198 protein-coding genes and 16 pseudogenes (2 of these 214 only partly in view) are annotated in these 227,383 nt (G+C 72.4%); 125 read left to right on the top strand and 89 right to left on the bottom strand.

From position 1 onward, the window contains the following. From L6E17_RS31395 to L6E17_RS09430, 13 genes and pseudogenes are all read left to right on the top strand, one after another. Window positions 1-852, top strand: a pseudogene (locus L6E17_RS31395) (cytidylyltransferase domain-containing protein); it begins 713 nt to the left of the window's first position. 79 nt (window positions 853-931) lie between these two features. Then, window positions 932-1,822 (top strand): N-acetylneuraminate synthase family protein, encoded by an 891-nt coding sequence (locus L6E17_RS09480; protein ID WP_236240293.1) that lies wholly within the window; start codon window positions 932-934, stop codon window positions 1,820-1,822. Next, window positions 1,819-2,943, top strand: coding sequence for a hypothetical protein (locus L6E17_RS09475; protein WP_236240292.1), 1,125 nt, complete (start codon window positions 1,819-1,821; stop codon window positions 2,941-2,943). The genes L6E17_RS09480 and L6E17_RS09475 overlap by 4 nt, the downstream gene beginning before the upstream one ends. Before the next feature lie 193 nt (window positions 2,944-3,136). Continuing rightward, window positions 3,137-4,360 (top strand): M20 family metallopeptidase, encoded by a 1,224-nt coding sequence (locus tag L6E17_RS09470; RefSeq protein ID WP_236240423.1) that lies wholly within the window; start codon window positions 3,137-3,139, stop codon window positions 4,358-4,360. A gap of 638 nt (window positions 4,361-4,998) precedes the next feature. Then, window positions 4,999-5,412, top strand: a complete 414-nt coding sequence (locus L6E17_RS09465; RefSeq protein WP_236240291.1) for a cytidine deaminase — start codon at window positions 4,999-5,001, stop codon at window positions 5,410-5,412. 725 nt (window positions 5,413-6,137) lie between these two features. Further along, on the top strand, window positions 6,138-7,187 hold the full coding sequence (locus L6E17_RS09460) for a BMP family protein (protein WP_236240290.1): 1,050 nt from the start codon (window positions 6,138-6,140) through the stop codon (window positions 7,185-7,187). 273 nt (window positions 7,188-7,460) lie between these two features. Then, window positions 7,461-9,005 (top strand): ABC transporter ATP-binding protein, encoded by a 1,545-nt coding sequence (locus L6E17_RS09455; protein ID WP_236240422.1) that lies wholly within the window; start codon window positions 7,461-7,463, stop codon window positions 9,003-9,005. Beyond that, a complete protein-coding gene (locus tag L6E17_RS09450; RefSeq protein ID WP_236240289.1) occupies window positions 9,002-10,111 on the top strand; it encodes an ABC transporter permease in 1,110 nt (369 codons plus the stop codon). The genes L6E17_RS09455 and L6E17_RS09450 overlap by 4 nt, the downstream gene beginning before the upstream one ends. Window positions 10,112-10,116: 5 nt before the next feature. Beyond that, a complete protein-coding gene (locus L6E17_RS09445; RefSeq protein WP_374109028.1) occupies window positions 10,117-11,388 on the top strand; it encodes an ABC transporter permease in 1,272 nt (423 codons plus the stop codon). After that, complete coding sequence (locus tag L6E17_RS09440) at window positions 11,385-11,792, top strand: cytidine deaminase (RefSeq protein WP_308315850.1); 408 nt, start codon at window positions 11,385-11,387, stop codon at window positions 11,790-11,792. Before L6E17_RS09445 ends, L6E17_RS09440 begins: the two co-directional genes overlap by 4 nt. Before the next feature lie 105 nt (window positions 11,793-11,897). Continuing rightward, window positions 11,898-13,175, top strand: a complete 1,278-nt coding sequence (locus L6E17_RS09435) for a thymidine phosphorylase (protein ID WP_236240287.1) — start codon at window positions 11,898-11,900, stop codon at window positions 13,173-13,175. Window positions 13,176-13,277: 102 nt separating this feature from the next. Further along, the gene (locus tag L6E17_RS30435) at window positions 13,278-13,409 is read left to right on the top strand and encodes a hypothetical protein (RefSeq protein WP_268984902.1); all 132 of its coding nucleotides are present in this window, start codon (window positions 13,278-13,280) and stop codon (window positions 13,407-13,409) included. Between the two features lie 30 nt (window positions 13,410-13,439). Continuing rightward, entirely contained in the window at window positions 13,440-13,811 is a 372-nt protein-coding gene (locus tag L6E17_RS09430; protein WP_236240286.1) for an STAS domain-containing protein, read from the top strand. On the opposite strand, the gene L6E17_RS09425 is transcribed toward L6E17_RS09430, so the two are convergent. The 3 genes from L6E17_RS09425 to L6E17_RS09415 form a co-directional block, all read right to left on the bottom strand. Further along, window positions 13,735-14,721, bottom strand: coding sequence for a sigma-70 family RNA polymerase sigma factor (locus tag L6E17_RS09425; protein WP_236240285.1), 987 nt, complete (start codon window positions 14,719-14,721; stop codon window positions 13,735-13,737). The two genes, L6E17_RS09430 and L6E17_RS09425, sit on opposite strands and share 77 nt — an antisense overlap. A gap of 111 nt (window positions 14,722-14,832) precedes the next feature. Continuing rightward, window positions 14,833-15,549 (bottom strand): L,D-transpeptidase family protein, encoded by a 717-nt coding sequence (locus L6E17_RS09420; protein WP_236240284.1) that lies wholly within the window; start codon window positions 15,547-15,549, stop codon window positions 14,833-14,835. Between the two features lie 100 nt (window positions 15,550-15,649). Further along, entirely contained in the window at window positions 15,650-16,942 is a 1,293-nt protein-coding gene (locus L6E17_RS09415) for an MFS transporter (protein ID WP_236240283.1), read from the bottom strand. 63 nt (window positions 16,943-17,005) lie between these two features. Between L6E17_RS09415 and L6E17_RS09410 the strand changes: the two are divergent. Next, window positions 17,006-17,967, top strand: a pseudogene (locus tag L6E17_RS09410) (LysR family transcriptional regulator). Window positions 17,968-18,219: 252 nt separating this feature from the next. On the opposite strand, the gene L6E17_RS09405 reads toward L6E17_RS09410, so the two are convergent. Continuing rightward, on the bottom strand, window positions 18,220-19,002 hold the full coding sequence (locus tag L6E17_RS09405) for an alpha/beta hydrolase (RefSeq protein ID WP_236240282.1): 783 nt from the start codon (window positions 19,000-19,002) through the stop codon (window positions 18,220-18,222). A 163-nt stretch (window positions 19,003-19,165) separates the two neighbouring features. On the opposite strand from L6E17_RS09405, the gene L6E17_RS09400 reads away from it, so the two are divergent. Both L6E17_RS09400 and L6E17_RS09395 read left to right on the top strand, forming a co-directional pair. After that, window positions 19,166-20,305, top strand: coding sequence for an adenosine deaminase (locus tag L6E17_RS09400; RefSeq protein WP_236240281.1), 1,140 nt, complete (start codon window positions 19,166-19,168; stop codon window positions 20,303-20,305). A 179-nt stretch (window positions 20,306-20,484) separates the two neighbouring features. After that, window positions 20,485-20,808 (top strand): ATP-binding protein, encoded by a 324-nt coding sequence (locus L6E17_RS09395; protein ID WP_236240280.1) that lies wholly within the window; start codon window positions 20,485-20,487, stop codon window positions 20,806-20,808. Between the two features lie 87 nt (window positions 20,809-20,895). Here the strand turns inward: L6E17_RS09395 and L6E17_RS09390 are convergent, their stop codons facing one another. The 4 genes and pseudogenes from L6E17_RS09390 to afsQ1 form a co-directional block, all read right to left on the bottom strand. Next, window positions 20,896-21,096: a PspC domain-containing protein gene (locus tag L6E17_RS09390; RefSeq protein WP_236240279.1), complete on the bottom strand. Its 201-nt coding sequence runs from the start codon at window positions 21,094-21,096 to the stop codon at window positions 20,896-20,898. Window positions 21,097-21,188: 92 nt separating this feature from the next. Beyond that, window positions 21,189-21,844, bottom strand: a pseudogene (locus L6E17_RS09385) (VanZ family protein). A gap of 839 nt (window positions 21,845-22,683) precedes the next feature. Then, entirely contained in the window at window positions 22,684-24,282 is a 1,599-nt protein-coding gene (locus L6E17_RS09375) for a HAMP domain-containing sensor histidine kinase (protein ID WP_236240278.1), read from the bottom strand. Between the two features lie 23 nt (window positions 24,283-24,305). Continuing rightward, window positions 24,306-24,983 carry a two-component system response regulator AfsQ1 gene (gene afsQ1 / locus L6E17_RS09370; protein WP_236240277.1) on the bottom strand — a complete coding sequence of 226 codons (678 nt, stop codon included), beginning with the start codon at window positions 24,981-24,983 and terminating at the stop codon, window positions 24,306-24,308. A 224-nt stretch (window positions 24,984-25,207) separates the two neighbouring features. Between afsQ1 and L6E17_RS09365 the strand changes: the two genes are divergently transcribed. Next, on the top strand, window positions 25,208-25,951 hold the full coding sequence (locus L6E17_RS09365; RefSeq protein ID WP_236240276.1) for a SigE family RNA polymerase sigma factor: 744 nt from the start codon (window positions 25,208-25,210) through the stop codon (window positions 25,949-25,951). Window positions 25,952-26,188: 237 nt separating this feature from the next. Here the strand turns inward: L6E17_RS09365 and L6E17_RS09360 are convergent. Beyond that, window positions 26,189-26,890 (bottom strand): annotated as a pseudogene (locus L6E17_RS09360) (uridine kinase); the annotation flags it as partial. Window positions 26,891-26,946: 56 nt separating this feature from the next. Between L6E17_RS09360 and L6E17_RS09355 the strand changes: the two are divergent. Then, entirely contained in the window at window positions 26,947-27,285 is a 339-nt protein-coding gene (locus L6E17_RS09355) for a hypothetical protein (RefSeq protein WP_236240275.1), read from the top strand. A gap of 80 nt (window positions 27,286-27,365) precedes the next feature. Here the strand turns inward: L6E17_RS09355 and L6E17_RS09350 are convergent, their stop codons facing one another. From L6E17_RS09350 to deoC, 3 genes are read right to left on the bottom strand one after another with little or no spacing between them, the layout of a single operon-like run. Continuing rightward, on the bottom strand, window positions 27,366-28,298 hold the full coding sequence (locus tag L6E17_RS09350) for an aldehyde dehydrogenase (protein WP_236240274.1): 933 nt from the start codon (window positions 28,296-28,298) through the stop codon (window positions 27,366-27,368). Beyond that, window positions 28,291-29,727, bottom strand: a complete 1,437-nt coding sequence (locus L6E17_RS09345; RefSeq protein WP_236240273.1) for an aldehyde dehydrogenase family protein — start codon at window positions 29,725-29,727, stop codon at window positions 28,291-28,293. The genes L6E17_RS09350 and L6E17_RS09345 overlap by 8 nt, the downstream gene beginning before the upstream one ends. Before the next feature lie 6 nt (window positions 29,728-29,733). Next, the gene (gene deoC, locus L6E17_RS09340) at window positions 29,734-30,684 is read right to left on the bottom strand and encodes a deoxyribose-phosphate aldolase (protein WP_236240272.1); all 951 of its coding nucleotides are present in this window, start codon (window positions 30,682-30,684) and stop codon (window positions 29,734-29,736) included. 224 nt (window positions 30,685-30,908) lie between these two features. On the opposite strand from deoC, the gene L6E17_RS09335 reads away from it, so the two are divergent. Continuing rightward, window positions 30,909-31,505, top strand: a complete 597-nt coding sequence (locus L6E17_RS09335) for a PH domain-containing protein (RefSeq protein ID WP_236240271.1) — start codon at window positions 30,909-30,911, stop codon at window positions 31,503-31,505. A gap of 390 nt (window positions 31,506-31,895) precedes the next feature. On the opposite strand, the gene L6E17_RS09330 is transcribed toward L6E17_RS09335, so the two are convergent. From L6E17_RS09330 to L6E17_RS09310, 5 genes are all read right to left on the bottom strand, one after another. Beyond that, on the bottom strand, window positions 31,896-33,113 hold the full coding sequence (locus L6E17_RS09330; protein ID WP_236238829.1) for an IS110 family transposase: 1,218 nt from the start codon (window positions 33,111-33,113) through the stop codon (window positions 31,896-31,898). 801 nt (window positions 33,114-33,914) lie between these two features. Beyond that, window positions 33,915-35,564, bottom strand: a complete 1,650-nt coding sequence (locus tag L6E17_RS09325) for a phospho-sugar mutase (RefSeq protein ID WP_236240270.1) — start codon at window positions 35,562-35,564, stop codon at window positions 33,915-33,917. A 71-nt stretch (window positions 35,565-35,635) separates the two neighbouring features. Further along, entirely contained in the window at window positions 35,636-36,460 is an 825-nt protein-coding gene (locus L6E17_RS09320; protein ID WP_236240269.1) for a purine-nucleoside phosphorylase, read from the bottom strand. Window positions 36,461-36,593: 133 nt separating this feature from the next. Further along, window positions 36,594-36,875, bottom strand: a complete 282-nt coding sequence (locus L6E17_RS09315; protein ID WP_236240268.1) for a type II toxin-antitoxin system RelE/ParE family toxin — start codon at window positions 36,873-36,875, stop codon at window positions 36,594-36,596. Window positions 36,876-36,924: 49 nt separating this feature from the next. Continuing rightward, window positions 36,925-37,362: a gamma-glutamylcyclotransferase gene (locus tag L6E17_RS09310; RefSeq protein ID WP_236240267.1), complete on the bottom strand. Its 438-nt coding sequence runs from the start codon at window positions 37,360-37,362 to the stop codon at window positions 36,925-36,927. A 158-nt stretch (window positions 37,363-37,520) separates the two neighbouring features. On the opposite strand from L6E17_RS09310, the gene L6E17_RS09305 reads away from it, so the two are divergent. Both L6E17_RS09305 and L6E17_RS09300 read left to right on the top strand, forming a co-directional pair. Beyond that, window positions 37,521-39,029: an NAD(P)H-quinone dehydrogenase gene (locus L6E17_RS09305; RefSeq protein WP_374109027.1), complete on the top strand. Its 1,509-nt coding sequence runs from the start codon at window positions 37,521-37,523 to the stop codon at window positions 39,027-39,029. Window positions 39,030-39,320: 291 nt separating this feature from the next. Further along, entirely contained in the window at window positions 39,321-40,214 is an 894-nt protein-coding gene (locus tag L6E17_RS09300; RefSeq protein ID WP_268985028.1) for a DeoR/GlpR family DNA-binding transcription regulator, read from the top strand. Between the two features lie 727 nt (window positions 40,215-40,941). On the opposite strand, the gene L6E17_RS09295 is transcribed toward L6E17_RS09300, so the two are convergent. Continuing rightward, a complete protein-coding gene (locus tag L6E17_RS09295; protein WP_236240265.1) occupies window positions 40,942-41,505 on the bottom strand; it encodes a TetR/AcrR family transcriptional regulator in 564 nt (187 codons plus the stop codon). Window positions 41,506-41,612: 107 nt separating this feature from the next. Then, a complete protein-coding gene (locus L6E17_RS09290; RefSeq protein WP_236240419.1) occupies window positions 41,613-43,373 on the bottom strand; it encodes a biotin carboxylase N-terminal domain-containing protein in 1,761 nt (586 codons plus the stop codon). Window positions 43,374-43,731: 358 nt separating this feature from the next. Between L6E17_RS09290 and L6E17_RS09285 the strand changes: the two genes are divergently transcribed. Then, a complete protein-coding gene (locus L6E17_RS09285; RefSeq protein ID WP_236240264.1) occupies window positions 43,732-44,163 on the top strand; it encodes a hypothetical protein in 432 nt (143 codons plus the stop codon). A gap of 170 nt (window positions 44,164-44,333) precedes the next feature. On the opposite strand, the gene L6E17_RS09280 is transcribed toward L6E17_RS09285, so the two are convergent. Together L6E17_RS09280 and mmpB are read right to left on the bottom strand one after the other, a co-directional pair. Continuing rightward, the gene (locus L6E17_RS09280) at window positions 44,334-44,936 is read right to left on the bottom strand and encodes a nucleoside triphosphate pyrophosphatase (RefSeq protein ID WP_236240263.1); all 603 of its coding nucleotides are present in this window, start codon (window positions 44,934-44,936) and stop codon (window positions 44,334-44,336) included. Window positions 44,937-44,988: 52 nt separating this feature from the next. Beyond that, window positions 44,989-45,117 carry a morphogenic membrane protein MmpB gene (gene mmpB, locus L6E17_RS30430; protein WP_268984898.1) on the bottom strand — a complete coding sequence of 43 codons (129 nt, stop codon included), beginning with the start codon at window positions 45,115-45,117 and terminating at the stop codon, window positions 44,989-44,991. Between the two features lie 94 nt (window positions 45,118-45,211). On the opposite strand from mmpB, the gene L6E17_RS09275 reads away from it, so the two are divergent. After that, window positions 45,212-45,610: a hypothetical protein gene (locus tag L6E17_RS09275; RefSeq protein ID WP_236240262.1), complete on the top strand. Its 399-nt coding sequence runs from the start codon at window positions 45,212-45,214 to the stop codon at window positions 45,608-45,610. A 404-nt stretch (window positions 45,611-46,014) separates the two neighbouring features. Here the strand turns inward: L6E17_RS09275 and L6E17_RS09270 are convergent, their stop codons facing one another. Next, window positions 46,015-46,227, bottom strand: a complete 213-nt coding sequence (locus L6E17_RS09270) for an acyl-CoA carboxylase epsilon subunit (RefSeq protein ID WP_236240261.1) — start codon at window positions 46,225-46,227, stop codon at window positions 46,015-46,017. A 10-nt stretch (window positions 46,228-46,237) separates the two neighbouring features. Continuing rightward, on the bottom strand, window positions 46,238-47,827 hold the full coding sequence (locus L6E17_RS09265; RefSeq protein WP_236240260.1) for an acyl-CoA carboxylase subunit beta: 1,590 nt from the start codon (window positions 47,825-47,827) through the stop codon (window positions 46,238-46,240). A gap of 121 nt (window positions 47,828-47,948) precedes the next feature. On the opposite strand from L6E17_RS09265, the gene L6E17_RS09260 reads away from it, so the two are divergent. From L6E17_RS09260 to hutH, 5 genes and pseudogenes are all read left to right on the top strand, one after another. Continuing rightward, on the top strand, window positions 47,949-48,857 hold the full coding sequence (locus L6E17_RS09260) for a biotin--[acetyl-CoA-carboxylase] ligase (RefSeq protein WP_236240259.1): 909 nt from the start codon (window positions 47,949-47,951) through the stop codon (window positions 48,855-48,857). A 157-nt stretch (window positions 48,858-49,014) separates the two neighbouring features. Continuing rightward, window positions 49,015-50,154 carry an adenylate/guanylate cyclase domain-containing protein gene (locus L6E17_RS09255; protein WP_236240258.1) on the top strand — a complete coding sequence of 380 codons (1,140 nt, stop codon included), beginning with the start codon at window positions 49,015-49,017 and terminating at the stop codon, window positions 50,152-50,154. A gap of 36 nt (window positions 50,155-50,190) precedes the next feature. Continuing rightward, complete coding sequence (locus tag L6E17_RS09250; RefSeq protein WP_236240257.1) at window positions 50,191-51,003, top strand: enoyl-CoA hydratase/isomerase family protein; 813 nt, start codon at window positions 50,191-50,193, stop codon at window positions 51,001-51,003. A 97-nt stretch (window positions 51,004-51,100) separates the two neighbouring features. Next, a pseudogene (locus L6E17_RS09245) lies at window positions 51,101-52,280 on the top strand (diguanylate cyclase domain-containing protein); the annotation flags it as partial. A 530-nt stretch (window positions 52,281-52,810) separates the two neighbouring features. Beyond that, the gene (gene hutH, locus L6E17_RS09240; RefSeq protein ID WP_236240256.1) at window positions 52,811-54,358 is read left to right on the top strand and encodes a histidine ammonia-lyase; all 1,548 of its coding nucleotides are present in this window, start codon (window positions 52,811-52,813) and stop codon (window positions 54,356-54,358) included. Between the two features lie 39 nt (window positions 54,359-54,397). Here hutH and L6E17_RS09235 read toward each other — a convergent pair whose 3' ends face one another. Next, window positions 54,398-54,694 (bottom strand): LAETG motif-containing sortase-dependent surface protein, encoded by a 297-nt coding sequence (locus L6E17_RS09235; RefSeq protein WP_236240255.1) that lies wholly within the window; start codon window positions 54,692-54,694, stop codon window positions 54,398-54,400. 104 nt (window positions 54,695-54,798) lie between these two features. Between L6E17_RS09235 and L6E17_RS09230 the strand changes: the two genes are divergently transcribed. Together L6E17_RS09230 and L6E17_RS09225 are read left to right on the top strand one after the other, a co-directional pair. Beyond that, window positions 54,799-55,167, top strand: a complete 369-nt coding sequence (locus L6E17_RS09230; RefSeq protein WP_236240254.1) for a hypothetical protein — start codon at window positions 54,799-54,801, stop codon at window positions 55,165-55,167. A 233-nt stretch (window positions 55,168-55,400) separates the two neighbouring features. After that, window positions 55,401-56,687, top strand: coding sequence for an Ig-like domain-containing protein (locus tag L6E17_RS09225; RefSeq protein ID WP_236240253.1), 1,287 nt, complete (start codon window positions 55,401-55,403; stop codon window positions 56,685-56,687). 300 nt (window positions 56,688-56,987) lie between these two features. Here L6E17_RS09225 and msrA read toward each other — a convergent pair whose 3' ends face one another. From msrA to L6E17_RS09200, 5 genes are all read right to left on the bottom strand, one after another. Beyond that, window positions 56,988-57,653 carry a peptide-methionine (S)-S-oxide reductase MsrA gene (gene msrA / locus L6E17_RS09220; RefSeq protein ID WP_236240252.1) on the bottom strand — a complete coding sequence of 222 codons (666 nt, stop codon included), beginning with the start codon at window positions 57,651-57,653 and terminating at the stop codon, window positions 56,988-56,990. Window positions 57,654-57,715: 62 nt separating this feature from the next. Next, on the bottom strand, window positions 57,716-58,792 hold the full coding sequence (locus tag L6E17_RS09215; protein WP_236240251.1) for a hypothetical protein: 1,077 nt from the start codon (window positions 58,790-58,792) through the stop codon (window positions 57,716-57,718). Between the two features lie 2 nt (window positions 58,793-58,794). Continuing rightward, complete coding sequence (locus L6E17_RS09210) at window positions 58,795-59,952, bottom strand: hypothetical protein (RefSeq protein WP_236240250.1); 1,158 nt, start codon at window positions 59,950-59,952, stop codon at window positions 58,795-58,797. Between the two features lie 314 nt (window positions 59,953-60,266). After that, window positions 60,267-61,865, bottom strand: coding sequence for a M48 family metalloprotease (locus L6E17_RS09205; RefSeq protein WP_236240249.1), 1,599 nt, complete (start codon window positions 61,863-61,865; stop codon window positions 60,267-60,269). Between the two features lie 278 nt (window positions 61,866-62,143). Continuing rightward, a complete protein-coding gene (locus tag L6E17_RS09200; protein WP_236240435.1) occupies window positions 62,144-62,341 on the bottom strand; it encodes a hypothetical protein in 198 nt (65 codons plus the stop codon). Between the two features lie 204 nt (window positions 62,342-62,545). Here L6E17_RS09200 and L6E17_RS09195 point away from each other — a divergent pair, with 204 nt between their 5' ends. Beyond that, entirely contained in the window at window positions 62,546-62,899 is a 354-nt protein-coding gene (locus L6E17_RS09195) for a cupin domain-containing protein (protein ID WP_236240248.1), read from the top strand. A gap of 257 nt (window positions 62,900-63,156) precedes the next feature. Here the strand turns inward: L6E17_RS09195 and L6E17_RS09190 are convergent, their stop codons facing one another. Further along, window positions 63,157-64,263 (bottom strand): hypothetical protein, encoded by a 1,107-nt coding sequence (locus L6E17_RS09190; RefSeq protein ID WP_236240418.1) that lies wholly within the window; start codon window positions 64,261-64,263, stop codon window positions 63,157-63,159. A gap of 331 nt (window positions 64,264-64,594) precedes the next feature. Between L6E17_RS09190 and L6E17_RS09185 the strand changes: the two genes are divergently transcribed. After that, window positions 64,595-65,752 carry a cystathionine gamma-synthase gene (locus tag L6E17_RS09185; RefSeq protein ID WP_236240247.1) on the top strand — a complete coding sequence of 386 codons (1,158 nt, stop codon included), beginning with the start codon at window positions 64,595-64,597 and terminating at the stop codon, window positions 65,750-65,752. 219 nt (window positions 65,753-65,971) lie between these two features. Here the strand turns inward: L6E17_RS09185 and L6E17_RS09180 are convergent, their stop codons facing one another. Continuing rightward, window positions 65,972-66,511 carry a MarR family winged helix-turn-helix transcriptional regulator gene (locus tag L6E17_RS09180; RefSeq protein ID WP_374109020.1) on the bottom strand — a complete coding sequence of 180 codons (540 nt, stop codon included), beginning with the start codon at window positions 66,509-66,511 and terminating at the stop codon, window positions 65,972-65,974. A gap of 323 nt (window positions 66,512-66,834) precedes the next feature. On the opposite strand from L6E17_RS09180, the gene ilvA reads away from it, so the two are divergent. The 3 genes from ilvA (at window position 66,835) to L6E17_RS09165 (ending at window position 70,432) form a co-directional block, all read left to right on the top strand. Then, complete coding sequence (gene ilvA, locus L6E17_RS09175; protein ID WP_236240246.1) at window positions 66,835-68,076, top strand: threonine ammonia-lyase; 1,242 nt, start codon at window positions 66,835-66,837, stop codon at window positions 68,074-68,076. 422 nt (window positions 68,077-68,498) lie between these two features. Then, the gene (locus tag L6E17_RS09170; RefSeq protein WP_236240245.1) at window positions 68,499-69,572 is read left to right on the top strand and encodes an ATP-binding cassette domain-containing protein; all 1,074 of its coding nucleotides are present in this window, start codon (window positions 68,499-68,501) and stop codon (window positions 69,570-69,572) included. Next, window positions 69,569-70,432: an ABC transporter permease gene (locus L6E17_RS09165; RefSeq protein WP_236240244.1), complete on the top strand. Its 864-nt coding sequence runs from the start codon at window positions 69,569-69,571 to the stop codon at window positions 70,430-70,432. Before L6E17_RS09170 ends, L6E17_RS09165 begins: the two co-directional genes overlap by 4 nt. A gap of 99 nt (window positions 70,433-70,531) precedes the next feature. On the opposite strand, the gene greA is transcribed toward L6E17_RS09165, so the two are convergent. Both greA and L6E17_RS09155 read right to left on the bottom strand, forming a co-directional pair. After that, window positions 70,532-71,029 carry a transcription elongation factor GreA gene (gene greA / locus L6E17_RS09160; protein WP_236240243.1) on the bottom strand — a complete coding sequence of 166 codons (498 nt, stop codon included), beginning with the start codon at window positions 71,027-71,029 and terminating at the stop codon, window positions 70,532-70,534. Between the two features lie 212 nt (window positions 71,030-71,241). After that, window positions 71,242-71,643 carry a DUF4307 domain-containing protein gene (locus L6E17_RS09155; RefSeq protein ID WP_236240242.1) on the bottom strand — a complete coding sequence of 134 codons (402 nt, stop codon included), beginning with the start codon at window positions 71,641-71,643 and terminating at the stop codon, window positions 71,242-71,244. Between the two features lie 136 nt (window positions 71,644-71,779). Between L6E17_RS09155 and mca the strand changes: the two genes are divergently transcribed. From mca to L6E17_RS09130, 5 genes and pseudogenes are all read left to right on the top strand, one after another. Beyond that, a complete protein-coding gene (gene mca, locus L6E17_RS09150; RefSeq protein ID WP_071268004.1) occupies window positions 71,780-72,661 on the top strand; it encodes a mycothiol conjugate amidase Mca in 882 nt (293 codons plus the stop codon). After that, window positions 72,654-72,899, top strand: a complete 246-nt coding sequence (locus tag L6E17_RS09145) for a hypothetical protein (protein WP_374109019.1) — start codon at window positions 72,654-72,656, stop codon at window positions 72,897-72,899. Before mca ends, L6E17_RS09145 begins: the two co-directional genes overlap by 8 nt. A gap of 261 nt (window positions 72,900-73,160) precedes the next feature. Further along, entirely contained in the window at window positions 73,161-73,454 is a 294-nt protein-coding gene (locus L6E17_RS09140; RefSeq protein ID WP_236240240.1) for a hypothetical protein, read from the top strand. Window positions 73,455-73,687: 233 nt separating this feature from the next. Then, window positions 73,688-73,855, top strand: a pseudogene (locus tag L6E17_RS09135) (DUF255 domain-containing protein); the annotation flags it as partial. 48 nt (window positions 73,856-73,903) lie between these two features. Continuing rightward, a complete protein-coding gene (locus L6E17_RS09130; protein ID WP_236240239.1) occupies window positions 73,904-74,053 on the top strand; it encodes a hypothetical protein in 150 nt (49 codons plus the stop codon). Between the two features lie 559 nt (window positions 74,054-74,612). Here L6E17_RS09130 and L6E17_RS09125 read toward each other — a convergent pair. From L6E17_RS09125 to L6E17_RS09095, 7 genes and pseudogenes are all read right to left on the bottom strand, one after another. Beyond that, window positions 74,613-75,035, bottom strand: coding sequence for a hypothetical protein (locus L6E17_RS09125; RefSeq protein ID WP_236240238.1), 423 nt, complete (start codon window positions 75,033-75,035; stop codon window positions 74,613-74,615). Window positions 75,036-75,071: 36 nt separating this feature from the next. Next, window positions 75,072-75,506 carry a hypothetical protein gene (locus L6E17_RS09120; RefSeq protein ID WP_236240237.1) on the bottom strand — a complete coding sequence of 145 codons (435 nt, stop codon included), beginning with the start codon at window positions 75,504-75,506 and terminating at the stop codon, window positions 75,072-75,074. An 83-nt stretch (window positions 75,507-75,589) separates the two neighbouring features. Continuing rightward, a complete protein-coding gene (locus L6E17_RS09115) occupies window positions 75,590-75,832 on the bottom strand; it encodes a hypothetical protein (RefSeq protein WP_236240236.1) in 243 nt (80 codons plus the stop codon). 181 nt (window positions 75,833-76,013) lie between these two features. Continuing rightward, on the bottom strand, window positions 76,014-76,394 hold the full coding sequence (locus L6E17_RS09110; protein WP_236240235.1) for a hypothetical protein: 381 nt from the start codon (window positions 76,392-76,394) through the stop codon (window positions 76,014-76,016). 288 nt (window positions 76,395-76,682) lie between these two features. Then, window positions 76,683-77,063: pseudogene (locus tag L6E17_RS09105) on the bottom strand (NAD(P)-binding domain-containing protein); the annotation flags it as partial. Window positions 77,064-77,130: 67 nt separating this feature from the next. Next, a complete protein-coding gene (locus L6E17_RS09100) occupies window positions 77,131-77,865 on the bottom strand; it encodes an aquaporin (protein ID WP_374109026.1) in 735 nt (244 codons plus the stop codon). A 96-nt stretch (window positions 77,866-77,961) separates the two neighbouring features. Continuing rightward, window positions 77,962-78,267 (bottom strand): metalloregulator ArsR/SmtB family transcription factor, encoded by a 306-nt coding sequence (locus tag L6E17_RS09095; RefSeq protein WP_236240234.1) that lies wholly within the window; start codon window positions 78,265-78,267, stop codon window positions 77,962-77,964. A 118-nt stretch (window positions 78,268-78,385) separates the two neighbouring features. Between L6E17_RS09095 and L6E17_RS09090 the strand changes: the two genes are divergently transcribed. The 5 genes from L6E17_RS09090 to chrA all read left to right on the top strand — a co-directional run bounded on the left by L6E17_RS09090 (window position 78,386) and on the right by chrA (window position 82,076). Then, window positions 78,386-79,027, top strand: coding sequence for a low molecular weight phosphatase family protein (locus L6E17_RS09090; RefSeq protein WP_236240233.1), 642 nt, complete (start codon window positions 78,386-78,388; stop codon window positions 79,025-79,027). Between the two features lie 60 nt (window positions 79,028-79,087). Beyond that, window positions 79,088-79,519, top strand: coding sequence for an arsenate reductase ArsC (locus tag L6E17_RS09085; RefSeq protein WP_236240232.1), 432 nt, complete (start codon window positions 79,088-79,090; stop codon window positions 79,517-79,519). 8 nt (window positions 79,520-79,527) lie between these two features. After that, a complete protein-coding gene (gene trxB, locus L6E17_RS09080; protein WP_236240231.1) occupies window positions 79,528-80,529 on the top strand; it encodes a thioredoxin-disulfide reductase in 1,002 nt (333 codons plus the stop codon). Window positions 80,530-80,605: 76 nt separating this feature from the next. Continuing rightward, window positions 80,606-80,935 carry a thioredoxin gene (gene trxA / locus L6E17_RS09075; protein WP_236240230.1) on the top strand — a complete coding sequence of 110 codons (330 nt, stop codon included), beginning with the start codon at window positions 80,606-80,608 and terminating at the stop codon, window positions 80,933-80,935. Between the two features lie 82 nt (window positions 80,936-81,017). Continuing rightward, a complete protein-coding gene (chrA, locus tag L6E17_RS09070; RefSeq protein ID WP_236240229.1) occupies window positions 81,018-82,076 on the top strand; it encodes a chromate efflux transporter in 1,059 nt (352 codons plus the stop codon). A gap of 252 nt (window positions 82,077-82,328) precedes the next feature. Here the strand turns inward: chrA and L6E17_RS09065 are convergent, their stop codons facing one another. Then, a complete protein-coding gene (locus tag L6E17_RS09065; protein ID WP_236240228.1) occupies window positions 82,329-82,736 on the bottom strand; it encodes a MerR family DNA-binding protein in 408 nt (135 codons plus the stop codon). Between the two features lie 80 nt (window positions 82,737-82,816). Here L6E17_RS09065 and L6E17_RS09060 point away from each other — a divergent pair, with 80 nt between their 5' ends. After that, window positions 82,817-82,984: a hypothetical protein gene (locus L6E17_RS09060; RefSeq protein WP_236240227.1), complete on the top strand. Its 168-nt coding sequence runs from the start codon at window positions 82,817-82,819 to the stop codon at window positions 82,982-82,984. Window positions 82,985-83,090: 106 nt separating this feature from the next. Here the strand turns inward: L6E17_RS09060 and L6E17_RS09055 are convergent, their stop codons facing one another. From L6E17_RS09055 to L6E17_RS09035, 5 genes are all read right to left on the bottom strand, one after another. Continuing rightward, on the bottom strand, window positions 83,091-83,801 hold the full coding sequence (locus L6E17_RS09055) for a Crp/Fnr family transcriptional regulator (RefSeq protein ID WP_236240226.1): 711 nt from the start codon (window positions 83,799-83,801) through the stop codon (window positions 83,091-83,093). Between the two features lie 188 nt (window positions 83,802-83,989). After that, window positions 83,990-84,478: a hypothetical protein gene (locus L6E17_RS09050; RefSeq protein ID WP_236240225.1), complete on the bottom strand. Its 489-nt coding sequence runs from the start codon at window positions 84,476-84,478 to the stop codon at window positions 83,990-83,992. A gap of 111 nt (window positions 84,479-84,589) precedes the next feature. After that, the gene (locus tag L6E17_RS09045) at window positions 84,590-85,399 is read right to left on the bottom strand and encodes a class I SAM-dependent methyltransferase (RefSeq protein WP_236240224.1); all 810 of its coding nucleotides are present in this window, start codon (window positions 85,397-85,399) and stop codon (window positions 84,590-84,592) included. After that, window positions 85,396-86,964, bottom strand: coding sequence for a radical SAM protein (locus tag L6E17_RS09040; RefSeq protein ID WP_236240223.1), 1,569 nt, complete (start codon window positions 86,962-86,964; stop codon window positions 85,396-85,398). Before L6E17_RS09040 ends, L6E17_RS09045 begins: the two co-directional genes overlap by 4 nt. Window positions 86,965-87,063: 99 nt before the next feature. Then, entirely contained in the window at window positions 87,064-87,582 is a 519-nt protein-coding gene (locus L6E17_RS09035; RefSeq protein WP_236240222.1) for a MauE/DoxX family redox-associated membrane protein, read from the bottom strand. Between the two features lie 200 nt (window positions 87,583-87,782). On the opposite strand from L6E17_RS09035, the gene L6E17_RS09030 reads away from it, so the two are divergent. After that, window positions 87,783-88,760 (top strand): DUF3179 domain-containing protein, encoded by a 978-nt coding sequence (locus L6E17_RS09030; RefSeq protein WP_236240221.1) that lies wholly within the window; start codon window positions 87,783-87,785, stop codon window positions 88,758-88,760. After that, window positions 88,757-89,425 carry a hypothetical protein gene (locus L6E17_RS09025; protein WP_236240220.1) on the top strand — a complete coding sequence of 223 codons (669 nt, stop codon included), beginning with the start codon at window positions 88,757-88,759 and terminating at the stop codon, window positions 89,423-89,425. Before L6E17_RS09030 ends, L6E17_RS09025 begins: the two co-directional genes overlap by 4 nt. 65 nt (window positions 89,426-89,490) lie before the next feature. Here the strand turns inward: L6E17_RS09025 and L6E17_RS09020 are convergent, their stop codons facing one another. Further along, window positions 89,491-90,060, bottom strand: coding sequence for an SRPBCC family protein (locus L6E17_RS09020; RefSeq protein ID WP_236240219.1), 570 nt, complete (start codon window positions 90,058-90,060; stop codon window positions 89,491-89,493). A gap of 157 nt (window positions 90,061-90,217) precedes the next feature. Here L6E17_RS09020 and L6E17_RS09015 point away from each other — a divergent pair, with 157 nt between their 5' ends. Continuing rightward, complete coding sequence (locus tag L6E17_RS09015; RefSeq protein WP_236240218.1) at window positions 90,218-90,886, top strand: CDP-alcohol phosphatidyltransferase family protein; 669 nt, start codon at window positions 90,218-90,220, stop codon at window positions 90,884-90,886. Here the strand turns inward: L6E17_RS09015 and L6E17_RS09010 are convergent. Then, window positions 90,868-91,230, bottom strand: coding sequence for a DUF427 domain-containing protein (locus L6E17_RS09010; RefSeq protein WP_236240217.1), 363 nt, complete (start codon window positions 91,228-91,230; stop codon window positions 90,868-90,870). The two genes, L6E17_RS09015 and L6E17_RS09010, sit on opposite strands and share 19 nt — an antisense overlap. Before the next feature lie 242 nt (window positions 91,231-91,472). Here L6E17_RS09010 and L6E17_RS09005 point away from each other — a divergent pair, with 242 nt between their 5' ends. After that, window positions 91,473-91,892, top strand: a complete 420-nt coding sequence (locus L6E17_RS09005) for a DoxX family protein (RefSeq protein WP_236240216.1) — start codon at window positions 91,473-91,475, stop codon at window positions 91,890-91,892. Between the two features lie 32 nt (window positions 91,893-91,924). Here the strand turns inward: L6E17_RS09005 and L6E17_RS09000 are convergent, their stop codons facing one another. Continuing rightward, window positions 91,925-92,338 (bottom strand): MerR family transcriptional regulator, encoded by a 414-nt coding sequence (locus L6E17_RS09000; protein WP_236240215.1) that lies wholly within the window; start codon window positions 92,336-92,338, stop codon window positions 91,925-91,927. Window positions 92,339-92,745: 407 nt separating this feature from the next. On the opposite strand from L6E17_RS09000, the gene L6E17_RS08995 reads away from it, so the two are divergent. Beyond that, window positions 92,746-94,248, top strand: a complete 1,503-nt coding sequence (locus L6E17_RS08995; protein ID WP_236240214.1) for a SulP family inorganic anion transporter — start codon at window positions 92,746-92,748, stop codon at window positions 94,246-94,248. A gap of 277 nt (window positions 94,249-94,525) precedes the next feature. On the opposite strand, the gene merA is transcribed toward L6E17_RS08995, so the two are convergent. After that, window positions 94,526-95,947 (bottom strand): mercury(II) reductase, encoded by a 1,422-nt coding sequence (merA, locus tag L6E17_RS08990; RefSeq protein WP_236240213.1) that lies wholly within the window; start codon window positions 95,945-95,947, stop codon window positions 94,526-94,528. A gap of 130 nt (window positions 95,948-96,077) precedes the next feature. Between merA and L6E17_RS08985 the strand changes: the two genes are divergently transcribed. From L6E17_RS08985 to L6E17_RS08955, 7 genes and pseudogenes are all read left to right on the top strand, one after another. Continuing rightward, entirely contained in the window at window positions 96,078-96,449 is a 372-nt protein-coding gene (locus L6E17_RS08985; protein WP_236240212.1) for a helix-turn-helix transcriptional regulator, read from the top strand. A 17-nt stretch (window positions 96,450-96,466) separates the two neighbouring features. Beyond that, window positions 96,467-96,805 (top strand): phage holin family protein, encoded by a 339-nt coding sequence (locus L6E17_RS08980; protein WP_236240211.1) that lies wholly within the window; start codon window positions 96,467-96,469, stop codon window positions 96,803-96,805. Window positions 96,806-96,943: 138 nt separating this feature from the next. Further along, on the top strand, window positions 96,944-97,159 hold the full coding sequence (locus tag L6E17_RS08975) for a hypothetical protein (protein ID WP_236240210.1): 216 nt from the start codon (window positions 96,944-96,946) through the stop codon (window positions 97,157-97,159). Between the two features lie 69 nt (window positions 97,160-97,228). Then, window positions 97,229-99,294, top strand: a pseudogene (locus L6E17_RS08970) (thioredoxin domain-containing protein). Between the two features lie 350 nt (window positions 99,295-99,644). Further along, entirely contained in the window at window positions 99,645-100,853 is a 1,209-nt protein-coding gene (locus tag L6E17_RS08965; RefSeq protein ID WP_268985021.1) for a glycosyltransferase, read from the top strand. Beyond that, the gene (locus tag L6E17_RS08960; protein ID WP_236240208.1) at window positions 100,850-102,493 is read left to right on the top strand and encodes a glycosyltransferase family 39 protein; all 1,644 of its coding nucleotides are present in this window, start codon (window positions 100,850-100,852) and stop codon (window positions 102,491-102,493) included. The genes L6E17_RS08965 and L6E17_RS08960 overlap by 4 nt, the downstream gene beginning before the upstream one ends. A gap of 173 nt (window positions 102,494-102,666) precedes the next feature. Continuing rightward, window positions 102,667-105,099, top strand: coding sequence for a galactose oxidase-like domain-containing protein (locus tag L6E17_RS08955; RefSeq protein ID WP_236240207.1), 2,433 nt, complete (start codon window positions 102,667-102,669; stop codon window positions 105,097-105,099). A 165-nt stretch (window positions 105,100-105,264) separates the two neighbouring features. Here the strand turns inward: L6E17_RS08955 and L6E17_RS08950 are convergent, their stop codons facing one another. Further along, complete coding sequence (locus L6E17_RS08950) at window positions 105,265-106,005, bottom strand: hemolysin III family protein (protein WP_236240206.1); 741 nt, start codon at window positions 106,003-106,005, stop codon at window positions 105,265-105,267. 207 nt (window positions 106,006-106,212) lie between these two features. Here L6E17_RS08950 and L6E17_RS08945 point away from each other — a divergent pair, with 207 nt between their 5' ends. Beyond that, window positions 106,213-108,030: a phosphoenolpyruvate carboxykinase (GTP) gene (locus L6E17_RS08945; RefSeq protein WP_236240205.1), complete on the top strand. Its 1,818-nt coding sequence runs from the start codon at window positions 106,213-106,215 to the stop codon at window positions 108,028-108,030. A 261-nt stretch (window positions 108,031-108,291) separates the two neighbouring features. Here the strand turns inward: L6E17_RS08945 and L6E17_RS08940 are convergent. Both L6E17_RS08940 and L6E17_RS08935 read right to left on the bottom strand, forming a co-directional pair. After that, window positions 108,292-108,682 (bottom strand): annotated as a pseudogene (locus L6E17_RS08940) (hypothetical protein). A gap of 84 nt (window positions 108,683-108,766) precedes the next feature. Continuing rightward, window positions 108,767-109,978: a pyridoxal phosphate-dependent aminotransferase gene (locus tag L6E17_RS08935; protein WP_236240204.1), complete on the bottom strand. Its 1,212-nt coding sequence runs from the start codon at window positions 109,976-109,978 to the stop codon at window positions 108,767-108,769. Window positions 109,979-110,084: 106 nt separating this feature from the next. On the opposite strand from L6E17_RS08935, the gene mptB reads away from it, so the two are divergent. Then, window positions 110,085-111,578 (top strand): polyprenol phosphomannose-dependent alpha 1,6 mannosyltransferase MptB, encoded by a 1,494-nt coding sequence (gene mptB, locus L6E17_RS08930; RefSeq protein WP_236240203.1) that lies wholly within the window; start codon window positions 110,085-110,087, stop codon window positions 111,576-111,578. 19 nt (window positions 111,579-111,597) lie between these two features. On the opposite strand, the gene L6E17_RS08925 is transcribed toward mptB, so the two are convergent. Together L6E17_RS08925 and L6E17_RS08920 are read right to left on the bottom strand one after the other, a co-directional pair. Next, window positions 111,598-113,199: an amidohydrolase family protein gene (locus L6E17_RS08925; protein WP_236240202.1), complete on the bottom strand. Its 1,602-nt coding sequence runs from the start codon at window positions 113,197-113,199 to the stop codon at window positions 111,598-111,600. A gap of 31 nt (window positions 113,200-113,230) precedes the next feature. Then, window positions 113,231-114,499 (bottom strand): alanine racemase, encoded by a 1,269-nt coding sequence (locus tag L6E17_RS08920; RefSeq protein ID WP_236240201.1) that lies wholly within the window; start codon window positions 114,497-114,499, stop codon window positions 113,231-113,233. 148 nt (window positions 114,500-114,647) lie between these two features. Between L6E17_RS08920 and L6E17_RS08915 the strand changes: the two are divergent. From L6E17_RS08915 to L6E17_RS08905, 3 genes and pseudogenes are all read left to right on the top strand, one after another. Beyond that, window positions 114,648-115,639: pseudogene (locus L6E17_RS08915) on the top strand (sugar kinase); the annotation flags it as partial. 223 nt (window positions 115,640-115,862) lie between these two features. Further along, window positions 115,863-116,609, top strand: a complete 747-nt coding sequence (locus L6E17_RS08910; protein ID WP_236240200.1) for an IclR family transcriptional regulator — start codon at window positions 115,863-115,865, stop codon at window positions 116,607-116,609. Window positions 116,610-116,619: 10 nt separating this feature from the next. Next, on the top strand, window positions 116,620-117,024 hold the full coding sequence (locus L6E17_RS08905; RefSeq protein ID WP_236240199.1) for a RidA family protein: 405 nt from the start codon (window positions 116,620-116,622) through the stop codon (window positions 117,022-117,024). Here L6E17_RS08905 and L6E17_RS08900 read toward each other — a convergent pair. Both L6E17_RS08900 and L6E17_RS08895 read right to left on the bottom strand, forming a co-directional pair. Further along, the gene (locus L6E17_RS08900; RefSeq protein ID WP_236240198.1) at window positions 116,964-118,328 is read right to left on the bottom strand and encodes a serine/threonine-protein kinase; all 1,365 of its coding nucleotides are present in this window, start codon (window positions 118,326-118,328) and stop codon (window positions 116,964-116,966) included. The genes L6E17_RS08905 and L6E17_RS08900 overlap by 61 nt on opposite strands. Window positions 118,329-118,466: 138 nt before the next feature. Then, window positions 118,467-119,822 carry a M14 family metallopeptidase gene (locus tag L6E17_RS08895; protein WP_236240197.1) on the bottom strand — a complete coding sequence of 452 codons (1,356 nt, stop codon included), beginning with the start codon at window positions 119,820-119,822 and terminating at the stop codon, window positions 118,467-118,469. A 207-nt stretch (window positions 119,823-120,029) separates the two neighbouring features. Here L6E17_RS08895 and L6E17_RS08890 point away from each other — a divergent pair, with 207 nt between their 5' ends. Further along, on the top strand, window positions 120,030-121,409 hold the full coding sequence (locus L6E17_RS08890) for an Nramp family divalent metal transporter (RefSeq protein WP_236240196.1): 1,380 nt from the start codon (window positions 120,030-120,032) through the stop codon (window positions 121,407-121,409). A gap of 15 nt (window positions 121,410-121,424) precedes the next feature. Here the strand turns inward: L6E17_RS08890 and L6E17_RS08885 are convergent, their stop codons facing one another. After that, complete coding sequence (locus L6E17_RS08885; RefSeq protein ID WP_374109018.1) at window positions 121,425-123,152, bottom strand: chitinase; 1,728 nt, start codon at window positions 123,150-123,152, stop codon at window positions 121,425-121,427. 246 nt (window positions 123,153-123,398) lie between these two features. Here L6E17_RS08885 and L6E17_RS08880 point away from each other — a divergent pair, with 246 nt between their 5' ends. The 18 genes from L6E17_RS08880 to L6E17_RS08795 all read left to right on the top strand — a co-directional run bounded on the left by L6E17_RS08880 (window position 123,399) and on the right by L6E17_RS08795 (window position 139,165). Beyond that, window positions 123,399-123,860 (top strand): hypothetical protein, encoded by a 462-nt coding sequence (locus tag L6E17_RS08880; protein WP_236240195.1) that lies wholly within the window; start codon window positions 123,399-123,401, stop codon window positions 123,858-123,860. Beyond that, a complete protein-coding gene (locus tag L6E17_RS08875; protein WP_236240194.1) occupies window positions 123,857-125,440 on the top strand; it encodes a hypothetical protein in 1,584 nt (527 codons plus the stop codon). Before L6E17_RS08880 ends, L6E17_RS08875 begins: the two co-directional genes overlap by 4 nt. 82 nt (window positions 125,441-125,522) lie before the next feature. Next, window positions 125,523-126,119, top strand: coding sequence for a hypothetical protein (locus L6E17_RS08870; protein WP_236240193.1), 597 nt, complete (start codon window positions 125,523-125,525; stop codon window positions 126,117-126,119). Window positions 126,120-126,127: 8 nt separating this feature from the next. Next, window positions 126,128-126,550 carry a DUF3592 domain-containing protein gene (locus L6E17_RS08865; protein WP_236240192.1) on the top strand — a complete coding sequence of 141 codons (423 nt, stop codon included), beginning with the start codon at window positions 126,128-126,130 and terminating at the stop codon, window positions 126,548-126,550. 332 nt (window positions 126,551-126,882) lie between these two features. Next, entirely contained in the window at window positions 126,883-127,734 is an 852-nt protein-coding gene (locus tag L6E17_RS08860; RefSeq protein ID WP_236240414.1) for a hypothetical protein, read from the top strand. Between the two features lie 77 nt (window positions 127,735-127,811). Further along, window positions 127,812-128,510, top strand: coding sequence for a Flp pilus assembly protein CpaB (gene cpaB, locus L6E17_RS08855; RefSeq protein ID WP_236240191.1), 699 nt, complete (start codon window positions 127,812-127,814; stop codon window positions 128,508-128,510). A 6-nt stretch (window positions 128,511-128,516) separates the two neighbouring features. Then, window positions 128,517-129,803, top strand: a complete 1,287-nt coding sequence (locus L6E17_RS08850) for an AAA family ATPase (protein WP_236240190.1) — start codon at window positions 128,517-128,519, stop codon at window positions 129,801-129,803. A 91-nt stretch (window positions 129,804-129,894) separates the two neighbouring features. Next, window positions 129,895-130,359 (top strand): TadE/TadG family type IV pilus assembly protein, encoded by a 465-nt coding sequence (locus L6E17_RS08845; protein ID WP_236240189.1) that lies wholly within the window; start codon window positions 129,895-129,897, stop codon window positions 130,357-130,359. A gap of 3 nt (window positions 130,360-130,362) precedes the next feature. Beyond that, entirely contained in the window at window positions 130,363-130,755 is a 393-nt protein-coding gene (locus L6E17_RS08840) for a TadE/TadG family type IV pilus assembly protein (protein WP_236240188.1), read from the top strand. A gap of 93 nt (window positions 130,756-130,848) precedes the next feature. Then, a complete protein-coding gene (locus L6E17_RS08835; protein WP_236240187.1) occupies window positions 130,849-132,192 on the top strand; it encodes a CpaF family protein in 1,344 nt (447 codons plus the stop codon). A gap of 67 nt (window positions 132,193-132,259) precedes the next feature. Then, on the top strand, window positions 132,260-133,198 hold the full coding sequence (locus L6E17_RS08830) for a type II secretion system F family protein (RefSeq protein WP_236240186.1): 939 nt from the start codon (window positions 132,260-132,262) through the stop codon (window positions 133,196-133,198). Window positions 133,199-133,233: 35 nt separating this feature from the next. Next, a complete protein-coding gene (locus L6E17_RS08825; RefSeq protein ID WP_236240185.1) occupies window positions 133,234-134,121 on the top strand; it encodes a DUF5936 domain-containing protein in 888 nt (295 codons plus the stop codon). A gap of 61 nt (window positions 134,122-134,182) precedes the next feature. After that, the gene (locus L6E17_RS08820) at window positions 134,183-135,586 is read left to right on the top strand and encodes a sensor histidine kinase (protein WP_236240184.1); all 1,404 of its coding nucleotides are present in this window, start codon (window positions 134,183-134,185) and stop codon (window positions 135,584-135,586) included. 39 nt (window positions 135,587-135,625) lie between these two features. Further along, on the top strand, window positions 135,626-136,774 hold the full coding sequence (locus L6E17_RS08815) for a response regulator transcription factor (RefSeq protein ID WP_236240183.1): 1,149 nt from the start codon (window positions 135,626-135,628) through the stop codon (window positions 136,772-136,774). A gap of 236 nt (window positions 136,775-137,010) precedes the next feature. After that, window positions 137,011-137,247 (top strand): hypothetical protein, encoded by a 237-nt coding sequence (locus tag L6E17_RS08810; RefSeq protein WP_308315849.1) that lies wholly within the window; start codon window positions 137,011-137,013, stop codon window positions 137,245-137,247. Continuing rightward, entirely contained in the window at window positions 137,244-137,900 is a 657-nt protein-coding gene (locus tag L6E17_RS08805; RefSeq protein ID WP_236240182.1) for a pilus assembly protein TadG-related protein, read from the top strand. Before L6E17_RS08810 ends, L6E17_RS08805 begins: the two co-directional genes overlap by 4 nt. A gap of 30 nt (window positions 137,901-137,930) precedes the next feature. Further along, complete coding sequence (locus L6E17_RS08800; RefSeq protein WP_236240181.1) at window positions 137,931-138,530, top strand: hypothetical protein; 600 nt, start codon at window positions 137,931-137,933, stop codon at window positions 138,528-138,530. Next, window positions 138,530-139,165: an OmpA family protein gene (locus L6E17_RS08795; protein ID WP_374109017.1), complete on the top strand. Its 636-nt coding sequence runs from the start codon at window positions 138,530-138,532 to the stop codon at window positions 139,163-139,165. The genes L6E17_RS08800 and L6E17_RS08795 overlap by 1 nt, the downstream gene beginning before the upstream one ends. A gap of 81 nt (window positions 139,166-139,246) precedes the next feature. On the opposite strand, the gene L6E17_RS08790 is transcribed toward L6E17_RS08795, so the two are convergent. Then, window positions 139,247-139,438: a hypothetical protein gene (locus L6E17_RS08790; RefSeq protein ID WP_236240179.1), complete on the bottom strand. Its 192-nt coding sequence runs from the start codon at window positions 139,436-139,438 to the stop codon at window positions 139,247-139,249. Window positions 139,439-139,450: 12 nt separating this feature from the next. After that, entirely contained in the window at window positions 139,451-140,302 is an 852-nt protein-coding gene (locus L6E17_RS08785; protein ID WP_236240178.1) for a helix-turn-helix transcriptional regulator, read from the bottom strand. Window positions 140,303-140,514: 212 nt separating this feature from the next. On the opposite strand from L6E17_RS08785, the gene L6E17_RS08780 reads away from it, so the two are divergent. Then, window positions 140,515-141,027, top strand: a complete 513-nt coding sequence (locus L6E17_RS08780) for an ATP-binding protein (RefSeq protein ID WP_236240177.1) — start codon at window positions 140,515-140,517, stop codon at window positions 141,025-141,027. A gap of 841 nt (window positions 141,028-141,868) precedes the next feature. Here L6E17_RS08780 and L6E17_RS08775 read toward each other — a convergent pair. Next, window positions 141,869-142,096 carry a hypothetical protein gene (locus tag L6E17_RS08775; RefSeq protein WP_236240176.1) on the bottom strand — a complete coding sequence of 76 codons (228 nt, stop codon included), beginning with the start codon at window positions 142,094-142,096 and terminating at the stop codon, window positions 141,869-141,871. Between the two features lie 846 nt (window positions 142,097-142,942). On the opposite strand from L6E17_RS08775, the gene L6E17_RS08770 reads away from it, so the two are divergent. Beyond that, entirely contained in the window at window positions 142,943-144,193 is a 1,251-nt protein-coding gene (locus L6E17_RS08770) for a Tox-REase-5 domain-containing protein (protein ID WP_308315848.1), read from the top strand. Window positions 144,194-144,247: 54 nt separating this feature from the next. After that, window positions 144,248-144,973, top strand: coding sequence for a hypothetical protein (locus L6E17_RS08765; RefSeq protein ID WP_236240175.1), 726 nt, complete (start codon window positions 144,248-144,250; stop codon window positions 144,971-144,973). 16 nt (window positions 144,974-144,989) lie between these two features. Here the strand turns inward: L6E17_RS08765 and L6E17_RS08760 are convergent, their stop codons facing one another. Then, a complete protein-coding gene (locus tag L6E17_RS08760) occupies window positions 144,990-145,166 on the bottom strand; it encodes a hypothetical protein (protein WP_236240174.1) in 177 nt (58 codons plus the stop codon). Between the two features lie 248 nt (window positions 145,167-145,414). Here L6E17_RS08760 and L6E17_RS08755 point away from each other — a divergent pair, with 248 nt between their 5' ends. After that, a complete protein-coding gene (locus L6E17_RS08755; RefSeq protein WP_236240173.1) occupies window positions 145,415-145,945 on the top strand; it encodes a hypothetical protein in 531 nt (176 codons plus the stop codon). A 435-nt stretch (window positions 145,946-146,380) separates the two neighbouring features. After that, entirely contained in the window at window positions 146,381-146,911 is a 531-nt protein-coding gene (locus L6E17_RS08750; RefSeq protein WP_236240172.1) for a hypothetical protein, read from the top strand. Between the two features lie 19 nt (window positions 146,912-146,930). Here L6E17_RS08750 and L6E17_RS08745 read toward each other — a convergent pair whose 3' ends face one another. Further along, window positions 146,931-147,299 (bottom strand): DUF192 domain-containing protein, encoded by a 369-nt coding sequence (locus L6E17_RS08745; RefSeq protein WP_236240171.1) that lies wholly within the window; start codon window positions 147,297-147,299, stop codon window positions 146,931-146,933. Window positions 147,300-147,404: 105 nt separating this feature from the next. On the opposite strand from L6E17_RS08745, the gene L6E17_RS08740 reads away from it, so the two are divergent. Beyond that, window positions 147,405-148,208 (top strand): A24 family peptidase, encoded by an 804-nt coding sequence (locus tag L6E17_RS08740; protein ID WP_268984893.1) that lies wholly within the window; start codon window positions 147,405-147,407, stop codon window positions 148,206-148,208. Window positions 148,209-148,342: 134 nt separating this feature from the next. Then, window positions 148,343-148,705 (top strand): hypothetical protein, encoded by a 363-nt coding sequence (locus tag L6E17_RS08735; RefSeq protein ID WP_236240170.1) that lies wholly within the window; start codon window positions 148,343-148,345, stop codon window positions 148,703-148,705. Window positions 148,706-148,841: 136 nt separating this feature from the next. Here L6E17_RS08735 and L6E17_RS08730 read toward each other — a convergent pair whose 3' ends face one another. Continuing rightward, the gene (locus L6E17_RS08730; protein ID WP_236240169.1) at window positions 148,842-149,336 is read right to left on the bottom strand and encodes a GNAT family N-acetyltransferase; all 495 of its coding nucleotides are present in this window, start codon (window positions 149,334-149,336) and stop codon (window positions 148,842-148,844) included. Between the two features lie 312 nt (window positions 149,337-149,648). Between L6E17_RS08730 and L6E17_RS08725 the strand changes: the two genes are divergently transcribed. Beyond that, window positions 149,649-150,911, top strand: a complete 1,263-nt coding sequence (locus L6E17_RS08725) for a GDSL-type esterase/lipase family protein (protein ID WP_236240168.1) — start codon at window positions 149,649-149,651, stop codon at window positions 150,909-150,911. A gap of 275 nt (window positions 150,912-151,186) precedes the next feature. Here the strand turns inward: L6E17_RS08725 and mgrA are convergent, their stop codons facing one another. Further along, window positions 151,187-152,233 (bottom strand): L-glyceraldehyde 3-phosphate reductase, encoded by a 1,047-nt coding sequence (mgrA, locus tag L6E17_RS08720; protein ID WP_236240167.1) that lies wholly within the window; start codon window positions 152,231-152,233, stop codon window positions 151,187-151,189. Between the two features lie 151 nt (window positions 152,234-152,384). Here mgrA and L6E17_RS08715 point away from each other — a divergent pair, with 151 nt between their 5' ends. From L6E17_RS08715 to L6E17_RS08695, 5 genes are all read left to right on the top strand, one after another. Beyond that, window positions 152,385-153,146 carry an isoprenyl transferase gene (locus L6E17_RS08715; RefSeq protein ID WP_236240166.1) on the top strand — a complete coding sequence of 254 codons (762 nt, stop codon included), beginning with the start codon at window positions 152,385-152,387 and terminating at the stop codon, window positions 153,144-153,146. Window positions 153,147-153,781: 635 nt separating this feature from the next. Beyond that, the gene (locus L6E17_RS08710; protein WP_236240165.1) at window positions 153,782-155,104 is read left to right on the top strand and encodes a PhoH family protein; all 1,323 of its coding nucleotides are present in this window, start codon (window positions 153,782-153,784) and stop codon (window positions 155,102-155,104) included. Between the two features lie 371 nt (window positions 155,105-155,475). Further along, on the top strand, window positions 155,476-156,204 hold the full coding sequence (locus tag L6E17_RS08705; protein ID WP_236240164.1) for a transglycosylase SLT domain-containing protein: 729 nt from the start codon (window positions 155,476-155,478) through the stop codon (window positions 156,202-156,204). A gap of 123 nt (window positions 156,205-156,327) precedes the next feature. After that, window positions 156,328-157,740 (top strand): AI-2E family transporter, encoded by a 1,413-nt coding sequence (locus L6E17_RS08700; RefSeq protein WP_236240163.1) that lies wholly within the window; start codon window positions 156,328-156,330, stop codon window positions 157,738-157,740. Next, on the top strand, window positions 157,737-158,438 hold the full coding sequence (locus tag L6E17_RS08695) for a hypothetical protein (RefSeq protein ID WP_236240162.1): 702 nt from the start codon (window positions 157,737-157,739) through the stop codon (window positions 158,436-158,438). The genes L6E17_RS08700 and L6E17_RS08695 overlap by 4 nt, the downstream gene beginning before the upstream one ends. A gap of 91 nt (window positions 158,439-158,529) precedes the next feature. Here the strand turns inward: L6E17_RS08695 and L6E17_RS08690 are convergent, their stop codons facing one another. After that, on the bottom strand, window positions 158,530-159,063 hold the full coding sequence (locus tag L6E17_RS08690) for an alkyl hydroperoxide reductase (RefSeq protein WP_071263736.1): 534 nt from the start codon (window positions 159,061-159,063) through the stop codon (window positions 158,530-158,532). Window positions 159,064-159,109: 46 nt separating this feature from the next. Further along, a complete protein-coding gene (locus tag L6E17_RS08685; protein WP_236240161.1) occupies window positions 159,110-159,664 on the bottom strand; it encodes a peroxiredoxin in 555 nt (184 codons plus the stop codon). Between the two features lie 140 nt (window positions 159,665-159,804). Here L6E17_RS08685 and L6E17_RS08680 point away from each other — a divergent pair, with 140 nt between their 5' ends. Then, the gene (locus tag L6E17_RS08680) at window positions 159,805-160,764 is read left to right on the top strand and encodes a hydrogen peroxide-inducible genes activator (RefSeq protein WP_236240411.1); all 960 of its coding nucleotides are present in this window, start codon (window positions 159,805-159,807) and stop codon (window positions 160,762-160,764) included. A 201-nt stretch (window positions 160,765-160,965) separates the two neighbouring features. On the opposite strand, the gene L6E17_RS08675 is transcribed toward L6E17_RS08680, so the two are convergent. From L6E17_RS08675 to L6E17_RS08665, 3 genes and pseudogenes are all read right to left on the bottom strand, one after another. Next, window positions 160,966-161,877, bottom strand: a complete 912-nt coding sequence (locus L6E17_RS08675) for an endonuclease/exonuclease/phosphatase family protein (protein WP_236240160.1) — start codon at window positions 161,875-161,877, stop codon at window positions 160,966-160,968. 232 nt (window positions 161,878-162,109) lie between these two features. Next, window positions 162,110-162,370 (bottom strand): annotated as a pseudogene (locus L6E17_RS30900) (hypothetical protein); the annotation flags it as partial. Further along, window positions 162,316-163,329 (bottom strand): SPFH domain-containing protein, encoded by a 1,014-nt coding sequence (locus L6E17_RS08665; RefSeq protein WP_236240159.1) that lies wholly within the window; start codon window positions 163,327-163,329, stop codon window positions 162,316-162,318. The pseudogene L6E17_RS30900 and the gene L6E17_RS08665, both read right to left, overlap by 55 nt. A 276-nt stretch (window positions 163,330-163,605) precedes the next feature. Here L6E17_RS08665 and L6E17_RS08660 point away from each other — a divergent pair, with 276 nt between their 5' ends. After that, complete coding sequence (locus tag L6E17_RS08660) at window positions 163,606-165,894, top strand: transglycosylase domain-containing protein (RefSeq protein ID WP_236240158.1); 2,289 nt, start codon at window positions 163,606-163,608, stop codon at window positions 165,892-165,894. Between the two features lie 182 nt (window positions 165,895-166,076). Here L6E17_RS08660 and L6E17_RS08655 read toward each other — a convergent pair whose 3' ends face one another. From L6E17_RS08655 to L6E17_RS08645, 3 genes are all read right to left on the bottom strand, one after another. After that, window positions 166,077-168,080 carry a SpoIIE family protein phosphatase gene (locus L6E17_RS08655; protein WP_308315847.1) on the bottom strand — a complete coding sequence of 668 codons (2,004 nt, stop codon included), beginning with the start codon at window positions 168,078-168,080 and terminating at the stop codon, window positions 166,077-166,079. 806 nt (window positions 168,081-168,886) lie between these two features. After that, window positions 168,887-169,507, bottom strand: a complete 621-nt coding sequence (locus L6E17_RS08650; protein WP_236240410.1) for a DUF402 domain-containing protein — start codon at window positions 169,505-169,507, stop codon at window positions 168,887-168,889. Between the two features lie 683 nt (window positions 169,508-170,190). Beyond that, window positions 170,191-171,597 carry an aspartate ammonia-lyase gene (locus L6E17_RS08645; RefSeq protein WP_236240156.1) on the bottom strand — a complete coding sequence of 469 codons (1,407 nt, stop codon included), beginning with the start codon at window positions 171,595-171,597 and terminating at the stop codon, window positions 170,191-170,193. A gap of 104 nt (window positions 171,598-171,701) precedes the next feature. On the opposite strand from L6E17_RS08645, the gene L6E17_RS08640 reads away from it, so the two are divergent. Next, window positions 171,702-173,222 (top strand): ricin-type beta-trefoil lectin domain protein, encoded by a 1,521-nt coding sequence (locus tag L6E17_RS08640; RefSeq protein WP_236240155.1) that lies wholly within the window; start codon window positions 171,702-171,704, stop codon window positions 173,220-173,222. A gap of 310 nt (window positions 173,223-173,532) precedes the next feature. On the opposite strand, the gene L6E17_RS08635 is transcribed toward L6E17_RS08640, so the two are convergent. Next, window positions 173,533-175,236 (bottom strand): fumarate hydratase, encoded by a 1,704-nt coding sequence (locus L6E17_RS08635; protein WP_236240154.1) that lies wholly within the window; start codon window positions 175,234-175,236, stop codon window positions 173,533-173,535. A 147-nt stretch (window positions 175,237-175,383) separates the two neighbouring features. Between L6E17_RS08635 and L6E17_RS08630 the strand changes: the two genes are divergently transcribed. Both L6E17_RS08630 and L6E17_RS08625 read left to right on the top strand, forming a co-directional pair. Further along, window positions 175,384-176,076, top strand: a complete 693-nt coding sequence (locus L6E17_RS08630; protein WP_236240153.1) for a DUF1707 domain-containing protein — start codon at window positions 175,384-175,386, stop codon at window positions 176,074-176,076. 163 nt (window positions 176,077-176,239) lie between these two features. Beyond that, on the top strand, window positions 176,240-176,617 hold the full coding sequence (locus L6E17_RS08625) for a WhiB family transcriptional regulator (protein WP_371258706.1): 378 nt from the start codon (window positions 176,240-176,242) through the stop codon (window positions 176,615-176,617). A 162-nt stretch (window positions 176,618-176,779) separates the two neighbouring features. On the opposite strand, the gene glpX is transcribed toward L6E17_RS08625, so the two are convergent. Then, on the bottom strand, window positions 176,780-177,811 hold the full coding sequence (glpX, locus tag L6E17_RS08620; RefSeq protein ID WP_236240152.1) for a class II fructose-bisphosphatase: 1,032 nt from the start codon (window positions 177,809-177,811) through the stop codon (window positions 176,780-176,782). A gap of 135 nt (window positions 177,812-177,946) precedes the next feature. Here glpX and L6E17_RS08615 point away from each other — a divergent pair, with 135 nt between their 5' ends. Further along, window positions 177,947-178,567: a DUF4245 domain-containing protein gene (locus L6E17_RS08615; RefSeq protein WP_268985011.1), complete on the top strand. Its 621-nt coding sequence runs from the start codon at window positions 177,947-177,949 to the stop codon at window positions 178,565-178,567. A gap of 580 nt (window positions 178,568-179,147) precedes the next feature. Here L6E17_RS08615 and L6E17_RS08610 read toward each other — a convergent pair. The 3 genes from L6E17_RS08610 to xseA all read right to left on the bottom strand — a co-directional run bounded on the left by L6E17_RS08610 (window position 179,148) and on the right by xseA (window position 181,872). Continuing rightward, window positions 179,148-179,738, bottom strand: a complete 591-nt coding sequence (locus L6E17_RS08610; protein WP_236240151.1) for a malonic semialdehyde reductase — start codon at window positions 179,736-179,738, stop codon at window positions 179,148-179,150. Window positions 179,739-179,947: 209 nt separating this feature from the next. Continuing rightward, window positions 179,948-180,220 carry an exodeoxyribonuclease VII small subunit gene (locus tag L6E17_RS08605; protein WP_236240150.1) on the bottom strand — a complete coding sequence of 91 codons (273 nt, stop codon included), beginning with the start codon at window positions 180,218-180,220 and terminating at the stop codon, window positions 179,948-179,950. A 281-nt stretch (window positions 180,221-180,501) separates the two neighbouring features. Further along, complete coding sequence (gene xseA / locus L6E17_RS08600; protein WP_236240149.1) at window positions 180,502-181,872, bottom strand: exodeoxyribonuclease VII large subunit; 1,371 nt, start codon at window positions 181,870-181,872, stop codon at window positions 180,502-180,504. Window positions 181,873-182,213: 341 nt separating this feature from the next. On the opposite strand from xseA, the gene L6E17_RS08595 reads away from it, so the two are divergent. Together L6E17_RS08595 and ppgK are read left to right on the top strand one after the other, a co-directional pair. Next, entirely contained in the window at window positions 182,214-183,209 is a 996-nt protein-coding gene (locus L6E17_RS08595; RefSeq protein ID WP_236240148.1) for a 4-hydroxy-3-methylbut-2-enyl diphosphate reductase, read from the top strand. 36 nt (window positions 183,210-183,245) lie between these two features. Continuing rightward, window positions 183,246-183,992 carry a polyphosphate--glucose phosphotransferase gene (gene ppgK / locus L6E17_RS08590; RefSeq protein WP_236240147.1) on the top strand — a complete coding sequence of 249 codons (747 nt, stop codon included), beginning with the start codon at window positions 183,246-183,248 and terminating at the stop codon, window positions 183,990-183,992. A 202-nt stretch (window positions 183,993-184,194) separates the two neighbouring features. Here the strand turns inward: ppgK and L6E17_RS08585 are convergent, their stop codons facing one another. Further along, entirely contained in the window at window positions 184,195-184,599 is a 405-nt protein-coding gene (locus tag L6E17_RS08585) for a DUF6542 domain-containing protein (RefSeq protein ID WP_374109016.1), read from the bottom strand. Window positions 184,600-185,016: 417 nt separating this feature from the next. Here L6E17_RS08585 and ychF point away from each other — a divergent pair, with 417 nt between their 5' ends. From ychF to L6E17_RS08565, 4 genes are all read left to right on the top strand, one after another. After that, entirely contained in the window at window positions 185,017-186,105 is a 1,089-nt protein-coding gene (gene ychF / locus L6E17_RS08580) for a redox-regulated ATPase YchF (protein ID WP_236240146.1), read from the top strand. Window positions 186,106-186,470: 365 nt separating this feature from the next. Then, a complete protein-coding gene (locus L6E17_RS08575; RefSeq protein WP_236240145.1) occupies window positions 186,471-186,677 on the top strand; it encodes a hypothetical protein in 207 nt (68 codons plus the stop codon). Next, entirely contained in the window at window positions 186,664-187,179 is a 516-nt protein-coding gene (locus L6E17_RS08570; RefSeq protein WP_236240144.1) for a DUF6879 family protein, read from the top strand. Before L6E17_RS08575 ends, L6E17_RS08570 begins: the two co-directional genes overlap by 14 nt. After that, the gene (locus tag L6E17_RS08565; protein WP_308315846.1) at window positions 187,176-187,937 is read left to right on the top strand and encodes a helix-turn-helix transcriptional regulator; all 762 of its coding nucleotides are present in this window, start codon (window positions 187,176-187,178) and stop codon (window positions 187,935-187,937) included. The genes L6E17_RS08570 and L6E17_RS08565 overlap by 4 nt, the downstream gene beginning before the upstream one ends. Before the next feature lie 98 nt (window positions 187,938-188,035). Here L6E17_RS08565 and L6E17_RS08560 read toward each other — a convergent pair whose 3' ends face one another. After that, window positions 188,036-189,037: an IS630 family transposase gene (locus L6E17_RS08560; protein ID WP_236240391.1), complete on the bottom strand. Its 1,002-nt coding sequence runs from the start codon at window positions 189,035-189,037 to the stop codon at window positions 188,036-188,038. 593 nt (window positions 189,038-189,630) lie between these two features. Between L6E17_RS08560 and L6E17_RS08550 the strand changes: the two genes are divergently transcribed. Continuing rightward, window positions 189,631-189,852 (top strand): hypothetical protein, encoded by a 222-nt coding sequence (locus tag L6E17_RS08550; protein ID WP_236240142.1) that lies wholly within the window; start codon window positions 189,631-189,633, stop codon window positions 189,850-189,852. A gap of 100 nt (window positions 189,853-189,952) precedes the next feature. Here the strand turns inward: L6E17_RS08550 and L6E17_RS08545 are convergent, their stop codons facing one another. Next, a complete protein-coding gene (locus tag L6E17_RS08545; RefSeq protein ID WP_236240141.1) occupies window positions 189,953-190,471 on the bottom strand; it encodes a hypothetical protein in 519 nt (172 codons plus the stop codon). A gap of 354 nt (window positions 190,472-190,825) precedes the next feature. Between L6E17_RS08545 and L6E17_RS08540 the strand changes: the two genes are divergently transcribed. Further along, complete coding sequence (locus L6E17_RS08540; RefSeq protein ID WP_236240140.1) at window positions 190,826-195,598, top strand: type ISP restriction/modification enzyme; 4,773 nt, start codon at window positions 190,826-190,828, stop codon at window positions 195,596-195,598. A gap of 73 nt (window positions 195,599-195,671) precedes the next feature. On the opposite strand, the pseudogene L6E17_RS08535 reads toward L6E17_RS08540, so the two are convergent. Further along, window positions 195,672-196,739 (bottom strand): annotated as a pseudogene (locus tag L6E17_RS08535) (IS3 family transposase); the annotation flags it as partial. A 7-nt stretch (window positions 196,740-196,746) separates the two neighbouring features. Then, window positions 196,747-196,878 (bottom strand): annotated as a pseudogene (locus L6E17_RS08530) (IS5/IS1182 family transposase); the annotation flags it as partial. 687 nt (window positions 196,879-197,565) lie between these two features. Here L6E17_RS08530 and L6E17_RS08525 point away from each other — a divergent pair. Together L6E17_RS08525 and L6E17_RS08520 are read left to right on the top strand one after the other, a co-directional pair. After that, window positions 197,566-198,045: an SRPBCC family protein gene (locus tag L6E17_RS08525; RefSeq protein ID WP_236240139.1), complete on the top strand. Its 480-nt coding sequence runs from the start codon at window positions 197,566-197,568 to the stop codon at window positions 198,043-198,045. 410 nt (window positions 198,046-198,455) lie between these two features. Further along, window positions 198,456-200,822 (top strand): DEAD/DEAH box helicase, encoded by a 2,367-nt coding sequence (locus tag L6E17_RS08520; RefSeq protein ID WP_236240138.1) that lies wholly within the window; start codon window positions 198,456-198,458, stop codon window positions 200,820-200,822. Window positions 200,823-201,302: 480 nt separating this feature from the next. On the opposite strand, the pseudogene L6E17_RS31390 reads toward L6E17_RS08520, so the two are convergent. Beyond that, a pseudogene (locus tag L6E17_RS31390) lies at window positions 201,303-201,905 on the bottom strand (pyridoxal-phosphate dependent enzyme); the annotation flags it as partial. Window positions 201,906-202,265: 360 nt separating this feature from the next. On the opposite strand from L6E17_RS31390, the gene L6E17_RS08510 reads away from it, so the two are divergent. From L6E17_RS08510 to L6E17_RS08480, 7 genes are all read left to right on the top strand, one after another. After that, window positions 202,266-203,852, top strand: coding sequence for a S8 family peptidase (locus L6E17_RS08510; RefSeq protein WP_236240137.1), 1,587 nt, complete (start codon window positions 202,266-202,268; stop codon window positions 203,850-203,852). A gap of 319 nt (window positions 203,853-204,171) precedes the next feature. Continuing rightward, complete coding sequence (locus L6E17_RS08505) at window positions 204,172-205,257, top strand: DUF4190 domain-containing protein (protein WP_236240136.1); 1,086 nt, start codon at window positions 204,172-204,174, stop codon at window positions 205,255-205,257. Between the two features lie 141 nt (window positions 205,258-205,398). Next, window positions 205,399-206,154, top strand: a complete 756-nt coding sequence (locus tag L6E17_RS08500) for a GntR family transcriptional regulator (protein WP_236240135.1) — start codon at window positions 205,399-205,401, stop codon at window positions 206,152-206,154. 353 nt (window positions 206,155-206,507) lie between these two features. Beyond that, complete coding sequence (locus L6E17_RS08495; protein WP_071283184.1) at window positions 206,508-206,687, top strand: hypothetical protein; 180 nt, start codon at window positions 206,508-206,510, stop codon at window positions 206,685-206,687. Window positions 206,688-206,720: 33 nt separating this feature from the next. Continuing rightward, window positions 206,721-207,194 (top strand): (deoxy)nucleoside triphosphate pyrophosphohydrolase, encoded by a 474-nt coding sequence (locus L6E17_RS08490; RefSeq protein ID WP_236240134.1) that lies wholly within the window; start codon window positions 206,721-206,723, stop codon window positions 207,192-207,194. Window positions 207,195-207,694: 500 nt separating this feature from the next. Continuing rightward, window positions 207,695-208,132 (top strand): ATP-binding protein, encoded by a 438-nt coding sequence (locus tag L6E17_RS08485; RefSeq protein WP_236240133.1) that lies wholly within the window; start codon window positions 207,695-207,697, stop codon window positions 208,130-208,132. A 180-nt stretch (window positions 208,133-208,312) separates the two neighbouring features. Further along, a complete protein-coding gene (locus L6E17_RS08480) occupies window positions 208,313-210,925 on the top strand; it encodes a SpoIIE family protein phosphatase (protein WP_236240407.1) in 2,613 nt (870 codons plus the stop codon). A 685-nt stretch (window positions 210,926-211,610) separates the two neighbouring features. Here the strand turns inward: L6E17_RS08480 and L6E17_RS08475 are convergent. The 5 genes and pseudogenes from L6E17_RS08475 to L6E17_RS08455 form a co-directional block, all read right to left on the bottom strand. After that, the gene (locus L6E17_RS08475; RefSeq protein WP_236240132.1) at window positions 211,611-212,600 is read right to left on the bottom strand and encodes a hypothetical protein; all 990 of its coding nucleotides are present in this window, start codon (window positions 212,598-212,600) and stop codon (window positions 211,611-211,613) included. A 145-nt stretch (window positions 212,601-212,745) separates the two neighbouring features. Continuing rightward, on the bottom strand, window positions 212,746-213,513 hold the full coding sequence (locus tag L6E17_RS08470) for a succinate dehydrogenase/fumarate reductase iron-sulfur subunit (protein WP_236240131.1): 768 nt from the start codon (window positions 213,511-213,513) through the stop codon (window positions 212,746-212,748). Next, entirely contained in the window at window positions 213,510-215,417 is a 1,908-nt protein-coding gene (locus L6E17_RS08465; protein ID WP_236240130.1) for a fumarate reductase/succinate dehydrogenase flavoprotein subunit, read from the bottom strand. Before L6E17_RS08465 ends, L6E17_RS08470 begins: the two co-directional genes overlap by 4 nt. Window positions 215,418-215,489: 72 nt before the next feature. Further along, a pseudogene (locus L6E17_RS08460) lies at window positions 215,490-216,334 on the bottom strand (hypothetical protein). A 75-nt stretch (window positions 216,335-216,409) separates the two neighbouring features. Beyond that, window positions 216,410-216,649: a hypothetical protein gene (locus L6E17_RS08455; protein ID WP_236240128.1), complete on the bottom strand. Its 240-nt coding sequence runs from the start codon at window positions 216,647-216,649 to the stop codon at window positions 216,410-216,412. Between the two features lie 307 nt (window positions 216,650-216,956). Between L6E17_RS08455 and L6E17_RS08450 the strand changes: the two are divergent. The 7 genes and pseudogenes from L6E17_RS08450 to L6E17_RS08420 all read left to right on the top strand — a co-directional run. Next, a pseudogene (locus L6E17_RS08450) lies at window positions 216,957-219,348 on the top strand (ABC transporter family substrate-binding protein); the annotation flags it as partial. 440 nt (window positions 219,349-219,788) lie between these two features. Next, the gene (typA, locus tag L6E17_RS08445) at window positions 219,789-221,696 is read left to right on the top strand and encodes a translational GTPase TypA (protein ID WP_236240126.1); all 1,908 of its coding nucleotides are present in this window, start codon (window positions 219,789-219,791) and stop codon (window positions 221,694-221,696) included. A 785-nt stretch (window positions 221,697-222,481) separates the two neighbouring features. Then, window positions 222,482-224,143, top strand: coding sequence for an ABC transporter substrate-binding protein (locus tag L6E17_RS08440; protein WP_236240125.1), 1,662 nt, complete (start codon window positions 222,482-222,484; stop codon window positions 224,141-224,143). Between the two features lie 205 nt (window positions 224,144-224,348). Next, window positions 224,349-225,275, top strand: a complete 927-nt coding sequence (locus L6E17_RS08435; RefSeq protein ID WP_236240124.1) for an ABC transporter permease — start codon at window positions 224,349-224,351, stop codon at window positions 225,273-225,275. A 28-nt stretch (window positions 225,276-225,303) separates the two neighbouring features. Beyond that, window positions 225,304-226,230, top strand: coding sequence for an ABC transporter permease (locus L6E17_RS08430; RefSeq protein WP_236240123.1), 927 nt, complete (start codon window positions 225,304-225,306; stop codon window positions 226,228-226,230). 51 nt (window positions 226,231-226,281) lie between these two features. After that, on the top strand, window positions 226,282-227,337 hold the full coding sequence (locus L6E17_RS08425; protein ID WP_236240122.1) for an ABC transporter ATP-binding protein: 1,056 nt from the start codon (window positions 226,282-226,284) through the stop codon (window positions 227,335-227,337). Next, window positions 227,330-227,383: the 5' end (the start) of an ABC transporter ATP-binding protein gene (locus L6E17_RS08420; RefSeq protein ID WP_236240121.1), read on the top strand. 1,020 nt of this gene lie beyond the right edge of the window; 54 of the gene's 1,074 nt are visible here — the first part of the coding sequence; its start codon is at window positions 227,330-227,332; its stop codon lies off the right edge, out of view. Before L6E17_RS08425 ends, L6E17_RS08420 begins: the two co-directional genes overlap by 8 nt.

Below are 227,383 nucleotides of genomic sequence, written 5' to 3'. Positions count from 1 at the left end.
GGCGCCAATGCCCCGTGCGGCACCAAGGACCCGTACCCGGCCGAGGGCGCGCACAGCGCCGGAAACACGCACAGCGTCAAGGACCCGTACAACGCGAAGGACCCGTACCCCGCCGCGGGCGCCCAAGGCGTCAACCACGACAAGGCGCACCGGCCGCGCCGCCAGGACCGCCCCGTCGAGCTGCTGGAGACGGGCGCCGCGTACGCCATGGACGCGGCGGGCTTCCGCCGGCACCGCCACCGCTTCTTCGGCCGCACCGCGCTGGTGGCCACCGACCCCGCACGGGTGCTGGAGATCGACGACCCGCACGACCTGGCGCGCGCCCGGGCGCTGGCCCCGCTGCTGGACGCCGCACCGACCCCGACCCGGGCGGACGTCGACGCGGTGGTCCTCGACTTCGACGGCACCCAGACCGACGACCGCGTGTGGATCGACTCCGAGGGCCGCGAGACGGTCGCGGTCCACCGCGGCGACGGCCTCGGCATCGCCGCGCTCCGCCGCGCCGGGCTGCACCTGCTGATCCTCTCCACGGAGCGGAACCCGGTCGTCGCGGCCCGCGCACGCAAGCTGCACGTGCCCGTGCTGCACGGCATCGACCGCAAGGACCTCGCGCTGAAGCACTGGTGCGAGGAGTACGGGGTCGACCCGCAGCGGGTGCTCTACGCCGGCAACGACGTCAACGACCTGCCGTGCTTCGGCCTCGTCGGCTGGCCGGTCGCCGTGGCCGACGCCCACGCACCCGTCCGCGCCGCCGCGCGGGCCGTCACGACCACCCCGGGCGGTGAGGGGGCCGTCCGCGAGATCGCGGGCTGGCTCCTCGGACCCGAGCTCACCGCCCACCCCACCGCGTGACCCGGTCACTGACACCCCACCGCGTGGCCGGGTCACGCACGCCTTGTCCGCCAGCGTCCCACGACCAAGAGAGTTGATCATGAGCGACCCCCGTCTGCGCACCCTCGGCACCCGCACCGTCGGCCCCGGCCGGCCCGTCTACGTCACCGGCGAGATCGGCATCAACCACAACGGCGACCTCGACAACGCCTTCAAGCTGATCGACGCCGCCGCCGAGGCGGGATGCGACGCCGTCAAGTTCCAGAAGCGCACCCCCGAGATCTGCACCCCCCGCGACCAGTGGGACGTCGAGCGCGACACCCCGTGGGGCCGGATGACCTACATCGACTACCGCCACCGCGTCGAGTTCGGCGAGGAGGAGTACCGCAGGATCGACGCGTACTGCAAGGAGAAGGGCATCGCCTGGTTCGCGTCCCCCTGGGACACGGAGGCGGTCGCCTTCCTGGAGAAGTTCGACGTCCCCGCCCACAAGGTGGCCTCCGCCTCCCTGACGGACGACGAGCTGCTGCGGGAGCTGCGCGCGACCGGCCGCACCGTCATCCTCTCCACCGGCATGTCGACGCCGCGGCAGATCCGCCACGCGGTCGAGGTCCTGGGCAGCGGCACCATCCTGCTGTGCCACGCCACCTCCACCTACCCGGCGAAGGCCGAGGAGCTCAACCTGCGCGTGATCGAGACGCTGAGGCAGGAGTACCCGAACGTCCCGATCGGCTACTCCGGCCACGAGACCGGCCTGCAGACCACCCTCGCCGCCGTCGCCCTCGGCGCCGTGTTCGTCGAGCGGCACATCACCCTCGACCGCGCGATGTGGGGCTCCGACCAGGCCGCGTCCGTGGAGCCCGGCGGCCTCAGCCGCCTCGTCCGCGACATCCGCACCATCGAGACCGCCCTCGGGGACGGCGTGAAGCGCGTGTACGAGTCGGAGCTCGCCCCCATGAAGAAGCTGCGCCGCGTGATGGCCCCGGCATGACCCCGCCGACCGAGCACCTTGCGTTCGTCGAGAGCCCGGTCCAGCTCCTGAACGTCCTGGAGTGGACGTACGCACGTCTCGCCGAGCCGGCCGCCGGCGCGGCGGGAGGAGCACGGCGGCCGGGCGCGGGCGCGGCGGGAGAAGCAGGGCGGCCGGTCGCGGGCGGCACGCCCCTGACGCTGGTCGTCCTCCCGCCCACCGACCCGATGTCGCGGGGCCAGCTGCGCCGCATGGCGGGGCTGGCCCGCGACGAGGGCCTCGCCGTCCACTGGCAGGAGGCGCGGGGCCGCGAGGGCTCCCTGCCGCACACCCTGCGGGCGCTCGCCCCGCTGCTGCGCCGCGCGGAGCACGTCCTGATCGGGGACCCGTTCTCCCGGTACGTGCAGCTGCTGCTGTCACTCTTCCCGCCGCGCCGCCTGACGGTCGTGGACGACGGCACGGCCACCATGGAGTACGCGGAGCGGCTCAGCACGGGGGAGCGGCTCGTGCGCTGGCACCGCAGGGAGAGCCGCAGCCCCCGCGAGCTGGCCCTGGCCCCGCTGACGGCACTCGCCCGCCGCCGGCTGGCGCCGGGTCGGGGCCGCACGGTCGAGATCTTCACGTCGCTGCCGCTGGCGGCGGCGCCGCCCGGCACCGAGGTCGCCTGCAACGCCTTCGCGTGGACGCGGGCGCGCTTCGGGCCGCCGCGTGTCACCCCGGGGGCGGACCTGGTCGGCACGTCGCTGGTGGAGACGGGCGTGGTGGACGCGGACCGCTACGTCGACGCGGTGGCGGCCCTGGCGGCGGCGCACGGCGTCACCCGCTACTACGCGCACCGCCGGGAGAGCACCCCGAAGCTGCACCGCATCGCGACGGAGACCGGGCTGGAGGTGGTCCGCCCGGAGCTGCCTCTGGAACTGGTCGCCCGCCGCGGCCCCACCAGCCGCACGGTGCTCAGCTTCCCGTCCACGGTCGTGCACACCCTGCCGGCCGCCCTGGCCGGGACCGGTGTGTCGATCACCGTGTGCGACGTGGCGCCGGAATGGCTGAAAGCGAGCGCTCCGCCCCGGGCGCGCGGGTTCCTGCGTACGGTGGCGGAGACGGCCCGGGCGGCCCACGGGCTGTCGCTGACCGGGCCGTAAACGACTGTTAACTCCGCTGCGTGCGAGGGCTGAACGAAGATCGACTCAAGGCCCAAAAGACGTGAGCTTACCCACTCGGGGCCCGACTCAAGCGCCCTCAGCTCACCTTCTTTCCCCTATCGGGCTGAAGTTTTGTAGATCACAGGTAAGTTGAGGGGTAAAGACGCCTACCCTTTGATGGGTGAACAAGTTGATGTCCCGCGAGCCCGAAGCAGACGTTCCCGGCGAAACGCCCCTGCCCGGTACGCTGCCGGAACCCCTGCGTGCCGAGCTGATCGCCTTCCGCCGGGATTTGCACATGCACCCCGAGCTGGGCAACCAGGAGTTCCGCACCACCGCCGCGATCAAGTCCCGGCTGGAGGCCGCGGGCCTCCGCCCCCGGGTGCTTCCTGGCGGCACGGGGCTCACCTGCGACATCGGCACCTGGGACGGCCACCGCCCCATGCTGGCGATCCGCGCGGACATCGACGCCCTGCCCATTCCGGACACGAAGGCGGACTGCCCGTACCGCTCGACCGTCCCGGACCGCGCCCACGCCTGCGGTCACGACGTCCACACCACCACGGTCCTCGGGACCGGTCTGGTCCTGGCCGAACTGCACCGCCAGGGCCTGCTGGCCCGCCCGGTGCGACTCGTGTTCCAGCCGGCCGAGGAGGTCCTCCCGGGCGGCGCGGTCAACGCGGTGGAGGCCGGGGTCCTCGACGGTGTCGGCAAGATCATCGCGGTCCACTGCGACCCGCGCGTCGACGCCGGCAAGATCGGTCTGCGCGTGGGCCCCATCACCTCCGCCTGCGACCGCCTGGAGGTCACCCTCGACGGCCCCGGCGGCCACACCGCCCGCCCGCACCTGACGACGGACCTGGTCACCGCGGTGGCCCGGGTCGCCACGGACGTCCCGGCGCTCCTCTCCCGCCGGATCGACGCCCGCTCCGGGCTGGTGCTGACCTGGGGGCGCATCGAGGCGGGTCACGCCCCGAACGTCATCCCGCAACACGCCGAGCTGGGCGGTACCGTCCGCTGCCTGGACCTGGCCGCGTGGCGGGACGCCCCCGACCAGGTGTACGCCGCGATCGACGAGGTCGCGACCCTGCACGGCGCGAAGTCCACGATCAACTACGTCCGCGGGGTGCCGCCGGTCGTGAACGACCCGGTGATCGCGGAGCTCCTCCGCGAGGCGATGACCCGCCGCTGCGGGCCGTACGCGATCGAGGACACCGAGCAGTCGCTGGGCGGCGAGGACTTCTCCTGGTACCTGGAGCACGTTCCCGGCGCCATGGCCCGCCTCGGCGTCCGCCGCCCCGGCGACCCCAACCACCTCGACCTCCACCGCGGCAACTTCGACGTGGACGAGAGCGCGATCAAGGTCGGCGTCGAGCTCTTCACCGCCGCCGCCCTCATCGACGCGGGCACGGTCTGATCCTCCCCGCGCCCGCCGGTGCCCCGCAGCCCACCCGGGCCGCGGGGCACCGCCGTATCCGGCCCCACGGGCCCCTGCCCCTTCCATCCCGGATGCATCCGGGATGCGCCACGCCCAGGCGCTGCCGCTGCGGTGTGCGCGGCGACAGGACCGGCGGCCCCTCCCGGCGCGGGCCCGCAGGTGGCGTCACCGCTGCGGCCCCCGAGACGTGCCTACGTGCTGCCGCTGCGGCGCCCTGTGGACGCCAGCCGACGCCCCGCTGCCGCCGCGGCCCCCAGGGCGTGCCTACGTGCCGCCGCTGCGGCACCCGGGACGCGGCCACGCGCTGCGGCGCCGGGGCGCGCCTACGTGCTGCCGCTGCGACCGCCTCGGGGCGGCCCGACCGCCTGCTTCCCCGCCCGGTCTCCTGAGGCCGCCACCCGCCCGCTCCGCCGCCGCCCGCACCCGAGGCCACCCGACTACGCAGGCCACAGGCGGGGTGCGGCACGATCCTCCGCCGAAGCGCCGAAGCGCCGAAGCGCCGAAGCGCCGAAGCGCCGAGGCCATCAGAGGCAGGCCGGCACACCCCCAGGTATTCGCTTGCGCGGCTCCGCCACTCGACGCCAGGCTCCCGTGACACCTTCACGAGGGCGGAGAGAATGACCACGCAGCCCCACCCCGTCGACCGCGCACTCATCCAGGCCGCGGCGCACGTCGCCCGCACCCGCTGCCGGGGCGACGAGCACACCATGGCGGCCGCGGCCCGCGCCGGGGACGGCCGCATCATCACCGCGGTGAACGCCTACCACTTCACGGGAGGCCCCTGCGCCGAGCTGGTCGTCATCGGTGCGGCAGCCGCGCAGGGCGCCTACGACCTGCACACGATCGTCGCGGTGGGCGACCGCGGCCGCGGTGTGGTCCCGCCCTGCGGGCGGTGCCGCCAGGTCCTCCTCGACTACTTCCCGTCCCTCAAGGTCATCGTCGGTGAGGGCGACCGCGCCCGCGCCGTGCCCGTCGCCGACCTGCTGCCCGAGTCCTACGTGTGGGCGGACCACCAGCTCGACGCCGGGTGACCCGCCCCGGCGACGCGGTCAGGCCCCGCGCCGTACGCGGGAGACGCGCCAGCGCCCCCGAGACGCCCGCAAAGCCCAGGCACCCGCAGGCGCCCCGACCCGCCCCACGCCGCAAGGCACCACCCGCCCCGCCCCGTACCCGCAGGCGCCCCCGACCCGCCCCACGCCGCAAGGCACCACCCGCCCCCGCCCCGTACCCGCAGGAGGGCCTCCACCCAGCCCACACCGCAACGCACCCCCCACACCCCAACGCACCCCCGCAGCCCAGCCCCGACCCCGCAGCCCCCACCCCCCATCCCCCCATCCCCCCATCCCTCGTCCCCCATCCCCCCGCCCCGCGGCGAAAGCGAGACGGAAGCCGACCCCCGCACCCGTGGGTTCCGCGCCCCGCCGGGGTCGCCCGGATCGCGGGTGATGCGTCCCACACCGGACCCTCGGCGCGCCCCTGTCGGTGGCTCGATATCGTCGCTGCCGCCGCCGGTCGGCCCGCGCTGCGCCATCCGGTGCAGCCCCCGGCGCGGCGGTCGACCGCAGGCCAGAGCGGCTGCCACGCTGGCCCGGCCACTACCCGGCGGGGCCAACCGGGAGGTGGCCGGGCCGCGGCCTGTTCGCGACGAATCGATAACGGCTTCCGTACGGGGCTTTATCTGACATCTACGCGCGTTACGATCGCCGCGAAACCAGCGCCGAGAAGAGGCGCTTCGGTCAGGTCGAAGGAGCCCCCCTTGCGCCGGATCACCAGGATTGCCACCGCGGGCATCGCGTCCGCGGCGCTCGCGCTCAGTGTCACCGCCTGTGGCGGTGGCGACTCGTCGGACGCCGGGTCCGACTCGAACGGCGGCAAGGCCGCCATCGCGTACGACATCGGCGGTCGCGGCGACCAGTCGTTCAACGACGCCGCCTACGCCGGTCTCGCCAAGGCCGAGAAGGACTTCGGCATCGAGGGCACCGAGGCGGAGCCCAGCGAAGGCGAGGGCGACCCGGACAAGGTCCAGCGCCTCACCTCGCTCGCCCGTGCCGGCAACAACCCGGTGATCGGCGTCGGCTTCGCGTACGCGCCGGCCATCGCCGAGGTCGCGCCGAAGTTCCCGGACACCACGTTCGGTCTCATCGACGACACGTCGAAGACCGGCAAGAACATCGCCAACCTGGTCTTCAACGAGGAGCAGGGCTCCTACCTGGCCGGCGTCGCCGCCGCCAAGGTGACCAAGTCGAACACCGTCGGCTTCATCGGCGGTGTGGAGACCCCGCTGATCAAGAAGTTCGAGGCGGGCTTCGTCCAGGGCGTCAAGGACACCAACAAGGACGTCGACGTCAAGGTCCAGTACCTGACGCAGCCGCCGGACTTCGGCGGCTTCTCGAAGCCGGACCTCGGCAAGGCCGCCGCCCAGGGCCAGATCGACGCGGGCGCCGACGTGATCTACGCCGCCGCCGGCCTCGCCGGCTCGGGCTCCATCGAGGCCGCCGCCAAGGCGGACAAGTGGGCCATCGGCGTCGACTCGGACCAGTACAACCAGTCCGGTCTGGCCGCCTACAAGGAGCGCATCCTCACCTCGGTCACCAAGAACGTCTCCGGTGCCGTCTACAACCTGGTCAAGTCCGTCGAGGACGGCAAGCCGCAGAGCGGTGAGATCCGCTACGGCCTGGAGGACGACGGTGTGGGCCTGGCCATGTCCAACCCCGCCTTCACGGAGATGAAGGACGTCATCACCGCGGTCGACCAGGCCAAGGCCGACATCATCGCCGGCAAGATCAAGGTCAAGACCGCCCCGTAACCCACGCGTCACGGGGCCAGGGCCCTCGGTCCTCGGGGTCCGGACGGACAGGAGCGCGACAGCGCGCCTGTCCTCCGGACCCCGCCGTCAGGTCCTGGCCGCGGGTGTTTGGCATTCGGGATCGCTACGCGCGTAGAACCCTCTCCGGCGCGATAACTTCGGCCACACCGAGCCCACCGTGCCCAGCGTGCCCGTCCTCCCCCCTTGCTTCTCCCGCTCCTTTCTCGCCAAGGAGAGTGCGTCATCAACGCGTCCAGCCCCCCCGCCGTCGAACTGCGCGGCATCACCAAGCGCTTCCCCGGCGTCGTCGCCAACCACGACATCCACCTCACCGTCCGCAAGGGCACGGTCCACGCCCTCTGCGGTGAGAACGGTGCAGGGAAGTCGACCCTGATGAAGATCCTCTACGGCATGCAGAAGCCGGACGAGGGCACGATCGTCGTGGACGGCCAGGAGGTCTCGTTCCACAGCCCGGCCGACGCCATCGCCGCCGGCATCGGCATGGTCCACCAGCACTTCATGCTGGCCGACAACCTCACCGTCCTGGAGAACGTCGTCCTCGGCAGCGAGAAGCTGTACGGGATCGGCGGCCGGGCCCGCGACAAGATCAAGGAGATCTCCGACGCGTACGGGCTGAACATCCGCCCGGACGTGCTCGTCGAGCACCTCGGTGTCGCCGACCGCCAGCGCGTCGAGATCCTCAAGGTCCTCTACCGCGGCGCCCGCACCCTCATCCTCGACGAGCCGACCGCCGTGCTCGTGCCGCAGGAGGTCGACGCGCTCTTCGCCAACCTGCGGGAGCTCAAGGCCGAGGGCCTCACCGTCATCTTCATCTCCCACAAGCTGGGCGAGGTGCTGTCCGTCGCCGACGACATCACCGTCATCCGGCGCGGTACGACCGTGGGCACCGCCGACCCGGCCACGACGACCACCAAGCAGCTCGCCGAGCTGATGGTGGGCGCCGAGCTGCCCTCGCCGGAGACCCGGGAGTCCACCGTCACCGACACCGCCATGCTCCGGGTCGACGACCTCCGCCTGGCGGTGACCGACCCCGACGGCATCGTCCGCGAGGTCCTCGGCGGGATCAGCTTCACCATCCACAAGGGCGAGGTCATGGGCATCGCCGGCGTGGAGGGCAACGGCCAGACCGAGCTGATCGAGGCCCTGATGGGCATGCGCGACCCGGACAGCGGCGTCATCACGCTCGACGGCGCCGACATCTCCCACGCCCCGACGCGCAGGCGCCGCGAGCGCGGCATCGGCTACATCCCCGAGGACCGCCACCGGCACGGCCTGCTGCTGGAGTCGCCGCTGTGGGAGAACCGCATCCTCGGCCACGTCACCGAGGCCCCCAACAGCAAGCACGGCATCCTCGACCCCCGCGGCGCCCGCCGCGACACCGAGCGGATCGTGCGCGAGTACGACGTGCGCACCCCCGGCATCGAGGTCACCGCGGCCTCCCTCTCCGGCGGCAACCAGCAGAAGCTGATCGTCGGCCGCGAGATGAGCCACGCGCCGAAGCTGCTCATCGCCGCCCACCCCACCCGCGGTGTGGACGTCGGCGCACAGGCGCAGATCTGGGACCAGATCCGCGAGGCCCGGCGGGAGGGCCTCGCGGTGCTGCTGATCTCCGCCGACCTGGACGAGCTGATCGGGCTCTCCGACACCCTGCGGGTCATGTACCGCGGCCGCCTGGTCGCGGACGCCGACCCCGCCACGATCACCCCCGAGCAGCTCGGCTCGGCCATGACCGGTGCCGCCACCGGCCACCTTGAGCACGACGCGCACGGTCACGACACGGACGGTGAAGGCCGATGAAGAAGTTCGACAAGGACAAGGTGCTGCTGGGCCTGGCCGGCCCGGCCCTCGCGCTGGCCGTGGCCTTCGTCCTCACCTCGATCGTGCTGCTGGCCTCCGGGCGCGACCCGATCAGGCCGTACACCCTGATGATGGAGACGGCTGAGTTCCCGGACGTCCAGGTCCTGATCATCAACCAGACCGGCACCTACTACCTGGCAGCCCTCGCCGTCGCCGTGGGCTTCCGGATGAACCTCTTCAACATCGGCGTCGACGGCCAGTACCGCCTCGCCGCGATGCTCGCCGCCGTCGTCGGTGCCAGCGTCGAGCTGCCCGGTCCGCTGCACCTGCTGCTGATCGTGGTCGTCGCCGTCCTCGTGGGCGCCTTCTGGGCCGGCATCGCCGGTTTCCTGAAGACCACCCGCGGCGTCAGCGAAGTCGTGTCGACGATCATGCTGAACGCCATCGCGACCAGCCTGATCGCCTGGATGATCCTGCCGTCCAACCTCGGTGTGCAGCCGCCCGGCTCCAACGACCTCACGACCGGTGAGATCGCCGAGTCCGGCTGGATGACCGGCCTGTCGGTCGAGGGCGGCAACATCTACGGCTTCACCTTCGTCGCCTTCGCCCTCGGCGTCGTCTACTGGTTCGTCCTCAACCGCACCCGCTTCGGCTTCGACCTGCGCGCCACCGGCGCCAGCTCGACCGCCGCCCAGGCGAGCGGCGTCGACGCCAAGAAGATGGTGCTCACCGCCATGCTGATCTCCGGCGGTGTCGCCGGTCTGACCGGTATGCCGCTGCTGCTCGGCCAGACCCACACGTACAGCCTGAGCTTCCCCGCGGGCGTCGGCTTCGTGGGCATCACCGTCGCCCTGCTCGGCCGCAACAGCCCCGTCGGCATCTTCTTCGCCGCCCTGCTCATCTCCTTCCTGGAGAAGGCGTCCGGATCCGTGATCGACCCGGAGTTCGAGAAGGAGATCGCCACGATCATGCAGGGCCTGATCGTGATCTCGGTGGTCGTGTCGTACGAGGTCGTCCGCCAGTACGGCCTGCGCCGGCAGCAGCAGAAGGTCGGCGAGGAACTTGCCGCCCAGGCCCGCAAGAACAAGGAGGACGTGGCGGCATGAGCGAGATGGAATCCACGAGCACGGTGACCACCGCGGGCGCCAACGCTCCCGCGAAGGGCGGGGGCCGCCGCAGGCTGTCCCTGCCGGTCGTCCTGCTGATCGTCGCCGCCGGCCTGCTGCTGTTCTCGCTGGTCCGCCTCATCAGCGGCGCCGAGGACCTGACCTCCGTCGGCCAGGTGGCCGGCGCCCTCCAGCTCGCCGTGCCGATCGGCCTCGCCGGACTCGGCGGCCTGTGGGCCGAGCGCGCGGGCGTGGTCAACATCGGCCTCGAAGGCATGATGATCCTGGGCACCTGGTTCGGTGCCTGGGCCGGCTACCAGTGGGGCCCGTGGACCGGCGTGCTGGTGGGCATCATCGGCGGTGCGCTGGGCGGCCTCATCCACGCCGTCATGACCGTCACGTTCAACGTGAACCACATCGTCTCCGGTGTGGCCATCACGATCCTCGCGACGGGCGCGACCCGCTACCTCTCGAACTTCACGTTCGCCGAGGTCGCGGGCGGCTCCTCCAAGCAGTCCCCGCGCATCGACCCCATCGAGCGCATCACCGTCCCCGGGCTGTCGGACTGGCTGAGCGACCTCCAGGAGAAGCACTGGTTCTTCGTCTCCGACCTCGCCGGCGTCCTGGGCGGTCTGGTCACCAACCTGTCGCTGCTGACGGTCATCGCCCTGCTGCTGGTCCCCGGCACGTGGTGGGTGCTGTGGCGCACCGGCTTCGGCCTGCGGCTGCGCTCCTGCGGTGAGAACCCGGTCGCCGCGGAGTCCCTCGGCGTCAACGTCTACAAGTACAAGTACATCGCGGTGCTCGTCTCCGGCGCCCTCGCCGGCCTCGGCGGCGCGTTCCTCGCGATCGTCTCCACCGGCATCTACCAGGAGGGCCAGACCGGCGGCCGCGGCTACATCGGCCTCGCCGCGATGATCTTCGGCAACTGGATGCCGGGCGGTCTCGCCCTGGGCGCGGGCCTCTTCGGCTTCACCGACAGCCTCAAGCTGCGCGGCGGCGCCGAGAACGTCCACGCGATGCTGCTCCTGCTGGCGATCCTGCTCGTCATCGCCGCGGGCTGGACGCTGTACAAGAAGAAGTACCCGGCCGCCGTGCTCTCCGTCGTGGTGGCGGCGGGCCTGTTCACCTGGTACGCGCTCACCGACGCGCTGCCCAGCCAGTTCGTCGACGCAGCGCCGTACGTCACGACGCTGCTGGTGCTGGCCCTGTCCGCACAGCGGCTGCGGCCGCCCAAGGCGAACGGCCTGCCGTACAAGAAGGGCCAGGGCAAGTGACGACGCCCGCGCAGGAACCCCCCTTCGACTGGGAGGCCCTGCACGCCGCCGCCCGGGAGGCCATGGCGCACGCCTACGCGCCGTACTCCGGCTTCTCGGTCGGCGCGGCCGCGACGGCCGACGACGGACGGGTGGTCTCCGGCTGCAACGTGGAGAACGCCTCCTACGGCATCGGCCTGTGCGCCGAGTGCGGGCTCGTCTCGCAGCTCCAGGCCACCGGCGGCGGCCGGCTGACCCACTTCGTGTGCGTCGACGGCCGCGGCGAGACCCTGGTGCCGTGCGGCCGCTGCCGCCAGCTGCTCTACGAGTTCGGCGGCGGCGAGCTGCTGCTGGACACCCCCGACGGCATCCGCACGCTCGACGAGATGCTGCCGCAGGCCTTCGGCCCGGAGCACCTGACCTGATCTGCGCGGCCCTTCTGCTTCCCCTTGGCAGAAGGGCCGCGCCACTTGCCCCTCTCTATGCGCGTAGATGCCTCGGCGCGCACCGCTGGAAGGAACACTGAGCCCATGGACGCGATTTCCGTCATCCGTACGAAGCGGGACCGTGGTGAGCTGACCCCCGAGCAGATCGACTGGGTCATCGACGCGTACACCCGCGGCGAGGTCGCCGACGAGCAGATGTCCGCCCTGGCGATGGCGATCCTGCTCAACGGTATGAACCGCTCCGAGATCGCCCGCTGGACCGCCGCGATGATCGCCTCGGGCGAGCGCATGGACTTCTCGTCCCTGTCCCGCCCCACCGCCGACAAGCACTCCACCGGCGGCGTCGGTGACAAGATCACCCTGCCGCTGGCCCCGCTGGTCGCGGCGTGCGGCGCCGCCGTCCCGCAGCTCAGCGGCCGGGGCCTCGGCCACACCGGCGGCACCCTCGACAAGCTGGAGTCGATCCCCGGCTGGCGCGCGCTGCTGTCCAACGAGGAGATGCTGCACGTCCTCGACACCACCGGCGCGGTCATCTGCGCGGCCGGCGACGGTCTCGCCCCGGCCGACAAGAAGCTGTACGCGCTGCGCGACGTCACCGGCACCGTCGAGGCCATCCCGCTGATCGCCTCCTCGATCATGTCCAAGAAGATCGCGGAGGGCACCGGCTCGCTGGTCCTCGACGTGAAGGTCGGCTCCGGCGCCTTCATGAAGAACATCGAGGACGCCCGCGAGCTGGCCTCCACCATGGTCGGCCTCGGAACCGACCACGGCGTGAAGACCGTCGCGCTCCTCACGGACATGTCCACCCCGCTCGGCCTCACCGCGGGCAACGCCCTGGAGGTCCGCGAGTCCGTCGAGGTCCTCGCGGGCGGCGGCCCGGCGGATGTCGTCGAGCTGACCGTCGCCCTGGCCCGCGAGATGCTGGAAGCCGCCGGGATCACGGACGCCGACCCGGCGAAGGCCCTCGCGGACGGCTCCGCCATGGACGTCTGGCGCCGCATGATCGCCGCGCAGGGCGGCGACCCGGACGCGCAGCTGCCGGTGGCCCGCGAGCAGCACGTGGTCACCGCGCCGTCCTCCGGTGTCCTCACGCGGCTGGACGCGTACGGCGTCGGCGTCGCCGCCTGGCGCCTCGGCGCGGGCCGGGCCCGCAAGGAGGACCCGGTGCAGGCCGGTGCGGGCGTCGAGCTGCACGCCAAGCCCGGCGACACCGTCACGGCCGGCCAGCCGCTGATGACCCTGCACACGGACACCCCGGAGAAGTTCGACTACGCCCTGGCGTCCCTGGACGGCGCCTGGGACATCGCCGGCGAAGGCGCGGCGTTCACCCCGCAGCCGATCGTCCTGGACCGCATCGCCTGACCCTGCCAAGGCATATGCCCCCTGCGGGCGAACGGGACCGGTGGCTCGCCACCGGTCCCGTTCGGCATGCCGGACTGCCTGACGTCCGAAGAGGAGCACCCCGTGAGCGCACTCGCCGTCGAGTCCGGACCGGGGAGCGGTTCCGGCTGGGACGGCATCGTCCGCGTCCGGGAGGACGTGAACGCGCCCGAGGGCTGCAAGGTGGGCCGGTTCTCCGTCCCCCCGCTCCGATGAGTTCCGGGCCCTGACCGGGTCCCTGTTCATGTGAAGAACAGGGACCCCCTCGTGCTGAAGCTCACCGGCCCCCTCGAACCCCCCGACGTCCCCGGCCTCTGCGCCGCCCTCGCCGAGCAGCTCGGCGCCCGCGCCTCCCCGCAGGACGGCGACGTCGTCGTGGACGTCACCGGCCTGGGCCACCCCACGCTCGCCGCCGTCGACGCCCTGGCCCGCATGCAGCTCACCGCCCGCCGCCTCGGCCACCGCCTCACCGTCCAGGGCGCGGGTCCCGAACTGCGCGCGCTGCTCGACCTGGCCGGGCTGGCCGGCGGGGTCATCCCCCTCAGCCCTCCGCCGGCTCCAGCCGCTCGGGCAGACCGAACAGCGGGAACCAGCGCTGCACGTCCAGGAACGACGTGATCCCGCTGACCTTGCCGTCCGCTATCTCGATCACCATCAGGGCCCAGGGGCTGTACCCGCCCTGGGGATCGGGGTGGTAGTGGGCGAACGCGGGCGTGCCGTTGGCGACCGTCGGCACGAGGCGCGAGCCGCGGCACACCGAGCCGACGCCCAGCATCCAGCCCACGATGTCGTCGTGGCCCCGCAGCCACAGGTCGTACGGCGGCATGGACAGCGTGGCGTCCTCGTGCAGCAGGGCGGTGAGCGCCGCCATGTCGTACGCCTCGAACGCGGCCACGTACCGGTCGAGCAGGTCGCGCTGCCCGGCGTCCAGCGGGTCCGCCGGCTGGGTGCGCGCCGGATCGTGCGCGGCCAGGGTCGCGCGGGCCCGCTGGAGCGCGCTGTTCACGGAGGCGACCGAGGTGCCGAGCAGTTCGGCCACCTCGCTCGCCTTCCACGCCAGCACCTCCCGCAGGATCAGCACCGCCCGCTGCTTGGCCGGCAGGTGCTGGAGCGCCGCCACGAACGCCAGCCGCACGGACTCCCGGGCCAGCGCGGTCTCCGCCGGATCGGACGCCTGCGGCAGCACGCGCCCGTCCGGCACCGGCTCCAGCCAGGTCGCCTCGGGGCGGGAGTGGAGCTGCGCCCGCGACACCGGCACGGGCTCCGTCAGGTCCATGGGACGGGCCCGGCGGTTGCCCGCGTTCAGCGCGTCCAGGCACACGTTGGTGGCGATCCGGTACAGCCATGAGCGGAGCGACGAGCGGCCCTCGAACTTCTCCAGGGACCGCCAGGCGCGGATCATCGTCTCCTGCACCGCGTCCTCCGCCTCGAACGCGGAGCCCAGCATGCGGTAGCAGTAACCGGTCAGCTCCGTCCGGTACTCCTCAAGCCGGGTCTCCGTGTCCTCGGGCGCAGCCGCCTCGGCCATCCCGACCACCCCTGTCGCGCTCGCTCGTGCCTGCCTGCATGGGTTGTGCGTACCTCTCGGACGCTACAGGAAGGCACTGACAGCGGCCCCTCAACAGGGGTCCGCCGCAGGTCAGGTGCCGGGCTTGCGGCCGTAGACGTACACGTCGTCGCCCTTCTTGAGCAGCTTCCAGTACGCCTGCGCGTCCTTGGGCCGCATGTTCACGCAGCCGCCCGAACCCGGCGGGTTCCACATCGACTTCTCCGTCGAGTGGAAGGCCTGGCCGCCGTCGAAGAACTGCGAGTACGGCATCCACACCTTGTAGATCGTCGACCAGTGCTTGACGTTGCGGTGGTAGATCCGCTTGAGGCCGGTGCGGGTCTCGGCGCCGTCGCGGCCCGTGCGCACCGGCACCGGCCCGTACACCAGCTTCGACCCGTCCTGGACCCAGCTGAGCTGCCGGGTCAGGTCCACGCACGCGATCCGGCCCTTGTTCACCGGGCACTTGCCGGCCTTGTTCGGGGTCTTCCCGGCCGCCCGCTGCTGCAGCATCGTGTCCATCGTCCGCCAGGTGAGCGGCCCGGCGTACCCCATGTCCGGGGTGATGCCGTGCTTCCGCTGGAACGACTGGATGGCCCGGCAGTCCGCCGGCGACTGCCTGCCGTCCACCGGCCGCCCGAGGAACCTCTCCACCTGCTTCTGGTGCGGCCCCGCCTTGGTCGTGCAGGCCGTGGCGGCCTGCGCCGTCCCGGCCCCCACCGCCGCCGTCAGCGGTACGACGAGTCCTGTGACGGCGAGCGCGACCCCGCCGCGCCACCGCCGCGCCCCGCCCGGACCACTCCTGCGCATACGCCCGCCCCCTCGCGTCCGTTGTGCTTGTCGTACCTGTAGGACGTGCGGGGGCGGCGCATGGTTACGGTCGGAAGCCCGCCTTTTCCGCGGCCCCGGGTCAGCGGCCCGCCATCGCGGGGTGCGCGCGCCGGGCGCGGGCGCGACCGGCGAGGCGGCGCTCCTCGACGCGGGCGCTGTGGGTGCCGTACAGGGTGATCGAGACGACGCCGAGGACCGCGACCAGGCCCAGCAGGACCGTGCCCGACCAGCCGCCGGAGTGGAACGCGACCGCGCCCAGCGTGCCGCCCGCGCTGCTGCCGAGGTAGTACGCCGACTGGTACAGCGCCGACGCCTGCGCCCGGCCCTCCGTCGCGGTGCGGCTCACCGCCGCGGAGGCGACCGCGTGCCCGGCGAAGAAGCCCGCCGTGATCAGCACCAGGCCCGCGAGGACCGCGGCCAGCGAGGCGGACAGGGACAGCAGCAGCCCCGCCGCGGTCGTCGCCACCGCCAGGTACAGGGCACCGCGCCGGCCCATCCGGCCCACGAGCGTGCCGGCGGCCGCGGACGACGCCGTCCCCACCAGGTACACCAGGAACACCGAGCCCACCACGCCCTGCGGCAGCGAGAAGGGAGCCTCAGCGAGCCGGTAGCCGATCACCGTGTAGACCGCGCCGAACACCGTCATGAACAGGGCGCCGATCGCGTACAGCCGCAGCAGCAGCGGGTCCGACAGGTGCGTGCGCACGGTGCGGGCCACCGCCCGCGGGTCGAGCGGCGCCGGCGCGAAGTGGCGGGCCTTCGGCAGCAGCAGCCGGTACGCCACCGCGCACACCGCCGCCAGCAGGCCGACCGCCGCCAGCCCGGCCCGCCAGCCCCACAGCTGGGCCGCCCAGCCGGTCACGATCCGGCCGCTCATCCCGCCGATGCTGTTGCCCGCGACGAACAGCCCGATCGCCGCGACCAGCGCCTTCGGGCGCACCTCCTCCGCCAGGTACGCCATCGCCGACGCCGGCACGCCCGCCAGGGCGGCGCCCTGCACGGCCCGCAGCACGACGAGCCACTCCAGGCTCGGCGCGAACGGCACCAGCAGCCCGACCGCCACGGCGACGACGAGCGACGTGGTCATCAGGGCCCGCCGGCCGAACCGCTCGGACAGGGCGCTCAGCGGCAGCACGCACAGGGCCAGCGCGCCGGTCGCGGCGGAGACCGTCCAGCTCGCCGCGGAGGCGCTCACCGCGAAGTCCGCGGAGACGGCCGGCAGCAGGGCCTGGGTCGAGTAGAGGAGGGCGAAGGCGGCGAGTCCGGCGGCGAAGAGCGCGAAGCTCATGCGGCGGTAGCCGGGCCGTCCGGGGGCAAGGCGCGTGTCGGCGTCCACGGCTGCCGTGGACGCCTTGGTACTGGCGGGAGACATGTCTCGAACGTACGGACGCGGCCGTTCATGCGTCCAATGCATGAAACGGCTTTAATCATTCCCATGGTGCATGACTACAGGTCACAGCCATGGCTGTCACTGAACAGTAACGAAGAAGAAATGGGTCTGCTGCTCGCCCCTCGCCTCGCGTACTTCGCGGCGGTGGCCAGGCACGAGCACGTGACCCGGGCGTCCCTCGACACGGGCGTACCGCAGTCGACCCTGTCGCGGGCCGTCGCGAAGCTGGAGGAGGACCTCGGCGTGACGCTCTTCGCCCGCACCGGCCGTACCGTCTCCCTGACGCCGGCGGGCCGCACGTTCCTGCTGGCCGCGGAGCGGGCCCTCGGCGAGGTGGAGCGGGCCGCCGAGGCCGTACGGGCCGACGTCGACCCCAGCGCGGGGCGGGTCGCGTTCGGGTTCCTGCACACGATGGGCTCGGAGACGGTGCCGGGGCTGCTGCGGGCGTTCCGCGTCGACCACCCGAAGGTCCGCTTCACCCTGGTCCAGAACTACGGCGAGGCCATGATCGAGCGGCTGCGCGCCGGGGAGCTCGACCTGTGCCTCACCTCACCGGTGCCCGACGCGCCCGACCTGGTCGCCCGCCGCCTCGACGAGCAGCGGCTGCGGCTCGTCGTGCCGGACGACCACCGGCTGGCCGCCCGCAAGCGGGTCCGGCTCGCCGAGGCCGCCGACGAGGCGTTCGTGACGCTGGAACCCGGCTACGGGCTGCGCCGCATCACCGACCACCTGTGCGCGGAGGCGGGCTTCCGGCCCCGTATCGCCTTCGAGGGCGAGGAGGCCGAGACGCTGCGCGGCCTGGTCGCCGCGGGCCTCGGCGTCGCCCTGCTGCCGCCGCCCGCCGTGCCCCGCCCCGGGGTCGTGGAGCTGACGGTGACGGCGCCGCGGGCAGTGCGCGAGATCGGTGTCGCCTGGCAGGCCGGCCGCCCGACACCCCGCCGGTGGCCGCCTTCAAGAAGTTCCTGCTGTCCCGCCGCGGCAAGCTGCTGAGCGAGGCGATCCACTGACCCGGCGCCCGGGTCCGACCCGCCGCCCCCGCCCCGCCGCACCCCGCGGCCGGGGCGTACGGCTGCGCGGCGCTGCCGACCCGCCCGCCCGGCTCAGCCGGACCCGGCCCGCCGCCCGCACCTCGCCGCGCCCGGACCCCGCCCGTACGGTCGTCGCACCCCGCAGACCGCGCGGTCACCGGCGGCCCGCCGCGCCCGGCCGCACGCACCCCGGCACGCGCCCCGCGGACCGCACGGTCGCGCCGCGTACGGTCACGGGCGCAGCGACCTCCCGAACCCCGCGGCCAGCGGCATCCGCAGCCCCAGCGGCGGCGGCGCCGCGAACGCGTCCGCGACCGGCCGGGAGAACGGCCGGCCGAAGAGCGACCCCAGCACGAAGTCCGCCGCGAGCGCCAGCACTTCACCGTGGTGCTGGCGCAGCGCGTGGCCGTCCGAGTGCACCTCGAACCGGCACGTGGACCGGTTCGCCTTCTTCGCGCGGATCGCCAGCCGGTACGACAGCTCCGGGTGCGCGGTCTCGTCCGTCGTGCCGTGCACCACCATCACCTGACGGCCCAGCAGCTGCCGTACGGGCTCCGGCTCGGCCGCCACGTCCTCCCCGGGCAGCCACGGCGCCAGCGCCAGCACGGACACGACGGCCGCGTGGTCCGCCGCCCGCAGCGCGGCGCGCCCGCCCATGCCGTGCCCCACGAGGCAGACCGGCACGTCCCCGTGGCGCCGCGCCACCTCCCCGACCGCCCAGCGGGCGTCCGCCGCGAGCCGGGCGTCCGCGCCGTTCCAGCCGCGCCCCCGGTAGCGCACCACGTGCGCCACCAGTCCGTGGTCCCGGCCCGCCGCCCGCACCAGGCTGCGCCCCAGCGGCCGCAGCGCGGCGTGCGCCAGGAGCGAGGGCCCGCGCCCCGACTCGGGTACGCCGTCGGGGAGCAGCAGCACCACCCCGTCCACCACCCCCGATGCTCCCGGGTCCCTCACCGGCCGTCCCAGCCGGGGCGCCCGGACATCCCCTGAGCCCGGGCCTACGAGTGCGTGTGCCATGGCAGAACAGTCTCAGAAGGATGGGTGTACGCCACTCGTCCAACCGGTCACTGTTGCGTATCGGGCGGCGGATCGGCCGGTCCTCGCCCCTCGTCCGCCGCCACCCGGCCCGCCCCCGCGTCGCACCCGTGCCCTCTACGCGCGTAGGGGCTACAGTGCGGAAATGACGAGCCAGAGCCCCTCCACGGCCGCCTCGCCGGCCACCGCGACGCCCACCGCGGACCAGATCCGCCGCGCCCCCAAGGTGCTGCTGCACGACCACCTCGACGGCGGGCTCCGCCCCGGCACGGTCATCGAACTCGCCCGGGACAGCGGCTACACGGCCCTGCCGGAGACCGAACCCGACAAGCTCGGCCTGTGGTTCCGCGAGGCCGCCGACTCCGGGTCGCTCGAACGCTACCTGGAGACCTTCGCGCACACCTGCGCCGTCATGCAGACCCGCGACGCCCTGTTCCGCGTGGCCGCGGAGTGCGCCGAGGACCTCGCCGAGGACGGGGTCGTGTACGCGGAGGTGCGCTACGCCCCCGAGCAGCATCTCGAAGGCGGGCTCACCCTGGACGAGGTCGTCGCCGCCGTCAACGACGGCTTCCGCGAAGGGGAGCGGCGGGCCCGCGAGAGCGGCCGCCGCATCCGCGTCGGCGCGCTCCTGACGGCCATGCGGCACGCCGCCCGCTCCCTGGAGATCGCCGAACTCGCCAACGCACACCGCGACACCGGTGTGGTGGGCTTCGACATCGCGGGCGCCGAGGCCGGCTTCCCGCCCACCCGCCACCTGGACGCCTTCGAGTACCTGAAGCGGGAGAACAACCACTTCACCATCCACGCCGGCGAGGCGTTCGGCCTGCCGTCGATCTGGCAGGCCCTCCAGTGGTGCGGCGCCGACCGCCTGGGCCACGGGGTGCGGATCATCGACGACATCGAGGTCGCCGCCGACGGCGCGGTCACCCTCGGCCGGCTCGCCGCGTACGTCCGCGACAAGCGCGTCCCGCTGGAGATGTGCCCGACCTCCAACCTGCAGACGGGCGCGGTCTCCTCGTACGCCGAGCACCCCATCGGCCTGCTGCGGCGGCTGCACTTCCGGGTCACGGTGAACACCGACAATCGTCTGATGTCAGGAACGAGCATGAGCCGGGAATTCGAGCTGCTGACCGAGGCCTTCGGCTACACGCTCGACGACCTCCAGTGGTTCACGGTCAATGCGATGAAATCAGCATTCATTCCTTTCGACGAAAGGCTGGCGATGATCAACGACGTGATCAAGCCCGGATACGCCGAGCTGAAGTCCGAGTGGCTGTTCGGCTAGGCGGCGCTGACCAGCGCATCCACAGCCGGGATGCGGGGGAGGGGCCCGCGTCCCGCCGGCTTCGGGGGCCTCGGAATTCCGTTGACCCCCAGGTTTCAGGTGATTGCGGAGGGTGTTGCGCGGTGGCTAAGTTGCAGAGCCGCTCATCTCCCCCGAGTTTCCCCCAAGGACGATTTTCGATGAAGCAGTCCGCTGCCAAGTCCCTCGGTGTCGCCGCGCTCGGTGCCGCTTTCGCCGCCGCCTCCGCGGGCAGCGCCGCCGCGCTGACCTCCGTCCCCACCGGCCCCGCCCTGGAGACCGTCACGCAGGCCGTTCCGGTCGGCGAGGTCGCCGGCCACCTCCCCGGTGGTGCGGGCGAGGCCGTCGGCCTCACCCAGGGCGCCGTGGAGATGGCCACCCAGGCCGCGCCGGACGTCCCGGTCGACACCCCCGCCGACCCGGTCCTGGGGCTGCTCGGCGGCCTGCCCGTCGGCGGCGCCCTCGGCCAGGCCGGCCTCGGCTGACCCGCACGCGCACACGAAGACGGCGGTGGGCGCCCCTCCAGGGGGCGTGCCCACCGCCGTCTTGCCGTACGGGGACGACCGGTCCGGCTACCAGGCCGCGTTCGCGGGCTTGTCCTGCGGCAGCAGCAGCCACAGCGCCAGATAGAGCAGGAACTGCGGGCCCGGAAGCAGGCACGACACCACGAAGATCACACGCATCGTCGTCGCCGAGGTGCCGAAGCGCCGCGCCAGGCCCGCGCACACTCCGCCGATCATGCGTCCGTCACGGGGGCGGGTCAGTGCGGCCATGGTGGGCTCCTAACTGAAGCGTCGAGGAAGCCTCCGTAGCGGGCCTCCGACTGACTCCATCGTGCCCCCGACCTGCCGGACAAACCATCGGACTACGGGGCGATCCCTACCCTGGGAATCGTCGGGGTCGGCCCCTGAGGACCGTCCTCCCTCAGGAGGGCACCGCCCCGACCGCCCCTCCCGCCCAGGGCGGAGACCCGCTCACCTGCCGAACGCACCGCCGCCGCGACCGTGTGCCGCGCCCCCGGCCGGCCCCCGCGCCCGTCCCCGTACGGTTCCGGCCGCCGGCGCAGCCGCGCCCGCCAGGCGGGCACCACCGCGAGGTGCGCCAGCACCACCCCCGCGGTGTTCAGCAGCAGCTGGTCCACGTCCACGACCCGTCCCGGCACGGCGGTCTGCAGCAGCTCGATCCCCAGGGACACCAGCGCGCCCCCGCAGCGGTGCGCAGCAGCGACGCCCACAGCGCCACGTCCAGCCGCGCGTCCGCCAGCGGCAGCAGCACCCCCAGCGGCGCCAGCAGCAGCAGGCCCCCGGCGATCCGCCGCGCCGCCTCCACCGGCCCCTGCGCCAGGTCCGCCCTGATCCCCGCGAGGGGCTCCCAGTTGGCGGCCGTCACCCACATCACGTCCAGGGGGCGCAGCGTCAGCCACCCCACGATCGCGAGATGGACGAAGAGGAGGACCAGCCCCGCCACGCGGTAGCGGATGGCGGCACTGCCGCCCGAACCATGACGCTGCACGCCCCCCAAGACGCGAGGAGCGGCGGCATCGGTTCCGCCCGGCCCCACTCCGCCGGGCGGCGGGGCGCCCGGGACGCGCAGCCGCCCCGAGGACCGGGGCAGGCCCCGCGTCCCGTCCGCGGCGCGCCCCACCGGAACGTGCACCGCGGTCAGGCCGGCCGCGTCGGCACGGCCGACTCGGGGCGCTCCTTGACGGCCTGGTCGCACACATAGCGGCGCACCGGGTAGTCACCGGGGCCGCCCAGCGGCACCGCACCCCCACGGCCACCGCGCCGGCGCCCGCGTAGGTGCACACGATCTGCGACAGCGCCGCGGGCGGCAGGTCCTCGGGCTGCCGGCTCAGCCGCAGCGCGCCCTCGGGGTCGCCGTCCCGGCCCTCCGACACGGTCAGCGGGCCCTGCACGTACGTGGCGAACCCGGCCTGCCGCTCCGCCTCCGACGGCTGCTGCGCCAGCGCGTCCAGCAGCGCCTGCGCCGTCGCCACCCGGGCCGCCCCGCCGCCGTCCGCCGGCAGCCGCACGGTCCTGTCCACCGCCGTCAGGCCCGACGCGCACACCAGGTACACGGCCCGGGTGCGCGGCCCGGCCGACGCCCGCGCCGGCTCCGACGCGGCGCCCGGGCCGGGCTCCTGTGCGGCCGCAGGCGGCGGGTCGCACGACATCCTGGACGGTGCGCCGCCCGCGTCGACCGGCACCGACGTCGTCCGGATCCCGCAGCCCGCGCACACCGCGGCCAGCACCGCGGCGCCCGCGAGCACCAGCCCCGGGCGGCGGCGCCCCGCTGCGCCCCTGCCCGTACCGCCTGCTGCGCGGGAACCGGGTCCGGTGGCCGATGCCGCCCCGGACGGCTCAGGCGCCTGCTTGCCTGTCACTCCGCTGTTCCTCATCCCCTGGACCGTCGCTGTCCCCTCGGCCGCCCTGCCGTGCGCCCTCGCCGCCGTCCCGGCCGGCCACCCCCGAGCCGTCCCTCGGCAGCCGCAGGGTGAAGACGGCTCCGTCGCCGTCGGGCGAGTTCGCCGCCGTGATGCTCCCGCCGTGGATGAGGGCGTTCTCCATGGCGATCGACAGGCCGAGCCCGCTGCCCTCCGAGCGCGGCCGCGACGCGCTCGCCTTGTAGAAGCGGTCGAACACGTGCGGCAGCACCTCCTCAGGAATGCCCGGACCGTGGTCCCGTACCCGTACGACGAGGTCGTCGCCGTCCGTCCGCACCGCGACCCGCACCGGCGACCCCCCGTGCTTGAGGGCGTTGCCGATCAGGTTCGCGAGGATGACGTCCAGCCGCCGCGGGTCCAGCCGGGCCACGAGGCCGCGCTCCGCGTCGAGTTCCACCGCGTCCAGCCACGCCCGCGCGTCGATGCAGGCCGTCACCTGGTCGGCCACGTCCACGTCGTCGAGCACCAGCCGGGCCGTGCCCGCGTCGAAGCGGGTCACCTCCATCAGGTTCTCGACCAGCGTGTTCAGCCGCCGTGTCTCGCTGACGACCAGCGCCACCGCCGGGGCGATCATCGGGTCCAGGCCGTCCTGCTCCTCCTCCAGGACCTCGGTCACCGCCGTCAGCGCCGTCATCGGCGTGCGCAGCTCGTGCGACATGTCCGCCACGAACCGCCGGCTCGACTCCTCCCGGGCGCTCATGTCCGCGACCTTCTTCTGGAGGTTCTCCGCCGCGTCGTTGAACGTCCGGGCCAGCTCGGCCAGTTCGTCCGTGCCCGAGACGCGCAACCGGGTGTCGAGCCGGCCCTCGCCGAGCCGCCGGGCCGCCTCGCCCAGCCGGTGCACCGGCCGCAGCACCGTCGTCGCCGCGAACTGCGCCAGCAGCGCCGACCCCAGCAGCGCCACCAGCGTCGCCACGCCCAGCGACCAGGCCAGCGAGTTCAGGTCCTGCCGCTCCGGCTCCAGCGACTTGTACATGTAGCCGGTCGGCCCGCCGCCGATGATCCGCGTCCCGCCCACCAGGTACGGTGTCCCGCCGCGCTCCGTACGCAGCCAGAACAGGTGGTACGGGTACTCGTTGCCGGAGCCGACCTCCTGCTCCTCGGCCACCGCGGCCCGCAGCGGCTTCGGCACGTCCTTCCACGTGAAGCGGTCCGGGTCGGACGCCCCGACGATGGGCTTGCCCTCCTCGCGCTCGCCCAGCAGCAGCACGCTGTACCCGCCGCCGCTCGCCGCCATCTGCCCGGCGGCGCGCCGCAGTTCCTCCTCGGTCGGCCGCAGCGGCAGCACCGCGGCCCGGTTCTGCATCTCCTGCTTGAAGTCGCGCAGCGCCGTGTCCTGCGTACGCGTCAGCACCGCCTCGCGGTTCAGCCAGTACGCGATACCCGACGCGGACACCGCGGCGGCCAGCGCGACCAGCCCGAACACGGCGATGAGGCGCACCCTCAGACTCGTCCACCGCCGGCCGGGGGGCAGCGCCGCCCCGCCGTTCCTGGTGCTCTTCGCGGCACCGCTCACTGTGCTGTTCCCGTCCTACGATCCTACGAAGGGGTGTCCAGGCGGTAGCCGACACCGCGCACCGTACGGATCAGGGTCGGCGAGGACGGCACGTCCTCCACCTTCGCCCGCAGGCGCTGCACACACGCGTCCACCAGCCGCGAGTCGCCGAGGTAGTCGTGCTCCCACACCAGCCGCAGCAGCTGCTGCCGGGACAGCGCCTGCCCGGGGCGGCGGCTCAGCTCCAGCAGCAGCCGCAGCTCGGTCGGCGTGAGCTGCAGTTCCTGCCCGTGCTTCGTCACCGTCATCGCGGACCGGTCGATGACCAGCGCCCCGAAGGTCGCCGAGTCCGTCGTCTCCCGCTCGCCGCGCCGCAGCACCGCCCGGATCCGGGCGTCCAGCACCCGGCCCTGCACCGGCTTGACGACGTAGTCGTCCGCCCCCGACTCCAGGCCGACGACCACGTCGATGTCGTCGCTGCGCGCGGTCAGCAGGATGATCGGCAGCTGGTCGGTGCGGCGGATCCGCCGGCACACCTCGAAGCCGTCGATGCCGGGCAGCATCACGTCCAGCACGATCAGGTCCGGCCGCTGCTCCCGCAGCAACTTCAGACCCTCTTCGCCGGACGCGGCAGTGGCCACCCGGTGGCCCTGTCGCGAAAGCGAGAGTTCGAGGGCCGTGCGGATGGAGTCGTCGTCCTCGATCAGCAACAGGAAAGGCACGCCGTCATTCTGTCCCATGGGGTGCGGCGAGTTCGACACCCGGAGCGCTCCCACGGCCCCACCGGTACCGGACCGGTATGTCACCGCACGGTCCGCGGGCGGTCCGCACCGCGTCACACGCCCCTGTTGCAGGCCTGTGACAGTCGGCGGACAGCGCCATGAAGTGGCCCAGGCAGTCTTTTGGTCACACGGACGAGCCGACTCCAGGACGACAGGGGGGCGTGATGAACGCAGTGCCGCACAGCACCACTCCGAGCGCGAGCGCAGTGGTCACGCGCCTCCACGACGTCGTCCGGAGCGGGGAGAAGTCCGGTGCCGTGAACGGGCGGGGGTGCGTTCGCGGCGCCGGGCGTCAGCACAAGGCGCCGTACATGGTGGCCGTGGCTGACGGGGGAAGGGCGTACGGGGAGAGCTCGGGGGAGCGCGCGGAGCGGACGGGGGCGAGCGCCGAAGCGGCGTTCACCGCCTACGTCCAGGAGCGCCGCGCCTCCCTGTACGCCACCGCCTACCACCTCACCGGCGACCGCCACGAGGCGGAGGACCTGCTGCAGAGCGCGCTGTTCTCCACGTACCGAGCCTGGGACCGCATCAGCGACAAGGCGGCGGTCGGCGGCTATCTGCGGCGGACGATGACGAACCTGCACATCAGCGCCTGGCGGCGGCGCAAGCTCAACGAGTACCCGACGGAGGAGCTGCCGGAGACGGTGGGCGACTCCGACGCGATGCGCGGCACCGAGCTGCGCACGGTGCTCTGGCAGGCGCTGGCCCGGCTGCCCGAGCAGCAGCGCACGATGCTGGTGCTGCGCTACTACGAGGGCCGCACCGATCCGGAGATCGCGGACATCCTCGACATCAGCGTCGGCACGGTGAAGTCGAGCATCTGGCGGTCGCTGCGCCGACTGCGCGAGGACGAGGTCCTCAGCTTCGGGCGCGACCAGGAGGAGTCCTTCGGCCAGCTCGTGGCCTGAGGGTACGGGGGGAGGCGGCGGCGGTCTCGGGGGAGGCCGGCGGTCGCCTCGGGGGAAACGGGGGGATCCACGGGGGCACGGGGGAAACACCTGCGCCGGACAAGCTGGGGGCTTGTCCGGCGCATTTCCCTTTTCCGGGCGCGGTACGGCGCCGCGGCTCCCGGCCGGGGAGGTGCCGCCGTCGGCCCGCCGCGGGTGCGGTGACGGCGGCGCCCCGGCGGGGTCAGCCGCCCTGCGGTGCGGGGGCCGCGGCGGCGAGGGGCGGCGGCGTCCCGCGGCGGCGGCCTCCAGGCGGCCGAGCGCCTCCTTCTTGCCGCACGCGTATGCGTTCAGCGCGGTCTGCCGCGCCACGATGGACCGCTCGGCCCGCATGAGCCGCCAGCCCCGGCGCAGCAGGAACGGCACGGACTTGCGACCCTCGCGCAGGTCGCGCAGCAGCCGGCGGCGGAACGTGGTCGACGGCCGCCCGCGCAGGCACAGCGCGTCCGCGAGCAGGCCCAGCTCCTGGCAGCGCCGCGCGATGTCGGCCGCGAAGATGCCCTCCGCCACGAACAGCGGGGTGCGCTCGATGCCGAAGGAGTCCCAGGCCACGCGGGAGCTGGTGGCGATGTCGTACACGGGGACGGTGGTGCGCCCGGTGGCGCAGAGCTCGGCGATCGCCGCGACCGCGGCGTCCGCGTCCCAGGACCGGGGCGAGTCCCAGTCGATGTCCGTGCTGCCCGGCACGAGGGGGAGGGTCGGGTCGTCGCCCTCCTTGTAGAAGTCGTCGAGCCGGAGCACGGGCAGGCCGGTGCGGGCGGCGAGGGACGATTTTCCGGAGCCGGAGGGGCCCGCGAGCAGGACGACGCGGGTCGGGATCGGTTGCGAACTCACGGGACACCAGTGTGAACCATTGGGCCGGTAGGGGGACCCCGCCGGGCACCCGTTGGTATCGAGCATCACACCTCCCTTACGCTGCGTCCTCGATCGAGCACCCTCAGGTGAGGACCAGTGTGATGAACCGTTTGCTGAAGGCCGGGCTGACCGTGTCGGCGGTGGGTGCCGCGCTCGGAGCGGCCGGGGGAGCGGCGCAGGCGGCGCCGCAGCTGCCCGACGTCGACCCGGCGGCCTCCGTGCAGGCGCTGACGGGCGCGGTCCCGCACGTGGCGGGCCCGGTCAAGCACCTCAAGATCAACCCGCTGGCGGAGACCGGGGTGGACCCGCTGGACAACGGGGTCGGCACGCAGGTGGCCGACTTCCAGCCGGTCGACACGACCTCGGTGACCGGCTCGCTCACCAACGTCCCCAGCCTGCCGGTCGCGGGCCCGCTGCTGGGCGGGGTCGTCCCGGGCTGAGGCGGCCGGGCGCGGACGGCGCGGCCCCGCCTCCCCCGGACGGAGGGGAGGCGGGGCCGCGGTACGGCGGGGCGTGCGGCTCAGTACGAGGAGCCGGAGGCGCCCAGGGAGCCGGTCGGGTGCCAGACCGTCTTCGTCTCCAGGAAGGCGGTCAGCCGGCCGGTGCCGGGGTCGGCGAACCAGTCGGCCTTGTCCACAGGCTGGGGACGCAGGATCCGCTTGAGGTTGTCCGCCGCCGCGACCTGAAGGTCCCGGGCCAGCTCGGCGTCGCCCGCCGCACCGGTCAGGTCGATGGCGTTCACGTCCTGGTGCGCGGCCAGCGGCGCGGCGATCTCCGCGGTGCGGCCGGACAGGATGTTCACGACACCGCCGGGCAGGTCGGAGGTGGCCAGCACCTCGGCCAGCGACAGGGCGGGCAGCGGGGCCTTCTCGGCGGCGGCGACCACGGCGGTGTTGCCGGTGGCGATCACCGGGGCGATCACGGACACCAGGCCCAGCAGCGGCGACTCCTGCGGCGCCAGCACCGCCACGACACCGGTCGGCTCCGGCGTCGACAGGTTGAAGTACGGCCCGGCGACCGGGTTGGCGCCGCCGACCACCTGGCTGATCTTGTCGGTCCAGCCCGCGTACCACACCCAGCGGTCGATGGCCGCCTCGACGGTCTCGGCCGCCCTGGACTTCGACAGGCCCTCGGCGTCGGCCACCTCCCGCACGAACTGGTGCCGGCGGCCCTCCATCATCTCCGCGACCCGGTACAGGATCTGGCCGCGCAGGTAGGCGGTCGCGCCGGACCAGCCGCCGAACGCCTTGCGGGCGGCGACCACCGCGTCGCGGGCGTCCTTGCGGGAGGCGAGCGGCGCGTTCGCCAGCCACGTGCCCTGGCCCGCCCCGTCGGAAGCTGAGGTCGCTGTGGTCACTTCGTACACCCGGCCGCTCTCGGAACGAGGGAACTTGCCGCCCACGTACAGCTTGTAGGTCTTGAAGACGCTCAGCCGCGTCGCCGACTCAGACATCGAGGTACGCCTCCAGACCGTGGCGGCCGCCCTCGCGGCCGAAGCCCGACTCCTTGTAGCCGCCGAACGGCGAGGTCGGGTCGAACTTGTTGAACGTGTTGGACCAGACGACACCCGCGCGGAGCTTGCCCGCGACCGCCAGGATGCGGGAGCCCTTCTCGGTCCAGATGCCCGCCGACAGGCCGTACTGGCTGTTGTTGGCCTTCGCGACGGCCTCGTCCGGGGTGCGGAAGGTCAGCACCGACAGGACGGGGCCGAAGATCTCGTCACGGGCCACGGTGTGCGCCTGGGTGACGTTCGTGAACAGCGTCGGCGCGAACCAGTAGCCGTGCTCGGGCAGCTCGCAGGCGGGCGACCAGCGTTCGGCGCCCTCCGCCTCGCCGGTCTCGGCGAGAGCCGTAATGCGGGCCAGCTGCTCGGCGGAGTTGATGGCGCCGATGTCGGTGTTCTTGTCCAGCGGGTCGCCCAGGCGCAGCGTGGTCAGCCGCCGCTTGAGGGACTCCAGCAGCTCCTCCTGGATCGACTCCTGGACGAGAAGGCGCGAGCCGGCGCAGCAGACCTGGCCCTGGTTGAAGAAGATGCCGTTGACGATGCCCTCGACGGCCTGGTCGACGGGGGCGTCGTCGAAGACGATGTTGGCCCCCTTGCCGCCGAGCTCCAGCGTGAGCTTCTTGGAGGTGCCGGCGACCGTGCGGGCGATCTCCTTGCCGACGGCGGTGGAGCCGGTGAAGGCCACCTTGTCGACGCCCGGGTGGGCGACCAGGGCGGCCCCGGCGTCCCCGTACCCGGGGAGGATGTTGACGACGCCCTTGGGCAGCCCGGCCTGGCGGCAGATGTCCGCGAAGAACAGGGCGGACAGCGGGGTCGTCTCGGCGGGCTTCAGGACGACCGTGTTGCCCGCGGCGAGCGCCGGGGCGATCTTCCACGCCAGCATCAGCAGCGGGAAGTTCCACGGGATGACCTGGCCGGCGACGCCCAGCGGCTTCGGGTCCGGGCCGTAACCGGCGTGGCCGAGCTTGTCGGCCCAGCCGGCGTAGTAGAAGAAGTGCGCGGCGACCAGCGGCAGGTCCGCGTCACGCGTCTCCCTGATCGGCTTGCCGTTGTCGAGGGTCTCCAGGACGGCCAGCTCGCGGGAACGCTCCTGGATGATGCGCGCGATGCGGAAGAGGTACTTGGCGCGCTCGCGGCCGGGCAGCGCCGACCACGTGCCGAACGCCTTGCGGGCCGCCTTCACCGCCCGGTCGACGTCCTCGGGGCCGGCCTGGGCCACCTCGGACAGCACCTCCTCGGTGGAGGGGCTGACGGTCTTGAACACCTTGCCGTCGGCGGCGTCGGTGAACTCGCCGTCGACGAAGAGCCCGTACGAGGGGGCGAGGTCGACGACGGAGCGCGACTCCGGAGCCGGTGCGTACTCGAATGCGGATGCCATGGTGTATCAGTCCACCGTCACGTAGTCGGGGCCGGAGTAGCGGCCAGTGGCGAGCTTCTGGCGCTGCATCAGCAGGTCGTTGAGCAGGCTCGACGCGCCGAACCTGAACCAGTGCGGGTCCAGCCAGTCCCCGCCCGCGGTCTCGTTGACCAGGACCAGGAACTTGATCGCGTCCTTGGTGCTGCGGATGCCGCCCGCCGGCTTCACACCCACCTGGACACCGGTCTGCGCGCGGAAGTCGCGGACCGCCTCCAGCATGAGCAGGGTGTTGGCGGGGGTGGCGTTGACCGCGACCTTGCCGGTCGACGTCTTGATGAAGTCCGCGCCCGCGAGCATGCCGAGCCAGGAGGCGCGGCGGATGTTGTCGTACGTGGACAGCTCGCCCGTCTCGAAGATCACCTTCAGCCGGGCGGCCCCGCAGGCCTCCTTCACCGCGCGGATCTCGTCGTGGACCTTCAGGTAGTCGCCCGCGAGGAACGCGCCGCGGTCGATCACCATGTCGATCTCGTCCGCCCCGGCGGCGACGGCGTCGCGGGTGTCCGCGAGCTTCACGCCGAGCGCGGCGCGGCCGGCCGGGAAGGCGGTGGCCACGGAGGCCACCTTCACGTCCGTACCGGCGAGGGCGGCCTTGGCCGTCTCCACCATGTCGGGATAGACGCAGACCGCGGCGGTACGGGGCGCGGTGCGGTCGGTCGGGTCGGGGTGGACGGCCTTGGCGGCGAGCGCCCGGACCTTGCCCGGGGTGTCCGCGCCTTCCAGCGTCGTCAGGTCGATCATCGAGATGGCCAGGTCGATGGCGTACGCCTTGGCCGTCGTCTTGATCGAACGGGTACCGAGGGACGCGGCGCGCGCCTCAAGACCGACGGGGTCCACGCCGGGCAGCCCGTGGAGGAAGCGGCGCAGCGTGCTGTCGGACGCGGTCACGTCAGCGAAGGGTGCAGTGTCGGGCATGGTCACCAGGTGAGCATATCTACGCGCGTAGCGGCCTGTACAGAGCAGGACGTCCGCGGGAGGTCACGACTGCGCATCCGTGACCCGGAACGCGCAGGCGAGCGCGGCGCGGCCCGGCGCCGGGGTGCAGTACGTCACACCGGCGGAACGCGCGGGGGACGCGCCGCGCCCCGCGGGCGGGTGCAGTACCTCACACCGGCGTCCCGGCGGCCTGAGGCACAATCGCCCCCATGACGACCCCTGAGCAGCAGCCCGGCACCCCCGACCCCTCCGCGGAGCCCGCGTACGCGGACCGGGTCTACCGGTCCCCGATGGCCATGGCCGGCGGCGTGCTGCTCCTCGCGGTCGGCCTCTGGATGGGCGTCGACGCGATGCTGCGGGGCGACGGCCGGGTGCCGTGGACGGCCGCCGCGCTGCTGCTGCTCGGCGTGCCGCTGGTGGTGGCGTTCACCTTCCGCCCCGCCGTGTACGCGAACGCGGACCGCGTCAGGATCCGCAACCCCTTCCGCACCATCGAGCTGCCGTGGGGCACGGTCGCCGCGGTACGCGCCTCCTACTCGACCGAGGCCGTGACCCGCGACGGCGCCAAGTACCAGGTGTGGGCGGTCCCCGTGTCCCTCAGGGCCCGGAAGAAGGCCCTGCGCAGCGGAGGCGGCGCCTCCGAGGGCGGCAACGACCGCCCGCTGGACGTACTCAAGGAGCTCGCGGAGAAGGGCGAGCAGCGCCCCACCGCCCAGGGTGAGCCCCGGGTCCGGTGGTGCTACGAACTCCTCGCCCCGATGGCGGTCGGCCTGGTGGTGCTGGTGGGCCTGCTGGTCACGGCGTGACGCCGACGGCGCCGGTGGGCGGGGCAGGGCGGTCGACCGTCCAGGACGCCCGGGCCGGGCGGTAGGGCGACCGGGGGCTTCCCGGAGCGGGGCCCCGGGGACAGCGACTGGCCGGATCCGGGCCCCAGGGCCCGGCGGCAGGCCGGGGCGGCGGTGTGCGGGTGTGCCCGGGCGGCTCCTACGGGCCAGCCGGGGCGGCGGCTTGTGCGTGTGCCCGGGCGGGCTCCTGCGGGTCAGGGCCGGGGCTGGGGCGGTGGCTTGCGCGTGTGCCCGGGTGGCTCCTGCGGGCCGGGGACCGGGCGGGTGGCTTGTGGATGTATCTGGGGGGTGCCTCTATGTCTTTCGTCAAGGCACCTCTGTCGGGTTTCGGGTGGTTCGGGCTTGCTGAAGCTATGCGGCGAGTTCGACGTCCGTCGGTGTCCGGGGTTCGTAGAAGGTGCCGTCGCGGAGCATGGCGAACAGGACGCTGATGCGTTGGCGGGCGAGGCGGAGGAGTGCCTGGGTGTGGGTTTTGCCGCGGGCTCGTTGCTTGTCGTAGTAGGTGCGGGAGGCCGGGTCGGCGTTCATGCAGGCGAAGGCCGAGAGGAACATCGCCCGTTTGAGCTGCCGGTTTCCGCCTCGGGGTGCGTGTTCGCCGTGGATCGAGGTCCCGGACTGCTTCGTGGTGGGTGCGAGGCCGGCGTAGGAGGCGAGGTGGGCTGCGGTGGGGAAGCTGGTGCCGTCGCCGACGGTAACCAGCAGGACGGCGGCGGTCCTGACGCCGACGCCGGGCATCGACGTCAGGACCGGGGAAAGAGGGTGAGCCTCCAGCAGAGCGTTGATCTGGGCTTCCATCGCCCGGCGCTGGGTGTGAACAGCGGTGAGCGAGGCGGCCAGGGAGGGGATCACGATGTCGAGGGTGCCGGTGCCCGGGACCACGACGGTCTGTTCGTCGAGCGCGTCGAAGACGTCGTCGATCAGCCGGGTGGCCATGCGCGGGGCCTTCGGGCGGATCAGCTCCACGAGTCTGCGGCGGCCTGCCTTGCGCAGGGCGGCCGGGGATCCGTAGCGCTCCAGCAACCAGGTCACGGCCTGGTGGTCCAGGCGCGGGCCCAGGACGCGCTCCAGCGAGGGGTGGAACTGGGTGAGCAGACCGCGTATCCGGTTGGAGGTGCGGGTGGCCTCGGCGGCGAGGTCCTGGTCGAAGCCGACGAGCACGGTGAGCTCGGCAGTGATCTCGTCGGTCAGTTCCAGCGAGCGCAGGGTGTGCGGCATAGTCCGTGCGGCGTCCGCGATGACGGCGGCGTCTTTGGCGTCGGTCTTGGCCTCGCCCGGGTAGAGGTCGGCGATCCGGCGCATCGCGAGTCCGGGCAGGTAGGCGACCTGGCAGCCGGCGTCGCGGGCGACGGTCAGCGGCAGGGCGCCGATGGAGGCGGGCTGGTCCACGATCACCAGGACGGTGCCGAACTTGTCGCGCAGCTTGTCGAAGACGGCCCGCAGCCTGGGCTCGCTGTTGGGCAGCGGTTTGTCGAAGACCTTCTTCCCGCCCGGGGTGAGCCCATGACCGTGGTGGGCACTCTTGCCGACGTCCAGGCCCAGGAACACGCCCACGTCTTCGATCTCGAACATCGTGCCCCTTCCCAGGGGGTGTTGGCGGTGCCGGCCTCGGCTCGGGTGTCGTGCTCGCGCATCCACGTTATGCAGACCTGCCGCCCGCGAACTGTCCGGCATTGCGCCGGACCGGACGGTGGCCGGACCTCTGATCAGCGTCTCCGACGAACACCCCCGGACCCGGTGACACCACCCCCCAGGTCATGCCTTCGACAGGGGGCAACAGTCATGCCGGGCCCGGAGGCCAGCGGCCCCGTTGCGGAGCCGCAGAAAACATAACGGGGCCTGCGGGCCGGGGCGGGGCGCAGGCTTGTGGATGTACCTGGGGGCGGCTCCTGCGGGCCGGGGCGGCTCGCGGTGGCGGAGCCATGCGCGTGGTGCTTCCGCGCCGGGCGGTCGGCCGCGGTACTCCTCGCGTGGCGGGCGAGCGGCCCGGGCGGCGCGCCCGGCCGGGCCCGGTGGGCAGCAGCCGGCCGACCTTGCTTCGCACGCCGCAGCCGTACGGGAGTGCCGGCGTGCCGGGGCGGGCCGGCTCCCGGGGCGCGGGCCCACTCGGACACCCCGGACACCCCGGACACCGGGGCTTCGGGGCCGCAGGGGCCGGGCGCGGGGGAGGGGCCCCTATCGCGGCCCGCTCTGCGCGTACGGCGGAGGGGCCGGGCTCCGGGGGTGCGGTGTGCGGGTGCGGCGGGTCTGAGGGGTGTGGTGTGCGGGTGCGGCGGAGGGGCGGGTCGGCGGGGTGTGGTGTGCGGGTACGGCGGAGGGGCCGGCCCGGGTGGCTCCGGGCCGGCCCCTCCGGCAGGTGTGCCGCGGGTCCCGTCAGATGCCCGCCGCGGCCGACAGGTCGCGCTTGACGGCTTCCAGGACCCCGGCCGCGCGGCTGCGGGCCTCCGCCAGGCCGGTGGCGTCGCCGACGGGGACGACGACCTCCAGGTAGCACTTCAGCTTCGGCTCCGTACCGCTCGGGCGGACGATGACGCGGGCCTTGTAGTCGCCCTCCAGGTAGTACCGGAGGCCGTCGGTCGGGGGCAGCGCCTCCGAACCCTTCGTCAGGTCCTCGGCCGACACCACCGTCAGCCCGCCCAGCTTCACCGGAGGCGCCTCGCGCAGGCGGCGCATCGCGTCCGAGATGACCGACAGGTCCTGCACGCGGACCGACAACTGGTCCGTGGCGTGCAGGCCGTGCGCCACCGCCAGGTCGTCCAGCAGGTCCGACAGGGTCCGGCCCTGCTCCTTCAGTTCGGAGGCCAGCTCCGCCACCAGCAGGGCCGCCGTGACGCCGTCCTTGTCGCGGACGCCGTCCGGGTCCACGCAGTAGCCGAGGGCCTCCTCGTAGCCGTAGCGCAGGCCCTCCACGCGGGCGATCCACTTGAAGCCGGTGAGGGTCTCCGCGTGGCCCACCCCGCCCGCCTCCGCGATACGGCGCAGCAGCGAGGACGACACGATCGACTCCGCGAAGACGCCCTGCGCCCCCTTGTGGACCAGGTGCTCCGCCAGCAGCGCGCCCACCTCGTCGCCGCGCAGCATCCGCCAGCCGCCCTCGGCCGCGTCGTCCGGCACGGCCACCGCGCAGCGGTCGGCGTCCGGGTCGTTCGCGATCACGAGGTCCGGCCGGGCCTCACGCGCCGTCGCGAACGCCAGGTCCATGGCGCCCGGCTCCTCCGGGTTCGGGAACGCCACGGTGGGGAACGCCGGGTCGGGCTCCGCCTGCTCGGCGACCAGCACCGGCGCCGGGAAGCCCGCCCGGGCGAAGGCCGCGAGCACCACGTCCTTGCCGACGCCGTGCATCGCGGTGTAGACGACGCGGGCGGAGCGCGGGCCGCCGGGGGTGAGGACGGCGTCCGTCCGCGCCAGGTAGGCGTCCAGGACCTCGTCGCCCAGGGTGTCCCAGCCCTCCTCGGCGCGCGGCACGTCCGCCAGCGACCGCACGGCCGCGATCTGCGCCGCGATCTCCGCGTCCGCGGGCGGCACGATCTGGGAGCCGTCGCCCAGGTACACCTTGTAGCCGTTGTCCCGGGGCGGGTTGTGGCTCGCCGTGACCTCCACGCCCGCGACCGCGCCGAGGTGCCTTATCGCGTACGCCAGGACGGGCGTCGGCAGCGGCCTGGGCAGGAGCGCCGCCCGCAGGCCCGCGGCCACCATCACGGCGGCCGTGTCGCGGGCGAAGTCCGCCGACTTGTAGCGGGCGTCGTAGCCGACGACGACCAGCCCGCCGCCGCGGCCCTTCTCCTTCAGGTACGCGGCCAGGCCCGCCGCCGCGCGGATGACCACGGAGCGGTTCATCCGCATCGGTCCGGCGCCCAGCTCACCGCGCAGCCCGGCCGTGCCGAACTGCAGCGTGCCGCCGAAGCGGGCGGCCAGCTCGTCGAGGTCCCGGTCGGCGAGGAGGGCGGCGAGCTCCTCGCGGGTCTCGCCGTCCGGGTCCTCCGCGAGCCACGCCTCCGCCTGCGCGATCAGGTCCTGATGCACGGTCTCCCTCTCTGGGTGAATGTCGTACGCGTACGGGATGGTCCTGCCGTGTGCCGATACCCGGCGGTGCCTCAGATGCGCTCCAGCACCCGGGTGAGGAGCTGGCCCATGCGGGCCGCGGAGTCGCGACCGGCCTGCAGGACCTCCTCGTGGTTCAGCGGCTCACCCGAAAGGCCCGCGGCCAGATTGGTGACCAGCGAGATGCCGAGGACCTCTGCGCCGGCCTCGCGGGCTGCGATGGCCTCCAGGACGGTCGACATGCCGACGAGGTCGCCGCCGAGGACGCGGACCATGCCGATCTCGGCCGGGGTCTCGTAGTGCGGCCCGGGGAACTGGACGTACACGCCCTCTTCGAGGCTCGGGTCCACCTCCTTGCAGAGCGCGCGCAGCCGCGGCGAGTACAGGTCCGTCAGGTCGACGAAGTTGGCGCCGACGATCGGGGAGGCGGCGGTCAGGTTCAGGTGGTCGCTGATCAGCACCGGCTGGCCGGGGCGCATGCCCTCGCGCAGGCCGCCGCAGCCGTTGGTGAGGACGATGGTCTTGCAGCCGGCGGCGACGGCGGTGCGCACGCCGTGGGCGACGGCGGCGACCCCGCGGCCCTCGTAGAAGTGCGTCCGTCCCAGGAAGACCAGGGCCCGCTTGTCGCCGATGCGGTACGAGCGCAGCTTGCCGCCGTGGCCCTCGACCGCGGGCGGCGGGAAGCCGGGCAGCTCGGTGACGGGGAACTCGTGCTCGGGGCTGCCGAGCGCGTCGGCGGCCGGGGCCCAGCCGGAGCCCATCACGAGGGCGACGTCGTGGTTCTCGGCGCCGGTCAGCTCACGCAGGCGGGAAGCGGCCTGGTCGGCGGCGGCGTAGGGGTCGCCCTGGGGGCGTTCCGGAGTAGCAGATGCGTTCACGCGACGAGGGTAACCCGAACGGGCCTACGCGCGTAGATGACGGGGCCTACGGTGTTCGGATCGTTGCGTTGTGGTTTCCGCCGAATCGGCCGGGCGGCCCCTGGAGGGCCTTCCGGCCCTCCGGACGGGCGGGTCAGGCGTCGGCGTCGGTGACGAGGACGTCCTTGTTGTTGAAGACCTCGACGACGAAGATCAGCAGGCGCCCCAGGCTGACGGTGTACTCGACCAGGATGTTCTGCGTGAGGAGGACGGTGCGGTCGTCTCCGGTGGCGCTTATGGGGCGGGAGAGGTCGAGGAACGGATCGCGGGCGATGAGGGCGATGCCCTTGTCGAACGCGGACCGCTGCTGGTCGTCCAGCCGGTCGCGGGCCGAAGCGGCCTGCTCGGTGAAGTACACCTGGTAGGTGCGAGACATGATGATCCCTCCGCCTGTCCTGGCGCGAGTCTAGCGCCGCAGGCCGCCCTCAGCAGGGCCGTTTGCGCAGCTCCATCACGTAGTCGTGGGGGGCGCCCGCCGACTCCGCCGCGTCGGCGACCTCGCCCAGGTAGCGGGCCGACGGCAGCCCGCCCTCGTAGCCGTTGAGCACGTACGTCCAGGCGGACTCCTCACCGTCCAGGGTGTGCACCCGCACGCGCAGCCGCCGGTAGATGTCCAGCCCGACGCCCTCCCAGCGGTCCATCGAGTCCTCGTCCAGCGGGGCGATGTCGTACAGCGCGACGAAGACCTGCGAGCAGGGGTCCTCCACGATCGTGGCGAGGGCCCCCTCCCAGCCCATCTGCTCGCCGCCGAAGGTCAGGCGCCAGCCGTTCATCCAGCCGGTGCCGCGCAGCGGGGAGTGCGGGGCGCGGCGGGACATCAGCCGCGCGTCGAGATTGCCGGCGTACGCGGCGTAGAGCGACATGGGTCGAGGGTACGTGAGGGGTGGGGCTGCGCGCTGGCCGCGGGCGAAGGGAGGCGGCTGCGACGGCGCGGCCGGAAGCGGCCGAACGAGGACCCGGGGCTGAGCGGACTCGAACAGTGCGGGACAATGAAGTACGTACTCCCCTCCTTCCGAGGACCATTCCCGACCCCCGGGCCCGCACAGTCCGCGGGGTTGCCGTGACGAGAGCGCGAGGCGTGACCCCTGTGACCCGGATCGTGATCATCGGTGGCGGACCCGGCGGATACGAGGCGGCCCTGGTGGGCGCCCAGCTCGGCGCGGAGGTGACCGTCGTGGACTGCGACGGCCTCGGCGGAGCCTCCGTCCTGACCGACTGCGTACCCTCCAAGACCCTCATCGCGACCGCCGAGGTCATGACGACCTTCGACTCCTCGTACGAGGAGCTGGGCATCATCGTCGCCGACGACACGCCGCACGTGGACACCCCCGCCCGGGTGGTCGGGGTCGACCTGGGCAAGGTGAACCGCCGGGTGAAGCGGCTCGCGCTCGCCCAGTCGCACGACATCACCGCGTCCGTCACCCGGGCCGGCGCCCGGGTGATGCGCGGCCGGGGCCGGCTCGACGGCCCGCAGGCGCTCGACGGCTCCCGGAAGGTGGTGGTCACCGCCGCCGACGGCTCCGAGGAGACCCTGACCGCCGACGCCGTCCTCATCGCGACCGGCGGCCACCCGCGCGAGATCCCCGACGCCAAGCCGGACGGCGAGCGCATCCTCAACTGGACGCAGGTGTACGACCTGGAGGAGCTCCCCGAGGAGCTCATCGTGGTGGGTTCCGGTGTGACCGGCGCCGAGTTCGCCGGCGCGTACCAGGCCCTCGGCTCCCGCGTCACGCTCGTCTCGTCGCGCGACCGCGTGCTGCCGGGCGAGGACCCGGACGCGGCGGCCGTGCTGGAGGACGTGTTCCGGCGCCGCGGCATGAACGTCATGGCCCGCTCGCGCGCCCAGTCCGCCAAACGGGTGGGCGACCGCGTCGAGGTCACCCTGTCGGACGGCCGGGTCATCTCCGGCACCCACTGCCTCATGGCGGTCGGCGCCGTCCCGAACACCGCGGGCATGGGGCTGGAGGAGGCCGGCGTGCGGCTGAAGGACTCCGGCCACATCCGGACCGACAAGGTGTCCCGCACCTCGGCGCCCGGCGTGTACGCGGCGGGCGACGTGACGGGCGTCTTCGCGCTGGCGTCGGTGGCCGCCCAGCAGGGCCGGATCGCGATGTACCACTTCCTGGGTGAGACGGTGGCGCCGCTCAACCTGAAGACGGTGTCGTCGAACGTCTTCACCGACCCCGAGATCGCCACGGTCGGGTACACCCAGGCCGACGTGGACGCGGGCAAGATCGACGCCCGGGTCGTCAAGCTGCCGCTGCTGCGCAACCCGCGCGCCAAGATGCAGGGGGTGCGGGACGGCTTCGTCAAGATGTTCTGCCGGCCGGGCACCGGCATCGTCGTCGGCGGCTGCGTCGTCGCCCCGCGCGCCAGTGAGCTGATCCACCCCATCTCGATCGCGGTCGACAACAATCTGACCGTCGAGCAGATCGCGAACGCCTTCACTGTGTACCCGTCCCTGTCGGGATCGATCGCCGAGGTGGCACGGCAGTTGCACACCCGGAAGTCGGCGGGCGCGGAGGCGTGAGCCCGCGGTAGCGCGGCGCAGGTCACGGGCCCGGCGAGGCGGACGGGGTGGCGTAAGGACGCCAAAGCGGTCAAACGAACACCCTTGGCCAGGGGGCAACCCCCGGCAACCCCCGGCAAGTCGGGACATACCGCGGTCGAAGACCGTTCACGGACGGGGCTGCCCATACCACTTGGCGGCCCCGTCTGTTCGCAACTTCTCGTATTCGGCGCATACGGCTGCAAACCCTCGACCGCTGGGGTTACTGTCAGTTTCGTGTTCGCTGCAGAACGTCGCCAGTTGATCCTTGAAATGGTGCGGGCCAATGGGGCGGTATCGCTCCGGGAGCTCGCCCGCGTCGTCCAGACCTCCGAAGTGACCGTACGGCGGGACGTGCGCGCGCTGGAGGCAGAAGGACTCCTCGACCGCCGGCACGGCGGTGCGGTACTGCCGGGCGGTTTCACGCGAGAGTCCGGCTTCCCGCAGAAATCCCATCTCGCGACCGCCGAGAAGACCGCCATCGCGGACGTCGCGGCGGGCCTCGTCGAGGAAGGCGAGGCCATCGTGGTCGGGGCGGGGACGACCACGCAGGAGCTGGCCCGCCGGCTGGCCCGCGTGCCCGGCCTCACCGTCGTCACCAACTCCCTGCTCGTCGCCCAGGCCCTCGCCCACGCCAACCGCGTGGAGGTGGTCATGACCGGCGGCACCCTGCGCGGTTCCAACTACGCGCTCGTCGGCAGCGGCGCGGAGCAGTCCCTGCACGGGCTGCGGGTGTCCCGCGCCTTCCTGTCCGGCGCGGGCCTGACCGCGGAACGCGGCCTGTCCACCTCCAACATGCTGTCCGCGAGCGTCGACCGGGCGCTGGTCCAGGCGGCGGCGGAGGTCGTGGTCCTGGCCGACCACACCAAGCTCGGTACGGACACGATGTTCCAGACCGTCCCGACCGACCTCATCACCCGCCTCGTGACGGACGAGCCACCCGGCCACGACGAGCGCGCCGCGATGGAGCTCCAGGCCCTGGCCGACCAGGGCGTCCAGATCACGGTCGCCTCGTCCTCCGGTACGGGAGCGGGCGGCGGCTCCGCCACGGGGCCCGGCCCCCGCACCGCTGAGGGGGCGCCGCCGGGCCGCCAGCACCGCAGGGACGTGCCGCTTCCGGGCCAGCGAGGGCGCCACCCGGGCGCCCCCTCCGCGCCGCGTCCCTGACCGCGGCCGCGGACTCCGCTCCGGCGGACCGCCAGGCCCGCGTGGCCGACCTGCGCCGCCGCTGAACCCCCGCTGCGAAGGCGCTGCCTCACCGCCGTTGCCCGCCGCCCCCGCTCGTGCGAGCACGGCGGCCACCGGCCGGGCGCACGTCCCAGGGGCACGCCCCCGGTCCTCGGGGCCGGTGGTTCCCGGCGGTGTCCGGGCGGCGTGGGGGCCCTGCCCACCGAGGGCCGGGCGAGGTACCGGCGGCGGGCCGGACGGCCCGGGGGCTCTCCGGAGTCGGATGCCCCGCGATCCTGGAAGGCCCCGGGGGGACCGGCGGCCGGGGTGAGCCCCGTGCCGCAGGGGCCTCAGGGAGCCCGGCGTCCCGGGGGCCGTAGGGGCGGAGCAGTACGTGCTGGGTGGCTGCTCGCCCGGGGGCGTACCGGCCAGTGGCCCCGGCCGCCCCGGGCCGTACGGGCGGAGCGGCCGTGGTCGGCCGCCTGGCGGTCAGCGGCCCTGCGGCCCCCAGCCCGTACGGGCGGGAGCGGCCACATGCGCCCGGGGGCGGCCGTCCCGGCTCGGTGGCCCGGGCCGTCTCCGGGGCCGTACGGGCGGAGCAACCCAGGCCGTCTGGGCCGTACGGGCGGAGCGGCCCGACCGCCCCCCGGGGCCGTACCTGCGCAGTGGCGCCGACCGCCCGGGCCGTCCCGGCTCGGTGGCCCGGCCGTTCGGGGCCGTTCGGGGCTCAGGCCTTGAGGCCGCGGAGGGTCAGGGTCAGCAGGCGGTCGGCCAGTTCGGGGTCGCCGGCGTCCTGCTCCGCCGCCAGGGCTATCGCGTTGGTGAGCTGCATCAGGTCGCCGATCGACACGTCCGCCCGTACCGCGCCCGCCTCCTGCGCGCGGACCAGCAGGCGCTCACCCGCCGCGCGCAGCGGCTCGCTGCACTGGGACAGCGCCGAACCGGGTTCGTACGGCGCCGACATCAGCGCCCGCGCCAGCCCCCGGTACTCGCCGGCGTGGGTGACGATGGCCCGCAGCCACTCCACCAGCGCCGTGCACGGCTCCTCGGTGTCCGCCAGCTCGCGGGAGCGCGCCAGCAGGGCCGCCAGGGCGTCCTGGAAGACGGCGTTCAGCAGGGCGTGGCGGTTCGGGAAGTGCCGGTAGAGGGTGCCGATCCCGACGCCGGCGCGCCGCGCGACCTCCTCCAGCGCGGCGTCCGCGCCCTGCTCCGCGAAGGCCGCGCGCGCCACGCGCAGCAGCCGCTCGTGGTTGCGCCGGGCATCGGCCCGCATGGGCCGGGTCGTCGTCATCGCCGCACCCTCCTCGTCCTCCAGGATGCCATCCGGCCGGTACGGGCGAGGGGCCCTCCGCAACGATCCGGAGGGCCCCTCGCGCCGGGCTGCGCTGTGCGCGGCCGTCAGTCCTTGATCTCGCAGATCGCCGCGCCGGACGTCACCGAGCCGCCGACCTCGGCGGTGAGGCCCTTGACGGTGCCGGCCTTGTGGGCGTTCAGCGGCTGCTCCATCTTCATGGCCTCCAGGACCACGATGAGGTCGCCCTCGTTGACCTCCTGGCCCTCCTCGACGGCCACCTTGACGATGGTGCCCTGCATCGGGGAGGCGAGGGTGTCGCCGGAGGCCGCCGCGGCGGCCTTCTTCTTGGCGCGCCGCTTGGGCTTGGCTCCGGCGGCGAGGCCGGTGCGGGCCAGGGACATGCCGAGCGAGGTGGGGAGGGAGACCTCCAGGCGCTTGCCGCCGACCTCGACGACGACCGTCTCGCGACCGGGCTCCTCGTCCGCCTCCGCGTCGGTGGGCGCGGCGAAGGGCTTGATGTCGTTGACGAACTCGGTCTCGATCCAGCGGGTGTGGATCGTGAACGGGCCCTCGGCGGGGGCGAACGCCGGGTCGGCGACGACGGCGCGGTGGAACGGGATGGCGGTCGCCATGCCCTCGACCTGGAACTCGGCGAGCGCGCGCCGGGACCGCTCCAGGGCCTGCTGCCGGGTGGCGCCGGTGATGACCAGCTTGGCCAGGAGGGAGTCCCAGGCGGGGCCGATCACCGAGCCGGACTCGACACCGGCGTCGAGGCGGACACCCGGGCCGGTCGGCGGGGAGAACAGGGTCACCGTGCCCGGGGCGGGCAGGAAGCCGCGGCCCGGGTCCTCGCCGTTGATGCGGAACTCGAAGGAGTGGCCGCGGATGGCGGGGTCGCCGTAGCCGAGCTCCTCGCCGTCGGCGATGCGGAACATCTCCCGCACGAGGTCGATGCCGGTGACCTCCTCGGTGACCGGGTGCTCGACCTGGAGGCGGGTGTTGACCTCCAGGAAGGAGATCGTGCCGTCGGCGCCGACCAGGAACTCCACGGTGCCCGCGCCGACGTAGCCGGCCTCCTTCAGGATGGCCTTCGACGCGCGGTACAGCTCGGCGTTCTGCTCGTCGGTCAGGAACGGCGCGGGCGCCTCCTCGACGAGCTTCTGGTGGCGGCGCTGCAGGGAGCAGTCACGCGTGGAGACCACGACTACGTTGCCGTGCTTGTCCGCCAGGCACTGGGTCTCGACGTGGCGGGGCTTGTCCAGGTAGCGCTCGACGAAGCACTCACCGCGGCCGAACGCCGCGACGGCCTCGCGGACCGCCGAGTCGTACAGCTCGGGGACCTCTTCCAGGGTGCGGGCCACCTTCAGCCCGCGCCCGCCGCCGCCGAAGGCGGCCTTGATCGCGATCGGCAGCCCGTGCTCGCGGGCGAACGCGACGACCTCGTCCGCTCCCGACACGGGGTCCGGCGTACCGGCCACCAGCGGCGCGCCGGCGCGCTGGGCGATGTGCCGGGCGGCGACCTTGTCGCCGAGGTCGCGGATCGCCTGCGGCGGGGGGCCGATCCAGACGAGCCCGGCGTCGATGACGGCCTGGGCGAACTCCGCGTTCTCCGACAGGAAGCCGTAGCCCGGGTGGACCGCGTCGGCCCCCGAGTCCTTGGCCGCCTGGAGCACCTTGGCCATGTCCAGATAACTGGCGGCCGGGGTGTCACCGCCCAGGGCGAATGCCTCGTCGGCCGCACGGACGTGCAGGGCGTCCCGGTCGGGGTCGGCGTAGACGGCTACGCTGGCGATCCCGGCGTCCCGGCAGGCACGGGCGACACGGACAGCGATTTCGCCACGGTTGGCGATGAGCACCTTGCGCACGATGGCTCCCTCCATTCCCAAAACACGCTGAGTTTAGGGACTGCCGACACGACGTTTCGACTGTTCCCCAGTCGTGAGGTTGCCCACACGGAGCGTGAAACGGGGTCTCTCGGGCCTCTGGACCCCTTGTCCTGCCTCGGTAAGCAGGGCTTCTCCACTGCACAGTAGCCCCGCGGTGTGGCCAAGGTCTCTGTCCTCTGGGCCAGCGGGGCGGGTTGTTTCTTTGTGGAGTCCCTACGAATGGGCGAATGATTCTTTGCTGTTGCGTCAGGACCCTTGCCCAGGGGTTTACCGGTGAGTAGCCTGCGCGTTGTTTCTCCGTACTGCCGGTAACCGACCGAGCGCGCAGGGGGTACCCGTGGCGACCCGCAGACCGATAGCGCTGACGGCGGCCACCGTGCTGCTGCTGGAGGCGGTGGGCGTGCTCGTGCTGCACGCGGTGCTCGCGAAGGTCCAGGGCGACCAGCGGATGTCGCTGGCGGACCTGGACCCCGACGCGATGGTCGCCGGCACCTGGGCGATGGGCGCCGTCTTCGGCGCGTACCTGGCGCTGTGCGGGGCGGTGCTCCTCCGCCTCGGCGTACGCGACCGGGCGCCCGCCCGCTGGACGAGGATCCTGCTGGTCTCCTGCGCGATCACGCACGGCGTGCTGGGCGCGGTGGCCGTGGCCGTGGTCGGCTGGGCCGCCTTCGCGGTGCTGATGCTGGTGCTGGGCCTGCTGGTGCTGGCCCTCGTCGCGTACGGGGACGAGCCGGCGCCCCGGCAGGACGGCGCGGCGGCGGCGCCGTAGCCGCGCGGGGCACGTGCCGCACGCCGGAGCGGCGCCCGGCGGGGGCGCATACGCCGTGGTGCGCGCCCCCGCGGGCCCGCGCCCGCGGCCCGGTGCGGCAGTGCGGCGCAAGGGCGCCGCGGAGCCGATGGGGCGTCAAGCGGGGTGCAGTGCCGCGGCGGTGGGGGCGGTCACGTCCACAGGTCCGTCATCGCCACGCCCAACTGGCCCAGCAGGCGCCGGAAGAGCGGCAGGGACAGGCCGATGACGTTGCCGGGGTCGCCGTCGATACCCTCGATGAACGGGGCCGAGCGGCCGTCCAGCGTGAACGCGCCCGCCACGTTGAGGGGTTCGCCCGTCGCCACGTACGCGGCGATCTCCTCGTCCGTCGGGTCACCGAAGCGGACCAGCGTGGACGCCGTCCCGGAGGCGTACCGCTTGGCCGCCGTGTCGTGCACGCAGTGGCCCGTCTGCAGGACGCCGACGCGGCCGCGCATGGACTTCCAGCGGGCGACGGCCTCCTCGGCGTCCGCCGGCTTGCCGAGGGCCCGGCCGTCCAGTTCCAGGACGGAGTCGCAGCCGACGACCAGCGCGCCCTGGACCTCCGGCTTCGCGGCCACCAGGGACGCCTTGGCCTCCGCCAGGGCCAGGGCCAGTTCGGCAGGGGTGGGGGCGGTGATGCGGTCCTCGTCGAAACCGCTGACGATGACCTCGGGGGCGAGGCCCGCCTGCCGCAGCAGTCCGAGGCGGGCGGGGGAGGCTGAGGCGAGGACGAGGCGGCGCTGTGGGCTCATGGCGCCATCGTACGGAAACGGGCGCGGCGGCCCGCGTCCCTGCACCCGCCGGTCAGCGCAGGCCCGTCGCGAGCATCAGGAACAGCATCGCGACGGCCAGGAGGACCCCTGCCCGGCGCAGCATGGCCTGTGTGGCCCGCATGTCCTCGGGCGGCTCGTCATCGGGGTCGGACCACAGCATCCTTCGATGGTGCGCCCGCGCCGCGCGGGGCGCCTGAGTACGCGTACTCATCCACGCCGCCGGCGATGTCAGCGCCGGGTGCGACGCTGGCCGCATGACTCCATGGAACCTGCTCGACCTGGACCGGGCGCTGCGGGCCTGCTGGGCGGCGGACACCGCGTCGCCGGACGACCGAGACGTGTGGCTGCCGGACAACCCCTCCTGGGGGCACTGCGACATCACGGCCCTGGTGGTCCACGACCTGTTCGGCGGCGACCTGGTCGTCGGCGAGGTGCACGCCGACGGTGTGCAGCGCGGGTACCACTGGTGGAACCGGCTGGCGAGCGGCGTCGAGCTGGATCTGACGCGGGAGCAGTTCAGGCGCGGCGAGGTGGTATCCGCTGCCCGGGCCGTGCAGCGGCCGCCCGGCCCGCTGCCGCGCCGGTGGGACGCGTACCTGCTGCTGAGGGAACGGCTGCACGCGCACCTCGGGGACCTCCCCGAACCCTACTGACGCCCGGAGGGGGCACGGCACCGCCGGTGCGGCGGGGCTGCCCGTGGCTGCCGGTACGGCCGGGGAGCGGTGGCGCGTGCCGCGGCGCACGCCGGTGCGGGGCGGCCCGTGTCCGCCGGGTCCGGTGGGCTACCGGGCGGGGTGCCCCGGTCCCGCACGCGTCCGCCGCCGCGCGGTGCGGCCTGTGCCGTCCGGCCGCAGGCCCAGGTCCCGCACGCGTCCACGTGGTGCGGCGGGCCCGGGCGTGCGCCGGTCCGCGGTGGCGTGCGCCGCGGCGCAGCCGCACGGCGCACCGCAGGCGGCACGCCCCGCCGCCCTGCACGCCTTGAAGCGTCCGCGGCTGCGCGTCCGCGTCCGCGCGCCCCGGCTCGTGCAGCGGGGCGCGGGCGCGGGACGCGCCGGGATCAGCCGGGCCAGTACGTGCGCGACCAGGACGCCGGCCCCGGGCGACGGGTGCGGACGCGGGCGACGCGCGACGGGTCGGACCACGCGTCCGGCGTCGCGGGAGCCCCGTCCGCGGCGGGCGCCGCGGACGCCGCCGCGGCGCGGGCCCGGACCACTGCCAGTGCGGCGGCCAGTTCCTCCGGGGTCGGGTTGCCCCGTACGACTCTGATCATCTGGGGCTCCTCACAGGGGGATGTTGCCGTGCTTCTTCGGAGGCAGGTCTTCCCGCTTGGTGCGGAGCTGACGCAGGCCCTTGACGATGTGCGCGCGGGTCTCCGACGGCATGATCACCGCGTCGATGTAGCCGCGCTCCGCCGCCGTGTACGGGTTCAGCAGGGTGTCCTCGTACTCCTGGATCAGGCGCGCCCGGAGCTCCTCGCGCTCCTCGTCGGACGCGGCCGCCAGGGTGCGGCGGTGCAGGATGTTCACCGCGCCCTGCGCGCCCATGACGGCGATCTGCGCCGTGGGCCAGGCGAGGTTGAGGTCGGCGCCCAGGTGCTTGCTGCCCATCACGTCGTACGCGCCGCCGAACGCCTTGCGGGTGATCACGGTGATGAGCGGCACCGTGGCCTCCGCGTACGCGTAGATCAGCTTCGCGCCGCGCCGGATGATGCCCTCGTGCTCCTGGCCCACGCCCGGCAGGAAGCCGGGCACGTCGACGAAGGTCAGGACCGGGATGTTGAAGGCGTCGCAGGTGCGGACGAAGCGCGCGGCCTTCTCGCTCGCGTCGATGTCCAGGCAGCCGGCGAACTGCATCGGCTGGTTCGCCACCACGCCCACCGGGTGGCCCTCCACCCGGCCGAAGCCCGTGACGATGTTCGGCGCGAACAGCGCCTGCGTCTCCAGGAACTCACCGTCGTCGAGGACGTGCTCGATCACGGTGTGGATGTCGTACGGCTGGTTCGCCGAGTCCGGGACCAGCGTGTCCAGCTCGCGGTCCTCGTCCGTGACGGTGAGGTCCGCCTCCTCCGGGTACACCGGGGGCTCGGAGAGGTTGTTCGACGGCAGGTACGACAGCAGCGACTTGACGTGCTCGATCGCGTCCTTCTCGTCCGCGGCCATGTGGTGGGCGACGCCGGACGTGGCGTTGTGGGTGCGGGCGCCGCCCAGCTCCTCGAAGCCGACGTCCTCGCCCGTCACGGTCTTGATGACGTCCGGGCCGGTGATGAACATGTGCGAGGTCTGGTCGACCATCACGGTGAAGTCGGTGATCGCGGGGGAGTAGACCGCGCCGCCCGCGCACGGGCCGACGACGAGGGAGATCTGCGGGATCACCCCGGACGCGTGTGTGTTGCGGCGGAAGATCTCGCCGTACAGGCCGAGCGCGCTCACGCCCTCCTGGATGCGGGCGCCGCCGGAGTCGTTGATGCCGATCACCGGGCAGCCCGTCTTCAGGGCGAAGTCCATCACCTTGACGATCTTCTGGCCGAAGGTCTCGCCCAGGGCGCCGCCGAAGACGGTGAAGTCCTGGGAGAAGACCGCCACCGGGCGGCCGTCGACCGTGCCGTACCCCGTGACCACGCCGTCGCCGTAAGGGCGGTTCTTCTCCAGGCCGAAGTTGGAGGAGCGGTGCCGCGCGAACTCGTCCAGCTCGACGAAGGAGCCCTCGTCCATGAGCAGGTCGATGCGCTCGCGCGCGGTCAGCTTGCCCTTGGCATGCTGCTTCTCGACGGCGCGCTCGGAACCCGCATGCGTCGCCTCCTCGATTCGGCGCTGCAGGTCCGCGAGCTTCCCCGCGGTCGTGTGGATGTCGATCTCTGGACGCTCGGACATCGGGATGCGGCTCCCTGCCTGGTACACGTGTGGTCACGGGCTGCGTTGGCTACTGGCCCGTAGCGTATCGGCGGGGGTGGCCTTCGGCAGTGCGGTGTTTGCCACACCTACGCTGGGTTGCATGACGCCCTCACTTGGTCCAGCGAAGCGTGCAGGCAGCGGCTCCGGAAGCCCCGCTTCCGGCGCCGGCGGACGCTGGAGCGACCTCGAACGGCCCCCGCTCGATCCCGCGGCGCTGCGCCGGGCCCTCCTGCGGCCGGGGTCGCTGTGGACCTCCCTCGACGTCGTGCCCTCCGTCGACTCCACCAACTCCGATCTTGCGCGCCGCGCCCCCGACCTCCCCGAGGGTGCCGTCCTGGTCGCCGAGGAGCAGACGGCGGGACGCGGGCGGCTCGACCGGACCTGGTCGGCGCCCGCCCGGTCGGGGCTCTTCGTCTCCGTGCTGCTCAAGCCCGCGGTGCCGGTACGGCGGCTCGCCTGGCTGCCGCTGCTCACGGGGGTCGCCGCCGCCACCGCGCTCGCCCGCGCCGCCGGCGTCGACACGGCCCTCAAGTGGCCCAACGACCTGCTGGTGCACGTCGGCAAGGGCGCGGAGAAGGAGGAGCGGAAGGCAGGCGGGATCCTCGCCGAACGCGCCGCCGAGCACGGCGTCGTCGTCGGGCTCGGCCTCAACGTCACCCTGCGCGCCGACGAGCTCCCGGTGCCCACCGCGGGCTCGCTGGCCCTCGCCGACGCCGTCTGCACCGACCGCGACCCGCTGCTGCGGGCCGTCCTGCGCTCCCTGGAGGAGTGGTACCGGCGGTGGACCGCCGCCGACGGCGACCCGGCCGCCTCGGGGCTCCAGGAGGCGTACGCCGCCGGGTGCGCCACCCTGGGCCGCACCGTGCGGGCGGAGCTGCCCGGCGACCGGACGCTGACCGGCGAGGCCGTGGCCGTGGACGGCGACGGGCGCCTGGTCCTGGCCACCGCCGACGGCGGCCGCGAGGCCGTGGGGGCGGGCGACATCGTCCATCTGCGCCCCGCGGGCTGAACGCGCAGGGACGCCGGGACGTGAGCTACGGCACACCTGACGTATCGTTGAGGCGGCCCGCCCGGGGGTGCCCAGCAGCACCCCCTCGTGCACGCCACGGGGCAGGGCGGCGACAGAACGGCGGAGCAGTGCGTACGGAACGGGCAGGAGGCGGCCGGTGACCGTCGACGACGCGAACGCTGGCGGAACGGCACACCCCACCCCCCACCATGTCGTCGACCACACGGCGGAGCCGACCGACGACCCCCTGGCCATCCGCCTGGAGCAGCTGATCCTCGGCGCCGAGCGGCGCTACACCCCCTTCCAGGCCGCCCGCACCGCGGGCGTCTCCATGGACCTCGCGTCCCGGTTCTGGCGGGCCATGGGCTTCGCCGACATCGGGCAGGCCAAGGCCCTGACGGAGGCCGACGTGCTGGCCCTGCGGCGGCTCGCCGGCCTCGTGGAGGCCGGGCTGCTGAGCGAGCCGATGGCCGTGCAGGTGGCGCGGTCCACCGGGCAGACCACGGCCCGCCTCGCGGAGTGGCAGATCGACTCGTTCCTGGAGGGGCTGACCGAGCCGCCCGAGCCCGGCATGACCCGCACCGAGGTCACGTACCCGCTGGTGGAGCTGCTGCTGCCGGAGCTCCAGGAGTTCCTCGTGTACGTGTGGCGGCGCCAGCTCGCCGCCGCGACCGGCCGGGTCGTGCAGGCGGCCGACGACGACGAGATGGTGGACCGCCGGCTCGCCGTCGGCTTCGCCGACCTGGTGGGCTTCACCCGGCTGACCCGGCGGCTGGAGGAGGAGGAGCTCGGGGAGCTCGTGGAGGCCTTCGAGACCACCTGCGCCGACCTCGTCGCCGCCCACGGCGGGCGGCTCATCAAGACGCTCGGCGACGAGGTGCTGTTCGCCGCGGACGACGCGGGGACCGCCGCGGAGATAGCGCTCCGGCTCATCGAGACCCTCAGGAACGACGAGACCATGCCCGCGCTGCGGGTCGGCATCGCCTTCGGCACGGTCACCACGCGCATGGGCGACGTCTTCGGCACCACCGTGAACCTCGCCAGCCGCCTCACCTCGATAGCGCCGAAGGACGCCGTCCTCGTGGACGGGGCGTTCGCGGAGGAGCTGGCCCGCACCCGGGAGGCGCCGGAGTCGGAGGCGCAGCTCGCGGAGGAGGCCGCGCGCGCGGAGAAGGAGGGCGGGACGCCACCCGCGTACCGGTTCGCGCTCCAGCCGATGTGGCAGCGGCCGGTGCGCGGCCTCGGCGTGATCGAGCCCTGGCTGCTGTCGCGGCGGGAGCCTAAGATCCCCGGGTAACCAAATGAACGGTCGTTAACCGGGAGGCCCGCCGCCGTGTCCGCTTCGTCGTCCGCTGCCACCGACCTGCGCTTCGGGGAGTTCGTCGCCGTGCGCCGGCACGGCCATGTCGCCGAGCTGCTGCTCGACCGCCCCAAGGCCATGAACGCCGTCTCGTCCGAGATGGCCCGCTGCATCGCCGCGGCCTGCGACGCCCTGGCCGCCGACCCGTCCGTGCGGGTCACCGTCCTGACCTCCTCCCATGACCGGGCGTTCTGCGTGGGCGCCGACCTCAAGGAGCGCAACTCCTTCACGGACGACGAACTGCGCCGCCAGCGGCCGACCGCCCGCGCCTGCTACACCGGCGTGCTGGAGCTGCCCATGCCGGCGATCGCCGCCGTGCACGGCTTCGCCCTGGGCGGCGGCTTCGAGCTGGCCCTGGCCTGCGACCTGATCGTGGCCGACGCGACCGCGGTCGTCGGGCTGCCGGAGGTGTCGGTCGGCGTCATCCCCGGCGGCGGCGGTACGCAGCTGCTGCCGCGCCGCGTGGGGGCGGCCCGCGCCGCCGAGCTGGTCTTCACGGCCCGCCGGGTGCCCGCGGCCGAGGCGGCCGGACTCGGCCTGGTGGACGAGCTGGTGGAGGAGGACGCCCGGGGCGCCGCCCTGGAGCTGGCCGGGCGGATCGCCGCCAACTCGCCGGTCGGACTGCGCGCCGCCAAGAAGGCGATGCGGCTCGGCCACGGCCTCGACCTCCGGGCGGGCCTGGAGGTCGAGGACGCGGCCTGGCGGACCGTGGCCTTCTCCGGCGACCGGCGGGAAGGCGTCGCCGCCTTCAACGAGAAGCGCTCCCCGGAGTGGCCCGGCGTCTGACGTGCAGCCCGCCCCGGGTGCGGGGGATGGCGTCACCTGGCGTAACCGGAGTGGCGATCTCGGGTAAAACGTACGAAATCCTCCCTAAGCTTGAGGAATGGGTGAGGATGTCCGGCTGAGGGCCGTGGTGGCGCTGGCGCAGGCCATGGCGGCCGCGCACACGCCGCGTGAGTGCTGGCGCGCCGCGGCGCTCGGCGCGCGCGACGCGCTCGGTGGTACGTTCGCGGCCCTCTCGACCTGGCAGCGGGACCTCGGCAGGCTCAAGGTCCTGGTGAACGCCGGTCAGCGGACCCCGGACGAGGAGGAGTTCCCGGAGGACGAGACGTACCCCGTGTACCAGTTCTCCGAGATCACCGAGTTCCTGCACGAACGCTGGGCGGGCGGCGGAGAGCCCAACGCCTGGGTGGAGACGGCCGACGGCCTCGGCCCCGGCGGGGCGGGCCGCGGCCCGGCCACCGCCGCCCGGGGCGCCGCCCGGCCCGGCGCGGTCCAGGCCCTGGGGGCGGGCGGCCGCCCTCCGGCGGCGGGGCCGCGGCTGCTGCGTCGTCGCCCCGATCGTCCTGCACGGGCGGGCCTGGGGCGAGCTGTACGTGGCCCGGCCGGTCGGCGCGCCCGTCTTCGACCGGGGCGACGCGGACTTCGCGACGGTGCTGGCGGCGGTCGTCGCCGCGGGGATCGCGCAGACCGAACGGCTGGAGGAGGTCCGCAAGCTGGCCTTCACCGATCCGCTCACCGGACTGGCCAACCGCAGGGCCGTGGACACCCGCCTGGAGGAGGCCATCGAGCGGCACCTCGCGGACGGCTCCGCGGTCGGCCTCGTCGTCTGCGACCTGAACGGGCTGAAGCGGGTCAACGACACCCAGGGCCACGCGGTGGGCGACCGGCTGCTGGAACGGTTCGGCTCCCTGCTGTCGTACTGCGGGGCACGCCTGCCGGGTGCGCTCGCGGCACGCCTGGGCGGCGACGAGTTCTGCCTCGTGACGGTGGGGCCGAGCGCCGACGAGCTGGTCGCGGTGGCGGACGAGCTGTGCGTACGGGCCGGAGAGCTGGAGCTCGGCGAGGGCGTCGCCTGCGGGGTGGCCTCCACGGGCGACCCGATCGGGCCCGTGCGGTCCGCCCGGCGGCTGTTCCGGCTGGCGGACGCCGCCCAGTACCGGGCCAAGGCGGCGCTGTCGCCCAAGCCGGTGGTCGCCGGGCGCGACGGGGCGGTGGTCCGCCTCGCCGACGCACCGCCCGCGGCGGCCCGGGACCGGCGCCGGTTCCGCGACGCCCGCCCGGACCCGCAGCCGCAGGAACCGGCCCCGAGGCCGGCACCGGAGAGGGGCGCGGCGTTAGAGGAGGCGCCGGTGCGGGACCCGGGAGCTGACGGGTGACCGGCGCAGTACCCGCCCTTGGGCGCCGCAGCCGCTGCGGAAGGGTGACCCGGAACCTGAGGGGTGACCGGCGTGGCACCCGCCCATGGGCGCCGCAGCCGCCGCAGGAGGGCGGCCCGGACCTGAGGGGTGGCCGGCGTGGCACCCTGGCCGGGCTGCCGCGGCCGCTGCGGGAGGGGTGACCGGCGCCGGTCACCGGCCGGGGCTGCGGCAGTGCCCGCGGGCGGGGCCACCCGCTCCGGGCCTGTGCCCGGTGCCGTGCCGGTCAGGATGCCGCAGCGCGGGCGGGCCGGGCCGTCCGGCGTCGGGCCGCACACCGGCTTCCGTGGCCGAGGCCGTGCCGAGGGGACGGGCGGAGGGTGGGGACGGGCGGTAAGGGGCGATGCTGCGGCAGGGTAGTGACATGCAGCGATTCAATCCGTAGGCTGCTGAATATGGATATGCACACTGTCGTGGTGGGGACGTCCGGTACCACCGCCGCCGACGTCATCGCCGTCGCCCGCGGCAACGCCCGCGTCGAGCTCTCCCAGGAGGCCGTCGACGCGCTCGCGCACGCCCGGGAGATCGTGGACGCCCTCGCCGCCAAGCCCGAGCCGGTGTACGGCGTGTCGACCGGGTTCGGGGCGCTCGCCACGCGGCACATCGGCCATGACCTGCGGGGCCGGCTCCAGCGCAACATCGTCCGCTCGCACGCCGCCGGCCTCGGGCCGCGCGTCGAGCGCGAGGTCGTCCGCGCGCTGATGTTCCTGCGCCTCAAGACCGTCGCCTCCGGCCACACCGGGGTCCGCCCCGAGGTCGCCCGGACCATGGCCGCCGTCCTGAACGCCGGCATCACGCCCGTCGTCCACGAGTACGGCTCCCTCGGCTGCTCCGGCGACCTCGCACCGCTGTCCCACTGCGCGCTCGCCCTCATGGGGGAGGGCGACGCCGAGGGCCCCGACGGCACCGTGCGCCCCGCCGCCGAACTGCTCGCCGCCCACGGCATCACCCCCGTCGAGCTGCGCGAGAAGGAGGGCCTGGCCCTCCTCAACGGCACCGACGGCATGCTCGGCATGCTGGTCATGGCCCTCGCCGACCTGGAGCAGCTCTACAAGACGGCCGACATCACCGCCGCCCTCAGCCTCGAAGCGCTGCTCGGCACGGACAAGGTCCTCCGCCCGGAGCTGCACGCCATCCGCCCCCACCCGGGCCAGGCCGCGGCCGCCGCCAACATGCTGGCCGTGCTGAAGGGCTCCGGGCTGGTCGGCCACTTCCAGGCCGACGAGGCCCCCCGCGTCCAGGACGCCTACTCCGTGCGCTGCGCCCCCCAGGTCGCGGGCGCCGGGCGCGACACCCTCGCCCACGCCCGGCTGGTGGCCGAGCGCGAGCTGGCCGCCGCCGTCGACAACCCCGTCGTCCTCTCCGACGGCCGCGTCGAGTCCAACGGCAACTTCCACGGCGCGCCCGTGGCGTACGTCCTGGACTTCCTGGCCGTCGCCGCCGCCGACCTCGCCTCCATCGCCGAGCGCCGCACCGACCGGCTGCTCGACAAGAACCGCAGCCACGGGCTGCCGCCCTTCCTCGCCGACGACGCGGGCGTGGACTCGGGCCTCATGATCGCCCAGTACACCCAGGCCGCCCTGGTCAGCGAGCTGAAGAGGCTGGCCGTGCCGGCCTCCGCCGACTCCATCCCGTCCTCCGCCATGCAGGAGGACCACGTCTCCATGGGTTGGTCGGCCGCCCGCAAGCTGCGCACCGCCATCGGCAACCTCAACCGCGTCCTCGCGATCGAGCTGTACGCGGCGACCCGGGCCGTCGAGCTGCGCGACACGCTCACCCCCGCCCCCGCCTCCCGTGCCGCCATCGACGCGCTGCGTGCCGCCGGGGTGCAGGGGCCCGGCCCGGACCGGTTCCTCGCGCCCGACCTGGAGGCCGCCGACGCCTTCGTACGGGAAGGGAAGCTGGTCGCGGCCGTCGAGCGGGTCACCGGCCCGCTGGCGTAGCACCGGGTACGGCTCCCCGCGGGGCGTGCACCGCCGCTTTCAGCGCGCGGTGTGCGCCCCGCGGCGCATCGCGAAGGCCACCAGTCCGGCGCCCGCCGTCAGCAGGCCGGTGCCGCCGACGAGGTACGGCGTGGTGTCCGGGCTGCCCGTTTCGGCCAGTCGCAGCTCCTGCGCGTCCTGCCCCGCAGGCTCCCGCGGGGCCGCCGGGGACCCTGCGCGGCCCGTGCCGGAGGCCGGCCGGTCGTCGGTGGCGTTCGCCGAGGGAACGAACCACAGCGCGCCGAGCAGCGTCCCGGCGGCGGTGGCGGTCAGCAGGGGTCGGCGTGCAGCGGACACGGCTTCAGATCCTTTTGCGGAACCGAGAATTGGTGGCGTTCCGATGCTAGTGAACGCAGCGGGTCGCGGGAAAGTCCCGGATCCGGGAGCTTACGCTCCGTCATATGAGCCCTGTTGAGACATCACGGTATGTGCGTCTTCGCGTCGACCTGGTGCTGGAGGTCACCGAGCGGAGCGAGCTCACCGATGCCGCTCTGCAACGGATCGAGGACGACGAGTTCATGCCCGAGGAGGAGCGCGCACACGCCAGGACGGCCGTCCGCGGCGACGAAGCGGAAGCTCTCGCGTACCTCGTCGAGCCCTTCCAGATGCTCGGCGAGATGCCGGGCGTGGAGCTCGTCCAGGCGTCCTGGAGCAGCGAGCAGGCGGACTACGACCCGGACGTGGAGGCGTGGGACCTGGACGACGAGACCGCCGAGGAGGAGGACGAGGAAGAGGAGGAGGGAGCGCGGGGGGAGACGCGAGGGAGGTAGGCCCGCCGGCCGCCGGGCGGGTGCGGGGTGACGGCACCTCCGCCCTTGCCCGTACGCTGGAACGACCCCGGACCGCACGCCCGCTGGGCGCGTGTCCGGGGTCACGCCTATACCGGGGAACCGGGCCCCGGACCGGAGCGTCGATCAGTGGTGTTCCCCACATCGCGGTCCCGGACGGAACCGGAACGGGTGTCATGGGTGTTGTGGGAAGAGTTGGCAGGGAAGCCGCGACCATGGAGAAGCGTGTGATGACGGACAGCAAGCGGCGCAGGGGCCTGATGGCGGCGTCCGCACTGCTCAGCGGTGTGCTCGTGCTCACCGCCTGCAACGACGGCGACGCCCCGGTGGACGGCGCGGGCGGCGACACCAGCAGCAGCCAGAGTCCGGGCACCTCCCAGCAGCAGGTCGACGAGGCGGCCGCGCAGAAGACGTCGCAGGCCCGAATAGAGATCGCTCCCAAGAACGGCGCCGACAACGTCAGCATCAACAACGGCACCAAGGTGACCGTCGCCGACGGCAAGCTCACCGAGGTCACCATGACCTCGGCCGACGGCACCGCCGTCGAGGGCAAGATCAGCGCCGACGGCGCCAGCTGGGAGCCGACCGGGCAGCTCAAGCGCTCCACCACGTACAAGATCACGGCGACGGCGGCGGACGCCGAGGGCCGCGAGGCCCACGAGAACACCTCCTTCTCCACCGTCTCCGAGGCCAACAGCTTCATCGGCTACTTCACGCCGGAGGACGGCTCCAAGGTCGGCGTCGGCATGCCGGTGTCGCTCAACTTCAACAAGCCGATCACCGACAAGAAGGCCGTCCAGGCCGCCATCGAGGTGTCCTCCACCAGCGGCCAGGAGGTCGTCGGCCACTGGTTCAACTCCCAGCGCCTCGACTTCCGCCCCGACCAGTACTGGAAGGCCGGCTCCACCGTCACGCTGAAGCTGAAGCTGGACGGCGTGCAGGGCGCCCCGGGCGTCTACGGCGTCCAGGAGAAGACCGTCACCTTCACCGTCGGCCGCAGCCAGGTGTCGACCGTCGACGTCGCGAAGAAGACGATGACCGTCGTCCGCGACGGTAAGACGATCAAGACCATCCCGATCTCCGCCGGCTCCCCGGAGACCCCGACCTACAACGGCCAGATGGTGATCTCCGAGAAGTTCAAGGAGACCCGGATGAACGGTGCCACGGTCGGCTTCACCGACGACGACGGCAAGGGCGAGTACGACATCAAGGACGTCCCGCACGCCATGCGGCTGTCCACGTCCGGCACCTTCATCCACGGCAACTACTGGGGCGCCGACTCCGTCTTCGGCAACGCCAACACCAGCCACGGCTGCGTGGGCCTCAACGACGTGAAGGGCGCGAACGACCCGAACCAGCCCGGGGCGTGGTTCTACGACAACTCGCTCATCGGCGACGTGGTCATCGTCAAGAACTCCAAGGACAAGACCATCCAGCCGAGCAACGGCCTCAACGGCTGGAACATGAACTGGTCCGACTGGAAGGCCGGCTCGGCGCTGTAAGGCGTCCCGCAGGGTACGGGCGAGGGCGGCGGTGCACCCGGGGCACCGCCGCCCTCGCGCGTTCCGCACCGCCCTCGCGCGTCCGGTACCGCCTTCGCGCGTCCGGTACCGTCCGCCCGCGCGCGTCCCGTACCGGCCGGGCACGGCACCGGTCGGCCCGGCACGCGCCCGGCCCGCCTCCTGCGGCGCCCGGCGGCAGGGCCGTGCTCCACCGGGGCGGGCCATCGGCCCGCCCCGTCCGGGACGTCAGCGGAACCGGCTCGCCGGCGGTCGCTGCCGTCGGGCACGCACCGTGAGCGCTCAGCCCTCCGCCGTCGCCACCCCCACCGGGCAGGACACCCCCGTGCCGCCGATGCCGCAGTAGCCGGCCGGGTTCTTGTCGAGGTACTGCTGGTGGTACGGCTCCGCCGGGTAGAAGGGGCGGCCCTCCGCCGGGAGGATCTCCGTGGTGATCGTGCCGTAGCCGGAACCCGTCAGGACCTTCTGGTAGGCCTCGCGGCTCGCCTCCGCCGCCTGCGCCTGGGCCCCGGTGTGGGTGTAGACCGCCGAGCGGTACTGCGTGCCCACGTCGTTGCCCTGGCGGAAGCCCTGCGTCGGGTCGTGGGACTCCCAGAAGACCTTCAGCAGCGTCTCGTACGACACCTTCCGCGGGTCGTAGACCACGCGGACGGCCTCCGTGTGGCCGGTGAGGCCCGAGCAGACCTCCTCGTACACCGGGTTCTCGGTGAAGCCGCCCTGGTAGCCGACCAGCGTCGTCCAGACGCCCGGCGTCTGCCAGAACCTGCGCTCCGCGCCCCAGAAGCAGCCCAGCCCGAAGTCGGCCACCTCCAGGCCCTCCGGATACGGGCCCTGCAGGGGGTTGCCGAGGACCGTGTGCTGCTCGGGCACGCCGAACTCAGGCTCCGCGCGGCCTTTCAGCGCCTGTTCCGGAGTCGGCAGCTCAGGGGTACGGCGGTACAGGAACATGGAGGCTTCTCCTTCGGGCGGTCCTTGTCTGTACGGAACGTGCGGGCCGCCCGCAGGATTCCTCAGCGCCGGCCGGCGTGCCGTACCGCCTGGTCGCGCCACTGGCAGTAGGCCACCGCGGGGAAGTCGTACTGACTCCACGGGGCCGCCCCCACGTGGCCGTCCACCAGGCGGAACAGCTCCAGCGCCGCCTCCCACCTGCCCTGGCGGGCCAGGAAGTACGCCAGCATGTGGCGGGCCCTCGGCAGGTCCGGGTGGTCCGGCGGCGCGGCCGCCGCGTCCACCAGGGCCGCGTCGACCATCGCGACCAGCTCCGGCGTGCGGAAGTCCGCCTCCTTCGCGCCGTCGTCCCGGTGGTCCCACCAGACGATCAGCGGCAGCATCCGCAGCAGCGTCCCCGCCGGCGCCTGCTCGGCGGCCTCCCGCGCGAACGACGCGGCCAGCTCGTCGGAGCCGTGCCACCGGGGGTACCAGTAGCGCAGGGCCGAGACGTGCGCCGGGTAGTGGTACGGGTCGAGGCGGGTGATCGTCTTCCAGATGCGGCGCATGTCGCCGTGGGAGTAGTTCAGGCCGCAGGCGACGGCTGCCTCGCTGACGTACGGGGTCGGGTCGCCGGGGTTCAGCTCCGCCGCCCGCTCGATCCGCTCCACGGCCTGGGGCAGGACCTGGAAGAAGCCGGCGAACTGCTCGCCCGTCGTGTTCTTCGCCCAGTCCGAGCCGCGCAGCGCCCACGCCAGCTGGATCGTGAACTCGACGCGCACCACCGCCACGTCCGGGTCGTCGGGGCCCGCCGCGGCCTCCCAGGCGTCGAGCCAGCCGCCGGCGCCCTCGACGGCCGCCTCGGCCAGGCACGCCGCGTACCGGGAGCGGCGCTGCCAGTCGCGGCGCTCCCGCGTGGCGGCCATGAGCCGCGCCGCCGGCCCGCCGTCTCCCCGCGCCGCGGCCGCCAGAGCCCCCTGGAGGGCAGGGTCGGGGCCGGGCAGCAGCGTGTTCTGCCGGGACGCCGGGAGCAGGCCCAGCGCCGCCGCCTCCCGGGCCGCCCGGGCCCCGGCGTCCCCCGCACCTCCCGCGACACGGCGGTACACCAGCACGCCGACCCCGACGCAGCCCGCGATGACCGCACCCTGGATGAAGTCCACCGTCAGGCCCCTTCCCCGCCGGAAGCCGCCTGCGCGGCCTCCGCCGCCTTGGCCACGCTCTCGTCCCGCACACGGCAGTACTCGCCCGCCGGGTCGCCGCGGTAGTTCCACGGCAGGGTGCCCACATAGCCGTCGACCAGGCGGAACTGCTCGGCCGACGCCTCCCAGCGGCCCTGGAGGTTCAGGTAGTAGCCCAGCAGGTGCCGGACCTCCGGCAGCCGCGGGTGGTCCGGGTCGGCGGCGGCCGCGTCCGCGAGGGCGGCGTCCACCGCCGCGTACATCTCCGGGGTGCGGTCCACGTCGGTCGTGTCCGAGGAGTCGTGCTCGAAGTGCGCGATCAGCGGGAACACCCGCATCAGCGTGCCGAGGGGCGCCTGCGCCGCCTCCTTGACCGCGAACGCCCTCGCCAGCTCCTCCGAGCCGCGCCACTTGCCGCACCAGTACTGGAGGGCCGAGTAGTGCGCCTCGTAGTGGTACGGGGCGCGGCTGGTGATCTCCTGCCAGATGCGGTGCATCTCCTCGTGCGGCAGCCCGAGGCCGATGGCCGTCCAGATCGCGCCCACGTACGGGCACGGGTCGCCGGGCACCGCCACCTCGGCCGCTCGGGCGTGCTCCTGCCGGGTGCGGGCCAGGGTGCGGTGGAAGCCCTCGAACTGCTCACGCGACGTGTGCTGGGCGCGCTGCGCACCCCGGATGTTCCACGCCAGCCGCACCGAACTGCGGGCCCGGAGCAGCGCCGCGCCCGGGTCGTCGGGGCGCGCCTCCTCCCAGGCCGCCAGCCAGGCGTCGTCGTCGGCGGCGACCTCGCTCAGCCGCTCCGCGTGGCGGGAGCGGAGCTCCCAGTCGCGGGACGCCGCCGTCTCGTCGAACAGCTCGGCCGCGGGCTTCCAGTCGCCCGCCCGGGCTGCGGCCATGGCCACCGTCACGGCGGGGGCGTCGGGGAAGCCCAGCTCCGTGTGCTGCCGCTCCGGCGGCAGCAGGCCCATCGCGGCGGACCGCTCGGCGGCCTCCCGCGCCTCGCGCTCGGCCTCCGGGTCGGAGGCGGAGCCTTCGCGCCAGCCCTCGATGAGGCCGCTGATGATGGCCCACAGGAAATACAGGCCGACCGCGAGGACCAGCAGGACGACGGGGGTCACGACGACCCAGAGCAGGATTTTCACAGGGACCTCGGGGGTGGGGGTGGGACGTGGGGGCTGGGGCTGCGCCGTGCACCGCACGGGGCCGTGCGGGCCCGCGGGGCGGTTGGTGCCGCGGGGCGGTTCGTGCCGTGGGGCGGCGCGAGCCTCGGCGCACGGGGTGGTGCGTGTTCTCGTGTACGTGGCGGTGCGGGCCCCTGGTGTACGGAGTGGTGCGTGCGGCACGCGGTGGTGCGTGGCCGCGTGCACGGGTGGTGCGTGCGCACGCGGTGGTGCGTGCGGGCGCGTGGTGGTGCGTGTCGGCACGGGGTGGCTCGCGAGTGCGGCCACCCCGTGGTTCAGGCGGCTGCGGGGGAGAGGAGCGCGCGGAGCGGGGCCGTGTCCGGACGGTCGTCGACCGCGGCCTCCAGCGCCGCGTCCAGCCCGTCGTCGTACCCGGCGGCGAGGCGCAGCTCCGCCGGGCCCGACCAGGACAGCTCGAAGCGGGCGTCGCCGCGGGCGATCAGCTCGCAGACGACCAGCCCCCGCAGGCCGCGGTACAGCACCGGGCGGGCGAACTCGCGGGCCGCCCGGCCCGTCGCCGCTTCGGCCTCCTCCGACTTGGGCAGCCGGTCCGCGATCTCCCAGCCGACGCCCAGGTCGACGGCGTTCAGCAGCGAGTCCAGCGAAGGCTTCGCACCCGTCACCTCGGCGGTGGCCTTCCGGACGGGCTCCGCGCCCTGCGCCACGTACACGGTCATCGAACGGTGGACCAGCTCCGGCCAGTCCACGCGCTCCATCCGCCGCGCCTCCGGCGTGAGCACGGCCTTCTCGACGGCCTCCATCGCGGCCCGCGCGTCCGCGAGCAGGTCCAGAGCCGGGCCGGTCCCCTCCAGGCCGCGGCCGTCGTCGGGCAGTGCCTCCAGGCGGGCGACGCGCTCGGCGATCGGCGGGTGCGAGTCGTAGGGGGACGCGGGCTCGGTGGGCAGGTCGCGGCGCAGCTCCTCCAGCTCGTCGGCGCGGGCCGCCAGTAGATGGCGGACACCGCCGAACACCTCGCCCGGCGGCGGCAGCAGACCGGCGCCGACACCGAGGGTGGCGTAGGCGTTCATGTAGAAGTCGAACGCGGAGGAGAGGGCCGGGAGCTCACGGAGCGCGGAGGCGGTGGCGTCCCGGCCCGCGATACGGGCCGCCGCCAGGTCGGCGGCCAGCTCCTGGCGGCGCGAGGACGCGAGGGTGGCCCGCAGGTAGAAGTGGCCGTACACCCGGTAGACCTTGGCCATCGTCCGGTAGGTGACGCCGGCCCCGGCGGTGTCGACCTCCTTGGCCGCCTTGCCCTTGGCGAGGCGCTTCTCGTTCTTCTTCTCCTGCTGGACGCGTTCCTTGTCGGCCCTCTTGCCGGCCCGCTCCTCGAAGTGCGCGATGGTACGGGCGACCTGCACGCGGCCGCGGACGGTCAGCGCGGACAGACGGGTGTCGGAGTTGGCGTAGTGCCCCATCTCGTGGGCGAGGACGGAGCGCAGCTGCGCCTCGGTCAGGCCCGCCACGAGGGGGAGGCCGAGGTACAGGCGGCGGGTCCCGCCGAGCAGGCCGAGGAGGCGGGCGTCCTCGCTGACCGAGGCGTTCATGTCGGCGGTCAGCCGGATCTCGTCGGGGGCGCGGGTGCCGACCTCGTCGGCCAGCTCCCGCACGGTCCGCCAGAGGCGGGGCTCCTGCTGCTCGCTGACGAGGACGCCGGGGGCGGGCTCGCCCTTGGGCGTCCGGAGCATGAACATGCCGCGCACGATCGGCACGGCCAGGACGGCGCTGACCACGTACAGCTTGAGCGCGAGGCTCGACGGGGCCCAGACCGAGGCGGCCCAGTCCATCCCGGCGAGGGCGGCGAGCATGGCGAGGCCGAGCAGGTAGAAACCGGCAAGCAGCAGGAAGGCGCGCGCGGCGCGCAGCGTGGCGCCCATTGGGCAGAGTCCCCCCACGGAACGCGGACAGGGGCTCCCTGCGGACGTCGGCGTGTGACGGCGTCCGCGCGGCGGCGTCGCGGGACGGCGTACGCGGCGGTGCCGGCAGGGCGCCCGGGGACGGTGCCGTCACCTGACGCCTGCCGTGCGATGTCCGCGGAACGGCGCCCGGGAACCCGTGTCCGGAAATGGACATGGCAAAGCTGTGGGGGGAAGCGGAGTATCACCTACCGGCGGGTTCACTCGCAAGTGTGTTTCCCCCCGCGGTCGCCCTCCCGCTACGGCCCGGTGAGCGGGGAGGGGGTGTGCTGTACGGCTCGGTGGTGGCGGAGGGGGAGTGTGGGGCTGTACGGCTCGGTGGTGGGGAGGGCGGTGTGCTGCATGGCCTGAAGGTTGCGGGGTGTGCTGCATGGCCTGGTGGTGGCGGAGGGCGGAGCGGTACGCGGCCCGGTGGTGGCGAGGGCGGTGCGGTGCACGGTCCGGTGGTGGGGGAGGGCCGGGCGGCCGTGGTCCGGGCCGACCGTGGCCGCAGCGTGCGAGGTCGGTGCGGACCGGTCACCGGGTGGGCGCCCCAGGGGCCGTGCCGCGGCGGCCGGGTCGGCGGATCGTCCGGCGGGACCGCCCCGCACGCGACACCCTGTCCGGGGCGCCGCGGCCTCCCGCACGGCTACGGTCGGGCCATGGAGCATAGCTTTGCCGTACACGTCCCCGGCGCCGACCTGTCCGCCGAACCCCTCGATCCCGCACAGGTCGTCTCCGGGCGGCCCGAGGTCTCCGGACGGGTGGTCGGGGAGTCGGCCGACGGCCGGACCGTCCGGGGCATCTGGCAGATGACACCCGGCGTCGTCACCGACACGGCGGCTGACGAGGTGTTCGTCGTCGTCAGCGGGTCGGCCACCATCGAGGTGGCCGACGGTCCCACCCTCCGTGTCGGCCCCGGCGACCTGGTCGTCCTGCGGGAGGGCGACCGCACCACGTGGACCGTGCACGAGACCCTGCGCAAGGTGTACGTGAGCCACCACGCCGCCGTGTAGCCGCCGCCCGGCGGCGCAACCCCGCCTCGGCGTGCAGCCGCCGCCCGGCGGCGCGACTCCACTCCGCGGTGCAGCCATCGTCCCGCGGTGCAGGCACCGCCCCGTGCAGCCGCCGCCCCGCGGTGCAGCCATCGTCCCGCGGTGCAGGCACCGCCCCGTGCAGCCGCCGCCCCGCGGTGCAGCCGCCAGGCCGTCTCAGCCGCCCGACCCGCCGCCCGCCGTTGCGCGGTCGCGGCCCGGTCGGCCCGCGGTCGGCTTCAGCGCAGGAGCGTCGCCGGGCTGCCGCCGTTGGCCTCGTATCCGGCCACCGCCAGCGCGCGGTACACCGCGTACTCCGCGGCCGGGTCCTCGCTCACCGTCCAGGGCAGCGCGCCCACGTAGCCGTCCACCTGCACGATCTGCTCCATCGCCTCCGACCACCGCTCGGCCCGCACCAGGAAGTGCAGCAGCAGATGGCGCACGTGGGCCAGCATCGGGTCGTCCGGGGCCGCCGAGTGCACCGCGTACAGCGCGCCGTCCATCGCCTTCGACACCACCTCCGTGCCGAAGAAGTCCCGCACCATGGCCAGGTCCGGCAGGTGCTCCCACACCGCGAAGAGCGGCAGCGCGGCCAGCAGGGAGCCCTGCGGCGCGCGGGCCGCCGCCGCCGTGGCGAACCGGTCCGCGTCCTGCCGCGACCCGTGCCACTTCTCGCACCAGTAGTGCAGCGCCGCCAGGTGCGCGCCCATGTGCTGCGGGCTCCGGTCGATGATCTTCGCCCAGAGCTGGTCGAACTGCTCCGGCGAGTATCCGAGGCCGCGGGCGACCGCGAGCTCCGCGATGTACGGGACCGGGTCGCCGGGCGCCAGCAGGGCCGCTTCCCCGCAGACCTTCCTGGCCTCCTCCAGGATGATGCGGAACTCGTCCGTGCCGGACGCGGAGGTGCGCCACGCCTGCTGGACCAGGAACTCCGCGTGCACGGCGGCGCCCCCCGCGTCCTTCGGCGCCTCCGCGCGCCACGTCCGCAGCCACGCGCCGCCCGCACCCGGCTGCTGCGCGAGCTCCAGCGACGCGGCGCCCGCGAACGCCTGCACCCGCTGCCAGCGCACCTCGCCCTCCTTGGGCGTGCCCGCCAGCAGCTGGGACGCGGCCCGCCAGTCCTGGGTGCGCTGCACGACGTCCAGCACGTCCATCAGGTCCTGGTCGGGGCCGGGGGTGCGGACGTCCAGGAGCTCCTGGCGCACGAAGCCGTAGGCGAGCGGGTCCGCCGCGTCGGGCGCGCCCGGCTCGGTCAGGCGAATGCCGCCGGAGCGGCGGCGCAGCAGCCACGGCGCGACGACCGCGCCGATCAGGCCGACCGCGAACAAGAACCAGAGAAACTCCACCATGCGCCCATTGTCCCGGACGGCTCCGCGGACACCGGAGCGGCTGTGGACAACGGCCCCGCTGGGGAAAACCCGGCCACCCGGCCGAGCCCGCCCACGTGCTCCCGATCAGGCCCGGCCACGTACTCCCGGGCGAGCCCGGCCACGTACTCCCGGGCGGGCCGGGGCCGACCGCGCCAGGCCCTGCGTACCAAGCAGCCCGGGGCCCCCACCCGTCCCGGATGACCGCCCCCGACCCGCACCACCCCCGGCAGGGCGGGACCACCCGGGCTCCGCCACGGGTCAAGGCAACCGCGGGCCGCGGGCGCCCCCGCCGGATTACTCTCGTGGCATGAGCGACGACGCGTACACCCACCAGAACTTCGAGACCCGCGCCATCCATGCGGGCAACACCGCCGACCCGCTGACCGGCGCGGTCGTCCCGCCCATCTACCAGGTGTCCACCTACAAGCAGGACGGTGTGGGCGGGCTGCGCGGCGGTTACGAGTACAGCCGCAGCGCCAACCCGACCCGTACGGCGCTGGAGGAGAACCTGGCGGCGCTGGAGGGCGGCCGCCGCGGCCTCGCCTTCGCCTCCGGCCTGGCCGCCGAGGACACCCTGCTGCGCACCCTGCTCGTGCCGGGCGACCACCTCGTCATCCCGAACGACGCCTACGGCGGCTCCTTCCGCCTCTTCGCGAAGGTGCTCCAGCGCTGGGGCGTCGAGTTCTCCGTCGCCGACACCACCGACCCCGCGTCGGTGCGGGCCGCCCTCACCGACCGCACGAAGATCGTCTGGGTGGAGACGCCCTCCAACCCGCTGCTCGGCATCAGCGACATCGCGGCGCTCGCCGACGTGGCCCGCACGGCCGGCGCGCGCCTCGTCGTCGACAACACCTTCGCCTCCCCGTACCTCCAGCAGCCCCTGTCGCTGGGCGCGGACGTCGTCGTGCACTCGCTCACCAAGTACATGGGCGGGCACTCCGACGTGGTCGGCGGCGCGCTCGTCACCGCCGACGAGGCGCTGGGCGAGGAGCTCGCCTACCACCAGAACGCGATGGGCGGCGTGGCCGGCCCGTTCGACTCGTGGATCGTGCTGCGCGGGATCAAGACCCTCGCGGTGCGCATGGACCGGCACAGCCAGAACGCCGCCCGCATCGCCGAGATGCTGACCAGTCACCCGAAGGTGGCGCAGGTGCTGTACCCGGGCCTGCCCGAGCACCCGGGCCACGAGATCGCCGCGAAGCAGATGCGCGACTTCGGCGGCATGGTCTCCTTCCGTGTCACCGGCGGCGAGCAGGCGGCCGTGGAGGTCTGCAACCGCGCCCGGCTCTTCACCCTGGGCGAGTCGCTGGGCGGTGTCGAGTCGCTCATCGAGCACCCGCACCTGATGACCCACGCCAGCGCCGCCGGCTCCCCGCTGGAGGTGCCCGGCGACCTCGTCCGGCTGTCCGTCGGTATCGAGAACGTCGACGACCTGCTGGAGGACCTGCGTCAGGCGCTCGGATAGCCGACTCCGTGCGGGAGCCTCTGTGTCAGGTGCTCGGATGACCGGTACCTGCCGGAGCCCCTGCGTCACGCGCAGAGCCGGGCGCCGTGCGGGAGACCCGCGTCGGGCACTCGGACAGCCGGCAGCGCAGGCCGCGCACGCGGCGAGTGGCGCCGCACCCGCCGGGGGTGCGGCGCCACTCCCGTGTCAAGGGCCGCCCTCCCGGTCGCGCGGGCGGAGTCAGGACGGCGGCTGGTCCGCTGCCGGAAGGCCCGTCTGACGTGCCGAGAGGGCCGAGTTGAAGCGGGTCAGCAGCGTGCAGAAGGCCTCCCGCTCGTCCGGCGTCCAGCCCTCCGTGACCTGCGCCATCAGATCGCGCCGGGACAGCCGCACCTCCTCCAGCCGGGCCTGCCCGCGCGGCGAGAGCTGCAGCACCACGGCGCGCCCGTCCTCCGGGTGCGAGGTGCGCTTCACCAGGCCCGTGTCCACCAGCGGCGCCACCTGGCGGGTCACCGTCGAGGAGTCGATGCCCATGCCGGCCGCCAGGGCCTTCACGCCCATGGGGCCTTCCTGGTCGAGCCGGTTGAGCAGCAGGTAGGCGGCCCGGTCCATCGAGTTGCGGAGCTGGCCTGTCCCGGCGAGGCGGGTCTGCTCGGCCCGCCGGGCGAAGACGGCCACCTGGTGCTGGAGGGCATCGAGAAGAGCGGTGTCACCCGGGGGCTCAGGGCTCGCCCCCTGGGAGAACAGCGCAGTAGTCGTCATGTCCTGGGAAGTGGGCATGGCTGCAGGGCTCTCTCGTGCGGCGGTCGGTTTTGGTGGGGGACAGAGTACGCGCCAAGTCGCCGCTGCGTACCTGCCCTGTCGAATCCGAGACCGAGCTCTTCCCTGAGCGTTCCCGAAGCCGTTCCCGCGGTGCCCCCGGGGCTTGACGTGGACGTGCTGCGGTGCCCCCGGGGCTTGACGTGGACGTGCTGCGGTGCCCCCGGGGCTTGACGTGGACGTGCTGCGGTGCCCCCGGGGCTTGACGTGCACGTGCTGCGGTGCCCCCGGGTGCTTGACGTGGACGTGCTGCGGGGTCCCGGCGAGCTGCGAGACTGGCTGCCATGAGCTTCCGCACCCCCCGCCCCTTGCACTTCTCCCCGCCCGCCGTCCTGCTGGACGACGTGATGGGGGCCCAGAAGATGCTGGCGGGGGTCGCCCGGACGACCCCGCTGGAGGGCAGCCGCCACCTGTCCGGGCTGGTCGGCGGACCGGTGCACCTGAAGTGCGAGAACCTCCAGCGCACCGGCTCCTTCAAGCTGCGGGGCGCGTACGTGCGGATCTCCGGGCTGCGCCCCGAGGAGCGGGCGGCGGGCGTGGTCGCCGCATCGGCGGGCAACCACGCCCAGGGCGTCGCCCTCGCCTCCTCCCTGCTGGGCGTCCGCTCCACCGTCTTCATGCCGGTCGGCGCCCCGCTGCCCAAGGTCGCCGCGACCCGCGAGTACGGTGCCGAAGTGCGGCTCACCGGTCAGGTGGTGGACGAGACGCTGGCCGCGGCGCAGGACTACGCCAGGGACACCGGCGCGGTGTTCATCCACCCCTTCGACCACCCCGACGTCATCGCCGGGCAGGGCACGGTGGGTCTGGAGATCCTGGAGCAGTGCCCCGAGGTCCGGACGGTCGTCGTCGGCATGGGAGGCGGCGGCCTCGCGGCAGGCATCGGCGTCGCCGTCAAGGCGCTGCGGCCCGACGTGCGGATCGTCGGCGTGCAGGCGCAGGCCGCGGCCGCGTACCCGCCGTCGCTGGCGAAGGGGCGGCCGGTGTCGGTCCGGTGCGGGTCGACGATGGCCGACGGCATCATGGTGGGCCGCCCCGGCGACGTGCCGTTCCGCCTGGTCCGCGAGGTGGTCGACGAAGTACGGACCGTGTCGGAGGACGCCCTGTCGTCGGCGCTGCTGCTGTGCCTGGAGCGGGCCAAGCTGGTCGTCGAACCCGCCGGGGCCAGCCCCGTCGCGGCTCTGCTGAGCGAACCGGAGGCGTTCGAGGGCCCCGTCGTGGCGGTGCTGTCGGGCGGCAACGTCGACCCGCTCGTGCTCCAGCGGATCCTGCGCCACGGCATGGCGGCGGCCGGCCGCTACCTCACCCTGCGGCTGCGCCTGCCGGACCGGCCGGGGGCGCTGGCCAACCTCCTGGGCGTACTGACCGTGGTGGACGCGAACGTACTGGACGTGGGCCACGTCCGGACCGATCCGCGGCTGGGACTGACCGAGGTCGAGGTGGAACTGCACCTGGAGACCAAGGGACCGGACCACTGCGTGGACGTCCAGGCGGCCCTGCACGAGGCGGGCTACACGGTCATCGGCTGACCCCGTGCGTACGGCACCGCGCATACGCCGCAGCAGGCACGCCACCGTCCGCCGCACCGCGCATACGCGCACCCACCGCCGTACCGCCTGCCGCACCGCGTGGACGCCGCACCACCACACCGCCGCCTGCCGCGCCGCCCATACGCCACACAAACCGCCCCACCGCCCACCGTCCACGCGGCCCACCGCCCGCCCTGCCGCCTTCCGCTCACCGTCGCCGCGCGCCCGTACCGGAACGGCCCCACCGGCACTCGCCCCCGCCGCTGCCAAGTGCCGGGGGCGCCCTCGCGGCCACCGCTTCCGCGTCCCGGTCGGCCCCGCCGAGCCGTTCGCCGGGTCGCCGCCCCGCGCTCGCCCTAAGCTTCGCTTAGCGAATCACCCCAAAACGACCCATCACGGGAGAGGTAAGGGGGAGTGCGTAGATGCCTGGTGCCATTCACGCCGAGGGTCTGGTGAAGACCTTCGGCGACGTACGAGCACTGGACGGCGTGGACCTCGACGTGCCGGAGGGCACCGTCCTCGGGCTTCTCGGGCCGAACGGCGCCGGGAAGACGACCGCCGTCCGCGTCCTCACCACGCTGCTCAGGCCGGACAGCGGCCGGGCCGTCGTCGCGGGAATCGACGTCCTCAAGCACCCCGACGAGGTGCGCCGTTCCATCGGGCTCTCCGGCCAGTTCGCCGCCGTCGACGAGTACCTCACCGGCCGCGAGAACCTGCACATGGTCGGGCAGCTCTACCAACTGCCCGGGAAGACCGCCAAGGCGCGCGCCGCCGAGCTCCTGGAGCGGTTCCGTCTCACCGGCGCCGCCGACCGGCCCGCGAAGACCTACTCCGGCGGTATGCGCCGCCGCCTCGACCTGGCGGCCGCCCTCGTCGTCTCCCCGCCCGTCATGTTCATGGACGAACCCACCACCGGACTCGACCCGCGCAACCGGCAGGCGCTGTGGGAGGTGATCCAGGAACTGGTCGCCGGCGGGACGACGCTGCTGCTGACCACCCAGTACCTGGAGGAGGCAGACCACCTCGCCCACGAGATCTGCGTGATCGACCACGGCCGGGTCATCGCCCGCGGCACGTCCGACCAGCTCAAGGCCCGCACCGGCGGGGAACGCGTCGAGGTGGTCGTCCACACGCCCGGGCAGATCCCCACCGGCCGGGAGGTCCTCGCCCGCTTCGGCCAGGCCACCGCCACCGTGACCGTCGAGGAGCACACCCGCAGGCTGACCGTGCCCGTCACCGGCGGCGCCAGGCTGCTCGCCGAGGTGATCCGCGAGCTCGACGCGCGCGGCGTCGAGATCGACGACATCGGGCTGCGCCGCCCCACCCTCGACGACGTGTTCATCTCCCTCACCGGCCACGCGGCCGAGGCCGCCGCCGGCGACGGCAGCGAGGACGCCGGCGACACGGAGGACGCCGACGGCACTGGGGGCGCGGCGGCCGCGTCGGACGCGGCGGCCCGTACGGACGGCGGAGAGCGGAAGGAGACCGTGCGATGACCGCCCTCACCGGCAACGGCTCCCCGACCGGCCTGCCCGCCCCGCGCCGCACGCGCGGCCCCGTCGCCCGGTCCGTCGCCGACTCCCTCGTCGTCGCCCACCGGAACCTGATCAGGATGGTCAGGATCCCCGAGGTGGTGGTCTTCGGGCTCATCCAGCCGATCATGTTCGTGGTGCTCTTCAGCTACGTCTTCGGCGGCTCCATGACCATCGGCGGCACCACCGACCCGTCCGTCTACCGCAACTTCCTGATGGCCGGCATCTTCGCCCAGACCGTCACCTTCGCCACCGCCGGCGCGGGCGCCGGCATCGCGGACGACATGCACAAGGGCCTCGTCGACCGCTTCAGGTCCCTGCCCATGGCCCGCGGCGCCGTCCTCACCGGGCGCACCCTCGCCGACCTGGTCCAGACGGCCCTGACCGTCGTCGTCCTGACCGTCGTCGCCCTGCTGGTCGGCTGGCGCATCGAGGAGGGCGTCCCCAAGGCGCTCGGCGCCTACGCCCTGCTGCTCCTGCTCGGGTACGCGTTCTCCTGGATCGGCGCCCTCATCGGCCTGTCCGTGCGCACCCCGGAGGCCGCCACGTCCGGCGGGCTGATCTGGCTGTTCCCCGTCACCTTCGTGTCCATCGCGTTCGTGGACTCCGCCCAGATGACGCCGTGGCTGCGGCACGTCGCGGAGTGGAACCCGTTCAGCGCCACCGTCCAGGCCGCCCGGGAGCTCTTCGGCAACCCCGGGGTGTCCCAGTCCGACGCCTGGCCCATGCAGCACCCCGTCTGGGCGTCCCTCGCCTGGTCGCTGCTGATCATCGTGGTGTTCCGGACGCTGGCGGTGCGGAAGTACCGCTCGGCAGCCTCCTGACCAGGGCGGCGGCCTCCTGAGCCGGGCGGCGGCCGCGCCGACGACCAAGGGCCGGCCCCGTCACGCACGGGACCGGCCCTCAGGGCGTCAAGCAGGGCGTCAGCCCTGGTACGGCTTCGCGTCCAGGACCCGCACGGAGGCCATCTTGCCGTTCGGCAGCTCGTAGCGGGCGTCCTCGCCGACCTTCTTGCCGTTCACGCCGCTGCCCAGCGGCGACTGCGGGGAGTACGTCTCCACGTCCGCGCTGGCGTACTCGCGCGAGGCCAGGAGGAACGTCAGGGTGTCGTCCTCGTCGCCGTCGAACGCGATCGTCACGACCATGCCGGGGGCCACCACACCCGCGTCGGTCGGAGCCTCGCCGACCTTCGCGTGCTCGAGGAGCTGGGTGAGCTGGCGCACGCGGAGCTCCATCTTGCCCTGCTCTTCCTTGGCCGCGTGGTACCCGCCGTTCTCCCGCAGGTCGCCCTCCTCACGCGCCGCTGCGATCTTGGCAGCGATCTCGGTTCGCGCGGGACCAGACAGGTACTCCAGCTCGGCCTTGAGCTGGTTGTACGCCTCCTGGGTGAGCCAGGTGACGTTCTCGCTGGTCTGGGTCACAGGTGCTCCTCGTCGGTACTGGGAATACAAAGCAACGCCCTACCAGTAAGGATGCGGCCTTCCCGGGAGGGCGAAACCACGAGCGTAACAACGACGCGGACAAAGAGGGAGGACGTATCTCACGGAATCTACGACTCCGCAGGTCAGAGCCGGTGCTGGGGGGCTTTCCCGCCCCCGGCGGGTGTGTCGCCGCCGTACTGGACCAGGAGGCCTCAGTCGGCCGTGCAGCCCAGCAGCTCCGCCGAGGTCGCCCGCTCCGTGGTGCGGACGCTCACGACCCGGTCGACGCGGTTCGACGGCTCGTCGAAGCGGAACTCCTTGCGGCCCACCTCGGCGCCGTCCACCGCCAGCGCCCGCACCGTGCAGTACCCGCGGGCACCGTCCTGCTTGCGCACCTCCAGGTGCACGTCGACCCGGTCGGCCGCCGCCAGGTCGAACTTGATCAGCTCCCCGCTGATCGCCTGCCCGCCGACGTGGTGGTAGCCGAACCAGCCGAGCAGCGCGAGCAGGCCGACGCCCAGCACCGAACCCACGATCTTCAGCCTGCGGTCCGTCCGCTCGTCCGCGGAGCGGCCGTAACGGCCCTCGGGGAGCTTCTCGCCCGCCACACCCATGATCGTTCCTCTCGGTCCGCGCCCGGCGCGTCCGCGCACCCCGTCCGTGTCCCGTTCGCCGGACGGCGGAATAGCCACTGCGCCGATTCCGTCACTATAGAAGCCGAGCCACATGACCAATCACTGAGGATCAGCCTTGACTGAGCAGCTGCGCCTGATGGCAGTGCACGCCCACCCCGACGACGAGTCCAGCAAGGGTGCGGCCACGATGGCCAAGTACGTGTCCGAGGGGGTGGACGTGCTCGTCGTGACGTGCACGGGCGGCGAGCGCGGCTCCATCCTCAACCCGAAGCTCCAGGGCGACCCGTACATCGAGGAGAACATCCACGAGGTGCGCCGCAAGGAGATGGACGAGGCGCGCGAGATCCTGGGCGTCAAGCAGGAGTGGCTGGGCTTCGTGGACTCCGGGCTCCCGGAGGGCGACCCGCTGCCGCCCCTGCCGCAGGGCTGCTTCGCCCTGGAGGACGTCGACAAGGCGGCCGGCCGCCTCGTGAAGTCGATCCGCGCGTTCCGCCCGCAAGTGATCACCACGTACGACGAGAACGGCGGCTACCCCCACCCCGACCACATCATGACCCACAAGATCACGATGGTGGCGTTCGAAGGGGCGACCGACGCCGAGAAGTACCCCGAGCAGGAGTTCGGCCCGGTCTGGCAGCCCCTGAAGGTCTACTACAACCAGGGCTTCAACCGGCCCCGCACCGAGGCCCTGCACCAGGCACTCCTCGACCGGGGCCTGGAGTCGCCGTACGGGGAGTGGCTGAAGCGCTGGGACGAGTTCGAGCGCGCCGAGCGCACCCTCACCACCTTCGTGCCGTGCGCCGACTTCTTCGAGACCCGGGACCGGGCGCTGATCGCGCACCGCACCCAGATCGACCCCGACGGCGGCTGGTTCCGCGTGCCGATGGAGATCCAGAAGGAGGTCTGGCCCACCGAGGAGTACGAGCTCGCCACGTCCCTCGTCGGCACGTCCCTCCCCGAGGACGACCTCTTCGCGGGTATCCGCGACAATGCATGACATGAGCGCACACCAGGCCCTGACCCAGCTCGCCCCGCTGGCCGCCGACAGCTTCGACCCGAACAAGGTCACGCCCGGCGTGCTCGGCTTCATCGTCTTCGCCGTCATGGCCCTCGCCGTGTGGGCGCTGATGAAGTCGATGAACCGGCACATGAACCGCGTCGACTTCGAGGAGCGCACGGCGGCCGCCCCCGCGGACCAGCCCGCCGCCCCGACGAAGCCAGCCCCCCAGCAGTAGCTCCACCGTCCGGCGGCAGGCCCCCGCTCACCCCGCAGGGCCCGCCGCCGCACCACCCCGCGCGGCGGGCGCCGCTTCGGCCTGCCCCGGTCGCCGGCGGCTCCCGCGTGACCACATGCCGGGGCCGCGCCGTGCCGTGCCGCCTACCGGTCCCCTGACTCCCCGTGCCGTGTCCCACGACACCACGGGTCGCCACCCCCATGCCGGGGGAGAATCCCTGTGATGACGAGCCCGCAGGGGCGCGACGGGGGGAGAGTCACGATGAAGCGCATCGCCGCATGCCTTGCGGCAGTCCTGGTCACGCTGCCCATGCTCATGGGGTGCACCGTGGCCGACGATGTCGACGTAGGCGACTGCATGGCCAACGAGGGCGGCGCCGGCCACATCGACCCCGTCCCCGTCGACTGCGACTCCGACAGGGCCTCCCTCCGCGTGGTCGACGTGGTCGACGGCGAAAGCGACTGCCTCGGCCTGTACCTCGCCTACCAGGAGACGAACGTCTTCGGCAGCACCACGACGCTCTGCCTCAGCTTCCGGCTCTTCTCGTGGCAGTAGGGCATAGGGCACCACCCCCCCGTCGCGGCGCGTTCCCCCTTCCCTGCGCCGACTGCCGGTGAGGCGGCCTGCGTTCGGCCCCGCGACGGGTCACCCCTGAGGCCGGGCCGCGGGCGCCGGCCGACGCCCTCCGCCCCGTCGGCATGCTGCTTCCACGGCCGGCCCGCCCACTGTTCGTGCGCTGCCCCTGTGGCGCATGGGCGGGGCGAGGACGGGTGCGCAAGGATGGGGGTATGCCCAACCGACTCGCGCAGGCCACGTCCCCGTACCTCCTCCAGCACGCGGACAACCCCGTGGACTGGTGGCCATGGGAGACGGACGCGTTCGACGAAGCGCGCCGGCGCAACGTACCCGTCCTCCTGAGCGTCGGCTACAGCGCCTGCCACTGGTGCCAGTGCATGTGAACAACCGGGTAGTCACGACCTGGGGTGTTGTCAGAGGGTAGCCGTATGGATACGTACGACGAGGAACTGGACGCAAGCATCGACGCCTGGGTGGAGGCTGAGCCGGCCGCTTCGCCCGAGTGGGGGCCCGAGAAGATCGCCGGCATCCGCGAGCGCTTGGAGGGCGGCGCACCCGCTGTCGCCGCTGAGAAGTAGTGGGGTGGAGCCGCAGGCGCGGTTCACAGGGTGGCGCTGTGCGTGTGAGCGAATGCTCCGAAGCTACGGCGAAGTGGGGGGTTCGGGGAAGCGCTCGTGGATCTGCGCCTGCGGAGTGTCCAGGTGCGGTCGGGTGTCATCGCGGCGGCCATGTCAGCAGGGCTGCGTTGAGCAGCCGCGCCGACAAGGAGGGGTTCGCGCGAGTCGCCGTCGGCGGCGCCGCTCTCCAGAAGGGCCGCGACATCGGCGGTTGCCGGTGCGGTCGGCGATGCCGCCTGGTTGCGCAACACCCGTAAGCCGCCGATCAGATCCAGCACCCTGCGCTGGTCTTCCCGGAGAGCCTCCCGGTGTGCTTCGGCACGCGCGTCACGGTGCGGGTCCGGGGCGCCTCCCTGACAAGTTGCGGCCAGGGCCTTCTCCGGTGTCTGTCCACGACGGGTCAGTCCGGGGCGAGGCGGCCCTGGCCGCTACGGACACCCCCGCCGTCCGGTCGACCGGAACGGCCGAGGGGCAATGCGTGACCTCGTAGGGCCTTTGTGGGCGTCCTGGGCGGATTACCTCAGTCCGCGTGCGGATTGAGGTAATCCGCCTTCTCGCAGGTGTCCGCGCCCCAGTCGTCGCGGCAGATCCAAAAACGGAGCGAGTGGATCGGGATCGTCCGTTCCAGATGGATCCCGGTCCAGGAGTTCTCGGTGCCGCACCCTTCTTCGGCCCAGCGCGCCTTGTTGGACCACTCGCTTGTCCAGCCCATGTCGACGGTCAGGTACCAGTAGACGGACTTGTCGTCACAGACCGTGTCGCGCAGGGTCATTCGCGGCAGCTCGAAGCGGTAACCGTTGACCCACTTGAGGTTTCCGGAAAGGTTCGCGAAGCTGCCCGTGACGGTGAAGTCCCCGGCTGCGGCGTGCGCGGGTGCGGCGAGCAGCGGGGGGAGGACGGCGGCCGACATGGCGGCCGCGGCGAGGACGGAACGAAGGCGCATGGAGTCTTCCGGACGTGAGCGGCGGGGTGCGGTCGGTCAGCGGGCGTAGGGGTTCTCGGCGACGACTCCGGGATGGGAGCAGACGTCGACGCCGGTGCGGTCCTCGCACAGTGCGAACCCGACTTCCAGCAGGGGCAGACTTCCTGAGAAGCGGATGCCGTCGTACGTGCGCGTGGTGCCGGAGCCGTTGGTGTTCCAGTACAGCTTGTCGCTGACCAGCGGCTGCCAGCCGGAGTTGCCCTTGCGGCCCCGCAGCTGTACGTAGACGCTGCGGCCGTCGGTGTCACCGTCGTGGACCTTGAGGACACCGCTGTCGAAGCTGAACTCGCCGGTCCAGCGGAAGTGGAAGTCGGCCCAGTTCCCGTCCCCGTCCGTGTGGCCGACAGCTCCCGGCTCCGCCGCGTGTGCCCCCACGGGGGCGAGCAGAGCCAGAGCGGACAGCGCCGCTGTCGCGGTAAGTCGTCGAAGCATGAGCCAGACCCTCTGGTGAACGACCTCCGGAGGCACCCCGGTTGCGCCTGCTCGGAACCGCCCACAGGCAATGGCTTCCGTGGTCACAGCCGGGTGGTGAACTGGACGTTGGGCTGTTTACGCAGCCAGCCGCGATCGGTCAGGCTGAGTAGCTTCCCGCGCAGCAGCTCCAGCTTGCTCTTCGCGCTGATGTCCATTCCCGGCATCTCGCCGACCTGCCGGGCCATGGCGGGCCTGGTGGCCTGCCGCACGGCGGTGAGGATGCGCTGGTAGTCCGGCGGGAGCGTCGTCTCCTCCACGCCCGGTTCGCGGTGCGGGATCAGCATCACCGCCCAGCCGCAGCAGGTGCGAACCAGCGAGCCGGCCGGTCCCCGGGTGGGTCACCGGTTCACGTAGCGGTTCAGGTCACCGCCGAACCGAACCACCGTCCGTGGACGTGCTCGGCTGGGACACCCAGCCGAGCACGTCCACCGGTTGCTCAGATCCCCACGCGAGGGGGCACCGGGGTCAAGAGCTGACGGGCGTGGTCAGGGTGGGGGTGCTGACGACCCTCGCGCAGATGGCGAAGACCTTCAGCTTCCCGGGGTTGGTGGTGTCGGTGTTCGTGGCGAACGCCCACCATGCCTCTCCGCTGATCGGCTGGGTCGAGTGCAGCAGGTACCGCTCGGCATGGGAGTTGCCCGCGATGACGCTGGCGCCCCCGCCCGTCCGGGTCTCACCGGGCGGACAGACGGCCTGGGCCGCAGCCCGGCCGGGGAAGCCGCCGGAGGCGACCGGGATGGTCACCTCGTTCTCCACGACGCGCACGATGTCGTCGGCCTGGGCCACAGCGGCCGGCCCCATCACCATCGCCGCGGCCGCGGCGGCTACGAGACACTTCTTCAGCACGAGATGCCCTGCTTTCGCTCGGATACAGGAAAGACGTCACACCGGGTGTGAGCCGCCCCAGGTGTATCGCCGTACCTGACCAAACCTTCGGACGACATTTCGAAACACGCTCACGTGGCGCACGTGATCCACTCCGACAGCCGACCTCGAACTGATGGGTGACGTATCCCGTCAAGCCAGCTGCTGACGGACGATCTTCCCCGCAGACCGCCGTCCGCGACCAGCGTGAGTACCCCGACAAGCCGACATACCAGCTCTTTGACCTGCGGCTTCAAGTTGGCGGAGGCTCAGTGCTCGGGTGTGCCAGGTGCCGGAGTCGGTGCGGGCCAGCAGCCGTCCGTCGGCGGTGCTCTCGATCGCGTGGACGGTGACGGGGCGGTGGACGGCCAGCTCGTACCGCTTCTCGTAGTCGGCCAGGTACGCGGTGACGTGCTCGGCGTCCGGGTAGGTCTGACCGGTCTGCTGTGGCATGGCCCGGCCGGGCAGCGAGGAGTAGGCGGCCGGGGAGAACAGGCGCAGGCTGTCCCAGTAGTGCTGCCAGGCGCCGCCCGGCGCGGTGGAGGCGTCGAGGATGGCGAAGTCGAGCTTCGCGCGGCGCAGGTAGTAGCCGGCCGCGAGCCCGGCCTGGCCACCGCCGACGACCAGGACCTGCGTGTGGTGCTCACTCAACGCTGCCTCCGGGGACACGGTCGAAGGCCGCCGCCACCGCTGGCGCGGGGTGTGGCGGCCGGGGCGGCTACTTGCGGCCGGTGCGATGGGTGAAGATCAGTGCGACCAGGGCCAGGCCGACCACGCCGCCGACCAGCTGCATGCCGATGAAGCCGGGCAGCGAGGCGGGGGCGATGCCGGCGAAGGTGTCGGTGAACGCTCGGCCGATCGACACCGCGGGGTTGGCGAAGGAGGTGGAGGAGGTGAACCAGTAGGCGGCGCCGATGTAGGAGGCGACCGCGACGGGGGCGAACCGCAGGAGGTCGCTCTTGCCCAGGCCGAAGATCAGCAGGATCAGTCCGGCAGTGGCGACGACCTCGCCCAGCAGCAGGTGCCCGGCCGAACGGTCGTGCGTGGACCACTCCACGAGGGCTTTACCGAATATCGCGTCGGCGAGCACCGCGCCGCCGATCGCCCCGGCGATCTGCGCCGGGATGTAGGCGGCGACCTCCCGTACGGTCAGGCCCTGGGGGTCGTTGCGGCCGGACCACCACTCGGCGAGGGTGACGACTGGGTTGAAGTGCGCGCCGGAGACCGGGCCGAGCAGCAGGATCAGGACGCCGAGGCCGAACACTGTGGCCAGGGAGTTGGCGAGCAGCTGCAAGCCCACGTCCTTGGTCAGCTCGGTGGCCTGGATGCCGGAGCCGACCACGACCGCGACGAGCGCGGCGGTGCCGACCAGCTCGGCCGCGACCCGGTTCAGCAGCGGCACCGCGGGCGGCTCGACCGCCAGCGGCTCCTCGGTCTGGCTGGCGAGGTTCACGGGGACAGTCTCGGATCTCGCCTCGTCTATGGCGCTCAAGGACACTCCTGGTGCAGGGCGGGGCAGGGCCGCCAGTGGGGGCTGTGGTGGTGGGGGTCAGCAGGAGCGTTTGCGGCCTGCTGCCGCGCGGGCGGTGGCGGCCAGCCCGGCAAGGTCCGCGGCCAAGGCATCGATGGCCTCGGGGCGGAGCGAGTAGTAGGTGAAGCGCCCGCAGGGCTCGGCGTCCACGAGGCCGGCGTCCCTCAAGGTCTTGAGGTGGTTCGACAGGTTGGTCTGTCTGGCGCCGGTCTCCTCCACGAGGTGGGTCGTGCACAGCGCCTCGCGGGCGAGAAGCTGGACGATCTGCATCCGCAGCGGGTCGGCCAAGACCTTCAATACATCACTGTCGACTGACGTCACCATGGGGTGATACGTTACCCGGTGTGAGGCCTCCTGGCGAGCCCCTTGCCCGGCCGCGACCGGGGTTCACCTGCGATTCCCCGCATCCACATCCTGCTGCCTCGATGGGCTGGACCCTGCGATGACCGACTCCACGCCGCCCGTGCCGGACGACCGGCTCCTGGCTGGCGCCGCGCACCTGGCCAGCCGCTACGACGGGACCTTCGCACCGGAGACCGTCCTCAAGCTGCTCGCCGACTCCTACCGGCTCCTCGCCGAGCAGGCCACCGTCCGATCGCACCTGATCGTGCTGGCCGAACGCCTTGCGGACGAGCGCCTCGCCGCGCTCGCCCACACCCATGCCGAGGCGGCCGTGGCGGTGCCGCGGGTGCTGTTCGTGTGCTCAGGCAACGCCGGACGCTCCCAGCTCGCCGCCGCCATCCTCAGCCATCTCGCCCAGGGAACCGTCCAGGTCTCCTCGGCCGGCACCCAGCCGGCCGCCGACCTGGACGCTCACATCGCCGAGGTGCTCGCCGAGGCCGGTGTGCCGCTCGCCGACGACGTGTTCCCCAAGCCGCTGACCGAGGAGGTGGTGGCCGCCGCCGACGTGGTGGTCACCATGGGCTGCGGCGACGCCTGCCCGATCCCGGCCGGGCGCCGCTACCTGGACTGGCCCGTCCCTGACCCGGACGGCGCCCCGATCGAGCGCGTGCGCGCGATCCGCGACCAGATCGGCTCTCGCGTCCAGGCCCTCCTCGCCGACCTCACTGAAGCCCCGAAGTAGACCCCTGGGCCCACCCCGCACCGCGCCCGCACCACCGCACAACGAAGGACACCCCTACCGATGACCACCGCGCCGCTCGCCTCCGTGCTGTTCGTCTGCATCCACAACGCCGGCCGCTCCCAGATGGCCGCCGGGTTCCTGACCCACCTCGCGGGCGACCGCGTCGAGGTCCGCTCGGCCGGTTCCATGCCGGGTGACCAGGTCAACCCCTCCGCGGTCGCCGCGATGGCCGAGCTCGGTATCGACATCTCCGACCAGAAGCCGAAGATCCTCACCACCGAGGCCGTCCAGGCGTCCGACTACGTGATCACGATGGGCTGCGGCGACGCCTGCCCGTACTTCCCCGGCAAGAAGTACCTCGACTGGAAGTTGGACGACCCGGCCGGCCAGGGCGTCGAGGCCGTCCGCCCGATCCGTGACGAGATCAAGGGCCTCATTGAGGGCCTCATCGCCGAGATCGACACCAAGGCCGCCCAGAGCCAGGAGAGCTGAGCATCTTCATGAGCGACAACAGAAGTGCCGACGGGGTGCGCGAGGTCGTCATCATAGGCTCCGGCCCCGCCGGCTACACCGCCGCCCTCTACACCGCCCGCGCCCAGCTCAAGCCCCTGCTGTTCGGCAGCTCCATCTTCGTCGGCGGCTCACTGACCACCACCACCGAGGTCGAGAACTTCCCCGGCTTCCCGAACGGCATCGACGGCCCGGACCTGATGACGAACATGCGGGCCCAGGCCGAGAAGTTCGGTGCCGAGATGGTCGACGACGACATTGTCTCCGTCGACCTCACCGGCGAGATCAAGCTGCTGACCGACTCCGAGGGCACCGTCCACCGCGCCAAGACCGTGATCGTGGCGACCGGCTCCGGCTACCGCAAGCTCGGCATCCCGCGAGAGGACGAACTCTCCGGCCGCGGCGTGTCCTGGTGCGCCACCTGCGACGGCTTCTTCTTCCGCGGCAAGGACGTGATCGTGGTCGGCGGGGGCGACACCGCCCTCGAGGAGGCCACCTTCCTCACCCGGTTCGCGAACTCCGTGACCGTCGTTCACCGCCGCGACACCCTGCGCGCGTCGAAGGCGATGCAGAACCGGGCGTTCGCCGACCCGAAGATCACCTTCGCCTGGAACAGCGAGATCGCCGCCATCCACGGCGACAAGCTCGTCTCCGGCGTCACCCTGCGCGACACCGCCACCGGCGAGGAGCGCGAACTGGCCGCCTCTGGTGTGTTCATCGCGATCGGCCACGACCCGCGCACCGAACTGTTCACGGGCCAGCTCGACCTCGATCACGAGGGCTACCTCAAGGTCGACTCGCCCTCCACCCGCACCAACCTGCCGGGCGTCTTCGGCGCGGGCGACGTCGTCGACCACACCTACCGCCAGGCCATCACCGCTGCTGGCTCCGGCTGCCAGGCCGCGCTCGACGCCGAGCGATTTCTCGCCGCCCTCGCCGACGAGGCCGCCGGTCTCGGCGAGGACACCCCCGAGCTCGAACCCGTCGCCTGACGCGACACCCCTATCCGCTTCCCCGTCGTCCCCGGGCGCATCCGTGCCCGGGGACGCCTCGACACCGGAGCCACTTATGGCCGGCACCACCATCACCGTCACCGACGAGACCTTTGCCCAAACCGTCCTCGCCAGCGACAAGCCCGTCCTGGTCGACTTCTGGGCCGCCTGGTGCGGACCCTGCCGCCAGATCGCCCCCGTCCTCGACCAGATCGCCACCGAGAACGCCGACAAGATCACCATCGCGAAGCTCGACGCCGACGCCAACCCGGAGACCACCCTCAAGTACGGGGTGCTGTCCCTGCCCACCCTGCACCTCTTCAAGAGCGGACAGATTGTCCACACCATCACCGGCGCCAAGCCCAAGGCCGCGCTCTGGGCCGACCTCGCCGAGCACCTGCCGTAGGCGGCCCCGGCCACGCCGGGTCCGCCTCGGGTGGGTAGGGTCGCGGCGCGAACCGGCAGACCGACACATGAATGGAGCCCCGGTGGGCGGAACGGACGAGCCCGCTGGGCAGCGGGTCGGGCTGGGGACGATCGTCCGGGAGTGGGGCCGGATCGGCTCGATCGGGTTCGGTGGTCCACCCACCCACATCGCTCTGCTACGGCAGTTGTGCGTGGAGCGGCGGGGGTGGATCACGGCAGCGGAGTTCGAGGACGGCATCGCGGCCACGAACCTTCTGCCCGGACCGGCCTCGACCCAGTTGGCGATCTTCACCGCCTGGCGGCTGCGCGGCATCCCCGGAGCGCTGCTCGGCGGAGCCGCGTTCATCGTGCCCGGCCTGGTCATGATCCTCGCCCTGGCCGCGCTGTTCCTGGCCGGCAGCCCACCCTTGTGGGTGCTCGGCGCCGCAGCGGGTGCCGGGGCCGCGGTCGCGGCGGTCGCCGTCCAAGCGGCGACGGCGCTGATACCCGCGAGCTGGAAACGCGCCGGCACCACCCGGGCCGCACGAGCCCGTTGGGCCGGCTACTTCCTGGCAGGAGGCACGGCGGCAGTGCTCGTCGGTCCGTGGATGGTCCTGATCCTCATCGCCTGTGGGCTCCTGGAGGTCGCCATCCGCACCCGCGAGAGCGCCAAGGTCCCCAGGCGCCACTCGATGTGGCCGCTGCCGCTCGCGACGGCCGCGCCCGCAGCCACCGGCCTGCTGGCACTGGCGTGGGTGGCATTCAAGGTCGGTGCGCTGTCGTACAGCGGCGGGTTCGTCATCATCCCACTGATGCAGGCCGACGCCGTCCACACATACCACTGGATGGCCGACAGCCAGTTCCTCAACGCGGTCGCACTCGGCCAGATCACCCCCGGCCCCGTCGTCCAGACCGTCGCCGTCGTCGGCTACGCCGCGGCCGGAATCCCCGGCGGACTGCTCGCCGCCGCCGTCGCGTTCGCCCCCTCGTTCCTGTTCGTCATCCTCGGAGGCCCCCGCTTCGACGCCCTGCGCGCCAACGCCGGGGTGCAGGCGTTCCTCACCGGAGCCGGACCGGCCGTCATCGGCGCGATCACCGGTTTCGCCATCCCCCTCGCACTCGCCCTGCAACACTCCTGCTGATGGCAGTACGCGGTTCTCGCCGCAGCCGCCCTCTGGCACCTCGCCGCCCGCCGGGGCGTCGTCAGCGCACTCCTTGCCGCCGGAGCAGCGGGCATCGGCGCCGCGGTACTCGGCTGGCCGGTTGCCTGACACTCGGCGCCCTGCGCCTGGCCGCAGCCTCGTCAGGCACAGTCGGCGTGGGTTCCCGTGCACCTCGCACCGACCGACCCACCGCCCCCGCGGCAGGGCACCCGTGACGTAGCGAAGCCGGGGCTACGCGTCCTCGATGATCCCGCAGACGCCGGTGGATTCGTCGCCGGTGCGGTCGTCGGCTCGTTGCCGGGTTTCGATGAGCGTCTGGCGCAGAGCGAGCAGCTCGGCGACGGTGGTGTCGAGCTCGGCGATCCGGTCGTCGAGCAGACTGCGCACGGCGGCGCACGGTGAGGTGCCGCCGTCGCGGGCGGCGAGGATGTCGCGGATGTCGTCCAGGCGCAGGCCCAGGGCGCGGGCTCTGCGGATGAAGGTCAGCAGTTCGACGTGGCGCTGGTCGTAGAGCCGGTAGCCGGCCGTGGTCCGCTCGGCGGCGGGCAGCAGGCTCCTGGCCTCGTACACCCGCACCGCCTTGCGCGTGACCCCGGCGGCCTTCGCGGCTTGCCCGATCGTGAATCCTGGTAGCGCCATGCTCGTGCCTCCTCGCCTCCATTCTTGACCTTCACCCCGGGGCCGGGTTCTAGCGTCGGGGGTGTACGGATGAGGGCGCTGTGAGAGAGGTGATCACCATGCCGTTCCGTGAGGGCGAGGTCTACCGCTGCCCGGATGCGGCCTGCGGGTGCGAGCTGACCGTGACCAAGGCGGCTCCAGCCACGTGCACTGGCCAGCAGAGCCCGACGTGCTGCTGCGGCAAGACCATGGTGAAGAAGCCGGAGTAGAACCGACCCGTTGGCGTCGTGGTTCTGCGATGCCGGTGTTGTCCGTCCCGGTGGTACTCGCCGTGCCACCGGGACGGCCTGCCCCGGCTGACTGGGCGTGGCTTGGCTATCCGGCTTCGTCTTCCAGACGGGCCGCGTCCAGGACGGTGATGCGTCCGCGTGCGAGGCGGATCAGGCCGCGGTCGGCCAGGGCGCGCAGGACCTTGGTGCAGGTCTCGCGGGAGGTGCCGGCGAGGGCGGCGAGCTGTTCGTGGGTGAGGGCGATCTGTGGGTGGCGGGCGACGGGCCGCAGCGGTCCGGCCGGGGGTTGGGCGGTGGTCAGAGTGAGCAGTGTCGTGGCGATGCGCTGGGCGACGGACTTGAAGACGCTGTCGGAGAGCCGTTGTTCGAGGTCGGCGAGGCGTCGGCCGAGGATCGCGGTGATGCGGGCGGAGATACGGGCGTCGGCCAGCAGGAAGCGGTGCACGTCGGTGCGGCTCATGACGCACACCGTCGCGTCGTCGAGGGCTTCGGCGTAGTTGTCGTACATGCGCTGCCCGAGGAGCACCATCTCGCCGAAGATGGTGCCTGGGGTGATGATCGCGGTGGTCAGGGCGCGGCCGTCGGCGGAGACGCGGAAGATCCGCACCCGTCCCTTCTTGAGGATGAACAGCACCTCGCAGGGCTGAGTCGGGGCGTACAGCATTTCCCCGGCCGAGTAGGTCTTCATCGGCGCGGCGGCGGCGATGGCCTCCATTTCCTGTGCGGACAGGTCGCGGAAGATGTCGACCTCGGCCAGGCACCAGGTCCGTTCGGTGTCCGGACCGGTGTCGGTCATGTGGTGTGTCTCCTCGCGTCGTCCGGGTGCCCAGGGTGGGGGCGCGGCGCCCCATGCCGGGCTGGCCAGCGCGTCGGCGCCTTCGGCCAGACAGTAGGACATCACAGCGCCGGTCGGGACGTTGCCGCGCAGGGCAGTGCCCTGCGGCGGCGTATCGGGGCCGCCGGTCTGTTCGGGCGGTCGTGGCGTCATCGCCTGTTCGGGCCCGTTCGCTTGCCCATCGCCTGCGCGATGGAGGCGAAGGCCAGGCCGGCGAGCAGCCCGAAGACGAGGTGGGCGCCGAGGCTGGAGCTGGTGACGTCGTTCCATTCGAAGACCGGCATGCCCATGTTGGCGGGCATGATCCACAGGGCGCCGACCGTCCACCACACCGCGCCGTAGGCGAGGCCGAGGGCGACGGCGGGCGCGGTGCGCTGGGCGTAGGGCCCCAGCACCACGCCGAAGCCGGTGCCGGCGAAGGTGGCGATGGCCAGGTGGATCAGCCAGCCCGCGAAGGCATTGGTGGAGCCGAGGAGGCCGGCGACCATGGTGATCATCGACGTGTCCGGCATCGGCGTGGACACGGACATCCATATACCCATCCCGACGCCGCCGACCAGGCCGGCCGCCGCACCCCACACCGCGTGGTGGAGGGGGATGACGGCGGTTCTCTCCGAGATCTGCTTGGTGATTGTCATGAGGGGAGCCCTCTCCTGCTGAGGGATCTTGTTTTCGTTCTGACGCTAGGACCAATGACCCGGGCGGGTATGTGAGGGCGCTTACGTACGGGCCGGTAGGGCCGAAGGCGATCAGGGGGATTTCTCGGCGATCAGCAGGGCGTAGCCGAGGGTGCCGTCCGCGACGGCTGCGCGAGCCGCTTCCAGGACGGCCGGGGCGGCGTCGAGGTCCACGCCGGCGTCGGTCAGCCGGGGTGCGGCGGTGACGCGTAGCAGGTTCAGTCTCGCCTCGATCTGGTCGATCATCCGGGTCATGGCCGCGTCGTGGCGTTCGGTTCGGACGGTGCGCAGCCCCGCTGAGGCCAGGAGTCGGGCGTACTCGTCGAGGGGTCGGGCGTCGGCGATGCAGGCGATCCGGGCGGCGAGGGATGTCAGCTGCGGTGGGAGGCGGTCGGGGACGGCGGTGACATCGGTGATGCCCAGTCGGCCGCCGGGTTTGAGCACGCGGGCGAACTCGGCTGCGGCTCGTTCCTTGTCGGGGAAGGTGCACAGGGCGCACTCGCACACCACCGCGTCGAAGAGACCGTCCGGGTAGGGGAGTTGCTCGGCGTCGCCGGTGGCGAAGGCTGTGCGGTCGGCGAGTCCGGCGGCCTGGGCCGCGCCTTGGGCGAGGGCGGTGTTGGCCCGGGAGTAGTCCACCGCGTCCACCCGCACGTGGTAGGCGTCGGCGAGGAGCAGGGCGGTGGTGCCGCGCCCGGAGGCCACATCGAGGACACGGCCGTCCTGCGGCAGGGCGAGGCCGTCGGCAAGGCGTCTGGTGAGGGCGGTGCCGCCGGGGTGGTAGGAGTCGCCGAGGAGCAGGGTGACGATGTCGGAGGAGTACGCGGCGGCGCAGCACGCCTTCAGCTCGTCGCCGGACGGATCGGCATCTGGCTGCGTCATCGCGGGTCCTCCTGCGCGGTGGCGCGGGCGGTTTTGGAACCGTACGGCGTGGTCGTGAGCCGGTCGGCGAGCGGCAGGGCGTTGGGCACGACGTCGGCGACGGGGACGCTGGACATCTGGGCGCGGACCTGTTCGCGGTAGCCGACGGAGTTGTACGCGCAGAACGGGATGAGCCGCCCGTCGGGGGTGATCTCCTCGACGCAGCACTTCATGAGCTGCTTGACGTTGAGGGTGTAGGGGTCCTGGAAGTCCTGGACGACGATCATGAACGCCTTGTCGTTCAACCCCTTGATCGCCTCCGGCAGGTCGATGCCGCAGGCGTCGGCGCAGTCCAGCGCCTCGGCGGTGGCGCGGAGTTGCTCCTCGGTGGTGGCGGTGCCCATGAACGCCGAGGCGGACCAGAGTTTCTCCAGTGCCTCGCGGATGGCGGTGTCGGGCATGACGCGGTTGGTGACGTAGTCGAGGTAGTCCTCGACCTGGAGGAGCCGCGGGATGGGGACTACGGTGCGGTTGCCGGGCTCGCCGTCGACGAGGAGGTAGGTGATGGAGCGGCAGGTGGGGAAGCAGCAGGGGACGGGGAAGAAGTCGCCCTTCTGGAACCAGTTCGGCCGCTGTTCGTTGATCAGCCTGATGACGTCGGGGTTGGTGAGGCGGTTCAGCGGGTCGAAGGCGACGTGGCGGCCGGAGTGGGTGACCGGCTGGAAGACGACCGAGCGGACGGCGGGGTGGTCGATGCCGTACTCGATGATCGCCCCGAGCTCGTGCTCGTTCAGGCGGCGTTCGACGGCGGCGACCAGGGTGACGGTGAGCCCGGCCTCGGCGCAGTTGTCCAGCGCCCGCTGCTTGAACGTCCGCAGGTCGCGGCCGCGGATCTCCAGGTGGGTGCGCTCCTCGAAGCCGTCGAACTGGAGGTAGATGTTGACCGACCTGCCGGGGACCTGGTTGCGCTTGCCGAGTTCGGCGACGAAGGTCTTGTCGGTGGCGAGGCGGATGCCGTTGGTGTTGAGGTTGACGTTGCGGATCGGGCGGTCCTGGGCGAGGTCGATGAAGTCGAGGATGTGCTTGTGGATGGTCGGCTCGCCGCCAGAGAACATCACCACCTCCGCCTCCCCCTCGGAGGCGACGAAGGCGTCGAGCATGGTCGCGCACTGCTCGTGGGTGATGGAGTAGCCGTCGCTGTGGTGGCCGGAGTCGGCGAAGCAGATCGGGCAGTCCAGGTTGCAGCCGGTGTTGACCTCGATGATTCCCAGGCAGGCGTGCTGCTTGTGTTCGGGGCACAGTCCGCAGTCGAGCGGGCAGCCGTCCCGTACCTCGGTCTGGAACGCCAGGGGAATGGTGCCGGGCTTGTTGAACCGCGCCGAGGCCAGGTACTCCTCGGCGTCCCCGTACGTCAGCGCCTCGAACTCGCCGTGTTCGCGGCAGCGTTTACGCAGGTAGACCTTGTTGTCGCGGATGTTGACCTGGGCGTCGATGGGCGTCTTGCACATCGGGCAGATGGACTTGGTGAACTCCACGAACACCTCGTCCCGGTCGACCTTGCGTCGCGGCGCGGATGCTTGGGTCATCGGGTGCTCCTCCAGTCACGTGGCGGCCGGGCTTGCACGCCCGGCGTGGGCGGTGCCGCCTCCTGCGGTGGCGGTCGGGGTGAACGGCGGTTCCGTCGGTCACTGGATGTCATGGACGTGTGGGGCGTCTTCCGCGTCCGGGCGATCCGGCCTGCCCCGGCCAGCCGCATCGGCTGGTGGGGTGGGGGACGAGCGGTAGTCCTCCGGCTCGGCAGCGGGGCGGCTGCGTGCCCCGTGCAGCAGCAGCCCGGCGTAGAAGAGAGTCAGGGCGTCCTGGGCGAGGACGAACCAGCTCAGCCGCTGGGACAGGTAGATCCCGAAGCAGCCGCAGTTGGCCACGGTGAGGCCGCGTGCGTATGCCTGCACGGCCAGCAGTGACCACACCACCGATACCGCCGTGTACACCCACACCGGGGCCAGCGCCTTCGAACGTGGGCGGGCCAGGAACCAGATCCCGCACACCAGCTCGCCCGCGATCAGCGCCACGGCCAGCGCGGTCGCGGCACCGCCGTCCACCAGCCCGTACGCGGCCAGAATCCCGGGCATGTGCCCGAAGGAGGCGAGCTGGCCGACCGCCATCGCCGTGTACACCGCACCGAGCACGATCCGCAGCACCATGAGCCGAACGTAGGCCCCCGCCAAGGGCAAGAACTGTAAGCGCGCTCACCGAACCGCCGTCGGGTACGCGGCACGATCGGTAGTGCGAGGCGGTGTCCGCCGCCACGCGAGCCGGTGTCCCGAGCCGTTTCGGGAGGTGCCAGGTGAACGGTCAGCAGTCCCCCCGCCCGACGAGAAGGCAGGCACTCAAGGGCGCGGGAGTGATCGGTGCGGTCACGGTCCTGCTCGTAGGCGGGGGTGTGATCGGCTGGCAGGCCCTCTCGGATCGCCCCTCCGATCCGGTGACGGCGGTGCAGGTGGGCCAGGATCCCTCGCTGGAGGCGCTGGCCGACTCGGCGGTGTCCGGCGGGCCGGGCAAGGACGGCATCCCCTCCGTCGACAAGCCCCGGTTCGTCCCGGCGAGCGAGGCCGGCTTCCTCTCCGACGACGATCCGGTGTTCGGTCTTGAACATCGGGGCGAGGTGCGGGCGTATCCGCAGCTGGTGCTGGTGTGGCACGAGATCGTCAACGACACCGTCGGCGGCGAGCCGCTCGCGGTCACCTACTGCCCCCTGACGGGCACGGTCATCGGGTTCGCCGCCCCGCCTGGCGTCCAGGACCTGACGTTCGGCACCACGGGCAAGCTGGTCAACTCCAACCTGCTGATGTACGACCGGCAGACCGGCTCCCAGTGGCCCCAGCTGCTCGGTGCCGCCGTCGACGGCCCGCTCAAGGGAACGAAGCTGGACACCGTCCCCCTGGTGTGGACCACCTGGCAGCAGTGGCGGGCCGCGCACCCCGACACCGAGGTGCTGTCCACCGACACCGGCGCGCTGCGCAGTTACGGCAGTGACCCGTACGGCTCCTACGACTCCTATCCCGACCGCAGCGGCTACTACGCCAAGGGCGGGCCGATCTTCCCCGTCCTGGCCACCAGTGGCCAGCTCGCCGACAAGGACGTCGTCATCGGCGTCCGGGTCGGCAAGGAGCGCCTCGCCATCGACAAGGACCTCGTCCGCACGGCCAGGACCGTGCGCGCCGATGTCGCGGGCACGCGGGTGGAGGCCCGCTGGGACGACCGGCTCGGCACCGCCCACGTCGTCCAGCAGGTGGGGGAGGGGTGGGAGCCGGCGGACTTCCTCGACTCGATGTGGTTCGCCTGGTACGCGTTCTACCCCAACGGCCAGGTGCGGACATGAGCGGGCCGCTGACCGTACTCGCCAAGACGGGCGACGCCTGGGACGCCGCCGTGGCCGCGATCGCGGCCACGCCCGGGCGGGTGCGTGCCGCCCTCGCCGTACGGCGCCACCGGCGGACCGGGCTGGTCGCCGCCGCCCTCGTGCTGGTCGCGTACCTGTTCTCCATCGGTGATCTCGCGGTGTCGGCCTCCGGCCGGTTCACCGGCGCCCCCGTCTTCCGGTCCGCTCCCGGACAGCTGTTCCAGGCCCGCGCCCCGTACCTGTTCGAGCCGGTCCTGGCCTGGCACCCCACCGACCACGTCGCGCTCTTCCTCAGCCCCGTCAACCTGCTGCTCGGCGCGGTTGTCGCCGCCCTGGTGGGGTGCAATGTCGCGGTCGCCGGACTCGCGGCGCGCCAAGCGGCCTCGTGCCGTCGCACCCGGTACGCGCGGCTGCTTGGCGTGCTCCCGGCGTTCCTGCTCGGGTTCGCCTGCTGCGTACCGACGTTCCTGCTCGTCCTCGGTACCGGTACCGCCGCGGCCCTGCTGCCCGTGCTGATCCCCCTGCGGCCTGTTTTCTACCCGCTCACGCTGCTGATGCTCACCGGAACGCTGGTGTGGGGCACGTCCCGGCTCGGCAGGGCCGATGGCCGGTCGAGTGGGGAAAGTCGCACAGCTGAGAGCTGAACGAACACGGCGACGAGATGGCGGATTTCCTCCTCCCGGTACGGTCGGCGGAGGCGGGCCCGGGTTCACACCAGGGCGGCGCGTCGCTCCGCCTCCTTCTTGACCGAGTCGAGCGAGGAAGCGACCGTTTCCTCCCAGCGCACGGCCACCACCTGGCCCCAGCGCTGCCCGAGCGCCCACAGGTCCGTGCCCAGCTCCCCCTCGTACACGAGCCGCGTGCCCGTCTCGTGCGCGGACAGAACGAAGGACTCCCTGACATGGGGCACCGGGCCGCGCACCAGCCGGAAGTCCACCCGAGAGGGCCGGGTGAACCGGACCGTCTCCACCGTGACGGCCTTCAGCCGCCCGCTGGCCACCGGGGTGGAGTGCGCGGCGAGCACCAGGTCGCCGCCGCGCTCAAGCACTCGCACTTTCTCCCGCATCGCCCGGGTCGCCCGCCCGAGGTACGGCTGGGCGATCACGTCGAAGACGACCTCCCGAGGGGCCTGGATGTCGACCGACTGCGGCCCGAGCGGGCGGGTCCGCCGGCCGACGCCCACGTCCAGCGGAAGTGCTCCGGTGACCAGGCCCAGATACCCGGCCGCAGCACCGCCGCCCACTGCCGCCACACCCACCAGCTTCGCCAGCCACGCCATAACCGGCCCCTTTCTCCCTGCTCCGGCCTCGCGCCGGGAACGACGCTACGGCCGACGGGCCCGCAGATCGGTGAGCGCGCTCACCTTCAGGCCACGGGTCGGCCCTCTACCGTGAGGCCAGCAGATCCCCTGCCTGAAGAGAGGAGGCGGCCGGCACGTGCCCGTATCCGATCTCACCGACAGCCGCGCCGCGACCGATGCCCTGCTGGGAACACTGAGACAGGAGGGCTGGAGACCGCGTGCCGTCTCCCGCTTCCTGTGGCAGGCGGCCGACCGGTCCGCGCGGCAGGCAGCTCGGCGACCCCGGGCACTCGCACAGGTCACCGCCCTGCACTGCCTGCTGCTCGCACGCGCCGGGCAGCAGCGCCCGGGGCGGGGATGGGTGACGGCCAGCTGGGCCCTCGGTGTGCTCCATCTGGGCCTGCTGGAGCACCGTGACCGGCTCGCACCGGCCGACGTGCTCACGCTGATCCGCGCCAACCTCCCCGCCACGGCCGTCGGGTCGAGCCGCTGGTCGGGCCTGCTGGCGATCGCCCTGGATCAGGCGGACGGGCGTCTGGCCCGCAGCCAGGGCACCGTCTCCCCGTTCGGTGACTACGCCGACTCCTTCGCCGACGCCGCGTTCTGGACCTGGCTCACCCTGCGCCACGAGCCGAGCCGTAGGGTCCGGGTGGCGGCGATCGCCGCCTGGGCGGCGCCCGTCGCCACCGTCACCGCGCTCGCGATCGGCCGCGGCCGGATGCCAGAGCGGCCCCGCCCCGCACTGCTGCGCCCGGCCGCCGCGATGCAGGGCGTCGTGGCCCTGCGTCACTTCCTGCGCCGATGATGACCGGGGTGCCCCCGTCTTGGAGTGGGGGTGTTGGTGCCGTCCTTCGCGGGTTCGGGTACGTCTTCGATCACGACTCCCTGCCAGAACGCCACATGGTCCTTGATCTTCCGGACGAGCGGGCTGGGCTTCGGGTAGTACCAGGCGGCATCCGGATTGGTCAGCCCGTCGACTTGCAGGCTGTAGTAGTGGGCGACGCCCTTCCAGAAGCACAGCGACCTCGTCCGGCTCTCGGCGAAGTACTCGCGGCGCAGCGACTCGGGCGGGAAGTAGTGATTGCCCTCGACCACGCGGGTGTGCTCGGCTTCCGCGAGTACTACGCCGTTCCACACTGCACGGATCATGATCTTCCACCTTCGGGCAGGCCACAGGAGTCCATGCCAGGACGGTAGATCGGCCGATCCGCCGCCGACGGTGACGCCGCTCACACTCCACGGACCACCCTCCCGTGTCGCACCGGTCCCGATCCGCCGCCTTCTGCTGTCCTGCGGAGCGGCTGGCTGAGCTGCGGCTTCGGCGGCCATGGGCAACTACGCTTGAAGCAAGTTGGTTTGCGCTTCAACAGCATTCCCGCCTGGAGGTCGTCATGGACGTCCTGGTACTCATCGGCCGCATTCTCTTCGCGGTGCTCTTCCTCGCCTCGGCCGCTGGCCACCTCACCCGGACCAAGGCGATGGCCGGGTACGCCGCGTCCAGAGGGGTGCCCGCCGCTGTGCCTGCCACGATCGGCAGCGGCCTGCTGATCCTCGTCGGCGGGCTGAGCGTCCTGCTCGGCATCTGGGCCGACCTGGGCGCGCTGCTGCTGGTCGTCTTCCTGGTCTCGACCGCGGTACTGATGCACGGGTTCTGGAAGGAGGGCGACGCGCAGGCCCGGCAGATGGAGATGGTCCATTTCCAGAAGGACCTGGCCCTGGCAGGCGCGGCCCTGATGCTTCTCGCCCTGATCTCGTACGCGGGCAACGACCTGGGCCTGACGATCACCGGGCCGCTCTTCGAGATCGACTGACGGGCGATCCGCCGCCGGACTTGGGGGACAGCTCAGGGGCGTGCGGCGGGGATGTTCTGTTCCAGGCGGGCGCCCAGGGTGGCGGCGAAGTCCTCGGCGCGGGACAGCTGGACGCGGAGCTTGTCGACCTGCTCGGTGGCGGCACGCTCGTACTCGCGTACGCGGTCCAGTAGGGCATCGCGCTCGTCTGCGTCGAGGTCGCCGTCGGCGTCGAGGCGGTCGGTGGCATCCAGCAGGTCGCGCATCTGGTCCAGGGTGAAGCCGAGCGGCTTCATCCGGCGGATGACCATGAGCCGCTGTACGTCGGTCTCGGTGTAGAGGCGGAAGCCGCCCTGTGAGCGGGCGGAGGGGACGACCAGGCCGGCCTCCTCGTAGTGCCGGATGGTGCGCAGGGACAGCTCGGTCCGCGTGGCGACCTCGCCGATCTGCATGTGCTTGTCGTCCACGCCCGTGCCCCTGGTCCGTCTCGTCGTGGCGGGCTGCGTCCGATTCATCGCCCGCCGATCTCTACTCTAACGTTAGGGTAGAGTTTCTGGTGGTGGGGGCGGCCCGCGTGCTGCCCCGCTGGTGCTGTGTCGGGGCCGATGGCGCCCCCGCGAAGATCCGATTCTTGCAGGAGAGAGCGTGCGCGAGCCTATGACGCCCACCGCTGCCGTCTGCCTGCCGTGACGCTTCGCTCCCGGACGTGACCCGGCCGCGCCGTCGCGCGGCCCTGTGCTCTGTCCCGTTCTTCGACTTCCCGGCCTGCCCTTTCGGCGGGCCGTTCGCGGGGTGCCGTCCCGGCCCCTTCGCGTCCTCCCGCGCGCCCCGGCTTGCCGAGCGGAGTGTGCCCGAGCACGACAGGTTCCTCATCTTGTCCTCTTCCGTTGCCTCTCCCGCCGCGCGGCTGCGGGCCCTGCGTCCGGGCTGGCTGAACAACCCCAAGGTCTGGCGTACCGAGGTGCTGGCCGGCCTGGTGGTCGCGCTGGCTCTGATCCCCGAGGCGATCTCGTTCTCGATCATCGCCGGTGTTGACCCCGCGGTGGGCCTGTTCGCTTCCTTCACCATGGCCGTGGTTATCTCGGTGGTCGGCGGCCGGGCGGCGATGATCTCCGCCGCCACCGGCGCCATCGCCCTGGTCGTCGCCCCGCTCAACCGTGAGCACGGGCTGGGCTACCTCATCGCCGCCGTCATCCTGGCCGGTGTCATCCAGGTCGCGCTCGGGGCGCTCGGTGTCGCGAAGCTGATGCGGTTCGTGCCGCGCTCGGTGATGGTCGGCTTCGTCAACGCCCTGGCCATCCTGATCTTCATGGCCCAGGTCCCCGAGATGACGCACATGCCGTGGCCGGTGTATCCGCTGATCGCCGTCGGTCTGGCGCTGATGGTGTTCTTCCCCAAGGTCACCACCGTGGTCCCCGCGCCGCTGGTGTCCATCGTGATCCTCACCGTCGTCACCGTCGCCGCCGGGATCGCGGTGCCGACCGTCGGCGACAAGGGCGATCTGCCGTCCTCTCTGCCGGTGCCGGGCCTGCCGGACGTGCCGTTCACCCTCGACACGCTGACGACCATCGCCCCCTACGCGCTCGCCATGGCGCTGGTCGGGCTGATGGAGTCGCTGATGACCGCCAAGCTCGTCGACGACATCACCGACACCCTCTCGAACAAGACCCGCGAGTCGATCGGCCAGGGCGTCGCGAACATCGTCACCGGCTTCTTCGGCGGCATGGGCGGCTGCGCGATGATTGGCCAGACCATGATCAATGTGAAGGTCTCCGGCGCCCGCACCCGCCTGTCCACCTTCCTGGCCGGCGCGTTCCTGATGGTGCTGTGCATCGTCTTCGGGCCGCTCGTCTCCGACATCCCGATGGCCGCCCTGGTCGCCGTCATGGTCATGGTGTCCTTCGCGACCTTCGACTGGCACTCCATCGCCCCCAAGACCCTGAAGCGCATGCCGACGGGTGAGATCGCCGTCATGGCCATCACCGTGATCTGCGTGGTCGCCACCGACAACCTCGCCATCGGCGTCGTCGTCGGCTCGATCACCGCGATGGTCATCTTCGCCAAGCGCGTCGCCCACCTCGCGAACGTCACCGCCGTCACCGACCCCGACGGGGGCAGTGTCGTCTACTCAGTGACCGGCGAGCTGTTCTTCGCCTCCAGCAACGACCTCGTCGGCCAGTTCGACTACGCGAACGACCCCGACCTGGTGGTCATCGACCTGTCCGCCGCCCACATCTGGGACGCCTCCTCCGTCGCCGCCCTCGACGCCATCGAGACCAAGTACAGGCAGCGCGGCAAGAGCATCGAGATCACCGGCCTCAACAATCCCAGTGCCGACCTCCACGGCAAGCTCACCGGAGAACTCATCAGCCACTGAAACCGGTCCCCGAGACGAGAGGCCCCGGGCTGACCGCCGGGCTTCTCTCGTCTCGGGGGCGAGCTGTCCGATGAGGGCACTCCGCTAACCGGAGTGGTCGACCCAAGCCCCCGCCGGGCCCCCACCGAAATCCCCGGGATGCCAGTTCGACTATCGACCTCGCTGACGAAGTGGCGAGCGCCTGCTCACGCCTTCACACCCACGCCGGCACGGCGGGAGAGTTTCTCCCCGCGGAAATCGGCCACGTCCGCTGCCCGTCCAGGGTGTGCTCGGTTTCTCAGCCCGCGCAGCAGGAGAGCTTGGCCACGTCGCTCGTGAAGGTCTGGGCGGTGAGTTTGAGGGCTTCGGCCATGGTCAGGTACGGGTGCCAGGTGTGGGCCAGCTGGTCGACCGTCATACCGGCGGAGATGGCGTACGTGGCGGCGGTGATGATCTCGCCCGCGCTGTCGGCCAGGACGTGGGCGCCGAGCAGGCGGCCGGTGGAGGCGTCGGCGTTGAGCTTGACCAGGCCGCGGGTGTCGCGGTTGGCCAGTGCCCGGGGTACGTACTCCAGGCCGAGGGTGCGGCACTCGCAGGCGATGCCCGCCTCCGCGGCCTGGGCCTCGGTCATCCCCACCGCCGCGATGGCGAGGCTGGTGAAGGTGACCCGGGGCAGGGCGGTGTAGTCGAGGGTGCGCATCGCGCCGTCGAGGGCGTTGTCGGCCGCCAGGGTGCCGTGGGCGGCGGCGACGTAGACGTACTGCGGGTGGCCGGTGACGTCGCCGGCGGCCCAGATCCGCTCGTTGGTGGTGCGCAGGTGCTCGTCCACGACGACCTCGCCGCGTCTGCCGGTCTTCACTCCGACCGCGTCCAGGTTCAGAGCGGCGGTGACGGGTCGTCGGCCGGTGGCGATGAGCAACTTCTCGGCGCGCAGCTCCTGTTCGCTGCCCGAGGTGCGGACGCGGTAGCCCGTGTCGTCGCGGCGTACGGCGGTGAGGGTGTTGTACGTCCGGATGGTGATGCCCTCGTCGGCGAGGGCGGCTTCGAGCGCGGCGGAGATTTCGGGTTCCTCGAAGGGGGCGAGCCGGTCCAGGGCCTCGACGAGGGTGACGCGGATGCCGAGGCGGGTGAAGAGCTGGGCCTGCTCCAGGCCGACGGCGTTGCCGCCGACCACGATCATCGACTCCGGCAGCCGGTCGAGCTCCATCGCGGTGGTCGAGGTCAGGTGGCCCGCCTGCTCCAGGCCGTCGACGGGCGGTGCCCAGGGCGCGGAGCCGGTGGCGATCAGGTAGTGCGCAGCCTCGATCCGCAGCGTACCGCCCTCGCTCCGGGCCACCTCCAGCGCCGGGCCGTCGGTGAACGCGGCGGTGCCGCGCACGATCTCCCAGCCGTACTCGTCCGCCAGGTTCGCGTACTTCTCCGCCCGCAGCCGGTCCACTAGCGCGTCCTTGCCGGCGATCAAGGCAGGGAAGCCGACCGGCCCGGCGCTCGCCTGGATGCCAGGGAAACGGGCGGCGGCAGCCGCGCCGTGGCGGGCCTCCGCGGCGGCCAGCAGCGCCTTGGACGGCACGCAGCCGACGTTCACGCACGTCCCGCCGGTGGTGCCGCGTTCGATCATCACCACCGAAGCGCCCTTGGACCGGGCGGCGATGGCGGCGGCGAACGCCGCCGAGCCCGAGCCGATGATTGCCAGGTCGAATCCGGATCGCGTCACGGTCACGGCACTACCTCCTTCGGCGGCGCCGGAGCGGGTGGTCCGACACCAACATCTCCTATGCGCTTTGCCGAATACCATGATGTACCATATTATTCGGGTAGGCGAATAGTCGCAGCTCTGGAGGTGCGCCAAGATGGCCGACTCAACCCTCACCGTCATCGCCGTGGCGTCGGCCGACCACGGCTGCACGCACACCGACACCGTGGCCCGGTTCTTCCGTGCCCTGTCCGACCCCACCCGCCTGCGCCTGCTGGAGTTCATCCTGCGCGGCGAGCGCACCTCCGCCGAGTGCGTCGAACACGCCGGAATCTCCCAGCCGAGGGTGTCCGTCCACCTGACCTGCCTCGTCGACTGCGGCTACGTCACCGCGCGCCGCGACGGCAAGAAGCTGCGCTACTCCGTCGGCGACCCTCGCGTCGCCGACCTCGTCGTCCTCGCCCGCGCCCTGGCCACCGACAACGCCACCGCCCTCGACTGCTGCCCCCGCATCCCGCCCCGGGCCTGACATCAAGGACTACCGCCATGCCCGCCCCCGACCCCTCGCCCCGCGATCCTGACAGCCTCCGCCCCCGCCACATCGGCGCCGGAATCGGCGTGGTCGTCCTGATGGTCCTGTGCTGCGCAGGTCCCGCCCTGATCGTCAGCGGCGCGCTCGCCGGATTCGGAGCATGGCTGGGCAACCCCTGGGTGATCGCCACCGCCGTCCTAATCGCTGCCGGCACAGCCGCTTTCGTGGCCCGCCGCCGGACGCACCACCACGCCTCCTGCTGCCCACCCGCCGACTCCGCGGACCAGGACGGCCGCGCAGACGAGGCCGCGAAGCAAGGGCCGAACGACCGACGACCGCACCGGCCCGTGTGAGCGGACGCGCTGTCGCGCCATGCTCGCCCTCGCCGCGCGAACCGCCATCACCCTCGAAATGATCACCAGCGCTGGAAGTCGGGCTCTGACACCGCCCGACCCCGGACCAGTGCCCACAGCCCACTCGGCAGGCCCGCCATGCCATACCCCACCCACCGCCGACACGGCGACGAACCCTCGACCATCGCCCTCGCCGCCCTCCTCGCCGTCTGCTGTGTCGGCCCCGTTCTGCTCGTTGCCGGAATCGCGGGCTGGATCCGCTCGGGGCCCACCAACCCCTGGGTCATCACCGACGCCGTGCTCCTGACCGCCGCAGCTGGGGCGACCCTGCTGTTCCGTCGGTCCCACCGCTGACTTCGAATCATGCGGGCACTCGCCCGGCGTGTTCGGCGAGACGGTCCCCGCGGCTGGGATACTGCGGGCATGGTGAATCGACTGGTCCATGCCCAGTCGCCTTATCTCCAGCAGCACGCCACCAATCCTGTGGACTGGTGGGAGTGGGGAGAGGAGGCGATGTCAGAAGCAGCAAGGCGGGACGTACCCATCCTCCTCTCGGTAGGGTACGCATCCTGCCATTGGTTAGCTTCTGACGACCCATCAGATGGTGCCACGTCATGGCGCACGAGTCCTTCGAGGACGACGACACCGCCGCGTACCTCAACGAGCACTTCGTGTCCGTCAAGGTGGACCGCGAGGAGCGGCCCGACGTGGACGCCGTGTACATGGAGGCCGTGCAGGCCGCCACGGGGCAGGGCGGGTGGCCGATGACCGTGTTCCTGACGCCCGAGGCCGAGCCCTTCTACTTCGGTACCTACTTCCCGCCCGTGCCCCGCCACGGCATGCCGTCCTTCCGGCAGGTCCTGGAGGGGGTGGCCGCCGCCTGGCGGGACCGGCGCGAGGAGGTCGGGGAGGTCGCCGGGAACATCGTGCGGGAGCTGTCCGGCAGGTCCCTCGCCCTGGAGGCGGCCGGCGGCGCCGGCGGGGTGCCGCGCGAGGCGGAGCTCGCGCAGGCGCTGCTGGGGCTGACCCGGGAGTACGACGAGAAGTACGGCGGGTTCGGCGGGGCGCCGAAGTTCCCCCCGTCCATGGTGGTGGAGTTCCTGCTGCGGCACCACGCCAGGACCGGTGCCGAAGGGGCCCTCCAGATGGCCGCAGACACCTGCGAGGCCATGGCGCGCGGCGGTATCTACGACCAGCTCGGCGGCGGGTTCGCGCGCTACTCCGTCGACCGCGAGTGGGTCGTGCCCCACTTCGAGAAGATGCTCTACGACAACGCGCTCCTGTGCCGCGTCTACGCCCACCTGTGGCGGGTCACCGGCAGCGGGCTCGCCCGGCGGGTGGCGCTGGAGACCGCCGACTTCATGGTGCGCGAGCTGCGGACGCCCGAGGGCGGCTTCGCCTCCGCGCTCGACGCCGACTCCGACGACGGCACCGGCCGGCACGTCGAAGGCGCCTTCTACGTGTGGACGCCCGAGCAGCTCCGCGAGGTCCTCGGGGAGGAGGACGCCCGCTACGCCGCCGCGTTCTTCGCGGTGACCGAGGACGGCACGTTCGAGCAGGGCGCCTCCGTGCTGCAGCTGCCGCAGGGGGTCGGCGTCGCGGACGCGGAGCGGCTCGACGGCATCCGGCGGCGGCTGCTGGCGGCCCGTGAGGAGCGGCCCCGCCCGGGGCGGGACGACAAGGTCGTGGCCGCCTGGAACGGTCTGGCCGTCGCCGCGCTCGCGGAGACCGGCGCCTACTTCGACCGGCCCGACCTCGTCGAGCGGGCCACCGAGGCCGCCGACCTGCTGGTACGGGTCCACCTCGACGAATCCGCCCGGCTCGCCCGCACCTCCAGGGACGGGCGGGCCGGTGCCCACGCCGCGGTGCTGGAGGACTACGGCGACGTGGCGGAGGGCTTCCTCGCGCTCGCCGCGGTGACCGGCGAGGGCGTGTGGCTGGAGTTCGCCGGGTTCCTGCTGGACCTCGTGCTCGACCGGTTCCGGGCCGAGGACGGTTCGCTGTACGACACCGCCCACGACGCCGAACCGCTGATCCGGCGGCCGCAGGACCCCACCGACAACGCCGCGCCGTCCGGCTGGACGGCCGCCGCCGGGGCCCTCCTGACCTACGGCGCGCACACCGGATCGGAGGCGCACAGGAGCGCGGCCGAGCGCGCGCTCGGCATCGTCAAGGCGCTCGGGCCGCGCGCGCCCCGGTTCATCGGGTGGGGCCTCGCCACCGCGGAGGCGCTGCTGGACGGGCCGCGGGAGGTCGCCGTCGTCGGGGGGCGGGAGGACGGTGCCACGCGGGAGCTGCACCGCGCCGCGCTGCTGGCCACCGCGCCCGGCGCGGTCGTCGCCGTAGGGGAGCCCGGCAGTGGGGAGTTCCCGCTGCTCAGGGACCGGGGGCTGATCGACGGGCGGCCCGCCGCGTATGTCTGCCGGCATTTCGTGTGCGACGCCCCTACCACGGACGCGTCCCGACTTTCGGGGAAACTGTCCGACTGAACCAGTAAGTACGCATTGTAGATAAGGCAGTCACTCTCGGGCATCTCGTCCCCCTATCCTCGTCCTGCGAGAAGGGGCCCGTTCGTGCTGGGGAGGCGCGCACGGACCGTCGAGGCGGGCGGCGACGGCCGCGGGATCCCGCCGCGGCCCGCTCCCGTCACCGACCCGCGTCCACGTCACCGACCTGCGTCCACGCGCCCGCCATCACCACCGCCCGCCGACCGAGTGAGGACCGTCCGTGCCGCCGGCTGCGCGCTGTCCGCGTGCGCGCCCCGCCGTGCCGGCCGAGGGGGGACTGCCACGTGCTGCTGTCGTTGTCCATCGCGGCCATCTCCATCGCCCTGTTCTGGATGGCCGCTTTCACCCTGTGGTGGCAGATGCACGCCTGGCGTACGCCGGAGACGCTCGCCGCCACCCGCTTCGAGAGCCCGGAGGGCGCCGAGGGCCTGTCGTTCTCCCTGCTGCTGCCGGCCCGGCACGAGCAGCTCGTGCTGGAGCACACCATCGAACGGCTCCGCGAGTCCCGCCACGACCACTTCGAGATCATCGTGATCGTCGGGCACGACGACCCGGAGACCGCCGCCGTCGCCGAGCGGGCCGCGGCCCGCGACCCGCGGCGCATACGCGTCGTCGTGGACGTCCACGACACCAAGAACAAGCCGAAGGCGCTCAACACCGCCCTGCCGTACTGCCGCGGCGACGTCGTCGGTGTCTTCGACGCCGAGGACCAGGTCCACCCCGACCTGCTCGCCCATGTCGACCACGCCTTCACCGCCACGGGCGCCGACGTCGTGCAGGGCGGTGTGCAGCTCATCAACTTCCACTCCAGCTGGTACGCGTTGCGCAACTGCCTGGAGTACTTCTTCTGGTTCCGCAGCCGGCTCCACCTGCACGCCGCCAAGGGCTTCATCCCGCTGGGCGGCAACACCGTCTTCGTCCGCACCGACGTGCTGCGCGCCGCCGCCGGCTGGGACCAGGACTGCCTGGCCGAGGACTGCGACCTGGGCGTCCGCCTGTCGTCCGCCGGCAAGCGGGTCGTCGTCGCCTACGACGCCGACATGGTCACCCGCGAGGAGACGCCCGGCACCCTCATGGCGCTGCTGAAGCAGCGCACCCGCTGGAACCAGGGGTTCCTCCAGGTCTACCGCAAGAAGGACTGGCGCGGACTGCCCACCCTCGGGCAGCGGATGCTCGCCCGCCACACCCTCATGACCCCGTTCATGCAGGCGTTCACGGGGGTCGTGATCCCCGTGAACATCGCCGTCGCCGTCTTCCTCGACGTGCCCGTCGGCATCGCCGTCATCACGTTCCTGCCGCTGCTCACCGCGCTGGTCACGTTCGTGTTCGAGGTCGTCGGGCTGCACGACTTCGGTGCCCAGTACGGCCTGCGGGTGCGCTTCGTCCACTACGTGAAGCTCATCCTCGGCGGGCCCTTCTACCAGGTGCTGCTGGCGGGCGCCGCGGTCCGCGCGGTCTGGCGCGAGCAGCGCGGCCGCGGCGACTGGGAGCTCACCCGGCATGTCGGCGCCCACCTCGCGGGGGAGGACACCACCCGATGACGTCCGCGCTCACCACGGACCCCCCGCGGCACCCCGCCGCGTCCGGGCCCGGGCACCGCACCGTCGCCTTCACGCCCTTCCCGCCGTCCCCGCCCTTCCGCTTCTGGGCCTCCCGGACCGACCAGTGGCTGTGCCTCGCCCTGCTCGCCGCGATCACCGCCGTCCAGGGCGTCAACATCGGCGGCTTCCCGACCTTCAGCGACGACGAGGGCACCTACCTCTCCCAGGCGTGGGCGATCCAGCAGGGGCAGGGCCTCGCCCACTACGAGTACTGGTACGACCACCCGCCCCTCGGCTGGCTCCAGATCGCCCTGCTGACGTGGCTGCCCGCGCTCCTCGTGCCGGAGTCGATGACGGTCGGCTCGGTCCGGGCCGTCATGCTGTGCGTCACCCTCGTCACCGGGGTCCTGCTGTACGTGCTGGCGCGGCGTCTGGCCCTGCCGCGGTGGGCCGCGGCCCTCGCGGTCGCCCTGTTCGGCCTGTCGCCGCTCTCCGTCGAGCTGCACCGCCAGATCTTCCTCGACAACATCGCCGTGGCGTGGGTGCTCGCCGCGTTCGTGCTGGCCGCCTCGCCGAGCCGCCACCTGTGGCACCACTTCGCCGCCGGGCTGTGCGCCGCCGTCGCCGTGCTGTCGAAGGAGACGATCCTGCTGGCGCTGCCCGCGGTGCTGTTCACGCTGTGGCGGCACAGCCACCGGGACACCCGGAAGTTCGCCGTGACAGGGGCGCTCACCTCGTGCGTGCTGCTCGGGCTGCTGTACCCGCTGTACGCGATGCTCAACGGCGAGCTGCTGCCCGGCAGGGGGCATGTGTCGCTGTGGGAGGGCGTGGTCTACCAGCTGTCCCGGCCCGGCTCCGGCTCCGTCTTCGTCGACGGCTCCGACGCGAACAAGGTCGTCGACTCGTGGCTGTACTACGACACCGTGCTGCCCGCCGCCGGGCTCGCCGCGGCCGTGCTGCTGGCGGCCGGGCACCGGTGGTCGGTGACCGCCCGCGCCTCCGCGGGACCCGCGTTCGCGGTGGTCCTGCTGGCTTCCGTGGCCGCGTTCCGGACGTCCGGCTACCTGCCCGACATGTACATCATCCAGGCCCTGCCGTTCCTGGCGCTCTGCCTGGCGGCCGTCGCCGCCTCCGTGCACGGGCTGCTCAGGCGGTCGATGCCGCGGGCCCTGGCCGCCGCGGCCTTCGGCCTGCTGCTCGCCGCCGGCGCCTCGTACACCGTCCCGCACTGGTACGCCGGCACCCGCACGGCCATGACCGCCGACCCGAACGCGCGCTTCCGGGCCGCGGCCGCCTGGCTGGACCCGTCCGCGGGGAACGTCACCGACCCGGCCCGCACCCGGGTCCTCGTGGACGACGCGCTGTGGACGGACCTCGTCCACTCCGGCTACACCCCCGGCACCGGCGCCATCTGGTTCTACAAGGCCGACCTGGACCCGGCGGTGAAGGCCACCCTGCCCGGCGGGTGGCGGGACGTGGACCACATCGTGTCCACGCCGACCGTGCGCAGGGACGCCCCGGACCTGCCGACCGTCGCCGACGTCCTGGAGCACTCGGAGCCCGTCGCGACCTTCGGTGAGGGCCCGCAGCGCGTGGAGATCCGCACCGTCCGCCGCACCGGTGACGGTGGCGGCCGGTGACCGGTCCCCCCGCCGGTCCCGCCGGTCCCCCCGCCGGTCCCCCCGCCGGTCCCGCAGCGGCCGCGAGCGGGCCCCCCGAAGCACGGCCCGACGCAGCTGCCCGAGGGGTTCCTGACGCACCGCCCGACGCACCACCGACGGACACCCCGTGGAAGAGGAGAAGGGAACGACGCATGACACGGCACCGCGGAGGAGGCCGGTGGCGGCGCACGCTCGCCGCCACCGCGCTCCTCGCCCTGGCCGGCAGCGGCCTGTCGCTGTCCACCGCCGACCGCGCGGAAGCCGGGGTGAACCTCCTGGTGAACCCCGGCTTCGAAACCCTGCGACCCGACGGCACACCGCACTGCTGGGACGTCTACGGCTGGGGGGACAACGACCACGCCTTCCGCGTCACCGACGACGCCCGCAGCGGCGACCGGGCCATAGAGCTGAGCGTGACCCGGCGGGTCGACGGCGACCACAAGGCGATGATGCGCGAGACGCCGTCCTGCGCGCCCAACGTCGCGCCGGGCCACCAGTACGACCTGTCCGTCTGGTACAAGTCGACCAGCCCGGACATCGCCCTCACCCTCTTCCGCCGCGACGCCCGGCAGGGCTGGACGTACTGGACGGACGTCATGACCCCGCCGGCGAGCGCCGCCTACCGGCGTGCGGAGGTCCGCACCCCGGTGGTCCCGCCGGGCACCGACCAGATCGCCTGGGGCCTCTCCCTCTACGGCACCGGCACCCTCGTCACCGACGACTACGCGATGGAGGACGCGACCGTCCCCGCGGCCGGCGAGGTGTGCACGGCGGGTGACGCGTGCACCAAGGGAGCCTGGCAGGTCATGCCGTTCAAGAACCCGGTGCGGGCCGTCCACGCCGTGGTGCTGAGGACCGGCAAGGTGCTGATGGTCGCCGGTTCCGGCAACGACCCGGAGCGGTTCGCGGCGGGCTCGTTCGAGACCGCCGTCTACGATCCGGCCGACGGCTCGTTCACGACGGTCGACACGCCCATCGACCTGTTCTGCGCCGGCCATGTGCAGCTCGCCGACGGCAAGGTCCTCATCATGGGCGGCAACAAGGGCTATCCCTCCGCCGACGGCACGGTCGGCTACCAGGGCTACAGGGACTCGTACCTCTTCGACCCGGACACCGAGACGTACACCCGCACCAACGACATGAACGACGGGCACTGGTACCCGTCCGCGACCATCCTCGGCAACGGTGACGTGATCTCCTTCGGCGGGCTCCGCGAGGACTCCACGGGATCGGTCACGGCCGAGCGCTGGTCCGCGGCGCGCGGCAGGTGGCTTCCGCTCGGCGAGGTCAACCAGACCTGGACGTACTGGGGCCTCTACCCGTCGATGATCCTCATGCAGGACGGGCGGCTGTTCTACTCCGGCAGCCACGTCTTCGGCAACGGCACGCCCGGCACCGGCGCCTCCGTCTACGACTACGACAAGAACACCGTCACCGACGTGCCGGGCCTGCGGAACAAGGACGAGCGCGACCAGTCGGCGAGCGTGCTGCTGCCGCCCGCGCAGGACCAGCGGGTCATCACCATCGGCGGCGGCAACATCGAGACGAACCCGGACGCCAACCGGCTCGTCGACCTCATCGACCTCAAGCAGCCGAACCCGCGGTACACGCCGGGCCCCCTGCTGCCGCAGGGCACCGTCTCGCTGGGCGGCGCCGCGCCCGTGCCGCAGACCGGGGCGCAGGGCAAGATGTACGTCTCCGCGGTGCTGCTGCCCGACGGCAGGGTGTTCGAGACCGGCGGGGCGCTGCACAACCGGGCGGACCCGGTGTACGAGGCGTCGATGTTCGACCCGGTCACCGACACGTGGCAGGCCGGCATGGCCACGGACCCGGCCTCCCGCGGCTACCACTCGTCGACGTTCCTGCTGCCCGACGGGCGGGTGATGGCCGTCGGGGACAACCCCGGCGACGGCTCGTTCACGGACAAGGTGTCGGTGTACACCCCGCCGTACCTGTTCAAGGGGCCGCGCCCGCAGATCACGTCGGTGGCGCGGCAGCGCTGGGCGTACGGCTCCACGCAGCGGATCACGGTGGACCGGCCGGTGGTGCGGGCCGAGCTGATCCGGCCGGCGGCCGTCACCCACTCGTCCGACCCCAACCAGCGGTTCGTGGACCTGCCGATGACGGTGCGGGACGACGGCAGGACGGTGGACCTGAACGTCACCAGCAACCCGAACATCGCGCCGCCCGGCTGGTACATGCTGTTCACCGTCGACGCGGACGGGGTGCCGTCGGTGGCGCAGTGGGTGCATGTCGGTGCGGGCACGCGGGCCGCGGCGCCCGCCCCGCACGTCCACGACTTCGCGGACGGGCTGGAGGCGGCCCCGAAGGCGCCGCAGCCCGAGCGGCGGTCCGTGCCGGTCAGTCCGAAGGTGTCGGGGTGCGAGCGGGCCTACGGCAGCGCGGACGTGTGCGTGCCGACGGCGTTCCCGGCTTCGGTGAAGCCCACGACCCGGGACCGGTGCACGTGGCTGGAAGGGCAGGGGTACGGGCCGCTGGCAGTCAACACCGGGCGGGACCCGCTGCGGCTGGACCGCGACCGCGACGGGACGGCGTGCGGGCCGGGTGACGTGCGGCGCCGCTGAGCCCTCGGCGGGGAGGCGGCCCCTGGCGCCTCCCCGCGGTGCATCCGCGGCGCATCTGGTGGCGCATCCGCGGTGCATCTGGTGGCTATCCGGGGGCGCTTCCCGGGCGCCGGGCGGATCCTCGCGGGTCCGTCCGGCGCCCGGCGCCGTCCCCGTCCACGGCGGTCACCCGTGCTGGTACGCCACCAGCGAGATGCCCACGTAGTGCACGACGAAGGCGGCCAGGGTGAAGGAGTGGAAGACCTCGTGGAACCCGAACCAGCGGGGTGACGGGTTCGGCCGCTTGAAGCCGTAGACGACGCCGCCCGCGCTGTACAGCAGGCCGCCCACGACGACCAGGACCAGCACGGCGATACCGCCCGTGCGCAGGAAGTCCGGCAGGAAGAACACCGCGGCCCAGCCCATGGCGATGTAGCACGGGGTGTACAGCCAGCGCGGCGCGCCGACCCAGAAGACCCGGAACGCTATGCCCGCAGCCGCGGCGGCCCAGACGGCCCACAGCAGCACCCGCGCGGTGGAGTCGGGGAGCAGCAGCAGCGTCAGCGGGGTATACGTCCCGGCGATGATGAGGAAGATATTGGCGTGGTCCAGCCGCCGCAGCACCGCCGCGGCCCGCGGGCCCCAGTCGCCCCGGTGGTAGAGCGCGCTCACCCCGAACAGCAGGCACGCGGTGAGCACGTACACCCCGCAGGCGATGCGGCCGCGGGTCGAGTCGGCCAGCGCGGTGAGCACGATGCCCGCTATGAGCACCGCCGGGAACATCCCGGCGTGCAGCCAGCCGCGCAGCCGGGGCTTGAGGGGGTGGAGCGGTGAGTCCCCGTGCGGGGACCCCTCTGCGAGGGAGGCGGGGGCGGCGGCGTCGTCGGGCGCGTCGGGCGCGGTGGTGTCGGGCGCAGCGGCAGTCATGGCGAAATGCTACCTACGGCTCCGTAGCAGGGGAGGCGGCACGTGGCGATGCTCACGTGAGAGGCCCTCTGGACATATGCGCAAGGACATCGGATGATCAAATGAGTGCGGTCGGCACCGGATGAGCGCGAAGGGATCCCGCAGCGCCGCGTCCGGGTCGCAGCCCCCACGGGGCGACAACCACAAACCCCTCAACAAGGAGCAACCGTGGCGCGCGAGACCGAGTCCACCGCCCCCACCAAGCACCAGGCCCTGATCGCCTGGGTCGACGAGATCGCAGCGATCACGCAGCCGGACGCCGTCGTCTGGTGCGACGGGTCCGAGGCCGAGTACGAGCGCCTGTGCGAGGAGCTCGTCGCCAAGGGCACCTTCCGGAAACTGGACCCCGTCAAGCGCCCGAACTCCTACTACGCCGCCTCCGACCCGACGGACGTCGCCCGCGTCGAGGACCGGACCTACATCTGCTCCGAGAAGGAGGAGGACGCCGGTCCGACCAACCACTGGAAGGCCCCCGCCGAGATGCGGGAGGTCTTCACGGGCGAGAAGGGCATCTTCCGGGGCTCGATGCGCGGCCGCACGATGTACGTCGTGCCGTTCTGCATGGGGCCGCTCGGCTCGCCGCTCTCCGCGATCGGCATCGAGATCACCGACTCCGCGTACGTCGCCGTCTCCATGCGGACCATGACGCGCATGGGCCAGGCCGTGCTGGACGAGCTGGGCACGGACGGGTTCTTCGTGAAGGCCGTGCACACCCTCGGTGCGCCGCTCGCGCCGGGCGAGGCCGACGTGCCGTGGCCGTGCAACTCCACCAAGTACATCTCCCACTTCCCCGAGAGCCGGGAGATCTGGTCCTACGGCTCCGGCTACGGCGGGAACGCCCTGCTCGGCAAGAAGTGCTACGCCCTGCGCATCGCCTCCGTCATGGCGCGCGACGAGGGCTGGCTGGCCGAGCACATGCTCATCCTGAAGCTGACCCCGCCGCAGGGCGAGGCGAAGTACGTGGCGGCGGCCTTCCCGTCCGCGTGCGGCAAGACCAACCTCGCCATGCTGGAGCCCACGATCTCCGGGTGGACCGTCGAGACGATCGGCGACGACATCGCCTGGATGCGGTTCGGTGAGGACGGGCGGCTGTACGCCATCAACCCGGAGGCCGGCTTCTTCGGCGTCGCGCCCGGCACCGGCGAGCACACCAACGCCAACGCGATGAAGACGCTGTGGGGCAACGCCGTCTTCACCAACGTCGGGCTCACCGACGACGGCGACGTGTGGTGGGAGGGCATGACGGAGGAGCCGCCCGCGCACCTGACGGACTGGAAGGGTCGCGACTGGACGCCGGCCTCCGACGAGCCGGCCGCCCACCCCAACGCGCGGTTCACCGTCCCCGCCGCCCAGTGCCCGATCATCGCGCCGGAGTGGGAGGACCCCAAGGGCGTGCCGATCTCCGCGATCCTCTTCGGCGGCCGCCGCGCCACCGCGGTCCCGCTGGTCACCGAGGCGTTCTCCTGGCAGCACGGCGTGTTCCTCGGCGCCAACGTGGCCTCGGAGAAGACCGCGGCGGCCGAGGGCAAGGTCGGCGAGCTGCGCCGCGACCCGTTCGCGATGCTGCCGTTCTGCGGCTACAACATGGGCGACTACATGGGGCACTGGCTCAAGGTGGGTCAGGCAGCCGACCAGGCCAAGCTGCCGAAGATCTACTACGTGAACTGGTTCCGCAAGAACGACGCGGGGAAGTTCGTGTGGCCCGGCTTCGGTGAGAACAGCCGCGTCCTGAAGTGGATCGTGGAGCGCCTGGAGGGCCGCGCCGAGGGCGTCGAGACGCCGATCGGCGTCGTGCCGACCAGGGAGGCCCTCGACACCGACGGTCTGGCGCTGGCCGAGAAGGACCTGGACTTCCTGCTGAAGGTGGACGCGGAGGTGTGGCGCGAGGAGGCCGCCCTGATCCCCGGGCACCTCGACACCTTCGGCGACCACACGCCGAAGGAGCTGTGGGACGAGTACCGCGCCCTGGTGGACCGCCTGGGCTGAGCAAGCCCGGCACACGGGGGCCGCTCGTGGAGCCGAAGGGGCGCTGAGGCGCCCCGGACGCGGAGCGGGCCCGTCAGAAGGGAGCCTCCGCGGCCGGTCCGAACCGGCCTCGCCCTGACCTGTGGAGTCATCCGGCCGGCCGCGGCGGACGACCCCCGGAGCGACACCGGTGTCGCTCCGGGGGTCTCGACGTGTGCACGGGTGTGCGGGGGAGAGTGGCAACCCGGTCCGCGCGCCTTCCGCGAGCGCGGACCGGGGCCGTCAGGGGGCGCCGACCAGGCTGCTGTCGCCCAGTGTGGCGCTGTGCGCGTCCATGCGCTCGGCGGCGAGGATCGCGACGGCGGTGTCGGCGCGGGAGGCCGCGACGACGAGGGCGCGCCCGGCCAGGGCGTGCGCCCTGCGGTGCAGCGCGGACGGATCCGCGCCGGTCAGGCCGGCGTGCCGGGCGGCGGGCGCCGCGCAGCCGGGCGACCTGCTGCGCGATGCGCTCGGCGGCCGCGTCGTCGCCGAGCTCGTCGGTGACGGCGAGCAGTGCGGCGAGGTGCCCGGCCAGCTGGATGTCCAGTTCCTCCTCGCGGGAGCGATGGGGGAACCGTCGCTGGTCGTCGTCGGCCACCTGGTGGACCGACTTGCTGCGGATCGGTTCGTACATGGGGGGATGGCCTTCCTGCTCACTGCGAGAAGGCCATCCTATCTTGGATTCAGTCTAAAGTTGAGTCCGTACTAAGTATTCGCGTCAGTGCTGCCCGTAACCGTCCAGGAAGTTCCCGATGCGGTTCACCGCGTCCGTCAGGTCCTTCGCGTTCGGCAGCGTCACGATGCGGAAGTGGTCCGGCTCGTGCCAGTTGAAGCCCGTGCCGTGCACCACCATGATCTTCTCGGCCCGCAGCAGGTCCAGGACCATCTGCCGGTCGTCCTTGATCTTGTAGACGGCCGGGTCCAGACGCGGGAAGAGGTAGAGGGCCCCCTTCGGCTTCACGCAGGTCACGCCGGGGATGTCGATGAGCCGCTCGTACGCCGCGTCCCGCTGCTCCAGCAGCCGGCCGCCCGGCGCGACGAGCGCCTCGACGGACTGGCGCCCCTGGAGCGCGGCGGCGATCGCGTGCTGCGCCGGCATGTTCGCGCACAGCCGCATGTTGGCCAGGATGGTCAGCCCCTCGATGTACGAGGAGGCGTGCGCCTTCGGGCCGCAGACCGCGAGCCAGCCGCTGCGGTAGCCCGCCACCCGGTAGTTCTTCGACATGCCGTTGAAGGTCAGGCACAGCAGGTCCGGGGCGATGGCGGCGGTCGGGGTGTGCGTCGCGCCGTCGTAGAGGATCTTGTCGTAGATCTCGTCCGAGCAGATGACCAGGTTGTGGCGGCGGGCGATCTCCGTCAGCCCGCGCAGCATCTCGTCGTCGTAGACCGCGCCCGTCGGGTTGTTCGGGTTGATGATGACGAGGGCCTTCGTGCGGTCCGTGACCTTGCGCTCGATGTCCGCCAGGTCCGGCATCCAGTCGGCCTGCTCGTCGCAGCGGTAGTGCACCGCCGTGCCCCCGGCGAGCGCCACGGACGCCGTCCACAGCGGGTAGTCCGGCGCCGGGACGAGCACCTCGTCGCCGTCGTCGAGCAGCGCCTGCATCGCCATCTGGATCAGCTCGGACACACCGTTGCCGAGGTAGATGTCCTCGACGGACAGCGGGATGCCCTTCGTCTCGTAGTGGCTCATCACCGCGCGGCGCGCCGACAGCAGGCCCTTGGCGTCGCCGTAGCCGTGCGCGTCGCCGAGGTTGCGCAGCATGTCCTCGAGGATGGCGGGCGGGCACTCGAAGCCGAAGGCCGCCGGGTTGCCGGTGTTGAGCTTGAGGATGCGGTGGCCCGCCGCCTCCAGCCGCATCGCCTCGTCGAGCACCGGGCCACGGATCTCGTAGCAGACGTTGGCGAGCTTCGTGGACTGGATGACCTGCATGTCCGCGAGCTTACGGGGGCCGCGCCGGGCACGCCTCGTGTTTTGCGCCACGTGGGGCGGGGCGACCCGTCACGGGGGCGCGCCCCCCCGGGTAGGTTGGCTGCCCATGTGGTCCTTGAGCGTCGCCGGTTGCCGCCGGCTCGGTGTGGTCGGTTCCGCCGCCGTGGCCCTCGGCGGCTGGGCGGCCGGCACGCTGCCCGAGCGCGACCCCTGGGGCCTGTGGCTGCCCCGCGGGGCCCGCGCCGCCGAGGCCGGGACGCTCCTCGCCTACGTCGGACTGACCCTCCTCGTCGTCGCCTGGTGGCGGTACGGGCGGCTGCTCGTCCTGCGGCCCTCCGCCGTCCGGATCCGCGACACCCTCGCCACCCTCGGCTGCTGGGCCGCCCCGCTGCTCGTCGCGCCGCCGCTGTACAGCGCCGACGTGTACAGCTACATCGCCCAGGGCGCGATGGTCGTCGAAGGCCACGACGTGTACGCCGCCGGCCCCTCCGTCCTCGACCCGGCCGGCCTCGGCGGCGACGCCGCCGCCAGCGTCGGCGGCCACTGGACCGACACCCCCGCCCCGTACGGACCGGTCTTCCTCCTCGTCGCGCAGGGCATCACCGTGGCCACCGACGGCAGGATCGTCCCGGCCGTCCTCGGCATGCGGCTGGTCGCCGTCGCCTCCCTCGCGCTCGCCGTGTGGGCGCTGCTCCGCCTCGCCCCCGGCGGCGCCCGCAACGGCGCCCTCTGGCTCGGCGCCCTCAACCCGCTGCTCCTCATCCACGTCGTCGGCGGCATGCACAACGACGGGCTGATGGCCGCCCTGCTCCTCGCGGCCGCCGCGCTCGCCCTGCGCGGCCGCCGCTGGGTCGCGGGCAGCGCCCTCGTCGGCCTCGCCATGATGGTGAAGTCCCCGGCCGCCCTGGGCCTGCTCTTCATCGGCGTCGTCGTCGCCCGCGAGGCCGCGGGCCCGCCCCTACGGCGCGCCGCGAAGGCCCTGCTCGGGCCGGGCTCCGTCGCCGCCGCCACGGCCGTCGCCGCCACCCTCGCCGGCGGCACCGGCTTCGGCTGGCTGCGCACCCAGAGCGTCGCCGGCTCCATCCACACCGCGCTGTCCTTCAGCAGCGACCTCGGCTACGCCCTGGGCCGCTCGATGCACTACTTCTCCGGCACCCACCCCGACCCCGTGAAGCGGGCCGTCCAGGCCATGGGCCTCACCCTGGCCCTGGCCCTCATCGCCTACCTCGCCGCCCACGTGCTGCGCGGGCTGCTGGACCCCGTCAAGGCGCTGGGCCTCGCCCTGCTCGTGCTGGTCCTGCTCTCCCCGGTCGTCCAGCCCTGGTACCTGCTGTGGGCCGTGCCGCTGCTGGCCGCCACCGCCTGGCGCGGCCGCACCGCCCGCGGGCTCGCCGTGCTGTGCGCGGCGTTCGCGTACGTCACCGCGCCCGACGGGTCCACCCCGGCGTACGCGTTCGCCGCCGCCGCGGTGGCCTGCGCGGTCGCGGCCCACCGCACACTGCGCCCCGCGGACGCCCCGGCCGCCGCCCGCGTGCCCGCGCCGCGCAGGGCCGAGGACCACGCGGGAGCGGCCCTGCTGTACCGGCCGCCCATCCGGTGAGCCGGGGCCCGCGGGCCGGTCAGCCCGGCCGGCCCGCGGGTGTGCGGCGGACCGCCCGGCCCGCCAGCACGTCCGTGCGCCGCCCGTCGCGGACCGCGAACCTGCCGTCGATCAGCACGTGCGGCACTCCGGTCGGCAGCGCCCGCGGCTGCGCGTACGTGGCGCCCGCCGCCACCGTCGCCGGGTCGAACAGCACCAGGTCCGCCCGGTACCCCGCGCGCACCAGCCCCCGGTCCGGCAGCCGCAGGCGCGCCGCGGGGCGGGACGTCAGGTGCGCCACCGCCTCCTCCAGCGGCAGCACCCCGAGCTCCCGCACGTAGTGCCCCAGGTAGTGGGGGAAGGTGCCGTACGCCCGCGGATGCGGCTTCGCCCCCCGCAGGATGCCGTCCGAGCCGCCCGTGTGCACCCGGTGCCGCATGATCGCCCGCACGTTCTCCTCGTGGCCCACGTGCTGGAGGACCGTCGTGCCCAGCCGGTCCGCGAGCAGCAGTCGGCGGGCCGCGGGCCAGTCCGGCACGCGGCTGCCCACGAACCGGGCCAGCGCCGGGTCCGACACGCCCGACACCTCCACGGTCGACCAGTCCACCGGCACCCCGTGGCAGCCGTCGGAGCCCGCCACCTCCACGGCGTGCCGGATCCGCTCCGCCGCCGCCCCGTCCCGCAACCGGGCGAGCAGCGCGTCCGGGCCGCCCGCGTGCGCCCAGCCCGGCAGCAGCGCGGCCAGCGTCGTCGACCCCGCCGTGTACGGGTACGTGTCGAGCGACACGTCGGCCCCGTCCGCCAGGGCCGCGTCCAGCAGCGCCAGCAGCTCGGGCGCCCGCCCCGCGTTGCCGGGGAAGTTCAGCGTGGCGTGCGCCAGGTGCAGCGCGCACCCCGCGGCCCGCGCCAGACCCAGCACCTCCCGGTACGCGTCGAGCGCCCCCGCGCCGTACGACCGGTGGTGCGGGCACCAGTAGCCGCCGTACTCCGCCACCACCCGGCACAGCGCCGCCAGTTCCCGGCCGTCCGCGTACATGCCCGGGGTGTACGTCAGGCCCGACGACATGCCGACCGCGCCCTGCTCCATGCCCTCCGCGACCAGCTGCCGCATCCGCCGCAGCTCGGCGTCCGTCGCCGGGCGGTCCTCCCAGCCGACCGCGTACGCCCGGACCGTGCCCTGCGGCACCAGGTACGCGGCGTTCACGGCGACGCCCTCGCCGCCGAAACCCCGGTCCAGCCGGTCCAGGTACTCCCCGACGGACCGCCAGCCGAGGCCGCCCGGCACGTCGGCGCCGTCCCCGTTCCAGCCCGCGACCGCCGCCCGCACCCCGGCGAGCGTCCGGTCGTCCACCGGCGCGTACGACAGCCCGTCCTGGCCCAGCACCTCCAGGGTCACGCCCTGCGCGGCCTTCGCCTCGTGCGCCGGATCGCTCAGCAGCGCCAAGTCGCTGTGCGCGTGCATGTCCACGAACCCCGGGCACAGGGCGAGCCCGTGCGCGTCCAGCACCCGCCGGCCGCCCAGCGGCCGGTCCCCGGGCCGGCGGACGGCGGCGATCCGCCCGCCGTCGAGCCCCACGTCCGCGCGGTACGCGGGGGAGCCCGAGCCGTCGACCACCGTCGCGCCCCTGATCACCAGGTCCATCGCGCCGCCCCCGCCCGCCGTCCCGGACGGCTCAGAAGAACGTCCGGACGTAGTCGCCGACCGTGCCGTCCGGCTCCACCACCGGGATCATCGGCCACTTCTCGAACACCGTGCACGGGTGCGCCAGGCCGAGCCCCACCCAGTCGCCCACCTCCAGCGGTGTGCTCCCCGGGTCGGTGCGCAGCCACGCGTGCTGGTCGGACAGCGCCGTCACCGCGATCCCGGACGCCGGGCGGACCTGCCCGTCGGAGGCCGAGCGGACCACGTGCACCACCGGCAGCCCCAGGTCGTACGACACGTCCCGCTTGCCCGCGTTCAGGAACGCCTCACCCGGCGCCGGGCGCGACACCACCTGCGCCCACAGCCGGAACGCCGGCTCCAAAGCACCCTCCCGCGGCACCCGGTTGAACGGCGTGAGCCGCTCGTAGTGCCCGTGGTCGTGCGACACGTACGCCCCGGAGCGCAGCAGCTTCAGCACCGGCGCCGACAGCTCCGGCACCTCGGCGAAGACCTCCGCCACCGTGTCGAACCACTCGCTGCCGCCGGCGCTGACCACGATCTCGTCCGCGTCCGCGAAGAGGCCCGCCTTGTCCAGGTCGGCCGCCAGCGCCACCAGCCGCCGCAGCCAGGCCCCGACGGTCTGCGGGCTCGCGTCCGGCACCTGCGCCTCGTACCCGGCGACGCCCACCAGCCGCAGCGACCGCGCGCGGGCCGCCGCCTCGGCGACCTCCGCGGCCTGCGCGTCCGTCCGCACCCCGGTCCGCGCGCCCTCGCCCGCCGCCAGCTCCACGACCACGTCCACCGGCCGGGCCGCGCCCGCCAGCGCCTCCTCCATCAGCGCGACGCCCCGCACCGAGTCGACGTAGCAGACCAGCCGGAAGTCGGGGTCCGCGGCGAGCTCTGCGGCCACCCAGCGCAGGGCCGCCGCGTCCACCAGCTCGTTCGCCAGGAACACCCGCCGTACCCCGAACGCCCGGCACACCCGCACCTGATGGGGCACCGCCACGGTGATGCCCCAGGCCCCCAGGTCCAGTTGGCGGGCGAAGAGCTGCGGGGCCATCGTCGTCTTGCCGTGCGGCGCGAACGCCAGGCCGTGCCGCTCGGCGAACCCCTCCAGCGCCGCCAGGTTGTGCTCCAGTGCGGACGCCGACAGCGTCAGGACGGGTGTGGTGAAGCCGCCCGTGAACAGGTCGCGGCGCTCGGCGGCGAGCCGGCCGACCGTCAGTCCGTCGGCGTCCGGCGGCAGCCCCTTGAAGCGGTGGTCGACGCGCTCCTCGCTGAGGCGGTCCGCCGCGTCCATGGGCCCACTCCGTTCTGTTGCACATGCTGCAACGGGCGTTGCGTGCTCTGCTCGCTGCTGTCTAGCATCCGGGCCGTCGCCCGGTCAACGGCCCCGGGCGCGGAAGGAGGCGAGGGTGACCCCCGACGCGGTGTGCCTGGGGGAGGCCATGGCGGCCTTCCTGCCCACGCGGCCCGGCCCGCTCGCCGACGTGCCGTCCTTCACCCGCTCGGTCGGCGGCGCCGAGGCCAACACCGCCTGCGCCCTCGCCGACGCCGGGCACCGCGTCCGGTGGGTCGGCCGGGTCGGCGCCGACGCCTTCGGCGACCACGTGAGGGCGGCCCTGGCCGCGCGGGGCGTCGACGTGTCGGCGGTGCGGCGCGACCCGTACCGCCCGACCGGGGTCTACTTCCGCACCGCCACCGACCGGTCCGCGCCCGGCCACGAGGTCGTCTACCACCGCGCCGGCTCCGCCGCCTCCGCCATGGGACCGCGCACGGAGGACCGGGACGCCGTCCTCGCGGGCCGCGTCCTGCACCTGACCGGCGTCACCGCCGCCCTGTCCGCCGACTGCCTGGCCCTGCTGCGCGACCTCACCACCCGCCGCCCCGGACGCCCGCTGCTGTCCTTCGACGTCAACCACCGGCCGGCGCTGTGGCGCGACGCGGACGCCGGGCCCGTGCTCCTCGAACTGGCTCGCGGCGCCGACCTCGTGTTCGTCGGCCACGACGAGGCCCGCGCGCTGTGGGGCCTGCACGGCGCACGGGCCGTCCGGGAGGCGCTGCCCGAACCGGACGTCCTCGTCGTCAAGTGCGGCCCGGGGGCGCGGTGGCCTTCCACCCCGATCCGGACGGGTCCGTCGGCTGCGGCAGCGGGGTGGCCACGGCCGAGCGGCCCCCGCGCGTCGACACCGTCGACACCGGCGGCGCAGGCGACGCCTTCGCCGCCGGGTTCCTCTCCGCCACCCTGCGCGGCCTGCCCGTGCGGGACCGGCTGCGCCACGGGCACCTGCGGGCCGCCGCGGCCCTGACCGAACCGGGCGACGTGGCCGCCCGCCTCGACCCCGTACACGCCGACCGGCTGGTCGCCCTGGACGACGGCGCATGGGGCAGACTGCGTCTGGGCCACGGCTGGACCCGGCAGGCACCGGAGGCCGGGCAGGCCCGCGAGGCCCGACAGGCACCGGAGGCCGGGCAGACCCGCGAGGCCCGACAGGCACCGGAGGCACGGGCGGCACAGGAGGTCCGGCAGGCGCCGGACGCACGGGCGGTGCGGGACCGGCGGGCCGGGCGGCACAGGAAGCCCGGCGGGCGCCGGAGGCCCGGCAGGCACGGGAGGACCCGCAGGCACCGGGCCCGCGGGCGGTACAGGAGGGGCGTACGCGATGAGCCAGACCGTCGACCGGGCGCTCAGCATCCTGCCGCTGCTCGCCGAGGGGCCCGCCGACCTCGGTCACGTCGCGGAGCGGCTCGGCGTCCACAAGTCCACCGCCCTGCGGCTGCTGCGCACCCTGCACGCCCACGGCCTCGTGCACCGCCAGCCCGACCAGCGCTACCGGCTCGGCGCCCGCCTCCTCGCCTTGGCCCAGCAGGCCGCCGAGAACCTCGACGTCCGCGAGATCGCCCACCCCCACCTCGTCCGCCTCGGCGAGGAGACCGGCCACACCGTGCACCTGGCGGTTCGGGAGGAGGACGAGGTGCTGTACGTCGACAAGGTCGACAGCCGCTACCCCGTCCGCATGTACTCCCGGATCGGCCGGCCGGTCGCCGTCACCGTCGCCGCCGTCGCCAAGGTGCTGCTCGCGGACCTGCCGGACGCCGAGCGGCACGCCCTCACCGCCCGGCTCGACTACCCCCGCTATACCGCCCGCTCCACCCCGGACGCCGCCGCCTACCGCGAGGAGCTCGCGGCCGTGCGCGCCCGCGGGTGGGCCGCCGACCTGGGCGGCCACGAGGAGTCCGTCAACTGCGTCGCCGCGCCGGTCCGCGGCGCCGACGGTCGGGCGGCCGCCGCCCTGTCCCTCTCCGCGCCGAACGTCGTCGCCACCGCAGACGACCTGCTCGCCCTGCTGCCGCTGGTGCGCCGCACCGCGGACGCCGTCAGCCGGGACCTGTCCGGCACCGACCACTGAGGAGCGCCCCATGACCCCGAAGACCGCCGTCACGCCCGCCGCGCACGCCGCGCCGCCCGCCCGCTTCTCCCACGGCGTGCGCAAGGGCAACGTCCTCCAGGTCGCCGGCCAGGTCGGCTTCCTGCCCGTCGCCGAGCCGGGCGAGCCCCCGGCCGTGGCCGGGCCGGGACTGCGGGAGCAGACCCTCCAGACCCTCGCCAACGTCGAGGCCGTCCTCACCGAGGGCGGCGCGACCTGGGACGACGTGGTGATGCTCCGTGTGTACCTGACGGACACGGACCACTTCGCGGAGGTGAACGCCGTGTACGACGAGCACTTCGCGGACCTCGCCGTGCCCCCGGCCCGCACGACGGTCTACGTCGGGCTCCCGGCCGGGCTGCTCGTCGAGATCGACGCGCTGGCGGTCCTCGGCTGACGATCGGTGCCTCCGCCGAGCCGCCCGCGGTGCAGGCCGTCGCGCCCGCCCCGACGCCCCTGCGCCCCGGGCGCGTCAGGCGGCGGCCCCGCCGTCGCAGGCGTACACGAGCACCATGAGGGCGACGACGCCGAGCAGCCCCAGCAGCAGCGCCCGCAGGGCGGCGCCGCGGCCCGGCGGGCGCCGCAGGGGGCGTCGGGCCGGGGCGGCGGCCGGTCCGGCGGCCGCGGCGTACTCGGCTCGGGTGCGGCCCGGCCCCCGGCGCCGCCCCCGCGGGGCAGCCGCGGCCGGGTGTACGGGCGGGTCGGCTCCGGTGGCGGTACGGGCAGCGCGTGCCGGTCCGCGGCCAGCTCGCCGGGGTGCGTGGAGAGGTCCTGCTGCCAGGCGCGGCCCTGCTGCTCGTACGTCTCGATGACCTCGGTCCAGCGCGGCGGCAGCCACCGCCGCCCGCTGCGCGAGGTCGGCAGGCCGGTCAGCTCGGCCAGGAACCGCTGGAGCACCTGCTCGGGGCGCGGCCGCCGGTGCGGGTTCGCCTCCAGGCACGGGCGGACCAGCGGGACCAGCTCCTTGGGGAGCCCGGTCAGGTCGAGTTCGCCGCGCGACACCCGCAGCAGCAGCTGCAGGGTGTTCTCGCCTTCCGGGTAGGGCGGGCGTCCCACCGCGAGGTGGAACAGGGTGGCGCCGAGCGAGTACATGTCGGACGCGGCCGTGGACGGCTCGCCGCGCGCCTGCTCCGGCGACGTGAACGCGATGGTGCCGAGGGTGACGGTGGTGCGGGTGATGTCCTGGGCGTGCGAGATGCCGAAGTCGATGAGCCGCGGCCCGTCCATCGGCAGCAGGATGTTCTGCGGCTTCACGTCGCGGTGGACGACGCCCTGCCGGTGCAGCGCGTCCAGGGCCTGCGCGGTGCCGGCCGCGATCCAGCGGATCGCGGAGGCCGGCAGGTGCCCGCCCCGGCGTACCAGTTCCGCCAGGGACGGCGCGGGGATGTACTGGATGGCCATCCAGGGCGACGGCGCGGCCGGGTCCGCGTCGACGACCCTCGCGGTGTAGGCGTTGTCGATCCGCTGGGCCAGCGCCACCTCCCGGGTGAACCGCTTCCGGTCCGCGGCGCTCACGTCGCCCTCCGCGAGGAGGGTCTTCACCGCGACCAGCGGGGCGCCGGGCCCCACCCGCCCCAGGTAGATCCGGCCCATGCCGCCCGCGCCCAGCCGCCCCAGCAGCCGGTACGGCCCCAGCACCGGCGGGTCGCCGCCGCCGAGCGGCCACAGCCGCGGGCCCGCCGCGGTACCGTCCCCCGTCATACCGCCGCCCCCTCCTGCGGTGCCTTCCGCCAGCAGGGTAGCCGTCAACCCGCGGGTGCACAGGCGCTCGTGCGCACCCGCGGGGAGACGGCTGCCGTCCCGGTCCCCGCGGGTGCGCCCACGCGCTGCGGCGTCCGGTCAGGAACCGGCGCAGTACTGCTGGTCCTTGCCGATGGAGCGGTACATGCAGTCGGCGTTCTCCAGGAGTTGGAGGACCGCGTCGCGGTTGCGGGAGGTCTCGCGCTCGATCACCTCGTCGGGCGGGTAGAAGCCGCCGTTCCACGAGCTGGCCGGGTACATCTCGAAGGTGTAGCCGAAGATCCGCTGCTCACCCCACAGCCAGTCGTCGATCGACCCGTCCGTGACGTAGAGGTCGCTGGCCTGCTGGGGCGTGTAGCCGTTGCTCGCGGCCATCTTGCGGCCGACGGCGGCGAAGGCGTCCCGGTCGTCCTGGGTCATGCCGGGCGCGGTGTCGGAGTAGGTGTAGCCGAACGGCCACAGCACCAGCTCGCTGTAGGTGTGGAAGTCGATGGCGGCGGTGATCTGCTGCTTGCCGCCGACGATCCGGGAGCGCACGAAGTCGGCGACGATCCTCACCTCGGGCGCCGACTCGGGGGCGGAGCCGCGGTAGGTCGCGGAGCCGTAGGAGCCGGACGAGCCGCCGCAGCAGCCCCACTTGTAGTCCCAGTTCCGGTTCATGTCGGTGCCGACGTACGAGGAGCCCGGGTTGGGCTGCCGGTTCTTGCGCCAGCTGCGGTAGCTGCCGGACGCGATGTCGTACTCGCCGCCGTCCGGGTTCATGTCGGGCACGATCCAGATCTCGCGGCTGTCGACCATGCGCGTGATGCGGGGGTCGGAGCCGTATCCCGCGCCGAACTCGCGCAGCAGGTAGAGGGCCATCTCGACGGTGAGGTGCTCGCGGGCGTGCTGGTGGTGGGTGAAGAGCACCTCGGGCTCGTTCTCGTCGGTGCCCACGTTGTCGCTGATCTTGATGGCGACGATCTCGCGGCCCTCGTAGGAGCGGCCGATCACGCGCTTGCTCATGATGCCCGGGTACTGCCGGAGCCGCTGGTCGATCTCCGCGGTCATCTCCGCGTAGTTGTGGTAGCGGGAGTCGGCGGGCGGGAAGTCCTGCGGTGCGACGGCCGCCCCGGCGCTGCGGTCCGGGGGTGCCGGCAGGGCCTCCAGCCGGTGGCCGAGTGAGCGGAGCCGCTCGGCCTGCCGGTCGTCGGCGCTGACCACGACGGAGTGGTCGTCGGCCTCGTCGATGGAGACGCCGGTGGCGGCGATGGCGGAGCGCTCGGCGGGGGTGGCCGGGCCGTGGATCTCGTACTGCCGGACGGTCTCCTCGCCGGCGGCCGCGGGTGTGCGGGCGGCGGATCCGGCGGCCGGGGCGGCGGTGCTGGCGGAGGTGGCGGTGAGCGGCGCCGCGACGGCGAGGGCGAGGACGGCCGCGAGGGTGGCGGTCCGCCTGCCGGGGAAGCGTGGACGCATGCTGTCTCTCCTGTGTGGGGGGCGAGGTGTGTCCTCGTGCGTCGCAGCATCCGGCGGTGGCATGAACCCGTCAAGCATGCACTTCGGCCACGCCGGGAGGCCTACCCCCTTGTGCGATCACCGGGCACCCGCTTTGGTGACGGTGCGCACGACTGGACCAGCGGCACGAGCGGTACGTACGAGCGGACGGCGAAAGGCGTGGACACCATGGCGGAAGGCACCGCGAGCACCACCACCCAGGACCCGGGCGCCGGAGGGCGGCGCACCACCGCCCCGCGCAGGGCGAGCTGGCGCCACATCGGCCCCGGCATCGTCGTCGCGGCCACCGGCGTCGGCGCCGGGGACCTCGTGGCCACCCTGGTCGCGGGCAGCAGGTTCGGCTACACGCTCCTGTGGGCGGCCGTCATCGGCTGCCTCGTCAAGATCTCCCTTGCGGAGGCCGTCGGCCGCTGGCACCTGGCCACCGGCCGCACCCTCTTCGACGGCTGGCGCAGCCTCGGCGCGTGGACCACGGTCTACTTCGCCGGGTACGTCGTCGTGTGGGGCTTCGTCTACGGCGGGGCGGCCATGGCCTCCAGCGCGCTGCCGCTCGCCGCGCTGTTCCCCGGCGTCCTGGCAGCGGAGTGGTGGGGCATCCTCTGCGGCCTCGTCGGGCTCGTCTTCGTGTGGTTCAACCGGTACGCCGTACTGGAGAAGGCCATGACCGTCCTCGTCGGGGTCATGTTCCTGGTGACCGTGTACGTCGCCGTCCGCGTCACCCCGAACCTCGGGGGTGCGGTGGCCGGGCTCGCCCCGGTGCTGCCGGACGGCTCCCTGCTCTACACCCTGGGCCTCGTCGGCGGCGTCGGCGGCACGATCACCCTCGCCGCGTACGGCTACTGGGTGAACGCCAAGGGCTGGCGCGACGCGGGCTGGATGAAGGCCATGCGGCTGGACAACCGGGTCGCGTACCTCACCACCGGCGTCTTCGTCGTCGCGATGCTGATCGTCGGCGCGGAGCTGCTGCACTCCTCCGGCGTCGCCCTCGCCAAGGGCGACAGGGGCCTGCTCGACCTGGGAACCGTCCTGGCGGACCGCTACGGCACCGTCACGGCGAACCTCTTCCTGGTGGGTTTTTTCGCGGCGTCGTTCACCTCCCTCATCGGCGTCTGGCACGGGGTGAGCCTGATGTTCGCGGACTTCGTCCGGAGGATCCGCGAGGGGCGCGGGACCGCGGCGGGTGCGGCCTCCGGGGCGGGCGAGGCGGCGGGGGCGGGGCCTCGGCCGGACGGGGCGGCGTCGGGCGACGCCGCCCCGCTGGAAGGGCCGATGGAGCGGTCCCTCCCGTTCCGCGCGTACCTGCTGTGGCTGACCTTCCCGCCGATGGCGCTGCTCTTCCTGGACCGGCCGTTCGCCCTGGTCATCGCCTACGGCGTGGTCGGCGCCTTCTTCATGCCGTTCCTCGCCCTGACCCTGCTGTGGCTGCTCAACTCCGCCCGCACGCCCCGCGAGTGGCGCAACGGCCGGCTGAGCAACGGCATGCTGGGCCTCGCGGCGCTGCTGTTCGTGGTGCTGTGCGTGGAGCAGGTGCGCGAACTGCCCTGGTGACCGGCCCGCCGGCCGCTACGGCAGGTTGTGGACGTGCGGACCGACCGCGTTCGACCAGGCGTTGCCCGCGGTCGCGTCCCAGTTCGTCGACCACGTCATGGCGCCGCGCAGGGACGGCCACGTCGTGGGCGGCTTGAACGTGCCGCAGCCGGTGCCGCGGGTGAGGCAGTCCAGCGCGTTCTTGACGATCGTCGGGCTGACGTAGCCGCTGCCCGCCCCGCGGGGCGAGGCCGGGACGCCGAGCCCCACCTGCGACGGGTCGAGGCCGCCCTGGAGCTGGATGCAGGCCAGCGCGGTCAGGAAGTCGACGGACCCCTGGGAGTACACCTTGCCGTCGCACCCCAGCATCGAACCGCTGTTGTAGTACTGGGTGTTGACCACCGTGAGGATGTCCTTCACGGCCAGCGCGAGCTTGAAGTACTCGGTGCCGGTGTGCTGCATGTCGATGGTCTGCGGGGCCATCGTCAGCACCATGCCGGGACCCGCCTTGGCGGACAGCTGCCGCAGCGCCTTCGTCAGGTACGTGGAGTTGATCCCGTGCTCCAGGTCGATGTCCACGCCGCTGAAGCCGTACTCCTGCATCAGGGCGTACGCGCTGTCCGCGAAGGCGGTGGCGGACGCGTCGCTGTTGATGGTGACGTTGCCCTTCTCGCCGCCGACGGACAGCACCACCGACTTGCCCGCAGCCTTCTTGGCGGCGATGTCCGCCGTGAAGTCGGCGACCGAGGCGTAGCCGACGGCCGGGTCCAGGTTGAAGACGATCTGCCCCGGCGTGGCCGTCGAGTCCGCGAACGACACGGCGATGATGTCGTACTGGTCCTGCACGTCCCGCAGCTTCTGCACGGTGGCGCCGTTGTCGAAGTTCTGCCAGTAGCCGGTCACGGCGTGCTTCGGCACGGTCGGGTTCGGGGTGGTCCCGCCGGTCCTGGTCCGCACGGTCACGGTCCCGGACTTCGCGGACTCGCCGGCGGCGTTGACGGCCGAGACCTGGAAGCCGTACGCGGTGTCGGCGGCGAGCCCCGTCACGGTGGCGGACGTCCCGCTCACCGTCTGGACGCGGGCCCCGTCCCGGTACACGTGGTAGCCGGTGGCACCGGCGACCGCGTCCCAGGTCAGCGCCACCGACGACGAGGTGACCGTCCCGGGGGCGAGCCCCGCCGGGGCGGCGGGCACCTGCGGGTCCGGGTCGCCGTCGCCGCCGCCGTCCGGCCCGAAGACGGACACGTCGTCGACGTGGTAGGCGGCCTGCCCGTACCAGCCGTGGGTGTAGACGGTGACCTGCTTGGTGTCCGGCCCGGTGGTGAAGCTGGTGGTGAGCTGCTGCCAGGTGCCGGAGCCGGGCGTCCAGGTCGACACGTCGGTGGTGCCGGTGCCGGTCGCGCCCAGGTACGCGTAGGCGCCCTGCACCCAGGCGCTCAGCTCGTACGTGGAGTTCGGCAGGACCGCCACGGTCTGGCTGCACCGGGCGTTGTCGAGCCCGGCGGGGACCGCCTTCAGCGCGGCGGCGCCGCTGCGGACGGGGGAGGTGACGGTGGTGCCGCTGTTCGCCGTGCAGGTCCAGCCGGTGAGGCCCGACTCGAACCCGGCGTTGCGCGCGACGTTGCGGTCCTCGACGGCCTGCGCGGTCCCGGCCCCGCCGACGGCGAGGGCGACCCCGGCCCCGAGGGCCAGGGCCAGCGGCCCGGCGAGCGACGCTCTGGCGCGGTGTCCGCGGTGTCCGCGGTGCTTGCTGCGGTGCTGCACTTGCTGCCTCCGAAAGTGGTGGGGGAGTGGGGAGTCGAGGAGGAGGACGTGCGTCACGGTGGCCACCGCGGTCGTTGCCCGTACAAGGTGGTCCAGACCAATCGCCGTGTCAAGGTCCCGGGTCGACCGCGTGTGCGGAATGCGGATTTGGGTCCGGCCGTGGGCCCACGGGCCTATGAGGTCCGTGTGGCCGGATGCCTAAGGTGTGGCCGGCAATTCAGGGGAACGACCGGAGGGGCGTCAGGCATGCGTGGGACAGGTGGGCCGCCGTGGAACGGTGCAGCGCACGGTACGGCGGCGGGCGCGGAGAAGGGTGGCTTCTTCGCGCTGGTGCGTGCCTGGGCCGCCGCGCTCGTCGTGCTCGCCGTCACCGAGTACATCCAGATCACCTACATCCGTGAGCTGTTCGTCACCGAGGCGGGGCCGGAGTCGTTCGGCGCCGGCCTGCTGCTGATCCAACTGCCCGACCTCGTGTGCGTCGCGCTGGCCGCCTGGGTGGCCGGACGGGTGCACCGGGAGCCGTTCCGCGATGCGGTGCGGGCGCATCTCGCCGCGGTCTTCGCGGTGCCGGTCTTCCTGGTGGTCGTGAGCATCGCCCTCCAGTGGGGCCGGGCCTCGGCGGTCGGTCTCCTGCTGTCCAGCGCCGTCGCCGTGACCGGCGCGGCCATCGGCTATCTCGTGGACCGGCTGCAGGAGGGGGACCGATGAGGGCGCGCCGGGGGCAGGGACCCGCCGCGGGATGGTGGCGGCGCCGGACGGCGGCGGTCAGTCCGTCGGCCGGTTCCGACCGTGGCGCCACCGCGCTGGAGTACATCGGCGCGGTCGTCGTCGCCGTGGCCATCGTGCTGGCGCTGGTCGCCACCGGCGTGACCGGCTCCATAGGCGAGCGCTTCATGTGCTCCATATCGGCCCTCTGGGGCGGGGGCGGCGACTGCTCCGCCGGCGACGGCGGGGTGGACAAGCCGCAGGCCGCCGACGCGGACTACGAGCCGCCGCTCTGCACCATCTCCACCGTCACGGACAAGGCCGGCAGCAAGTTCGAGCTCGGGTTCCTGGAGTGGGGCAACGAGTACGGCTTCCAGGACAAGGTCCACCAGGCCAACTACGACGTGAACAAGGACGGCAAGGTCGACGGGAACGACCAGCTCATCTACACCACGTTCACGGACTCCGCGTCGATCGGCGCCACCGTCGGGGTCGGCGGCAAGATCGGCAAGCTGGGCAACGGCTCGGTCGACCTCGGCGCCGGCGTCAAGGTGAACAACGGCGACACCTGGGTCTTCGAGAGCAAGGAGGAGGCCGAGCAGTTCCGCGACGACCTCGAGAAGCTCAAGATGTACGAGATGCGCCGCACCTCGCCCGGCGGCGCGGAGGCCAGCATCGGTGACAGCCTCCTGTACCTCTTCGACAAGGGCCCGATGTACGAGGAGGAGAAGATCCGCGAGCGGATCGAGGGCAAGCTCAAGGACCGCCACATCAGTTACGGCTCCGCGGGCGTCTACACCAACGTGGACGGCGGCCTCGGGATCGACGCGGGCGACGAGCGCGTCGTCGCGGCCGGTATCAACGGCAGCGCCCAATTCGTCGGCGACGTGGTCATCACCACGGACGACTACCGGAACACCGAGTCGTACACGTACACGATGAAGGCCGACGGCGAATGGGGCGCCCAGGCCGGCGCCGGTGGTTTCGGGAAGGGCGACCACGCACAGGCCAACCGCAGTGCCACGGTCACCATCACCCGGGACCAGGAGACCGGCGAGCTCGTCCGGCTCGACTTCACCCAGACCACGGAGACCGGTGCGACCGGCACCTCCGACACGGCCAAGAACGGCAACGGCAAGGACGGCAAGGACGAGAAGAGCGGCGGTGTCGGCAGCGTCGACAACTCCGGCGCCAGCAACATCGAGATCCACACCAACACCCTGACGTTCCCGAAGGGCCAGGAAGGCGACGCCGACCGGGCCGTCGCCCAGCAGTGGCTGGACGGCGGCGGCGACGGCAGCGCGGTCTGGTCGTACATGCTGAACAACCATGCGCCGACCAGCCGGCCGGGTGCGGACGATCCGTTCGGGCAGCTCCTCTTCGACAAGGGGAAGTCCAGCAAGACCACGTACGATGGCATGGCCGAAGCACATGAGTACGGATTCGAGCTGAACCTGGGCCTTTCCGTCGGCGCCTCCATCTCCATGGAGAACAAGTCCGAGACGTTGAAGAATGCCGAGTTCCTGGGTGCCCCCAGGGGCGGGAAGCGCGACTACGTCCCGTACAGCTATTGCGCGCAGTAGCGGCGGGTAAGCGCACGGAAGCGCGCAGAAGCGCAGGCAGGCCGGCGGAAGAGCCGTTCGGAATAAGCGAGGGAAATCAGGGATGAACGCGAACGCGAAGCTGGGTCTTCGTGCGGTGGCGGCGGTGTCGGTTGCCGGACTGCTGCTCACCGCGTGCGGCGGTGGCGGCGGTGACACGAAGGCCGCTGCCCCGGAGGGTTGGGGCACCCTGGACACCGAGCGGCTCTCCGTCGCCTACCCCGAGGGCTTCGAGGAAGTCCCCCCGGAGAAGGGCAACACGTACGAGGTGGCGCGCGCCACGCTCACCGAGGACGGCGTCCTGGTCGCCGCGATGAGCGTCGACTTCGACTACGGCGACCTGCACTCCACCAGCCTGGCGGCCGCCGGCGCGAAGGCCCGGATCCAGATCGGGGCCACCCCGACCAGGACCGAGGACGTCGAGGTGGCGGGACCTGACGGGCCCGAGGAGGCCCGGAAGATCACGTACACGTTCACGGCGAAGGGCCGCGAGGGCGAGCCGCCCAAGGGCACCAAGCTGGAGGGCCTCATGGTGGCGGGCGTGGACGGCCGGTCGCGCCCGTACCTGGTCACGGTGAACTCCCAGGAGGGCACCCTCTCCGACCGGGACGTCTCGGACATCGTCGAGAGCATCGTGCTGAAGGAAACGAAGAAGAAGTAGGTGGCGGTGTGACGACCTTGGAAGTCGTCTTCCTGGTCCTCGGCCTGGCGTGCCTGACGGGCTGCGTGCTGAGCGTCCGCCGGGCGCTGATCGTGATCCGGCTGGTGATGCGCGGCGAGCGGACCGAGGGGTGGTGCGTGAGGCGCTCGTACCACCGGGACGGCAGGACCTACAACCACCCCGAGTTCACCTTCGCCTTCCGCACCCCCGACGGCGAGACCGTCGAGTTCAAGGACCGGCCTGGCGCCTTCGGATACGAGGAGGGCGCGCCGGTCCGCGTGTGCTACGACCCGGCGCGCCCGCGTAAGCGGGCCACCATCGCGGGGCCCGACACCTGGGGGCCGGTGTATGTGCGGATCCTGATCTGCGTGCCGTTGTTGCTGCTGTCCATGCCGCTGTACGGCCTGGCCCTGCACTGGGGCTTGATCTAGGGGGATCGGGGGTTCTGTGAGGGGTCTGTAACGGTTTCCACGAGCCTCGCCGACCCCTTGCGGTGAAACTCCTTGATCAATTCATTCAATATGGCGAATTGATCACCGTATTGCCTCAGGTCGGTGATCCGCCCCGGCTGACTTGTCCCGATTTGACGGCCGCTGGTGCGGTGAGATCACCTGTCAGTCAAATCGTCGGTGTTCTCTGTCATGTAGGACACCGATAAGGTGCTGGTGCAAGCTGAGCTGCGCAGTTGACGATCTGCGGTCCGCACGGGGGAAGTGCGGACCGGAGAATGAACGGGGATCTTGAAGTGTCGACAGCGATCGCGGTGACCAGCGCTGATCTGGTGCTGCCGCCGACGGACCAGCAGACGCCCTCGGCGGCGCTGCTGCAGTCGCCCGATGTTCAGCCGCTGGAGGCGGCGCTGGCCGATACGCGGGTGCTGATCGAGGAGCACGGCTATGTCGTCGTGCTCTACCCGTCAAGCCTCCCCCTGGCCTTCGAACGCCGACTCCACACTGTCAGGTCGCTGTTGGAGACCGACCGGATCGCCCTGCTCCGCACCCCGCTCCCCCCGCTCGGCCTCGCCGTCCTGGTCCGCCAGCTCCGGCAGTTGTCCCTCGCCGGCTTCAGTGCCGGAGTCGTCGCCTCGGCGGCGCGGCTGCTGTCGCACTACATCCACTCCGGCGCGCTGCTCAACTCCGTGGCCCGCCTGGACCGGGTCCCCGTGAGCCTGAAGTCGCACGCCAAGTCCTGGGTGCCCGGCTCCCAGTTCGGCGTGGTCGCGGCCCCCGAGCCGCAACTGATCAGGATCGGCAACGGCTCGCTGACGGGGCCGCCGTTCGCCACCCACCTGCTGGTCGCCAAGGGCCAGCTCCAGTCCGACTGGGTCACCGGGACCCTGGCGCCGGCCTGGCAGGTCCAGGCCGTCCAGGAGGCCGCGCTGCCCGCCGACTCGTCCCGCTGGTGGGGCACCGGCAAGCTCGTCGAGTTCGCCGCGTACCTCCCGGACTACGCGGTGCTCCACCAGTTGGTCTCCTCCGTCATGCGGACCCGCTGCCACTGGTGCGGGATGGAACTCATCGGTGACCGCTGCGCCTTCTGCTCCGCCCCGCTCGCCCAGCGCGAGCACCAGCAACCAGCCAACGGTGTCATGAATACCGGCCAGTCCGCGCAGTAGGGCCCGCCGCCCTGCCCGGACGCCCGCATCCGTCCGCCCGTTCCGCTCCCACGTCCCCTGATGAGGTTGTCCGGCCCATGAACTCCCGCCAGCGCCGCGGCGTCATACTTCTGATCCTCTCCGTCCTCCTCGGCTTCACCGCCTTCGCCGGTGTGCTCTCCGTGATCAGCGACGTGAAGTCCAAGGTCGGCCCCGAGGTCGAGGCCTTCCAGCTCAAGAAGGACATCGCGCCGTACACCCAGCTCAGCCCGAGCCAGTTCGAGAAGATCTCGATGCCCAAGCGCTGGCTGTCGGAGAACGCCGTCACCGACCTGGCGGAGATCGACGGGAAGATCGCCGTCACCAACCTCCGCAAGGGCTCCCTCCTGCAGAGCGACATGATCGTCAAGCGGCCGGCGCTGGAGGCCGGCGAGCAGGAGATCGCGATCATGATCGACGCCGCCACCGGTGTGGCCGGCAAGATCAAGCCGGGCGCCAAGGTCAACATCTTCGCCACCTTCGCGGGCGACAACGAGAAGACCCCCGCACAGTCCAAGATCATCGTCTCCAACGCCAAGGTCATCGACGTCGGCAGGCTGACCGCGCTGGAGGGCCGGGAGGACCGGGCCCGCAGCGAGGCCGTGCCGATCACCTTCGCGCTCAGCACCCTCGACGCCCAGCGCGTCGCCTACGCCGAGTCCTTCGCCCAGAACGTCCGCCTCGCCCTGATCGCCCCGGGCAGCGACGCCTCGCTCAAGCCCGGTGAGCGCACCTACGAAATCTCCAAGGACAAGTGAGACGGGATGATCACGAGGGTTCTCCCCGCCGTCGGTGACACCGACGCCGCCCGGTCCATCACCACCCTGCTCAGCCAGCTCCCCGACGCCGAGCCGGCCGTCCCGGTGGTGGATTCCACCCAGCTCATCGACACGCTCGCCCGGCTCGCCGGCGAGTCACTCGACGAGCTGCCCGAAGTGGTGCTCGTCCACGAGCGGATCGGCCCGGTGCCGGCACTCGAGGTGATCCGGGAGGTCGCGCTGCGCTTCCCGGCGGTCGGGGTGGTCCTCATCACGGCGGACGCCGGCCCGGGGCTGTTCTCCGCCGCCATGGACTCGGGCGCCCGCGGCCTGGTCGCCCTGCCCCTCAGTTACGAGGAGCTCGCCAGCCGGGTCCAGTCCGCCGCGCAGTGGGCCACCGGCGTCCGCCGCCACCTCGGGACCGGCGGCGATGTCGCGGCCGGCCCCGGCGGCGTCGTGGTGACCGTGTCCGGCGCCAAGGGCGGCGTCGGCACCACTGTCACCGCGATCCAGCTCGCCCTGGCCGCCCAGGCGTCCGGACAGTCCGTCGCCCTGGTCGACCTCGACCTCCAGACCGGCGACATCGGCTCGTACCTCGACGTGCGGTTCCGCCGCTCGATCGTCGACCTCGCCGGCATCCAGGACATCACGCCCCGGGTGCTGCAGGACGCCGTCTTCGGCCATGAGTCGGGCGTGTCCCTCCTGCTCGCGCCCAAGGAGGGCGAGCGCGGCGAGGAGGTCACCGACCGCTCCGTACGCCAGGTCGTCAGCTCCCTGCGCTCCCGCAACGCCGTGGTCGTCATCGACTGCGGCGCCCAGATGAACGCCGCGAACGCCGCCGCCGTCGAGATGGCAGACACCGCGCTGCTGGTCACCACCCCCGACGTGGTGTCCGTACGGGCCGCCAGGCGGCTGGTGACGATGTGGAACCGGCTCCAGATCCGCAAGGCCGAGGAGACCGTCAGCGTCGTCAACCGCTACACCCGCAACACCGAGATCCAGCCACCGCTGATCCAGAAGATCACCGGAACCGCGGTCGCCGGCACCACCGTGCCGGCCGGCTTCAAGGAGCTCCAGGGCGCCGTCGACGCCGGCCGCCTGCACGAACTGGACGCCAAGTCCGCCGTGAAGCAGGCCCTGTGGGGCCTCGCCGGGGAACTGGGCCTGGTCAAGGCCGAGGCCCTGGCGAAGATGCAGGGCAAGCACCGGGACCGCGGCTCGGTCGGCCTCAGGCGCCGCCGCTCGCACGGGGCCGGCGGCGACGGGACGGCCGGCCAGGGCAGGAAGACGTAGCACCGCGCAGCGAACGCGTACGTGTGCTCACACCCGTACTCGTACGCGTAAGAGCACGCCAGACGGACACGAACAGGGGGCGATGTGCATCATGAGACTCCGGGTGGGCGACCGCCACGGCCGCGGGGGCGGAACATCCCCGGCTGAGGCGGGCGGCAAGGGCGGATGGCGCCAGGCCGTGAGGGACCGGCGGCACGCCGACCGGGGCCAGCTGGCGGTGGAGTTCGCCGGCATGGTGCCCACGATCCTGGTCACGATGGCCGTGCTCTGGCAGTGCGCGCTGACCGGCTACGCGTTCGTGCTGTCCGGGAACGTCGCCGACAAGGCCGTACGGGCCGGCGCGACCGCCGACACCTGGCGGGAGAGCCGGGACCAGGCCTGCGAGCGGGGCGGCCGGGAGGACCTGCCGGGCGGCTGGACGGCCCGCATCGACTGCAGGGCCGACGGCGACATGGTGACGGCCGACGTCGAAGTCCGGGTCCCGGTGCTGTTCCCCGGCGGCGTCGACTTCGACCTGGGGATCGACAGCAGGTCCTCGGCCGTGAAGGAGAGCTGACCGATGCGTGGCATACGTTCCACTCCCGCCCGCAGGGCGAACCGCGAGGACCGGGGCCAGGCGGCCGTCGAGTACGTCGGCATCCTGCCGCTGCTGCTCCTCGTCGGCGCCCTCGTCATCCAGCTCGGCCTCGCCGTCTTCGCCGTCCAGCAGGCCGGCACGGCCTCCCGCGCCGCCGCGCGCATGGCGTCGTACGACCACCCGGACCGCACCTTCCGGGAGGCAGGGCGCGACGCGATGAGCGACTGGCTGGCCGACGACGCCCGCTTCGACGTCGAGGCGCGGCGCGACGAGGTCACCGTCACGGCCACCGTCCCGATCCCGTCGGTCATCCCCGGCCTGCTCGACGGCATGGAGGCCCGACGCAGCGCCACCATGCCGATCGACGACCACTGACCCCACCCGTACCCCACCCCATGCCCGCCGCCGCCCACCGACACCACGTGAGAACCCGGCACCACCACCCAGCCGCACCAGGGAGATGACGACATGAGCCTGCGGGCGCGCCTCAACGGTACCGAGCAGCCGCAGAACGGGCTGACGGAGGAGAGCCGGCTCGTCTCCGTCTACCGCGCCAAGCTGCTGGAGGAAATCGACCTCGCCGAGATGTCGACGCTCCAGGCATCCGAACGCCGCGCCCGGCTGGAGCGCGTCCTCGGCCACATCATCAGCCGCGAGGGCCCGGTGCTGTCCTCGGTGGAGCGCGCCCAGCTGATCCGCCGCGTCGTCGACGAGGCCCTCGGCCTCGGCATCCTCGAACCGCTGCTGGAGGACGCCTCCGTCAGCGAGATCATGGTCAACGGCCCCGACCAGGTCTTCGTGGAGCGAGGCGGCCGCCTGGAACTGCTCCCCATGCGGTTCGCCAGCAACGAGCAGCTCATGCAGACCATCGAGCGCATCGTCTCCACCGTCAACCGCCGCGTCGACGAGGCGAACCCCATGGTGGACGCCCGGCTGCCGTCCGGTGAGCGGGTCAACGTCATCATCCCGCCGCTCTCCCTGACCGGCCCCATCCTCACCATCCGACGCTTCCCCAGGGCCTTCACGCTCCAGGAGATGATCGGCCTCGGATCGCTGGACGAGCAGATGCTGGTCCTGCTGTCCGGGCTGGTCCGCGCCAAGTTCAACGTCATCGTCTCCGGGGCCACCGGCACCGGTAAGACGACACTGCTCAACGCCCTGTCCGGGCTCATCCCCGAGGGCGAGCGCATCGTCACCATCGAGGACTCCGCGGAGCTCCGCCTCCAGCAGTCCCACGTCATCACCCTGGAGAGCCGCCCCGCCAACGTCGAGGGCAAGGGCCAGATCACCATCCGCGACCTGGTCCGCAACTCGCTGCGTATGCGCCCCGACCGCATCATCGTCGGTGAGGTCCGTGGCGGCGAGACGCTCGACATGCTCCAGGCGATGTCCACCGGTCACGACGGCTCCCTGGCGACCGTCCACGCCAACAGCGCCGAGGACGCGCTGATGCGCCTGCAGACCCTGGCGTCGATGTCCGAGGTCGAGATCCCCTTCATCGCGATCAAGGACCAGATCAACAGCGCCATCGACGTCATCGTGCAGCTCACCCGGCACACCGACGGCTCCCGCCGGATCACCGAGATCGCCATCGTGGACTCGCACGGCCGCGAGGACTACAAGATCGTCTCGGTGTGCCGGTTCCAGGCCCAGCCGCTGTCCTCCGACGGCGTCGTGCACGGCCGGTTCGAGTACCACCCGCTGCCCCGGAGGGTCGCGGAACGGCTCTACATGCGAGGCGAACCGATCCCGCAGGCCTACGGCGTCGCCCAGTCGGAGGACCAGCTGTCCGTACGCAAGACCGCGGGCTGACACCCGAGGGCGCAGCCCCTCCCCGCCCGCCCCGCCCGCCGCTCCCCCCGAGAAGGCCCCGCCCGCCATGGACAACCTCTATCTCCTGACCGTAGGTGTCACACTGCTCGCCTGTGTGCTCGCCGTCATCGGAGTGCACACGTACTCCGCGGGCAAGGCGCAGCAGCAAGCGCTCTACCAGCGGATGTCGCAGACCGGTCCCATCCCCGTGGTCGGGCGCCGACGCCGGTTCAGGGGCGTCGACCGGCGGCTGCGCGGCACCCGGCTCGGCAAGCGCATCGAACGCAAGATCAACACGACGGGCCTGGACCTCACCCCCGGCGAGTACGCGGTGTACGTCGTCGGCGGCGTCCTGGGCCTCTACTTCGTCGTCGGTTCGATCTTCGCCCCGTTCTTCGGCCTGCTCGCCGCGCTGCTCGGCCTGTGGGGCGGCAACTACTTCCTGAACTACCAGATCGGCAAGCGCACCGAGGCGTTCATCAACCAGCTCCCCGAGCTGACCCGCGTCCTCGCCAACGCCACCCAGGCCGGCCTCGCCCTCCGCACCGCCATCGCCATGGCCGCCGAGGAGCTCGACAACCCGGCGGGCGAGGAGTTCCGCAAGGTCGCGGACCAGCTCGCCGTGGGCCGCAGCCTGGACGACGCCCTCAACGAGCTCGCCGAACGCCTGCCCTCACGGGAGCTGACCGTCCTCGTCTCGACGCTCATCCTGTCCAACCGGGCCGGCGGCACCATCGTCTCCTCGCTGCGCAACCTCACCGACACCCTGGAGGAGCGCAAGGAGACCCGCCGCGAGGTCACCACCCTGCTGTCCCAGGTGAAGGTCACCGCCGTCGCCGTCCCGCTCCTCGGCTTCGGCTTCCTGCTGATCCTCAACGGCATGCGCGACGGCGCACTCGACGACATGACCAACGCCACCGCCGGCAAGGTCGCCGTCGTCATCGCCTCCGGCCTCTACGGCCTCGGCTTCTTCCTCATCAACCGGCTCACCCGCGTCCGCATCTGACGCCGCCCACGCCCGCAGAAAGGAGGAGGGCACGCATGGAACTGCTGATCGCCGCACTCTTCGGACTCGCCGTCTACGGCGTCTTCCACGGCATACGCCTCTACCGGGCGGACGCCAAACTGCCCGCCGACCTCGCGGTCGCCCTGGAGGTCGGTGCCAGCCGCACCACCGCCGCCGGCTCCGCCATCGACCGGCTCGGCATGAGGTACGCCCCCAGCGTGCTGCGCGTCATGGGCCCCAAGCGCGTCGACAAGGTGCGCCGCAAGCTCGACATGGCCGGCAACCCCAACGGCATGACCATCGACCGGTACGCCGCGCGCGTCGCCGTGTACGCCGGCCTGGGCTCCCTCACCAGCCTCAGCATGCTCATGAACGGCCAGGTCATGCTGGCCATCCTGTTCTTCGTCTACGGCATCTTCTGGACGGACGTCACCATCAAGTCCGCCATGGACCGCCGCAAGGCCGACATCGAGCGCACCCTTCCCGACTTCCTCGACGTCCTCGCCGTCGTCGTCTCCGCCGGCCTCGGCTTCCGCCAGGCCCTGGAGCGCGTCGCTGAGAAGTACGCCGGCCCCTGGGCCGACGAGCTGCGCATCACGCTCCGCCAGATGGACATGGGCGTCAGCCGCCGCGACGCCTTCGAGCAGCTGCGCAAGCGGAACGAGTCCGAGCAGGTGTCGATGTTCGTCTCCGCCCTTCAGCAGGGCGAGGAGCTCGGCGCGCCGATCGTCGACACGCTCATCCAGATCGCCAACGACATGCGGCGCACGGACGCGCAGAAGGCCCGCCAGCGGGCCTCCAAGGCCGTCCCCAAGGCCACGATGATCGTCACCAGCTTCATGCTGCCCGGGACGATGATCCTCATCGGCGTCGGCTTCTACTACGCGTCGGGCGTCGACTTCAACGACCTGCTCGGCGGCTGACATGGGGGCCACGGAGCGGAACGGCGACGGACACCGATGACCACGGGGAGGTGACGGACACATGCCAAGAGGCAGAAGGATCATCGCGCTGATCGGCGGCGCCACCACGGAGCTGTTCCCCGCCGTCGGGGGAGCGGCGGCGCCCGCGCTGCCGATCCAGGTCAACGCCCTGTCGGCACTGTGCCGACGGCTGTACGGCTTCCGCCTGGCGATGACCCTGCTGGCCACACCGTTCGCGCTGACCGGCCTGCGCGGTGAGCTGTCGGGGTGGCTCGTCGGCTCGGCCGTCCTGGTCACGGTCATGGTGTCGTACGCGCTGCTGCGTGACTGGGAGCGGTTCGGCCCCGTGCTGCTGCGCCATCCCTTCCTGCTGGCAGCCGACATGGTGTTCGGCGCGCTGCTGCTGTTCACCGCCTCACCCAACTCCACCCTCGCGTACGTCACCATCTGCACCCCGCTGCTGGCCGGCCTCGTCTACGGCTGGCGCGGCGCCGCGGTCTTCGCGCCCCTCCAGTGCCTGCTGGTCGGCCTGGCGTACGCGGTGGACCGCCACGCGGACCTGGACTTCTCGGCGCTGCTCGTCGTGGGCCTGTGCGTGCTGGCCGGGGCGGTCGGCAGCAGCCTGCGCCGCCTCCTGCTCGGCTTCGGCGCCGCGTCCCAGGCGCTCACCGAGACCCGCGCGCGGCTCGCCGTCAACGAGGCCGTCGAGGGCGAGCGGGCCCGCCTGGCCCGCGAGATGCACGACTCGGTCGCGAAGACCCTGCACGGCGTCGCCCTCGCCGCCGACGGCCTGGCCCACTCCGCCGACCGCATGGACCCCGCCACGGTCAAGCACCAGGCCGAACTGGTCGCCCGCTCCGCCCGCCGGGCCGCCGCCGAGTCGCGCGAGCTCCTCGCGGACCTGCGCCGCGAGTCGGGCCTGGACGGCGGAGTGGACGTCACAGCGGAACTGGCCGCCCGCACGGCGGACTTCCAGCAACGCAAGGGCCTCCCGGCCACGTACCGCGCCCTGGGTGGCACCCCACCGCCGCCGGTACCGCAGGCCGCCGCGCGCCAGCTCCTGACGATCGCCTCGGAAGCGATGGAGAACGCCCACCGGCACGCCCAGCCCACCCGTCTGGACGTCTCCGCCGGCGTCGTCGGCGACGTACTGCGCGTCAGCGTGTACGACGACGGCCGCGGCCTGCCCGCCGGCACCACCCTGGACGACCTGCGCCGCGCCGGCCACTTCGGCCTGGTCGGCATGGTCGAGCGGGCCGCCGGTATCGGCGCCCGCATCCGCATCGGCCGCGGCCGCGCGGCACACGGCACGGAAGTACGCCTGGACCTCCCGCTCGCGGCGCTCGGCCCGCGGGGCCAGGCGCTACCCCCCGACGAACCGCCGCGCCCGGAGCCGAGCGGACCGCACGGCGGCGCCCCGGGCATCCCGTCTCCCCTGCGCCGCTCCAGCCGCGCCCGCACCTGACCGTCCCCACCACCCCATCCTTCTGAGAGGAGGCCGCACATGCCGGACGACACCTTCCCCACCACCGGGTACGAGACGCAGAACGTCTCCCAGTACTCGTCCGCCCACCCCACAGCCGTGCCGCTCACCGCGCAGCAGACAGGCGGACCACCCGTTCCCCCACCGGCGGCGGCACCCGCCGGGCCCACCGGTACACCGGCCGAGGGCATACCCGCCTTCCCCTCGATGGCCGAGGCACCGAAGGCGCCACCCCTGCGCGTGGTCGTCGCCGACGACAACCCGGTCGTACGGGCCGGACTCACCGTGCTTCTGTCCGGGCGCGACGACCTCCGCGTGGTGGCCGAGGCCGCCGACGGCCGCCAGGCGTATGAGGCGGCGGTCCGGCACCGCCCGGACGTCGTCCTCCTCGACGTCCGGATGCCGGGCGTGGACGGCATCTCCGCGCTGCCGCACCTGGCGCGCATCGCGCCCGTACTGATGATGACGTACAGCAGGGAGGCCGAGATCGTCCACGAGACGCTGCGCCTGGGGGCGGGCGGCTACCTCGTGCACGGCGAGTTCACCGCGGACCAGCTGGTCGCGGCCGTACGGGACATCAAGGCGGGCCGGCCCCACTTCACGGCCACGGCCTCCAGCGCCCTCCTCGACAGCCTGCGCGGGGGCGGCACGCCCGCGGCGGGCAGCCCGCTCCCCGACGGACTGGGCACCGCCTTCACAGGCCCCGGCTACCAGCCGAACACCGTGCAGCAACCGCCCGTTCACGGAACGGGCCACGCGACGCCGTACCCGCCCATGCCGAGCGTGCCGACGTCTGCAACCGCACATACTCCAATGTCGAACATTCCACGGAATCCGCCGATCCCCGGCGGTGCAGCGGAGTTGAGTGCGCAACAATTTGCTTCTTCCCCTTCGCTTCCGCAAGCGGATGTGGCACATTCTTCTCTTGGCCCGACGGCACCCGCCGGGGCCGGGGGAGTACTGGGAGAGCTGAGCCAGAGGGAGGTGGAGGTGATGGAGCTGATCGCGTCCGGCATGACGAACCAGCAGATCGCCGACACCTGTTTCATCAGCCAGAAGACCGTGAAGAACCACATCAACCGGATCTTCGCCAAGCTGAACGCCCAGAGCCGCGGCGAGGCCATCGCCATCTGGAACGGCGCGACGCGAGGGGGTGCGGGCCGTGGCTGACCGCACGTCGTCGGGCCTGGGCCCGGAGTCCCAGCGGGCCACCGCGAGGGCCCAACCGCGGGGTTGGGCCCGCCGTTGGGTCCTGGGGCCCATGTGGGCGGGGCGTTCCCCGGCGTACGTTTCCGGTGTCGCCAGCGAGACCGGCCGGGAGGAAGCCGGAAGCGCGAACGACACACAGACTTCGTACGTCACAGAGTCGGCCGGCGATCGGCCGGCCGAACCTGGAGGGGAACCCCATGATGAAGGACACCGCGATCAAGGCCGCCGCCACCACCAAGGCCTACATCGGCACCTGGGCGAACACCCGCGTCGAGAAGATGAAGGCCCGTCGCGACGAGGGCCAGGGCGCGATCGAGTACGTCGGCATCACGATCCTCGTGGTGGCCATCGTCGTGGCGCTGCTGAACACGGAGATGGGCGACACGATCGCGACCGCGTTCACCGACGCGATCGGCGAGGTCCTCGGCGAGTGAGCCATCGGGTTCGCAACGAGGAAGGGCAGGCCGCACCGCTGTATATCACGGCGGTGGTTGGTCTGCTCTTTCTCGCGTTGCTGTACTTCGTGTTCGGCAAGGCGGACGTCCGGCGTAACGAGGCGCAGACGGCGGCCGACGCTGCCGCACTCGCGGCGGCGATGGATTCCAGGAACGGCCTGAAGATCGGCTTCCTGGACAAGATCCTTGACCCCGACGGCCTGAAGGACCTGATCCGGGGCGACGTACCGGGCAAGACCAGGGGCTGCAACGAGGCGTACCGCTTCGCTGAACGGAACGGTGCTCAGACAGGTTCTGTGGTCTGTGATCCGCTGTACGACGGCCGCTGGGGCTTCACGATCGAGCTGAAGTCCGGCCAGACAGTTGGTGACAGCGCACTGCCTGGAACAGAGAACAGGCGTGCCACCGCCAGTGCCACGGCCATCGTCGAACCCCTCTGCCGCTTCAAGCCCAATGAGGACGCGGAGATCCCCGAGGAGCCCGGGGATGACGACGAGCCCGGTGAGGAAGAAGAAAAGCCGTCCCCCGGCACGATCCAGTGCGATGGCAAGGACTGGATCATCGACCCGGCCAACCTGGACCTCCTTCCGGACATGGCGGACCTCTTCCGTGTCCGACTGGCCGAGGACTGACCGCGAGCGAACACGAAGGACTAGCGATTCATGAAGATTCGGCACGTAGGAAAGCTGCGCCGGGCTGGGGCGGCAGCCGCCCTGGCCGCCGCTCTGGCGGTGTCCGTGACGGCCTGCAACGGTGACGATGGTGCTCCGCCACCGGCAAGCTCCGCGTCCGCCAGTGTGGACAAGGGCCAGGACAAGGACCCGGGCCAGCAGGACGACGGCAAGACACTGCCGGACACGAGCAAGGTCGTTGCCACCCTCAAGGGCAACCAAGGCATCGAGATGGTGCTGTACTCGGTGACCCGCGATGAGGGCGGCTTCCTGACGGTGGGCGGTGAGATCAAGAACACTGCCGGCAAGCGCTATACCGTTCCGCCCGCGTGGAGTGGCGAAGAGTCAGCCATCGTACGGACAGGGCGGTCGCTCGCCGCGATGACGTTGGTGGACTCCAAGGAGAAGAAGCGCTACTACGTGCTCCGTGACACCGACAACCGTCCGTTGACCACGACAGGGTTCTCGCCCTGGATTCAGCCGAACGAGAGCGTGCCCTTCTTCGCCCAGTTCCCCGCCCCCCCGGCGTCCACCACCAAGGTGGACCTCCAGTTCCCCGGCTTCCCCAACGCGCCGATTGAGATCTCCTGATGAGTGCCACCACAACCCGTACCCAGCGCGCGCGTGTGCGTACGGCGGCGACCGTGGTTGCCGGGGCACTCGCGCTTGGTCTGATGGGCATTCCGCAGGCCGTCGCGGACGAGGGCGACAGCCCGTACCCGACGCCGTCGGCCGCGGCACCCGTTGAGGTGAACCAGTCGGACCCGGACCTCAAGCTTCCCGACGGTGCCACCCTTGCCGCGCCCAAGGTCCTGGACATCCGGTCCGTGGTCGAGGACCTGGCCGGTGAGGAGCGCCGCGAGGACACCAACGCGGACGTGCGGCTCGCGCTCCAGGCCGAGGTGCTGTTCGGCAAGGACAGCGCGGAGCTCGGCAGCGCGGCCGAGGCCCGTATCAAGTCGGTGGCCGAGGAGATCAAGACGAACGGCGCGAACCAGGTCCGTATCTTCGGCTTCACCGACAACCTCGGCTCCTCCGCGCACGGCGACGTGCTGTCCAAGCAGCGTGCCGAAGCCGTGCACGAGGTGCTGTCCAAGGAGCTCGGCTCCGACGTGAAGTACGAGATCCGGGGTTACGGCGAGCGTTACCCGATCGCGGACAACAGCACCGAAGAGGGCCGTAAGAAGAACCGCCGTGTGGAGATCTCCTTCCCGCGCGGGTCCTGACATCCAGGCTTCCGGTCGCTGATACGACGAGAGGGCGTCCGCCATGACCGTGGCGGACGCCCTCTTGCGTGCGCGTTGGCCTTAAAGCAGGTGGTCCGCTTTGCCGGCCTTGATGTCGCGGATGAGGTTGCGGAGGGCCTCACGGGTGTCGGTGATGGCGTGGTCCTCTTGCCCCGCGACGGCGATATACGCATTGCCGTCGTTGTCGGTGCCTATGCGGAAGCAGTTGGCGGCGTTGCCGCAGAACGGGGATTCCCATCGGATGGTCTGCACGTTGCTGCTCTCCTAGAGCTCTTTCGCGATGGCTCGAATGAGGTCCCGTGATGCCTCAGGCGGCAGCGTGAGGGACTGCATCTCGTCGAGTTGCGACCGGTAGTTGCGCAGTTGTTCCTCCGAGTCAAGGAACTCCGGACCGTGTGTGCTGTCCAGCTCCACCACGTCCAGTTGCTGGACACGGTCCTGGGCGTAGATCACGGACTGGCCTGCGCCTGGAAAGCCTCCGGCCTTGAACGGGATGACGCGGACGGTGACGTGAGGTCGCGTGGACGCTGCGGCCAAGTGCTCCAGTTGGCGGCGGGCCACTCGCGGTCCACCGAACTGCATGCGCAGAGCGGCCTCGTGCAGTACGACGTCGACTACGGGTGGATCGGGCTTGTCCAAGACCTGTCGCCGGCCGGTGCGGTGGGCGACCCGGGCCTCGATCTCGGCCGACGAGAGGCGTGGGATGACCAGCTTGAACAGGGCGCGGGCGTGTTCTTCGGTCTGGAGGATTCCGGGCATGTGGACGGTCAGCGCCACCCGTAGGCGCTTCGCGTACCACTCGAGTTCGGCGACGTCCACGAAGTCGGCGGTGAGGGTGTCCCGGTGGTGTTCCCACCATCCCTCCGTACGGTCTGTCGCCATGGCCGCGAGCGCGTCCACCAGTTCGGCGTCCTGGCAGGAGTAGTTCCTCGCGAGGGTACGCACCCGCTCGGCGCTGATGCCGGACCGTCCGGACTCCATGTTCGGAATGTTGGTGCGGGGCACGCCGAGCAGAGCCGCGGCGGCTTCGGTGGTGATGCCCGCCGCCGCGCGCATCTTGCGCAGCTCGGCACCCAGCCGTCGCTGGCGCAGCGTCGGTGACTTCCTTGGTGGCATGCGCCCTCCCCGTGGGCCGGTCGATGTGGCCAGTGTGGCCCTTGGTCTGCGCGCCGGTCCAACCTCCGGCGACATTCCGCGGTCCGTAGTACACGTACTCCCAATCCTCTACAGTTAGTGCTGCACCGCTCACGCAGTGAAGCCGGAAGTGCATCGACGTGCCGTGCCATCCGCGCGTTCGACAGGCCACCGGCCACCTTGTGGGCGCTCGCGTGACCGACAGTTCTCCGCACCCCATCCGGGAGTTCGCCATGTCGTCGACGTCCATCCTCCGCAGCGCGCTCTGCCCCGTCGTCCCGCCCCACAGGGATGGGGCCCGACCGCCGCGCAGCCTCTCGTACAGCCTCACGCTGCCCGGGGAACTCCGCAGTGCGGCCGTCGCGCGGGCGGCCGTCGGGACCGTGCTCGCGGCGCACGGGCTGGAGCGGTACCGGCTGCCCGCGCAGGTGGCGGTGTCCGAGCTGACCGCGACCCTGGCCCGGTTGACGCCGGGCAAGGACCTGTACGTCTCCGTACGGCACCGCGGTGACGTCCTGCGGCTGGTGGTCTGGGACCAGCACCCGCGCCACCGGGACCCCGGGGCGGAACGCCTCTGCGGGGAGCGGCGGAGCCGGGCGCTGTGGCTGCTGGCGGCCGTGGTGGAGGACTGGGGCGGGGAGTGGGGCGTCAGTGGGGCGGCGTCGCCGCAGGTGGGGACCAAGTCCTGGGTCACACTTCCGCGCTGAACCGAACCGGCTCCGCTGAGCCCGGTCCTCCTCAAGATCTGTGCCGCACGAGCCAAGGCGCAAGCCGACGCAGCGGCCGTACGCGGGCGGGACCCTCCTGCGACTGACCGCGACGCCGATGCTGAAGGCGGTTCGCCCTGACGAAGAGCAGGGCGATCAGGGAGCCGACGACGTGCAGTGCGGCGAGGTCCGCGACGGCGGCCCAGGCGTACTGCATGACGTCACTTCGTCGTGCAGGTGGAAAGTGTGCGTCACGACGCCCTCCCCGCTCTCTCGCGTTCTCACCGGGTGCGTACTGATGAAGTGAACGACCGCCACTGAGCGACCCGACGACGCTGGGCGGCATGTACGAGAGGGTGACTGCCACGGCCGGCAGTCGCCCTCTCGTGTTGCTGCCGTGGAGAGCCTGTCGTAGGCCCGTGGGCCCACGACGTGGGCGGGTGGGGCGCCTTAGCCTGACGGAAACTCATTTTGTATGCCGGCGAGCTTGGGTGGGGGCACGGATGGCTTGGGTCGGTGGCGTGTCCGGTGGCGGCGGGGCCGTGACGGCTCCCGGTGGCGGGCGGCGTGAGCTGCCCCGCGCGATGCGCGTGGCGCGGGTGCTGATCCATGTGCTGTTCGGCGCGACGGTGGTGGGCGGGCTCGGCCTGTTCGGCTCGGCGCTGGCGGCGGACGCGCTGGAGGCCGGACTTCTCGGCGTCCTGCTGTACGGGGCGGCGCCCGGTGTGGCGGCGTGGGTGCTGTCGCGGCGGGCCTGGACCGGCGGCGTGGGGCTCTGGTTCGGGCTGGTCGCCACACAGGTGTGGCTGGTTCTCGGTGCCCTGGCGAACGTCGGTGACGGCTATATGCACGGCTTCACCGAGCTGTTCCTGCCGTTGCTGGTGCTGTGGTTCCTGACGCGGCCGGAGAGCCGGGAGTGGTTCCGGCTGCCGGAGCGGGAGCGCGAGGGGAAGCCGCCGTTCTCGCTGCCGCACATGCTCACCTGGCGGCGTGACCGGGGGCAGTCGACGCTGGAGTACGTCGGGCTGATCGTGCTGGTCGCGGCCATCATCGTGGGCTTGGTGGCCACGGGGGTGAGTCAGGACATCGCCGCGAAGCTGGGCCAGCAGGTGTGCCGGGTGGTGGGCGACGGCGACTGCGGTGATGGCGGTGGCGGCGACGGTGACGGCCGGAAGGTTGAGGCCGGGGGTGGGCAGGACTCCCAGAGCGGCGGTACGGACGGCTCGGCGGGCGCTTCGGGTGGCGCCGGGGACGGTTCGGGCGCGTCGGGCGGGGGCGACGCCGGAACTGCGGGGAGCGGCGCGGCTGCCGGAGGCTCCGGGACGACGGGTGACAGCGGGTCTGGTGCGTCTGGCGGCCCTGGCGGGGCCGGCGGCTCGGGTGGCTCTGGGGACTCGGGCGGCTCCGGTGGCGCCGGGGGCGCTGGGGGTTCCACTGGCTCCGGAGGCGCCGCCGCCCTGGTGGCTCCTCCGGCACCGCAGGCTCCGGCGGGTCGACCGGCCAGCCGCAGAGCGGCACCAACGGCGGCTCCGGCGGCACAGGCAGCACAGGCGGGCCGGGCGGCACAGGCTCCACCGGCGGCACCGGCTCCACCGACGGCACCGACGGGCCCGGCTCCACCGACGGCACCGACGGCACCGATGGCGCCCCGCAAGACACGTACCCCGAGACGAACCCCGAGCCCGAGGCCGCGTACGACGTCCCGATCTCCGTCACCGACGACGGCAACGGCAACGGCGACGGCGACAATGGCGACGGCAACGGCGGCGGCGACGAGGAGGACTGCAGCGGCTGGGGCTTCTTCGGCTGCGCCTGGGACCGGACGACCCAGGTCGCCAAGGGCCTCTTCGTCGACGGCGTCTGGGGCGACCTCACCGGCATCTTCGCCCTGTTCGACGGCGACACCTGGTCCGGCATGGCGGACTACGGCGGACAGCTCGGCAGGCAGTGGGCGGAGGACGCCAAGGGCGCGGGCGACAAGTGGTCCGACGGCGACTACCTCGGCGCGCTCGGCGACTGGACCAAGGCGTCCTTCAACACGGTCGTCACGGTCGGCGACGACGTCTTCGTCGGCGACGAGGTGCGCGAGCGCTGGAACAACGGCGAGAAGACCCGCGCCGTCACCAATGTCATCTGGAACGTCGGGTCGCTGTTCATCCCCGGCTACAACGTCGGCAAGGTCGTCAGCAAGTTCGGGAAGCTCGGCAAGCTGGGCAGAATCGCGGACGAGGTGGCCGAAGCCGCCGACCGGGCGGGCGAAGCGGCCGACCGGGCCCGCAAGGCCGCCGACGCGGGTGACGTCGAAGGGGCCCGCAAGGCGGCGAAGGAAGCCGACGAGGCGGCGGACGAGGCGGAGGACAAGGCCCGCCAGACCGGCTGCGTGATCGCCCTCGGCGGCCCGGGCTCCCGCCGGGCGGGCACCCTCAACGGCGTACCCGGCTCCGGCACCGGCGTCCTCGCCGCGGACGCGCCCGGCCGGGTGGTCCTGGCGGCCGGCGGCTGCGACGAGGAGGCGCAGGCCGAGGCGGCGGAGGCCCGCGAGCAGGCGCGGGCCGCGTACCTCGACAGGAAGCGCGCGGAGGAGCCGCAGCGGGCGAAGGACGCGGAGAAGAACCTGAAGCAGTGGCCCGAGCCCAAGCGCAACGACACGTCGGACCCGCGCAACTACCTGCCCCCGGACTGGGCCGCGCACCTGAAGGACCCCAAGCTGGGCGACGCCGACCAGGGCGACGGCTTCTGGGCGAGCCGCCCCCGCAACTCGCCGCCGAACTGGAAGAACGAGTCCTGGATCCGCTACCAGGAGCAGGTCACCGGCATGAAGCGGAACAAGGAGTACGTCGTCCCGCACCCCAAGGAGGGCGTGCCCGACGTGGAGTTCGACGGCTGGGACTCCGGCAGGCAGACCTTCATTGAGGCCAAGCACGGCTACAAGGAGCAGGTCAAGGCCGACGGGCAGCTGAACACGTCCACGAAGGACAAGTTCCTGGCGGAGGCCCAGCGGCAGATCGACGCGTCCGGCGGCCGGGCGATCGAGTGGCACTTCTCCGATCCTGACGTGGCCAGGGCCGCCCGCAGGGCGTTCCGGGAGCAGAACCTGCCGGTCAAGGTCGTCCACACGAAGCCGGAGAAGCCGGCGGGAGCGAGGAACCCGGACCGGTTCGACTAGCGTGGCCGGGAGCACGGCGGCCGAGGCGGCGACATGCGAGGCAGGAGGCACAGCATGAGGCGACTGGTACGGGGCTTCTGGGGCCCCCGGGAGGAGTCCACCGAGGCGCTGGCGGCCCGCTGGCTGCGGACGCTGGACGGGGTGGCCCGCCTGGTGCCGGAGGCAGGCCGCGGGGAGGCCGGCCCGTGGACCTGGCGCCAGTCCCGCGAGTCGGGCCCCGCCGGGCACCTGCGGGCGGACGCCTCAGCCCTCGCCGGCGCCCTGAGGGCGGCGGGGGCGGCCGACGACTGGTCCTCCAGCACGGGCTACGGGCTCTCGCTCGCGATCGGGGACGAGGACGGCGCGGGCTGGCAGGTCGACGTCCGCGGCAACGCCGGAGGCACGTCCGAGTTCCTGCTCCAGAGCCTCGTCCTCGCGGTGACGTCACCGGACGGCGCACACGTTCCCGAGGCGGCGCTGCTCTCGCTCGTCGCGGAGGCGTGGGCTCCCGACTTCGGCGACGTGACGGACGACGACCTCCTGGACGCCCTGGAGGACGACGGGGACTTCACCGTCGGCGACCCGTGCGTGGGCCGCCTCGGCTACCTGTCCCCGGCCCGCGCCGCGCTCGTCCCGGACAGCCTGGCCGCGGCACACGAGGAACTGCCCGGCGGAGGCGTCCTGCTGGACATCGCACCGCCCTCCAAGGACACCGACGCGGTGGTCGCGGCGTACGTACGGCTCCGCGAGACCGGAGCCCTCCGGCCCCTCCCCAGGCCCATGACCCGCAGCGCGCTGTAACGCACCGGCGGGGTGCTCAGCCGGTGGACCTGCCGTCCCCGGGGCGACCGGAGGGCGGCAGCGGGTCGGCTGCGAACGTGCCCCAGCCGACTCCGCCCCGCGTCCACCCCTGCTCGCGCAGCTCCCGCACGGCCTCCGCCGCCGTCGCGCTCACCACTCCGAACCCCTGGGCGATCCCCAGCGCGGCCGGCACACGGCCCCCCGGCGGGTAGGTGCCGTCCTGGAGGCCCCTCTGCCATGGTTTCCCGTCCTTGCCGAGCAGTACGCCCGGCGCGGAACGACGGCGGAGAAGGCGCTGGCCGCGCTGGCGTGCACCAGGAGGCCTCCCGAGAGCCGGAGCGCCCTTCTGCGACTCCGAGAGTGCCCGACGACTCCGAGAGTGCCCGACGCTGGACCGTGGAGCACGGGATCGGATCGACTGCCCATGAACAGGAGCATGCTGTGACGCGCCAGTACGACGAGTTCGACCGGGACCGGGCGGTCGCGGACATTGACGCGCTGCTTGAGCGGGCCGTGCCCGAGGCCGGGCCGACGGAGGCGGAGTGGGAGCCGCTCACCGGGGAGCGGGCCGGGGCCCGAGGGGAGGGCTTCGTGTTGGCCACGCTCTGGGAGAGCAGGTGGCTCGACGACGTCTCCGGTGAGGAGTGGAACGAGGAGGTGGAGGGCGGGGACCTCAAGGCCCTCGACCTTGCCGCCGAGCTGTCGCGGCGCTGGGGGGCGCCGCGGCGCGTCGCCATGCACCCGGCGATGTTCCGGCACCAGGCCGGTGAGCCGATTCCGCCCGTCTTCCGGGCGCTGTGCGATGTCGACAACTACGGGGACCTGACCGTGTGGGGGCCCGTGCCGGCCGGGCCGGGTGGGGCGGCGCGGTGGGTGGGGATCTCTGTCGGGCACGGTGACGACAAGGCGCCGCTGGTGTTGATGGCCGTCGTCACCGATCGGGAGATCGTCGAGTTGGAGGATCCGCTCTGAACGGTCCTGGGGATGGGGGCCTGCCGGGCCCGTTCACGGGGAATCCTTGCGCCGTCGCGGGCGCGGCGCCGTCTCTTCTGCGGCGCGTGCTCGCAGGGCTGTTCGCGGTGCCGTACGGCGGGGTCGACGTGGCCGACGCGGACGGGGACCCGTGGCGGTGGCGTCGGCAGCCTCGGCGCGTTCCCTGGTGACCCCTCCCGCTCTTCGCGATGGCACATGAAGAGGCGGCTTCCCTGGCGGGGTGGCCGCCTCTTTGTTGTGGGTTCATCATGGCTGGTTTCATGCGAACTGAGCAGCGCTTTGGTGTCGTCTACCCGTCGACGGAGGCGGTGGAGCCGGGTGAGCTTCCCGTGGATGGGTGCCTTGATGGTTCGCATCCGCATATGGGAAAGCGTCGGCCGGGTCCTCGCCTGGATGGACGAACAGGAGCATGCCGTGACCCACCAGCACGACACCTTCAACCGTGGACGGGCCGTCGTGGACCTCGACGCGTTGCTCGCCGAGCCCCTGCGCGGCGGCGGTCCCACGGAGCTGGAGTACGACCCGTACACCGGGGAGTGGGTGAGAACCAGAGGCGAGGGCTTCGTGCTGGCCCCGCTCTGGGAGAGCAGGTCCCTCTACGGCGTCTCCTACGAGGAGTGGCACGACGTGGTCGACGGCGGCGACCTGAACGCCATGAGCCTTGTCGCCGCGCTCACCCGGCGCTGGGGCGCGCCCCGCACCGTCGTCATGCGGCCGGTGATGTTCCAGCCCCTGCCCTGCGAGCCGATGCCGCCCGTACTCGAAGCGCTGAGCGATGTCGACAACTACGGGGACCTGACCGTGTGGGGCCCCGTGCCGGCCGGGCCCGGTGGGGCGGCGCGGTGGGTGGGGGTCTCCGTCAAGCACTGCGACGAGAAGGCGCCGCTCGTGCTGATGGCCGTCGTCGCCGACCGGGAGATCGTCGAGTGGGAGACCCCGCTGTGAAGGGTTCGTGGGGCCCGCCTCAGGGGTGAACGGACAGCCGCGTACCCGGCCGTATGCCCCACCGCTCCATCGCGCCAGCCTCCGCCTCCAGCACCGACCGGGCGCGCAGGCGGGGCAGGCCGAGGCGGCCGGGCCTCATCGTGCGGACCGCCAGGACGTTCAGGTCCCGGTCCAGGTACGCCACGTCGATGGTGAAGCGCATCCGGAACGTGTGCACGCTCGCGCACGGCGTGATCAGCAGCGCCCCCTCCAGGCCGGCACGGCCCAGCAGGCCGCGGGCGCGCCGCGCGTAGCTCGCGGCGATCTCCAGCGGGATCCCGGCCGCCTCGGGCGCGGTCAGGGATCCCGTGCCGTTCCGCCACTTCGGGCGGCGCCGTGTCGTCGTCATGGCCCGCACTCTAGGGGTTCGGGCCCTGCGGGGCGTTCCACTGGATGTTGCGCCGGGCGTTCCGCCGGGCGCCCCGTTTGGGCGTTCCGTTGGGCCCACGGGCCCATGACCCCTGGGCCCTGGTCTTCTAAGGTCGTCCGGGTGTACGCCGTCCTGATCGCCGCCGCCCTGTGGGGAGCCGCCACCGGACTCCTCGTCCGGCGCGCCGCCTACCGGCTCTCCGTCGAGCCCGAGGAGCCCTGGCGCCGGGCCTGCGAGTCCGGCCACGCCTTCGCGGCCGGGCTGCGCGGCTGGCTGGGCCCGGTCCACTGCGCGACCTGTACGGCGACGGCCGCGCCCGCCGGACCGGCGCCGCGCCGCGCCTGGGCGGTGCCGGTCGTCACCGCGTCGGGCTGCGCCGCGCTCGCCTGGGCGACGGGGCCGCGCCCCGAGTTGGCGGTGTGGCTGTCGGCCGCCCCGCTGCTGGTGCTGCTCGCGACCGTCGACGTGCGGGTGCACCGGCTCCCCGACCACCTGACCCTTCCGCTCGCCGCCGCGGTGCCCGTGCTGCTCGGCGGCGTGGCGCTGCTGCCGGGGCACGCCGGGTCCTGGAAGACGGCGCTGCTCGGCGGGCTGGTGCTGGGCGGCGCGTACCTCGTGCTGTTCCTGGTCAACCCGAACGGCCTGGGCTTCGGCGACGTGAAGCTCGCGCTGCCGCTGGGCGTCGCGCTCGGCTGGTACGGGTGGGACGTGCTGTTCGTCGGCGCCTTCGCCGGGTTCCTGCTGGGCGCCATGTACGGCCTCGGGCTGATCGCCCTGCGCCGCGCCGGCCGCAAGACCGCCATCCCCTTCGGTCCCTTCATGATCGCCGGCGCGGCGACCGGCCTGCTGCTCGGCGCGCTGGCGGCCTCCGGCGGCTCAACGGTCTGACGCGGTGGGGTCGTTGACATCCCGTATGCGGCGTACGATCCTTTTGCGAGCTACATGACCAATTGTGGAGAACGAGGGGGAAATCTATGAAATTCGTGCGTGTCGCGCTGGCTGGCGTCGTAGCGGCATCCGGGATGGTTGCGTTCGGTGCCGGCCCTGCGCAGGCGGCCACCTACTGCACCGCGTGGAAGCAGGTGGAGAACTTCCAGCAGCGAAGCTGCGTCATCACGCACAACTCCACGACGATCAAGCACCGGCACCAGGTCCGCAACCTGATCGACCGGACGCAGAAGACCCAGGTGACGTCGTTCCGCTACATCAACGGCAACGTCAGCATCTGCAAGAGCGCGAAGGTGGAGACGTTCTCCGCGCTCCAGACCAAGACCTGGACCTGTGACAGCCGGCGTATCAAGGGCGCGAAGTACAAGACGAACGCCTACATCACCAAGCAGGCCGGCGGCAACGTCGGCGTGGAATCGCGGACGATCACGGGCTGATCTGCTGCGTCGTCCCGCTCACTGCCCGCGCCGGATGCCCTCCGGCGCGGGCAGTCGCCTTGGCGTGGTTGCCGACGCACCGCGCGGGCCGGGGGCCGGGCGGTGGGGGCATGAGGGCGGCGGACCGGCGCCCACGTCACGCGCGCACGCCGCCCGCGAGGTCGCGGCGCCACCGCAGCGCCGGCCGGTCGTCGATCCACGTCTCCGCCACCGGCGTGAACCCGTTGCGTTCCAGAACCCGCATCGACGCCGCGTTGTCGCGGGTCGTCAGGGCCCGCAGTGACGCCAGGCCGTACGACGCCGACGCCAGGCCGCACGCTTCGCGTACCGCCGCCGTCGCCACGCCCCGGCCCGCCCCCCGTTCGCCCACCCGGTAGCCCAGCTCGGCGGAGCCGTCCGCCACGTCCACCAGGTTCAGGCGGCCCAGCAGCACGCCGTCCTCCACGACGAGGTGGAAGTGGCACACGCCGGCTTCCTGCTCCGCCAGCAGCGCGCGGTGCCGGGACGCGAACTCCGCGAAGTACGCGTCGCCGCGGTCCGGGATCGACCGGGCGAAGTACGCGCGGTTCTCCTGCTCGAAGGCCAGCACGGCCGGGGCGTGTTCGGCGCGCAGGCGCTCCAGTCTCAGCACACCGCCGAGCGTACGGCCGTGTCGGCGCGGCAGCTTGGGAAAAAGGTCCCTGCGGGCCCCCGAGGCCCCCCGCGGACCCGGCCGGCCCGGAGCGCGCACCGCCGTACGCGACCGGATTTCGCTGCTCGGCGTTGCGGAAAACGGATTGGTCACGTGACCGAAAAGAGATCAGCAGCTACCTAGCGGTAACAACGCGGCGCATGCCAGATTCCCGGTTGCCACCGGCCGGCGGCTTTCCCCTCACCCATGTGCCACACGTCCACGGGCAGCTCCGCACCTGTCTCGAACCCCTGCCCCTGGTATGGCCGAACGATGGAGTTCGCCGTGTCCGGATTCCGCACCGCCCGCCCGACCAGCACCGCCCACCCGGCCCCCACCCCCCACCCGGCCCGGAGCGCCCGGAGCGCCCGCACCGCCCGCACCGCCCGCAGGGCCCGTACCGCGCTGATGTCGGCGCTCACCGCCGGGCTCCTCGGCCTCACCCTCGTCGGCGCGCCGCCCGCCGCGGCCGAGGCGGGCAGCGGGCCCACCGCCATCGTCTCCATGGGGGACAGCTACATCTCCGGAGAGGCCGGCCGGTGGCGCGGCAACAGCCTCACCGACACCGGCAGCCGCGACGGCACCGACCGCGCCTGGACCGGCAGCACGTACGACCCCACCCGGGTCTACGGCGAGACGGCCCTCAACGGCTGCCACCGCTCCGACTCCGCCGAGGTGCGGAGCGCCGCCGGCACGGGAGCCCAGGCCCTCGTCAACCTCGCCTGCTCCGGCGCCACCACCGGAAACGTCTTCCGCGCCGCGAGCGGCGGCACCTCCTACAAGGGCGAGGCACCGCAGGCCGACCAGCTCGCCGCCGTCGCCGCCACGTACGACGTCAAGGCCATCGCCCTCTCCATCGGCGGCAACGACCTGGGCTTCGCCTCCATCATCGGGAAGTGCGCCACCGACTACATCGTCTGGTACTCGTACTGCCACGACGACCAGCAGGTCCTCGTGGACCGGCGCATCGACGCGGTCATGGCGGATGTCGGCAAGGCCGTGGACGAGATCCGGGCCGTGATGGGCGCCGCGGGCTACCGGACGGGCGACTACCGGATCGTGCTCCAGTCGTACCCCTCGCCCATCCCCCGCGGCCGCGAGAACCGGTACAGCGAGAGCGGCTGGTCCCGGGTGCACACCGGCGGCTGCCCCTTCTGGGACAAGGACGCCGACTGGGCCCGCGACTCCCTGGTCCCGCAGATCGCCGACCGGCTGCGCGGTGTCGCCACCGCCAAGGGCGTCCAGTTCCTCGACCTGCGCGACATGCTGCAGGGCCGCGAGGTGTGCGCCACCGCCAGCCGGCTCGTGACCGCGGCGCAGCCGCCGTCCGCCACCGCCAGCGAATGGGCCCGGTGGATCGACAGCGACGGCACGCAGGGCCCCGTGCAGCAGTCCATGCACCCCAACTACTACGGGCAGCTCGGTCAGGGGCGCTGCCTGGAACTGGCCTACGCCGCCGCGCCCACCGCCCACCACACCTGCCGCAACACGCCCGGGGACGGAACCTCCGGGATGTACCTCACCGCGCTCCCCTGAGCCGTCGGCGGGCCTGTCCGCCGCCCCGGAAGGGCGTCAACCGGGCGCCGCGCGCGTCGGGTCCCTCCTGGGGAGGACACCCCGCAGGCGCCGGACCCCCGCACCTGCCGTGTCCGCAGCGCAGTCGTGCGCTTTCGGAGCGTAGTGGTGGCATGTCGTGGCGCCCAGCACCACTTACGAAGGGTTATGGTGGAAACCCCCCCTCGGGCCGGTCCGTATCCCCCCCACGGACCGGCCCGTTTTTTGCGGGCCGGTTCCGGCGCCCGCCGCAGCGGTCAGTTCCGGGCGGCCCAGATGTTGACGCCCGCCGTGTCGACGGCGAAGGTGTCGATCTCCTCCAGCTCCGCGTCGGTCAGCGGCGGACCGCCGAGCGCCGCCACGTTCTGCTCCAGCTGCCGCACGCTGGACGCGCCGATCAGCGCGGAGGTCATCCGCTCGTCGCGCAGCACCCACGTCAGCGCCAGCTGCGCGAGGGACTGGCCGCGCCGCTCCGCGATGCCGTTCAGCCCGTGCAGCCGCCGCAGCACCTCCTCGGACAGCAGGTTCGGGTCCAGGGACTTGCCCTGCGCGGCACGCGACCCCTCGGGGACGCCCTTCAGGTACCGGTCCGTGAGCATCCCCTGCGCCAGCGGCGCGAAGGAGATGCAGCCCATGCCCTCCGCCTCCAGGGTGTCCAGCAGGGAGTCCTCCTCCGTCCAGCGGTTGATCATGGAGTAGGACGGCTGGTGGATCAGGGCCGGCACGCCCATCTCGCGCAGCAGGCGGGCCGCCTCCGCGGTCTGCTCGCTGCTGTACGACGACACGCCGACGTAGAGCGCCTTCCCCTGCTGCACGGCGGACGCCAGGGCGCCCATCGTCTCCTCCAGCGGGGTGTGCGGGTCGAAGCGGTGGGAGTAGAAGATGTCGACGTAGTCCAGGCCCATCCGCGTCAGCGAGGCGTCCAGCGACGACAGCAGGTACTTGCGGGAACCCCACTCGCCGTACGGGCCGGGGTGCATCAGGTAGCCCGCCTTGGTGGAGACGATCATCTCGTCGCGGTAAGGGCGGAAGTCCTGGGCGAAGATCTTGCCGAAGTTCAGCTCGGCGGACCCGGGGGGCGGACCGTAGTTGTTCGCCAGGTCGAAATGGGTGACGCCCAAGTCGAACGCGCGGCGCAGGATCGCGCGCTGCGAGGCGAGCGTGCGGTCGTCGCCGAAGTTGTGCCAGAGGCCCAGCGAGATCGCCGGCAGCTTGAGGCCGCTGCGGCCGGTGCGGCGGTACTCCATGGAGTCGTACCGGCCCGGCGCGGCACTGTAATGGGGGGAGAACGGGGATTCAGCCATGCCTTTCTCCCTATCACGGACTTGTGACATACCGGGTTGGGTCGCCGCCTGCCGGGCGCAGTAATGTGGCCGTCTCCGGGGGACGGCCGGCTGGTGCGGGCCCTACATGGCAGTCAGGCCCCTTCAGGCCCCCAATCGAGAGGTGAGATCGGTGAACTTGCGCGACCTGGTGTACAGGCTCTACGCACGCCGCGTGGAAGGCCGCCTCGACCACACCCAGGTGCCCAAGCACATCGGCGTCATCCTCGACGGCAACCGGCGCTGGGCCAAGGCGTCCGGCGGCACCCCGGAGCAGGGCCACAAGGCGGGCGCCAGCAAGATCATGGAGCTGCTCGGCTGGTGCACCGAGACGGACGTCGAGGTCGTCACGCTCTGGATGCTGTCCACGGACAACCTGAACCGCCCCGAGGAGCAGTTGAAGCCGCTGCTCGGCATCATCGAGGGAGCGGTGCGGGACATCGCGGCGGACGGCCGCTGGCGCGTCCACCACGTGGGCACCCCGGACTGCCTGCCGGCGCACACCCAGGCCGTGCTGAAGGAGGCGGAGGAGTCCACCCGCCACCTCGACGGGATACTGGTCAACGTCGCCGTCGGCTACGGCGGCCGCCAGGAGATCGCGGACGCGGTCCGGTCGCTCCTGCTGGAGCACGCCGAGAAGGGCACGAGCTTCGAGGAGCTCGCGGAGGTCGTCGACACCGACCTGATCGCGGAGCACCTGTACACCAGGGGCCAGCCCGACCCCGACCTGGTGATCCGCACGAGCGGCGAGCAGCGGCTCTCCGGCTTCATGCTGTGGCAGAGCGCCCATTCGGAGTACTACTTCTGCGAGGTCCACTGGCCCGCGTTCCGGAAGGTCGACTTCCTGCGGGCCCTGCGCGACTACGCGGCCCGCCACCGCCGCTACGGCACCTGACGGCCCCTGCCGCCCGCTCCTCCGGCGGCAGGCACGCCCTGCGGCGCGGACGGCCCCGCGCGGCCCCGTAACGGGCTGCGGTGCGGGACGGCCCCGCGAGGCCCTGTAGCGGGCCGACCGTGCGCATCCCCCCACGCAACCCCCTCGGGCTCGACCGCGGCTCCCGCCTGGGCACGCGTCTCGGCTCCCGCCTCGGCTCCCGCCTCGGGCCCGGCCTCGGACTCGACCGCGGATCCCCCGGCCGAAGGCCCCACCTCGCCCCCGGGCCTGGCCGCACATCCCGCCTCGTGCCGACCGCGGATCCCCTCGGGCCCGGCCGCAGGCTCCACCCCGCTCCCCGGGACCGGCCGCAGGTCCCCCCTCGCCCCCGGCCCCGGCCGCACATCCCGCCTCGGACCCGACCGCGGATCCCGCCGCGCGGGCCGGTCGCCCAGCTGAACATGTGTCATATGCCATGGGGCGGACCGCATGGTCAGCGGCGATCAGGGGCATACCCCTGACAAGTAGTGAGCGGTACGGAACCCGCTCGCCCGGGAGGTCCCTTGCGCGCCAGGACGACGAGCCAACGGCCTGCTCCCGGTCCATCCCCCCGCGACGCCGTCGCAGTCCTCTACTAAGAGGGGGTCTGTCCTTCCGTGGTGAACAGCACTAAGCGCCGCCTGAACGACCGGCGCACCTACGTTCTCGACACCAGCGTCCTGCTGGCCGACCCCAACGCCATGACGCGCTTCGAGGAGCACGAGGTCGTGCTCCCCATCGTCGTGGTGACGGAACTGGAAGCGAAGAGGCACCACCCGGAGCTCGGCTACTTCGCCCGGCAGGCGCTGCGCCTGCTGGACGACCTGCGCGTCCGGTACGGCCGCCTCGACGCCCCGATCACGGTGGGGGACCTGGGCGGCACCCTCCGGGTGGAGCTCAACCACTCGGACCCCGGCATCCTCCCGGCCGGCTACCGCCTCGGCGACAACGACTCGCGGATCCTGGCGGTCGCGCGCAATCTCCAGGCCGAGGGGTACGACGTCACCGTCGTCTCCAAGGACCTGCCGCTGCGCATCAAGGCGTCCTCCGTGGGGCTCCTCGCCGAGGAGTACCGCGCCGAGCTCGCCATCACCGACTCCGGCTGGACCGGGATGTGCGACGTGTCCGTGTCGGGCGAGGACATCGACCGGCTGTACGCGGACGAGACGCTGGACGTGCCGGAGGCCGCGGGGATGCCCGTGCACACCGGGCTGGTGCTGCAGTCCGAGCGGGGCAAGGCCCTCGGCCGCGTCACCGCCGACGGGACCGTGCGGCTGGTGCGCGGCGACCGCGAGGCGTTCGGCATCCGGGGGCGCAGCGCCGAGCAGCGCATCGCGCTCGACCTGCTGCTCGACCCGGACGTCGGCATCGTCTCTCTGGGCGGCCGGGCCGGCACGGGCAAGTCCGCGCTCGCGCTGTGCGCGGGCCTCGAAGCCGTGCTGGAGCGCCGCCAGCACCAGAAGGTCATGGTGTTCCGGCCGCTGTACGCGGTGGGCGGCCAGGAGCTCGGCTACCTGCCGGGCACCGAGGCCGAGAAGATGAACCCGTGGGCGCAGGCGGTGTTCGACACGCTGTCCGCGGTGACGTCCCGCGAGGTCATCGAGGAGGTGCTCAGCCGGAACATGCTGGAGGTGCTGCCGCTGACGCACATCCGGGGCCGGTCCCTGCACGACGCGTTCGTCATCGTCGATGAGGCCCAGTCGCTCGAACGCAACGTCCTGCTGACTGTTCTGTCCCGGATCGGGGCCAATTCCCGGGTGGTTCTCACGCATGACGTGGCGCAACGGGACAATCTGCGCGTCGGCCGCTACGACGGAGTCGTCGCCGTCGTCGAGAAGCTGAAGGGGCATCCGCTGTTCGCGCACGTCACGCTGACCCGCTCCGAGCGGTCGCAGATCGCCGCCCTGGTGACCGAAATGCTGGAGGACGGGGTGGTTTGACGCTATCCAAGGCATAAGCCTGGAAGCTCACTTGGTGCCGCCCGGCAAAGCGCGAGAGCTTAGCCGGGCGGCGCGCTGTGCGGGAGTCGATCGGCCAAAACTCCTGTGACGAAAGAGGTGTGAGCTTTCCCACGCAACGAAGAATTGCCTTGCGTCATCGTCTTCCGGCAGAGTCTTGCTTCCGTCAGGCCCCGCATACGGCACTGCTGTACCCGGTACAACTCCACAGACGCCCGCCGTATGCCGCCCGAGCACCACGCGGCACTCCTCGCAGGGGAGTTGCCCACCGGGCCCGTGTCCCTTGTGACCCAGTGAATGGGGGGACCAGCGCCAGGGGCACGATCGCGCCCGCGAGGTCACCTGTGCGGGCGATGCTGGAAGGAAACCGTGTGAGCCGGATCTCGGTCCGGGGATTCGCGGTGGCGTCGGCCACCGCGGTCACCACAGTCGGCGCCGTCGTCGGTGTCGCCGCGGGCAACCCCGCCCCGTCGAACGACAACTTCGAGGCGACCGCCGCGGACGCGACGCTCCTGGCGGACATCCCCGCCGGTCAGCAGGCCCAGGTGCAGGTCGCCTCGCTCCAGCAGCAGGCCGAGGCCCAGGCCATCGCCGCCCATACGGACGCCCAGAAGCAGGCCGAGGAAGCCGCCCGCCTCCAGGCCGCGGAGGACGCCAAGGCGAAGAAGGCCGCGGCCGACAAGGCCGAGGAGGAGCGCAAGGAGAAGGAGCAGCGGGAGCGCGAGGAGAAGGAGCGCGCCAGCCGCTCCGCCGCGCGCGACGCGTCCAGCTTCGCCGCCCAGTCCTCGTACACGGTGGCCGAGGTGCAGGCCATGGCCCGCCAGATGATCCCCGGCGACCAGTTCCAGTGCTTCAGCAACATCGTGCAGCGCGAGTCCACCTGGAACTACCGCGCGGTCAACCCGTCCTCCGGCGCCTACGGCCTGGTGCAGGCCCTCCCGGGCTCGAAGATGGCTTCCGCGGGCGCCGACTGGCAGACGAACCCGGCCACCCAGATCAAGTGGGGCCTGAACTACATGAACGACCGCTACGGCAGCCCCTGCGGCGCCTGGTCCTTCTGGCAGGCCAACCACTGGTACTGAGCGCCGCTCAACTTCGCGGAGCCCCCCACCGTCCTACGGTGGGGGGCTCCGCGCGTGTAACGTCGGGTGGTCGGAACTCCGGACCGGAACTCCGGAAGGAGTGGCAGGGGGAAAGAGAGAGGCATGTCGAGACTGCCAGGGTGGCTCGACCGGCTGGGCGCCGGTCTGAGCGGCGCCGCCCAGCGGCTGGCCGAGCGCCGCGCCCGCGCGGAGGCCGACGCGGAGGCGGAGGTCGAGGCCGAGGCCCGCGCCGACGCCGACGCGGAGGCGCACAACGTGCCGGGCGGGACCGCCGCATCACAGCCGCCCGCGCGGCCCGGTGGACCGGAGCGTTCCGGAGGGGACGACCCCGAGGGCGCCGGGAAGGGCGCCCTGCCGCAGCACGTGCCGGCCCCGCCCGCGTACGCCCCCGCCGTCGCCGCCCGGCCGGAACCCGCCGACGCGGTCCCGTGGGGCATGCGCGTCGCCGCCGAGGCCGGCTGGCGGCTGCTGGTCCTGGCCGGCACGCTGTGGGTGCTGATGCAGGTCATCAGGACGGTGCAGCTCGTCGTCCTCGCCTTCGTCGCCGCCCTGCTGATCACCGCGCTGCTCCAGCCCCCGGTGGCCCGTCTGAAGGCGCTCGGACTGCCGCGCGGGCTCGCCACCGCCGTCACCGCCGTCCTCGGCTTCGTCATCATGGGGCTGGTCGGCTGGTTCGTGGTGTGGCAGGTCATGGACAACCTCGACAACCTGTCCGCGCGGGTGCGCGACGGCATCGAGGAACTGAAGACCTGGCTGCTCAACAGCCCCTTCCACGTGACCGAGAGCCAGATCAACGACATCGCGAAGAACCTCCAGGACGCCATCGGCACCAACACCGAGCAGATCACCTCCGCCGGACTCCAGGGCGTGACGGTGATGGTCGAGGTGCTGACCGGGATCCTCCTCGCGATGTTCTCCACCCTCTTCCTCCTCTACGACGGCAGGAAGGTGTGGGAGTGGTCGCTGAAGCTGGTCCCGGCCCAGGCGCGCCCGGGTGTCGCCGGCGCGGGCCCGCGGGCCTGGCGCACCCTCACCGCGTACGTACGGGGCACGGTGATCGTGGCGCTCATCGACGCGGTGTTCATCGGCCTCGGCCTCTACTTCCTCGACGTGCCGATGGCCGTCCCCCTCGCCGTCTTCATCTTCCTCTTCGCCTTCATCCCGCTCGTCGGAGCGGTCATCTCCGGCGCGCTCGCCGTCGTGGTGGCGCTGGTGACGAACGGGGTGTTCACCTCCCTCATGGTGCTGGTGGTGGTGCTCGCCGTGCAGCAGATCGAAGGGCACGTGCTGCAGCCGTTCATCCTCGGCCGCGCGGTGCGCGTGCACCCGCTGGCCGTCGTGCTGACCGTCGCGGCGGGCGGACTCGTGGCGGGCATCGGCGGCGCGGTGGTCGCCGTGCCGCTGGTGGCGGTCACCAACACGGTGGTGGGCTACCTGCGCGCGTACAGCGAGGAGCAGACAGCGCTGCGCGCCCTCGTCCCGGCACGACCGGACCTCAGGAAGGAGTCCCCGTGATATCCGAACCGGAACTGGTCGACGAGGACGGCAGACCCCCGGGCCAGGGCGGCGACCTCGTCGACAGCGACGCCCCGCCCGCGGCGCGGCCCGGGGCGCCGCGCGGCCGCCGCCCCTGGCTGTGGGCGCTGGGCGGCGCGGTCGCCGCCTCGGCCCTGTGGGCCGGCGGCCTCTACGCCTACCAGAGCCGCGGGGTCGACCTGGGCGGGTACCGGACGGTGGACGACCTGTGCGAGGCCGCCGGACTGAAGGCGCTGGAGACGGCCCTGGGGCCGAGGTCCGACGACACACCGGGACCCGACCGCCACCACGAGGCGGTCGACCAGGTGATGTGCGAGGTGCAGCTCGGCGGCGACCCGGGCCTCTACTCGGTGCAGGTGGAATACCGACTGCACAAGGCCGCCGACCCGGGCGTCGAGTTCGACGCGTACGGGATCGGCTCGTGGTGGGGCAGCGGAATGGACGGGGAACCGGTCGCCGGCCTCGGGGAGCGGGCCCTGTTCGCCTCCCCGCCCGGCGGGGCCGTGCTGCGCGTCCTCGACGGGCAGGCGACCCTGCGGATCTGGATCTCGCCCACCTTCTGGAACGACGCGGGCGAGGCCCCGGACGACGTCGACACCACGGCCATGGAGGGGATCAAGGAGTTCATGGTCGAGGACGCGAAGGCGCTGATGGCACGTCTCCGGGGCGTCGGGTAGAACCACCCGGACGTGTGAAGGGCCCCGCCGGCGCAGGTGGCCGGCGGGGCCCTTCACAGGGTGCGCGCGGTGCACACCGTGCGCGCGGGGCTTACGGGGCGAGGACGGCCTCGGCGTCCAGCGTCGCGCCGACCGCCTGGATCACCGCGGCGATCTTGAACGCCTCCTGGACCGTCTCGCGGTCCACGCCGGCCTTCCGCAGCACCTGCTCGTGCGAGTCGAGGCACTGGCCGCAGCCGTTGATCGCGGACACCGCGAGCGACCACAGCTCGAAGTCGACCTTCTCGACGCCCGGGTTGCCGATGACGTTCATCCGCAGGCCGGCGCGCATGGTGCCGTACTCCGGGTCGGACAGCAGGTGGCGCGTCCGGTAGAAGACGTTGTTCATCGCCATGACCGCGGCGGCGGCCTTGGCGGCGTCGTACGCCTCCGGCTTGAGGTTCTCCCGGGCCTCGGGCTCCAGCTCCGCGAGCACCTTCGCCGAGCGCGAGGCGATCGCGCAGGCCAGGACGGTGCCCCACAGCTGCTGCTGCGGCAGGTCGCTGTTGCCGATGACGGAACCGAGGTTGAGCCTCAGGTCCTTCGCGTAGTCCGGTATGGCCGACTTCAGGGCGTCCAGGGACATCTCAGATCACTCGTCTCTCGGTGCTCGGTGCTCTCGAACGGCTCGGTCACTCGCCGGACAGCAGCTTGACCGGGTCCAGGGTCTCATCGCCCTTGCTCCAGTTGCACGGGCACAGCTCGTCGGTCTGCAGGGCGTCCAGGACCCGCAGGACCTCCTTCGGGTTACGGCCGACGGAGCCGGCGGTCACCATGGCGAACTGGATCTCGTTGTTCGGGTCGACGATGAAGACGGCGCGCTGGGCGTAGCCGTCCTCGCCCTCGACACCGCAGTCGCGCATCAGCTCGTGCTTGGCGTCGGCCAGCATCGGGAAGGGCAGGTCGCGCAGGTCGGCGTGGTCCTTGCGCCAGGCGTGGTGCACGAACTCGGAGTCGCCGGAGACGCCGAGGAGCTGGGCGTCGCGGTCCGCGAACTCGTCGTTCAGCTTGCCGAACGCGGCGATCTCGGTCGGGCAGACGAAGGTGAAGTCCTTCGGCCAGAAGAAGACCACGCGCCACTTGCCCTCGTAGGACTTGTGGTCGATCTGCGCGAACTCCTTGCCGCTCTCCAGCGACACGCAGGCGGTCAGGTCGTACGTGGGGAACTGGTCACCGACAGTGAGCACACGCTCTCCTAGTGCTGAGGATGTCCCTTGTGGGGGCATCCGCGGGGGGTTGGACGCTGGCCAATATGGCACGGCGTGCATTGATCAGTGAAATAGCTAGACTGGGGCGTGTTGATCGAAGGTGGTTATCAGTGGTGGCGATGCCGAAAAGCCCGCACAAGGGAAAACAGCCGAGCCTGGCCCAGCTCAGGGCGTTCGCGGCAGTGGCCGAGCACCTGCACTTCCGGGACGCGGCCGCGGCGCTGGGGATGAGCCAGCCGGCACTGTCGGGCGCGGTTTCGGCACTCGAAGAGGCACTCGGTGTCCAGCTCCTTGAGCGTACGACGCGGAAGGTGCTGCTGTCGCCGGCGGGGGAGCGGCTGGCCGTGCGCGCCAAGGCCGTGCTGGACGCGGTCGGCGAGCTCATGGAGGAGGCCGAGGCAGCCCGGGCGCCCTTCACGGGCGTGCTGCGGCTCGGCGTCATCCCGACCGTCGCGCCCTACCTGCTGCCGACCGTGCTGCGGCTCGTGCACGACCGCTATCCGGAGCTGGACCTCCAGGTCCACGAGGAGCAGACGCACTCGCTGCTGGAGGGCCTCGCCGGAGGGCGGCTCGACCTCCTGCTGCTGGCCGTTCCCCTGGGCGTGCCGGGCCTCACCGAACTGCCGCTCTTCGACGAGGACTTCGTCCTGGTCACCCCCGACGACCATCCGCTCGGCGGGCGCACCGGCATCCCGCGCGACGTGCTGCGCGAGCTGGACCTGCTGCTGCTCGACGAGGGCCACTGCCTGCGCGACCAGGCCCTGGACGTGTGCCGCGAGGCGGGCCGCACCGACGGGGCCGCGGTCACCACGACCGCGGCGGGGCTGGCGACCCTGGTCCAGCTCGTGGCGGGCGGCATGGGAGTGACCCTGCTCCCGCGCACCGCCGTCACGGTCGAGACGGGCCGCAACCCGCGGCTCGCCACGGGGTACTTCGCCCATCCGGCGCCGTCGCGGCGCATCGCGCTGGCCATGCGGACGGGCGCGGCCCGCGCGGCGGAGTTCGCCGAACTGGCCCACGCCCTGCGGGGCGCCCTGGCGGGCCTGCCGGTGGAGGTCGTCCGGGACGGGAGGGCATAGGGCCGCGGGGCCGCACGGCTCCCCGGTGCGCAGCGCGGCGGGGCCCGGGTTGCGGAAGCGGGGGCCGGCCTGCGGGGCCGGCGGCGAGGTCCGGCCGTGGGCGGCCAGCGGCCGCTGCGCAGCGCGGCGGGACCAGGGCGGTGGGGTGGTGAGGCGGCCGGGCACCGGGTGGGGCGGTGCGGCGTGGTGCCGGGCAGGCCGTCAGAAGGTCACGGAGGCGGCGACCGGCAGGTGGTCGGAGCCCGTGGCCGGGAGGGTCCAGACCCGGGTCACCTCGGCCCGCCGGGCCAGTACGTGGTCGATGCGGGCCAGCGGGAGCGACGCCGGCCAGCTGAACGCCAGGCCCGAAGCGGGGGCGTCCAGCCGGGTGGTGAGCGGCGCCAGGCCCCGGTCGTCGACCGTGCCGTTCAGGTCGCCGAGCAGCACGACCCGGTCCAGGCGCTCGGCCGCGAGCACCGCTCCGAGCAGGGCGGCGCTCTCGTCGCGGCGGGCCGATCCGAAGCCGCTCTTGGGCGTCAGCCGCAGGGACGGCAGGTGCACCACGTAGACGGCGACCTCGCCGTGCGGGGTGGCGGCCGTGGCCCGCATCCCGCGCTGCCAGTCCCGGCCGATCCCGTGCGGCCGGATGTCCAGCGCCCGTACGTCGGTCAGCGGGTACGCCGACCACAGGCCGACCGTGCCGAGCACCGCCGAGTGGGGGTAGCGCTCCGCGAAGGCGGCGTCATAGGCGGGCCGCGTGGCGGGGACGACCTCCTGCAGCGCCACGATCCCGGCGTCCGCGGCCAGCAAGGTGCGGGCGGTGCCCGCCGGGTCGGGGTTGTCGTCCGCGGCGTTGTGCTGCACCACCGTCAGGGCCGCCGGGTCCTGCGGCGCGCTGCCGGGCAGCGGGAGCAGGTGGCCGAAGTGCGCGAGCCAGGCGACCGCCGGCAGGAGCGCGGCCAGCAGCGCGGTCGCGGAACGGCGCAGCAGGCCCACCGCCAGCAGCAGGGGCACGGCGAGGGCCAGCCAGGGCAGGAACGTCTCCAGCAGGCTGCCCGGCCGCCCCGGCAGGTCGGGGACCGTCGCGTGGAAGACGAGGAGCCACGCCGCCAGCGCGGCCGCCACCGCGGCCACCCGTCCCCGTGTCCACGCCGAGCGCCCCCGCGCGTCCGGTCCCCAGCCGCGGCCGCCCCTCGTACTCCCGTTCACATCCTCCACCACGCGCACCCCGGCCCCATGGTTCCCGCCGGCCCGTCCACCCGGCGCGTGGCGGCCGGTCGGGGACCCCGGCCCGCCCCGTACGGGAGGGTGCCCTGCACAAGCGGGCGAGCGGGCATCCGCTAGCCGTCCTCCGGGCGCTGCTGCTCGGCGGGAGGCTGCTTCGGGGGCCGCCCCGCCGGGGCAGCGGCGCCGGCGCGGACGGCAGGCGGCCCGCGTCCGCGAGCGCGCGCCGCAGCAGGAACTCGATCTGCGAGTTCGCGCTGCGCAGTTCGTCCGCGGCCCAGCGCGCCAGCGCCTCGTACACCGCCGGGTCGAGGCGCAGGAGGACCTGCTTCCGCTCGCGGCGGGCGGTCACTGGTAGAGGCTGCCCGTGTTGAGGACCGGCTGCGCGGAGCGGTCGCCGCACAGCACCACCATCAAGTTGGAGACCATCGCTGCCTTCCGCTCCGGGTCCAGGTCGACAATGTCGCGCTCGGTGATCCGGTCGAGCGCCGCCTCGACCATACCGACCGCACCCTCCACGATCTTCTGGCGCGCGGCCACCATCGCGGCGGCCTGCTGGCGCTGCAGCATGGCGGAGGCGATCTCCGGAGCGTACGCGAGGTGCGTGAACCGGGACTCGACGATGCGGACGCCCGCCGCCTGCACCCGCGTGTACAGCTCCTCCGCCAGCTTCTCCGTGATCTCCTCGGCGTTGCCGCGCAGGGACAGCCCGTCCTCGTCGTGCGCGTCGTACGGGTACTCGATCGCGATGCGCCGGACCGCGGCCTCCGTCTGCGTGGAGACGAAGCGCTCGTAGTCGTCCACCTCGAACAGCGCCTGCGCGGTGTCCTCCACCCGCCAGACCACGACCGCCGCCAGCTCGATCGGGTTGCCGTAGGCGTCGTTGACCTTCAGGACGGCGGTCTCGTGGTTGCGGACCCGGGTGGAGATCGCCGTCCGCGTGGAGAACGGGTTCACCCACCGCAGGCCGTCGCTGCGCACCGTCCCCCGGTAGCGGCCGAAGAGCTGGACGACCCGCGCCTCGCCGGGCGCCACCATGTTGAGCCCGGTCATGGCCAGGAGTGCGGCCAGCGCGGTGAGGACGCCCAGGACCACCAGCGTCCCGCGGATGCCGGGGGCGGTGCCGTCGGCGACGGCGCCTGCGGCGACCAGGGAGCCGCCGGCGAGGACGCCGAGCAGCCCGGCGAGCAGGGCGGGGCCGCCGCCCGCGCTGTAGGCGGTGAACTCCCGTACCTCCGGCGCGGCCGCCGGGACGGGCGCGGACCCGGACCCCGGTGCCGGGGCGGCCGCGGACGGTGCGGAGAGGGACGCGGGCGGTGTGGACGGTGTGGACGGTGCCGTGGACGGTGTGGACGCGGACATGGAGGGCCCCCCGGTTCTGCAGTGGTCTGCCGGTGCACTGGTCTGATTGCTTGGTCTTAGCAAAGTGATAGCACTTTATCGTGCGCGGCAACCTTCCGCAGCCCCCGTGAGTCGGTTCCTTGTGGGACGGGTGCTCATTGTCACGTTCCGATAAGGCCGGATCCATTGGTCTATGTCGCCTGTGACGGGTTAGCTTGCTGAGCCGATCCGGCGGTGTGAGACCGAACGAAGACGTCAGCAGAGAGCCGAAGAGACGAAGAGCGGAGCAACGGAGCCATGGGCCGAGCGGATGCGCGACGGTCCCGGCAGCGCGGGTCGCGCCGGGAAGGCACGGAAGGCGGCCGCATACGCCGCCTGTTCACCTGGCGGAAGCTGCTGGGCACCTTCCTCGTGGGCGCCCTGCTCGCCATGGGCGGCCTCTACCTCGTGTACCTGATGGTGCCCGTCCCCGCGGCGAACGCGACGGCCACCCTCCAGAGCAACGTCTACCGCTACGCCGACGGCACGCTGCTGGCCCGCAAGGGCGAGTACAACCGCTCCATCATCGGGCTGGACAAGATCCCCGACCCGGTCGAGAAGGCGTTCGTCGCCGCCGAGAACAAGACCTTCTACACGGACGCGGGCGTCGACGTCATGGGCACCGGCCGCGCCGTCTTCAACACGGTCACCGGCAACGGCCGCCAAGGCGGCTCCACCATCACCCAGCAGTACGTCAAGAACTACTACCTCGACCAGAGCCAGACCGTCACCCGCAAGCTCAAGGAACTGGTCATCGCCCTCAAGGTGGACCAGCGCAGCAGCAAGGACGAGATCCTCGCCGGCTACCTCAACACCAGCTACTTCGGCCGCGGCGCCTACGGCATCCAGGCCGCAGCGCAGGCCTACTACGGCGTCGACGCGAGCGAACTGACCATCCCGCAGGGCGCCTACCTCGCCTCGCTGCTCCAGGCCCCCAACCAGTACGACTGGTCCACGGCGACCCCCACCGGCCGCAAGCTCGTGCGGGAGCGCTGGGACTACGTCCTGGACAACATGGTCGAGAAGCAGTGGCTCGACGCGGCCGAGCGCGCCGGGCTGACCTTCCCCGAACCGCAGAAGCCCAAGGCCGCGCCCGGCATGGAGGGCCAGACCGGGTACCTCGTGGAAGCCGCCAACCAGGAGCTGATGCGGGCGGGCGTCTCCGAGGAGGACATCAACGCCGGCGGGTGGACGATCACCCTCACCGTCGACAAGAAGCGGCAGGACGAGCTCGTCGAGGCCGTCGAGGACCAGCTGGAGAGCAAGCTCGACCGCAAGGGCGACGAGGTGGACGCCACCGTCCAGGCCGGTGCCACCTCCGTGGACCCGAAGACCGGCCACGTCGTCGCCCTGTACGGCGGCGTCGGCGCCACCGAGCACTGGCTGTCCAACGCGACCCGCCGCGACTACCAGCCCGCCTCCACCTTCAAGCCCCTCGTGTTCGCCTCCGCCCTGGAGAACGGCTCGGAGACCCAGGACGGGCGCCGCATCGGCGTCAACACCGTCTACGACGGGACCAGCAGGCGCCCCGTGGAGGGCAGCGACACCCCGTTCAACCCGCAGAACGAGGACGACCGCAGCTGGGGCCCCGTGACCGTCCAGCAGGCCATGAACAAGTCGATCAACTCCGCCTTCGCGCAGATGATCGTGGACGTCGGCCCCGCCAAGGTGAAGGAGACCGCCCTCGCCCTCGGCATGAAGGACGGCGACGGGTTCGTGGAGCGGCCCGCCATGTCGCTGGGCACCATGGGCGCCTCCACGTGGGACATGGCCGGGGTGTACGCCACGCTCGACAACCACGGCAAGAAGGTCACGCCGACGATCGTGAAGTCCGTCGAGCACAAGGACCGCACGGTGGAGCTGCCCGACCCGGTGGGCCCGCAGGCCATCAGCCGCAAGAGCGCCGACACCGTCACCTCGGTGCTGACCGGCGTCGTCGACGCGGGCTCGGGTCAAGCCGCGAACACCTCCGCGTACGACGCCGCCGGCAAGACCGGCACCTCGGAGAACAACAAGGCCGCCTGGTTCGTCGGCTACACCCCCGAACTCGTCACCGCCGTGGCGCTGTTCGGCGAGGACGCCGAGAAGGGCCGGCAGGTGACGCTGACGGGCACGGCGAACTCCGGCCGCGCCAACGGCGGCGGCTTCCCCGCCCGGATCTGGGCCGACTACACCCGCGACGCCCTCGGCGGCGGCTCCGACGCCGAGTTCGACCTCGACCTCATCGAGAGCCCGCGGCGGGACCCGCTGCCCGACGGGGACGCCTCGCCGAGCTCCTCGCCGAGCGTGTCCACGTCGCCGTCCGAAAGCGAGGACACCGGGCCGTCCCGCGAGCCGTCCGAGCCGTCGTCGTCCTCGCCGGCCTTCAGCCGCCCGCCGAACCCGCCGAAGCCGCCGACGAGCCCCAGCGTGCCCCCGCCGGTCGACACCCCGACCAGCTCCCCGAACCCCACGGGCTCCCCGGGCGACGGCGGCGACACCGGTACGGACCCGGGCACGATCACCGGCCAGGGCGACACCCGCCCGTTCCAGCCGCCCGGCTCGTAACGGCCACCGGACAGACGCGCAGCGGCCGGCTCCCCACGATCACCTGGGGAGCCGGCCGCTGCGTACGCCCTCGCAGTCACCCCTCGGCGCCGTACGGGGCCGCCGGAGGCGAAACCCGGACCGCGCGGAGCACGGCTGCGGGAAGCCCCCGGCCGTACGGCGTCATGCGGGCGGCAGCGGCCTCACGCCGGGGTCGGCAGCTCGAACCACACCACCTTGCCCGTCGACAGCCGCGTGGCGCCCCACCGGCGGGCCAGCCGGTTCACCAGGAACAGACCGCGCCCGCCCTCGTCGGTGTCCCGCGCCCGGCGCTGCCGGGGCAGCTGCGGCGAGTCGTCACCGACCTCGCAGCGCAGCACGTCCGTCCGCAGCAGCCGCAGCGTGACCGGCCGCGTCGCGTACCGCACCGCGTTCGTCACGACCTCGCTGACCAGCAGCTCCACCGAGTCCGTCAGGTCCTCCAGACCCCATCGCGTCAGCGCCTTGCGGGCCAGCCGCCGGGCCCGGCCCGGGGCGGCGTCCTCCGGCTCCAGGAACCAGTACGCCACATCGCTCGGCGCGATGCCGTCGAACCGCGCCGCCAGCAGCGCGATGTCGTCGTCCCGGTCGCCCGGGCCCAGCATGTCCAGCACGTCGTCGCACAGCGCCTCCAGCGGGGGCGAGTGGTCGGGTCCGGTCAGCTGGGCGGTCGCCGCCAGCCGCTCCCGCAGCAGCTCTATCCCGGCCCACACGTCCCGCAGCCGCGACTCGACGAGCCCGTCGGTGTAGAGGAGCAGGGTCGCCCCGGCGGGCGCGTCCAGCTCCACCGCCTCGAAGTCCACACCGCCGACCCCGATCGGCGCGCCCGGCGGCACGCGCAGGACCTCCGCACGGCCGCCCAGGTGCAGCAGGACCGGCGGCGGGTGGCCCGCGTTGGCGATCGTGATGCGGTGCGCGACCGGGTCGTACACCGCGTACAGGCAGGTCGCCATGCGGTTCTCGCCCAGCCGCTGCGCCTGCTCGTCCAGGTGGTGCAGCACCTCCTGCGGCGGCAGGTCGAGCCCCGCGAGGGTCTGCGCGGTCGTCCGCAGCTGCCCCATGATGGCCGCCGACGTCATGGAGTGGCCCATGACATCGCCCACGACGAGGGCGACCCTGCTGCCGGGCAGCGGGATCGCGTCGTACCAGTCGCCCCCCACGCGGGCCGTCTCGGCGGCCGGGAGGTAGCGGGACGCCAGCTTCACACCGGTCGGCTGCGGCAGGTTCTCCGGCAGCATGGTCCGCTGGAGCTCGTCCGCGATGTACGCCTCCCGCCCGTACAGCACGGCCTTGTCGATGCCGAGCGCCGTGTGCGTCGCCAACTGCGCCGCCACCAGCAGGTCGTTCTGCTCGAACGGCGGAGTGTCGGAACCCCGCAGGAACACCGCCGCGCCGATCACGCGGCGCCGCCCGCGCAGCGGTGCCAGGACGGCCCGGTGCCCGGACGGTACGGTCCTGCCCTCGCCGAGCAGTTCGGGCAGCGCGGCACGGGCGCCCGCGGAGTCGCCGAACACCGGCCGCACCCCGCGCAGCACCTCGGCGAGGGGGCCGCCCGGCTGCACCTCGCACAGCTCGGCGGCCGGGCTCGGCTCGCCGGCGTCGGGCGCCACGACCGGCCCGGACGTGAGCAGGCCCAGGTCCGAGGCGGAGTCCTCTTCTGTTAACCGCAGCCTGTCCGTGCGGCGCAGCCGCAGCACGAACGGGTCGACGGGCCGCTCGTCGCCCACGGGCAGCGGGTCGCGCAGGTAGACGAGGATCGCGTCGGAGAAGGTCGGGACGGTGGCCCGGCACAGCCCGAGGACGATCTCGTCCAGGTCGAGGCCGCGGGCGATCCGCCGGGTGGCGGCCCCCACGAACCGCAGCCGGTCGCCCTCGCGCCGCGCCGTCCCCACCGGCTCGTGCCGCGCCGCCGGTACGGCCCCGGTGCCCTCGGCCCCGTTCGATGCGGCGCCCGGCGCGGGAGGCGGGGAGCGGCGGCGGCTCCGGGCGGGGTCGTCCCACCGCCCGGGGCCGTTGTGCCCTCCGCCGGTCCGCTCGCGGCCGTGGTGCCGGCCCCGGCACCGGGGGCGGGACCACTGCCCGTGGTGCCGTGCGCGTCCTGCCCGCCGCCCGCGGCGACCAGCGGGCCGGTCGCGGGGCCGCCGACGGGCCCGTCCGGTGCCGGGCACCCGACGCCGGCCTGCGGCGCGGCCGCGTCCGCGTGGCCGGAGGCACCTTCGGGGCTGGTGCTGGTGCTGGTGGTGTCGGTGCTGGTGTCGGTTCCCGTGATGCTCGTGTGCCGGCGCGGGGCAGGCGGCCCCGGCTGACCCGTCAGTCCCGTCTGCCCCGTCAGTCCTGGTTGGCCCGTCAGTCCGGCCTGCCCCGTCAGTCCCGGCTGGCCCGGCTGCCCGGCCTGCGTCGCCGCGCGCGCGTCTGCGGAGCGGCCGGGACCACCCGTGCCGGTCCGCGCACCGTGCCTGCCCCCGCGCCGGGACCCGCGCCCGGCCTGCGCGGCGGCACGGGCGGCGGCGGCCTGGCGGCCCTCGGTGCCGCGCTGGTTCTGAGACGGCAGCGCGGGCGAGCCCTCGTCCTGGCTCTGGGCCGCGGGCAGCGCCGGCGGTGCCTGGGCGGCGGGGGCCTCGGCCGTGTCGTGGGCCTCCCGCCGCGGCCGGGTGCGTTCCTGCGGCCGGGCAGCGAGCGGCTGCCGGCCTTCGTGGGAGGTGGGCTGCTCCGTCACGCGTGGGATTCCGTCCGTCCGGGCCGGTGGGGCGATGCGATCGCTCTGTCAGGCGCTATACCCGCTGCGGGGGCGCCCTGTACAAGGGACGGCGGATCCGTGCTCACCTCGGGCACGGCTCCACCCCCTCGTAGGTGACTAACGGTCAGTTCGGGTCCTGTGCTCGGTCGTTGCTCCTGGAGCGGACCGCGGTGCGCGGCGGCGGGTACCCGGCGGAGGACGATCCTACGGTTACCCCCCAGGGGCGCATCAAGGGTCTCATGGAGCCGTGCGCGCCGGGGCGCGATCCCAGTCGGCGGGCAGCTCCGGCACGGACCAGCCCGGGTCGGGCCGCCAGTGCTCCCAGCCGTCCGCGAAGGGCGCGCCCCAGGCGCGGATCACCGCCACGGCTGCCGCGCCCGCGGCCCGTACCCGGTCCGCCTGCTCGGCGTCCATGAGGCCGGTGCGCTGCGCCTGGGCGAACTCGTCCTCGTCCCGCCACAGCCAGCTGCGGTCCGGGAAGACGGAGATGTCGAGGAAGTGGTCCTCGGAGTCCACCCCGCCGGACCACCGCACGCGCGGCGCTTCCAGGTTGACGTACCAGCTCCGGAACACCCAGTCGGGGTCCCAGAACAGCCACACGGACCACGGGTCCTCCGGACGCGCCAGCTTCAGGACGCCCATTCCGGTCCAGAGCGCCCGGGTGGTGGTGCGGGGCGCGGTGTACCGGGTGGCGAGCGGCTCCTCGTGCACGGGGGTGCCGTCCAGCAGCACGGGCTTGACGCACTCGGTGCCGGGGGCCATCCAGACGGCGAGCAGGTCAGCGGTGTCCTGGACGACGGTGACGGGCCGGCAGATGTGGACGTGCCCGTCGCCGTTGTCGCGGTACCGCCACAGGATCCGGTCGCCGGGCGCCCACCGCGCGACGCCTTCCCGCTCCGCGCGACCGGCGGCGGCCCCGCCTACGGCGGCGGCCGTGCCCGCAGCCGCGCCGGGGAAGGGGCCGTCACCGCCGCGGGCGGTGACCCCGCGGAGGAAGCGGCCGCCGCGGTGGAGCAGCCGGCGGGGGCGACGACGCGGTGGAGGAGGACCCCGCGGCAGGCGTCGGGGCCGAGGCGGAGGGCACGGCGGCGGAGGCGGCCCCCGTGGCCGTCCCCGCCGCGGCGGATGCCCCCGGGCCCGCGTGCCCCGGCCCTGCTTCGCCGGTGCGCGCCCCGCGCCCGGTCTCCGCGGGCCGTTCCGCCGCGCCGCCCGCGTCCGGGACGGCGTCCGCGTCCCGGGAGGCCGCCCGGTCCTCGTGCCGTACGGCGTCCGCGTCCCTGGCCGCCGCTTCGTCCGTGTCCCGTACGGCGCCTGCGCCGCGCCCCGTGTGCGGGACCGCCCGCCGGGTCCGGTCGCCCGGCGCGGGCGGGCCCGCGGGTTGCGCGGCGCGGGGGAGCGGGTCGCGGTGCGCGGTGCCGCCCGCGGCCGGTTCCGTACCTGGGTCTGCTGCCGTCCCTGCCCCTGTCGTCTCCGCTGTCATGCGCAGATCTTAGGGGCGGCCCGGCCCGTACGTCCGCGACTCCGGTCACCGTCCGGCCTGGTCACGGGCGGGTCATCCGCAGCACGTCGAGGGCCTCGTCGAGCTGCTCCAGGGTGAGGTCGCCGCGCTCCACGTACCCCGACTCCAGCACCACCTGGCGGATCGTCTTGCGCTCGGCCAGCGACCGCTTCGCCACCTTGGCGGCCTCCTCGTAGCCGATGTACCGGTTGAGGGGCGTGACGACGGACGGCGACGACTCGGCGTACTCCCGCGCCCGTTCGACGTTGGCGGTGATCCCGTCGACCGTGCGGTCCGCCAGCAGCCGCGACGCGCGCGCGAGGAGGCGTACGGACTCCAGCAGGTTCTTCGCCATGACGGGGAGCATCACGTTCAGCTCGAAGTTCCCGGCCGCGCCCGCCACGGCCACGGTCGTGTCGTTGCCGGTGACCTGCGCGGCCACCATCAGGACGGCTTCCGGGACGACCGGGTTCACCTTGCCCGGCATGATCGACGAGCCGGGCTGGAGGTCGGGGAGGTTGATCTCGGCGAGGCCGGTGCGCGGGCCGGACGCCATCCACCGCAGATCGTTGGCGATCTTGGTGAGGGACACGGCGATCGTGCGGAGCTGCCCCGAGGTCTCGACGAGCGCGTCCCGGGCGCCCTGGGCCTCGAAGTGGTCGCGCGCCTCCGTCAGGGGCAGGCCGGTGATCCGGGCGACCTCGGTGATGACGGCGGCGGCGAACCCGGGCGGTGTGTTGATGCCGGTGCCCACCGCCGTACCGCCCAGCGGCAGTTCGGCCAGGCGGGGCAGGGACGCCCGCAGCCGCTCCACGCCGTGGCGCACCTGCGCCGCGTAGCCGCCGAACTCCTGGCCGAGCGTCACCGGTGTGGCGTCCATCAGATGCGTACGCCCCGACTTGACGACGTCCGCGAACTCGGCCGATTTCCGCCCCAGCGACATGGCCAGATGCTCCAGTGCCGGGATCAGGTCCTTGGTCACGGCCGCGGTCGCCGCGACGTGGATGGAGGAGGGGAAGACGTCGTTCGACGACTGGGAGGCGTTCACGTGGTCGTTGGGGTGGACGGGCCGCCCCAGCCGCTCGCTCGCCAGCGTGGCCAGCACCTCGTTCATGTTCATGTTGGACGAGGTGCCGGACCCGGTCTGGAACACGTCGACGGGGAAGTGGTCGTCCCAGCGGCCCTCCGCCACCTCGCCCGCCGCCTCCCGCACCGCGTGCGCGAGGTCCGCGTCCAGCACGCCGAGCTCGGCGTTCACGCGGGCGGCCGCCGCCTTGATGCGGGCCAGGGCCGCGATGTGGGCGCGCTCCAGCCGCAGCCCGGACAGCGGGAAGTTCTCCACGGCCCGCTGGGTCTGGGCCCGCCACTTGGCGTGGGCGGGGACCCGCACCTCCCCCATGGAGTCCTTCTCGATCCGGTGGTTCCCCGGCTGCTCACTCGCTTCGGTCATGGCCCAACCTCCTGCTCGGAACGAGCACTTGTCTTGTTCCTTCTATTCCCAAGTGCGTTACCAGCCAGTAAAAACCGTGGGTAACCCCACTTCCAGGAGGCGCAATGGCGCGCACCAGACTGAGACTCGGATGGCCGGTCGCCGCGGTCGCCGCGCTCGCGGCCGTACTCGGCGGGACGACCGCTCCCGCCGCGGCGGACGACGTCACCCGACGCACCCTCACCTCCACTCCGCTGCCCGCCCCGCTGGAGGCCATGCGCGCGGCCGAGGCCACCGCCCTCTACGGCAGCCCCGAGGAACGCCCGTTCGACGAGCGCAAGAGCGCGCTGATCTCCCTCGGCGACAGCGAGATCAGCGGCGAGGGCGTCGGCACGTACGAGCCCGGCACCGACGGCCCCGACAACTGGTGCCACCGCTCGCCCGACGCCGCCATCCACCGCACCGGGATCCCCGCCGACGTCACGTACAACGTCGCCTGCTCCGGAGCGTCCACCGCCAACATCCGGATCGGCGGCTCCCCGCAGTACGCCGACGAACTCGTCCAGAGCGACAGCCTCGCCGTCAAGGCCCGCAACACCCGCATCTCGATGGTGCTGCTGGTCGCCGGCGCCAACGACGACCTCCAGTTCGGCCCCGCCATGACGGACTGCGTCACGCGCTACGTCCTGCTCCAGGGCCCCTGCGAGCCGAAGTACGCGCCGGGCTGGCAGTCCCGCGTCGACGCCCTCGTCCCCAAGGTCGAGCAGACCGTGCGCGACCTGCGCACCGTGATGCGCGACGCCGGGTACGCCGACGGCGACTACAAGCTCGTGGTGATGAGCTACCCCAGCCCGATCGGCCCGGACTTCCGCGACAACCCCCGCTTCCCCGGCAAGCTGTCCTGCGGCGGCCTGGGCTACGACTCCGACACCGTCTGGGGCCGCAACACGGCCGTACCGGCCTTCGAACGCGGCGTCCGCCGGGCCGCGGCCGCCACCGGTGCGACGTACCTGGACGCCTCCCGGCTCTTCCACGGCCGCGAGGTCTGCATGGAGGAGACCTGGGCGCGGGGCCTGTTCGTCGACGTGTCGAAGTTCCCCTGGGACGAGAACTCCGTCCGCCAGTCCTTCCACCCCAACAAGGCAGGCCACGGGGCCTTCGCGGCGTGCCTGACCCAGCTGTACGCCGCCGGGGTGCGCGAGGCGGGCTGCGCCGACCCGGCGTCCACCGGTGAGCCGGTGCTGTGGCCGGGGGCCTGGGACGACAAGTTCACCCCGCTGAAGAACGCCGCCACCGGCGCCTGCGCGGACGTCTCCGGCGCCACCACCCGCAACGGCACGGCCGTGCTCGGCTGGGACTGCCACGGCGGCCGCAACCAGGACTGGTGGCACGACACCGAGCGCGGCTCCCTGCACACCGCGCTCACCCACGACCGGTGCCTGGACGTGCCGGGCGCCCGGTACGAGGCCGGCGCGGCACTCGTCGTGTGGGACTGCTCGGGCGCGGCGCACCAGAAGTTCGTCCGGGTCGACGGCACGCTGCGACCGGCGGCCGCCCGCGACCTGTGTGTGACGCACGCGGCGGCCAGGGAACCGCTGAGGCTCCAGCCCTGCACGCCGGGCGCGGCGCACCAGCGCTTCGCCTGACCGGGCCCGCCCGGCAGCACCGCACCATGGGGAAGGGCCCCGGCCGCCGAGGAGGCGGCCGGGGCCCTTCAGGTCTCGGGAGCGGGCAGGCCCGGGTGGTCCGGGGGCAGCGACCGGGTCGACCGGGGGCCGCCGGGCCGGGCTCGCGGGTGTCCGGTAGCGGAGCCGAACCGCTCGGGGGCGTCCCCGCACGCACCCGCCGCCCCGCCGTGCACGCGCCCGCGCAGAGCGCCGACCGCGGGCCCGGCCCCGGTCGGCCGGGGGTCGCCAATCCGGGCCTTGAGGCCCTGCGGACGGGAACCGGCCGGGGTCAGGCCAGGCCGGGGCCCCGCACGGGGATCGACGTGAACGTCGGCTGCGAGGGCGCCGGGTCGCGGAAGAAGTCGTTGCCCTTGTCGTCGACCACGATGAACGCCGGGAAGTCCTCGACCTCGATCTTCCAGACGGCCTCCATGCCGAGCTCCTCGTACTCGACGACCTCGACCTTCTTGATGCAGTCCTGCGCCAGGCGGGCCGCAGGGCCGCCGATGGAGCCCAGGTAGAAGCCGCCGTGCGCGGCGCACGCGTCGGTGACCTGCTGGGAGCGGTTGCCCTTGGCCAGCATGACCTTGGAGCCGCCGGCCGCCTGGAACTGCTCGACGTACGAGTCCATGCGGCCCGCCGTCGTGGGGCCGAAGGAGCCGGACGCGTACCCCTCGGGGGTCTTGGCGGGACCGGCGTAGTAGACCGGGTGGTCCTTCAGGTACTGCGGCATCTCCTCGCCTGCGTCGAGCCGCTCCTTGATCTTGGCGTGCGCGATGTCGCGGGCCACGACCAGCGGGCCGGACAGCGACAGCCGGGTCTTGACCGGGTGCCTGGACAGCTCGGCGAGGATCTCGTCCATCGGCTGGTTCAGGTCGATCTTCACGACGTCCTGTCCGGCAGCGGCTTCTGCGACGCCCGCGCCGGAGCCGGCGGCGAGCTCGGCTTCCGTGGTGTCGGGCAGGAAGCGCGCCGGGTCGGTCTCCAGCTGCTCCAGGAAGACGCCCTCGGCGGTGATCTTCGCGACGGCCTGGCGGTCCGCGGAGCAGGACACGGCGATGGCCACCGGGCAGGAGGCGCCGTGCCGGGGCAGGCGGACGACCCGCACGTCGTGGCAGAAGTACTTGCCGCCGAACTGCGCGCCGATGCCGATCTTCTGCGTCAGCTCGAAGACCTTCTCCTCCAGCTCCTTGTCCCGGAAGCCGTGGCCGAGGACCGAGCCCTCCTCCGGCAGCTCGTCCAGGTAGTGCGCGGAGGCGTACTTCGCGGTCTTCAGCGCGTACTCGGCGGACGTGCCGCCGACGACGATCGCCAGGTGGTACGGCGGGCACGCGGCCGTGCCGAGGGAGCGGATCTTCTCCTCCAGGAACCTCATCATGGAGGCTTCGTTGAGGACCGCCTTCGTCTCCTGGTAGAGGAACGACTTGTTGGCCGAGCCGCCGCCCTTGGCCATGAACAGGAACTTGTACGCGCCGCCGTCCGTGGCGTACAGCTCGATCTGGGCGGGGAGGTTGGAGCCGGTGTTCTTCTCCTCCCACATCGTGAGCGGGGCCATCTGCGAGTAGCGCAGGTTCAGCTGCGTGTACGCGTCGTGGATGCCGCGCGACAGGGCCTTCTCGTCCTCGCCCTCCGTCAGCACGTGCTGGCCGCGCTTGCCCATGACGATCGCGGTGCCGGTGTCCTGGCACATCGGGAGCACGCCCGCGGCCGCGATGTTGGCGTTCTTCAGCAGGTCGAGCGCGACGAACTTGTCGTTGGACGACGCCTCGGGATCGTCGATGATCTTGCGGAGCTGGGCCAGGTGGGCCGGGCGCAGGTAGTGCTGGATGTCGTGGATCGCCTCGGCGGCCAGCTTGCGCAGCGCCTCCGGCTCCACCTTGAGGAACGTCCGCCCACCGGCCTCGAAGGTGGACACACCCTCCTTGGTCACCAGGCGGTACGGCGTGGTGTCCTCTCCCAGCGGGAGCAGATCGGTGTACGCAAACTCGGGCATGACGGCTATTCCTCACTCGGCGGACAGCGGCGCGGCCTCCCTTGGCGGCGCGTCCACCAGCGTAGAGGCCCCGCGGCGGGCGAAGTCTGTGAGGTAAGGCTCATCCCGCACTAGTCGCGATCTATCGCGTTTCGCTACGCTGAGCCGGTGGACCTTGAGAAGCAGCCCCAGCAGCCGTCCGCCCCCGTGCCGGACGCGGCCTCCATGCGTGCCTCGGACGCCGACCGCGACCGGATCGCGCACATCCTCCGCGAAGCCCTGGCCGAGGGGCGGCTCGATGCCGACGAGCACGCGGAACGCATCGACGCCGTCTACCGCGCCAAGACCATGGGCGAACTGGAGCCCCTCGTCGGAGACTTGCCCGCCGCGGCGGGCGGCCGCGCCCCCGCGGCCGCTGCGGCCGCGCACGGGCAGGGCGCCGACTGGACCGCCGGTGCGGGCGGCGAGGGGGAAGCGGAGAAGCTCGTCGCCGTCTTCTCCTCCCACACGCGCCGCGGGCGGCGCCGCATCGGCCCCTCGACCCGCGCGTTCGCCCTCTTCGGCAGCGTCGAGATCGACCTGACCGAGGCCGTCTTCACCCAGCGGCTCACCACCATCCAGGCCACGGCCGTCTTCGGCAGCGTCGAGGTCCGCGTCCCGGAGAACATCTCCCTGCGCGGCAGCGGCACCGGCGTCTTCGGCGACTTCGACGTACGGGCCCTGGAAGCCCCCGACCCGGAAGCCCCCCTCGTGGTCGTCGACGGATACGCGGTCTTCGGCAGCATCGAGGCCAAGCCGAAGCGCGGCAAGCGGGTCACCGACATCCTCCACGACAAACTGCGCAAGCACCTGGGCCACTGACCGGCCCGCACCGGCCCGCCCGCCACTCGTACCGTCGAAATCCGGCCGACCACCGGCGCGCCCTCTGGAACCCCGCGCCACGCAGTGCATAGGCGTGCGCACAGCGGGTAGGGCTTGCTGCATCGTCTCCCTCGCTCGCGTAAGCCGTCGTCAGGAGTAGACCGTGCCGCTGCAACTGCCGCATCAGCCCCTCCAGATCGCCGCCGTCCCGTCCCCGCGCGTCCCGGCCCGCGAGGACGAGGCAGGCCCCTGGCACACCGAGGCGGTGTGCCGCCGCGACGAGGCGGGGCTGTTCTTCGCACCGTCGAAGGAGCCCACGGCCGCCCGGCTGGCACGGGAGGAGGCCGCCAAGCGGGTCTGCGCCCGCTGCCCGGTCATGGTCGAGTGCCGCGAGCACGCCCTGCTGCAGCCCGAGCCGTACGGCGTGTGGGGCGGCCTGACGGCGGCCGAGCGCCGTGTCGTGCTCGCCCGCCGCCGGCGCCGCGACATGGAACTGAAGAAGGCCGCCTCGACGGACCGGCGCATCGCCGCCGCGGGCTGACCCGTCCGCCGCGGCACCACCGGCCGGCGACAGGGCAGCAGACAGCGGACGCGACGGCGGCGGACGCGGGGCCGAGCCCCCGCCCGCACGAGAAGGGGCGCTCCCACCGCACTGGGAGCGCCCCTCTTCGTCACCCGGTCACCCGACCGCCCTGCCGCGGTCTCACTTCGCGCGGTCGAAGTCGATCTGGCTGTACGCGCGCAGCTTCGACAGGCGGTGCGTCGAGTCGATCTGCCGGATGGTGCCCGACTTCGACCGCATGACGAGGGACTGCGTGGTGGCGGTCTCCGAGCGGTAGCGCACCCCGCGCAGCAGCTCGCCGTCCGTGATGCCGGTGGCGACGAAGAACACGTTGTCGCCGCCGACCAGGTCGTTCGTGGTCAGCACACGGTCCAGGTCGTGGCCCGCGTCGAGGGCGCGCTGACGCTCCTCCTCGTCCTTCGGCCACAGCTTGCCCTGGATGACGCCGCCCAGGCACTTGATCGCACAGGCGCTGATGATGCCTTCGGGCGTGCCGCCGATGCCCATCAGCAGGTCCACACCGGTGCCCTCGCGGACCGCCATCACGGAGCCGGCGACGTCGCCGTCCGAGATGAACCTGATCCGGGCGCCGGTCTCGCGGATCTCCTTCACGATGCCCTCGTGGCGCGGACGGTCCAGAATGACGACCGTGACGTCCTCGGGCGCCGAGTTCTTCGCCTTCGCGACCCGGCGGATGTTGACCGACACGGGCGCGTTGATGTCCACGTAGTCGGCCGCCTCGGGGCCGGTGACCAGCTTGTCCATGTAGAAGACCGCGGACGGGTCGAACATGGTGCCGCGGTCCGCGGCGGCGAGCACGGCGATCGCGTTGGGCATGCCCTTCGCGGTGAGCGTCGTCCCGTCGATCGGGTCGACGGCGATGTCGCACTCGGCGCCGGTCCCGTCACCGATGCGCTCGCCGTTGAACAGCATCGGCGCCTCGTCCTTTTCGCCCTCGCCGATGACGACGACGCCGTTCATCGACACGGTGGAGACGAGGGTGCGCATGGCGCGGACGGCTGCCCCGTCGGCGCCGTTCTTGTCACCGCGGCCGACCCAGCGGCCGGCCGCCATGGCGGCCGCCTCGGTGACCCGGACCAGTTCCAGGGCGAGGTTGCGGTCGGGGGCCTCGGGGGAGACCTCGAGTTCGGACGGCAGATGGTGCTCGGTCATCGGAGCGCACCTTTCTGTACGGCGACGGCCGGTGGTGAAGAGGGTGCTGTGACTCTATCGCCAGGTCGACAAACTGAGCAGAGGGCCCCACGGATGAGCACGCCCCCCTGATGCGACCATAGGGGCGTGGCAGGCATGCAAGGCAAGCAGACAGTGCGCGGGATGTTCCAGTCGATGGCGGTCATCTGCGCCGCCGCGGCGGTGATCTACCTCTTCGTCCCGCACGACGAGAACGCCGACCCGCTCAAGGCGGTGGACTACAGCGTCGAGATCGTGACCGCCCAGCGGGCCGCGCCCTACCCGGTCGCCGCCCCCGAGGGGCTGCCGGAGGGCTGGCGGGCCACCTCCGTCTCGTTCCGGCGCGAGGAGGGCCACGCCTGGCACCTCGGGTACCTGACGCCGGAGCGCGAGTACGTGGCCGTCGAGCAGTCGACCGCCGACCCGAAGCGCTACATCGGGGACGTCAGCCACGGCGCGGAGGCCACCGGCGAGACGCAGCAGGTGGGCGGCCGCGCCTGGGAGCGCTGGGAGGGCGACAAGTACGACGCGCTGGTGCTGCGGGACAAGGGCGCCACCACCGTCGTGCTGGGCACGGCGCCGTTCGAACAGCTCGGCATGATGGCCGCGGCGCTCACGTCCGCACAGCCCGCGCCCAGCGGGGCGCCGGGTTCGGCGCCGAGCGCTGCGCCCAGCGGGGCGCCGGGTTCCGCGCCGCCGAGCGCTGCGCCGAGCGCGTCGGCGACGGCTGACGGCTGACGGCTGACGGCTGACGGCTGGCGGCTGGCGGCTGGCCTGTCGCCTGATGCCTGCGCCTGCTGTCTGATGCCTGGTGGTTGACGCATGGCGGTGGCGCGGCGGGCGGCGTGACCTGCGGCCGTCGAGCGGCGGGCGGCGTGACCTGGGGCCCGGCGTGGCGTACGGCCCGGGGTGGCCTACGGCCCGGGGCGGCGGGTGGCGGCCGACTGGCGTACGGCGCGCGTACGGCTGGCGGCTGACGTGCGGCAGCGGACCAGTGTCGGGCGGCGGCGCGGCTGACGTACGGCCCGGGGTGGCGGGTGGCGCGGCTGGCGTACGGCGGGCGGCTGACGTGCGGCAGCGGACCAGTCGGGCGGCGGCGCGGCTGACGTACGGCGGCGGACCGGCGGCCCGGCGGCCCGGGTCTGACATACGGCCGGTGGACCGGCGGCGGGGCGGTCGGGCGGACGAGCGCGTGGTCGACGCCCTGGCGCGGCCGCGGTCCTCGGACGGCGGGCCCCTCGTCCACGAACCGGCGGAGACGACGACGACCCCGGGTGCCTTGGGGGGAAGGCGCCCGGGGCCGTCGGCTGCGGGGAGGTCAGACGGTGGTGACGACCTCGTCGTAGGCCAGGCGGGGCGACCGCGGGTACGCGGCGTTCTCGCCGGGCCTGCCGATGTTGACGATCATCAGCGGGGTGTGGTCGTCGTCCAGGAACGCCTTCTGGACGCCCGCGAAGTCGAAGCCGGTCATCGGCCCGGCGGCGAGGCCGGCGGCGCGGACGCCGAGGATGAAGTAGGCGGCCTGCAGCGCGGCGTTCATGCCGGCGGAGCCCTCACGCGCCGGGCGCTCGGCGAAGAACAGGTCCTTGGCCTGTGGGAACGCCGGGAAGAGCCTCGGCAGCTCCTGGTGGAACTCGTTGTCCGCCGCGAGGATCGCGGTGAGCGGCGCGGTCGCGGTCTTGGCCTGGTTGCCCTCTGCCATCAGCGGGACGAGGCGCTCGCGGGCCTCCGCCGAGCGGACCAGGACGATGCGCAGCGGCGTCTGGTTGAACGCGGTCGGGCCGTACTTGATCAGGTCGTAGATCGCCTGGACCTGCTCCTCGGTCACCGGCTCGTCGGCGAAGGCGTGGGCGGTGCGGGCCTCGCGGAAGAGGAGGTCCTGGGCGGCGGGGTCAAGGACGAGAGACATGGGGGAACGTACCTTCCGGCAGAGCGGTGATCCTGCGATGCCTCCACCGTACGGGCTGTTAGGTGAATGTTCAACTAAACCGGGGGTGTGACGGGTCACGGGCCGGTGCGCCGACCGAGCCCCAGGGGGATGCGGACGCGCCGCCGCGCCCGGCTCCGGAGGGCCGGTGGGCCGTGCCGGCAGGGTGGTGAACCGGCTGGTCCCGGACGCTAGTCCGCGGGCCCGTCGGCGTCCTCGTGCTCCGACGCCAGCGCCGCGTCCAGCCGTGCACGCGCGCCCTCCAGCCAGTGGCGGCACACCCTTGCGAGCTCCTCGCCCCGCTCCCAGAGGGCGAGCGACTCCTCCAGCGTGGTGCCGCCCGCCTCCAGGCGCCGCACGACCTCGATCAGCTCGTCGCGCGCCTGCTCGTATCCCAGCGTCGTGGTCCCGGAGAGGTCGGGGGCGCCCACCCCGTCCGCCCTGTCCGTCGTGTTGGCCGTCATGCCGTCCACCCTACGGGCGGGCGCCGACAACACTGCCGCGCACGCCGTGACGACCACGCCCCTTCCCTCTTCCTCGCGACGCGGCGTCCCGCCTCCGCGTCAGCCTCACCCGCGTCAGCCGGCCCCCGTCACCCAGTCCCGCGTCGGTCCACCCGACCCCGGGCCGTGCCCCATCCGCCTCGCGCCGCGCCCCGGGCCCGGTGCCCGCCCTACGCGCCGGCTTGGGCGTCCGCCCGCGCGCCGGGCTCGGTGTCCGCCCTACGCGCCGGGCCGGCATCCGCCTACGCTCCGGACCGCTCGGCCCCGCCCTTGCCCGTGCTGCTCTCGCCGGTGCTGCCCTTGCCCGTGCTGCTCTCGCCCGTGCTGCTCTCTCCCGGACCGTCACCACCCGGGCCGTCACCGCCCGTGCTGCTCTCGCCCGTGCCGTCACCGCCCGGGCCGTCCTCGTCCACGCGGTGCACCGCGAACTCGCCCGCCGCCACCCGGGCCCGCAGCCGCTCGCCCGCCGCCACGTCCTCCGGGGCCCGCACCACCGCGCCGTCCGCCCGCTGCAGCACGGCGTACCCGCGCTGGAGGGTCGCCGCCGGCGACAGGGCCACCACGCGCGCGTGAGTATGGACCAGCTCGGAATCCGCCCGGTCCAGCACATGCCCCAGCACCCGGCGCCCGCGCGCGAGCAGCGCCTCGACCTGCGCCTCCCGCTCCTCCACCATCCGCTGCGGGTGCTCCATCACCGGCCGGGCCAGCGCATGCGCCAGCCCGCGCTCCTCGCGCTCCAGCAGCCCCCGTACGCAGCGCAGCGCCCGCTCCCGCAGCTGCCGCACCCGCTGCAACTCCTCGCCCACGTCCGGGACGACCTTCTTGGCCGCGTCCGTCGGGGTGGCGGCCCGCAGGTCCGCCACGAGGTCCAGCAGCGGGGAGTCCGGCTCGTGGCCGATCGCCGACACCACGGGCGTACGGCACGCCGCCACCGCCCGTACGAGCTCCTCGTCCGAGAACGGCAGCAGGTCCTCCACGCTGCCGCCGCCCCGCGCCACGATGATCACGTCCACCTGCGGCAGCGCGTCCAGCTCCTGGACGGCCCGCACCACCTGCGGCACCGCGTGGACGCCCTGCACGGCCACGTTCCGCACCTCGAACCGCACGGCGGGCCAGCGGCGCCGCGCCACCTCCAGCACGTCGCGCTCGGCCGCCGACGCCCGCCCGCACACCAGCCCGACCAGCTGCGGGAGGAAGGGCACCGGCCGCTTCCGCTCGGCCGCGAACAGCCCCTCCGCCGCCAGCGTCCGCTTCAGCCGCTCCAACCGCGCCAGCAGCTCCCCGATGCCGACCGGCCTTATCTCCGCGGCCCGCAGCGACAACTGGCCGCGCGGCGCGTACCACTCCGGCTTCGCGTGCACGACGACCCGCGCCCCCTCGGCCACCACGTCGGCCACCGCGTCGAACACCTGCCGGTAGCAGGTCACGCTCACCGAGATGTCGTACGACGGGTCGCGCAGCGTCATGAACACCACCCCGGCGCCGGGCCGCCGCGACAACTGAGTGATCTGGCCCTCCACCCAGACGGCCCCGAGCCGGTCGACCCACCCCCCGATGAGCCGCGACACCTCTCCGACGGGCAGGGGAGCTTCGGCAGACGTAGACAGAGGCATGGAGCGAGCGTACGCGCCACCGCTGACACCGCCCCCGCCCACGACGGTCATCCGCCGCGGTCCGCCCCCGCCGACGCCCGTCACCCGCCCCGCGGCCCGCCCCTGTCCACGCCCGCCACCCGCCCCGTCACCCGCCCCCGCACGACCGCCACCCGTCCCCGCGGCCCGCCACCCGCGCCCGCGCGCCGGCGGGGCCCGCCGCGGACATGGGGCCCGCCTCCTCACTGCCGCCGGTCGCCGCGCGGCCGCCCGCCGGGTCGAACACCCGTGTGCAGGTCCCGCGGTCGGGGCGACCCGCCCCGCCCGGCGGCGGATCTTCTCCTTCCGCGCCCACCCTTACGATGGGGGGCATGACTCCTACGCCTCCTGCCCGCCGGGTCCTCCTCGCCGCTCCCCGCGGTTACTGCGCGGGCGTGGACCGTGCCGTGATCGCCGTGGAGAAGGCGCTGGAGCAGTACGGCGCGCCCGTCTACGTCCGCCACGAGATCGTCCACAACAAGTACGTCGTGCAGACCCTGGAGCGGAAGGGCGCGATCTTCGTCGAGCAGACCGCGGAGGTGCCGCCCGGCTCCATCGTGATGTTCTCGGCGCACGGGGTCGCCCCCACCGTCCACGAGGAGGCCAAGGAGGGCCGCCTCGCCACGATCGACGCCACGTGCCCGCTGGTGACCAAGGTCCACAAGGAAGCCATCCGGTACGCGAACGAGGACTTCGACATCCTCCTGATCGGCCACGAGGGCCACGAGGAGGTCATCGGCACCTCCGGCGAGGCCCCCGACCACATCCAGCTCGTCGACGGCCCCGGCGATGTCGAGAAGGTCGAGGTCCGCGACCCCTCCAAGGTGGTCTGGCTGTCGCAGACGACGCTCTCCGTCGACGAGACGATGGAGACCGTCGACGCGCTGAAGGAGAAGTTCCCGCTCCTGGTGTCGCCGCCGAGCGACGACATCTGCTACGCCACCCAGAACCGCCAGCTGGCCGTGAAGCAGATGGGCGCGGAAGCCGACCTGGTCATCGTCGTCGGCTCCCGCAACTCGTCCAACTCCGTGCGCCTCGTCGAGGTCGCCAAGCTGGCCGGCGCCAAGGAGGCGTACCTGGTCGACTTCGCGGAGGAGATCGACGAGGCGTGGCTCGACGGCGTGGCGACGGTCGGCGTGACCTCGGGCGCGTCCGTGCCGGAGGTGCTCGTCGAAGGCGTCCTGGAGTGGCTGGCGCAGCGCGGCTTCGAGGACGTCGAGATCGTCAAGGCCGCGGAGGAGTCGATCGTCTTCTCCCTGCCGAAGGAGCTGCGCCGCGACCTGCGCGCGGAGGCCGCTGCCCTGGCGGAGCAGCAGTAGCCCACGGCGGCATGTGATCCCCGTAACGTGGTGTCCATGAACGTCTTCGGAGTGGACATCGGCGGGTCGGGGATCAAAGGCGCTCCCGTGGACCTCGACCGCGGCGATCTGGCGGAGCCCCGCCACAAGGTACTGACCCCGCAGCCCGCGACGCCCTCGGACGTCGCGGGCTGCGTCGCCGAGGTCGTGGGGCACTTCGGCTGGTCCGGCCCCGTGGGGGTGACGTTCCCCGGCGTGGTGACGGGCCGGTCCACCATCCGCACCGCCGCGAACATGGACGCGTCCTGGATCGACGTCGACGCGGCGGCGCTGCTGACCGACCGGTTGGGCGGCCTGCCGGTGACCGTGCTGAACGACGCCGACGCGGCGGGCGTGGCGGAGATGACCCACGGCGCGGGCCGGGGCCGCACAGGCACCGTCATCGTGCTCACCTTCGGTACGGGCATCGGCAGCGCCCTCTTCGTCGACGGCAGGCTGGTCCCCAACACGGAGCTGGGCCACCTGGAGCTGAACGGCAAGGAGGCCGAGCGCCACGCCTCGACGAAGGCCAAGGAGGACAAGGACCTGAGCTGGCAGGAGTGGGCCCACCGGGTCCGCAAGTACCTCGCCCACCTGGAGATGCTGTTCTCGCCGGAGCTGTTCATCGTGGGCGGCGGGGTGAGCCGCAAGGCCGAGAAGTTCCTGCCGCTGATCAAGAACGTACGGGCGGAGATCGTCCCGGCCGCCCTGCAGAACAACGCGGGCATCGTCGGCGCCGCCATGTCGGCGGCAGCGGCCCGCTGACCTCCGCCCCGCCGGCCGGCCCGCCACCCCACCGGAGCCGGGTCCGTCCGAGGGCGGGGCGGTGACGGCGGGGGCGGGGCGCATGCGCCAGGGGAGCTGCCAGAGCACAAGGGCCCACCGGCCTACCAGAGCACAAGGGCCTACCGGCCTACCAGAGCGCAAGGGCCTACCGGCCTGCCGCGCCACTGCGGCCGGGCCGGGGTCAGCCGGCGCGCCGCTGGGCCGCGGCCCTTGCCTGCTGCCGCCGCCCCATGTGCCGTACCTTCCGTACGCACGTGAGGGTCCCGGCCACCAGCGTCCCTCCGTACAACCACCCGGCCTGCACCGCGAGGGCGGTGACGACGGCCATGGTGTGCCCGCCGATCCCGCCCTCACCGCCCGCGATGGGCACCACCCCGACGGCGAAGGCGATGGGCACGCTGATGGGCGCGGTCACGAGGTCGGCGGCCCGCACCCACAGCGCGGTCAGGGCGCTGACCGGCAGGAAGAGCAGCCCGTACACCAGGGGCGAGCCGTTCAGGAGCAGCAGGTCCAGGCAGCCGATCACCAGCATGGCGGCGGATGCGAAGAGTCCCGCGCCGAGGCCGGTGAGCCGGGGGTTCGGCAACCGCCGCACCGCCCGGACCAGTGCCGTGACCGGTGGCAGGGCGCGGCCCGCCGACCGTTTCGGGCGGCCGGCCGCAGGAGTGTCGGGCCGGGGGCGGGGGCGCCCCGCGAGGGCAGGACGGGGGACGGCGGCCGCGCGGAGGACTGCTGCGGCCGTACGGGAGGCTGCGGCCGGGCCGCCGGGGACTGCGGCCGCCGCGGGCGTCGAGGGGGACTGCTCCTTTGCTGCTCCACGGGGACAACGTAGGCCGGGAGGGGTCCGAAAACCGGTACGAGACACGCCTTTGGGATGAGCTTGGCGCAAAGTCCCCGGGAAGCCGCAGGGGAGCGCCGGGGCCCCGCCCGTGGTACGGGTGCGGCGCCGCGCCCGTAGACTGGGGGGTCGGCCCCGTCTCCCACCTCCCAGGAAGTCGCCAACGTGTCGCTCACGATCGGAATCGTCGGTCTGCCCAATGTCGGCAAGTCGACCCTGTTCAACGCCCTGACCAAGAACGACGTGCTGGCGGCCAACTACCCGTTCGCCACGATCGAGCCCAACGTCGGCGTGGTGGGCGTGCCCGACACCCGGCTCCAGAAGCTCGCGGAGATCTTCAGCTCGCAGCGCGTCCTGCCGGCGACGGTCGACTTCGTCGACATCGCGGGCATCGTGCGCGGCGCGAGCGAGGGCGAGGGCCTGGGCAACAAGTTCCTCGCCAACATCCGCGAGTCGGACGCGATCTGCCAGGTCATCCGCGCCTTCAAGGACGAGAACGTCGTGCACGTCGACGGCAAGGTCTCGCCGAAGGACGACATCGAGACGATCAACACCGAGCTGATCCTCGCCGACCTCCAGACCATCGAGAAGGTCCTCCCTCGCCTCCAGAAGGAGTCCCGGATCAAGAAGGACGTCGCGCCGAAGGTGGCGGCGGTCGAGGCCGCGAAGGAGATCCTGGAGCGCGGCGACACCCTGTTCTCGCAGGGCATCGTGCAGGGCAGCGAGCAGACCGCCCTCCTTCACGACCTGCACCTCCTCACCACCAAGCCGTTCCTGTACGTCTTCAACGTCGACGAGGAGGAGCTGACGGACGAGGCGTTCAAGGACGAGCAGCGCGCGCTGGTCGCCCCCGCCGAGGCGATCTTCCTCAACGCGAAGCTGGAGGCGGACCTGGCCGAGCTGGACGAGGAGGACGCCCTGGAGCTCCTCCAGTCCGTGGGCGCCGAGGAGCCCGGCCTGGCGACCCTGGCCCGCGTCGGCTTCGACACCCTGGGCCTCCAGACGTACCTGACGGCCGGCCCGAAGGAAGCCCGCGCCTGGACCATCAAGAAGGGCGCCACGGCCCCCGAGGCGGCCGGTGTGATCCACACCGACTTCCAGAAGGGCTTCATCAAGGCCGAGGTCATCTCCTTCGACGACCTCGTCGCCACAGGCTCCGTGGCCGACGCCCGCGCCGCCGGCAAGGCCCGCATGGAGGGCAAGGACTACGTGATGCAGGACGGCGACGTGGTGGAGTTCCGCTTCAACGTGTGACGGCTGAACCCCGGATCGGTTGAACCGCTGATCGGAACAGGAAACCCCAGTTCAGGGGCCAGATCGCAAGGTCTGGCCCCTTCCTGTTTTCCCCGGCTGTTTCAGGCTGTTTCCTGGCCCTGTGTTGACTTGGTGCTGACGCGCTGGCACGGCTGGAAGCGCCTGTGACCTGGCCTTCTCCGGATACTGGTCGGCTCGGCTTCCCGGCTGGCGCCGCAGGCGCGAGGGACCGCCTCTGACGGGCCTCTCGCGACCTCTTTATGCAAGAACGTGCATAGTCGCCAAAGTGTATAGACCCGTCCTCTGCGGCCCTCGTACGGTCGTCCTGAACGGCTCCACTGGGAGCCGCGGACAGGGGAGTGGATATGTCCGAACGTGCAGAGCTGACCCGACTGACCGGCAACGGGAACGGCGAGTGCGGCGAGGACGACTGCCCGAACGTGTACCGCACCGAGCGGGGAACGTTCATCGTCCAGGGCGACGTGTCCGATGCCTTCGCGCCACCGCAGGGGGAGGGGCTGGTCGAGATTCCGGAAAGTGTTCTTCGGGAGGCGTTCCGTGCTCTTGGATAGTGAGGAGTGGCGGGCGACGCTCCGAGAATTCCAGTCGGAAGCGTGGCGGCTGGAGATCTTGCCGCAGTACCTCGTCCCCCAGGAAGCGGAGGAACTCGAAGCGTTCCGGGCCGGTAAGCGAGTCGACCCGCGTACTTACTCGTCCGCGTATACCGAGAATCTGAAGCGGATACGAGGGGAGGGGAAGCGAAAGGGGCGAGTGCACATCGTGGCCCGTCCGCTTTCCGAGTATCTGCGGTTCGAGTTCTCGCGATACTACGCCCCGCACGTACTGGCTGGCGAGGACGTCCGAATCCTCGACGTAACGGACCGGGAGAACCCCCTGCTTGAAGTCCAGGACTTCTGGATGTTCGACCGTTCGAGGGTCGTCCTCATGCACTACGAGGAAGACGGAACGCAGATCGGCCGGGAGCTGTACGAGGGCGACCCGGCGTCGTTCATCGAATACCAGCGGGTCGCGATCGCCGAGTCGGTGCCGTTCCTGGAGTACGTGAACGAGTGACGTTCGAGCCCGAGCAGCTCGGCCAGTCCGGTCAGGAACTGGCCTCGATGCTCCGAGAGCTGCGTAAGCAAGCCGGACTCTCCGGGGTTCGGCTCGCCGCGCGCTGCAACATGTCGCAGTCCAAGGTGAGCCGCATCGAGAACGGCAAGGTGCGGCCGTCCCTGGTCGACGTCGAGCAGATCCTCCGAGCCCTCGACGCACCACCGAGCATGGTCGCCGAGGTCTCGGCACTCGCCAGGATGGCCAACACGGAGTGGAGGAACCTGCGGGAGCTGCGCCGTAAAAGGCTCGGAACGAGGCAAGCGGAGCTGAAGGCGCTCGAAGCGTCCTCGACGCACATGCGGTACTTCCTGCTCTCGATGGTTACCGGCCTGCTGGCCACCCCGGAATATGTGCGGGCGAGCCTCGCTCACTCCCCGGCGGACACGAGCAAAGCGATAGCGGGAAAACTGGAGAGGCAGGCCGTCCTCTACGACACGTCGAAGCAGTTCACGTTCGTCCTCACCGAGCAGGCGGTCCGCTGGCCGGTCGTTTCTCCACTGGCGCTGGCTGAGCAGATGGACCGCCTGGCCTCGCTCACCTACTTGCCGAACGTGCGTATCGGAGTGATCCCGATGGGGACTCCTACTCCCACGAACCCGCTGAACACCTTCACCGTCTATGACGCATCGCTGGTCACCATCGAGACCTCGGCGGGCAGTCTCGTGCTGCGCGACGGCCGAGACATCCGGAGCTATCTGAAGGAGTTCTCCGGGTAAGAGGAATCCGCCCTGTTCGGTGAGGCGGCCAGAGCGAAGCTTGCCGAGTGGTCGGCTGCCTGCCGTTCTTGATCTTTACCCCACAACGCGACTATTGATCAGAAACTCATGGGGTTCTCGTCCATGACGTAGCGGACGTGTGGGCCACCGAAGTAGCCGCGGACGATGTGCGGCTGACGCTGACGCCTGCGGAAGAAGCGGCGGGTTTCGGCAGCGAGTTCGGCCTGGTCGCGGGCCCGGTGCTGCTTGGGCAGGCTGTGCTTGAGGTCGGCGTTGACCAGCTCGTCGGGGTTCAGCTCGGGCGAGTACGGGGGCAGGAAGTGCAGCTCTACATCATCGGGGTGGGCGGCGAGCCAGTCGCGGACCTTCTTCGAGCGGTGCGCGGAGTGACCGTCGACCACGAGGTGGACCTTGTGGTCGAAGTGGCCGGCGAGCCGGCCCAGGAAGCGGCACATCACTTCGGCGGTGAAGGACTCGGTGAAGACCATGAAGTGCATCCGGCCCTTGGTGCTGATCGCCGACATCGCGTTCACGGAGAACCGGTTCCCGCTCCGCCGCACGACGGGCGTCTTCCCCTTCTCACCCCAGGTGCGGCCGGTGACCTGGTCGGATCGGATGCCGACCTGGTCGGCGAAGAGGATCTCGCCGCCGTCTTTCTTCGCCTGCACGCGGATCTTCGGCCAGGTCTCTTCATGCCAGCGCCGGACGGCCTCGGGGTCCTGCTCGACGGCCCGCTTGTCCGGGCGCTGGAAGGACAGCCCCCATCGCTTCAAATACTTGCCCACCCCCACCTCGGTCAGCCGCACCCGGTACAGCTTCGCGATCAGCTCGCCCACCAGCCGCCGTGTCCACAGCTGACCGGAAAGCCCCACGTCACACGGCCGGTGGTCCAGGACCGCCTGCCGCACCGCGGCCTGCTCGGCCTCCCCGAGCACCTGGTGCACACCGACCGGCTTACCCCGAGGACGCATGACCAGGGCCTCCCGACCACCGGCCTGCCACTTCGCCCACCAGCCGTCGACCGCCTTCAGCGACACCCCGAACACTGCCGCCACGTCCTCGCGGTCCCGCCCCGCCATCAGAGCGGCCACCGCCCGCAGCCGCAGGGCCTCCTGCGCCGACGGCGACAGATGCCGCGCGTCCCCCACCAGATCGCTCACACCCACCCAACGACCCAGAACCCAAACCGTTTCTGATCAATAAAGCGTGAACAGACGCAGATCCCGCGGAAGTATCGCTGCCGCACAGGAAGTCGGCGGAAGGTCGTGCAGTGAGTACAAGGAATACGACGATGGCGGGGCCGGTGAACTTGGCGCTTCCCCTCCCACCTCCGGAGCCGGCTCCGGGGTGCGATGTGTGCGAGGCGCTGGTCAAGCAACGACAGGAAGCGCGGGACAGGGGAGACCTGCCGGCGGCGACAGACGCCGACGTCGAGATCCGCAACCACCCGCACCGGACGCGGAGGCGCTGAAGCGGTGGACATGCGGACATGGCGAGACGCCCGCACGAGAGCCGTTGAGGCGGCAGAGGCTCTCCGGTCGGCACTGGCGGCCCTCGGCCTTCCCGAGAGCGTCTGGGGGTCTGTTCGCCCCACAGTCACCCACAAGGGCGCTGCGTACGTACACGTGGGCATGGTGCGCGCGGAGGCCGCGGAGCGGATCGCGGAAGCTGTGAGGACCACGGGAAACCCTCGATGACCCGCTCCGTCCTGCGGTACGTGACGCACCGGATCACACAGCACCCGGACACGGACGTCACGTACGAGGCTGAGTGTCTGCGGTGCGACTGGAAGGCCGGGCCTTCGGAGGACGGGGCAGCCGTCGACCTGGAGTGCATGCGGCACACCGGCAGGGCCGGGCACCAGAGCTTCCGGCGGGTCTGTGCATCCCTCGCCCTCGTCGTGCGGGCTGAGTAGCGGCGACCTGTCCATCTGGACACGGCGCGTCGACCCAGGCAGGCAAGAGCCCCCGCGTCCTGCGCGGTTGAGACGCGTGACGCGAGGGCCTATGACGTGACTACTCCGAGGCGCGAGCAGTGCGCAGGCGGGCGTGAAGCGTTTGCCGGGAGATGCCTGTCATACGAGCAAGGGCAGCGATGTTGACTTCGACTCCCAGCCCCTCCATGTGCAGCACTTGGTCCACGACGCTGTCGACGGTTCCGTTACGCATCGCGTTGGCCATAGCCCACTCGCACGCGTGGCCTTGCAGGAAGTCGATACGGTGCTCCAAGTGCGGGTCGCGATCCCCGTGCGTCAGCAACTCATCAGCCGAAACCCGCTCCACCTGATCGAGGAGCTTGCGTGCCTCCTCTGGGTCCTTCCCGAGGAGCCAGGCCATGGCTATGGCGGACCAGCGGCGTCCCTTGAGGCGTTCGTGTATCTCGGCTCTCTGCGTGGACCGGACCGCAGCTTGGCGTTCCCTCTCGGCCTGGGCTTCGTCGCCCCGCGCGTCATACTGCGCGGCCTTTCGATAGTGGTCGCCGGCGGCGACCCGGAGTTCTTCCGCTCGTCGAGCGAGGTGGGTGTCATCAAACATGGGCACATGTAAAGACCTTGTCCGGTTATCAGTCAAGTTCTTTACATGCCCCATGGGGTGGGGGGTGACCCCCCAAAGGGGAGCCGGGGATCGCCAGGTCATAGCAGCCAAGATTCCGCCACGGTTTCCAGGTCGATCAGAACTCTCTGATCAGGACTTGGATCATGCTCTTGAGCAGTAGAGTTGTCAGGCTGTTTGGGGTGGAATACCGGGCGCGCAGGCACGCGCGCCGCTGACTGTGATGGGGTGCGGAGCGAGTTGGCTACGGCTACGACGACGGTGCACGACGTACTCAGGGCGATCCGTAACGGAGCCACCGGGAACAGGGACCGCGGTACCCGCTTCGAGGAGCTCATGGTCCAGTACCTGAGTACCGACCCGCAGTGGACCGAGCAGTTCACCCGAGTGTGGATGTGGGCCGACTGGCCGGGTGCGGAGCAGGACAAGCGCGACACCGGTATCGACCTGGTCGCGCAGGACCGGGAGACTGGCGGCTTCTGCGCCATCCAGTGCAAGTTCTACGAGCCGCACCACACGGTCCGCAAGGAGGACATCGACTCCTTCTTCACAGCCTCTGGCAAGGGCTTCTTCACCCGCAGGATGATCATCTCCACGACGGACAAGTGGAGCGTCCACGCGGAAGAAGCGTTGGACGACCAGCAGATTCCGGTCACCCGGATAGGGCTGCCCGACATCGCGAACAGCCCGGTCGAGTGGCACCTGGCGGCAAAGGGCGTCGACCGCGAAGTCCGGATGACTCTGCGGAAGAAGAAGGAACCGCGCCTGCACCAGAAGGCCGCGATCGACGATGTCTTCGCCGGCTTCGCCCAGCAGGACCGCGGCAAGCTCATCATGGCCTGCGGTACAGGCAAGACCTTCACCAGCTTGAAGATCGCTGAGCGGTTGCAGCAGGAGCGGGCCGAGGCCGGTCAAGGTGAACACACCACTGTTCTGTTCCTGGTGCCCTCCATCGCCCTGCTCTCGCAGTCACTGCGTGAGTGGTCGTACGAGGCCGAGGTTCCGCTCCGAGCCTTCGCCGTCTGCTCCGACGCCCAGGTCGGCAAGCAGAAGGCCCAGGGCGACGATAAGGACATGTCCACCCACGACCTCGCCCTGCCAGCGACCACCAGCCCCGACCGGCTGATAGCGCAGATGGCCAGCGTCGAGGCCGCCCCCGGTCTGACGGTCGTGTTCTCGACCTACCAGTCGATCGCCACCATCTCCGCCGCCCAGAAGCAGGGCATGCCGCGGTTCGACCTGATCCTGTGCGACGAGGCTCATCGCACCACCGGCGTCACCCTGTCCGGCCACGACGAGTCCGCGTTTGTCCGCGTCCACGACGACAGCTTCATCGGCGCCGACCGCCGCCTGTACATGACCGCTACCCCGCGCGTGTACAGCGACGACACCAAGCAGGAGGCTAAGGGCGCCTCCGCGGCCGTCGCCTCGATGGACGACGAGACCAAGTACGGTCCCGAGTTCCACCGTCTCGGCTTCGGCAAAGCAGTCGAGCAGGGGCTGCTCACCGACTACAAGGTCCTCATCCTCACCATCGACGAGGGCGTGGTCGCCAAGACCCTCCAGGGGGGGTTCGCCGGCGGCGACTCCGAACTGCGACTCGACGACGCAGCGAAGATCATCGGTTGCTGGAACGCCCTGGCCAAGCGCACCGGCACCTTCGCCGACGGCTCCGGCTTCGGTGCGGACGAAGCACCGATGAAGCGGGCCGTCGCGTTCTCCCGGTCCATCGCCGACTCCAAGAAGATCGTGGAGCGGTTCAACCAAGTTATCGACGCCTACGACGACGCCGACGACGACGTGCTGCACTGTGAGGTTGAACACGTCGACGGCACGTTTAACACCTTGCAGCGCAACCAGCTCCTCGACTGGCTCAAGCAAGACCCCGGCCCGAACAACGCCCGCATCCTGTCCAACGCCCGCTGCCTGTCCGAAGGCGTGGATGTCCCCAGCCTGGATGCAGTGCTGTTCCTCAACCCGCGCAACTCTGTGGTGGACGTGGTGCAGTCCGTTGGACGCGTCATGCGCGTCGCGCCGGGCAAGAACTACGGCTACATCATCCTGCCCGTCGCTGTCCCCGCCGGTGTCGCCCCGGAGAAGGCCCTCGCGGACAACCAGCGCTTCAAGACCGTCTGGCAGGTCCTCCAGGCGCTCCGCGCCCACGATGACCGCTTCAACGCGACCGTCAACCAGATCGAGCTGAACAAGAAGAAGCCCGACATCATCGGCCACGGCCACATCGGCGCCGGCGATGAAGAGGTCGGGGACAAGGACGGCTCCAGCAGCGCGGACAGCGCCCAGGCTGCCAAGGAGAAGGAAGCACAGAACGCGCAGCATGTTCAGGACGTTCTATTCTCGGTGAGCGACTGGCGCGAGGCTATCTACGCCCGCATCGTCGACAAAGTCGGCGAGCGCCACTACTGGGAGGACTGGGCCAAGGACATCGCCCAGATCGCCGACCGCCACGTCACCCGCATCAAGGCCGCACTGGAGATCCCGGAGAAGAAGGAAGCCTTCGAAGAGTTCGTCGGCGAGCTGCGCGCCACAATAAACCCCGGCGTCGCAGACTCCGATGCCATCGACATGCTCGCGCAGCACATCATCACCAAGCCGGTTTTCGATGCGCTGTTCAAGAACTACGCGTTCGCCGAGCACAACCCGGTCTCCAAGGCCATGCAGCGCATACTCGACGTCCTCGACGACCAGGGCATGGATGCCGAGACCAAGACGTTGGAGGACTTCTACCACTCGGTTCGCGTCCGGGCCGAAGGCATTGACAACCACGAAGGCCGCCAGCGCGTCATCGTCGAGCTATACGACAAGTTCTTCAAGACCGCCCTGCCCAAGACCGCCGACGCCCTGGGCATCGTCTACACTCCGATCGAGGTCGTCGACTTCATCGTCCGTGCCACCGAACAGGCTTTGGCTAGGCATCTCGGCCGTTCGCTGACGGACGAGAGTGTCCACATCATCGATCCCTTTACCGGGACCGGTACCTTCCCAGTGCGGTTGCTCCAGTCCAGCCTCATCAAACCCGAGGACCTTACGCGGAAGTACGCAAAGGAACTACACGCCAACGAAATCGTGCTGCTCGCCTACTACATCGCGGCGATCAACATCGAGGCGGCTTACGTGGACCTGGCTGGCAAGCAGGACATCTACGCCCCCTTCGAAGGCATCGTGCTGACCGACACTTTCCAGCTTGCCGAGGGTGGCGCGGCCAAGCTCGAAGGCATGGACGTGCTGGAGGGCAACAGTGAGCGGGCGAAGCGTCAGAAGAACCAGCCGGTCATGGTTGTCATGGGCAACCCGCCCTACTCCGTTGGGCAGGACAGCCAGAACGACGACAACCAGAACCTGAAGTACGAGACGTTGGATGCGCGTATTCAGGAGACCTACGCGGCGCTCTCTACGGCGACCAATAAGAATTCTCTCTATGACTCCTATATCCGCGCCATCCGTTGGGCATCCGACCGCATCAAGGACGAGGGTGTCGTCGCCTTCGTCTCTAACGGCGGCTACATCGACGGCAACACAGCTGACGGGTTGCGTAAGTCGCTGGTCAGCGAGTTCGATGCGATCTACTGCTACAACCTCCGGGGTAACCAGCGCACTGCCGGTGAGCAGTCCCGGAAGGAAGGCGGCAAGATCTTTGGGGCGGGCAGCCGAAACACCGTTGCCATCCTGATTCTGGTCAAGAGCGACACCCCAACGTCGGGCTGTACTCTGCACTACCGCGATATCGGCGACTACCTCAGCCGCGACGACAAGCTCCGCATCCTCCAGTCCCAGGACCTCGACACCGTCGACTGGCAGCAGATCGTCCCCAACCCCGAGGGCGACTGGGTCAACCAGCGGGACGAAACTTTCGCAGAATTTCAGTCGCTTGGAGGCGAACCGGGAAGCTCTCTGTTCACACTGCACACTCGTGGTATCGAGAGTGGTCGAGACGCATGGGTTTACAACTACTCGGAGAATTGCCTGCGAGAGAACGTCGATTCGATGGCCAACTTCTACATGGAGGAGTTGGCGGCGTTCAAGCAACACTGTCGCCGGCAGAGTATCTCGAAGCCGAGCGGTGCTGACGCTGCGCAATTCATCGATCGCGATGGGGAAAAGATTAGCTGGACGACGAGCCTGATCAGCAAGCTAGCTCAAGGGGTCGAAGTATATCCGAGTTCCGATCAGGTCATGAGGGGCGTATACCGCCCGTTTAATGCGCAGTTTGTGCACTTCTCCTCTGAGTTGATTCACCGCCCTGGCAAGCTTCCGCAGATTTTTCCGACAGTGAACCACGCGAATTTCGGCTTCTACATCACCGGTACTGGTTCCGAAGAGCCCTTCTCGCTTTTGATGACGGACGCTGTGCCCGACCTACACGCCGTAGGTACGAAGAGCGTCGGGCCTTACTTTGCGCGCTATACGTACCGTGAGCTTCAGGTCGAAGGCGGCTTCGACTTCGGGGACAGCGACCGCTACGAGCGCGTCGACAACATCACCGACGTCGCCCTTGCGGGGTACCGCGAGGCCTATGAGGACCCTGCCATCACGAAGGATGACATCTTCTACTACACATACGCTCTGCTCCACTCTGTGCAGTACCGGGAACGCTTTGCTGCTGACCTGAAGAGGTCCCTGCCTCGTATCCCAAAGGTTCGTGACTTCAGTGGCTTCGCCGAAGCTGGCCGCAAGCTTGCCGACCTGCACCTCAACTACGAGCAGGCCGAGCCCTACAAGGGCATCGTGGAGACAGTGGCCGGTGACCCTTCGACGACCCCGCCGAGCGAGCTGTATCGCGTTGCCAAGATGAAGATCCCGAAGGTGAAGGGCCAAGCAGACCGGTCCACGATCGTTTACAACAACCGGGTTAAGCTGACCAACATCCCCAAGGAGGCGTACCGCTACCAGCTTGGTGCCCGGTCCGCGATCGAGTGGATCATCGACCGCTACCAGGTCAAGGTGGACAAGGCATCGGGGATCGTCAACGACCCCAACGACTGGTCTGACAACCCGCGCTACATCATCGACCTGCTCAAGCGGATCGTCACAGTCAGCCTGGAGACGATGAAGATCGTGGATAGTCTCCCTGCGCTCGACATCTTGGAGTAGCGCTGGGCATCGACGAGTTGACTGGGCGGTGTTCCACAGCCGGGACTGCTGCACGATCGGGTGACAGCGGGGTTTATGCAGCCAGAGCTGCGGGTGGGGTCATGATGGTCTCGTACTCGATGGGGGTCAATCGGCCCAGACGTCTCTGGCGCCGACGCCGGTGGTAGGTCCGCTCGATCCAGGTGACGATCGCGATCCGCAGCTCCTGTCGAGTTGCCCAAGTGCGGCGGTCGAGGACGTTCTTCTGCAGCAGTGCGAAGAAGCTCTCCATGGCGGCGTTGTCGCCGGCGGCCCCGACGCGGCCCATCGAGCCGACCAGGCTGTGCCGAGTGAGTACGGCAGCAACCTTCCGTGACCGGAACTGCGAGCCGCGGTCCGAATGCACCACGCAACCGGCCACCTGGCCGCGGCGGGCGACGGCGGACTCCAGCGCGGTCACGGCGAGGCGGGACTCCATCCGGGCGTCGATGGAGTAGCCCACGATGCGGCCCGAGTACACGTCCTTGACGGCACACAGATACAGCTTGCCCTCGCCGGTCGCGTGTTCGGTGATGTCCGTGAGCCGTAACCGGTTCGGCCCGTCCGCGGTGAAGTCGCGCCGCACCAGGTCGTCATGGACCGGTGGCCCGGACTTGGCGTTCTTCCCGCGGCCCCCTGCGTTTGCCGAAGGCACTCCACCAGCGGTTGTCCCGGCAGATCCGCCAGGCGGTCCGTTCCGCCATCGCCTCACCGGCGGCGCGAGCCTCGTCGAGGAGAAAGCGGTGGCCGAACTCGGGATCGTCGCGGTGCGCGTCGAACAGGGCGTTGGCCCGGTATGCCCCGGCGAGCTCGGAATCGGTGACCGGTGAGGCCAGCCACCGGTAGTAGGGCTGGCGGGCCAGCCCGAGCACCCGGCACGTCACCGCCACCGGCACCCGGTGAGGGGCAGCGGCGGCGGCCAGCTCGCGGACGAGCGGGTACATCATTTTGCCGGCAGGTTCGCCTGCGACAGATACGCCGCTGCCCGCCGCAGGACCTCGTTCTCCTGCTCCAGCAGCCGGATGCGCTTGCGGGCCTCGCGCAGCTCGGCCGACTCACCCGATGCCGTCGCGGGCCTGGCTCCCTCGTCGGTGTCGGCGCGGCGCAGCCACTTCGACAGTGTGATCCGTGAGCAGGGCCTGCCGGCCGGCACTTAGGCGCCGCCAGCGGGTACCGAGCTCCCGGCGGCGCTGACGGAGCTGGGAGGACAGGAAGCGCAGGGCAGCGCTGGACACGTCGACGCCCGACGGGTAGACAAGCACACGAAGCCTCTGGTGGAGACGGATTTCTTGGTCGAAAACCCATCTACCAGGGGCTTCACCTGCCTGTCAGCCCAACTGACCCTCCAGACCAGCAGGTTGGAAAGAGCTCACTGGCATTCGCAGCCGCGGCTGTGGCTGCCACCGGGTGACCACCCCGAGGGTCTGTGGACCGCGGCAGCCGCGGTCCAGCTCCGTCGCCGGTCCGGGCCGCCTTCTGCGTGAGTGTGCACCACTCGTCTGGTGGTCCTTCTCCGTGTTTGTCGCTAACCGGGCGTCTTATTGCTGTGCCTGCGAACGGGCCGGTCGTCGGATGCCGTCGGCTACTGGACGGTGTGGATCACAGGGGCGGGCGTGATGTCCTGGGCGTCGAGGATGGTGCGGATGTCGTTCGGGTCCGAGGTCCGGATGAGGGAGCCGAGGCCGGCTGCCGTCGTCACGACGGTGGCGTCGACGATGTCGGACGTGGCGGCCTTGCCGCAGGGGGTGCCTGCGGCTTCGGCGGTTTCGAGGCCGACGGGCGGGTGCGCGGTGCCGGGCGGGCCGTGCGCTCGTCGATGGTGCGGTTGATCCCGCGTTCTTCCCGTTCCTGGTGCTCTCGGCGGCCGAACGAGGCAATTCGCGGCGCCGGCCGGTATCCCGGTCGGCGGGGGTGGAAGGGAGGGGGTGCTCGACGAAGGGGGCGCCCCCATGCCGCAGGTGAGAGTGTCCGTGGCCGTACCGCGGTCCGCCGCCGACGTGTTCGAATTCCTGGCCGACGGGTGCAACCTCGCCCGCTGGCACTCCGGGGTCGCCGAGATCCGCGCCGACCGGGCGGGCAGCTACCGCTACCGGTTTCCCGGGCGGCGGCGGGAGACGCTGCTGCAGCGGTGGCTGGACCATGAGGGGCGCAGGATCAGCTACCTCGGGGAGCGGCTCTGGACCCCCCTCGGCAGCCAGGTGCCGCGCCACGACTTCCGGGTGGCGCCCCATGGTGACGGCTGCCATGTCGACATCGGCGTCAGCGTGCGTTTGTGGGGCGGGATGGTCGCCCTGTGGCCCGTCGTGGAGATGGGCTGGCGCCGGGACCTGCCCGAGGACGCCCGCCGGCTGTACCGCCTCCTGACGGCCGGTCAGGGCGGTGCTGTGGCCGACGGCGGTACCGCCCGGGCCGGGTCGCCGCAGGGCTGAGCCCGCCGGTCGGTGCGTGACCCGTACCGCGTGCGGACCGCCGTGACCTGCCGTGCGGTGCGAGCGGGACGCGGAGCCGTCGACGGAGGGCGGCCGGGCGGGTGCGCCGGCCGGGCGGGAGGGCCACGCGCTGCGGCTCTCGGCGTGGTGCCCGGCACTGTCGAGGCGCGGGCGTGGCCTGGTCCTGCGGTTCCGCGACCGCGCGTGCCCCCTCGGCCACGCCCCTCGGCGACCGCGCGTGCGCCCTCGGCCACGCCCCTCCGCCTGTCGGCTCGTACGGGTGCGCGAGCCCGCGGTGGTCCGGTAGCCCAGCAGAGGCACGTACGGCGGGGCGCGGGGCGCTGCCCGGGTCCGTCCGGGTGTGCCGCGAGGGCTCGTAGCCCGGGTGCGGCGCGGTGCCTCGTGGGAGGATGGCGCGGCATACGTGGCGTGACGAGCGGGCGGACACCGGGGGCGGTGGCATGGCGGGCGGGGACGGCGTGCGGCCGGTGTCGGGAGTGGACGAGGGACCGGTGGCGCCGCGTGAGCCGGATGAGGCCGGTGCGCCCGGCGTGGCCGGTGCGCCCGGCGCGGCTGGTGCGCCGTCGCCCGGCCGGGCGACGCGGGAGCTCCTCGACCGGGCGCGGCGGCTGCACGACGCGGCGCGCGCCCTGCTCGACGACCACAGCCGCGCCTGCCGCGCGGTCCGCGAGGCGCACGCCGCGCTCCTGGCGGAGCTCGTCGACCTCGAACTGGGGAACATCCCCGTCCACCGGCTCGAGGACGCCACCGAAGGCCGTGTGAAGGTCGCCCACCTGGAGCGCGCCGGTCTGGCCAGCGTCCGCGACGTCCACCGTGCCGCCGGCCACGAACTGGAGCGGATCCCCGGCGTCAGCAGGCAGACCGCGCGGCAGGCGGCCGCCGCCGCCCAGCACGTCGCCGGCGCGGTACGGGACCACGTCGCCGTACGCCTCGACCCGGACGACCCGCGGCCCCGCAGCACGGCCCTCGCCATCGCCCTCCACCTCCTGGTGTCGGCGGGCCCCGAAGCCCGCCGGGCGGTGGCGGCCGCGGAGACGTTCGTACGGGACGCGGACGCGGAGCTGCCGCACGCCGCGCCCGCCGCCGGCCGCCTGCGCATGGCCTTCGCCGGCAAGGAGCGGCGCCGCCGGGTCAGGGAGGCCGCCACCCGGCTGCGGGACCTCGTCGAGGACGCCGAGCGGCGTGCCCTGCCGCTGCTGTTCGGGCAGGTCAACGTGGACCTGCTGCGTTCCCCGGCCGACGATGTCGAGGCCTGGGTCGACTTCGAACTGCGGCCCGCCGAGTACTACAGCACCCTCGCGGAGGTCTCCGACGCCGCGCCGGGTGACGGTCCCGGCGGCCGGACCCCCGACCCGGCGGCCGCCGAGGGCTTCCTGCCCGCCCGGATCGCCGAGCACGTCCGCGCCCAGCCCCTCGACGACACCCTCTGCAACGTCTCCCTGCGCGGCTACCAGTCGTTCGGCGCCCGCTTCGCCCTCGCGCAGCGAAGGGTCGTCCTCGGCGACGAGATGGGGCTCGGCAAGACCATCCAGGCCATCGCCGCGCTCGCCCACCTCGCCGCGCAGGGCGGGCGCCACTTCCTCGTCGTCTGCCCGGCCAGCGTGCTGATCAACTGGAGCCGGGAGATCCAGGCCCGCAGCAGCCTGCCGCTCGTGCCGATGTACGGGGACCACCGCCGCATGGGGTACGACGAGTGGTGCGCGAGCGGCGGTGTCGCCGTGACGAACTACGAGGCGCTGCGGATCTTCCCCGTGGACGGCAGCAGTCCCGCACCCGCCATGCTGGTCGTCGACGAGGCCCACTACGTCAAGAACCCGCGGACGCAGCGCTCCCAGGCCGTCGCCGCGTGGAGCGCCCGCTCGGAGCACGTCCTCTTCATGACCGGTACGCCGATGGAGAACCGCGTCGGGGAGTTCCGCAACCTCGTCCGCCACCTGCGGCCCGAGCTGGTGCCCGGACTCGACGGCGTCGGCGCGGTGGCCGCGGCCCTCGGGTCCGCGGCCTTCCGCATGGCGGTCGCCCCGGCGTATCTGCGCCGCAACCAGGAGGACGTCCTGACGGAGCTGCCCGGACTGCTGCACACCGACGAGTGGGAGGAGCTCAGCCCCGCCGACCGGGCCGCCTACCAGGACGCCGTGGCCGGCGGCAGCTTCATGGCGATGCGGAGGGCGGCCTACGCCCATCCCGCCACGTCGGCGAAGCTGGGGCGGCTGCGGGAGATCGTGGCCGAGGCCGCCGAGAGCCGGCGCAAGGTCGTCGTCTTCTCGTACTTCCGGGACGTGCTGGCCGCGGTGCGGACGGCACTGGAACCGTCGGACACGCTCGGGCCGCTGTCGGGCAGCATCCCGGCGCAGGAGCGTCAGGACCTGGTGGACGCGTTCACGGCGCGGCCCGGTCACGCGGTGCTGCTCGCCCAGATCGAGTCGGGCGGTGTCGGGCTCAACCTCCAGGCCGCCTCCGTGGTGATCCTCTGCGAGCCGCAGACCAAACCGAGCCTGGAGCACCAGGCCGTGGCCCGCGTGCAGCGGATGGGCCAGGTGCGCGCGGTGCGGGTGCACCGGCTGCTGGCCACGGAGTGCCTGGACGAGCGGCTGGTGGCGGTTCTGGAGGACAAGTCCCGGATGTTCGACGCGTACGCCCGCCGCAGTGACGTCGCCGAGGCCGCGCCGGACGCGGTGGACGTCTCCGACGGTGCGCTGGCCCGACGGATCGTCGAGGAGGAGCAGATCCGGCTCGCGGAGTCGGGTCGCGTCTGACCCCTCGGGGCGGCGGATGCGCCGCCGGCCTCCCGTCTCAGCCCCCACAGCCCCCGCAGCCCCGCCCCCGTCCCCCTGGCCCCGCAGCCCCGCCCCCGTGCCCCCTGGTCCGGCAGCCCCGCCCCCGTACCCCTGGCCCCGCAGCCCCGCCCCCGTACCCCTGGTCCGGCAGCCCCGCAGCCCCGTATCCCTGGCCCCGCAGTCCCGTCCGTGCTGACCGACGCCCGGCACGCCGCAGCCGTCGGCTCGACGTACAGGCCCCGGGACGCCAGGTCGTGCCGGGGTGACCGGATCTGTTCGTCCGTGACCGTACGGAACACGCCACCGGACTCCCGTACGGCCCGCGGGATCTGACGGGCCCCCGGCGGGCGCGGGACGACGCTGCCTTCCGCCGCGGTCGGTGCGGGCGCCGCGGACGTCACGTCGTCCGCGCCTCCGGTACGCCGCGGCCGGCGGGGAGACCGCCTCCGCCTGTACGGCGAGCAGGCGCGGGCGCCGGTCGAGCAGGCCGTGCGCGTGCAGCCCGGCCACCGCGAGGGCGGCGCCCGGCAGGAGCGCGCCGCCCACGACCGGGAGCGCCGGGTACGGAGGGAGGCGGCCGCCGAGGTCCTCCCGCGGTTCGTACACGTACGTCTTCGTGCCGTGCAGGAAGTGCGGGTCGCAGACGTGCGAGGCGGAGAAGGTGCCGGTTCGTCCGCCGCGGCGCGGGCCGCCCGGCCGCCTCCCGGTTGCCGGGACGGCCTCCACCCGTGCGCCGTGCGCCCGGATCTGCTCCGGCTTCGCCGGTACGGTGGCCCCGGGGACGTACAGGGTGCAGGTGAGCCCGGCGCGGGCGCAGTACGCGGCGGCCGCCGTGCCGGCGGTGCCGCTGCTGTCCGCGACCACGCGGCGCGGCCCGATGCGGTGGGCCGGTTCGGCGAGCATCACGGCGCCGCGGCCCTTGAACGGCAACGTCGGCATGAGGAAGTCGAGTTTGGCCGAAACCCGGTAGGTGAGGGGCGCCAGCGGGGTGTAGCCCTCGCCGAGGAACGTACGGGGATCGGACAACGGCAGCGCTTCGCCGTGGCGCCACAGGGAGTTCATCCGGTCGGCGCGCGCCGTCCGTTGCGCCGGGCCCGCGTGCAGTCCGGGTCCCAGGGTCCGCCGCAGCGCGGACAGTGCCAGGTCAGCTCGGAAACGGGTGATCGGACTCCGCACGGGTGGCAGATGTGGGCCGGGCCCTCGTCCCCGGCGGGCCGCATGTCAGGTGTGTGGCACACGTGTTGCCGATGCGGCGGCACCCTTGTGCGATTCCTATGGATCCGTCAATCTTTCGGCTGGCAGACCGAGACGGGCAACGCCGCTCCAGGGTGGTGTGGTTCGTCGTGCATGCGAACAGGGGTTGTCATGCACCTGCCGAGAAACCCCCACAGCAACGCACCACCAATGAGGAGGACCCCTCACATGTCCGTGATGCGTACCCCGCGGCGAAGAGTCGCCGCAGCCAGTGCCATAGCCGTCGCCGCCCTCGCCCTCGGCTCCCTCTCCGCCCTGCCGGCTGCCGCCGCCGGCAGCTCCGCCGAAGGCGTCATCCAGTACGCCGGCGACGCGAACGCCGTGCCCGGCAGCTACGTCGTCACCCTCGACGAGTCCCGCGCCGACTCGGACGGCACGTCCGGCAAGAGCCTCGCGAAGCGGTACGGCGCGAAGATCAAGAAGACGTACACGGCCGCCCTCAACGGCTACGCCGTCGAGCTCTCCGAGGGGCAGGCGAAGAAGCTCGCCGCCGACCCGGCCGTCAAGTCGGTGGTGCAGGACCGCGTCTTCACCATCAACGGCACGCAGCCGAGCCCGCCCTCCTGGGGCCTGGACCGCATCGACCAGCGGAACCTCCCGCTGGACCAGAGCTACACCTACCCGGACCCGGGCGGTGAGGGCGTCACCACGTACATCATCGACACCGGTGTACGCATCAGCCACAACGACTTCGGCGGCCGCGCCGTCAACGGCTACGACGCCGTCGACAACGACAACGTCGCCGAGGACGGCCACGGCCACGGCACCCACGTCGCCGGCACCGTCGCGGGCTCGGCGTACGGCGTCGCCAAGAAGGCCAAGATCGTCGCCGTCCGCGTCCTCGACGACAACGGTTCCGGCACGACCGCCGGAGTCGTCGCCGGCATCGACTGGGTGACCCAGAACGCGGTGAAGCCGGCCGTCGCCAACATGAGCCTCGGCGGCGGCGCCGACACCACCCTCGACAACGCCGTGCGCAACTCGATCGCCTCCGGCGTCACCTACGCCATCGCGGCCGGCAACTCCAACGCGAACGCCTCCAACTACTCGCCGGCGCGGGTCACCGAGGCCATCACGGTCGGCTCCACCACCAGCTCGGACGCCCGCTCCAGCTTCTCCAACTACGGCAGCGTGCTGGACATCTTCGCGCCGGGCTCGTCGATCACCTCGGCGTGGAACAGCAGCGACACGTCCACGAACACCATCTCCGGCACGTCGATGGCGGCCCCGCACGTCGCGGGTGCGGCCGCGCTGTACCTGGCCAACAACCCGTCGGCCTCGCCCGCCCAGGTGTCCTCGGCGCTGACCACCGCCGCCACCAGCGGGGTCGTCGGCAACCCGGGCTCCGGCAGCCCGAACCTCCTGCTCCACGTGGGCTCCGGCGGCGGCGAGGAGCCCCCGCCGCCCACCGGTGACCGCTACGAGAACACCGCCGACTACACGATCAACGACAACGCCACCGTCGAGTCGCCGATCAGCGTCGCCGACCGGTCCGGCAACGCCCCCTCCGCCCTCAAGGTCGAGGTCAACATCCAGCACACGTACATCGGTGACCTGCGCGTCCAGCTCGTCGCACCGGACGGCACCGCGTACACGCTGAAGGACTACGGCACCGGCGGCAGCGGTGACAACATCAACACCACGTACACCGTCGACGCCTCCTCCGAGAGCGCCAACGGCACGTGGAAGCTGCGCGTGAGCGACAACGCCTGGTGGGACACCGGAAAGATTGACTCCTGGGCGCTGGTCTTCTGACCCGCTGACACGGCACGGGGTCCCACGCACCCCGGCTGACGAGGGGCGGGCGCCGACTGCGGCGCCCGCCCCTCCCCGTTCCGCGGAAGGCCGCGCGGCCGCGGGGAACACCCGCGGAGGGCCGGGGGGTACGGGCCCGCGGGCCCGCCGGCGGACGGCCCGCCGGTCGGGCGCGCCCTCCTGGGGGCCGGTGCGCGGCGCAGAGGCGCAGGGCGGGCGTGGCCCGGGCGTCCCCTCCCGGTTCCCCGGGCGCCGTCCTCGCTTGGTACCGTCCGCCCCTTCGGTACCGTCCCTGCGCCCGGCGAGGAGCTCTGCCCCCGTGTCACCGTCGTCCCCCCAGGACCGGCCCGCCCCCGACCAGCCGTACGCGCCGCATCCGCCGTACCCGCCGCCCCCCACCAGCGGACTGGCCGTGGCCTCCCTCGTCACCGGCGTCGTGTGCTGCGTCCCGCCGCTGGGGCTGGTCCTCGGACTCCTGGCGCTGCGCGGCATCAGGCGCACCGGCCGGCGGGGCCGGGGCATGGCGGTGGCGGGCATCGCCCTCTCCTCGGTGAGCACGCTGCTGGTCTCCGTCGCCCTCGCCGTCGGCCCGTCCGTCGGGGGCCTCCCGGCGCTGGTGGACGAACTGCGGCACGGCGGCGACGGCTCCGCGTCCGTCCACCGCCTGGAGCGCGGGATCTGCTTCGACCAGCCGGGCGGCGCCTCCGAGGAGCAGGAGGTCGCCGCGATCACCGAGGTGCCCTGCGACGAGCCCCATGACGCCGAGGTGACGGGGACGTTCCGGCTCGACGGGTCCGCGTACCCCGGCGTCGAGCGGATCGAGCGGCAGGCGGAGCAGCGCTGCGGCGACCTGGCGGACGCGTACGCGATGGACGCGTGGGCCGTGCCGCGGGACGCCGTCCTCTTCTACTACCACCCCACCGCGGAGAGTTGGCGCTACCTCGGCGACCGCACGGTCACCTGCATGTTCGCCGCGGACCAGGGCAAGCTGACGGGGCCCCTGCGCAGCGACGCCACCACGCTGAGCCCGGACCAGCAGGCGTTTCTCACGGCGGTCAACCCCGTCGACGAGGTCTGGTACGAGGAGCCCGAGGCGGACGCCGACGCGGACCTGGCCGCCAACACCGCCTGGGCCGGGCGCATGGCGAAGGGGCTGGACACCGCCGCCACCGCCCTCAGGGACCACCCCTACGGCGGCGACGCGGCGAAGCTCGTGGCCGGTCTGGCGGAGCAACTGGAGGAGGCGGGCCGGCGCTGGGCCGCGGCGGCGGCCGCGAAGGACCCGGACACGTACTGGGAGCGCTACGACGCGGCGTACGGCTCCCTGCCCGCGGACTTCGGCAGGGAGGCGCGCAAGGCGCTGAACCTCGCGACGACGCAGGCGGGGGACCAGGCGGCGGGCTGACGTCCTACCCGCGGTAAGCCGAGGGCCAAACGGTGTCCCAGCACCACTTCATCACATCGAGTGAAACGTTGGCCCATGGTTGCGGAGCTCAACTCTAGGTTGCGAGTCTGTAGCTGTCTGTCAATCCGATGGGAGTGGTCCGTGACTTTCGGTGAGCAGCCCGCCTATCTGCGCGTTGCGAGCGATCTCCGGCAAAAGATCGTCAACGGCTCGCTGCCGCCGCACACCCGGCTCCCCTCGCAGGCCCGCATCCGCGAGGAGTACGGCGTCTCCGACACCGTCGCCCTGGAGGCCCGCAAGGTCCTGATGGCCGAGGGGCTGGTCGAGGGGCGCTCCGGGTCCGGGACATACGTGAAGGAGCGGCCCGTGCCGCGCCGGATCGCCCGCTCCGGGTACCGGCCGGCCGTCGGCTCGGTCAACCCCTTCCGCCAGGAGCAGGCCGCCGACGGGGCGCGCGGCACCTGGGAGTCGAGCAGTGAGCAGCAGGGCGCGGGTCCGGCCGTCGCCGACCGGTTGGGGATCGCCGTCGGCGACCCCGTGATGCGCACCCGGTACGTCTTCCGGGACGGCGGCGAGGCGATGATGCTCTCCGTCTCCTGGGAGCCGCTGGCACTCACCGGGCGCACGCCGGTGATGCTCCCCGAGGAGGGCCCGCTGGGCGGCTGCGGCGTCGTGGAGCGGATGGCCGCCATCGACGTCGTCGTGGACAACGTGACGGAGGAGGTCGGGGCCCGCCCCGGCCTCGCCGAGGAACTGCTCGTGCTCGGCGGCGTCCCCGGCCATGTGGTGATGGTCGTCGAGCGGACGTACTTCGCGTCCGGCCGCCCGGTGGAGACCGCCGACATCGTCATCCCGGCGGACCGCTACCGCGTGGCGTACCACCTGCCGGTGCGCTGACGGGCGGTGTGCTGCCGGGCGGTGTGCTGCCGGGCGGTGTGCTGACGGGGGTGTGCTGACTGGCGGGGGTGTCGGCCCGCGCCCCGGACGCGGCGGCGGTACGGGGCGGCGCGCGGGCGGCGCGCGGGCGCCGCGCACGGTGGCCGGAGGAAGGGTCCGAGGGGGTGTCGGGCGTCGAGGAGGGCGCAGCCGGGAGGCTGCGCCCTCCCTCTTTGGGGTCTGCTGGCTTGATTGTGTCTCTTTGTGTAAACACGTATCCGCTGTGTGAAGGTCAGGCGTAAGCTCAGGCATATGCGGATTGCGGTTTCATCGGAATCCTTGGAGACATGCGACCCGGCGGGGGGAGCGGTGTGATGTCCGACAGTGGTGCGACCCTGCTCTGGCAGGTCATTCGGCAGGACGACAACGGCAACCACTACCGCGTCGGCCGGTACGCGACGCGCGACGAGGCCCAGCGGGTCGTGGACCGGCTCGACCTGCGGGGACACCGGCAGCTCTACTGGGTGGAGCGGATCGGCGAGCCGGCGCGCTGAGGCGCCCGCCGGCGGCCCGGTACGCTCCGGCGCATGACGGACCCGACCGATGTGACGGAGCGCGTGGTGGTCGCCGGAGCGGTGTACGACCGCGGGCGGCTGCTCGCCGCGCGCCGCAGTGCGCCTCCCGAACTGGCCGGCCGCTGGGAGCTGCCCGGAGGCAAGCTGGAGCCGGGGGAGAGCCCGCGCGAGGCGCTGGTGCGCGAGTTGCGCGAGGAGTTGGGGATCGAGGCGGAGCCCGACGAGCGCATCCCCGGCGAATGGCCCCTCGGGCGCGGCTACGTCCTGCGGGTGTGGACGGTCCGCGTACGGTCCGGCGAGCCGCGCCCCCTTCAGGACCACGACCGGCTGCGGTGGGTGTCCCGCGGCGACTGGGACAGCGTGGACTGGCTTGAGCAGGACGTTCCCGCGGTGCGCGAAGCCGTGCGTCTCCTCCCTGACGCGCCGGAGGAGGGTGCTGGGCCGTATGGGCCTGGTGGGCCCGGTGGGAAGGGGTGGGCCCGGTAAGGGTGGGCTCCGTGAGCCCGGTAGGAAGGGTGGGCCCCGTGGGCCAGATCCCGTGGGGCTTGGCTGACCTGATGGGTGTGGTGGCTCTGGTGGCCTGGTGGGCCTGGTGGGCCTGACGGGTCTGGTGAGCCGGCCGGCCCGCATGAGCCGCGTCAGGACGGAAGGGGCGAGTCAGGGCCGGTGGGGTGTGTCGGGGCCGGTGGGACGGATGGGCCGCGCCTGCCCGTGGGGCCGTACGAGCCGACCCGCCGGCCGGTTCCACCGACCGTGTCGGCAAGTCCCCTGCGTCGGCGGCCTGCCGGCGGCAGGGGCACCATGGAGGCGGTCGCCCCGCGGCGCCCTCACGGTGGTGCCGCGGGGCGGCCGGTGCTCGACGCCTCCCGCGGTGTACGCCGTTCGTGCCACCCCGGGTGCCGTCCCGCGATAGGCTGCACCGCATTTCGGGTATGTGCTGATTAACCGCCTGAAATCAGGCGCGGGTCTGCTCCTGGCCTGGGGAAGTGAGCGGCGTGATCGACACCGAGGGCGAGTGCGCCGAATGGACCTTTTCCGGAGAGCTGGACGCGGTGCGCACCGCCCGCCACGTCGTGCGCGACACCCTCCGCTCCTGGCAGCTCGACGCCGCCCTCGGCGATGTGACCGTCCTCCTCGTGAGCGAACTGGTGACCAATTCCTGTCGCTACGCCTACGGCCCGATCGGTGTGCGGCTCGTCCGCCTCCAGCCCGACCTGGAGGAGCCGCTGCCCACGCCGGCCCACCCCGCGCTCCTTGTCGAGGTGTCCGACCCGCTCCCGGATCCGCCCCGCGAACGCGTCGCGGGCCCCGACGACGAGGGCGGTCGCGGACTGCAGCTCGTCGCCTGCTCCGCGCGCCGCTGGGGCACGCGTAAGGGCAGGTCGGGGAAGACCGTGTGGTTCGAGCTGGCCCTGCCTGGTTAGAAGAGGGAAGGGACAACGATCACTTCCGTCTCGGCGGGAAACGAACGAGACCACCCTGTGATCGTGAACGGCGTGCCGACCCGGGCCGTAGTGCTGAATACTGCGGGAATGGCCGGTCCGGTGCGGTGAGCTGGAGGGGACGGTCGCGTGAGCGAGACACCTGAGACGGCGAACGGCGTCATGTGGCAGAGCAGCCCGCCTGGCTCGATCTATGACTACATCAAGGTGGCGTCCTTCTCCATCGGCCCCGACGGGCTCGTCGACCACTGGAGCCTGCGGGCCGCGGAGCTGTTCGGCCTCGCCGCGGGCGAGGTGCGCGGCATGGACCCCGTCGAGGCCCTGATCCCCGCCGAGTTGCGGCCCCGCGGCCACCGCAAGGTCGCCGAGGTGCTCGACGGCAAGGAGTGGACCGGCCTCGTCCCGTTCCGCGTCCCCGGTGAACGCCACGCCCACGGCCTGGCCGAGGTGTACGTCATGCCGAGTGAGACGGAGCACGGCGAACGTGGCGCCGTGTGCATCGCCGTCGACGTACGTGCCCTACGCCGAATAGAGACGGACCTGGCCGCGTCACAGGCCATTTTCGGTCAATCCCCCTTCGGCTTCGTGCTCTTCGGTACGGACCTGACGGTGCAGCGGGCGAACCAGCGCTTCGCCACCGTCTTCGGCGGCACCGCCGACGCGCACCGGGGCCGCTGCGCCCACGACTACCTGCCCCGCCAGGAAGCCGACCGGATGACCGCCGCGCTCCGGCAGGTCCTGGAGACCGGGGAGGCCGTCACGGACCTCCAACTCGTCGGCACCGTGCCCGGCGACACGGAGCGCCGCCACTGGTCCGTCAACCTCTACCGCGTCCACAGCGGCTCCGGCCGCCCCATCGGTGTCGCCGGGCTCGGCATCGATGTGACCCGCCGTCACAACGCGGCCCGCGAGGCCGCCAGCGCCCGCCGCAACCTCGCGCTCCTGGGCGAGGCCAGTGCCCGCATCGGCACCTCCCTCGACCTGGAGACGACCGCCAGGGAACTCCTCGACGTGGCCGTCCCCGGTTTCTGCGACCTCGCCTCCGTGGACCTCTACCAGGCGCTGCTCACCGGCGACGAGGCCCCGCCGGGCCGGCCCGCGGGACAGCCCGCCGGGCCGACCGCGAGCCTGCGGCGCGTCGCCTTCGCCAGCGCGGTGTCCGACGCGCCCCTCGTCACCGGAGCCACTGGAGCCACTGGAGCCACCGGAGCCACCGGAGCCACCGGAAGAGCCGCCGCGAGCACCGCCGCCATCGGCTGCTGCGAGGACGGCGGCACCGCCTCCCCGCACGTCGGCGCCGTCCACCGCTACCCGTACGCCTCGCCCTGCGCCAAGAGCCTGCGCACCGGCCGGCCCGCCCTCGTCCCCGGCGGGGACGGCGGCCTCGTCCACTCCACCCTCGCCGTGCCGATGGTCGCCCACGACACCGTCGTCGGGCTCGTCCAGTTCTCCCGGACGAAGGGCAGCGAGCCCTTCGGGGAGCGCGACCGGGCCCTCGCCGTCGAACTGGCCGCGCGCGCCGCCGTGTGCATCGACAACGCCCGCCTGTACCGCCGCGAGCACGAACGCGCGCTCATCCTGCAGCGCAGCCTGCTGCCGCCCGGCGCCCCCGAGGCCGCGGGTCTCGACATCGCCTGCCGGTACCTGCCGGGGAACGCCGCCACCGAGGTCGGCGGCGACTGGTTCGACGTCATCGAGCTGCCCGGACACCGCACCGCCCTCGTCGTCGGCGACGTCATGGGGCGCGGACTGCGCGCCGCCGTCGCCATGGGGGAGCTGCGCACCGCCGTGCGCACCCTCGCCCAGCTCGACCTGGAGCCCGCGGAGGTGCTGTCCCACCTCGACGAGATCGCCCGCGGCCTCGGCGCCCCCGGCGGCGTCCCCGCCCCGCGCGGCGCCGACGGGGCCCCGCGGACCGGCGCCCGGCCCAAGGGCCCGGAGCTGTCCGAGGTGTACCTCGCCACCTGCGTGTACGCGGTGTACGACGCGGTCACCCGCCGGTGCACCTTCGCCAGCGCCGGACACATGCCGCCCGTCCTCGTCGAGCCCGGCGAGGAGGCGATGCTGCTCGACGTGCCGCCGGGGATGCCGCTCGGCGTCGGCGGCGAGCCCTTCGAGGAGGTCGAGGTGGAGCTGCCGGAGGGCGCCCTGCTGGCGCTGTACACCGACGGGCTCGTCGAGTCCCGGGACCATCCGCTCGACGAGGGCCTGGAGGCGTTCCGCGGCGCCCTCGCCCAGGCCGGACGGCCCCTGGAGGACGTCTGCGACCACGTCTTCGGCACCCTCGACACCCGGCACGGGCAGGACGACATCGCCCTGCTGATGGCCCGCGTCCGCGGGCTGCCCGCGGAGGCCGTGGGCGACTGGCGACTGCCGCGCGAGCCGCGCTCCGTGGGGCGCGCCCGCGAGCTGGCCTGCGCGCAGCTGGCCGCCTGGGGTCTCGACGCCCTCGCGGACACCGTCGAACTGCTCGTCAGCGAACTCGTCACCAACGCGCTGCGGTACGGCGAGGGCGAGATCCGGCTGCGGCTGCTGCACGACCGCACCCTGGTGTGCGAGGTGTGGGACGGCGGCCTCGTCCAGCCGCGGCGGCGCCGCGCCCGCGACACCGACGAGGGCGGCCGGGGCCTCCAGCTGGTGGGGATGCTCAGCGCGGGCTGGGGCTCCCGGCGCACACCGCGCGGGAAGACGGTGTGGTTCGAGCTGCCGCTGCCGTCCGGTGACGGCGGCGCGCCGGCCGAGCTGACGGTGGACCAGTTGCTGGACCTGTTCTGACAGCACGCGGGCGGCGGCGCCCCGCCGCCCCGCACCGGGGCCCGGCACGTCCCGCCCCGGGCGCCCCCGCCCCCGTGGCGGGCAGGCCCCGCCCCGCCGCGCCGCACCTGCCCCGCCCCGGGACGGGCAGGCCCCGCCGCGCTGCACCCGCCTCGCCTCGCCCCTGGAGCGGGCAGGCCCCGCCCCGCCGCGCGCCGCACCCGCCCCGCCCCTGGTCCGCCGCCCGGGTTCCGGCTCCCGGCGGGGTCAGCTCGCCGGGGAAGTGCCGTGGAGCCGCACGTCCTGTTCGGCGAGGGCCTGCGCCGAGCGGGCCAGGCCGTCCGCCTCCTGGGCCAGGGCCGGCGCGCCTTCCCCGCCGCCGGACGCCTCGTCCAGGCGCCGCCGCGCCTCGGCCAGCCGGGTGCGGGCGGGGACCGTACCAGCGTCCGGTGGGCCGCCACGTACACGTCGGCGGCGCCCACCGCCGAGCGGGCCGACAGCAGGGCGTGCTCCAGGAAGGCCCGGGCCCGCCGCGCCTCCTCGCCGCGGCCCCGTACGGCCGCGAGCGCGGCGCCCAGTGCCGCGTCCGCCTCCGACACCCGGCGCAGCGCCTCCACCGGGTCGTACCGGCCCTCCTCCACCAGGCGGCGCACGTCCCCGGTGACCGACTCCACCCGGGCGGTGCGGCCCCGCAGGTCCGCCTTGGTCACACCCTCGGCGGCCGCCCCGGCAGGCCCTCGGCGAGGTCCTCCAGCACCTTCGCCGCCTCCGCGAGGTCCGCCTCGGCCTCCGCAAGGGCCCCCGGCAGCCGCCCCGCCGCCTCGGCCAGCTCCACCGCCCGCCGGTCCACCGCGTCCACCAGCAGCTCCGCCTGCGCCAGCGCCGCCTCCGCCGCCCACAGCTGCCGCACCGCCTCCGGCCCCGCGGCGGTGCGCGCCCTCGCCAGCCCGTCCCGGGCGGACCGCAGCCGCGCCTCCGCCCGGTCCGGCGCGGTGGCCACGGGCGCCACCGCCGACGGCGCGTACCGGCCGCGCAGCGCGGTCAGGGCGGCTTCCGCGGTGCCGAGCCGCCCGCCCAGCTCGCGGCACCGCTCCTCGGCCGCGTCCAGGGCCTCCTTCGCGGGCTCCGGAGCACTCCTCAGGGCGTCGAGGGCGCCGGCCGCCTCCGCAAGGCGGCGCTCCGCGTCCGCACAGCGGGCGACGACCTCCTCCAGCATCTCCCGGCGCGCCGGCTCGTCCTCCGGCCGGGCGTCGTCCAGCTCCAGCCGCAGCCGGAACGCCGCCCTCAGCTCCCCCTCCGCGTGGTGCAGGGCCTGCGCGAACGACGGCGCCGCGCCGGCTCCGGCGACGGCCGCCGCGGCGGCCAGTTCCTCCCGGCCGGTGCGGACCGCGTCGTCCGCCGAGACCAGCGCGGCCCGTGCCCGGCCGTCCAGCTCGGCGAGCTCCGGCACCGGGACGCCGCCGTGCGGTGTGGTGCGGGTGGCGGCGCGCCGCCGCCGCGTCAGGAACGTGTACGCCGCGACCGCGACCACCGCGGCCAGCAGCGCCAGCGGGAGCACCAGGTCCGCGCCCGACGTCCCGATGTCGTCCTGCTGCCGCGCGTGCCCGTCCGCGGCGGCGGGCCGGGACAGCCACCACGCCGCCACCAGCACCCCGGCGGGCAGGGTTCCGAAACCCCGGGTGGGTCGTCGCCTCACACCAGCGAGGCTAAGCCGACCCCCGCGGCCCGCGACCGGACGACGGTCCCGGCCGCACCCGCCGAACCGCCCCCGCAGGCCGCGCCGCAGGGGCCCCGGGCACCCCGGAGGGGGCGGGGCCGGTGACGGGACGCCAAGGGGGCCCTCAGGAGCGGCGGCGGATCTTGTCGCCGAGCCACACCAGGGGGTCGTAGGAGCGGTCCACCGCGCGCTCCTTCAGCGGGATCAGTGCGTTGTCGGTGATCCTGATGCCCTCCGGGCACACCTCCGTGCAGCACTTGGTGATGTTGCAGTAGCCCAGCCCGTGCTCGGTGCGGGCGGTGCGGCGCCGGTCCAGGCCCTTCGACGAGGCCGCGTCCAGGGGGTGCATGTCCAGCTCGGCGATCCGCATCAGGTAGCGCGGGCCGGCGAAGGCGGCCTTGTTCTCCTCGTGGTCCCGCACCACGTGGCAGGTGTCCTGGCACAGGAAGCACTCGATGCACTTGCGGAACTCCTGCGAGCGGTCCACGTCCTGCTGCTGCATCCGGTAGGCGCCGGGCGCGAGTCCCTCGGGAGGCACGAACGCGGGGATGTCCCGGGCCTTCGCGTAGTTGTACGACACGTCCGTGACGAGGTCCCGCACCACCGGGAAGGCCCGCAGCGGGGTCACCGTCACCGTCTCGTCACGGGTGAACACCGACATGCGGGTCATGCACATCAGCCGCGGCCGCCCGTTGACCTCCGCGCTGCACGAGCCGCACTTGCCGGCCTTGCAGTTCCAGCGGACGGCCAGGTCGGGGGCCTGCGTCGCCTGGAGGCGGTGGATCACGTCGAGCACCACCTCGCCGTCGTGGACGTCCACCCGGAAGTCCGCGAGTCCGCCGCCGCCCCGGTCGCCGCGCCACACCCGGAAGCGGGCCTCGTATGTCGTCATGCGCTCAGCTCCTCCTCCGCCAGGTACTTCGCCAGCTCCTCCTTGTCGAACAGGGCCAGCAGGTCGGGCCGGATCGGCTCCGCCACGGCCCGCTCCAGGGCGACGCCGCCGTCCGGGGACAGCCGGCACAGCAGGTTCGCCCGGCGCCACTCCCGCTCCATGGACGGGCAGTCCTCCCGCGTGTGCCCGCCCCGGCTCTCCGTACGCTCCAGCGCCGCTCGCGCCACGCACTCGCTGACCAGCAGCATGTTCCGCAGGTCCAGCGCCAGGTGCCAGCCGGGGTTGAACTGCCGGTGCCCCTCGACCGCGGCCCGCTCCGCCCGGCGCCCCAGCTCGGCCAGCTTCTCCAGCGCCCGCCCCATCTCGTCGGCCCGCCGGATGATGCCGACGAGGTCGCTCATCGTCTGCTGGAGCTCCTGGTGCAGGGCGTACGGGTTCTCCGCGCCGCCGCCCGCGCCCTGCGCCGCGCCGAACGGGCGCAGCGCCTCCTCGGCTGCGCGGGCGACCTGCGCCTCCGCCACGGCGGGCCGGCCACCGGACCCGGCCGGGAACCGGTCCGCGTACGCGGCGGCGTACAGGCCCGCCCGCCGTCCGAAGACCAGCAGGTCGGACAGCGAGTTGCCGCCGAGCCGGTTCGAGCCGTGCATGCCGCCCGCCACCTCGCCCGCCGCGAACAGCCCCGGCACGCCCACCGCGGCCGCGGTGTCGGAGTCCACGGCCACCCCGCCCATCACGTAGTGGCAGGTGGGCCCGACCTCCATGTTCTCCGTGGTGATGTCGACGTCCGCCAGCTCCTTGAACTGGTGGTGCATCGACGGCAGCCGCCGCCTGATCTCCTCCGCGGGGAGCCGGCTCGCGATGTCCAGGTACACCCCGCCGTGCGGGGAGCCGCGGCCCTCCTTCACCTCCGCGTTGATGGCGCGGGCCACCTCGTCGCGGGGCAGCAGCTCGGGCGGGCGCCGGTGGTGGTCCGGGTCGTCGTACCAGCCGTCCGCCTCCTCCTCGGTCCGCGCGTACTTGTCCCGGAAGACGTCGGGGACGTAGTCGAACATGAACCGCCGGCCCTCGGAGTTGCGCAGCACCCCGCCGTCGCCGCGCACCGACTCGGTGACGAGGATGCCCTTCACCGACGGCGGCCAGACCATGCCCGTCGGGTGGAACTGCACGAACTCCATGTTCACCAGCGGTGCCCCGGCGAGCAGGGCCAGCGCGTGCCCGTCACCGGTGTACTCCCACGAGTTCGACGTCACCTTGAACGACTTGCCGATCCCGCCCGTGGCGAGGACCACGGCGGGCGCCTCCAGCACGAGGAAGCGGCCGGACTCGCGCACGTAGCAGAAGACGCCGGACACCCTGCCGTCCGCGTCCTTCAGGATCCGGGTGACCGTGCACTCCTGGAAGACCTTCAGCCGGGCCTCCGGGTCCCCGTGCTCCCGCTCGTCCTCCTGCTGGAGCGACACCGCCTTCTGCTGGAGGGTGCGGATCAGCTCCAGACCGGTCCGGTCGCCGACGTGCGCGAGGCGCGGATACTCGTGGCCGCCGAAGTTGCGCTGCGAGTTCCGCCCGTCCTTCGTGCGGTCGAACAGCGCTCCCCAGGTCTCCAGCTCCCACACCCGGTCCGGTGCCTCCCGGGCGTGCAGCTCCGCCATCCGCCACTGGTTGAGGAACTTGCCGCCGCGCATCGTGTCCCGGAAGTGGACCTGCCAGTCGTCGCCGGCGTTCGCGTTGCCCATGGACGCGGCGATGCCGCCCTCGGCCATCACCGTGTGGGCCTTGCCGAGCAGCGACTTGCAGACCACGGCCGTACGGGCGCCGCGCTCGCGGGCCTCGATCGCGGCGCGCAGCCCGGCGCCGCCGGCGCCGACCACCACGACGTCCCACTGCTGCCGGTCCGCTTGCGTCATCAGAACGGGTCCTCCGTCGGGGAGAAGGCGTGGACTTCCATCAGCGCGGCCGGAGGCGTCGCGGCGCGGCGCTCAGAAGAAGCGCGGGTCGTCGAAGGCACCGGTCGCCAGCAGGTACACGTACAGGTCCGCGAGGGCCACGCTGACCAGCGACGCCCAGGCGAGCTGCGCGTGGCGGGCGTTCAGCCTCCCGGCCCACGTCCACAGCCGGTAGCGCACCGGGTGCTTCGAGAAGTGCCTGAGCCGCCCGCCGACGATGTGCCGGCAGGAGTGGCACGACAGGGTGTACGCCCAGATGAGGACGATGTTGACGAGGAACACCACCGTGCCGAGGCCCATGTGGCCCCACGCGTACGTCGCGTCCCGGAACGCCAGCACCGTGTCGTACGTGAGGATCCCCGCGACCGGAACGGCGGCGTAGAAGAAGTACCGGTGGAGGTTCTGCAGGACCAGCGGGAAGCGCGTCTCGCCGGTGTACGAGCCGTGCGGCTCGGCGACCGCGCAGGCCGGCGGCGACGCCCAGAAGCCGCGGTAGTAGGCCTTGCGGTAGTAGTAGCAGGTCAGCCGGAAGCCGAGCGGGAAGACGAGGATCAGCAGCGCGGGCGACAGGCCCCACCAGCTGCCGAACAGGGGCCAGTCGGGGCCGCCCTCCATGGGGACGCAGTTCTCGGTGAGGCACGGCGAGTAGAAGGGCGACACGTAGGGCGCCGCGTAGTAGTCGCTGTTCGCGAACGCCCGCCAGGTGGAGTAGGCGACGAAGGCGAGCAGGCCAGCGGCGGTGGCGGCGGGAGCCGCCCACCACCGGTCGGTTCGGAGGTGCCGGGGCGCGATCGCGGCGCGGCCGGCGCTGTGCACGCCGGATCCCGTACCGCCGCGGCCCCGGCGCCGGGCGGAGGGGGTTCGGTGCCTGTGGCCAAGGCGGCCTCCGGAAGTGGCGGGTGGTCGGGTTCTGGCGGTGCTGGGGCTCGGGGGGCTCCTGCCGGCGCCGGCCGTCACGGAGCGCGGCGGCCGTGGTGGCCGATGCCCTCGTCGTCCGCTCCCCGCCACAGGGACGCGTCGTAGGGAGCGTCGGGTACGGCCGTCAGGGCCTCCGGGCGGGCCGGGGCGGCCGCGGGCTTCTGCGGCTCCTGCCGCGCCTGCTCCCGCGCGAGGCCCCTTTCGAGCTGCCCGACCGTGCGGACGAGGTCGTCGAGGCAGCGCTTGACGGCGTTCACATCGTCCTGGAGCGACATGGTCTGCCCTCACTTCCGCGGATTGCGGGTGGCCGGCACGCGCCTGAGAGTGTCGCGTGCCCCGTCCCGGTTTGGGAAGGCGCGTGCACGGATTCCACTGTGCCGTCCCCAGCGCCCGCACGGCTTCCGGACACGTTGGGCCGCACGGGTGGGGTTCGCGGGCCGCGCCGCCGTGTCGCCCGGGAGGGGGTCGCACGGTCGTCTTCAGTAGGGGGCAATAGGTGTGATCATCTCTAAATTCGTGATCTCTGCGTGATCTCCTGAAATCCCTCGAAGACTCCACAATCCGGATGAAGAGGTATCCGTCATGTTCCAGGTCCGCGCCCGCGCCCGCGCACCCCGGACCGCCGCGCTCCTCACGAGCGGGGTGCTCGCCGTCTCCGTCCTCGCCGGCTGCGGCTCCGGTGGCGACGGGGAGAACCGCTCCCGGGCCGTACCCGTGGACATCGCGCCCGCCGACCGCTCCCGGACCGCCGACGGCGGCACCCTGCGCTGGGCCGTCGACGCCCTGCCCACCACCCTCAACGCCTTCCAGGCCGACGCCGACGCCGCCACGGCCCGCGTCGTCGGAGCGGTGCTTCCCGCCCTCTTCACCCTCGACGAGCGGGGCAGGCCCCGGATGAACCCCGACTACCTGGAGTCGGCGGAGATCGTCGAACGCGAACCCAAGCAGGTCGTCCTCTACAAGCTCCACCAGGAGGCCGTGTGGAGCGACGGCCGCGAGATCGGCGCCCCTGACTTCGTCGCCCAGTGGCGGGCCCTCAGCGGTAAGGACAGCGCCTACTGGACCGCGCGGAACGCCGGCTACGAGCGCATCCAGAAGATCGAACGCGGCGCGTCCGACCTGGAGGTCCGGGTCACCTTCAGCAAGCCGTACACCGACTGGAAAGCGCTGTTCACACCGCTCTACCCGAAAGACGTGATGGGCTCGCCCGACGCCTTCAACGACGGCGCCCGCACCAAGCTCGCCCAGACCGCCGGCCCCTTCCGCCTCAAGGCCGTCGACACCAAGGCCGGCACGGCCACCCTCGTCCGCGACCCGCGCTGGTGGGGGAGGACCGCCAAGCTCGACACCCTCGTCCTGCGCGCCGTCCCCCGCGAGGACCGCGCGGCCGCGCTCGCCGGGGGCACCCTCGACATCGCCGAGGTCGAGCCGTCCACCGCCGACCGCATCACCCGGGCCGCCCGCCAGGGCGACACCGCCAAGGGCGGACCCCTCGGCCACGGGCCCGGCGCGCACACCACCGCCGCGGACGCCATCCGCTCCTGGGCCCTCGCATACGGCTCCGACAAGGCCAAGGCCGCCGAGGAGCTCGCCGCCCGCAAGGCCGCGCAGGAGGCCGCCGCCGCGTACGCCGCCGAGCAGGCCGGGCTGCGCCGCTACACCGTCCGCAAGACGCTGGAGCCCGCCTACACCCAGCTCGCCCTGAACGGCGAGACCGGACCGCTCGCCGACGAGCGGGTGCGCCGCGCCGTCGCCCGCGCCCTGGACCGCCGGGAACTGGCCGAGGCCGTGCTCGGGCCGCTGGGGCTGCCCGCGGAACCGGTCGGCTCCCACCTGGCGCTCGCCGGGCAGGACGCCTACGCCGACAGCAGCGGCGCCCTCGGCAGCCAGGACACGCAGGAGGCCCTGGCCCTGCTGGCCGACGCCGGCTGGACCAAGGCGGGGGCGCGCGCGACCGCCGCCCCCAAGGACGGCACGAAAGCGGGCGCGGAAGCCTCCAAGGCCCCGGCCTCCGCTTCGCCCTCGCCGTCCGCGTCGGGCGGCACCCCGCCGCCGGGGCCCGCGCGGCGGACCGGGCCTCCGACGAGGGCCTGTACATCGTGGGCGACGACAAGCCCGGCGCCCGTACGGTCCGTACCGACGCCGCGCCCGGCACGCATGTCCTGGCGCCCGCGCCGCCGCGGCCGTGCACAGCGCCCTGCTGCGCCAGGCCCGCGCCCTCACCGCAGCACTCACCGACGCGGAAGCGGAAGCGGACGCGGACGCGCAGCAGGCCGCCGCGAAGGACGCGGACGCCGAGGACGGCGCCGCCGGCGACCGGTCGGACGCCCAGGGCGGGGTCCCCGGCGCGTACGCCCCGCGCGGCACCGCCGCGGCCCCCGCTCCCGCCCCCGACAAGGCCGCCGCGGGCCCGCTCGGGAAGGACGGCCAGCCGCTCAGCCTGCGCTTCGTGCTCCCCTCGGGCCCCGGCTCCGAGGCCCTGCGCACCGTCGGCGACAAGATCGTCGGCATGCTGGACCGCATCGGCATCCGCACCGAGATCGTGAAGGTGTCCGACGACAGCTTCTTCAAGGACCACATCGCCTCGGGCGACTACGACCTGGCCCTCTACTCCTGGCCCGGCACCGCCTACCCGGCCACCGACGGCCGCCCGATCTTCGCCAAGCCGGAGCCCGCCACCGACGGCTCGCTGCTGGTGGAGCAGAACTACACGCGGGTCGGCACGGACCACATTGACCAGCTCTTCGAGCAGGCCGCCGCAGAGCTGGACGAGAAGGCGTCCCGCGACCTGGTACGGCAGGCCGACGCCCGCATCTGGGCCGCCGCCGGGTCGGTCCCGCTCTACCAGCGGCCGCAGCTCGTCGCGGTGAGGAAGACCGTGGTGAACGCCGGGGCCTTCGGCTTCCTGACCCCGCGCTACGAGGACATCGGCTTCCGCGCTCCGGCGAAGGGCCCGCAGGGGGACCCGCGGCAGGGAACGCAGCCGAGCGCGGAGCAGAGCCCGCAGGAGAGCCCGGCGAAGGACTCCGGGCGCGACCCGGAGAAGGACGCGGAGAAGGGCGCGGAGAAGGACGCGGAGAAGAACCGGGAGCAGAGCGCGCAGAAGAGTCCGCAGCCGAGCGCGGAGAAGAGCCCGGAGGGGGCCACCGCCGCGGACGGGGAGTGACCCGGGCCCACCCGCCGTGCCCGCCGTGCCCGCCGGTCGACCGGCGGGCACGGCCGTGTCCGGAACCCGTGGTTCCGCGACGGTCGGGGCCGCGCCGGGCGGCCCGGACCGGGGGCCGGATCCTGCCCGGGAGGCCGACCACCCGGCCGCCCCGTACCATGGGACGCAGCCGTGGCGCATCCGCCCGGCGGGCGTACTGAGGAAAACGAGACGCCGCACCCACGATCCGAGAGAAGCGCCAGCCACTCATGCCCACGCGCCACGACATCCGTAACGTCGCCATCGTCGCCCACGTCGACCACGGCAAGACGACCATCGTCGATGCCATGCTGAAGCAGGCGGGAGCCTTCGCCGCCCACCAGCTCGACTCCGTCGACGACCGCGTCATGGACTCGAACGACCTGGAGCGTGAGAAGGGCATCACGATCCTCGCCAAGAACACGGCGGTGAAGTACCACCCCAAGGACGGCGGGGCCCCGATCACGATCAACATCATCGACACCCCCGGCCACGCCGACTTCGGCGGCGAGGTCGAGCGCGGCCTGTCGATGGTCGACGGCGTCGTGCTGCTCGTGGACGCGTCCGAGGGACCGCTGCCGCAGACCCGCTTCGTGCTCCGCAAGGCCCTCCAGCGGCGGATGCCGGTCATCCTGTGCATCAACAAGACCGACCGCCCCGACGCCCGTATCGACGAGGTCGTCAACGAGACGTACGACCTCTTCCTGGACCTCGACGCGGACGAGGACCAGATCGAGTTCCCGATCGTCTACGCCTGCGGCCGGGACGGCGTCGCCTCGCTGACCAAGCCGGAGGACGGCACGGTCCCCGCGGACTCCGACAGCCTGGAGCCGTTCTTCTCCACGATCCTGGAGCACATCCCGGCGCCCGTGTACGACGGCGACGCCCCGCTCCAGGCCCACGTCACCAACCTCGACGCCGACAACTTCCTCGGCCGCATCGCCCTCCTGCGCGTCATGCAGGGCGAGCTGAAGAAGGGTCAGACCGTCGCGTGGATGAAGCGCGACGGCTCGGTGCAGAACGTCCGCATCTCCGAGCTGATGATGACGGAGGCGCTCACCCGCAAGCCGGCCGAGAAGGCGGGGCCGGGCGACATCTGCGCCGTCGCCGGCATCCCGGACATCATGATCGGTGAGACGCTGGCCGACCCGGAGAACCCGGTCGCGCTGCCGCTGATCACGGTCGACGAGCCGGCGATCTCGATGACCATCGGCACCAACACCTCGCCGCTGGTCGGCCGGGGCGGCACCGGCAAGGGCGCCGACGCCAAGGCGGCCGTCAAGGACCGCAAGGTCACCGCCCGCCAGGTGAAGGACCGCCTGGACCGCGAGCTGATCGGCAACGTCTCGCTCCGCGTCCTGGAGACCGACCGCCCCGACGCCTGGGAGGTGCAGGGCCGCGGTGAGCTGGCCCTGGCGATCCTCGTCGAGACGATGCGCCGGGAAGGCTTCGAGCTGACCATCGGCAAGCCGCAGGTGGTCACCAAGGACGTCGACGGCAAGGTCTACGAGCCGGTCGAGCGCATGACGATCGACGTGCCCGAGGAGCACATGGGCGCGGTGACGCAGCTCATGGGCGTCCGCAAGGGCCGGATGGACAACATGTCGAACCACGGCTCCGGCTGGGTCCGCATGGAGTTCGTCGTCCCGTCCCGCGGCCTCATCGGCTTCCGCACGGAGTTCCTGACCCAGACCCGCGGCACCGGCATCGCCCACTCGATCCACGAGGGCCACGAGCCGTGGTTCGGCCAGCTGACGACCCGTAACAACGGCTCGCTGGTCGCCGACCGGTCCGGCTCCGTCACCGCGTTCGCGATGACCAACCTCCAGGAGCGCGGCGTCCTCTTCGTGGAGCCGGGCACCGAGGTGTACGAGGGCATGATCGTCGGCGAGAACTCCCGCTCCGACGACATGGACGTCAACATCACCAAGGAGAAGAAGCTCACCAACATGCGGTCCTCGACGGCCGACGTGTCCGAGTCCATCGTGCCGCCGCGCAAGCTGTCGCTGGAGCAGTCGCTGGAGTTCTGCCGCGACGACGAGTGCGTCGAGGTGACCCCGGAGGCCGTCCGCATCCGCAAGGTGAACCTGGACCAGCGCGAGCGGGCCCGCGCCGCCTCCCGCGCCAAGCACGGCTGACCCGCAGGAGCACAGGGCCCCCCGCCGTCTCTGACGGCGGGGGGCCCTGTGCGTTGCTGTTGCCGTTGCCGGTGCCGGGGTGCCCCCGCCCGTCTTCCTGCTTCCTGCGCGGCGGCGGGGGCTGTGCATCGCGGGTGTCCCGGACCGGGCCGTGCCGCTCCGGGTGCTGCACGGGGCGGTGGGGGTGCCCGTCAGCCGGGCGGCGCGGGCCCTGCCGCGGGTGCGTCCTCGGGGCGGGGGCGTACGGCGGTCCGGTGTGCGGGTTGTGCGGGGACGGTGCAACCCCGGCCGCCGGCTGCGCGGCGGGACGGCGGTGCGGGGGCCGTCCGGGTCGCCGTCCGGACCGTGCGGGGCGGGCGGTGCGGGGCGTCATCCTCGCCCCCGAGGTGGCGGCTTGGGAAGGGTTTTGAGGATCATCTGAGCTTCCCGGTGGCCGATGGACGGTCAAGCCGATTTCGTACCCCGAGCGTCCGTCTTCCGGACGGTGATCACCGAAACATGTGTTAACAGTCCGTTTCGCGTGTGTCTGTCTATGATCGTTTTGTCCGGATTTCGGTCACGCGAAGCCGGGTGATGTTGTCAAAACGAGACCCTTTAAGTGTGGTTTACAGACCCGTCGTACTTAATAGTTGGCTCCACTGAGCTCGGGTCAATGGGTCACGCGCTGTGGGGAGCGCGCCGACTCACGAGCACACACAGAGGGCACTGCGCGACCCCCGTCAGGGGTGTCGGTGGTCTGCGTGCGTCCCTCACTTCAGTGACAAGTGACTCATGAGGAGGAACCCATGCGCGGTGCCAAGGGCGCCAAGTGGGTGGCGGGCGCGATCGTCGTCGCCATGGCCGCGACCGCCTGCAGTGGTGGCGGTAATGATGGTGGCGACAAGGGCAGGGACGGCGGCAAGTCCGCGTCCGGTGGCACCTTCCGCCTGGGTAGCACGGAGCCGGACACGATCGACGCGGGCAAGGCCCACGAGTCGACCGGCATCATCGTCTCGAAGGCCCTGTACGCCGGTCTGTTCGAGAACACGCCCGACGGCAAGTCGGAGGCGAAGCTCGCCGAGTCGGCCACGGCCAACGACGACTGCACCACCTGGACCTTCAAGATCAAGGGTGGCACGAAGTTCTCCAACGGCGAGCCGGTGGACGCCGAGGCGTTCATCCGCGGCTGGAGCCGTGCCGCGTCGAAGGAGCTCGCCTCCGACGTCGCCTACCACCTGTCCGGCATCGACGGCTTCAAGGACGTCCAGGGCGGCAAGGCCGACACCCTGTCCGGCCTGAAGGCCGTGGACCCGAACACCCTCGAGGTCAAGCTCTCCGGCGCCGACTGCGAGTTCGACAAGAAGACCGGCCACACGGTCTACAGCCCGATGCCGAAGGTCGCCCTGACCGACAAGAACTTCGGCGAGGCCCCCATCGGCAACGGCCCGTTCAAGATGAGCGGCAAGTGGGAGCACAACAAGCAGATCCACCTCGTCCGCAACGACGACTACGGTCTGGAGAAGGCGAAGCTCGACAAGGTCGAGATCAGCCTGCTGAACTCCGCCAACGCGCAGGACCTGGAGTACCAGGGCTTCCAGGCGGGCCAGTTCGACTACGCCCACATCCCGACTCCGCACCTCAAGCCCGCCAAGGCGAAGTACGAGCCGCAGGGCAAGTGGTTCGAGAAGGACACCAACGGCATGAACTACCTCCTGCCGGCGGATGACAAGGGCGACCTGCTCACCAAGGACGCGCGCTGGGCCATCGCCTACGCGATCGACCAGAAGGCCATCGCCGAGGGCGTCTTCCAGGGCTTCCAGAAGCCCGCCAGCGCCATCGTGCCGCCGGCCCTCCCGGCCGCGTACCAGAAGGGCCTCTGCGGCGACGCCTGCGAGGGCCAGAACCCCGCCAAGGCCAAGGAGTTCGCCGCCAAGGCGGGCCTGAAGCCGGGCACCGAGATCACCCTCGCCTTCAACACCGGCGCCGGCCACGAGCAGTGGATCCAGGCCGTCGGCAAGCAGCTGGAGGACGTCCTCGGCCTGAAGGTCAAGCTGGACGGCAAGACCTTCCCCGAGCTCCTCGACGCGCAGACCGCGCCGGGCGCCCAGGGCCTGTTCCGCTTCGCGTGGGGCGCCGACTACCCGACGCCGGACAACTACCTGTACCCGCTGCTCCACACCGACTCGATCAACAAGGACGAGAGCGGCAAGGTCATCGGTGACAACCGCGTCCGCTACAGCAACCCCGAGTTCGACAAGCTGGTGAGCCAGGCCCGTGCCCTGAAGGACGAGGCCCAGCGGATCGAGCTGTACAAGAAGGCCGAGAAGATCGCCATGGACGACATGGCGCTCATCCCGATGTTCGACCGGACCCAGTACCGCCTCATGGCGACCGACAAGTTCAACGGTCTGGACGACATCGACTTCGGCGAGGACCCGATCCTCGAGAACATCTCGCTGAAGAAGTAACCCCGTAGGGGCGGTGGGGCGCACTCACCGCACCCAGCGAAGGCCGCGGAGTGCCGGGACGGCACTGGTACTCCGCGGCTTTTCGGCCGAAGTACACCGATTCCGGCGGGCTCCACAGCGCCCGCCGCTCCACACCCGTACCGCAATCCGGCAGCGGGGTCGGCCGCTCTCCCCCGTCCGGAGCGGCCGTGAAGAGAGGCACGTCATGGGAAGGTATGTCGCCCGACGCCTAGGGCAGATGGTCATCGTCCTCATAGGCGCGACCATGATCCTGTTCGCCTGTCTGTTCGTCTTCCCGAGCGACCCGGTGGGGTCCCTGGCAGGCAGCGACAAGGCGCGTGATCCCGCGGTCATCGCGGAACTCCACGAGCGTTACGGACTCGACAAGCCGATCTACGAGCAGTACGCCAACTACGTGGGCCGACTCGTGACCGGCGACATGGGCGAGGACTACGTCCAGCGCCGCCCGGTCTCCGAGATCCTCGGCCCGAAGCTCGGCAACACCGCTCAGCTGGCCGTCGCGGCGATCATCATCGACGTCGGCCTCGGCATCGTCGTGGGCCTGATCGCGGCCTTGTACAGATACAGCGTCTGGGACATGCTGGCGACCTTCGTCACCACGCTGATCATCGGCTTCCCGACCTTCGTCACCGCCTTCCTGCTCCAGACGGTGTTCGTCATGGAGCTGGAATGGTTCCCCCTACTCAGTGAGGGGGACCTCCAGTCACTGATCCTGCCCGCGTTCACGCTGGCCATCCTCGACGCGGCCCTCGTCGCCCGGCTGATGCGCGGCACGATGCTCGAGGTGCTGCGCGCCGACTACGTCAAAACGGCCGTGGCCAAGGGCCTGCCGCGCCGCACCGTGCTGTTCAAGCACGTCCTGCGCAACTCCGTCATCCCCGTGGTGACCTACCTCGGCATCTCCTTCGGCGCCCTCATGGGCGGTGCCCTCATCACCGAGACCATGTACAACTGGGACGGCGTCGGACTGGCCCTTGTGCAGGCCATCCAGGCGCAGAACAACCCCATCGTCATCGGTGTGGTGACCTACAGCGTTGCGATCTTCGTGATTCTCAACCTGATCGTCGACCTGTTGTACGCGGCACTCGACCCGCGCATCCGCTACGAGTGACCGGCGCCCCGAGGACGGAGGAAGTTCCATGACGGACACCACCAAGACCGAAGCGGCGCCCGCGGGCGCCGCCGCAGAACCCGCCACCACCGCCAACGGCGAGGCGGCCATCCCCAAGATCACGCAGTGGAGCGAGATCCGCTACCGCTTCATGCAGAACAAGCTGGCGGTCGCCGGCCTCTTCATCGTGGTCTTCCTGTTCCTGATCGCCATATTCGGGCCGTACATCACGCCCCACGACCCGTACCACCAGGACCTGCTGCAGCCCCTGCAGAAGCCGTCCGCCGAGCACTGGTTCGGCACCGACGACCTGGGCCGCGACCTGTTCTCCCGGGTGCTGGCCGGCACCCGCATCGCGATGATCGTGGGCTTCAGCTCGATCGCGCTCACCTGCGTCATCGGCGTCGTGCTCGGCGCCCTGGCCGGCTACTTCGGCAAGTTCGTCGACACGCTGATCATGCGGACCGCCGACATCTTCTTCGCCTTCCCGCTGCTCATCGGCGCCATCGTCATCATCCTGGTTGTCGGCCGCGGCGTGCTGCCGGTCGTCATCTCGCTGGCGCTGTTCTCCTGGGCCACCGTGGCCCGGCTGCTGCGCAGTTCGATCCTCTCGGTACGAGAGATGGACTACGTCAACGCGGCCCGCGCCCTGGGCGCCAGCAACGGCCGCATCATCCGCAAGCACATCCTGCCCAACTCGATGACCGCCGTGATGGTCTACGCCGCCTTCAACATCGGCACCGCCGTCGTCGCCGTGGCCTCGCTGTCCTTCCTGGGCGTCGGCGTGTCCCCGGAGGTGCCGGAGTGGGGCAACATGCTCGCCCTCGGCCGCGGCTTCATCGGCGTGGAGAACCACCTGTGGCTCTTCCCCAGCTTCGCCATCGTGCTGACCGTTCTCGGGTTCGTGTTCGTCGGTGACGGCCTGCGCGACGCCCTCGACCCGAAGCTCCGGTAGGCCCCGGATGCCCGCAGCGAACACGAACCGGCAGGACGAAGGTAGGACGGCATGACGAATGTCGAGAAGACGGCCGCAACCGGCACGTCGACCGCGCGGGACGGCGCCGCCCCCGTGCTCGAAGTGGAGAACCTCCACGTGCAGTTCAAGACCCGCGAAGGCGTGGTCAAGGCCGTCAACGGCGTGAACTACAGCGTCTCCGCGGGGGAGACCCTCGCCGTGCTCGGCGAGTCCGGCTCCGGCAAGTCCGTGACCGCACAGGCGATCATGGGCATCCTGGACAGCCCCCCCGGAGAGGTCAGCCAGGGAGCCATCCGGTTCCAGGGCCAGGACATCCTCCAGCTCAGCGACGAGGAGCGGCGCAAGCTCCGCGGCGCCAAGATGGCGATGATCTTCCAGGACGCGCTGTCCTCGCTGAACCCGGTCTTCTCCGTCGGCAACCAGCTCGGCGAGATGTTCCGCGTCCACGAGGGCATGTCCAAGAAGGACGCCAAGGCCAAGGCCATCGAGCTGATGGACCTGGTCAAGATCCCGGCGGCGAGGGAGCGGGTCAACGACTACCCGCACCAGTTCTCCGGCGGCATGCGCCAGCGCATCATGATCGCCATGGCGATGGCGCTGCGCCCCGACCTGATCATCGCGGACGAGCCCACCACCGCCCTGGACGTGACCGTCCAGGCGCAGGTCATGGACCTGCTCGCGGAGCTCCAGCGCGAGTTCAACATGGCGCTGATCCTCATCACCCACGACCTCGGCGTCGTCGCCGACGTGGCCGACAAGATCGCCGTCATGTACGCGGGCCGGATCGTCGAGCAGGCCCCCGTGCACGAGCTGTACAAGCGGCCCGCGCACCCCTACACCCGGGGTCTGCTGGACTCCATCCCGCGCCTGGACCACAAGGGCCAGGAGCTGTACGCCATCAAGGGCCTGCCGCCGAACCTGCTGCGCGCGCCGGCCGGCTGCGCCTTCAACCCGCGCTGCGACCGGGCGCAGGACATCTGCCGCACGGACCTGCCGCTGCTGCACCAGGTGACCGAGCGGGACGGCGCCGAGATGCCGGGCCGCGCGAGCGCCTGCCACTTCTGGAAGGAGACGATCCATGGCTGAGCTGGCCAAGAAGGACGCGGCCGTGGCCGTCCAGGACCGGGGCGAG

The sequence above is a fragment of the Streptomyces sp. CC228A genome, assembly GCF_021390935.1.
GTDB lineage: Bacteria > Actinomycetota > Actinomycetes > Streptomycetales > Streptomycetaceae > Streptomyces.
The sequence above is the reverse complement of the archived record's forward strand: the minus strand, read 5'-3'. Positions and strand labels throughout refer to the sequence as shown.

Bases quoted from the DNA above. Each gene is read 5' to 3' on its own strand.
- L6E17_RS09295 (WP_236240265.1), bottom strand. From the start codon at position 41,505: ATGACGACGACCCGGCCCATGCGGGCCGATGCCCGGCGCAACCACGAG.
- L6E17_RS08465 (WP_236240130.1), bottom strand. From the start codon at position 215,417: ATGACGCAAGCGGACCGGCAGCAGTGGGACGTCGTGGTGGTCGGCGCC.
- L6E17_RS09405 (WP_236240282.1), bottom strand. From the start codon at position 19,002: ATGGCACACGCACTCGTAGGCCCGGGCTCAGGGGATGTCCGGGCGCCC.
- L6E17_RS09330 (WP_236238829.1), bottom strand. From the start codon at position 33,113: ATGTTCGAGATCGAAGACGTGGGCGTGTTCCTGGGCCTGGACGTCGGC.
- L6E17_RS08735 (WP_236240170.1), top strand. From the start codon at position 148,343: ATGGTTGCGTTCGGTGCCGGCCCTGCGCAGGCGGCCACCTACTGCACC.
- L6E17_RS09435 (WP_236240287.1), top strand. From the start codon at position 11,898: ATGGACGCGATTTCCGTCATCCGTACGAAGCGGGACCGTGGTGAGCTG.
- L6E17_RS08800 (WP_236240181.1), top strand. From the start codon at position 137,931: ATGAAGATTCGGCACGTAGGAAAGCTGCGCCGGGCTGGGGCGGCAGCC.
- L6E17_RS08920 (WP_236240201.1), bottom strand. From the start codon at position 114,499: ATGGACGCGGCGGACCGCCTCAGCGAGGAGCGCGTCGACCACCGCTTC.
- L6E17_RS09040 (WP_236240223.1), bottom strand. From the start codon at position 86,964: ATGACCCAAGCATCCGCGCCGCGACGCAAGGTCGACCGGGACGAGGTG.
- L6E17_RS08680 (WP_236240411.1), top strand. From the start codon at position 159,805: ATGCCGAAAAGCCCGCACAAGGGAAAACAGCCGAGCCTGGCCCAGCTC.
- L6E17_RS08905 (WP_236240199.1), top strand. From the start codon at position 116,620: ATGACCCCGAAGACCGCCGTCACGCCCGCCGCGCACGCCGCGCCGCCC.
- L6E17_RS08665 (WP_236240159.1), bottom strand. From the start codon at position 163,329: ATGTCCGCGTCCACACCGTCCACGGCACCGTCCACACCGTCCACACCG.
- L6E17_RS09005 (WP_236240216.1), top strand. From the start codon at position 91,473: ATGGACGTCCTGGTACTCATCGGCCGCATTCTCTTCGCGGTGCTCTTC.
- L6E17_RS08610 (WP_236240151.1), bottom strand. From the start codon at position 179,738: ATGTCTCTCGTCCTTGACCCCGCCGCCCAGGACCTCCTCTTCCGCGAG.
- L6E17_RS09020 (WP_236240219.1), bottom strand. From the start codon at position 90,060: ATGGCGTGGCTGGCGAAGCTGGTGGGTGTGGCGGCAGTGGGCGGCGGT.
- L6E17_RS09045 (WP_236240224.1), bottom strand. From the start codon at position 85,399: ATGACGCAGCCAGATGCCGATCCGTCCGGCGACGAGCTGAAGGCGTGC.
- L6E17_RS08785 (WP_236240178.1), bottom strand. From the start codon at position 140,302: ATGCCACCAAGGAAGTCACCGACGCTGCGCCAGCGACGGCTGGGTGCC.
- L6E17_RS09145 (WP_374109019.1), top strand. From the start codon at position 72,654: ATGCATGACATGAGCGCACACCAGGCCCTGACCCAGCTCGCCCCGCTG.
- L6E17_RS08890 (WP_236240196.1), top strand. From the start codon at position 120,030: ATGGCGGAAGGCACCGCGAGCACCACCACCCAGGACCCGGGCGCCGGA.
- L6E17_RS08845 (WP_236240189.1), top strand. From the start codon at position 129,895: ATGAGACTCCGGGTGGGCGACCGCCACGGCCGCGGGGGCGGAACATCC.
- L6E17_RS08830 (WP_236240186.1), top strand. From the start codon at position 132,260: ATGGACAACCTCTATCTCCTGACCGTAGGTGTCACACTGCTCGCCTGT.
- L6E17_RS08690 (WP_071263736.1), bottom strand. From the start codon at position 159,063: ATGTCCCTGGACGCCCTGAAGTCGGCCATACCGGACTACGCGAAGGAC.
- L6E17_RS08605 (WP_236240150.1), bottom strand. From the start codon at position 180,220: ATGACGGCCAACACGACGGACAGGGCGGACGGGGTGGGCGCCCCCGAC.
- xseA (WP_236240149.1), bottom strand. From the start codon at position 181,872: ATGCCTCTGTCTACGTCTGCCGAAGCTCCCCTGCCCGTCGGAGAGGTG.
- L6E17_RS08925 (WP_236240202.1), bottom strand. From the start codon at position 113,199: ATGGACCTGGTGATCAGGGGCGCGACGGTGGTCGACGGCTCGGGCTCC.
- ppgK (WP_236240147.1), top strand. From the start codon at position 183,246: ATGAACGTCTTCGGAGTGGACATCGGCGGGTCGGGGATCAAAGGCGCT.
- L6E17_RS08545 (WP_236240141.1), bottom strand. From the start codon at position 190,471: ATGTTTGATGACACCCACCTCGCTCGACGAGCGGAAGAACTCCGGGTC.
- L6E17_RS08520 (WP_236240138.1), top strand. From the start codon at position 198,456: ATGGCGCGGCATACGTGGCGTGACGAGCGGGCGGACACCGGGGGCGGT.
- L6E17_RS08955 (WP_236240207.1), top strand. From the start codon at position 102,667: ATGACACGGCACCGCGGAGGAGGCCGGTGGCGGCGCACGCTCGCCGCC.
- trxB (WP_236240231.1), top strand. From the start codon at position 79,528: ATGAGCGACAACAGAAGTGCCGACGGGGTGCGCGAGGTCGTCATCATA.
- mgrA (WP_236240167.1), bottom strand. From the start codon at position 152,233: ATGGCTGAATCCCCGTTCTCCCCCCATTACAGTGCCGCGCCGGGCCGG.
- L6E17_RS08640 (WP_236240155.1), top strand. From the start codon at position 171,702: ATGGCGCGCACCAGACTGAGACTCGGATGGCCGGTCGCCGCGGTCGCC.
- L6E17_RS09085 (WP_236240232.1), top strand. From the start codon at position 79,088: ATGACCACCGCGCCGCTCGCCTCCGTGCTGTTCGTCTGCATCCACAAC.
- L6E17_RS09400 (WP_236240281.1), top strand. From the start codon at position 19,166: ATGACGAGCCAGAGCCCCTCCACGGCCGCCTCGCCGGCCACCGCGACG.
- L6E17_RS09185 (WP_236240247.1), top strand. From the start codon at position 64,595: ATGAGCGACGACGCGTACACCCACCAGAACTTCGAGACCCGCGCCATC.
- L6E17_RS08540 (WP_236240140.1), top strand. From the start codon at position 190,826: ATGGTCCAGTACCTGAGTACCGACCCGCAGTGGACCGAGCAGTTCACC.
- msrA (WP_236240252.1), bottom strand. From the start codon at position 57,653: ATGTTCCTGTACCGCCGTACCCCTGAGCTGCCGACTCCGGAACAGGCG.
- L6E17_RS08660 (WP_236240158.1), top strand. From the start codon at position 163,606: ATGGGCCGAGCGGATGCGCGACGGTCCCGGCAGCGCGGGTCGCGCCGG.
- L6E17_RS09450 (WP_236240289.1), top strand. From the start codon at position 9,002: ATGAAGAAGTTCGACAAGGACAAGGTGCTGCTGGGCCTGGCCGGCCCG.
- L6E17_RS08435 (WP_236240124.1), top strand. From the start codon at position 224,349: ATGGGAAGGTATGTCGCCCGACGCCTAGGGCAGATGGTCATCGTCCTC.
- L6E17_RS08440 (WP_236240125.1), top strand. From the start codon at position 222,482: ATGCGCGGTGCCAAGGGCGCCAAGTGGGTGGCGGGCGCGATCGTCGTC.
- L6E17_RS09365 (WP_236240276.1), top strand. From the start codon at position 25,208: ATGAACGCAGTGCCGCACAGCACCACTCCGAGCGCGAGCGCAGTGGTC.
- L6E17_RS09390 (WP_236240279.1), bottom strand. From the start codon at position 21,096: ATGGCCGCACTGACCCGCCCCCGTGACGGACGCATGATCGGCGGAGTG.
- mmpB (WP_268984898.1), bottom strand. From the start codon at position 45,117: ATGCTGTGGTCCGACCCCGATGACGAGCCGCCCGAGGACATGCGGGCC.
- L6E17_RS09035 (WP_236240222.1), bottom strand. From the start codon at position 87,582: ATGGTGCTGCGGATCGTGCTCGGTGCGGTGTACACGGCGATGGCGGTC.
- L6E17_RS09470 (WP_236240423.1), top strand. From the start codon at position 3,137: ATGTCCCGCGAGCCCGAAGCAGACGTTCCCGGCGAAACGCCCCTGCCC.
- mptB (WP_236240203.1), top strand. From the start codon at position 110,085: ATGTGGTCCTTGAGCGTCGCCGGTTGCCGCCGGCTCGGTGTGGTCGGT.
- L6E17_RS08645 (WP_236240156.1), bottom strand. From the start codon at position 171,597: ATGACCGAAGCGAGTGAGCAGCCGGGGAACCACCGGATCGAGAAGGAC.
- L6E17_RS09270 (WP_236240261.1), bottom strand. From the start codon at position 46,227: ATGATCAGAGTCGTACGGGGCAACCCGACCCCGGAGGAACTGGCCGCC.
- L6E17_RS09165 (WP_236240244.1), top strand. From the start codon at position 69,569: ATGACCGCCCTCACCGGCAACGGCTCCCCGACCGGCCTGCCCGCCCCG.
- ilvA (WP_236240246.1), top strand. From the start codon at position 66,835: ATGAGCTTCCGCACCCCCCGCCCCTTGCACTTCTCCCCGCCCGCCGTC.
- L6E17_RS08960 (WP_236240208.1), top strand. From the start codon at position 100,850: ATGACGTCCGCGCTCACCACGGACCCCCCGCGGCACCCCGCCGCGTCC.
- L6E17_RS08745 (WP_236240171.1), bottom strand. From the start codon at position 147,299: ATGACGACGACACGGCGCCGCCCGAAGTGGCGGAACGGCACGGGATCC.
- L6E17_RS09300 (WP_268985028.1), top strand. From the start codon at position 39,321: ATGGTGCGGGCCAATGGGGCGGTATCGCTCCGGGAGCTCGCCCGCGTC.
- L6E17_RS09275 (WP_236240262.1), top strand. From the start codon at position 45,212: ATGACTCCATGGAACCTGCTCGACCTGGACCGGGCGCTGCGGGCCTGC.
- L6E17_RS08725 (WP_236240168.1), top strand. From the start codon at position 149,649: ATGGAGTTCGCCGTGTCCGGATTCCGCACCGCCCGCCCGACCAGCACC.
- L6E17_RS08875 (WP_236240194.1), top strand. From the start codon at position 123,857: ATGAGGGCGCGCCGGGGGCAGGGACCCGCCGCGGGATGGTGGCGGCGC.
- L6E17_RS09115 (WP_236240236.1), bottom strand. From the start codon at position 75,832: ATGCTGATCCCGCACCGCGAACCGGGCGTGGAGGAGACGACGCTCCCG.
- L6E17_RS09475 (WP_236240292.1), top strand. From the start codon at position 1,819: ATGACCCCGCCGACCGAGCACCTTGCGTTCGTCGAGAGCCCGGTCCAG.
- L6E17_RS08595 (WP_236240148.1), top strand. From the start codon at position 182,214: ATGGGGGGCATGACTCCTACGCCTCCTGCCCGCCGGGTCCTCCTCGCC.
- glpX (WP_236240152.1), bottom strand. From the start codon at position 177,811: ATGACCGAGCACCATCTGCCGTCCGAACTCGAGGTCTCCCCCGAGGCC.
- L6E17_RS09225 (WP_236240253.1), top strand. From the start codon at position 55,401: ATGGAGAAGCGTGTGATGACGGACAGCAAGCGGCGCAGGGGCCTGATG.
- L6E17_RS08635 (WP_236240154.1), bottom strand. From the start codon at position 175,236: ATGCCCGAGTTTGCGTACACCGATCTGCTCCCGCTGGGAGAGGACACC.
- L6E17_RS09465 (WP_236240291.1), top strand. From the start codon at position 4,999: ATGACCACGCAGCCCCACCCCGTCGACCGCGCACTCATCCAGGCCGCG.
- L6E17_RS08965 (WP_268985021.1), top strand. From the start codon at position 99,645: ATGGCCGCTTTCACCCTGTGGTGGCAGATGCACGCCTGGCGTACGCCG.
- L6E17_RS08550 (WP_236240142.1), top strand. From the start codon at position 189,631: ATGACCCGCTCCGTCCTGCGGTACGTGACGCACCGGATCACACAGCAC.
- L6E17_RS09280 (WP_236240263.1), bottom strand. From the start codon at position 44,936: ATGAGCCCACAGCGCCGCCTCGTCCTCGCCTCAGCCTCCCCCGCCCGC.
- L6E17_RS09055 (WP_236240226.1), bottom strand. From the start codon at position 83,801: ATGACCGACACCGGTCCGGACACCGAACGGACCTGGTGCCTGGCCGAG.
- L6E17_RS08430 (WP_236240123.1), top strand. From the start codon at position 225,304: ATGACGGACACCACCAAGACCGAAGCGGCGCCCGCGGGCGCCGCCGCA.
- L6E17_RS09260 (WP_236240259.1), top strand. From the start codon at position 47,949: ATGACGCCCTCACTTGGTCCAGCGAAGCGTGCAGGCAGCGGCTCCGGA.
- cpaB (WP_236240191.1), top strand. From the start codon at position 127,812: ATGAACTCCCGCCAGCGCCGCGGCGTCATACTTCTGATCCTCTCCGTC.
- L6E17_RS09095 (WP_236240234.1), bottom strand. From the start codon at position 78,267: ATGGTGACGTCAGTCGACAGTGATGTATTGAAGGTCTTGGCCGACCCG.
- L6E17_RS09140 (WP_236240240.1), top strand. From the start codon at position 73,161: ATGAAGCGCATCGCCGCATGCCTTGCGGCAGTCCTGGTCACGCTGCCC.
- L6E17_RS09425 (WP_236240285.1), bottom strand. From the start codon at position 14,721: ATGGCCGAGGCGGCTGCGCCCGAGGACACGGAGACCCGGCTTGAGGAG.
- L6E17_RS08490 (WP_236240134.1), top strand. From the start codon at position 206,721: ATGACGGACCCGACCGATGTGACGGAGCGCGTGGTGGTCGCCGGAGCG.
- L6E17_RS08840 (WP_236240188.1), top strand. From the start codon at position 130,363: ATGCGTGGCATACGTTCCACTCCCGCCCGCAGGGCGAACCGCGAGGAC.
- L6E17_RS08810 (WP_308315849.1), top strand. From the start codon at position 137,011: ATGATGAAGGACACCGCGATCAAGGCCGCCGCCACCACCAAGGCCTAC.
- trxA (WP_236240230.1), top strand. From the start codon at position 80,606: ATGGCCGGCACCACCATCACCGTCACCGACGAGACCTTTGCCCAAACC.
- L6E17_RS09265 (WP_236240260.1), bottom strand. From the start codon at position 47,827: ATGTCCGAGCGTCCAGAGATCGACATCCACACGACCGCGGGGAAGCTC.
- L6E17_RS08850 (WP_236240190.1), top strand. From the start codon at position 128,517: ATGATCACGAGGGTTCTCCCCGCCGTCGGTGACACCGACGCCGCCCGG.
- L6E17_RS08495 (WP_071283184.1), top strand. From the start codon at position 206,508: ATGTCCGACAGTGGTGCGACCCTGCTCTGGCAGGTCATTCGGCAGGAC.
- L6E17_RS09170 (WP_236240245.1), top strand. From the start codon at position 68,499: ATGCCTGGTGCCATTCACGCCGAGGGTCTGGTGAAGACCTTCGGCGAC.
- L6E17_RS08765 (WP_236240175.1), top strand. From the start codon at position 144,248: ATGAGGCGACTGGTACGGGGCTTCTGGGGCCCCCGGGAGGAGTCCACC.
- L6E17_RS08470 (WP_236240131.1), bottom strand. From the start codon at position 213,513: ATGACGACATACGAGGCCCGCTTCCGGGTGTGGCGCGGCGACCGGGGC.
- L6E17_RS09125 (WP_236240238.1), bottom strand. From the start codon at position 75,035: ATGCGCCTTCGTTCCGTCCTCGCCGCGGCCGCCATGTCGGCCGCCGTC.
- L6E17_RS08700 (WP_236240163.1), top strand. From the start codon at position 156,328: ATGTCGAGACTGCCAGGGTGGCTCGACCGGCTGGGCGCCGGTCTGAGC.
- L6E17_RS09415 (WP_236240283.1), bottom strand. From the start codon at position 16,942: ATGTCTCCCGCCAGTACCAAGGCGTCCACGGCAGCCGTGGACGCCGAC.
- L6E17_RS09120 (WP_236240237.1), bottom strand. From the start codon at position 75,506: ATGCTTCGACGACTTACCGCGACAGCGGCGCTGTCCGCTCTGGCTCTG.
- L6E17_RS08795 (WP_374109017.1), top strand. From the start codon at position 138,530: ATGAGTGCCACCACAACCCGTACCCAGCGCGCGCGTGTGCGTACGGCG.
- L6E17_RS08825 (WP_236240185.1), top strand. From the start codon at position 133,234: ATGGAACTGCTGATCGCCGCACTCTTCGGACTCGCCGTCTACGGCGTC.
- L6E17_RS08740 (WP_268984893.1), top strand. From the start codon at position 147,405: ATGACCCCTGGGCCCTGGTCTTCTAAGGTCGTCCGGGTGTACGCCGTC.
- L6E17_RS08900 (WP_236240198.1), bottom strand. From the start codon at position 118,328: ATGACGGGGGACGGTACCGCGGCGGGCCCGCGGCTGTGGCCGCTCGGC.
- L6E17_RS08950 (WP_236240206.1), bottom strand. From the start codon at position 106,005: ATGACTGCCGCTGCGCCCGACACCACCGCGCCCGACGCGCCCGACGAC.
- L6E17_RS09065 (WP_236240228.1), bottom strand. From the start codon at position 82,736: ATGGCGCTACCAGGATTCACGATCGGGCAAGCCGCGAAGGCCGCCGGG.
- L6E17_RS09010 (WP_236240217.1), bottom strand. From the start codon at position 91,230: ATGATCCGTGCAGTGTGGAACGGCGTAGTACTCGCGGAAGCCGAGCAC.
- L6E17_RS08935 (WP_236240204.1), bottom strand. From the start codon at position 109,978: ATGCAGGTCATCCAGTCCACGAAGCTCGCCAACGTCTGCTACGAGATC.
- L6E17_RS09025 (WP_236240220.1), top strand. From the start codon at position 88,757: ATGAGCGGGCCGCTGACCGTACTCGCCAAGACGGGCGACGCCTGGGAC.
- L6E17_RS09050 (WP_236240225.1), bottom strand. From the start codon at position 84,478: ATGACAATCACCAAGCAGATCTCGGAGAGAACCGCCGTCATCCCCCTC.
- L6E17_RS09335 (WP_236240271.1), top strand. From the start codon at position 30,909: ATGACGACCCCTGAGCAGCAGCCCGGCACCCCCGACCCCTCCGCGGAG.
- L6E17_RS08480 (WP_236240407.1), top strand. From the start codon at position 208,313: ATGTGGCAGAGCAGCCCGCCTGGCTCGATCTATGACTACATCAAGGTG.
- L6E17_RS09345 (WP_236240273.1), bottom strand. From the start codon at position 29,727: ATGGCATCCGCATTCGAGTACGCACCGGCTCCGGAGTCGCGCTCCGTC.
- hutH (WP_236240256.1), top strand. From the start codon at position 52,811: ATGGATATGCACACTGTCGTGGTGGGGACGTCCGGTACCACCGCCGCC.
- L6E17_RS08815 (WP_236240183.1), top strand. From the start codon at position 135,626: ATGCCGGACGACACCTTCCCCACCACCGGGTACGAGACGCAGAACGTC.
- L6E17_RS08895 (WP_236240197.1), bottom strand. From the start codon at position 119,822: ATGCGTCCACGCTTCCCCGGCAGGCGGACCGCCACCCTCGCGGCCGTC.
- L6E17_RS08975 (WP_236240210.1), top strand. From the start codon at position 96,944: ATGCCATACCCCACCCACCGCCGACACGGCGACGAACCCTCGACCATC.
- L6E17_RS08525 (WP_236240139.1), top strand. From the start codon at position 197,566: ATGCCGCAGGTGAGAGTGTCCGTGGCCGTACCGCGGTCCGCCGCCGAC.
- L6E17_RS09195 (WP_236240248.1), top strand. From the start codon at position 62,546: ATGGAGCATAGCTTTGCCGTACACGTCCCCGGCGCCGACCTGTCCGCC.
- L6E17_RS09090 (WP_236240233.1), top strand. From the start codon at position 78,386: ATGACCGACTCCACGCCGCCCGTGCCGGACGACCGGCTCCTGGCTGGC.
- L6E17_RS08425 (WP_236240122.1), top strand. From the start codon at position 226,282: ATGACGAATGTCGAGAAGACGGCCGCAACCGGCACGTCGACCGCGCGG.
- L6E17_RS08820 (WP_236240184.1), top strand. From the start codon at position 134,183: ATGCCAAGAGGCAGAAGGATCATCGCGCTGATCGGCGGCGCCACCACG.
- L6E17_RS09395 (WP_236240280.1), top strand. From the start codon at position 20,485: ATGAAGCAGTCCGCTGCCAAGTCCCTCGGTGTCGCCGCGCTCGGTGCC.
- L6E17_RS09230 (WP_236240254.1), top strand. From the start codon at position 54,799: ATGAGCCCTGTTGAGACATCACGGTATGTGCGTCTTCGCGTCGACCTG.
- typA (WP_236240126.1), top strand. From the start codon at position 219,789: ATGCCCACGCGCCACGACATCCGTAACGTCGCCATCGTCGCCCACGTC.
- L6E17_RS09315 (WP_236240268.1), bottom strand. From the start codon at position 36,875: ATGTCTCGCACCTACCAGGTGTACTTCACCGAGCAGGCCGCTTCGGCC.
- L6E17_RS08910 (WP_236240200.1), top strand. From the start codon at position 115,863: ATGAGCCAGACCGTCGACCGGGCGCTCAGCATCCTGCCGCTGCTCGCC.
- L6E17_RS08880 (WP_236240195.1), top strand. From the start codon at position 123,399: ATGCGTGGGACAGGTGGGCCGCCGTGGAACGGTGCAGCGCACGGTACG.
- L6E17_RS09350 (WP_236240274.1), bottom strand. From the start codon at position 28,298: ATGTCTGAGTCGGCGACGCGGCTGAGCGTCTTCAAGACCTACAAGCTG.
- L6E17_RS08510 (WP_236240137.1), top strand. From the start codon at position 202,266: ATGTCCGTGATGCGTACCCCGCGGCGAAGAGTCGCCGCAGCCAGTGCC.
- L6E17_RS09155 (WP_236240242.1), bottom strand. From the start codon at position 71,643: ATGGGTGTGGCGGGCGAGAAGCTCCCCGAGGGCCGTTACGGCCGCTCC.
- L6E17_RS09355 (WP_236240275.1), top strand. From the start codon at position 26,947: ATGAACCGTTTGCTGAAGGCCGGGCTGACCGTGTCGGCGGTGGGTGCC.
- L6E17_RS09480 (WP_236240293.1), top strand. From the start codon at position 932: ATGAGCGACCCCCGTCTGCGCACCCTCGGCACCCGCACCGTCGGCCCC.
- L6E17_RS08870 (WP_236240193.1), top strand. From the start codon at position 125,523: ATGAACGCGAACGCGAAGCTGGGTCTTCGTGCGGTGGCGGCGGTGTCG.
- L6E17_RS09205 (WP_236240249.1), bottom strand. From the start codon at position 61,865: ATGGGCGCCACGCTGCGCGCCGCGCGCGCCTTCCTGCTGCTTGCCGGT.
- L6E17_RS08455 (WP_236240128.1), bottom strand. From the start codon at position 216,649: ATGTCGCTCCAGGACGATGTGAACGCCGTCAAGCGCTGCCTCGACGAC.
- L6E17_RS08615 (WP_268985011.1), top strand. From the start codon at position 177,947: ATGCAAGGCAAGCAGACAGTGCGCGGGATGTTCCAGTCGATGGCGGTC.
- L6E17_RS08980 (WP_236240211.1), top strand. From the start codon at position 96,467: ATGCCCGCCCCCGACCCCTCGCCCCGCGATCCTGACAGCCTCCGCCCC.
- L6E17_RS09310 (WP_236240267.1), bottom strand. From the start codon at position 37,362: ATGTCGCTCTACGCCGCGTACGCCGGCAATCTCGACGCGCGGCTGATG.
- L6E17_RS09420 (WP_236240284.1), bottom strand. From the start codon at position 15,549: ATGCGCAGGAGTGGTCCGGGCGGGGCGCGGCGGTGGCGCGGCGGGGTC.
- L6E17_RS08575 (WP_236240145.1), top strand. From the start codon at position 186,471: ATGTCCGAACGTGCAGAGCTGACCCGACTGACCGGCAACGGGAACGGC.
- L6E17_RS08835 (WP_236240187.1), top strand. From the start codon at position 130,849: ATGAGCCTGCGGGCGCGCCTCAACGGTACCGAGCAGCCGCAGAACGGG.
- L6E17_RS08705 (WP_236240164.1), top strand. From the start codon at position 155,476: ATGCTGGAAGGAAACCGTGTGAGCCGGATCTCGGTCCGGGGATTCGCG.
- L6E17_RS09180 (WP_374109020.1), bottom strand. From the start codon at position 66,511: ATGCCCACTTCCCAGGACATGACGACTACTGCGCTGTTCTCCCAGGGG.
- L6E17_RS09130 (WP_236240239.1), top strand. From the start codon at position 73,904: ATGGATACGTACGACGAGGAACTGGACGCAAGCATCGACGCCTGGGTG.
- L6E17_RS09445 (WP_374109028.1), top strand. From the start codon at position 10,117: ATGGAATCCACGAGCACGGTGACCACCGCGGGCGCCAACGCTCCCGCG.
- L6E17_RS08770 (WP_308315848.1), top strand. From the start codon at position 142,943: ATGGCGGACTACGGCGGACAGCTCGGCAGGCAGTGGGCGGAGGACGCC.
- L6E17_RS08985 (WP_236240212.1), top strand. From the start codon at position 96,078: ATGGCCGACTCAACCCTCACCGTCATCGCCGTGGCGTCGGCCGACCAC.